210 protein-coding genes and 5 tRNA genes (1 of these 215 running past the window's edge) are annotated in these 229,070 nt (G+C 61.0%); 112 read left to right on the top strand and 103 right to left on the bottom strand.

Features of this window, described 5'->3' with window-relative positions:
* From sugE to rdgC, 3 genes are all read right to left on the bottom strand, one after another.
* Positions 1-270, bottom strand: the 5' portion of a protein-coding gene (sugE, locus tag HFK74_RS05320) for a quaternary ammonium compound efflux SMR transporter SugE (protein ID WP_008060873.1). Its footprint begins 45 nt before the window's first position; 270 of the gene's 315 nt are visible here — the first part of the coding sequence; it begins with the start codon at positions 268-270; its stop codon lies beyond the left edge, outside the window.
* Between the two features lie 120 nt (positions 271-390).
* Positions 391-1,356 (bottom strand): bile acid:sodium symporter family protein, encoded by a 966-nt coding sequence (locus HFK74_RS05315; RefSeq protein ID WP_180202639.1) that lies wholly within the window; start codon positions 1,354-1,356, stop codon positions 391-393.
* Between the two features lie 157 nt (positions 1,357-1,513).
* The gene (rdgC, locus tag HFK74_RS05310; RefSeq protein ID WP_008060875.1) at positions 1,514-2,434 is read right to left on the bottom strand and encodes a recombination-associated protein RdgC; all 921 of its coding nucleotides are present in this window, start codon (positions 2,432-2,434) and stop codon (positions 1,514-1,516) included.
* A gap of 159 nt (positions 2,435-2,593) precedes the next feature.
* Between rdgC and HFK74_RS05305 the strand changes: the two genes are divergently transcribed.
* The 4 genes from HFK74_RS05305 to HFK74_RS05290 all read left to right on the top strand — a co-directional run bounded on the left by HFK74_RS05305 (position 2,594) and on the right by HFK74_RS05290 (position 3,135).
* Positions 2,594-2,669: transfer RNA gene (locus HFK74_RS05305), tRNA-Val, on the top strand.
* Positions 2,670-2,688: 19 nt separating this feature from the next.
* Positions 2,689-2,765, top strand: a tRNA-Asp gene (locus HFK74_RS05300).
* A 198-nt stretch (positions 2,766-2,963) separates the two neighbouring features.
* Positions 2,964-3,039, top strand: a tRNA-Val gene (locus HFK74_RS05295).
* Between the two features lie 19 nt (positions 3,040-3,058).
* Positions 3,059-3,135: transfer RNA gene (locus tag HFK74_RS05290), tRNA-Asp, on the top strand.
* A 278-nt stretch (positions 3,136-3,413) separates the two neighbouring features.
* Here HFK74_RS05290 and HFK74_RS05285 read toward each other — a convergent pair.
* The gene (locus tag HFK74_RS05285; protein WP_180202638.1) at positions 3,414-4,547 is read right to left on the bottom strand and encodes a catalase family protein; all 1,134 of its coding nucleotides are present in this window, start codon (positions 4,545-4,547) and stop codon (positions 3,414-3,416) included.
* Entirely contained in the window at positions 4,544-6,352 is a 1,809-nt protein-coding gene (locus HFK74_RS05280) for a di-heme-cytochrome C peroxidase (protein ID WP_180202637.1), read from the bottom strand. Before HFK74_RS05280 ends, HFK74_RS05285 begins: the two co-directional genes overlap by 4 nt.
* Positions 6,353-6,606: 254 nt before the next feature.
* On the opposite strand from HFK74_RS05280, the gene HFK74_RS05275 reads away from it, so the two are divergent.
* From HFK74_RS05275 to HFK74_RS05245, 7 genes are all read left to right on the top strand, one after another.
* On the top strand, positions 6,607-7,320 hold the full coding sequence (locus HFK74_RS05275; protein WP_008060887.1) for an FKBP-type peptidyl-prolyl cis-trans isomerase: 714 nt from the start codon (positions 6,607-6,609) through the stop codon (positions 7,318-7,320).
* Positions 7,321-7,615: 295 nt separating this feature from the next.
* Positions 7,616-8,071 (top strand): YkvA family protein, encoded by a 456-nt coding sequence (locus HFK74_RS05270; RefSeq protein WP_180202636.1) that lies wholly within the window; start codon positions 7,616-7,618, stop codon positions 8,069-8,071.
* Between the two features lie 114 nt (positions 8,072-8,185).
* A complete protein-coding gene (locus HFK74_RS05265; RefSeq protein ID WP_008060890.1) occupies positions 8,186-8,527 on the top strand; it encodes a helix-turn-helix transcriptional regulator in 342 nt (113 codons plus the stop codon).
* Positions 8,524-8,895: a hypothetical protein gene (locus HFK74_RS05260; RefSeq protein ID WP_008060892.1), complete on the top strand. Its 372-nt coding sequence runs from the start codon at positions 8,524-8,526 to the stop codon at positions 8,893-8,895. The genes HFK74_RS05265 and HFK74_RS05260 overlap by 4 nt, the downstream gene beginning before the upstream one ends.
* Positions 8,896-9,303 (top strand): sel1 repeat family protein, encoded by a 408-nt coding sequence (locus HFK74_RS05255; RefSeq protein ID WP_180202635.1) that lies wholly within the window; start codon positions 8,896-8,898, stop codon positions 9,301-9,303.
* Positions 9,304-9,973: 670 nt separating this feature from the next.
* Positions 9,974-10,729 carry a molybdate ABC transporter substrate-binding protein gene (gene modA, locus HFK74_RS05250; protein WP_180202634.1) on the top strand — a complete coding sequence of 252 codons (756 nt, stop codon included), beginning with the start codon at positions 9,974-9,976 and terminating at the stop codon, positions 10,727-10,729.
* Between the two features lie 160 nt (positions 10,730-10,889).
* Entirely contained in the window at positions 10,890-12,227 is a 1,338-nt protein-coding gene (locus tag HFK74_RS05245) for an OprD family porin (RefSeq protein ID WP_180202633.1), read from the top strand.
* A 53-nt stretch (positions 12,228-12,280) separates the two neighbouring features.
* On the opposite strand, the gene HFK74_RS05240 is transcribed toward HFK74_RS05245, so the two are convergent.
* Together HFK74_RS05240 and HFK74_RS05235 are read right to left on the bottom strand one after the other, a co-directional pair.
* Positions 12,281-14,038, bottom strand: coding sequence for a bifunctional diguanylate cyclase/phosphodiesterase (locus HFK74_RS05240; protein WP_180202632.1), 1,758 nt, complete (start codon positions 14,036-14,038; stop codon positions 12,281-12,283).
* A gap of 131 nt (positions 14,039-14,169) precedes the next feature.
* Positions 14,170-16,251, bottom strand: a complete 2,082-nt coding sequence (locus HFK74_RS05235; RefSeq protein WP_180202631.1) for a carboxy terminal-processing peptidase — start codon at positions 16,249-16,251, stop codon at positions 14,170-14,172.
* Positions 16,252-16,389: 138 nt separating this feature from the next.
* Between HFK74_RS05235 and HFK74_RS05230 the strand changes: the two genes are divergently transcribed.
* Positions 16,390-17,352: a zinc-binding dehydrogenase gene (locus HFK74_RS05230; RefSeq protein ID WP_180202630.1), complete on the top strand. Its 963-nt coding sequence runs from the start codon at positions 16,390-16,392 to the stop codon at positions 17,350-17,352.
* A gap of 126 nt (positions 17,353-17,478) precedes the next feature.
* Here the strand turns inward: HFK74_RS05230 and HFK74_RS05225 are convergent, their stop codons facing one another.
* From HFK74_RS05225 to HFK74_RS05200, 6 genes are all read right to left on the bottom strand, one after another.
* A complete protein-coding gene (locus tag HFK74_RS05225) occupies positions 17,479-18,132 on the bottom strand; it encodes an HAD family phosphatase (protein ID WP_180202629.1) in 654 nt (217 codons plus the stop codon).
* Positions 18,133-18,166: 34 nt separating this feature from the next.
* Positions 18,167-19,156, bottom strand: a complete 990-nt coding sequence (locus tag HFK74_RS05220; protein WP_180202628.1) for an ABC transporter ATP-binding protein — start codon at positions 19,154-19,156, stop codon at positions 18,167-18,169.
* Positions 19,153-19,953, bottom strand: coding sequence for an ABC transporter permease (locus HFK74_RS05215; protein WP_180202627.1), 801 nt, complete (start codon positions 19,951-19,953; stop codon positions 19,153-19,155). Before HFK74_RS05215 ends, HFK74_RS05220 begins: the two co-directional genes overlap by 4 nt.
* On the bottom strand, positions 19,940-20,776 hold the full coding sequence (locus tag HFK74_RS05210) for an ABC transporter permease subunit (protein ID WP_180202769.1): 837 nt from the start codon (positions 20,774-20,776) through the stop codon (positions 19,940-19,942). The genes HFK74_RS05215 and HFK74_RS05210 overlap by 14 nt, the downstream gene beginning before the upstream one ends.
* Positions 20,777-20,781: 5 nt before the next feature.
* Positions 20,782-21,588 (bottom strand): alkaline phosphatase family protein, encoded by an 807-nt coding sequence (locus tag HFK74_RS05205; protein WP_180202626.1) that lies wholly within the window; start codon positions 21,586-21,588, stop codon positions 20,782-20,784.
* A gap of 225 nt (positions 21,589-21,813) precedes the next feature.
* The gene (locus HFK74_RS05200; RefSeq protein ID WP_008059108.1) at positions 21,814-22,878 is read right to left on the bottom strand and encodes an ABC transporter substrate-binding protein; all 1,065 of its coding nucleotides are present in this window, start codon (positions 22,876-22,878) and stop codon (positions 21,814-21,816) included.
* 362 nt (positions 22,879-23,240) lie between these two features.
* On the opposite strand from HFK74_RS05200, the gene phnR reads away from it, so the two are divergent.
* Complete coding sequence (gene phnR / locus HFK74_RS05195; RefSeq protein WP_180202625.1) at positions 23,241-23,954, top strand: phosphonate utilization transcriptional regulator PhnR; 714 nt, start codon at positions 23,241-23,243, stop codon at positions 23,952-23,954.
* 26 nt (positions 23,955-23,980) lie between these two features.
* On the opposite strand, the gene HFK74_RS05190 is transcribed toward phnR, so the two are convergent.
* A complete protein-coding gene (locus tag HFK74_RS05190; RefSeq protein ID WP_180202624.1) occupies positions 23,981-24,748 on the bottom strand; it encodes a class III extradiol ring-cleavage dioxygenase in 768 nt (255 codons plus the stop codon).
* A 103-nt stretch (positions 24,749-24,851) separates the two neighbouring features.
* Here HFK74_RS05190 and HFK74_RS05185 point away from each other — a divergent pair, with 103 nt between their 5' ends.
* Positions 24,852-25,508, top strand: a complete 657-nt coding sequence (locus HFK74_RS05185) for a thiopurine S-methyltransferase (protein ID WP_180202623.1) — start codon at positions 24,852-24,854, stop codon at positions 25,506-25,508.
* 63 nt (positions 25,509-25,571) lie between these two features.
* Here HFK74_RS05185 and htpX read toward each other — a convergent pair whose 3' ends face one another.
* Both htpX and HFK74_RS05175 read right to left on the bottom strand, forming a co-directional pair.
* Positions 25,572-26,462 (bottom strand): protease HtpX, encoded by an 891-nt coding sequence (gene htpX, locus HFK74_RS05180; protein ID WP_008059113.1) that lies wholly within the window; start codon positions 26,460-26,462, stop codon positions 25,572-25,574.
* 316 nt (positions 26,463-26,778) lie between these two features.
* A complete protein-coding gene (locus HFK74_RS05175; protein ID WP_007983502.1) occupies positions 26,779-27,990 on the bottom strand; it encodes a pyridoxal phosphate-dependent aminotransferase in 1,212 nt (403 codons plus the stop codon).
* 226 nt (positions 27,991-28,216) lie between these two features.
* Here HFK74_RS05175 and msrB point away from each other — a divergent pair, with 226 nt between their 5' ends.
* From msrB to HFK74_RS05160, 3 genes are all read left to right on the top strand, one after another.
* Positions 28,217-28,612 carry a peptide-methionine (R)-S-oxide reductase MsrB gene (gene msrB, locus HFK74_RS05170; RefSeq protein ID WP_180202622.1) on the top strand — a complete coding sequence of 132 codons (396 nt, stop codon included), beginning with the start codon at positions 28,217-28,219 and terminating at the stop codon, positions 28,610-28,612.
* A 206-nt stretch (positions 28,613-28,818) separates the two neighbouring features.
* On the top strand, positions 28,819-29,304 hold the full coding sequence (locus tag HFK74_RS05165) for a glutathione peroxidase (RefSeq protein ID WP_008059117.1): 486 nt from the start codon (positions 28,819-28,821) through the stop codon (positions 29,302-29,304).
* Entirely contained in the window at positions 29,301-29,762 is a 462-nt protein-coding gene (locus HFK74_RS05160) for a MarR family winged helix-turn-helix transcriptional regulator (RefSeq protein ID WP_180202621.1), read from the top strand. Before HFK74_RS05165 ends, HFK74_RS05160 begins: the two co-directional genes overlap by 4 nt.
* Here the strand turns inward: HFK74_RS05160 and HFK74_RS05155 are convergent.
* Complete coding sequence (locus HFK74_RS05155; protein WP_180202768.1) at positions 29,746-32,067, bottom strand: ATP-binding protein; 2,322 nt, start codon at positions 32,065-32,067, stop codon at positions 29,746-29,748. The genes HFK74_RS05160 and HFK74_RS05155 overlap by 17 nt on opposite strands.
* A gap of 159 nt (positions 32,068-32,226) precedes the next feature.
* Between HFK74_RS05155 and HFK74_RS05150 the strand changes: the two genes are divergently transcribed.
* The gene (locus HFK74_RS05150; RefSeq protein ID WP_179057454.1) at positions 32,227-33,117 is read left to right on the top strand and encodes an ATP-binding protein; all 891 of its coding nucleotides are present in this window, start codon (positions 32,227-32,229) and stop codon (positions 33,115-33,117) included.
* Positions 33,114-33,596, top strand: a complete 483-nt coding sequence (locus HFK74_RS05145) for a GAF domain-containing protein (protein ID WP_008059124.1) — start codon at positions 33,114-33,116, stop codon at positions 33,594-33,596. Before HFK74_RS05150 ends, HFK74_RS05145 begins: the two co-directional genes overlap by 4 nt.
* Here HFK74_RS05145 and HFK74_RS05140 read toward each other — a convergent pair whose 3' ends face one another.
* From HFK74_RS05140 to HFK74_RS05100, 9 genes are all read right to left on the bottom strand, one after another.
* On the bottom strand, positions 33,597-36,542 hold the full coding sequence (locus HFK74_RS05140) for an HD domain-containing phosphohydrolase (protein ID WP_180202620.1): 2,946 nt from the start codon (positions 36,540-36,542) through the stop codon (positions 33,597-33,599). It lies immediately after the preceding gene.
* 48 nt (positions 36,543-36,590) lie between these two features.
* On the bottom strand, positions 36,591-40,232 hold the full coding sequence (locus HFK74_RS05135) for a transporter substrate-binding domain-containing protein (RefSeq protein ID WP_180202619.1): 3,642 nt from the start codon (positions 40,230-40,232) through the stop codon (positions 36,591-36,593).
* Positions 40,233-40,240: 8 nt separating this feature from the next.
* Positions 40,241-40,867 carry a response regulator transcription factor gene (locus HFK74_RS05130; protein ID WP_180202618.1) on the bottom strand — a complete coding sequence of 209 codons (627 nt, stop codon included), beginning with the start codon at positions 40,865-40,867 and terminating at the stop codon, positions 40,241-40,243.
* A 238-nt stretch (positions 40,868-41,105) separates the two neighbouring features.
* Complete coding sequence (locus tag HFK74_RS05125; protein WP_180202617.1) at positions 41,106-41,495, bottom strand: response regulator; 390 nt, start codon at positions 41,493-41,495, stop codon at positions 41,106-41,108.
* A gap of 178 nt (positions 41,496-41,673) precedes the next feature.
* On the bottom strand, positions 41,674-43,002 hold the full coding sequence (locus HFK74_RS05120) for a deoxyguanosinetriphosphate triphosphohydrolase (protein WP_180202616.1): 1,329 nt from the start codon (positions 43,000-43,002) through the stop codon (positions 41,674-41,676).
* Positions 43,003-43,070: 68 nt separating this feature from the next.
* Complete coding sequence (locus HFK74_RS05115) at positions 43,071-44,234, bottom strand: EAL domain-containing protein (protein WP_180202615.1); 1,164 nt, start codon at positions 44,232-44,234, stop codon at positions 43,071-43,073.
* A gap of 128 nt (positions 44,235-44,362) precedes the next feature.
* The gene (locus tag HFK74_RS05110; RefSeq protein WP_180202614.1) at positions 44,363-44,707 is read right to left on the bottom strand and encodes a hypothetical protein; all 345 of its coding nucleotides are present in this window, start codon (positions 44,705-44,707) and stop codon (positions 44,363-44,365) included.
* Positions 44,704-45,093 (bottom strand): phage holin family protein, encoded by a 390-nt coding sequence (locus HFK74_RS05105; RefSeq protein ID WP_180202613.1) that lies wholly within the window; start codon positions 45,091-45,093, stop codon positions 44,704-44,706. Before HFK74_RS05105 ends, HFK74_RS05110 begins: the two co-directional genes overlap by 4 nt.
* 1 nt (position 45,094) lies before the next feature.
* The gene (locus tag HFK74_RS05100; RefSeq protein ID WP_180202612.1) at positions 45,095-45,409 is read right to left on the bottom strand and encodes a YqjD family protein; all 315 of its coding nucleotides are present in this window, start codon (positions 45,407-45,409) and stop codon (positions 45,095-45,097) included.
* 326 nt (positions 45,410-45,735) lie between these two features.
* Here HFK74_RS05100 and HFK74_RS05095 point away from each other — a divergent pair, with 326 nt between their 5' ends.
* The 5 genes from HFK74_RS05095 (at position 45,736) to HFK74_RS05075 (ending at position 49,088) form a co-directional block, all read left to right on the top strand.
* Positions 45,736-46,944 carry an ammonium transporter gene (locus tag HFK74_RS05095; RefSeq protein WP_180202611.1) on the top strand — a complete coding sequence of 403 codons (1,209 nt, stop codon included), beginning with the start codon at positions 45,736-45,738 and terminating at the stop codon, positions 46,942-46,944.
* 72 nt (positions 46,945-47,016) lie between these two features.
* Positions 47,017-47,253 (top strand): glutaredoxin family protein, encoded by a 237-nt coding sequence (locus HFK74_RS05090; protein ID WP_008055107.1) that lies wholly within the window; start codon positions 47,017-47,019, stop codon positions 47,251-47,253.
* A gap of 139 nt (positions 47,254-47,392) precedes the next feature.
* Positions 47,393-47,710, top strand: coding sequence for a hypothetical protein (locus HFK74_RS05085; protein WP_020796820.1), 318 nt, complete (start codon positions 47,393-47,395; stop codon positions 47,708-47,710).
* 71 nt (positions 47,711-47,781) lie between these two features.
* On the top strand, positions 47,782-48,672 hold the full coding sequence (locus HFK74_RS05080; protein WP_180202610.1) for a pseudouridine synthase: 891 nt from the start codon (positions 47,782-47,784) through the stop codon (positions 48,670-48,672).
* 137 nt (positions 48,673-48,809) lie between these two features.
* The gene (locus tag HFK74_RS05075; protein WP_180202609.1) at positions 48,810-49,088 is read left to right on the top strand and encodes a hypothetical protein; all 279 of its coding nucleotides are present in this window, start codon (positions 48,810-48,812) and stop codon (positions 49,086-49,088) included.
* A 78-nt stretch (positions 49,089-49,166) separates the two neighbouring features.
* On the opposite strand, the gene HFK74_RS05070 is transcribed toward HFK74_RS05075, so the two are convergent.
* Both HFK74_RS05070 and mobA read right to left on the bottom strand, forming a co-directional pair.
* Positions 49,167-49,388 carry a YgdI/YgdR family lipoprotein gene (locus HFK74_RS05070; RefSeq protein ID WP_008055112.1) on the bottom strand — a complete coding sequence of 74 codons (222 nt, stop codon included), beginning with the start codon at positions 49,386-49,388 and terminating at the stop codon, positions 49,167-49,169.
* Between the two features lie 75 nt (positions 49,389-49,463).
* Entirely contained in the window at positions 49,464-50,066 is a 603-nt protein-coding gene (gene mobA, locus HFK74_RS05065) for a molybdenum cofactor guanylyltransferase MobA (RefSeq protein WP_180202608.1), read from the bottom strand.
* 81 nt (positions 50,067-50,147) lie between these two features.
* Between mobA and moaB the strand changes: the two genes are divergently transcribed.
* Together moaB and glp are read left to right on the top strand one after the other, a co-directional pair.
* Positions 50,148-50,687 carry a molybdenum cofactor biosynthesis protein B gene (gene moaB / locus HFK74_RS05060; RefSeq protein WP_180202607.1) on the top strand — a complete coding sequence of 180 codons (540 nt, stop codon included), beginning with the start codon at positions 50,148-50,150 and terminating at the stop codon, positions 50,685-50,687.
* The gene (gene glp, locus HFK74_RS05055) at positions 50,671-51,897 is read left to right on the top strand and encodes a gephyrin-like molybdotransferase Glp (protein ID WP_180202606.1); all 1,227 of its coding nucleotides are present in this window, start codon (positions 50,671-50,673) and stop codon (positions 51,895-51,897) included. The genes moaB and glp overlap by 17 nt, the downstream gene beginning before the upstream one ends.
* 60 nt (positions 51,898-51,957) lie before the next feature.
* Here glp and HFK74_RS05050 read toward each other — a convergent pair whose 3' ends face one another.
* Complete coding sequence (locus HFK74_RS05050) at positions 51,958-52,269, bottom strand: hypothetical protein (RefSeq protein WP_180202605.1); 312 nt, start codon at positions 52,267-52,269, stop codon at positions 51,958-51,960.
* Positions 52,270-52,482: 213 nt separating this feature from the next.
* Between HFK74_RS05050 and yegS the strand changes: the two genes are divergently transcribed.
* Positions 52,483-53,400, top strand: coding sequence for a lipid kinase YegS (yegS, locus tag HFK74_RS05045; protein ID WP_180202604.1), 918 nt, complete (start codon positions 52,483-52,485; stop codon positions 53,398-53,400).
* Here the strand turns inward: yegS and HFK74_RS05040 are convergent.
* The 3 genes from HFK74_RS05040 to HFK74_RS05030 all read right to left on the bottom strand — a co-directional run bounded on the left by HFK74_RS05040 (position 53,384) and on the right by HFK74_RS05030 (position 55,858).
* Positions 53,384-54,043: a response regulator transcription factor gene (locus HFK74_RS05040; protein WP_180202603.1), complete on the bottom strand. Its 660-nt coding sequence runs from the start codon at positions 54,041-54,043 to the stop codon at positions 53,384-53,386. The genes yegS and HFK74_RS05040 overlap by 17 nt on opposite strands.
* A complete protein-coding gene (locus HFK74_RS05035) occupies positions 54,040-54,933 on the bottom strand; it encodes a sensor histidine kinase (protein WP_180202767.1) in 894 nt (297 codons plus the stop codon). Before HFK74_RS05035 ends, HFK74_RS05040 begins: the two co-directional genes overlap by 4 nt.
* Before the next feature lie 454 nt (positions 54,934-55,387).
* Positions 55,388-55,858, bottom strand: a complete 471-nt coding sequence (locus HFK74_RS05030; protein ID WP_180202602.1) for a hypothetical protein — start codon at positions 55,856-55,858, stop codon at positions 55,388-55,390.
* Positions 55,859-56,312: 454 nt separating this feature from the next.
* Here HFK74_RS05030 and HFK74_RS05025 point away from each other — a divergent pair, with 454 nt between their 5' ends.
* The gene (locus tag HFK74_RS05025) at positions 56,313-57,248 is read left to right on the top strand and encodes a chemotaxis protein CheV (protein WP_180202601.1); all 936 of its coding nucleotides are present in this window, start codon (positions 56,313-56,315) and stop codon (positions 57,246-57,248) included.
* A 441-nt stretch (positions 57,249-57,689) separates the two neighbouring features.
* Positions 57,690-58,496 (top strand): MOSC domain-containing protein, encoded by an 807-nt coding sequence (locus HFK74_RS05020; RefSeq protein ID WP_180202600.1) that lies wholly within the window; start codon positions 57,690-57,692, stop codon positions 58,494-58,496.
* 68 nt (positions 58,497-58,564) lie between these two features.
* Here HFK74_RS05020 and HFK74_RS05015 read toward each other — a convergent pair whose 3' ends face one another.
* The 8 genes from HFK74_RS05015 to HFK74_RS04980 form a co-directional block, all read right to left on the bottom strand.
* Entirely contained in the window at positions 58,565-58,849 is a 285-nt protein-coding gene (locus HFK74_RS05015; RefSeq protein WP_007940055.1) for a pyrimidine/purine nucleoside phosphorylase, read from the bottom strand.
* A 69-nt stretch (positions 58,850-58,918) separates the two neighbouring features.
* Positions 58,919-59,461 carry an exonuclease domain-containing protein gene (locus HFK74_RS05010; RefSeq protein ID WP_180202599.1) on the bottom strand — a complete coding sequence of 181 codons (543 nt, stop codon included), beginning with the start codon at positions 59,459-59,461 and terminating at the stop codon, positions 58,919-58,921.
* 71 nt (positions 59,462-59,532) lie between these two features.
* Positions 59,533-61,494, bottom strand: a complete 1,962-nt coding sequence (locus tag HFK74_RS05005) for an acetyl/propionyl/methylcrotonyl-CoA carboxylase subunit alpha (protein ID WP_180202598.1) — start codon at positions 61,492-61,494, stop codon at positions 59,533-59,535.
* 117 nt (positions 61,495-61,611) lie between these two features.
* A complete protein-coding gene (locus HFK74_RS05000) occupies positions 61,612-62,409 on the bottom strand; it encodes an enoyl-CoA hydratase/isomerase family protein (protein ID WP_180202597.1) in 798 nt (265 codons plus the stop codon).
* Positions 62,406-63,563 (bottom strand): citronellyl-CoA dehydrogenase, encoded by a 1,158-nt coding sequence (gene atuD / locus HFK74_RS04995; RefSeq protein ID WP_180202596.1) that lies wholly within the window; start codon positions 63,561-63,563, stop codon positions 62,406-62,408. The genes HFK74_RS05000 and atuD overlap by 4 nt, the downstream gene beginning before the upstream one ends.
* Before the next feature lie 133 nt (positions 63,564-63,696).
* Positions 63,697-65,313, bottom strand: a complete 1,617-nt coding sequence (gene atuC / locus HFK74_RS04990; protein WP_180202595.1) for a geranyl-CoA carboxylase subunit beta — start codon at positions 65,311-65,313, stop codon at positions 63,697-63,699.
* 3 nt (positions 65,314-65,316) lie between these two features.
* Complete coding sequence (locus tag HFK74_RS04985) at positions 65,317-66,186, bottom strand: SDR family oxidoreductase (RefSeq protein WP_180202594.1); 870 nt, start codon at positions 66,184-66,186, stop codon at positions 65,317-65,319.
* 12 nt (positions 66,187-66,198) lie between these two features.
* Positions 66,199-68,001 (bottom strand): acyclic terpene utilization AtuA family protein, encoded by a 1,803-nt coding sequence (locus HFK74_RS04980; RefSeq protein ID WP_180202593.1) that lies wholly within the window; start codon positions 67,999-68,001, stop codon positions 66,199-66,201.
* A gap of 178 nt (positions 68,002-68,179) precedes the next feature.
* Between HFK74_RS04980 and HFK74_RS04975 the strand changes: the two genes are divergently transcribed.
* The 3 genes from HFK74_RS04975 (at position 68,180) to HFK74_RS04965 (ending at position 70,795) form a co-directional block, all read left to right on the top strand.
* A complete protein-coding gene (locus HFK74_RS04975) occupies positions 68,180-68,803 on the top strand; it encodes a TetR family transcriptional regulator (RefSeq protein ID WP_180202592.1) in 624 nt (207 codons plus the stop codon).
* Positions 68,804-68,900: 97 nt separating this feature from the next.
* Positions 68,901-69,692 carry an ABC transporter substrate-binding protein gene (locus HFK74_RS04970; protein ID WP_180202591.1) on the top strand — a complete coding sequence of 264 codons (792 nt, stop codon included), beginning with the start codon at positions 68,901-68,903 and terminating at the stop codon, positions 69,690-69,692.
* An 89-nt stretch (positions 69,693-69,781) separates the two neighbouring features.
* The gene (locus tag HFK74_RS04965; RefSeq protein WP_180202590.1) at positions 69,782-70,795 is read left to right on the top strand and encodes a GNAT family N-acetyltransferase; all 1,014 of its coding nucleotides are present in this window, start codon (positions 69,782-69,784) and stop codon (positions 70,793-70,795) included.
* 51 nt (positions 70,796-70,846) lie between these two features.
* Here the strand turns inward: HFK74_RS04965 and HFK74_RS04960 are convergent, their stop codons facing one another.
* Positions 70,847-71,014, bottom strand: a complete 168-nt coding sequence (locus tag HFK74_RS04960; RefSeq protein WP_180202589.1) for a DUF2897 family protein — start codon at positions 71,012-71,014, stop codon at positions 70,847-70,849.
* A 369-nt stretch (positions 71,015-71,383) separates the two neighbouring features.
* Between HFK74_RS04960 and kdpF the strand changes: the two genes are divergently transcribed.
* From kdpF to HFK74_RS04930, 6 genes are all read left to right on the top strand, one after another.
* Positions 71,384-71,473 (top strand): K(+)-transporting ATPase subunit F, encoded by a 90-nt coding sequence (gene kdpF, locus HFK74_RS04955; protein ID WP_007899818.1) that lies wholly within the window; start codon positions 71,384-71,386, stop codon positions 71,471-71,473.
* An 8-nt stretch (positions 71,474-71,481) separates the two neighbouring features.
* A complete protein-coding gene (gene kdpA / locus HFK74_RS04950; RefSeq protein WP_180202588.1) occupies positions 71,482-73,176 on the top strand; it encodes a potassium-transporting ATPase subunit KdpA in 1,695 nt (564 codons plus the stop codon).
* Between the two features lie 10 nt (positions 73,177-73,186).
* Positions 73,187-75,244, top strand: a complete 2,058-nt coding sequence (kdpB, locus tag HFK74_RS04945; protein WP_180202587.1) for a potassium-transporting ATPase subunit KdpB — start codon at positions 73,187-73,189, stop codon at positions 75,242-75,244.
* A 67-nt stretch (positions 75,245-75,311) separates the two neighbouring features.
* The gene (gene kdpC / locus HFK74_RS04940) at positions 75,312-75,857 is read left to right on the top strand and encodes a potassium-transporting ATPase subunit KdpC (protein ID WP_180202586.1); all 546 of its coding nucleotides are present in this window, start codon (positions 75,312-75,314) and stop codon (positions 75,855-75,857) included.
* Positions 75,858-75,988: 131 nt separating this feature from the next.
* Positions 75,989-78,640, top strand: a complete 2,652-nt coding sequence (locus HFK74_RS04935; protein WP_180202585.1) for a sensor histidine kinase KdpD — start codon at positions 75,989-75,991, stop codon at positions 78,638-78,640.
* A gap of 48 nt (positions 78,641-78,688) precedes the next feature.
* Positions 78,689-79,387, top strand: coding sequence for a response regulator (locus HFK74_RS04930; protein WP_180202584.1), 699 nt, complete (start codon positions 78,689-78,691; stop codon positions 79,385-79,387).
* A gap of 45 nt (positions 79,388-79,432) precedes the next feature.
* On the opposite strand, the gene HFK74_RS04925 is transcribed toward HFK74_RS04930, so the two are convergent.
* Positions 79,433-80,473 carry a patatin-like phospholipase family protein gene (locus HFK74_RS04925; RefSeq protein WP_180202583.1) on the bottom strand — a complete coding sequence of 347 codons (1,041 nt, stop codon included), beginning with the start codon at positions 80,471-80,473 and terminating at the stop codon, positions 79,433-79,435.
* Positions 80,474-80,690: 217 nt separating this feature from the next.
* Between HFK74_RS04925 and HFK74_RS04920 the strand changes: the two genes are divergently transcribed.
* The 3 genes from HFK74_RS04920 (at position 80,691) to HFK74_RS04910 (ending at position 82,828) form a co-directional block, all read left to right on the top strand.
* The gene (locus tag HFK74_RS04920; protein ID WP_008061821.1) at positions 80,691-80,969 is read left to right on the top strand and encodes a hypothetical protein; all 279 of its coding nucleotides are present in this window, start codon (positions 80,691-80,693) and stop codon (positions 80,967-80,969) included.
* Between the two features lie 76 nt (positions 80,970-81,045).
* Positions 81,046-81,804 carry a CHAD domain-containing protein gene (locus tag HFK74_RS04915; protein WP_180202582.1) on the top strand — a complete coding sequence of 253 codons (759 nt, stop codon included), beginning with the start codon at positions 81,046-81,048 and terminating at the stop codon, positions 81,802-81,804.
* Between the two features lie 226 nt (positions 81,805-82,030).
* On the top strand, positions 82,031-82,828 hold the full coding sequence (locus HFK74_RS04910; RefSeq protein ID WP_180202581.1) for an acyl-CoA thioesterase II: 798 nt from the start codon (positions 82,031-82,033) through the stop codon (positions 82,826-82,828).
* Here HFK74_RS04910 and HFK74_RS04905 read toward each other — a convergent pair whose 3' ends face one another.
* Both HFK74_RS04905 and HFK74_RS04900 read right to left on the bottom strand, forming a co-directional pair.
* On the bottom strand, positions 82,829-83,194 hold the full coding sequence (locus HFK74_RS04905) for an Mpo1-like protein (protein ID WP_180202580.1): 366 nt from the start codon (positions 83,192-83,194) through the stop codon (positions 82,829-82,831).
* 219 nt (positions 83,195-83,413) lie between these two features.
* Positions 83,414-84,895 (bottom strand): methyl-accepting chemotaxis protein, encoded by a 1,482-nt coding sequence (locus HFK74_RS04900; RefSeq protein WP_180202579.1) that lies wholly within the window; start codon positions 84,893-84,895, stop codon positions 83,414-83,416.
* 178 nt (positions 84,896-85,073) lie between these two features.
* On the opposite strand from HFK74_RS04900, the gene HFK74_RS04895 reads away from it, so the two are divergent.
* The 7 genes from HFK74_RS04895 to HFK74_RS04865 all read left to right on the top strand — a co-directional run bounded on the left by HFK74_RS04895 (position 85,074) and on the right by HFK74_RS04865 (position 90,291).
* Positions 85,074-85,604 carry a hypothetical protein gene (locus HFK74_RS04895; protein ID WP_008061812.1) on the top strand — a complete coding sequence of 177 codons (531 nt, stop codon included), beginning with the start codon at positions 85,074-85,076 and terminating at the stop codon, positions 85,602-85,604.
* 82 nt (positions 85,605-85,686) lie between these two features.
* Positions 85,687-85,878, top strand: coding sequence for a PLDc N-terminal domain-containing protein (locus HFK74_RS04890; protein ID WP_020796120.1), 192 nt, complete (start codon positions 85,687-85,689; stop codon positions 85,876-85,878).
* 137 nt (positions 85,879-86,015) lie between these two features.
* Entirely contained in the window at positions 86,016-86,249 is a 234-nt protein-coding gene (locus tag HFK74_RS04885; protein ID WP_180202578.1) for a hypothetical protein, read from the top strand.
* A gap of 218 nt (positions 86,250-86,467) precedes the next feature.
* A complete protein-coding gene (locus HFK74_RS04880; RefSeq protein ID WP_007971898.1) occupies positions 86,468-86,812 on the top strand; it encodes a ribonuclease E inhibitor RraB in 345 nt (114 codons plus the stop codon).
* A 300-nt stretch (positions 86,813-87,112) separates the two neighbouring features.
* Positions 87,113-88,522: a circularly permuted type 2 ATP-grasp protein gene (locus tag HFK74_RS04875; protein WP_046816144.1), complete on the top strand. Its 1,410-nt coding sequence runs from the start codon at positions 87,113-87,115 to the stop codon at positions 88,520-88,522.
* A 12-nt stretch (positions 88,523-88,534) separates the two neighbouring features.
* Positions 88,535-89,485: an alpha-E domain-containing protein gene (locus HFK74_RS04870; protein WP_175390617.1), complete on the top strand. Its 951-nt coding sequence runs from the start codon at positions 88,535-88,537 to the stop codon at positions 89,483-89,485.
* On the top strand, positions 89,482-90,291 hold the full coding sequence (locus HFK74_RS04865) for a transglutaminase family protein (RefSeq protein ID WP_180202577.1): 810 nt from the start codon (positions 89,482-89,484) through the stop codon (positions 90,289-90,291). The genes HFK74_RS04870 and HFK74_RS04865 overlap by 4 nt, the downstream gene beginning before the upstream one ends.
* A 156-nt stretch (positions 90,292-90,447) precedes the next feature.
* On the opposite strand, the gene HFK74_RS04860 is transcribed toward HFK74_RS04865, so the two are convergent.
* Positions 90,448-91,269, bottom strand: a complete 822-nt coding sequence (locus HFK74_RS04860) for a cytochrome c (protein ID WP_180202576.1) — start codon at positions 91,267-91,269, stop codon at positions 90,448-90,450.
* Positions 91,251-91,595: a hypothetical protein gene (locus HFK74_RS04855; RefSeq protein WP_180202483.1), complete on the bottom strand. Its 345-nt coding sequence runs from the start codon at positions 91,593-91,595 to the stop codon at positions 91,251-91,253. The genes HFK74_RS04860 and HFK74_RS04855 overlap by 19 nt, the downstream gene beginning before the upstream one ends.
* Positions 91,596-91,866: 271 nt before the next feature.
* Here HFK74_RS04855 and HFK74_RS04850 point away from each other — a divergent pair, with 271 nt between their 5' ends.
* The 3 genes from HFK74_RS04850 to HFK74_RS04840 all read left to right on the top strand — a co-directional run bounded on the left by HFK74_RS04850 (position 91,867) and on the right by HFK74_RS04840 (position 96,058).
* Positions 91,867-93,072, top strand: coding sequence for an acetyl-CoA C-acetyltransferase (locus HFK74_RS04850; protein ID WP_180202575.1), 1,206 nt, complete (start codon positions 91,867-91,869; stop codon positions 93,070-93,072).
* Positions 93,073-93,096: 24 nt separating this feature from the next.
* Complete coding sequence (locus HFK74_RS04845; protein ID WP_180202574.1) at positions 93,097-95,241, top strand: 3-hydroxyacyl-CoA dehydrogenase NAD-binding domain-containing protein; 2,145 nt, start codon at positions 93,097-93,099, stop codon at positions 95,239-95,241.
* 94 nt (positions 95,242-95,335) lie between these two features.
* Positions 95,336-96,058, top strand: a complete 723-nt coding sequence (locus tag HFK74_RS04840; RefSeq protein WP_180202573.1) for an amidotransferase — start codon at positions 95,336-95,338, stop codon at positions 96,056-96,058.
* Positions 96,059-96,175: 117 nt separating this feature from the next.
* On the opposite strand, the gene HFK74_RS04835 is transcribed toward HFK74_RS04840, so the two are convergent.
* The 3 genes from HFK74_RS04835 to HFK74_RS04825 all read right to left on the bottom strand — a co-directional run bounded on the left by HFK74_RS04835 (position 96,176) and on the right by HFK74_RS04825 (position 98,914).
* Entirely contained in the window at positions 96,176-97,147 is a 972-nt protein-coding gene (locus tag HFK74_RS04835; protein WP_008061792.1) for a magnesium and cobalt transport protein CorA, read from the bottom strand.
* A 140-nt stretch (positions 97,148-97,287) separates the two neighbouring features.
* Positions 97,288-98,010: a 1-acyl-sn-glycerol-3-phosphate acyltransferase gene (locus tag HFK74_RS04830; protein WP_020796108.1), complete on the bottom strand. Its 723-nt coding sequence runs from the start codon at positions 98,008-98,010 to the stop codon at positions 97,288-97,290.
* A gap of 214 nt (positions 98,011-98,224) precedes the next feature.
* Complete coding sequence (locus HFK74_RS04825; RefSeq protein WP_180202572.1) at positions 98,225-98,914, bottom strand: crotonase/enoyl-CoA hydratase family protein; 690 nt, start codon at positions 98,912-98,914, stop codon at positions 98,225-98,227.
* A gap of 64 nt (positions 98,915-98,978) precedes the next feature.
* Between HFK74_RS04825 and HFK74_RS04820 the strand changes: the two genes are divergently transcribed.
* On the top strand, positions 98,979-99,137 hold the full coding sequence (locus tag HFK74_RS04820) for a hypothetical protein (protein WP_180202571.1): 159 nt from the start codon (positions 98,979-98,981) through the stop codon (positions 99,135-99,137).
* Positions 99,138-99,222: 85 nt separating this feature from the next.
* Positions 99,223-99,312: transfer RNA gene (locus HFK74_RS04815), tRNA-Ser, on the top strand.
* An 80-nt stretch (positions 99,313-99,392) separates the two neighbouring features.
* Here HFK74_RS04815 and HFK74_RS04810 read toward each other — a convergent pair.
* The 4 genes from HFK74_RS04810 to phbB form a co-directional block, all read right to left on the bottom strand.
* The gene (locus HFK74_RS04810) at positions 99,393-99,659 is read right to left on the bottom strand and encodes a hypothetical protein (protein ID WP_180202570.1); all 267 of its coding nucleotides are present in this window, start codon (positions 99,657-99,659) and stop codon (positions 99,393-99,395) included.
* A 149-nt stretch (positions 99,660-99,808) separates the two neighbouring features.
* Positions 99,809-101,512 carry a class I poly(R)-hydroxyalkanoic acid synthase gene (gene phaC, locus HFK74_RS04805; protein ID WP_180202766.1) on the bottom strand — a complete coding sequence of 568 codons (1,704 nt, stop codon included), beginning with the start codon at positions 101,510-101,512 and terminating at the stop codon, positions 99,809-99,811.
* A gap of 154 nt (positions 101,513-101,666) precedes the next feature.
* Positions 101,667-102,845 carry an acetyl-CoA C-acetyltransferase gene (locus HFK74_RS04800; protein WP_180202569.1) on the bottom strand — a complete coding sequence of 393 codons (1,179 nt, stop codon included), beginning with the start codon at positions 102,843-102,845 and terminating at the stop codon, positions 101,667-101,669.
* A gap of 64 nt (positions 102,846-102,909) precedes the next feature.
* The gene (gene phbB / locus HFK74_RS04795) at positions 102,910-103,656 is read right to left on the bottom strand and encodes an acetoacetyl-CoA reductase (protein ID WP_179054640.1); all 747 of its coding nucleotides are present in this window, start codon (positions 103,654-103,656) and stop codon (positions 102,910-102,912) included.
* 270 nt (positions 103,657-103,926) lie between these two features.
* On the opposite strand from phbB, the gene HFK74_RS04790 reads away from it, so the two are divergent.
* Positions 103,927-105,054, top strand: a complete 1,128-nt coding sequence (locus HFK74_RS04790; protein WP_180202568.1) for an AraC family transcriptional regulator — start codon at positions 103,927-103,929, stop codon at positions 105,052-105,054.
* 63 nt (positions 105,055-105,117) lie between these two features.
* On the opposite strand, the gene HFK74_RS04785 is transcribed toward HFK74_RS04790, so the two are convergent.
* The gene (locus HFK74_RS04785) at positions 105,118-106,989 is read right to left on the bottom strand and encodes a DUF3141 domain-containing protein (protein ID WP_180202567.1); all 1,872 of its coding nucleotides are present in this window, start codon (positions 106,987-106,989) and stop codon (positions 105,118-105,120) included.
* A 251-nt stretch (positions 106,990-107,240) separates the two neighbouring features.
* Here HFK74_RS04785 and phaP point away from each other — a divergent pair, with 251 nt between their 5' ends.
* On the top strand, positions 107,241-107,798 hold the full coding sequence (gene phaP / locus HFK74_RS04780) for a TIGR01841 family phasin (protein ID WP_180202566.1): 558 nt from the start codon (positions 107,241-107,243) through the stop codon (positions 107,796-107,798).
* A gap of 34 nt (positions 107,799-107,832) precedes the next feature.
* Here phaP and phaR read toward each other — a convergent pair whose 3' ends face one another.
* A complete protein-coding gene (phaR, locus tag HFK74_RS04775; protein ID WP_180202565.1) occupies positions 107,833-108,366 on the bottom strand; it encodes a polyhydroxyalkanoate synthesis repressor PhaR in 534 nt (177 codons plus the stop codon).
* Between the two features lie 275 nt (positions 108,367-108,641).
* Between phaR and HFK74_RS04770 the strand changes: the two genes are divergently transcribed.
* From HFK74_RS04770 to HFK74_RS04750, 5 genes are all read left to right on the top strand, one after another.
* On the top strand, positions 108,642-108,830 hold the full coding sequence (locus tag HFK74_RS04770; protein WP_180202564.1) for a hypothetical protein: 189 nt from the start codon (positions 108,642-108,644) through the stop codon (positions 108,828-108,830).
* 317 nt (positions 108,831-109,147) lie between these two features.
* On the top strand, positions 109,148-109,516 hold the full coding sequence (locus tag HFK74_RS04765) for a bacteriocin (RefSeq protein ID WP_180202563.1): 369 nt from the start codon (positions 109,148-109,150) through the stop codon (positions 109,514-109,516).
* A gap of 114 nt (positions 109,517-109,630) precedes the next feature.
* Entirely contained in the window at positions 109,631-110,098 is a 468-nt protein-coding gene (locus HFK74_RS04760; protein WP_008061777.1) for a glycine zipper domain-containing protein, read from the top strand.
* A gap of 107 nt (positions 110,099-110,205) precedes the next feature.
* A complete protein-coding gene (locus HFK74_RS04755; RefSeq protein ID WP_180202562.1) occupies positions 110,206-110,421 on the top strand; it encodes a hypothetical protein in 216 nt (71 codons plus the stop codon).
* A gap of 137 nt (positions 110,422-110,558) precedes the next feature.
* Positions 110,559-111,254 carry an HAD-IA family hydrolase gene (locus HFK74_RS04750; RefSeq protein WP_180202561.1) on the top strand — a complete coding sequence of 232 codons (696 nt, stop codon included), beginning with the start codon at positions 110,559-110,561 and terminating at the stop codon, positions 111,252-111,254.
* Between the two features lie 52 nt (positions 111,255-111,306).
* Here the strand turns inward: HFK74_RS04750 and HFK74_RS04745 are convergent, their stop codons facing one another.
* Positions 111,307-112,053: a 3-oxoacyl-ACP reductase family protein gene (locus HFK74_RS04745; RefSeq protein ID WP_180202560.1), complete on the bottom strand. Its 747-nt coding sequence runs from the start codon at positions 112,051-112,053 to the stop codon at positions 111,307-111,309.
* A gap of 125 nt (positions 112,054-112,178) precedes the next feature.
* Here HFK74_RS04745 and HFK74_RS04740 point away from each other — a divergent pair, with 125 nt between their 5' ends.
* Positions 112,179-113,102 carry a LysR family transcriptional regulator gene (locus HFK74_RS04740; protein ID WP_180202765.1) on the top strand — a complete coding sequence of 308 codons (924 nt, stop codon included), beginning with the start codon at positions 112,179-112,181 and terminating at the stop codon, positions 113,100-113,102.
* A 117-nt stretch (positions 113,103-113,219) separates the two neighbouring features.
* Here HFK74_RS04740 and HFK74_RS04735 read toward each other — a convergent pair whose 3' ends face one another.
* From HFK74_RS04735 to HFK74_RS04725, 3 genes are all read right to left on the bottom strand, one after another.
* Positions 113,220-113,948 carry an aspartate/glutamate racemase family protein gene (locus HFK74_RS04735; protein ID WP_180202559.1) on the bottom strand — a complete coding sequence of 243 codons (729 nt, stop codon included), beginning with the start codon at positions 113,946-113,948 and terminating at the stop codon, positions 113,220-113,222.
* A gap of 56 nt (positions 113,949-114,004) precedes the next feature.
* The gene (locus HFK74_RS04730; protein WP_180202558.1) at positions 114,005-115,546 is read right to left on the bottom strand and encodes an NCS1 family nucleobase:cation symporter-1; all 1,542 of its coding nucleotides are present in this window, start codon (positions 115,544-115,546) and stop codon (positions 114,005-114,007) included.
* 456 nt (positions 115,547-116,002) lie between these two features.
* Positions 116,003-116,737, bottom strand: a complete 735-nt coding sequence (locus HFK74_RS04725; protein ID WP_033044110.1) for a phosphoadenylyl-sulfate reductase — start codon at positions 116,735-116,737, stop codon at positions 116,003-116,005.
* A gap of 163 nt (positions 116,738-116,900) precedes the next feature.
* Between HFK74_RS04725 and thrH the strand changes: the two genes are divergently transcribed.
* Entirely contained in the window at positions 116,901-117,518 is a 618-nt protein-coding gene (gene thrH / locus HFK74_RS04720) for a bifunctional phosphoserine phosphatase/homoserine phosphotransferase ThrH (protein ID WP_180202557.1), read from the top strand.
* Between the two features lie 85 nt (positions 117,519-117,603).
* On the opposite strand, the gene pabB is transcribed toward thrH, so the two are convergent.
* From pabB to HFK74_RS04700, 4 genes are all read right to left on the bottom strand, one after another.
* Positions 117,604-118,947, bottom strand: coding sequence for an aminodeoxychorismate synthase component I (pabB, locus tag HFK74_RS04715; protein ID WP_180202556.1), 1,344 nt, complete (start codon positions 118,945-118,947; stop codon positions 117,604-117,606).
* 184 nt (positions 118,948-119,131) lie between these two features.
* The gene (locus tag HFK74_RS04710) at positions 119,132-120,118 is read right to left on the bottom strand and encodes an alpha-L-glutamate ligase-like protein (RefSeq protein ID WP_180202555.1); all 987 of its coding nucleotides are present in this window, start codon (positions 120,116-120,118) and stop codon (positions 119,132-119,134) included.
* Positions 120,118-121,653: an inactive transglutaminase family protein gene (locus HFK74_RS04705; RefSeq protein ID WP_180202554.1), complete on the bottom strand. Its 1,536-nt coding sequence runs from the start codon at positions 121,651-121,653 to the stop codon at positions 120,118-120,120. Before HFK74_RS04705 ends, HFK74_RS04710 begins: the two co-directional genes overlap by 1 nt.
* Before the next feature lie 5 nt (positions 121,654-121,658).
* Complete coding sequence (locus HFK74_RS04700) at positions 121,659-122,195, bottom strand: ATP-dependent zinc protease (protein WP_180202553.1); 537 nt, start codon at positions 122,193-122,195, stop codon at positions 121,659-121,661.
* A gap of 302 nt (positions 122,196-122,497) precedes the next feature.
* On the opposite strand from HFK74_RS04700, the gene HFK74_RS04695 reads away from it, so the two are divergent.
* The 6 genes from HFK74_RS04695 (at position 122,498) to prpD (ending at position 130,944) form a co-directional block, all read left to right on the top strand.
* Positions 122,498-123,214 carry a GntR family transcriptional regulator gene (locus HFK74_RS04695; protein ID WP_177325082.1) on the top strand — a complete coding sequence of 239 codons (717 nt, stop codon included), beginning with the start codon at positions 122,498-122,500 and terminating at the stop codon, positions 123,212-123,214.
* Positions 123,211-124,101, top strand: coding sequence for a methylisocitrate lyase (prpB, locus tag HFK74_RS04690; protein ID WP_008061726.1), 891 nt, complete (start codon positions 123,211-123,213; stop codon positions 124,099-124,101). The genes HFK74_RS04695 and prpB overlap by 4 nt, the downstream gene beginning before the upstream one ends.
* Before the next feature lie 41 nt (positions 124,102-124,142).
* Entirely contained in the window at positions 124,143-125,270 is a 1,128-nt protein-coding gene (gene prpC / locus HFK74_RS04685) for a 2-methylcitrate synthase (RefSeq protein WP_008061724.1), read from the top strand.
* Positions 125,271-125,474: 204 nt separating this feature from the next.
* Complete coding sequence (acnD, locus tag HFK74_RS04680; RefSeq protein WP_180202552.1) at positions 125,475-128,069, top strand: Fe/S-dependent 2-methylisocitrate dehydratase AcnD; 2,595 nt, start codon at positions 125,475-125,477, stop codon at positions 128,067-128,069.
* A gap of 56 nt (positions 128,070-128,125) precedes the next feature.
* A complete protein-coding gene (prpF, locus tag HFK74_RS04675) occupies positions 128,126-129,316 on the top strand; it encodes a 2-methylaconitate cis-trans isomerase PrpF (protein WP_180202551.1) in 1,191 nt (396 codons plus the stop codon).
* 143 nt (positions 129,317-129,459) lie between these two features.
* On the top strand, positions 129,460-130,944 hold the full coding sequence (gene prpD, locus HFK74_RS04670) for a 2-methylcitrate dehydratase (RefSeq protein WP_180202550.1): 1,485 nt from the start codon (positions 129,460-129,462) through the stop codon (positions 130,942-130,944).
* Positions 130,945-131,062: 118 nt separating this feature from the next.
* Here prpD and HFK74_RS04665 read toward each other — a convergent pair whose 3' ends face one another.
* Positions 131,063-131,881 carry a pyruvate, water dikinase regulatory protein gene (locus HFK74_RS04665; protein ID WP_180202549.1) on the bottom strand — a complete coding sequence of 273 codons (819 nt, stop codon included), beginning with the start codon at positions 131,879-131,881 and terminating at the stop codon, positions 131,063-131,065.
* A 174-nt stretch (positions 131,882-132,055) separates the two neighbouring features.
* On the opposite strand from HFK74_RS04665, the gene ppsA reads away from it, so the two are divergent.
* The 8 genes from ppsA to HFK74_RS04625 all read left to right on the top strand — a co-directional run bounded on the left by ppsA (position 132,056) and on the right by HFK74_RS04625 (position 140,133).
* Positions 132,056-134,431 (top strand): phosphoenolpyruvate synthase, encoded by a 2,376-nt coding sequence (gene ppsA, locus HFK74_RS04660; protein ID WP_180202548.1) that lies wholly within the window; start codon positions 132,056-132,058, stop codon positions 134,429-134,431.
* Positions 134,432-134,525: 94 nt separating this feature from the next.
* On the top strand, positions 134,526-135,515 hold the full coding sequence (locus HFK74_RS04655; protein WP_180202547.1) for an alpha/beta fold hydrolase: 990 nt from the start codon (positions 134,526-134,528) through the stop codon (positions 135,513-135,515).
* Positions 135,516-135,652: 137 nt separating this feature from the next.
* A complete protein-coding gene (gene rraA / locus HFK74_RS04650) occupies positions 135,653-136,144 on the top strand; it encodes a ribonuclease E activity regulator RraA (protein ID WP_008061717.1) in 492 nt (163 codons plus the stop codon).
* Positions 136,145-136,178: 34 nt separating this feature from the next.
* Positions 136,179-137,174, top strand: coding sequence for a zinc transporter ZntB (locus HFK74_RS04645; RefSeq protein ID WP_180202546.1), 996 nt, complete (start codon positions 136,179-136,181; stop codon positions 137,172-137,174).
* A gap of 63 nt (positions 137,175-137,237) precedes the next feature.
* Complete coding sequence (locus HFK74_RS04640; protein ID WP_020801096.1) at positions 137,238-137,486, top strand: hypothetical protein; 249 nt, start codon at positions 137,238-137,240, stop codon at positions 137,484-137,486.
* A 2-nt stretch (positions 137,487-137,488) separates the two neighbouring features.
* On the top strand, positions 137,489-138,313 hold the full coding sequence (locus HFK74_RS04635) for a mechanosensitive ion channel domain-containing protein (protein WP_008048604.1): 825 nt from the start codon (positions 137,489-137,491) through the stop codon (positions 138,311-138,313).
* Between the two features lie 90 nt (positions 138,314-138,403).
* Positions 138,404-138,994 carry an RNA polymerase sigma factor SigX gene (gene sigX, locus HFK74_RS04630; protein ID WP_075949123.1) on the top strand — a complete coding sequence of 197 codons (591 nt, stop codon included), beginning with the start codon at positions 138,404-138,406 and terminating at the stop codon, positions 138,992-138,994.
* 107 nt (positions 138,995-139,101) lie between these two features.
* Positions 139,102-140,133 (top strand): OmpA family protein, encoded by a 1,032-nt coding sequence (locus HFK74_RS04625; RefSeq protein ID WP_180202545.1) that lies wholly within the window; start codon positions 139,102-139,104, stop codon positions 140,131-140,133.
* A gap of 284 nt (positions 140,134-140,417) precedes the next feature.
* Here the strand turns inward: HFK74_RS04625 and cobA are convergent, their stop codons facing one another.
* From cobA to HFK74_RS04600, 5 genes are all read right to left on the bottom strand, one after another.
* A complete protein-coding gene (gene cobA / locus HFK74_RS04620; RefSeq protein ID WP_008061707.1) occupies positions 140,418-141,176 on the bottom strand; it encodes a uroporphyrinogen-III C-methyltransferase in 759 nt (252 codons plus the stop codon).
* 51 nt (positions 141,177-141,227) lie between these two features.
* Positions 141,228-142,898, bottom strand: a complete 1,671-nt coding sequence (locus tag HFK74_RS04615) for a bifunctional protein-serine/threonine kinase/phosphatase (RefSeq protein WP_180202544.1) — start codon at positions 142,896-142,898, stop codon at positions 141,228-141,230.
* 7 nt (positions 142,899-142,905) lie between these two features.
* Positions 142,906-144,117 carry a NarK/NasA family nitrate transporter gene (locus HFK74_RS04610; protein ID WP_180202543.1) on the bottom strand — a complete coding sequence of 404 codons (1,212 nt, stop codon included), beginning with the start codon at positions 144,115-144,117 and terminating at the stop codon, positions 142,906-142,908.
* A gap of 275 nt (positions 144,118-144,392) precedes the next feature.
* On the bottom strand, positions 144,393-144,968 hold the full coding sequence (locus HFK74_RS04605; RefSeq protein WP_008056396.1) for an ANTAR domain-containing response regulator: 576 nt from the start codon (positions 144,966-144,968) through the stop codon (positions 144,393-144,395).
* A 15-nt stretch (positions 144,969-144,983) separates the two neighbouring features.
* Positions 144,984-146,195 (bottom strand): CmpA/NrtA family ABC transporter substrate-binding protein, encoded by a 1,212-nt coding sequence (locus HFK74_RS04600; protein WP_180202542.1) that lies wholly within the window; start codon positions 146,193-146,195, stop codon positions 144,984-144,986.
* 229 nt (positions 146,196-146,424) lie between these two features.
* Between HFK74_RS04600 and HFK74_RS04595 the strand changes: the two genes are divergently transcribed.
* Entirely contained in the window at positions 146,425-147,444 is a 1,020-nt protein-coding gene (locus HFK74_RS04595) for a quinone-dependent dihydroorotate dehydrogenase (protein WP_180202541.1), read from the top strand.
* Positions 147,445-147,711: 267 nt separating this feature from the next.
* Here the strand turns inward: HFK74_RS04595 and HFK74_RS04590 are convergent, their stop codons facing one another.
* A complete protein-coding gene (locus HFK74_RS04590; protein WP_003223300.1) occupies positions 147,712-147,927 on the bottom strand; it encodes a ribosome modulation factor in 216 nt (71 codons plus the stop codon).
* A gap of 528 nt (positions 147,928-148,455) precedes the next feature.
* Between HFK74_RS04590 and rlmKL the strand changes: the two genes are divergently transcribed.
* On the top strand, positions 148,456-150,726 hold the full coding sequence (gene rlmKL, locus HFK74_RS04585) for a bifunctional 23S rRNA (guanine(2069)-N(7))-methyltransferase RlmK/23S rRNA (guanine(2445)-N(2))-methyltransferase RlmL (protein ID WP_180202540.1): 2,271 nt from the start codon (positions 148,456-148,458) through the stop codon (positions 150,724-150,726).
* Here the strand turns inward: rlmKL and HFK74_RS04580 are convergent.
* Entirely contained in the window at positions 150,633-150,929 is a 297-nt protein-coding gene (locus tag HFK74_RS04580) for a hypothetical protein (RefSeq protein ID WP_180202539.1), read from the bottom strand. The genes rlmKL and HFK74_RS04580 overlap by 94 nt on opposite strands.
* A gap of 119 nt (positions 150,930-151,048) precedes the next feature.
* Here HFK74_RS04580 and HFK74_RS04575 point away from each other — a divergent pair, with 119 nt between their 5' ends.
* The gene (locus tag HFK74_RS04575) at positions 151,049-153,445 is read left to right on the top strand and encodes a GGDEF domain-containing protein (protein WP_180202538.1); all 2,397 of its coding nucleotides are present in this window, start codon (positions 151,049-151,051) and stop codon (positions 153,443-153,445) included.
* Between the two features lie 124 nt (positions 153,446-153,569).
* Here the strand turns inward: HFK74_RS04575 and dacB are convergent, their stop codons facing one another.
* Entirely contained in the window at positions 153,570-155,030 is a 1,461-nt protein-coding gene (gene dacB / locus HFK74_RS04570) for a D-alanyl-D-alanine carboxypeptidase/D-alanyl-D-alanine-endopeptidase (protein WP_008056405.1), read from the bottom strand.
* Between the two features lie 232 nt (positions 155,031-155,262).
* Here dacB and HFK74_RS04565 point away from each other — a divergent pair, with 232 nt between their 5' ends.
* Complete coding sequence (locus HFK74_RS04565) at positions 155,263-155,607, top strand: YggL family protein (protein ID WP_008056407.1); 345 nt, start codon at positions 155,263-155,265, stop codon at positions 155,605-155,607.
* 131 nt (positions 155,608-155,738) lie between these two features.
* On the opposite strand, the gene HFK74_RS04560 is transcribed toward HFK74_RS04565, so the two are convergent.
* The gene (locus HFK74_RS04560) at positions 155,739-156,929 is read right to left on the bottom strand and encodes a benzoate/H(+) symporter BenE family transporter (RefSeq protein WP_180202537.1); all 1,191 of its coding nucleotides are present in this window, start codon (positions 156,927-156,929) and stop codon (positions 155,739-155,741) included.
* Positions 156,930-157,152: 223 nt separating this feature from the next.
* On the opposite strand from HFK74_RS04560, the gene HFK74_RS04555 reads away from it, so the two are divergent.
* Positions 157,153-157,917 (top strand): GntR family transcriptional regulator, encoded by a 765-nt coding sequence (locus HFK74_RS04555; RefSeq protein ID WP_007971481.1) that lies wholly within the window; start codon positions 157,153-157,155, stop codon positions 157,915-157,917.
* 173 nt (positions 157,918-158,090) lie between these two features.
* Here HFK74_RS04555 and guaD read toward each other — a convergent pair whose 3' ends face one another.
* The 4 genes from guaD to xdhA form a co-directional block, all read right to left on the bottom strand.
* Complete coding sequence (gene guaD, locus HFK74_RS04550) at positions 158,091-159,395, bottom strand: guanine deaminase (protein WP_180202536.1); 1,305 nt, start codon at positions 159,393-159,395, stop codon at positions 158,091-158,093.
* Positions 159,396-159,403: 8 nt separating this feature from the next.
* Positions 159,404-160,261, bottom strand: coding sequence for a xanthine dehydrogenase accessory protein XdhC (gene xdhC / locus HFK74_RS04545; RefSeq protein ID WP_180202535.1), 858 nt, complete (start codon positions 160,259-160,261; stop codon positions 159,404-159,406).
* Positions 160,262-160,378: 117 nt separating this feature from the next.
* Positions 160,379-162,778 carry a xanthine dehydrogenase molybdopterin binding subunit gene (gene xdhB, locus HFK74_RS04540; RefSeq protein ID WP_180202534.1) on the bottom strand — a complete coding sequence of 800 codons (2,400 nt, stop codon included), beginning with the start codon at positions 162,776-162,778 and terminating at the stop codon, positions 160,379-160,381.
* Complete coding sequence (gene xdhA, locus HFK74_RS04535) at positions 162,771-164,225, bottom strand: xanthine dehydrogenase small subunit (protein ID WP_180202533.1); 1,455 nt, start codon at positions 164,223-164,225, stop codon at positions 162,771-162,773. The genes xdhB and xdhA overlap by 8 nt, the downstream gene beginning before the upstream one ends.
* Before the next feature lie 266 nt (positions 164,226-164,491).
* Between xdhA and HFK74_RS04530 the strand changes: the two genes are divergently transcribed.
* From HFK74_RS04530 to HFK74_RS04485, 10 genes are all read left to right on the top strand, one after another.
* The gene (locus tag HFK74_RS04530; RefSeq protein ID WP_180202532.1) at positions 164,492-165,151 is read left to right on the top strand and encodes a GntR family transcriptional regulator; all 660 of its coding nucleotides are present in this window, start codon (positions 164,492-164,494) and stop codon (positions 165,149-165,151) included.
* Positions 165,152-165,153: 2 nt separating this feature from the next.
* Positions 165,154-168,642, top strand: a complete 3,489-nt coding sequence (gene smc, locus HFK74_RS04525; protein WP_180202531.1) for a chromosome segregation protein SMC — start codon at positions 165,154-165,156, stop codon at positions 168,640-168,642.
* A gap of 255 nt (positions 168,643-168,897) precedes the next feature.
* Complete coding sequence (gene zipA, locus HFK74_RS04520; protein WP_180202530.1) at positions 168,898-169,743, top strand: cell division protein ZipA; 846 nt, start codon at positions 168,898-168,900, stop codon at positions 169,741-169,743.
* A gap of 165 nt (positions 169,744-169,908) precedes the next feature.
* Positions 169,909-172,266 (top strand): NAD-dependent DNA ligase LigA, encoded by a 2,358-nt coding sequence (ligA, locus tag HFK74_RS04515; RefSeq protein ID WP_180202529.1) that lies wholly within the window; start codon positions 169,909-169,911, stop codon positions 172,264-172,266.
* A 154-nt stretch (positions 172,267-172,420) separates the two neighbouring features.
* Positions 172,421-172,558, top strand: a complete 138-nt coding sequence (locus HFK74_RS04510; protein WP_180202482.1) for a hypothetical protein — start codon at positions 172,421-172,423, stop codon at positions 172,556-172,558.
* Between the two features lie 164 nt (positions 172,559-172,722).
* The gene (locus tag HFK74_RS04505; protein ID WP_180202528.1) at positions 172,723-173,886 is read left to right on the top strand and encodes a putative zinc-binding metallopeptidase; all 1,164 of its coding nucleotides are present in this window, start codon (positions 172,723-172,725) and stop codon (positions 173,884-173,886) included.
* Positions 173,887-173,975: 89 nt separating this feature from the next.
* Positions 173,976-174,284: a PepSY domain-containing protein gene (locus tag HFK74_RS04500; protein WP_180202527.1), complete on the top strand. Its 309-nt coding sequence runs from the start codon at positions 173,976-173,978 to the stop codon at positions 174,282-174,284.
* Positions 174,284-174,607 carry a PepSY domain-containing protein gene (locus HFK74_RS04495; protein ID WP_180202526.1) on the top strand — a complete coding sequence of 108 codons (324 nt, stop codon included), beginning with the start codon at positions 174,284-174,286 and terminating at the stop codon, positions 174,605-174,607. Before HFK74_RS04500 ends, HFK74_RS04495 begins: the two co-directional genes overlap by 1 nt.
* A gap of 3 nt (positions 174,608-174,610) precedes the next feature.
* The gene (locus tag HFK74_RS04490) at positions 174,611-175,279 is read left to right on the top strand and encodes a response regulator transcription factor (RefSeq protein ID WP_180202525.1); all 669 of its coding nucleotides are present in this window, start codon (positions 174,611-174,613) and stop codon (positions 175,277-175,279) included.
* Positions 175,276-176,589 (top strand): ATP-binding protein, encoded by a 1,314-nt coding sequence (locus HFK74_RS04485; protein WP_180202524.1) that lies wholly within the window; start codon positions 175,276-175,278, stop codon positions 176,587-176,589. Before HFK74_RS04490 ends, HFK74_RS04485 begins: the two co-directional genes overlap by 4 nt.
* A gap of 13 nt (positions 176,590-176,602) precedes the next feature.
* Here HFK74_RS04485 and dusA read toward each other — a convergent pair whose 3' ends face one another.
* Positions 176,603-177,598, bottom strand: a complete 996-nt coding sequence (gene dusA / locus HFK74_RS04480) for a tRNA dihydrouridine(20/20a) synthase DusA (RefSeq protein WP_180202523.1) — start codon at positions 177,596-177,598, stop codon at positions 176,603-176,605.
* Between the two features lie 276 nt (positions 177,599-177,874).
* Here dusA and HFK74_RS04475 point away from each other — a divergent pair, with 276 nt between their 5' ends.
* Together HFK74_RS04475 and HFK74_RS04470 are read left to right on the top strand one after the other, a co-directional pair.
* On the top strand, positions 177,875-178,129 hold the full coding sequence (locus tag HFK74_RS04475) for a type II toxin-antitoxin system HicA family toxin (RefSeq protein WP_180202522.1): 255 nt from the start codon (positions 177,875-177,877) through the stop codon (positions 178,127-178,129).
* A complete protein-coding gene (locus HFK74_RS04470; protein ID WP_180202521.1) occupies positions 178,126-178,458 on the top strand; it encodes a type II toxin-antitoxin system HicB family antitoxin in 333 nt (110 codons plus the stop codon). The genes HFK74_RS04475 and HFK74_RS04470 overlap by 4 nt, the downstream gene beginning before the upstream one ends.
* Before the next feature lie 131 nt (positions 178,459-178,589).
* Here HFK74_RS04470 and HFK74_RS04465 read toward each other — a convergent pair whose 3' ends face one another.
* Positions 178,590-179,150 (bottom strand): hypothetical protein, encoded by a 561-nt coding sequence (locus HFK74_RS04465; RefSeq protein ID WP_257230253.1) that lies wholly within the window; start codon positions 179,148-179,150, stop codon positions 178,590-178,592.
* A 410-nt stretch (positions 179,151-179,560) separates the two neighbouring features.
* On the opposite strand from HFK74_RS04465, the gene HFK74_RS04460 reads away from it, so the two are divergent.
* On the top strand, positions 179,561-179,989 hold the full coding sequence (locus HFK74_RS04460) for a hypothetical protein (protein ID WP_180202520.1): 429 nt from the start codon (positions 179,561-179,563) through the stop codon (positions 179,987-179,989).
* A 173-nt stretch (positions 179,990-180,162) separates the two neighbouring features.
* Here HFK74_RS04460 and HFK74_RS04455 read toward each other — a convergent pair whose 3' ends face one another.
* A complete protein-coding gene (locus tag HFK74_RS04455) occupies positions 180,163-180,522 on the bottom strand; it encodes a DUF6124 family protein (protein ID WP_180202519.1) in 360 nt (119 codons plus the stop codon).
* Between the two features lie 503 nt (positions 180,523-181,025).
* On the opposite strand from HFK74_RS04455, the gene HFK74_RS04450 reads away from it, so the two are divergent.
* Entirely contained in the window at positions 181,026-181,244 is a 219-nt protein-coding gene (locus tag HFK74_RS04450; protein WP_180202518.1) for a hypothetical protein, read from the top strand.
* 46 nt (positions 181,245-181,290) lie between these two features.
* Here the strand turns inward: HFK74_RS04450 and HFK74_RS04445 are convergent, their stop codons facing one another.
* Positions 181,291-181,839: an RNA polymerase factor sigma-70 gene (locus HFK74_RS04445; protein ID WP_180202517.1), complete on the bottom strand. Its 549-nt coding sequence runs from the start codon at positions 181,837-181,839 to the stop codon at positions 181,291-181,293.
* 374 nt (positions 181,840-182,213) lie between these two features.
* Between HFK74_RS04445 and HFK74_RS04440 the strand changes: the two genes are divergently transcribed.
* Complete coding sequence (locus HFK74_RS04440) at positions 182,214-195,209, top strand: non-ribosomal peptide synthetase (protein ID WP_180202516.1); 12,996 nt, start codon at positions 182,214-182,216, stop codon at positions 195,207-195,209.
* Between the two features lie 205 nt (positions 195,210-195,414).
* Complete coding sequence (locus HFK74_RS04435) at positions 195,415-196,227, top strand: alpha/beta fold hydrolase (protein ID WP_180202515.1); 813 nt, start codon at positions 195,415-195,417, stop codon at positions 196,225-196,227.
* Between the two features lie 116 nt (positions 196,228-196,343).
* On the opposite strand, the gene dsbG is transcribed toward HFK74_RS04435, so the two are convergent.
* The 4 genes from dsbG to HFK74_RS04415 form a co-directional block, all read right to left on the bottom strand.
* Entirely contained in the window at positions 196,344-197,111 is a 768-nt protein-coding gene (gene dsbG / locus HFK74_RS04430; protein WP_180202514.1) for a thiol:disulfide interchange protein DsbG, read from the bottom strand.
* Positions 197,087-197,941 (bottom strand): TlpA disulfide reductase family protein, encoded by an 855-nt coding sequence (locus HFK74_RS04425; RefSeq protein WP_008056455.1) that lies wholly within the window; start codon positions 197,939-197,941, stop codon positions 197,087-197,089. The genes dsbG and HFK74_RS04425 overlap by 25 nt, the downstream gene beginning before the upstream one ends.
* Positions 197,941-199,677 carry a protein-disulfide reductase DsbD gene (gene dsbD / locus HFK74_RS04420; RefSeq protein ID WP_180202513.1) on the bottom strand — a complete coding sequence of 579 codons (1,737 nt, stop codon included), beginning with the start codon at positions 199,675-199,677 and terminating at the stop codon, positions 197,941-197,943. Before dsbD ends, HFK74_RS04425 begins: the two co-directional genes overlap by 1 nt.
* A 100-nt stretch (positions 199,678-199,777) precedes the next feature.
* Positions 199,778-200,515, bottom strand: a complete 738-nt coding sequence (locus HFK74_RS04415; protein WP_180202512.1) for a hypothetical protein — start codon at positions 200,513-200,515, stop codon at positions 199,778-199,780.
* 333 nt (positions 200,516-200,848) lie between these two features.
* On the opposite strand from HFK74_RS04415, the gene HFK74_RS04410 reads away from it, so the two are divergent.
* The 5 genes from HFK74_RS04410 (at position 200,849) to HFK74_RS04390 (ending at position 205,234) form a co-directional block, all read left to right on the top strand.
* Complete coding sequence (locus HFK74_RS04410; protein ID WP_180202511.1) at positions 200,849-201,532, top strand: response regulator; 684 nt, start codon at positions 200,849-200,851, stop codon at positions 201,530-201,532.
* Positions 201,529-202,854 carry an ATP-binding protein gene (locus HFK74_RS04405; protein WP_180202510.1) on the top strand — a complete coding sequence of 442 codons (1,326 nt, stop codon included), beginning with the start codon at positions 201,529-201,531 and terminating at the stop codon, positions 202,852-202,854. The genes HFK74_RS04410 and HFK74_RS04405 overlap by 4 nt, the downstream gene beginning before the upstream one ends.
* A 118-nt stretch (positions 202,855-202,972) precedes the next feature.
* A complete protein-coding gene (locus HFK74_RS04400; RefSeq protein WP_180202509.1) occupies positions 202,973-203,455 on the top strand; it encodes a GNAT family N-acetyltransferase in 483 nt (160 codons plus the stop codon).
* A gap of 57 nt (positions 203,456-203,512) precedes the next feature.
* Positions 203,513-204,925 carry an aspartate aminotransferase family protein gene (locus tag HFK74_RS04395; RefSeq protein WP_180202508.1) on the top strand — a complete coding sequence of 471 codons (1,413 nt, stop codon included), beginning with the start codon at positions 203,513-203,515 and terminating at the stop codon, positions 204,923-204,925.
* Positions 204,926-205,006: 81 nt separating this feature from the next.
* Positions 205,007-205,234: an MbtH family protein gene (locus HFK74_RS04390; protein WP_128608950.1), complete on the top strand. Its 228-nt coding sequence runs from the start codon at positions 205,007-205,009 to the stop codon at positions 205,232-205,234.
* A gap of 156 nt (positions 205,235-205,390) precedes the next feature.
* Here HFK74_RS04390 and HFK74_RS04385 read toward each other — a convergent pair whose 3' ends face one another.
* The 9 genes from HFK74_RS04385 to HFK74_RS04345 form a co-directional block, all read right to left on the bottom strand.
* On the bottom strand, positions 205,391-206,302 hold the full coding sequence (locus HFK74_RS04385) for a metal ABC transporter solute-binding protein, Zn/Mn family (RefSeq protein WP_180202507.1): 912 nt from the start codon (positions 206,300-206,302) through the stop codon (positions 205,391-205,393).
* Positions 206,303-207,202 (bottom strand): metal ABC transporter permease, encoded by a 900-nt coding sequence (locus HFK74_RS04380; protein ID WP_033041974.1) that lies wholly within the window; start codon positions 207,200-207,202, stop codon positions 206,303-206,305.
* Complete coding sequence (locus tag HFK74_RS04375) at positions 207,202-208,047, bottom strand: metal ABC transporter ATP-binding protein (RefSeq protein ID WP_257230252.1); 846 nt, start codon at positions 208,045-208,047, stop codon at positions 207,202-207,204. Before HFK74_RS04375 ends, HFK74_RS04380 begins: the two co-directional genes overlap by 1 nt.
* Positions 208,044-208,970: a metal ABC transporter substrate-binding protein gene (locus tag HFK74_RS04370; RefSeq protein ID WP_180202506.1), complete on the bottom strand. Its 927-nt coding sequence runs from the start codon at positions 208,968-208,970 to the stop codon at positions 208,044-208,046. Before HFK74_RS04370 ends, HFK74_RS04375 begins: the two co-directional genes overlap by 4 nt.
* 35 nt (positions 208,971-209,005) lie before the next feature.
* Positions 209,006-209,578, bottom strand: coding sequence for a DUF6162 family protein (locus HFK74_RS04365; protein ID WP_180202505.1), 573 nt, complete (start codon positions 209,576-209,578; stop codon positions 209,006-209,008).
* Entirely contained in the window at positions 209,575-209,904 is a 330-nt protein-coding gene (locus HFK74_RS04360; protein ID WP_180202504.1) for a hypothetical protein, read from the bottom strand. The genes HFK74_RS04365 and HFK74_RS04360 overlap by 4 nt, the downstream gene beginning before the upstream one ends.
* On the bottom strand, positions 209,901-210,443 hold the full coding sequence (locus tag HFK74_RS04355) for a thiamine pyrophosphate-binding protein (RefSeq protein ID WP_180202503.1): 543 nt from the start codon (positions 210,441-210,443) through the stop codon (positions 209,901-209,903). Before HFK74_RS04355 ends, HFK74_RS04360 begins: the two co-directional genes overlap by 4 nt.
* On the bottom strand, positions 210,440-211,639 hold the full coding sequence (locus HFK74_RS04350) for a PepSY domain-containing protein (RefSeq protein WP_180202502.1): 1,200 nt from the start codon (positions 211,637-211,639) through the stop codon (positions 210,440-210,442). The genes HFK74_RS04355 and HFK74_RS04350 overlap by 4 nt, the downstream gene beginning before the upstream one ends.
* 233 nt (positions 211,640-211,872) lie before the next feature.
* Positions 211,873-212,331, bottom strand: a complete 459-nt coding sequence (locus HFK74_RS04345; protein WP_180202501.1) for a VOC family protein — start codon at positions 212,329-212,331, stop codon at positions 211,873-211,875.
* 310 nt (positions 212,332-212,641) lie between these two features.
* Between HFK74_RS04345 and HFK74_RS04340 the strand changes: the two genes are divergently transcribed.
* The 3 genes from HFK74_RS04340 to HFK74_RS04330 all read left to right on the top strand — a co-directional run bounded on the left by HFK74_RS04340 (position 212,642) and on the right by HFK74_RS04330 (position 215,366).
* Positions 212,642-213,856: an SfnB family sulfur acquisition oxidoreductase gene (locus tag HFK74_RS04340; protein ID WP_180202500.1), complete on the top strand. Its 1,215-nt coding sequence runs from the start codon at positions 212,642-212,644 to the stop codon at positions 213,854-213,856.
* Positions 213,857-213,858: 2 nt separating this feature from the next.
* Complete coding sequence (locus tag HFK74_RS04335) at positions 213,859-214,524, top strand: methionine ABC transporter permease (protein WP_008056489.1); 666 nt, start codon at positions 213,859-213,861, stop codon at positions 214,522-214,524.
* Positions 214,525-214,595: 71 nt separating this feature from the next.
* Positions 214,596-215,366: a MetQ/NlpA family ABC transporter substrate-binding protein gene (locus HFK74_RS04330; RefSeq protein WP_180202499.1), complete on the top strand. Its 771-nt coding sequence runs from the start codon at positions 214,596-214,598 to the stop codon at positions 215,364-215,366.
* A gap of 140 nt (positions 215,367-215,506) precedes the next feature.
* On the opposite strand, the gene soxR is transcribed toward HFK74_RS04330, so the two are convergent.
* Entirely contained in the window at positions 215,507-215,974 is a 468-nt protein-coding gene (gene soxR, locus HFK74_RS04325) for a redox-sensitive transcriptional activator SoxR (protein WP_180202498.1), read from the bottom strand.
* Positions 215,975-216,070: 96 nt separating this feature from the next.
* Here soxR and HFK74_RS04320 point away from each other — a divergent pair, with 96 nt between their 5' ends.
* Positions 216,071-216,436: an antibiotic biosynthesis monooxygenase gene (locus HFK74_RS04320; RefSeq protein WP_008056493.1), complete on the top strand. Its 366-nt coding sequence runs from the start codon at positions 216,071-216,073 to the stop codon at positions 216,434-216,436.
* Here the strand turns inward: HFK74_RS04320 and HFK74_RS04315 are convergent.
* The 4 genes from HFK74_RS04315 to msuE all read right to left on the bottom strand — a co-directional run bounded on the left by HFK74_RS04315 (position 216,433) and on the right by msuE (position 220,596).
* Positions 216,433-217,536 (bottom strand): sigma-54-dependent Fis family transcriptional regulator, encoded by a 1,104-nt coding sequence (locus tag HFK74_RS04315; protein WP_180202497.1) that lies wholly within the window; start codon positions 217,534-217,536, stop codon positions 216,433-216,435. The two genes, HFK74_RS04320 and HFK74_RS04315, sit on opposite strands and share 4 nt — an antisense overlap.
* Positions 217,537-217,560: 24 nt before the next feature.
* The gene (locus tag HFK74_RS04310; protein ID WP_180202496.1) at positions 217,561-218,748 is read right to left on the bottom strand and encodes an acyl-CoA dehydrogenase family protein; all 1,188 of its coding nucleotides are present in this window, start codon (positions 218,746-218,748) and stop codon (positions 217,561-217,563) included.
* A 128-nt stretch (positions 218,749-218,876) separates the two neighbouring features.
* Positions 218,877-220,022: an FMNH2-dependent alkanesulfonate monooxygenase gene (ssuD, locus tag HFK74_RS04305; protein WP_180202495.1), complete on the bottom strand. Its 1,146-nt coding sequence runs from the start codon at positions 220,020-220,022 to the stop codon at positions 218,877-218,879.
* Between the two features lie 10 nt (positions 220,023-220,032).
* Positions 220,033-220,596 (bottom strand): FMN reductase, encoded by a 564-nt coding sequence (msuE, locus tag HFK74_RS04300; protein ID WP_180202494.1) that lies wholly within the window; start codon positions 220,594-220,596, stop codon positions 220,033-220,035.
* A 149-nt stretch (positions 220,597-220,745) separates the two neighbouring features.
* Here msuE and HFK74_RS04295 point away from each other — a divergent pair, with 149 nt between their 5' ends.
* The 5 genes from HFK74_RS04295 to HFK74_RS04275 all read left to right on the top strand — a co-directional run bounded on the left by HFK74_RS04295 (position 220,746) and on the right by HFK74_RS04275 (position 225,207).
* Positions 220,746-220,916, top strand: coding sequence for a hypothetical protein (locus tag HFK74_RS04295; RefSeq protein ID WP_180202493.1), 171 nt, complete (start codon positions 220,746-220,748; stop codon positions 220,914-220,916).
* Between the two features lie 68 nt (positions 220,917-220,984).
* Positions 220,985-221,254 carry a hypothetical protein gene (locus HFK74_RS04290; RefSeq protein WP_180202492.1) on the top strand — a complete coding sequence of 90 codons (270 nt, stop codon included), beginning with the start codon at positions 220,985-220,987 and terminating at the stop codon, positions 221,252-221,254.
* Between the two features lie 101 nt (positions 221,255-221,355).
* Positions 221,356-221,970: a LysE family translocator gene (locus HFK74_RS04285; RefSeq protein WP_180202491.1), complete on the top strand. Its 615-nt coding sequence runs from the start codon at positions 221,356-221,358 to the stop codon at positions 221,968-221,970.
* A gap of 206 nt (positions 221,971-222,176) precedes the next feature.
* Complete coding sequence (locus HFK74_RS04280) at positions 222,177-223,334, top strand: aminotransferase class V-fold PLP-dependent enzyme (protein WP_180202490.1); 1,158 nt, start codon at positions 222,177-222,179, stop codon at positions 223,332-223,334.
* 64 nt (positions 223,335-223,398) lie between these two features.
* Positions 223,399-225,207 (top strand): aminopeptidase P family protein, encoded by a 1,809-nt coding sequence (locus HFK74_RS04275; RefSeq protein ID WP_180202489.1) that lies wholly within the window; start codon positions 223,399-223,401, stop codon positions 225,205-225,207.
* 58 nt (positions 225,208-225,265) lie between these two features.
* Here HFK74_RS04275 and HFK74_RS04270 read toward each other — a convergent pair whose 3' ends face one another.
* Positions 225,266-225,856 carry a 2-hydroxychromene-2-carboxylate isomerase gene (locus tag HFK74_RS04270; protein WP_180202488.1) on the bottom strand — a complete coding sequence of 197 codons (591 nt, stop codon included), beginning with the start codon at positions 225,854-225,856 and terminating at the stop codon, positions 225,266-225,268.
* 36 nt (positions 225,857-225,892) lie between these two features.
* Positions 225,893-226,621 (bottom strand): SDR family oxidoreductase, encoded by a 729-nt coding sequence (locus tag HFK74_RS04265; RefSeq protein WP_180202487.1) that lies wholly within the window; start codon positions 226,619-226,621, stop codon positions 225,893-225,895.
* Positions 226,622-226,714: 93 nt separating this feature from the next.
* On the opposite strand from HFK74_RS04265, the gene HFK74_RS04260 reads away from it, so the two are divergent.
* A complete protein-coding gene (locus HFK74_RS04260) occupies positions 226,715-227,275 on the top strand; it encodes a TetR/AcrR family transcriptional regulator (protein ID WP_180202486.1) in 561 nt (186 codons plus the stop codon).
* 13 nt (positions 227,276-227,288) lie between these two features.
* Here the strand turns inward: HFK74_RS04260 and HFK74_RS04255 are convergent, their stop codons facing one another.
* Together HFK74_RS04255 and rhtA are read right to left on the bottom strand one after the other, a co-directional pair.
* Positions 227,289-227,570, bottom strand: coding sequence for a hypothetical protein (locus HFK74_RS04255; protein WP_180202485.1), 282 nt, complete (start codon positions 227,568-227,570; stop codon positions 227,289-227,291).
* A gap of 169 nt (positions 227,571-227,739) precedes the next feature.
* Positions 227,740-228,627: a threonine/homoserine exporter RhtA gene (gene rhtA / locus HFK74_RS04250; RefSeq protein WP_180202484.1), complete on the bottom strand. Its 888-nt coding sequence runs from the start codon at positions 228,625-228,627 to the stop codon at positions 227,740-227,742.
* Positions 228,628-229,070: the final 443 nt, after the last annotated feature.

Raw genomic sequence — 229,070 nt, 5'->3', positions numbered from 1 at the left:
CACGCTGGCCAGGCGGACCAGCGCCATGGATTCGCCAAACAGAATGATGCCGGCGATCACGGTGCCGACGGCACCCACTCCGGTCCAGATCGCATAGGCCGTGCCCAGTGGCAATTCCTTCATGGCCAGGCCCAGCAAGCCAAGGCTGACGGCCATGGCCGCTACCGTGAGCGCAGTGGGCAACGGGCGGCTGAAACCATCGGTGTACTTGAGGCCAACGGCCCAGCCTACTTCGAACAGGCCCGCGAAAAACAGAATGATCCAGGACAAGGAAGACCTCCATCGATTGACGGGGTCGTCCCCAGGTTAATGACTCGATCGAGCCGCGAGGTCGTCCTCGCGTTGCGCAATATAGTGCCCAGCATTAACCGGGGGATCAAGTTTTGCTGATCAGTCAGCTGCCTGCTGAGCCGCGACCTGGCGATCCTGCTTCTCGCTCATGCGACGGAAGTAGGTCGAGAGCAACGCCCCGGAAATGTTGTGCCACACACTGAACAGAGCGCTCGGCACCGCCGCCAGCGGTGAGAAGTGCGCGCTGGCCAGGGCCGCGCCCAGCCCGGAGTTCTGCATGCCGACTTCCAGCGCCAGGGATTTGCGCTGGGCCAGTGGCAACTTGAACAGGCGCCCGGTGAAGTAACCCAGCAGGTAACCGAAGCTGTTGTGCAGCATGACCACGGCCATGATCAACAGTCCCGACTCGGCAATTTTCGCCTGGCTGGCGGCCACTACGGCGGTGACGATGATCACGATACTCACCACCGAAACCAGGGGCAACACGTCCACCGCGTGGCGAACCTTGTCGCCGAGCACGCGCTGGGCAACCACACCCAACACGATCGGCAGCAACACCACCTGCAGGATCGACCAGAACAGCTCCATGAACGACACCGGCAACCAGGCCGAAGCCAGCAGCCAGATCAGGGCCGGGGTCAGCAGCGGAGCGAGGAGGGTGGTCACGGCAGCGATGGCCACCGATAACGCCAGGTCGCCGCGGGCCAGCCAGGTCATTACGTTCGACGAGGTGCCGCTTGGACAGCAGCCGACCAGAATCACGCCAACGGCGATCTCTGGCGGCAAATGGAACGCCTGGCAAAGCAACCACGCCACGCCGGGCATGATCACGAAGTGCGCCACCACGCCCAGGGCCACGCGCCACGGGTGGCGGGCGACTTCGGCGAAGTCTTCGAGCTTGAGGGTCAGGCCCATGCCGAACATCACCAGCCCCAGCAACGGCACGATGGCGCCTTTGAGGCCAATGAACCAGGCCGGTTGCAGGAACGCCACGACGGCGAAAATCAGTACCCAGTAGGCGAAGGTGTTGCCGACAAAACGACTCAATGCAGCCAGTGCACGCATGGCCAGATCCTTATTGTATGAAATACGCGGTTTTCTGTAGGAGCTGGCTTGCCAGCGAAGGGGCCCTCAAGCTTTGAGGCGGAACGTCGGACGCCTTCGCTGGCAAGCCAGCTCCTACAAGGGGCACGCGGTGTTATTGGCCCACCGCGTACCGGGTTTAGATCCCCTGCGGTGTCTCTTCCCCACCCAACGCTTCAACCAATGCCGGCAGGAAATCACCGAAGGTCAGCATCATCAGGGTGAAGCTGGCGTCCAGTTGGCCGAGGGCTTCATCGCCACCGTCCTGTTCCGCCTGGTCTTGCAGCAGGTCTTCGAACTTCAGGCGCTTGACCACCATCTTGTCGTCGAGGACGAAAGACAGTTTGTCCTGCCAGGCCAGCGACAGCTGAGTGACCACTTTGCCAGTGCTCAGGTGCAGCTGGATTTCTTCGCTGGTCAGGTCCTGGCGCTTGCAACGCACGATGCCGCCATCTTCGTGGGTGTCGCGCAGTTCGCACTCGTCCAGCACAAAGAAGTCGTCCGCGGCTTTCTGGGTGGTGACCCACTCGGTCATGGTCGCGGTCGGGGACATCTTCACGGTCAGCGGGCGTACCGGCAGGGTGCCGATCACTTCACGCAGGGTGGACAACAGGTCCTCGGCACGTTTCGGGCTGGCCGAGTTAACCAGGATCAGGCCCTGTTTCGGCGCGATGGCGGCGAAGGTCGAGGAGCGACGAATAAAGGCGCGCGGCAGGAAGGCCTGGATGATTTCATCCTTGATCTGGTCGCGTTCCTTCTTATAGACCTTGCGCATTTGCTCGGCTTCGATCTCTTCGACCTTTTCCTTCACCGCGTCACGCACGACGCTGCCCGGCAGGATGCGTTCTTCCTTGCGTGCGCTGATCAGCAGGAAATCACCGCTGACGTGCACCAGCGGGGCATCTTCGCCCTTGCCGAACGGCGCGACGAAACCGTAGGTGGTCAACTCCTGGCTTGCACATGGACGCGCCAGCTTGGTGGCCAGTGCAGTCTCCAACGCCTCGGCATCAACAGGCAGATCTTGGGTCAGGCGATAGATAAGCAGGTTTTTGAACCACATGGGGTGAGTCTCTCCTTTATACAAAGGGGGGCATTATTGTCTTCCGTGTGCCATAGGCCAACCCTTCTCTAAGCCTTTGGAAGGCATGAAAAAATTAATTAAAAAAGTGCTTGCCAGAGGTGGGGGCGCTCCGTAGAATGCGCGCCACACCGAAGCGAAGGGTGATTAGCTCAGCTGGGAGAGCGTCTGCCTTACAAGCAGAATGTCGGCGGTTCGATCCCGTCATCACCCACCATTCGTTTCAAGTGTTTAGCGCAGCGGTAGTTCAGTCGGTTAGAATACCGGCCTGTCACGCCGGGGGTCGCGGGTTCGAGTCCCGTCCGCTGCGCCATATTCGGTAACCTGGACCACTGAACACCAGGTCACCACGGAAAAACCCGCCAAGGCGGGTTTTTTTCTGCCTCAAGTTTGTACGTTGTACCCGCGGGATGTGTCGTTTCACCGGTTTTCAGATTTTTTTGAAAAAAACTTCAAATAAATCAACACTTTATGAAAACTTGTGGCATAATGCGTCCCGTAACGAAGCGAAGGGTGATTAGCTCAGCTGGGAGAGCGTCTGCCTTACAAGCAGAATGTCGGCGGTTCGATCCCGTCATCACCCACCATTCGTTTCAAGCGTTTCGCGCAGCGGTAGTTCAGTCGGTTAGAATACCGGCCTGTCACGCCGGGGGTCGCGGGTTCGAGTCCCGTCCGCTGCGCCATATTCGGTAACCTGGAGCACTGAACGCCAGGTCACTACAGAAAGCCCGCTTAGTGCGGGCTTTTTGCTGTCTGGGTTTTGGCTTGATCGTTCCCACGCTCTGCGTGGGAATGCCGCCAGGGACGCTCCGCGTTCCGCTGACGACGCCTGACGTGAGCCCTGCGCAACGGTGACGCGGAGCGTCACAGGATGCATTCCCACGCAGAGCGTGGGAACGATCAGTATAAACGCGGCGCCCTCAGGTCCTTCGTCGGAACGCTGCCCGGAGCATGCTCGCTCCTACATACCTTGATTACGAGCGTGGCGGTAATCGCTGACCGCTTCATAAACCGCTTTGCGCAACCGGTTGATCCCGCCAATGGGGCGGTGCGCCTCAAGCCCGAACCATGGGTTGAAGGACAAATTATCGCATTGCAGGTTCTGCGCCGGCGTATCGAAGTCCTGGGCCGGTACCTTGATCCGCGCCACCGTCTGGAACGGCGCATCGCTTTCCTGCCACTCAATGCTGGTGTCCTCGATCGGCATGTACTTACCCGGGTCCTGCCGCTGTATCTGCAAGACAAAACACGCGGGCATCCGGTCAGTCGATAACTGCTGGTACAGCGCATTGCGCAGGAAATTCGGCAACTTGTGATTCTGCGCCGGCAGGGAATAGGCCGGGCAACTGCCAGGATCCGGCATGACCCGAAACTTGGCATTGGCCTCACCGAACTTGTAGGGCGACACCGAAAAGTAAGTCGTGCGCGTCGGGCTGTCGGGGGCAGGGGAGAGTGTCGCGAGGGCGATGAACAGATGGCGGACTTGCCAGGTGCACGGGTCCCAGCTCGGGAAGAACGCCAGCGCCTTCTGGCCGTCCGCCTGGGCGGCCACATTCTGACGATACTCGGCGACATCGCTGACAAAGAAGTTCGGATGACTGAACATCACGAAGTCCTGTTCAGCCCGGCCCGGTTGATCGCCCAGCAGCTGTTTGCCCGGCACATCGTGCAACTTGATCGCCATGCCCCGTGCATCGCGGATACTGTCGAATTGAGGGTAGGCGTTACCGTTGGACAGGCGCATCGTCGCCTGCCAGGTCTTGCCCGGTTCGCTGAATACACCCTGACGCAGTTCTCCCGCCAGCTCCGGCAATACCTGCACCTGGGCCTTCACGCAGCCGTGGGCCTTGGCGTGGGCATCGCGCAGGTAGCGGGTGTTTTCACGGTGCTGGTCGACGATACGCACCGCCGTCTGGATGATGGCCTGGGTCATCGCGGCTTCGCCGTCGGGGATCAGCTCCTGCGCTGACACCGGCCCACGGTGCTGCCAGGCGAACCACGCCGTGGCCACTGCCCAGCAGAGCAACCCCAGGCCCAACAACCAGAGCAGGGTCTTGCCGAGAAAGGCGCCCAGGCGCGTCCACAGGCGATTCATGGCAGTTGCGCCTCCAAGGGGCCGCCCAGAACTTTCAAATACTCCAGCAGTGCCCAGCGCTCTTCGGGTTGCAGCAAGCGGCCGATCACGCCGTTGCCACGCTTGCCGGCGCGGAATTCGTGCCCGCTGTTGTGATTGCCGGTAATGCGCGTGTCGAACACAAAGCCATTGGTAAAGGCCTCGGTGCGATAGCCCAAATGCCGCGGGTCGTACTCGAAGGTGCCTTTGTAAAAGGTGGTGTCGCGTTCGTCCTGGGGCGACAGCAATTGATAAATGTTCGGCACCGAACCGTTGTGCAGGAAGGGCGGCGTTGCCCATATGCCCGCCAGGGGCCGGGCTTTGTAGGCGCGTAGTTCCTGGACCCCGATCGGCAAGCCAAAGCCATCCATGTCCGCGCGCTCGGTCGGCGTGACGGCGGCCTCGCGATAGGCGCGGTTGCCGACGAATGCCGTGACGTAGGCCAGGCCCTTGGCGACCGACAACTGGCTCAGGTCCAAAGGCTCGGTGGGTATTGGATGCAGTTGTACGTCCAGCTGCGCCAGCTCGGCCGGGTCCCATTGCAAGACGGTCAGGTCGAAGCGGTGATCGGCGATATTGTTGGCGGCGCCCGGGTCGGTGCCGATCACCTCCACGGGCAGCATTTTCAGCTGTTGCACCGGACGCCCTGTGCTGAGGCTGACCCGCGGTACGTGGCAGCCGGCGCAGTTCTCGCTGAACAACGCGCGACCCTTGGCGGCAAGCGGTTTGTCCACCGCGCCCAGCCATTCTTCCGGCCAGGCGGGCGGCTTGAGGCCTTGCAGGGTTTGTTCGATCAGGTGCAGATCACGCACCCGGACGCTGGACGGATAACGATTGTTGCCCTTGAGTGGCTGCCCGCTGCCATCGAAAAAGTTCAGCGTGGCGCCCACCCCCAAAGCTTCACCGATGTTGCGTGCCATGGGCTGCTGCGCCGAGCCGTTCCACTGCACCCAGTCGAAGGTCCACATGTCCCACAACTGTGGGTAGTCGACGGGGGCGTTGGCCACGCGGTAGTTGGCGGGGGAAATCGCGTCGCCGAAGCTGGCGTTGGCGATGCGCCCGAACGCGTCGGCACGTCCGGGACCTTCTTCGGTGGGGTAAAGCCCGCGATGGGTGTCGTTCCAGGCCACCTTGAGGAAGGTGTCTAGGGAGCTCTTGAAGGCCGCGCGCAGCGCCTGCTGTCCGGTCTCGTAGTCAGGGCCCAGGACCTTGCGCGCGAAACGCTCGAACTTCCAGGGGTTGTAGTAAGTGGAAGCCAGGCTCGCCACCAGTGCCTGGCCAAAACTGCCGCCCTGCAAGGTGGGCACACTTGAGGGCAGCACATGCTGCGCGGAACCGCCGTCGATGCGCACGGCTTGACCGTTCAGGCGCAGTTCACCGGTGTGACAGGCCGCACAGGTAATATCCAGAAATGTATCCGCACTGCCGGGATTCTGATGCCGTGCGAAGCCCACGGGCAGGTTGCCGGGGTTGTCCGACGTGGGTTTCTGCCCGGGGTCGATCAGGAAACCGAAGCGCGCAAGGTAGTGCGGATCGGCGAATCGTTGTTGCGAAAAGGGCAGTTCCAGGGCGGTGAACCAGTCGTAGTGCAAGCCCTTGACCTGAGTACCCTGGGGCGTGAAATAGTAACGCTGGCGGTCGTCGCTGCTCCATTGGTCCAGGTAATGTACCTGTTGCGCGGCCGCGTGGCGCGGCAGTTTCGGGTTGGCGACGTAGTACAGGATCACGGCCAGGGCGATGGCCACCAGGGCAACGATCAGGCCCAGCAAGCGGAGCAAGAGGCGCATGTTGACCATCCGTGTCGAGTTTTCTACCGTTATGCCTCAGGGTCAGGGTTGCGGCAAGAGGCCATTACGCCAGACGTTCAGCCTCCCGGCGTGCAAGATGACAGAAGTTTCATCATCCACATGGCGAAATGCGTTTAAACACCTGAACTTATCGCCAGTTTGCGGCTCTCATGCCGGTAGCCATTGGTCGTGGCCGCCTGATAAGCTCGCGACTTTACTCGATTGCCCTTTAGGCGCATGAACAAGGAAATAGCATGAAACAGCATCGGTTGGCGGCGGCGGTGGCCCTGGTTAGCCTGGTACTTGCGGGTTGCGACTCGCAAACCAGCGTAGAGCTGAAAACCCCGGCGCAAAAAGCTTCCTACGGAATTGGCCTGAACATGGGCAAGAGCCTGGCTCAGGAAGGCATGGATGATCTGGACTCCAAAGCCGTTGCCCAGGGCATCGAAGATGCGGTCGGCAAGAAAGAACAGAAACTCAAGGATGAAGAATTGGTAGAAGCCTTCGCCGCGCTGCAAAAGCGTGCCGAAGAGCGTATGGCCAAGATGAGCGAAGAGTCGGCAGCCGCCGGCAAGAAATTCCTCGAAGAAAACGCCAAGAAAGCTGGCGTCGTGACCACCGCTTCCGGCCTGCAATATGAAGTGGAAAAGAAAGCCGATGGCGCCCAGCCGAAGCCGACTGACGTAGTGACCGTTCACTACACCGGCAAGCTGACCAATGGCACCGTTTTCGACAGCTCCGTCGAGCGCGGCAGCCCGATCGATCTGCCGGTCAGCGGTGTGATCCCGGGTTGGGTCGAAGGCCTGCAACTGATGCACGTCGGCGAGAAGTACAAGCTGTACATTCCAAGCGAACTGGCTTACGGCGCGCAAAGCCCAAGCCCGGCGATCCCGGCCAACTCGGTCCTGGTGTTCGACCTGGAACTGCTGGCCATCAAGGATCCAGCCAAAGAAGACGCCGCCAAGTAATCCGCGTCTGCTTTAACGACAACGCCTCGCTCACGCGGGGCGTTGTTGCATCTGGCCTTCTGAATGGGTAAACAAAGCGAACAGTTGCCGTACACTGAAGTCATAGTCAGTGTGGGGGCCGTGCCTAACCTTCGGCAGACCTCCAAGTCAATGAAATATTGGGGTTTTTTTAGATGGGTAAAAAACGCCCGATCTGAGTTCAGCCCTTATGCAGCGGGCCTTTCAGCCATGAAAAGGGGCTCTGTTCACAAGGTTATCCACAATTTGTGTGGATAACATTCCTGTCGGAGGCGTCATGAAAGCACCCTGGAATTTTGCTCGTTTCCTGCCCCTGGCCGGACGCCTGCTCGCCCGTGGGCGCTTGCCGACCTTGCTGTTTGCGGTGGCCAGTAAAAGTGCCAGCCAGGGTAACCGGTTGGGCAAGCTCAAGGATGATCTGCGCCTGTTGCAGGCGCTGTGCCTGGCGTACTGGCGCGGCGAATACCGGGCCATCAGTCCCAAGGCGCTGCTATCGGTGGTCGCCGGCCTGATGTATTTCCTCAGCCCGGTCGATGCCATTCCGGATTTCCTGCCGCTGTTCGGCATGATCGATGACATCGCCGTGCTGGCCTGGCTGATGAAAGTCCTCGACGATGAACTCAACGCCTTCCGCACCTGGCGCAAACGCCAGGTCCCGGAAAAGCTCGCCGTGGTCGAACGCCTGCCCGACACCCCTGAGCAGCTCAGGCTGCAGAAGCCGAAAAAAACCTGATTCGATCCCGTCTGAGCTTCAGATAGATAGCCCCCGCGACCTTAGCCGCTGTTAGGATTACACTTCTAGGGAAAAGTGCTGACTCGCTAAGTGTTGTTGTCCTACGGGGTAGTCATGGATATTCAGATAATTACACGCGAAGGCGAGCCCGAATACGCGGTTCTGCCATGGGCTCAGTATCAGGCTCTACTGAAAGCAGCAGGCATCAACGAAGCACCGTCACGTCCGGCCCCGACGCCGCTCGCGACCACACCAGACGCCATTCTTCCGGGTCTGGATCAACTACGCAGTTTGCGCGAAGGGAAGGGCATCGCCATCGAGGCGCTGGCCCGCACGGTAGGCATCAGCCCGTCTTACCTGGCCATGATCGAAAGTGGCGAGCGTCTGCCCGACGCCGCGATTCGCCGCAGCCTGGCCTGGGAATTGACGGTGCCAGGGTGGAGGGATGAATCGTGAGCGTACGCATCAGTCGTCACCATTGGGACGGATTGCTGGGCGAGCTGGATCAGGCGCGCCGTCAGCGTCATCTCCTGACTTATCGGGCATTGCTGGAGCGTTTGCAGCTTCCTACGCCCGCCATGCAAACCCTGACCGCCGCACTTGAGCATCTGGCCGCGCTGGATGCCAAGGCCGAACAGCCGCTGCGCAGCTCGCTGGTGATCAGCCAGGGGGCCAGCCGCTTGCCGCGTACCGGATTCTTCGAATGCGTCGAGCGCCTGGGGCGTTTCACCGGCCCGTCCGACGGCGTCGCCGCCGCCTCGTGGCACGCCTCGGAAGTGGTTCGCGTATTCGAATACGAGTACCCCGAATCGGCGGAAGCCTGAGTGTTCCTGCGGCTCAAGGCGCGGGCCGGCTACTGGCTGGCCCGCCGGTTGTTTCATTGGCCATGGTTCGTACGCCAGCCCCGCGGATGGAGCTGGATGGAGGGTCAGTTCGCACGCATGGCGAACCTGGGCGATGTCGACGCGCAGAGTTTCTATGGGCACATCCTGACCTTTCGTGGCGTCGGCCTGGGCGCGCGGGAAGAGGGTATTCGGCTGTTGCGCCTGGCGGCGTTGGCTGGAGATGGCAAGGCGGCTTATCAGGTGGGTGTGATCAGCCTGGCCGGTAGCCCGAGCAAGGCGCCTGACCCGGCAGAAGCGGCGCGGTTCTGGGCAATGGCGGCCAAGGCCGGGCATCCGCTGGCGCAGATGAAGCTGCAAGAGCTGGCATCGCGCGGATCCGCCCATTAATCCAGTCTGTTGGGTGAGTGGGGATCTGCCCTACGCCTACGTGCGACTTTACCGACTTCTTTCCTGAACGATCTCCTGCAAACTTGCGCGCGCGTTTGTGGTTGTGGGGCTGTCCACGAAATTTCTGGGCAAGATCTTCGGAAGTTTCCTTCAAGTTGTAGTGGTTTGCGTGAACTGTCGAGAAGTGAAATACATCGATAGTCTTTGGCGGCCACTGCAAAACAGGGGCAGGGTGTAGGAACCCTTGGACTTCAACGTGCATCACCGCTGGCGTTTGATCGCGGCACTTTTTCATGCCTGTGATCCTCCGCGGCGGCTGTGTGCGGGACACGTTTCGACGTGGCTGAGTTGAAGTGCCTCAGTTTCCTACTCCCGCGCACGGCTGCCACCCTTAATGGGCAGAGCTAGCGGGGGAAAGTATCTTAGGTAAGAAGGGCTACACAGGAGGTCGCAAGCCGGTGTGGCCATCCAGGACAAATAAATCCGTCCCCTGTTTCTTCCTTTTTCTTCTTTTTCTCCCGAGCTGACTCTGGAGTCAATTTTGTGTTGGTGAGATGATGCCTACCGCTATATACTAATTTGTACAGCGACATTGAGATGCTTTCCCGCGGCTCTGCGGCGGCTAGCGAATTCAAATCTCAGCGCTTTATAAAAAAAACAGGAGCGGTCCATGATTCATCGCGTTTCTCACCTAATGGTTGCAGTGCTGGCTAGCAGTGTCTTTTCCAATGCTTTTGCGGATGAGGTTCAAGTAGCTGTTGCTGCCAATTTCACCGCGCCGATCCAGGCCATCGCCGCAGATTTCGAGAAGGACACCGGGCACAAGCTTGTCACGGCCTTCGGTGCAACCGGCCAGTTTTACACCCAGATCAAGAATGGCGCGCCGTTCGAAGTGTTCCTCTCGGCAGACGACACCACCCCGCAGAAACTGGAAGCCGAAGGCGACACCGTCAAGGGCTCGCGCTTCACCTACGCCGTCGGCACGCTGGCGCTGTGGTCGGCCAAGGAAGGCTACGTCGATGCCAAGGGCAAAGTGCTGGGCGACAACCAGTATCAGCACCTGTCCATCGCCAACCCGAAAGCCGCGCCTTATGGCCTGGCGGCGACCCAGGTGCTGGCCAAAGAAGGCCTGACCGACAAGGTCAAGGACAAGATCGTCGAAGGCCAGAACATCACCCAGGCCTACCAATTCGTGTCCACTGGTAACGCCGAGCTGGGCTTTGTCGCGTTGTCGCAGATCTACAAGGACGGCAAAGTCACCAGCGGTTCTGCGTGGATCGTTCCGGCCAACCTGCACGACCCGATCAAACAGGACGCGGTGATCCTCAACAAGGGCAAGGACAACCCGGCCGCCAAGGCACTGGTTGCCTATCTCAAGGGCCCAAAAGCGGCGGCTGTGATCAAGTCCTACGGCTATCAACTCTAAATGTCACTGAGGATGCCAAGCTGGGGCATTGCCCTATGCCTGGTTTGAGTGCCATTTCCTTGTTTTAGAAATCAATTGATCAGTAGTCGACACCCACTTCTCGATGGGTGTCGGCGCTGTCTTGCGCGCAAAAATAAAAAAAGTAATTGGAGTGTTATCCATGTATCGATCCACTTTGGCCCTGGCGGTCGCTTCGGCCGTGCTCGCTCAACAGGCAAGCGCCGCCGGTTTCATCGAAGACAGCAAGGCAACATTGGGGCTGCGCAACTTCTACATCAACACTGACAACCGTAGCGGCGCTGCAGATCCGAGCCGGAACGAAGAATGGGGCCAGGGCTTCGACCTGCGTTTCATCTCGGGTTACACCCAAGGCACTGTTGGCTTCGGTATTGATGCGATCGGCCTATTGGGAGTACGTCTGGATTCAGGCGGTGGCACCAATGGCGCCACGTCGACTTCCTACGGCGGCACTGTGTTTCCGAGCAAGTCCAATGGCGAGGCGGTTGATAACTTCTCCAGCCTGGGCCTGACTGCCAAAGCCAAGGTCTCCCAGACCGAGCTGAAGCTGGGTACCCTGCAGCCAAAACTGCCGGTCATCGTGACCAACGACGGCCGTCTGCTGCCGCAAACCTGGGAGGGTGGCCAGGTCACTTCCGGCGAGTTCAAGGACTTGACGCTGATCGGCGGCCAGATTGAACACGTCAAAGGCCGTAACTCCAGCAACAATGAACAGATGGCCATTGGGGGCGCCAACCCTCGCGTTGCCAGCAGCAACAAGTTCATCTATGCCGGTGGTGACTACAAATTCACCAAGGACCTGACGGCCCAGTACTACTACGGCAACCTGCAAGAGTTCTACAAGCAGCACTTCCTGGGCCTGGTGCACAACTGGGCAATCGGCCCGGGCGTGCTGAAGTCCGACCTGCGTTACTTCAACAGCTCCGATGATGGTGCCAATGGCGACACGGCGGCTTACTTCAGCAACGGCAACTACAGTGGCGTGCCAAGCGGTAAAGGCAAGGTCGACAACAATCTGTACAGCGGCCTGTTCCTGTACACCGTTGCCGGTCACACCTTCGGTGGCGGTTATCAGGTCAGCAACGGCAGCAGCGACTTCCCGTGGCTGAACCAGGGCGACGGATCGTCGGCCTACATCATCACCGATTCGCAAATCCAGAAGTTCGCCCGTGCCGGCGAACGCACCTGGCAGGCACGCTACTCGTATGACTTCGCCAAGGTTGGCGTACCTGGCCTGACAGCGGGTTTGGTCTACCTGCATGGCGATGATATCGATACCGTCAACAATCGCGGTGCGCAGGCGGCTAACGGCGCTTCGGAATGGGAGCGCGACCTGACCGTGGGTTACGTCGTTCAATCCGGCGCGCTGAAAAACCTCGGCCTGCAGTGGAGAAACGCCACCTGGCGCACCAATATCCCGGGCGTTCGCGACCAGGACGAGAACCGCCTGATCGTCAGCTACTCGATCCCGCTGTTGTAAGCTCAGGATCGATCCGCTGCCTGGACCGACGCCAGGCAGCGCATGCGTCTTTTCTACCTCCCCGCCAAACTATCAATCACATGCACGCTATACCCCTGCACATTCTTCGCATGATGCTTGGCCTGCGAAGCCATCTCCGCCAACTGGCTGGCATCGAGTTGCCCGCAGGCCTGTGGGTGTAGATGCACCACGCCGATCGACAGTGACAACAAGGGAAATTCCTGGCGCATGCCCTGGCGGTTGGGGGCGGTGAAGCAGCCGGCCTCCAGGTGTTCGCTGCGGTAGAAGCGTCGGCACTGGCTGTGGAAGTCGTCGAGCAGCTGGTTCAAACGTTTGCGCCAGTCGTCCGGGCCCAGCACCAACAGAAAATCATCGCCGCCGATATGGCCGACGAAGTCGCGGGACGGGTCGATGCGGTCGTTCAGGCATTGCGCCAGGCACAGCAGAACTTCATCGCCCCGGCCGTAGCCGTAGATGTCGTTGAAGGGTTTGAAGCTGTCGATGTCCACGTAGCAGATCAGCGATTCGCGTTGTTGTTGCAGCAATCGGGTCAGGCATTGCTGGATCGGTACGTTGCCCGGCAGCAGGGTCAGGGGGTTGGCGTAGCGTGCTTGCTGGATTTTCAGTTCGGTAATCAGCTTGAGCACATCGATCACCCGGCCCAGGCCCAGGTAATTGCCATCGAGGGTGATGATGAAGTCTTCTTCGATGCGTTGCCGGGCGCGGCTGGTGATCAGCCGGCTGACCTGCTGCAGCGACTGGCCTATTTCGACGGCGAGAAAGTCGTCGCTCATCAGGCGGCTGATCGGTTTGCGGGCGAACAGGTCGGTGGCAAACGGTTTGAGCAGGGCGTCCGAGAGCGAATGCCGATGGACGATGCCGCAGGGCTGGCCTTGCTCATCCAGCACCGCCAGCGAGTTCAGGTTGGCCTGGCGGCGGAAGGCTTCGAGCACGGTAGCGGTCGGGGTGTGGCGGGCCACCGCGGGCTGGTCGTTGAGCAGGGCGCTCAGGTCGCTGCCGTCCTCGCCCAGCGCCACGGCATTGCTGTCGCGCCTGGGCATCAAGGCGCGGGCATCGCGCGGTGGATGCTCTTGTGGCCGACAGAGCAGATAGCCCTGGACCAGGTCGATGCCCATTTCGGTCAACACCGCCAGCTCTTCAGGCAATTCGATGCCTTCGGCGATCACCTGCGCCCGCGAGGCGTTGGCAATTTGCAGGATCGAGCCAACGAACTCACGCTTGAGGGCATCCAGGTGAATGCCGTCGATGAAGTGGCGGTCGATCTTCACGTAGTCGGGACGTAATTCGGACCACAGGCGCAAGCTCGAGTACCCCGCGCCCAGATCGTCCAGCGCAATGGAAAACCCCATGGCCCGGTAATGATGCAGGGCGGTGTGCAGCAGCTGGAAGTCGTCGGTGGGGGTCTGCTCGGTGAGTTCGATCACCACCTGGTTTGGTTCAATGCCGAAGTCCTGCAGCAACTGCAAGGTGCGACCGGGTTGGTGGGTCGCTTCGAGCAAGGATTCCGGGGAGACGTTGAGGAACAGTTTGCCGGGCAGTTGTTGTTCGTTGAAGCGCCGGCATGCGCTCTGCCGGCAGGCGATTTCCAGTTCGCTGAGACGACCCGCCTGGCGGGCCACGGCGAACAGGGCGACAGGGGAGTGCAACGGACTGTTGGAAGGGCCGCGGCTCAGGGCTTCGTAGCCCAGGATGCGTCGCTCGGAGAGGCTGATGATGGGTTGGAACAGGCTGTGCAAACCGCTTTGAGCCAGGATTGAACTCAAGGCACTCAGCTGTTCGGTTGTGGTCATGGCGATCTCTGGCGAAAAAAAAGGACCGGGCGTGCTCTTGGTTAAGAGGCGCTACCGGTCCGTTATTTCACGACAGAATGATGACTATTTGATGACGCTCCGGGGAGCGCCAGCATTAAATTGCCATCAGCTTAGTGCTTGGCTACCGCGGTATTGAGCTTCAAGTAATCCAGAAGGATGCGCCCGGTCTCGCTCAGGTAGGCATCGTCTTCCGGCTTGGTCTTGTCGTCCTCGGCCGCGATAGCGTCTTCGTCTTCTTTCTTCAGTTCCTTGAGCGGCTCTTCGCCCTTGGCTTTGCGACGGATATTCTCCATGGCGAGCTGCTTGGCTTCGATATCGGCGTGCTGGGCACGACGCTCGGCTTCATTGAGGCTGACGGTTTTTTCTGCCATCAGTTTCTGCGCCAGGGCCAGTTTGTCGCGAATGAACACGAACTCCGCGTCTTTGTTCGTACGCACGTCGTGCTCGGACTTGAGCTGGGTGATGTACGGTTTGAACGGGTCGACCGCAGGCTTGATCGCCGCGCGGATGGTGTCCCACGGCATGGCTTCCGGCAGGGCGCTTTCGCCGATTTCCTTGGTGTCGATGATCGACGGGTAATCGATGTCCGGCAGTACGCCCTGATGCTGGGTGCTCTGTCCGGAAACCCGGTAGAACTTGGCCAACGTCAGCTTGAGCTCGCCATGGTTCAGCGGCTGGATGGTCTGCACGGTGCCTTTGCCGAAGGTCTGGCCGCCGATGATCAGTGCGCGGTGGTAGTCCTGCATGGCGCCGGCGAAAATCTCCGAAGCCGAGGCGGACAGGCGGTTGACCAGCAACGCCATCGGGCCTTTGTAGAAGGCGCCCGGGTTTTCGTCTTCCAGTACATCGACGCGGCCATCGGCGTTACGCACGAGTACGGTCGGGCCCTTGTCGATGAACAGGCTGGTCAGCTCGGTGGCTTCCTGCAAGGAACCGCCGCCGTTGTTGCGCAGGTCGATGACCACGCCGTCGACCTTGTCTTTCTGCAACTCGGTCAGCAGTTTCTTGACGTCGCGAGTGGTGCTCTTGTAATCCGGATCGCCGGCTCGGAAGGCCTTGAAGTCCAGGTAGAAGGCTGGAATCTCGATGACGCCGAGCTTGTAGTCCTTGCCATCCTGCTTGAGGTTGAGCACCGACTTCTTCACGGCCTGGTCTTCGAGCTTCACCGCTTCGCGGGTGATCGGCACGATCTTGCTGGTCTGGTCGTTCGGCGCGTTGCTGGCCGGGATCACTTCCAGGCGCACGATGGTGCCTTTGGGACCGCGGATCAGCTTGACCACTTCGTCCAGGCGCCAGCCCACCACGTCGACCATCTCTTTGTTGCCTTGGGCAACACCGATGATCTTGTCGGCAGGCGCGACTTGCTTGGTCTTGTCGGCAGGGCCTGCCGGCACCAGGCGCACGATCTTCACTTGATCGTTATCGCTCTGCAACACGGCGCCGATGCCCTCCAGGGACAGGCTCATGTTGATGTCGAAGTTTTCCGCGTTATCCGGCGACAGATAGTTGGTGTGCGGGTCGTAGGACATGGCGAAGGTGTTGATGTACGCCTGGAAGATGTCTTCCGCGCGGGTCTGGTCCAGGCGCGCCAGCTGGTTCTTGTAGCGCTTGGTCAGGGTTTCCTGGATTTGCTTGGAATCCTTGCCGGCGATCTTCTGCCGCAGCACTTCGTCCTTGACGCGTTTGCGCCACAGGTCGTCGAGTTCCGCGGTGGATTTGAGCCAAGGGGCATCCTTGCGGTCGATCAGCAAGGTTTCCTTGGTGGTGAAGTCGATCTTGTCGACGCCCTTGTTCAGCTCGGCAAGGGCGAAGTCCAGACGCGATTTGACGCGGTCCAGGTAGCGCTTGTAGATGGTGAACCCGGCGTTGAGGTCGCCGCTCTTGAGGAAGTCGTCGAACTGGGTCTTCCACTTGTCGAATTCGGCAATGTCGCTGGCCATGAAGTAGCTGCGCGACGGGTCGAGCAACTTCAGGTAGCTGTCGTAGATGATCACCGAGCGCGCGTCATCGAGCGGCGGCTTGCTGTAGTGGTGGCGCTTGAGCAACTCCACGACGTTCAGACTGGCGATGACTTCGTCACGGTCGGGCTGAAGCTTGTCCCAGCTATTGGCTGCAAAAGAACTGTTCGACATCGGCAGCAGGCCGATACCGATGAAAAGGGCGAGGGCAGTGCTGGGGAACAAACGCTTCATGTTGATTCGACGCGGGGACAATTGATAACGCATATTAGGCCGTCTTTGAAGTCGCCGGTTCCACAAGGACCGGCCGCATAATGCAAAAAGCCCGGCGCTACAGCTTCGGGCTCAGTCCAGACTCACTATGGAGGCACTGTGAAAGCATTGCAAGGCGTTGACGGTCAAGTGGAGTGGGTTGAAGAGCCTCGTCCGGCGTGTGATGTAGGGCAAGTTCGTATTCAAGTGGCGGCAGCGGGTCTCAATCGTGCCGATTTGTTGCAGAAGGCAGGCCTTTATCCGCCACCGCCAGGTGCCAGCCAAGTGCTTGGTCTAGAGTGCTCGGGGGTGATCAGCGAGGTTGGGCCGGGTTCGTCCTGGCAGGTGGGCGATCGGGTTTGCGCCTTGCTGGCCGGGGGCGGGATGGCTCAGGAGGTAGTGGTCGACGGGCGGCACGTGTTGCCGGTTCCCGACGAAATGTCGCTGGCCGAGGCGGCGGCATTACCTGAAGTTTATGCAACTGTCTGGTTGAACCTGTTTCAATTGGCTGCGCTTAAACCAGGCGAAAAAGTGCTGCTGCACGCGGGAGCAAGTGGAATTGGTTCAGCTGCCATTCAGCTGTGCAAGGCGTTTGGTAACCCGTGCTGGGTCAGTGTCGGGTCGGCCGAGCGCCTGGCCTACTGCGAAGCGCTCGGCGCCCAGGGCGGTGTGGTGCGCACTGACGATCTGGACAGCTTGCGCGACCTCGGGCCGTTCGACGTCATCCTCGACCCGGTAGGTGGCAACTACGCAGCGCTGAACCTGAAACTGATGGCGACTGATGGCCGTTGGGTGTTGATTGGCCTGATGGGCGGGCGCGAGGCGAAGCTGGACCTGGCGCAGGTGCTGGCCAAGCGCGTGCAACTGCTGGGCTCGACCCTGCGCAGCCGCGATGATCAGTTCAAGGCGGATCTGTTCAGCGATCTACGCCAGCACGTCTGGCCGCTGTTTGCGGATAAACGCTTGAGCCCGCAACTGGCCAGGGCTTTCCCGATCAAGGATGCCGAAGCGGCGTTTGCCGAGTTGGCGAGTAACAAGGTGGCGGGGAAGCTGGTGTTGGTGATTGATGAAAGTCTGACCTGACCTCTGTAGATCGTTCCCATGCTCTGCGTGGGAACGCCTCAAGGGACGCTCTGCGTCCGCCTCTGGGACGCAGAGCGTCCCGGGCTGCATTCCCACGCGGAGCGTGGGAACGATCAGGGCGAGGTACTATTTCCAGATGTGGATCGGCCAGCCGGCCTTTTCCGCCTGCTCTAGCAACACCGGGTCCGGATTGACCACGTGCGGGAAATCCACCTTCAGCAACAACGGCAAATCATTGCGTGAATCCGAATAGAAACTCGCACCTTCCAGGTTTTCCTCTTCCGCATCCAGCCATTCCAGCAACCGGGTGATCTTGCCTTCGCGATACGTCAGCGTGCCGACGGTCTTGCCGGTATAGGCGCCGTGCGCCACTTCCAGTTCGATACCGAGAATTTCATCGATGCCCAGGCGCTCGGCAATCGGCTTGACCAAATGGACGCCCGAGGCCGAGATCACCAGTATCCGGTCGCCGGCCTTGCGGTGGGCGGCGATGGTTTTGGTGGCGTCGCTGAAGATGATCGGCTCGATGAAGTCTTCCACCCAGGGGCCGACCAGGTGCTCGACTTCGGCGGGCGTGCGGCCGATCAAGGGCTCCAGGCTGAAGGCCATGTAGTCCTCCATGGCCAGGTGGCCCCTGCCGTAGGCGTCCATCAATTCCTTGTCGCGTCGCAGGAAGGATTCGCCATCGACCCAGCCGAGGCGGACCATTTGCTCACTCCACAACGAGGCGCAGTCGCCGTGGATCAGGGTTTCGTCCAGATCAAAAATTGCCAGGGCCATCAGTGCAGTTCTCTCTTCAACGTCAGCAAGGGCATCAGGCTACCTCACACAGGGCCGTCGGATCGATGGAAAGCGCCAGGCGCTGACCATCGGGATGCAGGTCGGAGGCCGAGCGGTTGAGCACATCCACCACCAGTTCCACACCGCGGGCTTCGATCCTGTAGCGAATCACGTTGCCGAGCAGGCTGTGGCTGCGCACCTGGGCGTAGAGATCGCCGTCGAGGCTCAGTTCGATGGCCTCCGGGCGGATGGCGATGCGGTGGTTGATCGGGCGTTGCAACAGCTTCGACGCGCTGTCGGCATCCAGCAGGTTGTAGTTGCCGATGAAGCCGGCGGCGAAGACATCCACCGGCGCCGTGTACAAGGTTTCAGCGTCACCGCTTTGTACGATCTTTCCCTGGTTCATAAGGAAAATGCGATCGGACATTGTCAGCGCTTCTTCCTGATCGTGTGTGACGAAGATCGTGGTCAGGCCCAGCTCGCGCTGGATCGCACGGATCTGTTCGCGCAGGTGCTTGCGAATCCGAGCGTCGAGGGCCGACAGCGGTTCATCCAGCAGCAACAGCCGGGGCCGGGTCACCAGGGAGCGGGCGAGGGCCACGCGCTGGCATTGGCCGCCGGACAACTGATGCGGATAACGGGCGGCAAAATCTTGCAGCTCCACCAGTTTCAATACTTCGGCGACGCGCTTCTGGCTGTCGTCAGCGTTGACCTTCTGCATGCGCAAACCGAAGGCGACGTTCTGCTCGACGGTCATGTTGGGGAATAGCGCATAACTCTGGAACACCATGCCGATCCCGCGTTTCTGCGGGCTCAACGGCACGATATCGACGCCATCGAGCAGGATCTTGCCGCCATCCACCGAAGTCAGGCCGGCAATGCAGCGCAGCAGGGTGGATTTGCCGCAACCGGACGGGCCGAGCAGGGTGACGAACTCGCCTTTCTGGATTTCGCAGTTGATGTCGCTGAACACTGTGGTGCCAGAGTAATTCTTTTGCAGATGTTGGACGCTGACATAGCTCATTCGCTTTTGTCCTTGTTCAAGATATTGGCCGCCCAGGTCAGAACCAGCACGAAGAAGAAGTAGGAAATCACCAGCGCACTGGTGAAGTGGCCGCTGCTGTTGCGCATGTTGTTGAGGTAGACCTGCAGGGTTTCATAACGGGTGCCGACCAGGATGTTGGCGAACACGAACTCGCCGAACAGGAACGAGAACGACAGCAGCAACGCCACCATCAAGCCCTTGCGCAGGTTCGGCAGCACCACCAGGATCGCCGCCTGGAAAGTGCTGGCGCCGAGCAGTTGGGCGGCGTCCATCAGGTCGCGCAGGTTGATCGCCTGCAGGTTGTTGGTGATGGCGCGGTACATGAACGGCAGGGCCACGGTGAAGTAGCAACCGATCAGGATCCACGGCGTGCCGACCATGGCGAACGGCCCGGAACCGTAGAGCTGCAACAGCCCCACCGAGGACACCACCGGCGGCACGGCGAAGGGCAGCAGGATCAGGATGTTCATCAGCGCATCGAGTTTCGGGAAGTGGTAATGCACCACGAACAGCAGCGGCAGGATCAGCACCACCGAGAGAATCAGCGCACCGACGCACACCAGCAGCGACTGGCCGAAAGCACTCAGGAAGCGTGGGTCGCTCCACAGCTGCGCGTACCATTTGATGCTGAAACCGCTGGGCAGGATGGTGGCCGACCAACTGCTGGAAATCGAATAGATGAAGGTGCCGAGCAGCGGCAGCAACAGGATGGCGAACAGCAGGTAGACCACGACCCGGTGGTAGATGCCGACAGGGCCCAGTTCAGCGCGAGACATGGTAGCTCCTCTTCAACAGCAGCTGATGCACGATGGTCACCAGGGTCATCAAGGCCACCAGCACCACGGCCAGGGCACTGGCCAGGTTCGGATCGAGGGAAATATCACCCGAGACCATCGCCGCGATGCGGATCGGCATCACGTTGAAGTTGCCGGTGGTCAGGGCGTACACCGTGGCGTAGGCACCGAGGGCGTTGGCCAGCAGGATCACGAAGGTGCCAAGCAGTGCCGGGGTCAGCACTGGCAGGCCGATATGGCGCCAGAACTGCCAACCGTTGGCGCCGAGCAGCGCGGCCGACTCGCGCCAGTCTTCGCGCAACGCGTCGAAGGCCGGGTAGAGCAGCAGCACGCCAAGGGGGATCTGGAAGTAGGTGTAGAGAATGATCACCCCGGTTTTCGAATACAGGTTGAAGTCCTGAATGATCCCGGCCTGCTTGAGCAGGATGGTGAAGCTGCCGTTGAAACCCAACAGGATGATGAACGCGAAAGCCAGGGGCACACCGGCGAAGTTGCTGGTCATGTTGGCGAAGGCGTTGACGAAGTTGCGCAGCTTCGAGTCGACCCGGCGCAAGGAGTAGGCGCCGAGCACGGCGATAATGATGCCGAACACGCTGGACCAGAAACTGATCTCCAGGCTGTACTGGATCGCCTGCATATAGAACTTCGAGTTGAAGATCCTGGTGAAGTTGGCCAGGCCCCAGCCGAACTCTTCCGACTCCAGGCTGTTGGTCATCACCCACACCAGCGGGGCGATTTCGAACACGATAAAGAACAGCGCGAAGGGCACCAGGCACAGGGCAGCCAGCCATTTGCCGCGAGTCATGGCATTCACTTGAGCAGCTCCCGGCACACGGGTTTGTCGTGGGGCACGCCCAACAGTTCACAGACGGTGCCGCAAATGTCGGTCTGTTTCGGCGCGGCAGCGGCATTGAAGCTGAAGGCATCGCCGAACACGAATAGCGGCACTTCGCGCTCTTCCGGCAACAGCCCGTTATGGGAGCGGTCGTTGTTCATGCCGTGGTCAGCGGTCACCAGCACCTGGTAGCCAGCGTCGAGCCAGCCTTGCAGGTAGTCGGCGATGATGATGTCCGCCGAGCGCGCGCTGTTGCGGTATTGCGGGGTGTCGAGGCCGTGCTTGTGCCCGGCGTCGTCGATGTTCATCGGGTGCACCAGCAGGAAATTCGGCCCATGGCGCAGGCGCAGGTTTTCGGCGTCGGCGAACAGGTGGGAATCGGGGTAATGGTCGTTCCAGTAGAAATGCCCGTGCTGGATCGGCAGGTTGGGGTCGTCGGTATGGCGATCCCGGGCCGCCACGAACGGCGAGCGGTTGTACAGCTCACTGACCCAGTGATAGGCCGCCGCCGCGGTTTTCAGGCCGGCAGCAGTGGCGTAGTGATAAATGCTGCGCTGGTTGGACAGGCGCGAGACGTTGTTGTGAACGATGCCGCTGTCGATCGGCGTGACACCGGTCAGGATGCATTCGTAAAGCGGTCGGGACAGGGCCGGCAGCTCGCACTCCAGTTTGTAGAGCGCGGCGCGTCCTGCGCCGACGTAGGCCTGCAGGTGCCCCATGGCGTGGCGGGCGACCTCATGGTTGAGGCCGTCGAGCACGACAAGGATGACGTTGTGCTTCATAGGGGCAAAACTCCGCGAAACAGTAACTCGAAATTCACTCGACCCACTGTGGGAGCGAGCCTTTGTGGTGAGGGGATTTATCCCCGTTGGGCTGCGCAGCGGCCCCAAAACCTAAAGCCGCGGTGTATCAGTCACACCGCACACATTGGTTTTACGACTGCTTCGCAGCCGAACGGGGATAAATCCCCTCACCACAAAGGCTCGCTCCCACAGGGATCTACCGCGTTATTTCATTTCTACGATGACTTCTTCGTTCCACTTCTGCGGCAGGGCCTTGGAGGTTTTTTCCCAGGCATCCGCGTCCTTGATCGGCGTAACTTTCTTGTACTGCTCGTTCGGCAGCAACTTGGCCTGGACCTCGGCTGGCAGGGTCAGGTGCTCGGCGCGGATCGGACGGGCGTTACCCTTGGCCAGGTTGATCTGGCCTGCGTCACTGAAGATGTACTCGCGGGTCAGCTTGGCGGCGTTCGGGTTCTTGGCGTATTTGTTGATGATGGTGGTGTAGCCGGAAATCACCGAGCCATCGGACGGGATCAGCACCACGTAATCATCCGGATTGGCCATCTTGGCCTTGTAGCTCAGGCCGTTGAAGTCCCAGACCACACCGACTTCGATCTCGCCTTTTTCCATGGCGCCTATGACCGGGTTGGACATCGACAGGCGACCTTGTTTAGCAAGGTCGGCAAACAGCAGCAGTGCCGGTTGCAGGTTTTTCTCGTCGCCACCGTTGGCGTAGGCAGCCGCCAGAACGCCGTTCGCAGCCTGGGCGGCGGTACTCACGTCACCGATCGACACCTTGTATTTACCGGTTTTGAGGTCAGCCCATTTGGTTGGGACTTCGGAACCGTGCAACAGCTTCTTGTTGACGATGAAGGCGATGGTGCCGGTGTAGGCCAGCGCCCAGTGACCGTCCTTGTCCTTGGCCCAGGTCGGTACCTGGTCCCAGGTGGATGGCTTGTAGGGCTGGGTAACGTTCTGTTTCACCGCGATCGGGCCGAAGGCCGCGCCGACGTCGCCGATGTCGGCACTGGCGTTGTCTTTCTCGGCGGCAAACTTGGCGATTTCCTGGGCCGAGCTCATGTCGGTGTCGATGTGCTTGAGGCCATAGTTCTTCGCCAGGTCTTCCCAGGTGCCTTTCCAGTTGGCCCAGTCATCGGGCATGCCGACACTGTTGACGGCGCCTTCCGCTTTCGCAGCGGCTTCAAGGGTTTTTAAATCATCAGCCGCCATGGCGGCGGTGCACATGGCAATGGTCGAGCCTAACAGTGATGCCAGGAAAAGCTGTTTCATTCCGAAGCTCCTATGGGCGTTTTCAACGCTGCGATTGCGGTTGTGTTGGTCTAGGTCAGCAATACCTGAGCCAATCTAAGGCGGCTCGATGACACTTTGATGTCGTTCGTCGCCCCGGTGGACGTTTACTTGCCCGGTATTGGCGGGTGCCAAGTAAGCGTAGACCATGGGCGAAGCCCCATTGCGCAAGGGATTAGGCCGATGTTTTGCAGGTGTTGGACTAGTTGTTGGAGTGACCGTCGGGCGGCTTTGTCATCTATCGGTCATCTGCATTGCCTACGCTTGCAGGATCTCCAAACAGCCGATTTTCTCGCAGGTATTGCCCTGAAAGAGTGCTGGTCTAGTCCAGATAGGTAACGTTAATGCGCGATGAGGCAACAAAGGCGGTGACGGCCATTGGCCAGGTGCTTCAGGAACAGCTCGATCACGGGCTGCTGGCGCCAGGGAGCAAGTTGCCAGCCGAACGCAAGCTCAGTGAGTTGTTTGGTACGACGCGCATTACCGTGCGCGAGGCGTTGTTGCAGCTCGAAGCCCAGGGCCAGATCTATCGCGAAGAGCGTCGGGGCTGGTTCGTGTCGTCGCCGCGCCTGGCCTATAACCTGATGCAGCGCAGCCACTTTCACGCCATGGTCAGCGCCCAGGGGCGGGTGCCGTCCACCGAAGTCATTTCGGCGCGATTGCAGCCGGCATCGGCGGCGGTCTGTGCCTGGTTACAATTGCCGGCGTTGTCGAGCGTGATCCAGGTCTGTCGTTCGCGGCGTATCGATGGGCGATTGGTGTTGTACGTGGAGCACTACCTGAATCCGCAGTATTTTCCGGGAATTCTGGATTTCGACCTGAACCAGTCGATCACCGAGCTGTATGCGCGGCACTACGACCTGCACTACGGGCGGGTGCGCTTCGAGATCGTGCCGACGGCGTTGTCGGCAGACGCGGCGGCCGCCTTGCGGGTGTCGGTGGGCAGTCCTGGACTGCGCATCGCCCGGGTGAATTACGATCAGCATGGGCGGCTGATCGATTGTGACCTGGAGTTCTGGCGCCACGATGCGATCCATGTTGGGGTCGATGTGGCTTGAACCTGGCCGCCGCAGGCTGGTGGCCCTTATCCGAAGCGGTAGATGTCCATGCCCAGCGCGCCCATTGTGAATCCCTGATGGGCAATGCTGAACTGGCCCCCGGCGCTGCGGGCAAAGTACAACGGCAAAAGATGTTCATCGCTGGGATGGTTACGCGCCGCGTTCGGTGCTTGCCGGCGATAGTCGTGCAAGGCGGCTTCATCGTTGGCCGCCAGCTTGTCGATCATCCAGTCGCGAAATACCTGGGCCCAGGGTTGCACGCTCTCGGGGCCGGCATGCCAGTCCAGCTCTCGCAGGTTGTGGGTGATGCTGCCGGAGCCGATCAACAACACGCCCTGTTCGCGCAAGCTGCTCAGCGCCTGGCCAACACGGGCCTGCAGCGCCGGGCCGCCTCGGGTGGGCAATGAAACCTGCACAATCGGGATATCGGCCTGCGGATACATCAATGACAGTGGCACCCAGACGCCATGGTCGAAGGGGCGTTTTCCGTCGATGCGGGCGGGAAGGGCGTTGGCTTGCAACAGATTGACCACCTGTTCAGCCAATCCGGGGTTACCAGGAGCCGGGTATTGCACCTCGAACAATGCCCGTGGAAATCCGCCGAAGTCATGCCAGGTGTCCGGCTGCGGGTTGCCGCCCACCAGCAGTTCATCGCTTTCCCAGTGCGCGGAGACAATCACGATGGCGTCTGGCCTTGGCATCTCTGTCGCCAGGCGAGCGAGGGCCGGCCCACTGGCGCCAGGTTCCAGGGCCAGCATTGGCGAACCATGGGATATGTACAGGCTGGGGAACATGGATGAGCTCCTGAGAGTTAAGATAGGGCCATCTTCTGTCAGATCATTGATCTAAATCTAATATAAGTTTTAGGGTGTTTTGATCGAATTTTCGGGGTTATTTATGCAGCCGGAGTTTTGGCACAAAAAATGGAAATCGAACCAGATCGGTTTTCACTTGCCACAAGTGAACCCTTATCTGCAGCGATTCTGGCCAGCGCTGGGCCTGGAAGAGGGCGCTCGCGTGCTGGTGCCGTTGTGCGGCAAGAGCCTGGATCTGCTGTGGCTGGCGCAGCGGGGCCATGAGGTGCTGGGGATCGAACTGTCGGAAAAGGCTGTCGAGGATTTCTTCAGCGAGCACCATTTTGATCCTGCGGTCGACGAACAGGGGCCTTTCAAGGTTTATCGGGCAGGTTCCATCGAGCTGTGGTGTGGCGACTTCTTCGACCTGACGCCAGGCGATGTCGCCGACTGCTCGGCCCTCTATGACCGAGCTGCATTGATTGCCCTGCCGACGCCAATGCGTCAGCGCTATGCCGCGCATTTGACGCGGATCCTGCCCAAGGACTCCAACGGGTTGCTGATTACCCTGGACTACGACCAGGCGCAGATGGAGGGTCCGCCGTTTGCCGTGCTCGATGAAGAAGTGCAGCGGTTGCTGGGTGCTTCCTGGACGCTGAAGATCCTGGAAGACCAGGATGTGCTGAGCGAGAGCGGAAAGTTTCTGGAGGCGGGTGTCACGCGGCTCGAAGAGCGGGTGTATCGGGTTTCCAGTCGATAAAAGCTTGCGCAGACAAAAAAAGGCCCGCATCGCTGCGGGCCTTCTTGTTTATTGCGGTCTCTCTCAGCCGCGACGACGCGCCAGTGCGTCGATGCGCTCTTCCAGCGGCGGGTGGCTCATGAACATGCGGGCGAAGCCCTGCTTGATGCCACCGTTGATGCCGAAGGCGTTCAGGGTGTCAGGCATATGCACCGGCAGGCCCTGTTCCGCACGCAGGCGTTGCAGCGCGCCAATCATCGCGGCGGTGCCGGCCAGGTTTGCACCGGCTTCGTCGGCACGGAATTCGCGCTTGCGCGAGAACCACATGACGATGGCGCTGGCCAGGATACCCAGGACCAGTTCGGCGAAGATGGTCGCCACGTAGTAGGCAATGCCCTGGCCTTCTTCGTTCTTGAAGATCACCTTGTCGACAAAGTTGCCGATGATCCGCGCAAAGAACATCACGAAGGTGTTCACCACGCCCTGGATCAAGGCCAGGGTGACCATGTCGCCATTGGCCACGTGCCCGATTTCGTGGGCCAGGACGGCTTTCACTTCATCCGGCGAGAAACGCTCCAGCAGGCCCTGGCTGACGGCGACCAGTGCGTCGTTCTTGTTCCAGCCGGTGGCGAAGGCGTTCGCCTCATAGGCCGGGAAGATCCCGACTTCGGGCATCTTGATCCCGGCTTCGCGGGACAGTTGCTCGACCGTTTGCAACAGCCATTGCTCGTGACGCGTGCGCGGCTGGCTGATGATTTGGGTGCTGGTGCTCATCTTCGCCATCCACTTGGAGATGAACAGCGAGAACAGGGAACCGGCGAAACCGAAGACCGCACAGAAAATCAGCAGCTGATTGAGGTTGAGATCAACCCCATTGGCCGCCATGAACCCGTTGAAGCCGAAAAGGCTCAGGGTGATGCTGGCAATCAGCACGACCGCCAGGTTAGTGGCCAAGAACAGCAGGATGCGCATCATGGTTGTAGAAATCTCCTCATGCTAAAGATGTAGCGTACTGCGGGGTATATAAGGTGCTGCAACGGGGTATTCAACTGAGTGACTATTTCAAACTGTGTCCTACAGCATTAGCGTAGCTGTTTGAAGGGCATTTCCGACACGGGATGGCAAAGTGATTTGCCAGCCAACTTGCAACCGAGTGCCCGCCGTTACTCGACATGACCCCGCAATGGGTCGTTGCACAGGTATCGAGACTGAGGTCATGGGCAGGGCGCGAGCATGTGTTGCAGAATGAATCACCGTGCAATGATTCTGGCATCGCACGGTGACAGGCCGCTTACTGGCGATAGGATTTGAGGAAATTGCCAATGCGTCCGATGGCCATGTCCAGGTCATCGACGCGCGGCAGGGTCACGACGCGGAAGTGGTCGGGCCATGGCCAGTTGAAGGCCGTGCCTTGCACCACCAGCAGCTTCTCGGAGAGCAGCAGGTCGAGGACGAACTTTTCGTCGTTATGGATCGGGCAGACCTTCGGGTCGATCCGCGGGAACGCATACAGCGCGCCCATCGGTTTGACGCAGCTCACGCCAGGAATGTCATTGAGCAGTTCCCAGGTGCGGTTACGCTGTTCCAGCAGGCGGCCTGGCGGCAGCACCAGGTCGTTGATGCTCTGATAGCCACCCAGCGCGGTCTGGATCGCGTGCTGGCTCGGCACGTTGGCGCACAGGCGCATGTTGGCCAGCATGTCGATGCCTTCGATGTAGCTCTGGGCGTGGTGTTTCGGGCCGGAAATGGCGATCCAGCCGGAACGGAAACCGGCCACGCGATAGGATTTGGACAGGCCGTTGAAGGTCAGGCACAGCAGGTCCGGCGCCAGGGAAGCGGTGCAGATGTGCACGGCATCGTCGTAGAGGATCTTGTCGTAGATCTCGTCGGAAAACACCACCAGGTTGTGTTGGCGGGCCAGTTCCAGCATGCCCAGCAGGACTTCCTTCGAATACACCGCGCCGGTCGGGTTGTTCGGGTTGATGATCACCAGGGCCTTGGTGTTCGGGGTGATCTTGGCCTTGATGTCGGCCAGGTCCGGCCACCAGTTGGCCTGCTCGTCGCACAGGTAATGCACCGGGTTACCGCCCGACAGGCTCACCGCGGCGGTCCACAACGGGTAGTCGGGAGCCGGTACCAGCACTTCGTCGCCGTTGTTGAGCAGGGCCTGCATCGACATCACGATCAGTTCGGAAACGCCGTTGCCCAGGTAGATGTCCTCGATGCCGACACCTTCCACCTGCTTTTGCTGGTAGTACTGCATCACGGCCTTGCGCGCGCTGAACAGGCCCTTGGAGTCGCTGTAACCCTGGGCGGTCGGCAGGTTGCGGATCACGTCCTGGAGGATTTCGTCCGGCGCTTCGAAACCAAAGGGCGCCGGGTTGCCGATGTTCAGCTTGAGGATGCGATGACCTTCCTCTTCCAGGCGTTTGGCGTGCTTGAGCACTGGGCCGCGAATGTCGTAGCAGACGTTGGCGAGCTTGTTCGATTTGCTGACCTGCATGGCGATGTGTTCCCGAAAATGAACGATCCAGGCGGCGTGTGTACAACCGTGCTGGGAATCCTGCGTAATCACACAGGCCTGACGCCTTGAGAGGCAGCACCCATAAATCCGTTTGAATGCGCGTGGTCTGGCTGCCAGACTGGCGTTTGACGAGGCGCAATCATACGTGCCGCCCGATCCGTGGAAAAGGTACAGATCGGGCTTTTTCAGCTGCTGAGGTGTGATGATGGAAAAGTTGGAAAAAACCCTGGAAGAATGGAAGGCCATGCTCGATCCGGAGCAGTACAACGTTTGCCGCCTCAAGGGCACCGAACGGCCGTTTTCCGGCAAGTACAACGGCACCAAGACCGACGGTATCTACCACTGCATCTGCTGCAACGAGCCACTGTTCGACTCCAGGACCAAATTTGATTCCGGCTGCGGCTGGCCAAGCTTTTATGCGCCGATCGGCGACAGCGCCATGACCGAGATTCGTGATGTCAGCCACGGCATGATCCGCACCGAAGTGGTTTGCGCCAAATGTGACGCGCATCTGGGCCACGTGTTTCCGGATGGCCCGCCGCCAACAGGTCTGCGTTACTGCATCAACTCGGTTTGCCTGGACCTGGTGCCACGCTCGTAAGGCGAGCCCTGTAGGAGCTGGCTTGCCAGCGAAGGCGCCCGAAAGAACAACGCAATGCTCAAGGACGCCTTCGCTGGCAAGCCAGCTCCTACAAGGTGTATGCCGGTCACAAGGTGTATGTCACCCAGATTTCCAGTAAATAAATTGCACACAATTCAATTGCTCGCTATGTTTGTCATATCACCCCCTCCTTGAGCGTCCCGATCATGAGCGACAACCTCCTAAGCATCCCTTGCACCACCATCAAGGGCGAACAAAAGACCCTGGCGGATTACGCCGGCAAGGCCGTGCTGGTGGTCAACACCGCCAGCAAATGCGGCTTCACCCCGCAATACAAAGGCCTTGAGGAGCTGTGGCAGACCTACAAGGATCAAGGTCTGGTGGTGCTCGGCTTCCCCTGCAATCAATTCGGCAAGCAGGAACCGGGCAACGAAGGGGCGATCAGCGAGTTCTGCGAGCTGAACTACGGTGTCAGTTTCCCGCTGTTCAAAAAAATTGAAGTCAATGGCGACGGCGCCCATCCCTTGTTCGTGCAGTTGAAAAAACGTGCACCGGGTGTGCTCGGTTCCCAGGGCATCAAGTGGAATTTCACCAAATTCCTGATCGGCAAGGATGGCCAGCTGGTCAAGCGCTTCGCCCCGGCGACCAAGCCGCAGGACTTGAGCGCAGAGATCGAAGCACTGCTCAAATGAACAGCTTGTCCGTCGACTCGCTGAGCCTCGACAGCCAGCTCTGCTTCAAACTGTATGCCGCCTCCCGCGCGGTGATTCGTGCCTACAAGCCGATGCTCGACCAGTTGGGCCTGACGTATCCGCAGTACCTGGCGATGCTGGTGTTGTGGGAATGGCAGGCGGCCGCCCCGGAGCAGCCGACGGTCAAGGCGCTGGGTGAGCGCCTGGCGTTGGACTCCGGCACGCTGACGCCCTTGCTCAAGCGCCTTGAACAATTGCAACTGGTTCAGCGCCAGCGCTCGGCGCGCGATGAGCGGGAGGTGCACCTGAGCCTGTCGCCCAAGGGCGCCGCGCTGCGTGCTCAGGTCGGGCCGCTCAAGGCCCGCCTGTTGTGCGACAGCGGCGTGGACCTGGACCGCCTGAATGACCTGCGCAACGGTCTTGACCACTTGCTGGGGCAAATCAAGGCACTGTCGTAACGGGTATCCACACGTCCAGCAGGGCCGCCAGCTCTTCCCGCCGAAACGGCTTGGCCAGGTAGTCGCTCATGCCCGCCGCACGGCAGCGTTCGCGCTCTTCGGACATGGCGTTGGCGGTCAGGGCGACGATCGGCAGTTGCGGCCAACGACCGCTGCGACGGATCTGCCGACTGGCTTCATAGCCGTCCATGACCGGCATGTTGCAATCCATCAGCACCAGATCGAAGTCGCGGCTCTCCAATTGATCCAGCGCCTCGGCGCCGTGCGCGGCGACGATCACGTCGCAACCGAGTTTACCCAACATGCCCTTGGCCACCAGTTGGTTGACCGGGTTGTCCTCAACCAGCAGCACCCGCGCACGTCGCTGCGGGGCGTGCGCGTCGACCTTTGGATCGTTGGGTGTGTCGGTTTGCGCCAGCAGGATTCGCCGCAAGGCCTGATACAGCGCATTGCGTGCCAGGGGGCGTGCCTGTTGTTGCAGGGGGGCGAGGGCGTTGGCTTGTTCGCTGGGCATGAAGCTGCCGTAAGCGGTCACCAGCAGGATCGGCGCACCGAAGGTGGGGCGCAGGTTGAACAGGCACTCGGGGCAATCGGTGATCAATACATCGGGGGCCAGGCCGTGCAACGGGTCATCGATCGAACGCTGTTGATAATCAAGCCCCCAACCCGGCAACACGGTGCCCAGCAGTTCCGCCAGACCGCTGCTGGCGGCGGTAATGGCAATGACCTTGCCCTGCAGGGGCGCAGGGGCCAGTGCCCTGGTGTGACTGGGCAGTGGCAGTTGCGCGCAGAACTGGCTGCCGAAACCGGGTTCAGAACTGATGGTGAGCCGGCCCTGCATGGCTTCGCACAGATTATGGGTCAGGGCCAGGCCCAGCCCGGTACCGCCATATTGTCGGGTGATCCCGGCCCCGGCCTGGGTGAAGGGCTGGAAAATCTTGACCTGGGCATCCCGGGGGATGCCGATGCCGGTGTCGCAGACCTCGATGCTGACGCCGTCCTGGCAGGTCGACAGTCGCACATCGACCCGGCCGAAACGGGTGAACTTGAGCGCATTGGACAGCAGGTTGCTGACGATCTGCCGGACCCGTGTCGGATCGCCGAGCACCAGCGCAGGAAAGTCCGGATCGATCAGGCAGGTCAGTTCGACACTTGGCGCGGCGTTCTGCGACAGCAGGTTGGCGGTGTCTTCGATCAGCGAGCCCAAGTCGAACGGGATGTGCTCGAGCTCAAGCTGGCCGGCATCGAATTTCGACAGGTCGAGGATATCGTTGAGCAACTCCACCAGCACTTTGCCCGAGTCGTGGGCGATGGCCAGCTGTTGCTGTTGCTCGGCGCTCAGCGGGCCGTCCAGCGACAGCGCGATCATGCCCAGCAGGCCATTGAGGGGCGTGCGGATTTCGTGGCTCATGTTGGCCAGGAACACTGAACGCGCTTCGGCCATGTCCAGGGCGGTACTGCGGGCGACTTCCAGTTCCTGGTTGGATTGACTGAGGCGGGCGTTGATGGCCTTGAGTTCGGTCGTGCGCGCCGAAACGATGTTTTCCAGCTGGCCGAGATAGTCGGTCAGGCGGTTTTCGGCGTTGCGCCGCTGCTGGATTTCGGTGGCGATGTTTTCGAATTGCTGGTTGGCGACTTTCACCAGCACGCCGATTTCATCCTTGGCATGTCCCGCCGGACATTCCAGCGAGGTCGGCTCCGCGCTGCGCGGATCGCGTCCACTGAGTTCGCGGATGACCCGCACCAGCGGCTTGGTCAGCATCACGTAGAACAGCGCCAGGAGGATACCGCTCAGGAGCAGGCTGCGGGCGAAACCATTGATCAGGGTCACCTCGGCCCGCCGCAGGAACCGGTAGCCGAACGAGTAGGTGTCGACGTCCAGTTGCAGGGTACCCAGGGATTCGCTGGGCATATGATTCAGGTACAGGCGGTCTTCGAACTGCCGTTTGGCCCCGAACAGAAGGTCACTCAACACCCGATAGCCGCTTTGCAGGCCGGGACGCTTGACCTTGGCCAGGACATTACCGTTGTTGTCGGTCAGTTTCGCCCCGATGATCGCGGGCGAGCGCAGCAAGCCCAGGGTCAGTTCCTGGGCGAGTTCGGCGTCGATGTTGTAGGCGATGCGCGAGGCGGGGTTGTGACTGATTTCGAGCAAAGACAGGATTTCACGGTTGATGGAGGCGTCTTCACTGGCATAATCGATGCCTATTTGCAGCACGCTGAGCAGCATACCCAGAACGAAACCGACCAGCACGGTGAGCCGTGCCTGTTTGTAAGACAGCCGGTTGGTGAACTTGATGTCCATGGGGTGTTGAACCACTTCCGTTTTCCTTCGCTGCTCAAGCATAGTCGATCATGCAGGGTGATCCCGCGAGCCCTGATACAGGGCGGTTGACCGTTCATCGAACGCTGTATTTCGTCGCTGTATCGCCATCATTACTGTGAACGTGCCCGAGGAGAAGACGTGGATTCCCGATTGAATGCTTTTCTTGAACGTGCCGATGCCGTTCTGGCCCGTATCGAACCGCTGCTGCCCACCCCTCGGCAAGCCATCGACTGGACCCATTGCCTGGCGGCGCGCTGGCAACGCGAGGGGCGCAGCGGTTTTCTGCTGCCGCTGCAGGTCAGCCTGGACATGCGCTTGAGCGACCTGATCGGCGTCGACCGCCAAGTGGAGCAACTGGGGCGAAACACCCGCCAGTTCCTCGATGGCATGCCGGCTAACCACGCCCTGCTCTGGGGTTCACGCGGCACCGGCAAATCGTCGCTGGTGCGCGCCTTGCTGGCCGAGCATGCCGAAGCCGGCCTGCGCCTGATCGAAATCGAGCGTGATCACCTGGCGGACCTGCCGCGGGTAGTCGAGCAGATCGCCAAGCTACCGCAGCGTTTCGTCTTGTTCTGCGATGACCTGTCGTTCGAATCGGGCGAGGGCGATTATCGCGTACTCAAGAGCGTTCTCGACGGTTCGCTCGAACAGGCACCGGACAACGTGTTGCTGTACGCCACCTCGAACCGTCGCCACCTGGTGCCGGAAAAGGAAAGCGATAACGAAAACTGGAAACGGGTCGATGGTGAATTGCACCCCAGCGAGGCAGTGGAAGACAAGATCGCCCTGTCGGACCGCTTCGGGTTGTGGCTGTCGTTCTATCCGTTTACCCAGGAACACTTCCTCGACGTGGTCGAACACTGGATCGGTCAATTGGCCGACAAGGCAGGCCTGCCGTGGCAACGCACGGAAGAGCTGGACATCCTCGCGGTGCGCTGGGCCACGGGACGTGGCAATCGCAACGGACGTTGCGCGTATCAATTTGCCCGCTATTGGGTGGGGCTGAAACTGTTGGAGCACAAGGCATGATCGATTTACAAAAGAGCGGCCAGGGCCTCGAAGGCTACGGCATGCTGCATGCGCAGCTGGAATCCTTGCTGGCGGACGAGCGCGATTTCATTGCCAACGCCGCGCAGTTTTCGGCGTTCCTGTTCAACCAGCTCGAGGGCTTGAACTGGGCCGGGTTCTACCTCAATCGCAATGAAGAGCTGGTGCTGGGGCCGTTTCAAGGGCAAATCGCCTGCGTGCGGATTCCGTTCGGTCGCGGTGTGTGCGGGACGGCGGCGGCGACCTTGCAGACCCAGCGGGTCGAAGACGTGCACGCGTTTGCCGGGCATATCGCCTGCGACAGTGCGTCGAACAGTGAACTAGTCGTGCCTCTGGTCAAGGACGGTCGCCTGATCGGCGTGCTCGACCTCGACAGCCCGCAACTGGCGCGTTTCACGGTGCAGGATCAAGCGGGTATCGAGCAACTGGCGGCTATTTTCCTGCGCCTGACCGACTGCTGATCACACCTTCAAGCCTGCCTTGACCAGCAGGCTTGACGCGTCCACCGCATCGATCTGCTGCGGGTCGAGGAAGCGCCGGGCGTACTGCAGGTAAATCTGTGCGTTGATGAACAGTTCGAACAGCTGCGGGTCGATGTGGGCATCCCGGCACATGATGGCCATGATGCCCAGCGCTTCACTCAGGGGCTTGGCTTTCTTGTAGGGGCGGTCGGCGGCGGTCAGCGCTTCGAAGATGTCGGCAATCGCCATCATTCGCGCCGGCAGGCTCATCTGCTCACGCTTCAAGCGTTTCGGATAACCGGTGCCGTCCATTTTTTCGTGGTGGCCGCCGGCGATCTCCGCGACGTTGCCCAGGTGCTCGGGGAAGGGCAGGTGGCTGAGCATCATGATCGTCTGCACCATGTGGTGGTTGATGATGTAGCGCTCCTCAGCGGTCAAGGTGCCTCGGGCAATGCTCAGGTTGTAGAGCTCGCCGCGGTTGTACTTGTATCGCGGGACATCGAGCTTGAAGCCCCAGGGGTTGTCCTCGGCAATCAATTCGGCTTCGGCGCGCTCGAACAGGTGCTCGGGCCGGTCTGCCAACAACGTTTCGCAGACGGGCAGTGTCGGTGCCGGCGTGCGTGCCTGGCGCTGGTTCTCTTCCCAGGAAACACCCAGCCGGTCATCCAGGGTTCGCATCCAGGTGCGTTGACCAATATTGCGCAGGCGTTGCAGGTCGGCTTCGGCCATGGTTTCGCCGCCGAGGTTGCAGCGGGCGATGAAGGCGAAATCATCATCGAGCCCTACCAGGATGGCATCGCGCTGCTGCGCCAGGTGGTGCTCGTCGCCACCTTGGGCAATGGCTTGCCAATAGTTGACCCAGGCATCGCGCTTGAGCACTTCGAAGCGGGTGCGTATTTCGTGGATGCGGTCGTTCAGGGTTTCGAGTTTGGTGGCCTTGTCGACGACATATTCCGGGGTCGTCACCTTGCCGCAGTCGTGCAGCCAGGCGGCGATGTGCAGCGCCTCCCACTCGTCATCCGTGGGCTGATAGCTGCGCAAGGCCGGGTCCTGGCTGGCTGCCGCGGCCTGGGCGAGCATCAGTGTCAGGGCCGGTACTCGTTGGCAATGGCCACCGGTGTAGGGGCTCTTGGCATCGATCGCGCCGGCCAGCAGTTTGATGAAGGCGTCCAGCAGCTGTTTTTGCCGGTCTTGCAAGCGTTGGCTTTCGATACTCACCGCGGCCGCACCGGACACCGCCTGCAGGAACGCGATGCGGTCGGGACGCAGTTTGTCCAGGTCGCTCTGTTGACCGCTGTCGGCCAGCAGAAACACCAGCAGGCCGACGGTTTCGTTGTGACGATTGTGCAAGCGGATGCCAATCAGGTGAACCCGGGGACAAGCCATTGCCAGCAGGACTTTCTGTAGATCACCCGCTTGTTCGAAGCCCAGGTGGGTGACGACGTTGTCGGCCGTCGCCAGCTGCTGCAGCCAGGCGGGGCTGTGCGCGTCCTGGAACCCGTGTGCGCGAAGGTCGAATGAAGACAGGGCTTGTGCTGTGTCGTTGATCACCAGGCCCTGGGGTTCCATCAGGTCGCCATCCCCTTCGCGCAGGTAGATCAGGCCGGCCTGGGCCTGGCCGATCCTTACCGTTTCAAACAGCACCCGCTCCAGCAATGGGGCAAACCGGGTCTCGGCGCTCAGGCTGTCAGTGATCTGGAAGAAGCTCGCCAGGGTGTCTTTCATGCGCCCCATGGACTGGCTCAGTTGGTCGACCTCGAGCACCGGAGAGCGGCGCGTGGCCGCAAAGTTGAAATCGAAACTGCGGATGGCGTCGGCTTCCTGCACCAGGGCGCGCAGGGGCTTGACCAGGATCCTGGACGTCAGCCACCCCAGTGGCACGCACAACAGCAAGGTCGCCAGGGTAATCAGCGCGCCTTGCCAGCGCATGCGGTAGGCGTCGACGAGCAATTCATCCTCAGGTACCAACATCGCCAGTTGCAGCCCCTGGGGGCCGCCTTCCTGCATGCTGCTGCGAGCAACGATCCATTGGCGACCCATGGCCGTCAGGCGATTGCCCCGCGCAGGTTTGTCGAGCAGTGCTGCCAGGGCGGGACTCAGGTCGGCGGCCTGGCTCAGGCGGGCGGTTTGATCGTCCACGATCAGGCGACGGCTGTCGGGATAAGCGATGGCATTGCCTTGGGCATCGAACAGCACGATTTCGGTCGCGGGCGTTACCACATGCTTGGCCAGGGTGGCCGAGAGTTCGGCCAGGGTCAGGTCGGCCGCGAGCACGGCATGCTCGCCGCTGCGCCGCGCCAGGGTGGTACCGACGTTGTGCGTCGAGAAAAAAACGTAAGGCGAGGTGGTGATCTGGTCAACATCCTGGCTGGCGCTGGTAAACCAGGCGCGGCCACGGGGATCATAGGTGTCACCGGGGTTGTCCTGACGGCTGACGAGCGTCAGGTCCCGATCGAAAAACAGGTACTGCGAGTGCGCCTGGCCACTGCTGTTGTGCTCGATGCTCCAGACCTGGTAGGCGGCGGTATCCGGGGCCTCGAACAGCGCTTTCAGGTCTGGCGTGCGCAGCGGGCGAACCATGAAAAAGTCACCGGTGTCGTACCCCAGGTACAGCGAAGCCAGGTTGGGGTTGTCCTGGAGCGCCTGACTGAAGGGCTTGAGCAGTGCCAGGCGCTGTTGCAGATCGGGGGCCAGGGCTGCGGGGTTGTGCATCAACAGGCTCAGCAGCCGGCGAATCGGCTGATAAGTGGCGTGCAGGTCCAGGCGCACGTCCTGTTCAATTCGGCTGAACAACTTTTCACTGCTCGACAGGATGATCTGGGTGGTTTGCCGGTAGTGGAAAATGCCCAGCACGATCCCGGTCAACAACAGCAGGCAAGTGAACATCACGCTGATATGAACGTGCAGGGGAAACCGCCGCTGATCCGGGCGCAGTGGGCTGGGCATGCAGGTCACTCCGTGATGGTTAACGCACTGCTCCGCGTCCAAGCATAGTTAAGGCTCGCTCACTGTACAGCGGTCGTTTCGCTCGATTTGTTGCAGTAATGCCTGCTCCAATTCGAGCAGCGCGCGCTCCACGGCGTCGCAGCATTCGCTGACTTTTTCGGGGGGTAAGCGGGCATGGCAGGTAGCCTCGAGCGCCTCGCAGCTGTCGATCAACCGAGTGGCCTGGACGATTCGGGCAGCGCCCTTGATTCTGTGGGCAATGTCGAGAAATGCCTGCGGGTCCCGTGTGCCTGACAGCGCCAGCAGGCTCTGTCGATCCAGGCGGTTGCTGTTCAACAGTTCGGTCAGCAGACGCAGGTTCATCGTCGGGTTGCCTCCGGTCAACACATGCAAACCTTGCAGGCTGAAGGCCGGGGCGACGACCGAAGGCTGGATGCCCTTGACCCACTGACTCAAGGCGGCCAGGGACAATGGCTTGAACAGGCAGTCGTCCATTCCGGCCTTTTTGCAACGTTGAATCTCCTCCGGCTGGGCGTTGGCGGTGAAGCCCAGGAGAGTGCAGCGCGGCTGTCGGGTGCGCTGCTCATGTTGACGAATGGCTTGGGCCAGTTCGTAGCCGTTCATGACCGGCATGTTGCAATCGGCGATCACCAGGTCGAATGCGTCGGATTTCCACGCGTCCAGGCCAGCCTGGCCATCTGCCGCGACGCTGTATCGATGGCCCAGGAATTCCAGCTGCTGGCACATCAACAGGCGATTGGCCGAGTGGTCGTCGACCACCAGCACATTCAATGGGACCGTGGCGCAGTGGATGGGCGGCTCGGCTGTTTGCTCCCTGGATTCGCGAGGTAGTGTGGGTAGCGGCAATGAAAGCCTTACCCGCGTGCCGACGCCCGGCTGGCTGCTCAACTGCAGGCTGCCATTCATCATTTCGCACAGGCTGCGGCTGATCACCAGGCCAAGCCCGGCACCGCCCCTGGCCGACTGCCCGGCATTACCGGCCTGGGCGAAAGGTTCGAACAGGCGTTGCTGATCCTCATGGCTGATCCCCGGGCCACTGTCTTCGACCAGCAGCAGCATTTGTACCTGGTCGGGTTCGCGGGTCTTGTGCAGGGCGACGATGATCCTCACCTGGCCGCGCTCGGTGAACTTGATGGCGTTGCTGACCAGGTTCGACAACACCTGCTTGAAGCGCAGCGGATCGAGCAACACGTCGATCGACGGGTTGGCCGGGTTGAGCTCCAGTTGCAGTTCGAGCCCCTTCTGCCTGGCCAGGCCATCGAAGATACGCGCCACTGACGCCACGATTTCCTCTGGATTGACCCTTTCCGGGTTCAGGCTCAGGTGCCCGGATTCGATGCGGGCAATATCGAGGATATCCCCGATCAGTTCCAGCAGGTCCTTCGCCGAGTGGTAGGCCACATCGATGGCGGGACGATCCGGGTGGTGGAGTTCGATGCGCTTGAGCGTCAGTTCGAGCATGCCGATGACAGCATTCATCGGGGTGCGAATTTCATGGCTCATGGTCGCCAGGAACGTGCTCTTGGCCCGGTTGGCTTCGTCGGCACGCTCTTTGGCGCAACGCAGGTCATCGAACAGTTGCCGCCGTTCGCTGATGTCGATCCAGCCACCAATGATGCCTTGCACTTCACCGCTCGAGTCGCGGTAGGGAAGAATCCAGTGATAGATCGTCAACCGGCGGCTGCCAATGTGCATCGCACGGTCAAGGATCATGGGCGTGCCCTCGGCCACGACACGCTGGTAATCGGCCTGGTATTCCCGAGCCTCGAAGGCGTTGCCCAGGCTGCCCTGGATCACACTTTTACCGATCACGTCTTCGCGTTTGGCGTTGAAGGCTTGCAGGTAACTGTCATTGCAACTTTGCAGCAGTCCTTGGCGATCACGCACATAAATCGGGTGGGGCGTGCCATTGACCAGGGAACCCATGAACTCCAGTTGATCGTTCAGCGCGCGCTCGGCCGCCCGGCGTTGATTGATCTGGCGCCGCATGTAGGCGTTCCAGGTCCCGGAGATCAACAACAGCAAGCCCGCACCGATGAGGATCTGATAGAACACCCGTTGATAATTGCGCCAGGTGTTTTGCGAGGAGGCCGAATAGCCGCGCCAACGACTGTTGATGACGCCCAGCTCCTGGGGCGCGATGCTCAACAGTGCCTTGTTGAGGATGTCGTTGAGTTCCTTGGCGTCGGGCCCGGTTGCCAGGGAGAACGCCGCCTGCTGGGTGCCGATGGTGGTGCTGATCTGCAGCTCGGTTTCGAACAGTTGCGAGGCGATGAAGTAGTTGGCGATCACCAGCGAGTTCACCGCGCCTTCCACCCGGCCTTCGGCAAGCATTTCCACGGCGCTGAAGGTGTCGGCGGTCCTGATCAGCCGGATATGCGGGAATTCGCTGCGCAAATAGTCGATCAGGGGATTGCCACGGGCAATGGCCAGGCTCTTGCCCTGAAGCTGTGCAAGGTTGGTCGGGCTGTCGTGCGCCTTGCGTGTCACCAGGACGAAGGAGTTCTGCAGGTACGGGCGGGTAAAGTTCAGCAGGGTATCGCGTCGCGCGCTGGGGAGCAGCGCGGCGATCAGGTCGGCCTGATCGGTTTTGATTCGCTCGATCATGTCCCTGTCGCTGCGGCTGCGCTGAATGTCGAACCGCAGGCCGGTACGCAACCTGATCAACTCAAGCAGATCCGCGGCAATCCCGCGAAAGTTGCCGGCACTGTCGAAAAACGTCAGCGGTGCATAGGCCTCATTGACGACCACACGGACCACCGGGTGTTGCGCCAGCCAGCGCTCCTCACTGTAACTGAGCGCCAGTTTTTGATCGGTGAGCAGGATATCGCTCCCGGCGCTCCAGCGTTTAGCGATGTTTTCCCGTTCGCTGGCGGGAATGGCCGCGAGCGTCGTGTTGATGATGGTGAGCAGTTGTGGATTGGTCTTGTGCACGGCAAAGCTGAAACCATGGGCCTCGTGCTTGCCGAAACTGGCCATGCGAATGTTGTTCAGATAGCCCTTGTTGATCATGTAATGGGTTGAAATGGTGTCACCGAGAAAAACATCGGCCTGGCCGAAAGCAACGGCATTGATCGCGTTCTGGTAGGAGGGGTAGGACGTGATGATTGCCTTCGGATACAGGGCCTTTACCTCCTCCAGGGGCAAGTAGTGATACAGCATGCTGAGCCGCAATCCGGAAAGCCCGGCATTGAGCGGCCGGGTTTCGCCTTCACGTGTCACCAGGACCGGTTGATCCACCGCATAGGGCCTGGAGAGTGCGATGTGGTCATTGCTCGCCTCGAATCCGTTGGCGCTGCCCAACAGGTCTACCTCGCCGTTTTTGAGCGCTTCGATCGCGGCTCCCCGGGAGGTGAAACGCTGAACCTTGATAGGCAGGCCAAGGACCTCGCCAAGAATGCCTGCGTAATCGGCGGTAAAACCTTCGTAGTCATGGCCGCTGCTGGTCAGGTCGAAGGGGGGATAGTCGGGCGCTGAAGTACCCAGGATCAGTTCCTGTTTACCCCGCACCCATTGACGTTGTGACTGGTCCAGCTCGACTTCCAGGTGCAGGGGCGCTGAACGACTGAGCAAGGTGAGTTGTTCAGGGGTTTGCGCTGCGTGCAACGAAGTGCACAGGCACAAGCCTGTGGTGATGATCAGCAGGTAGTCCTTCAAGCGGCTGGGCATCCTGTGTCTCACACTAATGCATTACGTTTTGCCATCTCGATGAGTTCAACCAGTGATTTGGCCTTGAGTTTTTGCATGAGTCGTTTTTTATAAGTGCTGACCGTCTTGTTGCTCAGGAACATGCCTTTGGCGATTTCCTTGTTATTGCGACCTTGTGCAAAAAGTTGCATGACCATGAGTTCCCTGTCATTGACTGACTTGAACAGTTCAAGTTCGGCACACCGTGCTTCATCGCCACGGGCAGGGTTCAAGGCTTCACTGGGAAAATAGTTGTAACCAGACAGTACCGCTTTGATGGCGCTTACCAGTTCGCTGAGTTCTTCCTGTTTGCAAACATATCCCGAGGCGCCCGATTGCATGCAGCGTATACCGAACAGCGTCGGGCATTGCGCGGTCAATACCAAGGTTCTCGGGGGCGTATGCATGGCGTTGAATCGTGTCAACACTTCCAGACCATCCAGTTTGGGAATGCTGATATCGAGAATGACCAGGTCGGGCATGCATTCGCGCACCATCTGCATGGCATCGACACCATTATCGGTTTCACCGATGACCTTGAAGCCCTCGTGTTCAAGCAACATACGAACGGCAAGCCGGATGACAGGGTGATCGTCGACGATAAAAACGGAGTTCATAATCAAATCCCACGCGAGCTCAGATAAAGCGCGCACCTTAGCTCAGATAGTTAAGGTGACGTATGAACTGACGGGGCTGTCGCGGCAATATAGGAATGTTCCTACATGCAAAAAGGAATTGGATTACGAGTCAAACGGTTTTTTTGGCAGGTTTCCACAAATAGTGTTGCTGTTTAATTGTGCCGCGCCGGGCGCGGATTTGTGGTTCGTACAATTTCAGGAGCGCCTGGTTGTAGGCTCAGGGAATCAATTTCAATAATTGTCTCAGCTCGCACTGTTTCAAAGGTTTTATCAAGTAGCCAAGCAGTGGCAGTTCGTTGAGGATGGCCTGGCTTTCAAGTTCACTCAATTCATTGGATGTCAGGCTGCTTAAAAGTATTGCCTGCTTGATCATTCCCTGATGACTGGCGATTTTTATCAGGTCAATGCCGGACACTTCGGGCAGGCATTGATCGCATAACAGGATATCGAACGGCTGCTCTGCCCTGAACATGTGTTGCAGCGCGTTTCTGGCACAGTCGCTGGTGGTCAAATGAGTGAAGCCGTAACTTTCAAGCAGGCATTGAGTCGCCCTGAGCTGAAACGGATGGTCTTCCACCACCATGATGCGCAGATTGTCGTTGATCATATTATTCACGCTTCTTCTATCGGAACCGATAGGCGTGATTGTTTCCCGCCAACACCGCGTATTCGATCAGTGCACTCGACAGAGGCTGTAGGGAGATTCGCCGTTCGCTGAATGTTTTTGGATTTTCAGGACTGATCGGCCATTACCGAGGGGGTAATGGCAGATCGGCCGTTTGTCGTCAGTGGCTGGAGCGCCCCGTCATCTCGAGCGCCATGTGGCTGGCGTAGCTGTCGGTCATGCCGGCGATGAAGTCGATCATGCGCAGGAACGAGTTGTGCAGGGGGCCGTTCGGATCGGGGGCATTGTTGCCCAGCAGGTCGAGCACCCGCCGGCTCTTGAAGGACGGCGTCCGACCGTTGTGTTGCTCCAGTGCGGCACCGCAGAAAGCGTTGAGCAGAATTTCCAGGGTGGTGTAGGCGCCGATCTCATGCAGGGTCTTGCGTTTGTCCTGGAAGATCTTCTGCCGAGCCATGTCCTTTGCGTTGAGCACGCAGCGTTTGGCCGGGCCGTGCATGTGCTCCACCAGGTCACCGCTCAGGGAACCGGCCAACAGTGCGTCCTGTTGCTCGACAAAGGCGCGGGCCGCTGCGTTGGTCAGGTGTTCGATTGCCTTGCCCCGCAGGATCGCCAGTTTGCGCCGACGCGAATCCTCGGGGCCGAGCAGGCGATAGGTTTGCGGTAAATCGTCGCCCACCAGATCCAGTAACAGGGACTCGACTTCGGCGTACTCCAGCAAATCCATTTCCAGGCCGTCTTCCAGGTCGATCAACGCATAGCAGATGTCATCGGCGGCCTCCATCAGGTACACCAGCGGATGGCGTGCCCAGCGCTGCTCCTCGAGCTGCGGCAGGCCAAGTTTTTGTGCGATCTGCTCCAGCAGCGGCAGTTCGCTCTGGTAGCAACCGAACTTGTGTTTCTTGTACCCCAGGGAGTCGGCGTGCCTGGCGGTCCATGGGTATTTCAGGTAAGTGCCCAGGGTGGCATAGGTCAGCCGAGTGCCGCCGTCGAACTGGTGATATTCAAGCTGGGTCAGTACCCGGAAGCCTTGGGCGTTGCCTTCGAAATTGAGGAAATCATTGCGCTGCACTTCACTCATGGCGTCCAGCCAGCCCCGTCCGGCGGCTTGCTGGAACCAGTGCCGAATCGCGTCTTCACCGGAATGGCCGAAGGGTGGATTGCCAATGTCATGGGCCAGGCAGGCCGATTGCACCACCATCCCCAGGTCACTGGGCTCACACCAGTCGGGCAGGGCGCTGCGCAGGGTTTCGCCGACGCGCATACCCAATGAACGGCCGACGCAACTGACTTCCAGCGAGTGGGTCAGGCGCGTGTGGATATGGTCGTTGCTGTGCACCGGATGAACTTGGGTCTTGCGCCCGAGACGGCGGAACGCCCCCGAGAAAATGATCCGGTCATGGTCTTTGTGAAAAGGACTGCGGCCCACTTCTTCCGGGCTGTACAGGGGCTTTCCGAGGCGTTCGCGGGTAAGCAGGGTAGGCCAATCCAAGGCTGGTTCTCTCCGTCAGGGGACTGATGGACTAGCTTCCCGGTTCGCATCGGTACCTGCAAGTGTCACTACAGCCCGACTGCATCGATATCGATGAGCAGCAGGCGTTCGCCGTTGTCGAAAAATTGCCCGGCGGTGAGGCAGTACTGATTGCTGGTGGCGTCGCGATAGGTATTGGAAAGAGTCAGCTGACGTTCTTCCCAACCCTGCGCCAGCAGGTGATAGAAATACGGACGCCACGACCAGTTATGGCCCAGGTAGCGGTTGTCGGCGACCCAGCCGTTATTGCGCCATTCCAGGTTGGGCGTCAGCTGCGTACCGTGCCGGTCGCACTGGTAGAAACGCAGCAGCCAGGGAAAGGCATCCAGTTGTGGCAGGGCGCTCAGGGGTGCGCAAGCCTGTGCCCAGGCCTGGAGGATCGCCATCAGTTCGCTCAGTTGCTGGCGCATGATCTTCAGGCGACCGCGCTCGGCCAGCTTTTGCTGTACATAGCGCTGGCGCAGGTGCGCAAAGCGCTCGACGAAGGCGTCAGCGGCGAAGAAGTCCGCTTGTGCTGCCGCAAACAGAAACCCCTGGACGTAACGTGAGCCGCACTCCAGGGCAAAATTCATTTGCGCTTCGGTTTCCACGCCTTCGGCAATGATCCAGCAACCGGTTTTTTCCGCCATTTGTGCCAGGGCCTTCACCACGTCGCTGCTTGGCCCGCCCAGAGCCGCTGCCTGGAACAGGCGCATGTCGAGCTTGAGGATGTCCGGTTGCAGCGCCAGTACCCGATCGAGCTGAGAGTAGCCGGCGCCGAAATCATCGATCGCGATCCGTGCGCCGGCTTGCCGGTAACGCGCCACCACTTGTGCCAGGCGCTGGATGTCGCCACCCAGTTCAGTGATTTCGAAAACTATTCGTTGCGGGTCGACACCGTGCTTTTGCAGCTGTGCGAGGCTCGGCAAGGGTTGGTCCGGGCGCAGGCGGCTGATCCAGCGCGGGGAAATGTTCAGGCTGAGAAACCAGTCGCCGGGCGCCTCATGCAGGCGGCTCAGCGCGTTATCGCGTAGCTGGCGGTCAAGCCGACGCAGGGCAACGGCGTTGGTTCGGGGATCGGCGAACAGCGGCCCCACCGAAGCCAGGTGGCCGTCGGCCTGGCGCAGTCGACCCAGGGCTTCCACACCGGCGATACGGCCGGTGGCGGTATCGATGAACGGCTGAAAGCAGGCGAGCGGTTGCCCGTGGATCACAAGGCCTCCTTAGGTGGATCTTGTTTTTGGATAAAGCCTGGTCACCGGGTAGGCACGCAGGATAGAACCCCTCGATGGAGAGGTTCTATCCCGTGGGTACTGCAAGAATGTAGCCAGATCTGACAGGGTCAGTGTTTGCGCGAAGAACCTTGCAAGAGCAGTTTGACCAGGGGCGCCAGGGTGGAGCCCAGGCGGACCAGTCGGGCCAGGCTGCCCAGGCCGGTACCATTCTTGGCGCCCTTGCCGCTCAGGAAACCCAGCAGGGTGACGGCGGCCACGCCCCACAGCGGTGCGTGCTTGATGCCGAAGCCGTCCTGCAGGTTCTGGGTCATGCCACGCACCCGCTGCAAGGGTTGCAGCAGTTGCGCGGATTCGTGGCGGATCTCCTGGCGGTGCATTTCCATGCGCAGGCGGATCAGTGCCTTGCGCATTTCCGTGCGCGAGCTGTTTCGAGGCAGTTCAGGCAGGTTCATGGCAGCAGGCGCTCCCGATCATTGGCCAGCTCTTCCAACGTGCCATGGAAGGGCGAGGATTCATCGAAGATCGCGGCCCTCAGGCGCATCCCGCAGAAGACGCAGGCAAGGCTGTAGAACACGCAGAGGGAAATGATGGCGGGCAGGCGGTAAGTGTCCCAGAACAGGATCAGTACCAGGGTCGACAACCCCACCAGCAACAGCAGGGCAAACACCAGCGCCAGGCCTGCAAACAGCAACAGGCTCACGGTGCGGGCTTTTTGTTCCTGCAGTTCGATGCCGAACAATTCGACATGGCTGTGCAGCAGTCCAAGGAAAGCGGCACCCAGGCGCCGCGGTGATGAACTTTGGCCTGTTCCGGACGAGCCGGATTCATCGATCGCCATATCAGCGCCGAGTGGCCAGCAGGCCAATCAGGAAGCCCACGCCGGCCGCGATGCCAACCGCTTGCCATGGGTTGGCCTGGACATAGTCCTCGGTGGCGGTCACGGCAGCCTTGCCGCGTTCGCGCAGGGAGTCTTCGGTCAGCTTCAGGGTTTCACGGGCACGCAGCAGACTGTCGTGGATCTGGTCGCGTAATTCATCGGCCTGGTCACCGGCCAGGGAGGCGGTGTGCTCCAGCAGCCGTTCGGTATCGCTGACCAGTGTCTGAAAATCGCTCATCAGGATTTCTTGAGCAGTCTTTGCCTTGGTGCTGGCCATGGGTGATCTCCATAAGTGGCGTCTGAAACGTTCGAGTATGAGCCTTGTGTGAAGGTTCAGTACAAATGACTGGTACAACTTTTGCTGTGTCGTGGTGCGTCAGCCTGCGCCGTTGCGCTGTTGCTGGGCAAGATTCCCGTAAAACCCTGACTCAAACAATCTAAACCCGCGCAAATGTCCCGGTCGTGATTGGCCTTGATGAACCCTGTGCTCCAAAACGGTTCATCGGGAGAGACTAGTTCGAAATGACAAGTCTCAACTTGGTGCATGGATTGCCCGCGCGAACTGCATTGGTGCTTTTTTCAGCCTTAAGGTCTGCCCAATCCATGGAAAATCTGCAAAGCGCTGTGGACACTCTGGTCCATAGCTCCAATACGTTGTTCATCCTGATCGGTGCAGTCATGGTCCTGGCCATGCACGCCGGCTTCGCCTTTCTCGAGGTCGGGACGGTTCGGCAAAAAAACCAGGTCAACGCCTTGTCGAAAATCCTCAGCGACTTTGCCGTTTCGACCCTGGCCTACTTCTTTATAGGCTATTGGATTTCCTACGGGGTCACCTTCATGCAACCGGCGGCCGTGATCAGTGCCGATCACGGCTATGGCCTGGTGAAGTTTTTCTTCCTGCTGACCTTTGCCGCGGCGATCCCGGCGATCATTTCCGGGGGCATCGCCGAGCGTGCCCGGTTCGTCCCGCAACTGTGCGCGACAGCGCTGATCGTGGCGTTCATCTATCCCTTCTTCGAGGGCATGATCTGGAACGGCAACCTGGGTCTGCAGGCCTGGCTGCTGGAGCGCTTCGGCGCCAGCTTCCATGATTTCGCCGGTTCCGTGGTGGTGCACGCCATGGGCGGTTGGCTGGCGCTCGCCGCGGTGCTGTTGTTGGGACCACGCAATGGTCGTTATCGCGAAGGGAAGCTGGTGGCGTTCGCGCCATCGAGCATCCCGTTCCTGGCATTGGGTTCGTGGATTCTCATTGTCGGCTGGTTCGGCTTCAACGTGATGAGCGCGCAAACCCTGCAAGGGGTCAGCGGGCTGGTCGCGGTGAACTCGTTGATGGCCATGGTCGGCGGCACGGTCGCGGCGCTGATCGTCGGGCGCAATGACCCGGGCTTTCTGCACAACGGCCCACTGGCCGGGCTGGTGGCGATCTGTGCCGGCTCCGACCTGATGCACCCGGTGGGCGCGCTGCTCACCGGTGCCATCGCCGGTGCGCTGTTTGTCTGGTGCTTTACCGCCGCGCAAGGCAAATGGCATATCGATGATGTTCTGGGTGTGTGGCCGCTGCATGGTCTGTGCGGCGCCTGGGGCGGGATTGCCTGTGGCATTTTCGGCAAGACGGCCTTGGGCGGGTTGGGCGGTGTGAGCCTGGTCAGCCAATTGATCGGCACTGCACTGGGTGTGGTGGTGGCGCTGGCCGGTGGTTTTGCGGTGTATGGCGTGATCAAGGCGTTCCATGGTTTGCGCCTGAGCCAGGAAGAAGAGTATTACGGCGCTGACTTGTCGGTGCACAAGATCGGCGCCGTCAGCCAGGATTAGCTTGGGGTCATTGGCTCGACGGCATTTCGGGGCAGGCCTAGAATAAGCACTCAATTTTCTGGTAGAGCGCTCATGCTTCCTGAATGTCAGCTGTTCGGCACCCTCGGGTGCCATCTCTGCGAAGTGGCCGAAGCCATGTTGATGGAGTTTGTCGAGCGTGGCTTGCTGGTGGAACTGGTGGATATCACTGAGGACGAAGCATGGTTCCAGGCCTACAGCTTGCGGATTCCGGTGTTGCGTCGGGTCGATACGGGTGCCGAGTTGGGTTGGCCCTTCGGATCCGATGAAGTCGTGCAATTCCTGAAATAAGCGGTCACCCGCCTGACAATCCCCTTGGCTAAACTGACGTGATTCGGATACTGTATGCGCATACAGTTATTCGGGTCGTTGCCCTGCCGCCGCTGATTCGGCGTTGAGCGGGGCAGATCCGGGCGTGAGAGGGTCAGTCGTGGTCAATGTCGAACAATTGAAGAGCAGCGTTAACCGCATGTCGGTGGATGTGGTACGCGAAGCCGTCGCCGAATTGCGTCTGGACGGCCTAGTGACGGAAGGCAAGACGCCCTTCAACAAGCTGCACTTCAATACCTGCTTTGCTGAAATCGAAGCCTTGTTTCAGCGCGCAGGCTATCACCGGCAGCTGGATGTCGTGGGTTATCAGGGGTTGTTGTACGCATTGTATGACCCGGGGCGCTGGGAGGCGGTCGACGTGCTGCGCTGGCTCAAGGAGTACACCGAGGCCGCCGGGCGGGCACAGATACCGGCTTGAGGATTCTGCACTAGGTTCGTTTGCGCTGCTGTTGGATAATGCCGCCCTGCATTCAAGGTAAGAGCGTTTGTATGTCCACTTCATCATTTTCTGCCGCACACAGTCAGGCCAGCACGCTGTACCTGCCGCCTGGCCCGTGGCAGACCGTTTTCGATTGCCTGTGCGAGCACTTCAGCGCCATCGGTCGTGAACAGTGGCTGGACAGGATCGCTCGCGGCCGCGTCCTCGATGGACAGGGCGCGCCCATTGCCCTGGACCTGCCTTACAAGGAAGGCCTGCGGATTCACTATTTTCGCGAAGTGCCGGACGAGAAAACGATCCCGGTGGTCGAGTCGATCCTGTACGCGGACGAGCATCTGGTCGTGGCGGACAAACCGCATTTCCTGCCTGTGACCCCGGCGGGTGAATACGTCGAACAGACCTTGTTGCGCCGCCTTATCCGTCGACTGGATAACCCGCATCTGGTGCCCTTGCATCGCATCGACCGACATACGGCGGGGCTTGTGCTGTTTTCCGCCAACCCGCAAAGCCGTTCGGCGTATCAGTCGTTGTTTCCAACGCGGCAAATCGAAAAGCGCTACGAGGCTATTGCCCGGGCATTGCCTGAGCTGACTTTCCCGCTGGTGCACAAGAGCCGGCTTATCGATGGCGAGCCTTTCTTCCGCATGCAGGAAGGACCGGGCGCGAGCAATACCGAGACGGCTGTCGAAGTCAGGGAAAAGAACGGTGAACTGTGGCGTTACGGGCTGTATCCGGTAACGGGCAAGAAGCATCAGTTGCGGGTGCACATGACAGCGCTGGGCGCCAGTATCTGCAACGACCCGTTTTATCCCCGGGTGCTCAAGGACGTGGAAGATGACTACGCCAACCCGCTGAAGCTGCTGGCCCAGGGGCTGAAGTTTGTAGACCCGGTGACCGGCGAGGACAGGGAATTCGAGAGCGCAATCACACTGCAATGGTGAGCAAGGGATTCATTGAAATCGAATTTATGCGCAAGTCTGGAGTCTTTTGATCAGGCGCCACGCGTGTGGCGTTCTATGAACTCGGTACAGCCGCAACGACTTCAGGCGCCCGAGACCTCCCATGCAAGGAGATTTTCATGAAACGCACCGTTTTCGCTGGAATGTTGATTTGCGCCGCCCTGTTGGCCTCTCCCGTATTCGCCGCGGACAACGACCTGTGCACCATCAAGCTGCAGGAACTCAAGGACAAGGTCACCAGCCTGCCTGCCACGTCTGAAAACACCACCATGGAAATCAAGCGGATGCAGGCCAGCGCTGAAGCGGCCCGGGCTGCCAAGGATGACAGGAAATGCATCACCGAAGCCACGCAGGCGCTGGCACGGGTGGATAAACTGAACAATGAGCCGAACCCGTAGTACCGGGTTTTTCAGATGCAAACAAAAATGCCCCGACAAGTCGGGGCATTTTCATGTATCCGGTAGTCGCCGCGAAGATTACAACTCTTTGACGGTACGAACCTGATCCTTGTTGATGCGGGTCTGCTTGCCATCCAACTGTTCGAATTCGTAGAAGCCCGAATCCTTGTCGTAGTTTGGCGTGTCGACGGCCTGGATTTCGCGACCGTCATTCAAGGTGATCACGGTAGGCGATGCGCAACCGGCGAGGGTAGCGAGGCCCAGTGCAAGCATGAAAGTGGCCAGGGTCCGTTGAGTCATGGAAGTGTCTCCGTAAATGAATTCTTCTGGTTGCTGGGATTGAGACGTGAACAGCGCGTGCAAGTTCCTTGGTACTCAGTCTGACACAGCGTTCGGCATGCTTAACAGTTCCGGGGTGTTGAGGTTCGCCAGGCGCGGATCGTTGTCGGGGCACTGCAATGCAGTGACGCCCAACTGGCGCATGAGCCGACCCGGACTGCGCTCACCCTCCCTCCAGGCGCTTTCGAAATCAGCACGCAGGGCCACGGGAATGATGCACAGCAGAGGTTCCCAGTGTCCGTCGTGGCGCAGCATCAGCGGTTTTTCGGGATGCTCGGCGGCGGCTTCGCGCATGCGAGTGAGCAGTGCGTTGTCGATACGCGGGACATCACAAGGCAAGATTAGCAGGTGTGTATGCCGAGCAGCCTTCAGGCCTGCACGAATGCCCGCCAAGGGGCCCGGAAAGTCGCCATCGTCGTCATGGACCAATTGATCGGCGTAGGGCGCGTACTTGTCCAGGTTCCTGTTGCACGAAATGATCAGGTCATCAGTCAGCGGGCGCGTCTTGCGGTGCAAATGCGCAATCAGCGGCTCGCCGTGCCATTCCAGCAATCCTTTGTCCCGACCGCCCATGCGTTGGCCACGGCCGCCTGCCAGGAGCAAAATGGAGCAGGGTGGCAACGCTGGGTTCGAAGTCATGACAGGTCTCCATGGGGGCGGCGAAAAATGGGGGCGCTGTGATATAACACCGGGCTGTTTCTCCTACAACTGGACGAGCCTATGAAAGCCAAGGCTGATGTACCTTTCGCGCCGCTCAACATCGCGGTGCTGACGGTCAGCGATACCCGTACCCTGGAAACCGATACCTCAGGCCAAGTCTTCGTTGACCGCCTGACGGCTGCCGGACACAACCTGGCCTGCCGGGTCTTGCTCAAAGATGATCTCTACAGGATTCGCGCGCAAGTTGCCAACTGGATCGCCGACGACGTCGTGCAGGTGGTGCTGATCACCGGCGGCACCGGCTTCACCGGTCGCGACAGCACGCCGGAAGCGGTGAGCTGCCTACTCGACAAGCAAGTCGATGGTTTTGGTGAGTTGTTCCGCCAGATATCGGTGGCGGACATCGGCACCTCGACCGTCCAGTCCCGCGCCTTGGCCGGCCTGGCCAACGGTACGCTGGTGTGCTGCCTGCCGGGGTCGACCAATGCCGTACGCACCGGTTGGGATGGCATTCTTGGCGAGCAGCTGGATTCGCGGCATCGCCCGTGCAATTTCGTGACTCACCTGAAACAGGCGGCACCCTGTGAATCCCGCGGGTAAGCCGGGCAAGACCGGTACCCTGATGCCGGTCGAGGTGGCCTTGGCACGTTTGCTGGAAATGGCCGACGCCTCACGGATTGTCGAGCGCGAGCGTTTGCCATTGGCGCAGGTCCAGGGCCGGGTGCTGGCCGATGACCTGCTGTCGACCCTCGATCTGCCGCCGTGGCCCAATAGCGCGATGGATGGTTATGCCTTGCGCGTGGCCGACTGGAACGCAGAGCCGCTGGTTGTCAGTCAGAAAGTGTTTGCCGGCCAGGCTCCTGTAGCGCTGGCGCCGGGCACCTGTGCGCGAATCTTCACCGGGGCACCTGTGCCGCCGGGTGCGGATTGCGTGGAGATGCAGGAGAACGCCGAAGTCCTGGCGGATGGACGTGTGCGTTTCACTGAACCGCTGGTCAGCGGGCAGAACATTCGTCCACAAGGCCAGGAAACCACCGTTGGCGAATTGATCCTGCCGGCGGGCACGCGGCTGGGGCCGATCGAACAAGGCCTGGCAGCCTCGCTGGGGTGTGCCGGGCTGGAAGTGATTCGCAAGGTGCGCGTGGCGGTGCTGTCCACCGGGGACGAATTGATCGAGCCGGGGCAGGCGCTGGGGCCAGGGCAAATCTACAACAGCAACCGTGTGTTGCTCTGCAGCTGGTTGCAGCGCCTGGGTTGCGAAGTGATCGACGCCGGAATCCTGCCGGATAACCTGGACACCACGCGCGCGCGCCTGGGCGAACTGGGGGATGTCGACCTGATTCTCTCGACCGGTGGCGTATCAGTGGGGGAGGCCGACTTCCTGGGCATCGCCCTGAGAGAAGAGGGCGAGCTGGCGTTATGGAAACTCGCCATCAAGCCCGGAAAACCCCTGACTTTCGGGCATTTTCGTGGCGTGCCGGTGATCGGCTTGCCGGGCAATCCAGCCTCGACCCTGGTGACCTTTGCCTTGCTGGCAAGGCCTTATCTGTTGCGGCGCATGGGTGTCCTGGCGGTGGAGCCTCTGAAGGTGGCAGTGCAGGCCGGGTTCGACTGGCCCAAGGCCGGCAACCGACGCGAGTACCTGCGCGGTCGCCTGGAGAACGGCCGGGCCATCATCTACCGCAATCAGAGTTCCGGTGTGCTGCGCAGTGCGGCCTGGGCCGATGGGCTGGTCGAGGTCATGGAGGAGCGAACGCTGGTGTCAGGCGATTACGTGTACTTCATCCCGTTGAGCGAAGTGTTGGGCTGAGTCTGACCACCGCCAGGTCGGCAAGCCCGGTCTATCCGCCGGGTTTGCAGGCATGGCGGGTCAATGGGCCAGCAGCAGTGATACGACCTGATCAAAACGGCTGTTGGCGATCCAGCCCATCAGCCCCAGGACAACGGCCGTTCCGCCCGCCGAATAGGCAAGCCTGTACCTGACGGACTTGATGTCACTGCGAATCTTTTCCAGATCGCCGCGCAGGGTGTCGAGGTGTGTCTCAAGCTCGTTGACGCGACGTGGCATATCAACTTCTCCGCTGGATTTTGCATGGCTGACGATTTCAGCGTGATGATTGGCCCGTTTCATTGCGAGCGGCACCACCGAAATCGCCGGTGACCTGATGTCATGTTGTTGCATTGCACGTCCTTGTGTCTGTCCCGCTGATGACTGAAAACTGCTGACACAAAAGTGTACTAATCGCCATTGCCGGTCAATTGAGCCGATTCCTCACGTTTTGTAAGAAAAATCTCCTTATTGGGCTCAGGTGTAAATAATTCAGCTTTTTGCGACTTTTCCGCAGGGTTGCAAGGTCACATGTCCCATACGCCTTCAATGATGGGAGTGACAACGATGAGCGAACGCAAGGCGCTGTTGATTTTGCATGGCAAGCAGGCGCTCAACGAAGCGGTTCGAGCCGCCGTCGACAGCAAGCGTGAACAAGGCTGGGAGCTGGCCGTTCGGTTGACCTGGGAGGCCGGCGATGCACAACGGCTGGTGGGCGAAGCGCTAAAGGCAGGGTATCGGCAGATCATCGCCGGTGGCGGCGACGGCACCCTGCGCGATATTGCCGAAGCCATGGCCGGACAGTCGCAGCAGGCCAGCCTGGTGCTGATGCCGTTGGGCACCGCCAACGATTTTGCCCGTGCCGCCGGTGTTCCGCTGGAGCCGGATCAGGCACTGGCGCTGCTGGACGTTGCCCCCAGTGCCATTGACCTCGGAGAAGTCGGTGGGCAGGTGTTCCTGAATATGGCCACCGGTGGCTTCGGCAGTCAGGTCACGGCCAATACCTCCGAAGAACTGAAAAAGGTTTTGGGCGGTGCGGCGTATCTGTTCACTGGTTTGTCGCGTTTCAGTGAGTTGCATGCCGCGTATGGCGAGTTGCAGGGACCGGATTTCCACTGGAGTGGCGAGTTGCTGGCCCTGGGGATCGGCAACGGCCGGCAGGCGGGCGGTGGGCATGTGCTCTGCCCCCAGGCCCTGGCTGACGACGGGCTGCTCGACATCAGCATTTTGCCGGCGCCGCAGGAACTGGTCAGCACTTTGAAAGACCTGCTGGCCGATGGCTTCGGAATCGATAACATGTTCGTTCGCGCCCGCCTGCCATGGGTTGAGATCAAGGCCTCGGAGGGGCTGTGCATCAACCTTGATGGCGAGCCGCTCGAGGGTGACAGCCTGCGGTTCTCGGCCCGGCCGGCTGCGTTGCGGGTGCATTTGCCCGAGCAGTCACCCTTGTTGAGCGGGGCGCAAGCGGTCAGTCGTCCAGACTAATGATCTGCTCTCGCACGGCGAACAACACCAGGCCGGCCACGTCAAAGATCTGCAGGCGCTTCATGACTTGCGAGCGATGGGTTTCGACCGTCTTGACGCTCAGGCCCAGGCCGTTGGCGATTTCCCGGGTGGATTTTCCACGCACGATCAGCCGCAGGATTTCCAGCTGGCGAGCTGTCAGGTTGTGCGAGTCTGCCGGGTCCGCCTGGCTTTTCTGGGTCCGGTTCAACGCCTGGGTGATCACGGTATGGGCGATGGCCGGGCTCAGGTAGCGCTCATTGTTACGCAAGGCGTGCAGCGCGTGTTCCAGTTCGGTGGCTGTGGTGTCCTTGAGCAGATACCCATGGGCGCCCGATTCCAGGGCCTGCATGATCAGTGCCGGATCGGTGTGCATCGACAGGATCAGCACCTTGCTCTGCGGACGGATCCGCTTGAGCCGTTGCAGGGCTTCGAGGCCGCCTGTCTGCTTCATGGAAATATCCAGCAGCACGATATCCGGGGACAGTTGCTGGACCATGTCGAGCAACTGCGAGCCATCGTTGGCCTCGCCGATCACCGCATAGCCAGGAAGGTCCAGCACCAGGGCGCGCACGCCAGCCCTGATCAGCGAGTGGTCATCCACCAGGAGTAAGTTACAAGTCAATGCATAACCTTATTCGTACTGGCCCGTTCGAACGCACGCGGCGCCCATGGGAAGAGGGCTTCTATTTGAGTGCCTTTGCCTGGCTCGCTGGTCACGGTCAGCGTGCCGCCCAGTTGCTTGATCCGTTCCGACATTCCGGCCATTCCGCGTTGTCCTTCACGCCCCGGGTCGGTGGCGGGCGCGAAACCCAGGCCATCGTCACTGATCATCAATACCAGGCCCTGGGGCAAACGCTGCAGGCTGACCAGCAGGTTTTGCGCCTGGGCATGGCGCAGCATGTTGGTGACGGCTTCCTGGGTGATACGAAAGGCCGCCACTGCCATTTCCTCCGGAATACCGGTCAATCGTTGATGGCACTCCAGGCTCCAGTGCACCGGGGTGTTGCTTAGGGTCTTGAGCAAATGCGCCCGCAGGCTGGCTTCCAGCCCGAGGCTGGTCAGTTGCCGGGGGTTGAGGATGGCCGATACATCGCGAACCTTGGCGAGTGTTTCCTCCAGCGTGTCGCACAGTACTGAGCATTGTCCCTGGAGTTCCTCGGGCATCCTGCGCTTGAGCCAGTCACTCTGGAGTTTTGCCGCGGTCAGCAACTGACCGATGTCGTCGTGCAATTCCCGACTGAGGCGATGGCGTTCGTTTTCCTGGACTTGCAGCAATCGGTCGGCCAGCTCCTGGGGCTGGAACTTGATCGACTTGCGTGACAGCCGGTACTGCACCCAGACGCAGCCCAGAGCAGCCATATTGAGTACCAGCAAGCCCAGCGGCAAAGGCGCAGACAGGCTAAAGACCAGCAGGCTGCCGAGCGTCGAGCCGACGCACAATAGCAGCGTGAACCTGCGCGCGTTTTCTCGGGAGGGTGGCCATTTGGCGATTGACTTGAGGCTGGCGTACATAGCGGATGGAGCCAATGAATGTTCGTTGCGGGCCGATCGGTCATGCGCGCTGACAGATCGATGATTTTTATTGTCTGCTGTCGACTTCAATGGAGTTTTGTATAAGAAAAACAGGGTTTTGTATAAGAAATCAGACCTGGAACTTGTTGGCTGCAATCGTTGCCATTAATTGACGTCAACTAATGGGCGGCATAATACCACTTCGGATACCGTTGGTCGCGCCTGTGATAAATGTCCGAGGGGGAAGGAAATAAGCACGCAGGAATGTGGATAACGTCGCGCGGATTTCGATTATTCGGGTCGTTACATACCCGAAAAATCGAATCAGGTCGGCCAACAGTTGTACAAGCAATAGTTACTTGTTACGAGGTGTCGCTGGCAGATATGAAGTATTCAATTGCGACATGAATCTGGTGATGCCGACATCTCGCAACTGGACGTAATTGTGGGGAAGTTAAGCCTGGCGCTCTGAATAAGAAACGAGTGTGAACGGCCTGGAATTAACCGGGGGGCTAAAATGGCTCTGGCCGACCTGGAACGCAAAGGCTTCGATCAGGGTGGCCTGTTCCGTTTCATCGAGGCTGAGCTGACCGGTGTTCTGGTCGATCAGTTCAAGTTGCCAGGCGATCAGCGTCAGGCAGTCCTTGAGCGCATCAAGGGCCTGGTCGTGCAGCTCCATGCGGCTCTGGGCGTGATTGAGCAAGCCATGAATATGTAAGGAAAATTCAGACACGGCAGCGAGGGCCAGGGCATCGGCCTTGCTCGCCAGTTTGAGCAGGGTGCTGAGCATGCAGTCAATCGCGTCCGGGTCATTGCTGATCAATTGCAGATGACTCAGGCACTCCTCGGTTCTGGCCAGAAGGGTTTCAGCCTCGACGATAAACTCCGGAATACGCTTTGCCCACTCTTTACGATTGTTCGGCATGCTTATCTCCACAACGTCATGTCAAATGAGGAGGGTGTCGTGTGTGTCGACGAGGGCAATGTAAACCTGATGCCTTGAGTTCCCGCTCTGGACGGCTCAAGTGCGCGATGAACGCTTGAGAGGGTGGCTGGCCACCAGTTTTCAATCGCGCACAAATGCCCGACTCCATTTCATGCAATGAGAATGGCGTCACATTAATGGCTATTGGATATCGCGAATATCAGGTTGCACCTGATTGTTGCTAGGGGAATCCCTTACATGGGGGAACCAATCGCGCGGATCGGGGTCGCGGCGTAAAGAATGCAACAGATGAAATAACTGCCCCCAGTAAAGCATGATGTTAATGTGACATCAATGCCCGAAGCGCGGCATTTGCCAAGGGGTCAAGGTCCGGCGGCAACTGCCGATAACCCTCTATCCAGTGAATTCATCCGAACACGCCCAGGAGTCATCGATGGCCGGCATTCTTGATACGGTAGACCAACGTACGCAACTTGTGGGTGAGAATCGCCTGGAAATTCTCATGTTCCGGCTCGCCGGGCGGCAACTGTTCGCGATCAACGTGTTTAAAGTTCAGGAAGTCCTGCAACTGCCGAAACTGACACTGATGCCCCAGCGTCACCCGTTCGTTTGCGGCGTGGTCAACCTGCGCGGCCAGACCCTGCCGGTCATCGACCTGTCCCAGGCCATTGGCATGCGCCCTTTGGTGCCTGGTCCTGGCAGCACGATCATCGTCACCGAGTACAACCGTTCGGTGCAGGCCTTCCTGGTCGGCGGGGTGGACCGCATCGTCAACATGAACTGGGAAGCGATTCTGCCGCCGCCCAGCAGTGCCGGTCGCCAACATTATCTGACCGCCATCAGCAAGGTCGATGATCAGTTGGTAGAGATCATCGACGTCGAGAAAGTCCTCGCTGAAATCGTGCCTTACAGCGCCAAGGTCTCCCGGGAAAAACTCGAGGATCCACTGTTGGCACACGCCCGTGGCCGTGAGGTGCTGCTGGTGGACGACTCGAATGTGGCCCTGGCGCAATTGCGCGATACCCTGGGACAGTTGGGCGTGAAGATGCACATCGCCAGCGATGGCTTGAAGGCATTGAATATGCTCAAGGCCTGGGCGGACACCGGCGTCAACATGACCGACAAGCTGCTGATGGTGTTCACCGACGCGGAAATGCCGGAAATGGACGGCTATCGCCTGACCACCGAAATCCGCAACGATCCACGGTTGCGTGGCCTTTATGTGGTGCTGCATACGTCGCTGTCCGGGAGTTTCAACGAGTCGATGGTCAAGAAGGTCGGTTGCGACAACTTCCTCTCCAAATTCCAGCCGGACAAGCTTGTTGACGTGGTGCGTGAGCGCTTGATGCTGGATGTGGTGCCGGCCTGACAGCTGGCCTAGCGTACATATCCATTGCTGCGGTAACGGCCACTTAGGGTTTCGCCCTTACGGCGACTCACTTTTTCAAACGCCGGAGTGCCGGCCCAGCAAAAAGTAAGCAAAAGGCTTTGCCCCACCACTCGGTGCCTCGCTAGGGCTCGGCATGCNNTAACGGGGCACCCAGATCAAAAGCCAAAGCGAGGCGGCCTTAAAGCCGACCTGACTTTTACGGGTGTACCTGATCCCCTGTAGGAGCCAGGCTTGCCGGCGAACCAGGCGCTGCGGTGTGTCTGTTGTACCGCGTTATCGTTCTTCGCCGGCAAGCCTGGCTCCTACAGGGGGAACGCGCACGGCTCCCGATCAGGTTGGCTTTAAGGCCGCCTTGGTTGAGTCTTTGATTCGGTGATCAAGCTCGTATAGGGTGGCGTTTTGTCCATCAGGGAGCTGGCCATGTTGCGTCTGAGCGCGCTGTATCGTTATCCGTTGAAATCCGGCAAAGGGGAGATCCTGCAACAGGTCGGCCTCGACAAGCTGGGGCTGGACGGCGATCGACGCTGGATGTTGGTGGATGAAGCCAGCGGACGCTTCTTGACCCAGCGCGCGGTGGCGCAGATGAGCCAGCTGTCGGCGTTGTGGAATGCTGAAGGTGGTTTGACCCTCAGTGCCCCCGGCCATGCGCCGATCGATGTTGCCTTGCCTACCAGTGACGCCCAATTGCGTGGCGTGACCATCTGGCGTGACAGCTTGCGCGTGCCCGATGCCGGCGATGCGGCGGCCGCCTGGGTCAGCCGGTTCATCGGCAAGCCGACGCGCCTGGTGCAGGTGCCGCTGGACCGCGCGCGCACCACCGAATCGGGCTATGGCAAGGACGACGATCAGGTTGCCTTCGCCGATGGCTTCCCGCTGTTGCTGATTGGCCAGGCATCGCTTGCGGATTTGTCGCAACGCGTCGGGCGTCCGCTGGAGATGCTGCGTTTCCGGCCAAACCTGGTGATCGAGGGCAGCGAGGCGTATGCCGAGGATGGCTGGAAGCGCCTGCGCATCGGCGATGTCGAGTTCCGCGTGGTCAAGTTCTGTTCACGCTGCATCCTGACCACCATCGACCCGCAAACCGGCGAGCGTAGCGCTGACCGCGAACCCTTGGCCACCTTGCAGCAGTACCGTGCCCAAGCCGAGGGTGCGATGTTTGGGCAGAATCTGGTCAACGACGGCAATGGCCGGCTCGAAGTCGGCATGCCGGTCACCGTGCTCGAGTAAATGCCCTTCAATGAAAAATGCCCGTGTCGATGGACACGGGCATTTTTTATCGTGGTGAACCCGGGGTTTTAGCCGCGGTATTCGCACAGGTAGGCCGTGTCGACGGCCACTTTGAGCTGGAACTTGCTGTTGGCTGGCACGTTGAACTGGCTGCCGGCGGCGAAGGTTTCCCAATCGCTGCTGTCCGGGAGCTTGACGGTCAGGGCGCCGGACACCACGTGCATGATTTCACGCTGGCTGGTGCCAAACTCGTATTCGCCCGGAGCCATGACGCCGATGGTCGCTGGACCTTCAGCAGTGCCAAAGGCGATCGACTTGACGGTGCCGTCGAAGTACTCGTTGACTTTAAACATGGGCGATTCCTCGAAAAGGGCTAAAAAGGGCTGGCCAGTATGCACAAGGCCCAAGACCTAGTCACCTCTCTAAAGCGCAAGGACAAGTGGCAACAGGCGTGCGGTATTGCGCGCGTCTTCCAGCGCCCGGTGTTGCTGGCCGCTGAACTGCAGTCCCGCCAGTTGCAGGGCGCCGTTGAGCCCCATCGGTCGTTCCAGGCGCCGGGCCTTGGCAAAGCGCTGCTTGAGATTCATGTGCGGCACCTGGCTCAAAGCGCTGTCGAGTGCCAGGCGCTGCCAATCCTGGAGCAACTGTTTGCGATCGTAGTCGCCCCAGCTGACCCAGCCTTCAAGCCGCGGGTGATGTTGGCCCAGCCAGCGCTCGAACGCCGCCCAGACTTCGCCCAGGGGCTGTGCGGCATCGATGTTGGCCTGGGTGATGTGCGTCAATTCCCGGCAAAACGGCGTCAACAAGGGGCGCCGCAACGGGCGCACGAATCGCTGGAAGAAATCCAGCTCGCGGCCTTTGTGATCCACCAGGGTGGCACCGATTTCGATGATTTCCATTTCCGTAATGGGCCAACCACCCTCATCGGTGGTGGCTTCCAGATCAATGACCAACCAGTGAGGCATCGCAGGGTTCCCGGTATCCGCAAGCTGATAGGGCTTGAGCGTAGCCAAAGCCGGCGGTTACGCCTAGCGGCTTATTCGACCTCCAGCAAAATCTGCCGGTTTTTCACCTGGTCGCCGACTTGCACCTGCAAGCGCTTGAGCACGCCGTCGATGCCCGACTTGAGTGGGTGCTCCATTTTCATGGCTTCCAGCACCACCAGCAGTTGGCCTTTGCTGACCTTGCTGCCTTCACTGACCAGCACGTCGATGACCGCACCGTCCATAGGCGCCTTGAGGGTGCCGCCGCTGACAATGGCCTGGCTGCAGACCGGCGCTTGAGTGCGATCCACCAGCCGCAGGCCGCCGGGACCCGTGTACAACCAGAGCTGCCCGGCCTCCAGGCGGTAGGCGTGACGCTGGCGGATGCCGTCGATTTGCAAGGTGGCCCAGCGGCCGTTGTTCTGGATGATCTGCAGTTCGAGATGGCGGCTGGCGACTTCAATGCGCAGTGGCTCGCCGGGAACCGCGTGCAACGTCACCGGCCAGTGCTGATCGTCCAGTGCGAGGCGATAGTGCAGGGGCACGCTGGCGTTGTTGCGCCAACCCGCCAGCGCAACCGGATGCGCCTGTGCGGATACCTGATAGAACAGCGCCGCGGCAATCGCCAGTTGTTCGGCGCTCGGCACCTGGCGCTGCAAGCAGGGATGCTCGGCGAAATGCTGCTCAATGAACCCGGTGCTGAATTTACCGCCTATGAATTGCGGATGTTGCAGCAGGCTTGCGAGCAAGCGCTGGTTGCTCTGTACCCCCAGCAGCACGCAGTCCTGAACGGCCCGCAGCAACTTGCGCCGGGCCTCTTCGCGGGTCTGGCCGTGGGCGATGATTTTGCCCAGCATCGGGTCGTAGAACGGGCTGATGTCCTGGCCTTCGACCAGTCCATGGTCGATCCGCACACCGTCCTGCAAGCGCGGTTCCCATGCCGCGATGCGTCCGGTTTGTGGCAGGAAACCTTGTGCCGGGTCCTCGGCATACAAGCGCACCTCCATGGCATGTCCCTTGAGTTGCACGTCCTCCTGCCGCAGGGGCAGCGCTTGCCCTTGGGCGATGTTCAACTGCCAGGCCACCAGGTCCAGTCCGGTGATGAGTTCGGTCACCGGATGTTCCACTTGCAGCCGGGTGTTCATTTCCAGGAAGTAAAACTGTCCGCGCGCATCCAGCAGGAATTCCACCGTGCCCGCGCCGACATAGTTGACCGCGCGCCCGGCCTTGAGCGCTGCTTCGCCCATGGCCTGGCGCAATTGACCCGTCATCACGGGGCAGGGGGCCTCTTCGATGACTTTCTGGTGGCGCCGCTGGATCGAGCAATCGCGCTCGCCAAGGTAGATCAGGTTACCGTGCGAGTCGCCGAACAGTTGCACCTCGACATGGCGCGGCTCGATCAATGCCTGCTCGAGGATCAGCTCGTCACTGCCAAAGCCGTGCAGGGCTTCGGAGCGAGCGCTGCGCAGCTGTTGTGCCAGGTCGCTGGCCCCCTGCACCAGGCGCATGCCACGCCCACCGCCGCCGGCACTGGCCTTGATCATCAGCGGATAGCCGATGCGGGCGGCTTCGCGGATGAGGGTGGCATCGTCCTGTTCGGCACCCTGATAACCCTCGATGCAGGGCACGCCGGCAGCGAGCATGGCGATTTTCGAGCGGCGTTTGCTGCCCATCAGTTCGATGGCTTCGGGGCTGGGCCCGATGAAGGCGATGCCGGCGTCCTGGCAGGCGCGGGCGAAAGCGGCATTTTCCGAGAGGAAACCGTAGCCCGGATGAATGGCGTCAGCCCCGGTACGCCGGGCGGCGTCGATGATCGCCTGGCTGTCCAGGTAGGACTGTTGCACCGGGGCCGGACCGATGTTTACCGCTTCGTCGGCCATTTGCACGTGCAGGGCATCGGCGTCGGCATCGCTGAATACGGCGACGGTGCGGTAGCCCAGGGCCTGGGCGGTGCGCTGGATGCGGCAGGCGATTTCACCGCGGTTGGCGATCAGGATTTTGCTGAATCCGGGCATGGTTCATTCCCTTTGATGGGTGGTGAATGTGAAGGCCTCTTCGCTGGCAAGCCAGCTCCTACAATGGACGGGCGTCGTTCACAAAACCGTGTAGGAGCTGGCTTGCCAGCGAAGCTTTTAAATGGCCCACCCCGGTTTACGCTTTTGCACAAAAGCCAGGGTCCCCTCGACCCCTTCAGTCCCGGTCAGCGCGTCGCTGAACCACTCGGCTGCCTGATCCAGCAGTTCATCCGATGGCTGCCCCACACTCGCCAGCAACAGTTTCTTGGTTGCCGCATTCGCCCCGGGTGCACAGCACAGCACATGGGCCAGCACTTCATCGAGGCGCTCGGCCAACGCCTGCGCATCGTGCTCGACAAAATGCACCAGCCCCATCCGCCGTGCCTGGGTGCCGTCGAAACGTGCCGCGGTCAGGGCCAGGCGGCGGGCCTGGGTCAGGCCGATGCGCTGCACCACGAACGGCGCGATCTGCGCTGGCAACAGGCCGAGGCTGGTTTCCGGCAGGCCGAACTGCGCCTGGTGATCGGCCAGGGCAATGTCGCTGACACAGGCCAGGCCGAAACCACCACCGAGCACCGCGCCCTGCAGGACGGTGATCACCACCTGCGGCGCGTGCTGCACCTCTTGCAGCAACGCACCGAACAACCGATTCAAGTCGCGGTGCGCACCCGGGCCTTGAGCGCGTGCGTTGGCCATATCCTTGATGTCGCCCCCGGCACAGAAATGCCCGCCGGCACCGCCGATCACCAAGGCCCTGATCCCCCGGTTGTCGTGCACCGCCGCCAGCACCGCACGCAGTTCGCTGACCATTTGCAGGCTCATGGCGTTACGGCAGTCCGGTCGATTGAGGGTGATATGCAGCACGCCGTTGTGCAGTTCGAGCAGCAGCGTCTGGCAAACCGGCAGGGCACTCATTTGTGTTTCCCCGGCAGGATGCCCATGAGCTTGCAGATGATCCCCAGCATGATTTCGTCGGCACCGCCGCCGATCGACACCAGGCGCACGTCGCGGTAGGCGCGGGCCACCGGGTTGTCCCACATGAAGCCCATGCCGCCCCAGTACTGCAGGCAGCTGTCGCTGACCTCGCGGCCCAGGCGACCGGCCTTGAGCTTGGCCATGGACGCCAGGCGCGTGACGTCCTGGCCCTTGATGTATTGCTCGGTGGCTTGATAGACCAGCGCCCGCAGGCATTCGATTTCGGTTTGCAGCTCGGCCAGGCGAAAGTGAATGACCTGGTTGTCGATCAGCGCACTGCCGAAGGTCTTGCGCTCCTTGCAATACTCGATGGTGCTATCGACGCAATACTCCAGGCCCTTGATCATGTTGGCCGCACCGAACAGGCGTTCCTCCTGGAACTGCAGCATCTGCATCATGAACCCCGCGCCTTCATGGCCGATGCGATTACGCTGTGGCACCCGCACGTTGTCGAAAAACACCTGGGCGGTTTCCGAGCTGCGCATGCCCAGTTTGTCCAGGTGCGAGCTGAGGCTGATGCCCGGGGTGTTCATCGGCACCATGATCAGCGACTTGTTGATGTGCGGCTTGTCGTCCGAGGTGTTGGCCAGCAGGCAGATGAAATCGGCGCTCGGTGAGTTGGTGATCCACATCTTGCTGCCGTTGATCACGTAATCGTCACCGTCCTTGCGCGCGGTGGTTTTCAAGCCGGCCACGTCGGAGCCCGCGCCGACTTCGGAGACGCCGATGCAGCCGACCTGCTCGCCACTGATGGCCGGGCGCAGGAATTCATCGCGCAACTCATCGGAACCGAAACGCGCCAGGGCCGGGGTGCACATGTCGGTCTGCACGCCGATCGACATGGGAATCCCGCCGCAATGAATGGTGCCGAACTCTTCCGCGGCGACGATCGAATAGCTGTAGTCCAAGCCCATGCCGCCGAATTTTTCCGGTTTGCTGATGCCCAGCAGGCCGAGGTCGCCGGCCTTGCGAAAAATCTCGTGGATCGGAAAGCGCCCGGCTTTTTCCCATGCCTCGACGTAAGGGTTGATCTCGTGATCGACGAATTGGCGAACGGTGCGACGCAGTGCTTCGTGTTCCTGGGTGAAGATCATTCTTGTTGTTCTCCTGACGAACCCGCTCGTTCCCACGCTCTGCGTGGGAATGCCTCAATGGACGCTCTGCGTCCGCTTCTGGGACGCGGAGCGTCCCGGGCTGCGTTCCCACGCAGAGCGTGGGAACGATCAACTAAAAACGCGCAACACCGAAGCTGTTGGTTTGCAGCGGCCGAACCTCGGCCTCGTGGCAGATATCCAGCAAGTAACCGAGCAGGGTCCGGGTGTCACGTGGATCGATCAGGCCGTCGTCCCACAGATTGGCGCTGCCATAAAGCGCGGTGGACTGGCTGTCGAGTTTCTGTGCGGTGACCTGTTCGAGCATGTCGAGCATTTTCGGGTCGGGTACCAGGCCGTCCTTGGCCTGCTTGGCCTCGGTGACGATGCGCAGCACCTTGCCGGCCTGGGCGCCGCCCATGACGGCGGTGCGGCTGTTGGGCCAGGCGAAGATGAAACGCGGGTCCAGGCCACGGCCGCACATCGCGTAGTTGCCGGCACCATAGGAGCCGCCTACCACGATGGTCAGCTTCGGCACCCGGGCATTGGCCACTGCCTGGATCATCTTGGCGCCGTGCTTGATCACCCCTTGCTGCTCCGATTCGGTGCCGACCATGAACCCGGTGGTGTTGTGGAAAAACAGCAGCGGCGTCTGGCTCTGGTCGCACAGCTGAATGAATTGCGCCGCCTTGCTCGCGCCCTTGGGTGTGATCGGCCCGTTGTTGCCGATGAATCCGCAGGCGCGGCCCTGGATTTTCAATTGGCCGCAAACGGTTTGCTGATCGAACTCGGCCTTGAATTCGAGGAAGTTCGAGCCATCGGCGATACGGGCGATGATCTCGCGCACGTCGTAGGGTTTTTTCGGGTCATCCGGGATCAGGCCCAGCAATTGGTCGATGGGGTAGAGCGGTTCCTGCCATTGCCCGGCAGGCAACACCGGCAAGCGCGCATTCCAGGGCAGCAGGCTGACGATCTCGCGCACCTGGCGCACGCCGTCAGCGTCGTTCTCGGCCAGGTATTCGGCGGTACCGGCGGTTTGCGCGTGCATTTCGGCGCCGCCCAATTCTTCGTCGCTGGCGACTTCCCCGGTTGCCGCTTTCAAAAGAGGCGGGCCGGCCAGGAACAGCTTGGCCTTGCCACGTACCACCACCACATAGTCCGACAGCCCCGGCTGATAGGCGCCGCCCGCCGTCGCCGAGCCGTGGACCACGGTAATCTGCGGCAGGCCCATGGCCGACATCCGTGCCTGGTTGGCAAAGCTGCGCGCGCCTTCGACGAAAATCTCCGCCGCGTAATTGAGGTTGGCGCCGCCACTCTCGGCGAGGGTGATCACCGGCAGTTTGTTTTCCATGGCGATCTGTTGCAGGCGCAGGGACTTTTTCAGGCCGGAAGGGGAAATGGTGCCGCCCTTGATCGCACTGTTGTTGGCCACCACCAGCACCCGCACCCCCGACACGTAGCCGATCCCGGCGATCAGGCCGCCGCCGGCCGAACTGCCGTCCTTGTCGTCGTGCAACTTGTAGCCGGCCAGGCTGGCCAGTTCGAGAAACGGCGCACCCGGGTCGAGCAACAGGTTGAGGCGTTCGCGGGGCAGCAACTGGCCGCGTTTTTCGAACCTGGGCCTGGCCTCGGCAGCCTTGTCCAGCAGGTTCTGTTCAAGCCGGCGGACCTGTTCGACGGCGTCCAGCATGGCCGCGCGATGGCGGGCGAACTGTTCGCTGTGGGGGTCGAGTTGCGACTCAATCACCGGCATGGGTTATTCCTTGTCCTTGAGGACGTCAGGCAAGTACGCGCGGTGAAAGCCGTTGTACGACTCGCTGTGGGTTGCCTTGTGAATCGGCCATGCCCGTCCGCCGAGGCTGGCCGCGCCGTCGATGCGCAGGGTGCTGCCGCTGATGAAGGCCGCGGCCGGGCTGAGCAGGAAAACGATCGCCGCGCTGACTTCCGATTCGGTGCCGATGCGTTTGAGCGGCACGTGTTCACGCAAGGTCGGAATCACCGCCTTGAATGCACCTTCGTAGGTGTCCATGCCGCTGGACGCGATCCAGCCCGGCGCCACGGCGTTGACCCGGACCCCGGCGTGTCCCCATTCGAAGGCGGCGGTCTTGGTCAGGTTGTCCATGCCTGAGCGCGCCGCGCCCGAGTGGCCCATGCCGGGCATGCCGCCCCACATGTCCGCGAGCATGTTGACGATGGCGCCGCCGTGCTTGCTCATGGACTGGTTGAACACTTCCCGGGCCATCAGGAATCCGCCCAGCAGGTTGGTGCGCATCACCGTTTCGAAACCCTTCTGGTTGATCGAGGCCAGTGGCGAGGGGTACTGGCCGCCAGCGTTGTTGACCAGGCCGTGAATCGGGCCGTGCTTGCGGATAAATTCGCTGACAAGGTGCGTGACCGCTTCTTCCTCACGGATATCGCAGGTGCCCCAGTCGGCCCTGCCGCCGTCTTCGGCAATCTCGGCCGCGACGGTTTTCAACTTGTCGGCCTTGCGCCCGACCAGCAGCACATGCGCACCGAGGGCCGCCAGTTCGTGGGCGGTGCAGCGGCCAATGCCACTGCCGCCACCGGTGACGATGATGGTCTGGCCGGCAAACAGATCGGCTTTGAAAATCGAATCGTAGGCCATGGCGGCAATCCTCTAGTTGACCTGGTCGGCGATGCGCTGCGGCACCGGAATCTGGATCTCCAGCAGTTGCTGGGCGAAGGCCTTGCCCTGCGGATCGATCCGCAGGCTGGCCACGCCGCCGCCACCCAAAGCGTTTTCCAGGAGGAAATTCAGGCTGTGGGTGGCGGGCAGGTACCAACGCTCGACACGCCCGTGGATCGGGTCGAGGACATGGCTCATCCAGTCGACGATCACCGCCGGGGTCAAGGCTTCGGCGATCCACGGCAGGTACTGCGGCTCGCGGGCCATGACGCCGATGTTGCTGTGGTTGCCCTTGTCACCGGAGCGGGCGACCGCAAGCTTGACCAGGGCGACGCTGGCGTCAGCCGGTCCCGTGGGTCGGGGTGGCTCAAATGGCACGGGCAGGTCGGCGCTGTCGAGCACATCGAGGGCGGGCAGGGCGCACGGGTGGCGCTGGCCCATGAGATCAATTTCCAGCGTGCAGGCGGTTTTGTCGATCAGGAACGAAAACAAGCGGATCAGCGGATACACCGTCGGCCGGCCGCCGACGATGCCGGTCAGCCCCGGCGCCATGCCGGTGGCGGCCTGGGCGATTTCCCGGGAGAACAGGATCAATGCCTGCTTGTGCGGATGACGCACCGCGAGTTTGATCACCACTTCGCGGCTGTCCTGGCGCTGGCCGTGGGGGCCGTACGTGGCTTCACTGCCAAGCAGTTCAATGTTCACCTCGCTGTAGGGCGCCCAGCCACGTTGGCTGAACATCTGCGAAGTCTTGTCGATGATCGCAGCGCTGACCCTGCGGGCCTTGTCGACCGCATCGATCCCGGCGATCAGGCAACTGGCGGTGCAGCGGAAACCGTCCGGGTACGTGGCGCTGACCTTGTACTGGGCGGTGGGCGGCAAGCCTTTTGCGCCATGCACCCGGACCGCGTTCCTGCCTTGCTGCACGAGTTTGACCTGGGTGAAATCGCAGACCACGTCGGGCAGCAGATAGGCCCGCGGGTCACCGATCTCGTAGAGCATCTGTTCGCCCACGGTCAAGGGCGTGACCAGGCCGCCCGTGCCTTCGGGTTTGCTGACGATGAACTGGCTGTCGGCGCTGACTTCGACGATGGGGAAACCGATGTGCTCGTAATCGGGTACATCGCGCCAGTCGGTGAAGTTGCCGCCGGTGCATTGCGCGCCACATTCGATGATGTGCCCGGCCAGCGCCGCCTGGGCCAGTTTGTCGTAGTCGTGCCACGACCAGCCGAACTCATGCACCAGCGCGCCGCTGACCACGGCGCTGTCAACCACGCGCCCGGTGATCACAATGTCGGCGCCCAGGCGCAGGGCTTCGACGATGCCCGGCGCGCCCAGGTAAGCGTTGGTCGAGACACACATCGGCGGTAGGGGGGCGGCGCTGAACATTTCATGAATGCCAAGGCTGGCCAACTGTTTGAATTGCGGTTGCAGGTCATCGCCCAGCAGCACGGCGATCTTCAGTGCAACACCGGCCTTGTCGCAGGCTGCCTGCAGGGCCGCGGCACAGGCCTGTGGGTTGACCCCGCCGGCATTGCTGATGACGCGGATCTTTTGTTCGGCCAGCTGAGAGAGCAGGGGAGCGAGGACTTCGATGAAGTCGCTGGCGTAGCCGGCCTGGGGATCTTTCATTCGTGCGCCAGCCATGATCGACAGGGTGATTTCGGCCAGGTAGTCGAATACCAGGTAGTCCAGGCGTCCGCCTTCCACCAGTTGCGCGGCGGCGGTCGAGGTGTCGCCCCAGAAGGCACTGGCGCAACCGATGCGAATGGTTCTTGGCGCAGTCAATTCCATAACCACCTCCAGCAGCAATGCTTCGAGACTACCAAGCAAGCGCTTGGTTTGTAAACGGCTGAACTATCTTCTTCCCGAGCGCTTGCTTGGTCGTCGCCAGTTGCTTAAATTGCCAGCGCAGCCCCAATGTTTTCGCGGGGAGCGCGGCATTGGACTGATCGACTGTAGGAGAGAACGGGTGGATGAGCAAAAAGCCTTGAGGGTCATGCGCGAGTTGGTCGACAGCGGGCAATTGACCGACCCGGACAGCGCCCGGGGCAAGTTGCTGCAAGTGGCGGCCCACCTGTTTCGCAACAAAGGTTATGAACGCACGACCGTGCGCGACCTGGCCGGTGCCGTGGGCATCCAGTCGGGGAGTATTTTTCATCACTTCAAAAGCAAGGACGAGATCCTGCGGGCGGTGATGGAGGAGACCATTCTCTACAACACCGCGTTGATGCGGGCGGCCATCGCCGAGGCCGACGACGTGCGCGAGCGGGTGCTGGCGCTGATCCGCTGCGAATTGCAGTCCATCATGGGCGGCAGTGGCGAGGCCATGGCGGTGCTGGTCTACGAATGGCGGTCACTGTCCGATGAGGGACAGGCCAGGGTCCTGGCGTTGCGCGATATCTATGAAGACATCTGGCTGCAGGTGCTGGGTGAAGCCAAGAGCGCCGGTTTTATCCGCGGCGATGTGTTTATCACCCGGCGTTTCCTGACCGGGGCGCTGTCCTGGACCACCACCTGGTTTCGTGCCGGTGGCAGCATGAGCCTGGATCAACTGGCCGAGGAGGCCTTGATCCTGGTCCTGGCGGGCAAATAAGGCATGTGTGCGGGGCGTATGGAAACTGGCTAACTGGGCGAAACCGCCTAGCTTCAATAATGCATTGATGCAGTATTTCGGGGAGTGGGTTGTTTTGATGTCTTCGCCAATTCGGACGGCTTCGCGACTTTTACTGACGGTGCTCGCTTTATCAGTCATGCCAACCCAGGCCGCACAACTGGTGCGCATCGGTGCCGCACACTTTCCGCCCTATACGGTGCGCCCGGAGTCCGGTGCCGACACCGGCCTGCTACCGCAATTGGTCGAGGCCCTCAACTCCCTGCAAAGCGACTACCGGTTCGTCTTGGTACCCACTTCCATTCCCCGCCGCTTTGGTGACTTCAAGCAAGGCCGGGTGGACATGGCGATTTTCGAGAACCCCGACTGGGGCTGGAGGGACATACCCCATACCAGCGTCGACATGGGCCTGGAAGATGCCGAAATCTTCGTCGCGCAACGCCTGCCCCAGCGCCAGCAAGGCTACTTCAGCGAGCTCTCCGGCAAGCGCCTGGCATTGTTCAGCGGGTACCACTACGAATTCGCCCACTTCAATGCCGATCCCAAGTACCTCGCCACTCACTACAACGCCACCTCGACCTATTCCCATGACAGCAACCTGCTGATGGTGCTGCGTGGCCGCGCCGATATCGCCCTGGTCACACGGTCCTACTTGAGCGACTACTTCCTGCGCAACGAGAAAGTCGCCAATGAGTTGCTGGTGTCCGAGCGCGTTGACCAGATTTATCACCACTACGCCATTCTGCGCCCGGCCGCGCCGATCAGCGGCGAGGCCTTCGGCAGGTTGCTGCAAGGGTTGCGCGATAATGGCCAGATGCTGAAGATTTTCGACCCCTATAAAATCGCGGTATTGCCGGTGCCGGGTAACTGAGCGGACACCGCAGGTCGCGTATCGCTTAAATTTCCAGGCTCCACTCACGTCAACCGTTGACCTGTCGACGAATATCGTGAGCCCGACCCATGTCCAATCCGAATGTGCTGACTGCGCTGCCTTTACCCACCGGCAGCAATCTTGTAGCCGATGAAACCGCAACCGCGCTGAGCCTCAGTCTTGAAGGCCTGCCGCTGATCCAGTTGCAGCTGACGCGCGAGCCCGAGTTGTTGCTGCAGCTGCACGAGGGCGCAGCAATCCTCGACAATCGAGGCGTCTGGGCCGCGTGCTATTGGTTGTTCGCCCGTGACCCTGCTTGCCAGCGACTGCTGTGGCAACTGGATGAAGTTCCGCCTGCCGCCTTGCTCAGCGCATTGCTGGTGCCTACCGAGACGGTTGGCCAATACCGTAGCGAACGCACGCTGTTCTGGCAGTTGCCACAGCCGTGGGTGGGCCACTCGCTGACGGGCTGTTACCCACAGCAAATGGTCATCAGCGGCGGCAAGCGTCACCCGCTGCGCCCGCCGAAACCGCGTGGCGAGGTGTACCGGCGTTTCGATGCCCGGCTGGGGGCCTGGATTTCCCTGCGCACGGTGGATATCAACGAGCATCTTGCGCGGTTCAATCGCTGGCAGAACAGCCCTCGGGTGGCGAGTTTCTGGCAGGAGCAGGGCAGTCTCGAACAGCATCGCGAGTATCTGGGCAAACTCCAGGACGATCCCCATACCCTGACCTTGATCGGTTGTTTCGACGATCAACCCTTTGCCTATTTCGAAGCCTACTGGGCCAAGGAAGATCGCATCGCCCCCTTCTATGAGGCGGATGATTACGACCGTGGCATCCATATGCTGGTGGGGGAAGAACATCACCGGGGGCCGCACAAGGTGGCGAGCTGGCTGTCGGCGCTGGTGCACTACCTGTTTCTCGATGATCCACGCACCCGGCGGGTGGTCGCCGAGCCCCGTGCCGACAACGCGAAGATGATCGGGCACATGCAGGGACAGGGGTTTCATTGCGAGAAGGAATTCGACTTTCCACACAAGCGCGCAGCGTTGATGGCGCTGGGGCGTGAGCGCTTTTTTGATCGCTGCTCGTTGACTTGAACCGCCGGAAAATCGTCCGAATGCAATGCCAGGCTTCGGACGATTTTTCAGCTAGCGGTCCTGCGCTTCCTTGGCGTCCATTTCCGCATTGCGTTCGGCGACGCGTTTGCGCTGTTCATCGGTCAGCTCGACCTTGTTGGCGGTGTCGCGCAGCAACATCAGACCGCCAACGATAGAGCCAATGGCAACCACCAGAATCAACCAGGCATACCAGGGCATGGGACCTCCTTGAAAGCCGGTCGGCGGGCGAGGGGTTTCGCCTGTCGAACGTGCATACCACTTTGAGCGATTGGATTTCGCAGTGGTTCCATTCTATGCCTGTTCGGCGTCGTTCACCCTTGCATTGTTGCCTGCCATGCCACCTTCGCGAGCAGGCTCGCTCCCACAGGTTTTTTGAGTGTATGGGCGAGCGCATTCCCCTGTGGGAGCGAGCCTGCTCGCGAAGAGGCCCGCCAGACCAATGCTGTAACAACGCCACTCTTTACGCTTTCTTTATGCCCCGCCACACCCCTCGGTCTCGTTCCTTTACAGCCTCCCTGCCGACAATACCTCCACACGCGGCAATACGCCGTAACACGGAGAACTTCCATGAGCGTTCTGGACGGAGTGTCACTGCTGCTGGCAGTGGGACTGTTCATTTATCTGTTGGTTGCGCTGTTGCGCGCGGACCGGAACTAGGAGCGGCTATGCACAGTTATGACTATTGGCTGATCCTGGGGTTTTTCGCCCTGGTACTGGTCCCGGCGCCGTTTCTTGGGCGTTTCTACTACAGGGTCATGGAAGGCCAGCGCACCTGGCTGACCCCGATCCTCGGTCCCGTCGAGCGCGGTTGTTATCGCCTGGCCGGCGTCGATCCCCTGGTCGAGCAGAGCTGGCAGAAGTACACCCTGGCCTTGCTCGCCTTCAACCTGGCTGGCTTTGTGCTGTTGTTCGCGATCCTGTTGTTCCAGGACCACTTGCCGCTGAACCCGCAAAACCTGCCGGGCCAGGAGTGGACGCAAGCATTCAATACCGCCGTCAGCTTCATGACCAATACCAACTGGCAGTCCTACAGTGGCGAAGCGACCCTGAGCTACCTGAGCCAAATGGTCGGCCTCACCGTACAGAATTTCGTCAGCGCCGCCACCGGTCTGGCAGTTCTGGTTGCGCTGTGTCGCGGCATCGGTCGCAAATCCACGGCATCGCTCGGCAACTTCTGGGTCGACATGACGCGCGCCACGCTCTACGGCTTGTTGCCGCTGTGCCTGTTGCTGGCGCTGTACCTGGTCTGGCAGGGCGTGCCGCAAACCTTCGCGCAATACGTGAATGCCGTGACTGTGCAGGGCGTTGATCAAGTGATCCCGCTGGGTCCGGCCGCCAGCCAGATTGCGATCAAGCAACTGGGCACCAACGGCGGTGGCTTCTTCGGCGTCAACTCGGCGCATCCGTTCGAGAACCCAACGGCCTGGAGCAACCTGTTCGAAGTCGCCTCGATCATTTTGATCCCGGTGGCGCTGGTGTTCACCTTCGGCCATTACGTGAAGGACCTGCGGCAGAGCCGCGCGATCATCGCCTGCATGCTGGCGCTGTTCCTGATCGGCGGCGCGACGTCGTTGTGGGCTGAATACCAACCCAATCCGACCCTGGCCAACGTCGCCGTCGAACAGACCGCGCCGCTGGAAGGCAAGGAGGCGCGTTTCGGTACCACCGCCACTGTGCTGTGGTCGGTGACCACCACGGCGGCCTCCAATGGTTCGGTCAATGGCATGCATGACAGCCTCAACCCGCTCAGCGGCATGGTCGCGCTGGTCAACATGATGGTCGGCGAAGTGATCTTCGGCGGCGTCGGCGCCGGGCTCTACGGCATGTTGCTCAACGTGCTGATCGCCGTGTTCCTCGCCGGCCTGATGATTGGCCGGACACCGGAATACCTGGGCAAGAAACTGCAGGCCCGGGAGGTGCAGCTATTGGTGGTGACCTTGCTGGTCATGCCGATCGGCGTATTGGTCCTGGGGGCGATCGCCGCCAGCCTGCCAGGGCCGGTGGCCTCGGTGAGCAACCCCGGCGCCCATGGTTTCAGCCAATTGCTCTACGCCTACACCTCGGCCAGTGCCAACAACGGTTCCGCGTTCGGTGGCTTCGGCGCCAACACACCGTTCCACAACCTGATGCTGGGCCTGGGCATGTTGATCGGTCGCTTCGGCTACATCCTCCCGGTACTGGCCCTGGCCGGCAGCCTGGCGGCGAAGAAAACCGCGCCGATCGGGCAGAACAGCTTCCCGACCCATGGTCCGCTGTTCGTGACCCTGCTGACCGTGACGATTTTGCTGGTAGGTGGTTTGACCTTTCTGCCAACCCTGGCGTTGGGGCCTATTGCTGAACACTTGAGTATGGGCTTCTAAGGAGCTGATGATGAATATGCCCGCAATCAAACCGGTCGCTGCCAAGGCGCCGGAACAACCCAAAACCGCGATCTCGGCCCTGTGGCGCCCGGCGCTGGTGCAAGCCTTCGTCAAGCTTGACCCAAGGCAATTGCAGCGAGCGCCGGTGATGCTGGTGGTCGAGCTGACCGCGATCCTCACCACCGTGCTCTGCTTCGTGCCGGACACTGCGGTACCCACTTTCGTTGCCGCGCAAATCGCGGTATGGCTGTGGTTCACCGTGCTGTTCGCCAACTTCGCCGAGGCCCTGGCCGAAGGTCGCGGCAAGGCCCGTGCCGACAGCCTCAAGGCCGGTAGCGAGGGCTTGAGCGCCCGGCGCAAAACCAGCAGTGGCAGGTTTCAAGTGGTGCCGGCCGCCAGCTTGCGCAAAGGCGATGTGGTGCGCGTCGAAGCGGGGGAGATGATCCCCGGGGACGGCGAAGTGATCGAAGGCATCGCCGCGGTCAACGAAGCGGCGATCACCGGTGAATCGGCGCCGGTGATTCGTGAATCCGGCGGCGACCGCTCGGCGGTTACCGGCAACACCCGGCTGGTGTCGGACTGGCTGTTGGTGAAGATCACCGCCAACCCCGGCGAGTCGACCCTGGACCGCATGATCGCCCTGGTCGAAGGCGCCAAACGCCAGAAAACCCCGAACGAAGTGGCGCTCGACATCCTGTTGATCGGCCTGACCCTGATCTTCCTGCTGGTGGTGGTCACGCTGCAGCCGTTCGCCCATTTCGCCAATGGCAGCCTGCCGCTGGTGTTCCTGGTGGCGTTATTGGTCACGCTGATCCCGACCACCATTGGCGGCTTGCTGTCGGCCATCGGTATCGCCGGCATGGACCGCCTGGTGCGCCTGAACGTGATCGCCAAGTCCGGTCGCGCGGTGGAAGCGGCAGGGGACGTGCACGTCCTGCTGCTGGACAAGACCGGCACCATCACCTTCGGTAACCGCCGTTGCTCGGCGGTTCATGCGGCCCCCGGCGTCACCGCCAGGGAACTGGCCGAAGGCGCCTTGCTGGCTTCGCTGGCCGACGACACCGCCGAAGGCAAGTCGATCGTCGAATACCTGCGCGGCTCTCACCCGCAACCGGAGCCGGCTGCCGAGGCGCTGACAGCCGTGCCCTTCAGCGCTGAAACCCGCTTGTCCGGTGTTGACTGTCAGGGGCGCGTGTACCGCAAGGGCGCAGTGGATTCGTTGCTGGCGTTCGTTGGCAAACAGCGTGCTGACCTGCCTGCGGCCCTGTCCCGGGAAATCGACAAGATTGCCCAGAGTGGCGGCACACCGTTGCTGGTTTGCGCCGACGGTAAACTGCTCGGTGCGATCCACCTCAAGGACGTGGTCAAGCCCGGTATCCGCGAGCGTTTCGCCGAACTGCGCAAGCTGGGGATCCGCACGGTCATGGTGACCGGCGACAACCCGCTGACCGCTGCGGCGATTGCGGCTGAAGCGGGCGTGGACGACGTGCTGGCCGAAGCCACGCCGGAGAAAAAACTGGCGCGCATCCGCCACGAGCAGAACGACGGTCGCCTGGTCGCCATGTGCGGCGACGGCGCCAACGACGCCCCGGCCCTGGCCCAGGCGGACGTGGGCATGGCGATGAACGACGGCACCCAGGCGGCGCGCGAGGCGGCGAACATGGTCGACCTCGACAGCGACCCGACCAAGCTGCTGGACGTGGTGCAGATCGGCAAGGAATTGCTGGTGACCCGTGGCGCGCTGACCACCTTTTCCATCGCCAATGACGTGGCCAAGTATTTCGCCATCCTGCCGGCCCTGTTTGCCGCGATCTACCCGCAACTGGGTGTGTTGAACGTCATGCAGCTGCACAGCCCGCAGAGCGCGATTCTCTCGGCGATCGTGTTCAACGCCCTGATCATCGTGGTGCTGATTCCCCTGGCGTTGCGCGGTGTACGCGTGCAGGCGGCGAGCGCGGCGGCGTTGTTGCGGCGCAATTTGCTGATCTATGGCCTGGGCGGGATCGCGGTGCCGTTCGTGGGCATCAAGGCGATCGACATGCTGTTGACTGCGCTGCATCTGGTTTGACTTGCACTGGGTGCCAGATGCACCGCCTTCGCGAGCAAGCTCGCTCCTACAATTCGAGGATTTTGAAATGTCCACAATGATACGCCCGGCCCTGAGCCTGCTGGTCCTGATGACCCTGATCACCGGTGTCGCCTATCCCCTGGTGGTCACCGGCGTGGCCCAGGTCGCTTTCCCGCACCAGGCCAATGGCAGCCTGGTGCGCGATGCCGAGGGCAAGGTCCGCGGCTCTTCGCTGATTGCCCAGGATTTCGTCGGCGACGCCTGGTTCCACCCACGGCCATCGGCCGGTGCCTTTGCCACCGTGTCGAGCAGCGCCAGCAACCTGTCGCCGAGCAATCCGGCCCTGGCCACTCGGGTGATCGATGAGGCCAGCAAACTGCAGGTGCCAGGGCAGGGGCCGGTACCGCTGGCACTGCTCACCACCTCCGGCAGCGGCCTCGATCCGCACTTGCCACCGGCGGCGATTGCCTATCAACTGGCGCGTGTTGCGGCGGCGCGTAATTTGCCGGTGGCGACCCTGCAAAACCTGTTGGATGCGCATATCGAACAGCCGTTGGTAGGCCCGCCGGTAGTGAATGTGCTTGAGTTGAATCTGGCACTGGAAAAACTGTAGATCGGCGGTGATGCCAATCGCGAGCAGGCTCGCTCCCACATTGGAATGCGTACCTCCTGTGGGAGCGAGCCTGCTCGCGAAGACGGCCTCCCAGGCACCACATGAATACCTGAATAAAGAGAACTTAAAGCATGAGCGACTCCGGCCGCGCCGACGCGCTGTTAGCAGACCTGCCCCGAAATGGCCGTGGCCGGCTCAAGGTCTTCCTCGGCGCCGCGCCCGGCGTCGGCAAGACCTACGCCATGCTGCAGGCAGCCCACACCCAACTGCGACAAGGCGTGAAAGTCATCGCCGGCGTGGTCGAGACCCATGGCCGCTCCGAGACCGAAGCGTTGCTCGGCGGTTTGCCGCAACTGCCCTTGGTGCGCTCGATATACCGTGGCGTGGAGCTCGAGGAAATGGACCTCGACGGTCTGCTCGCGGCCAAGCCCCGGCTGGTGCTGGTGGACGAACTGGCCCACACCAACGCCCCCGGCAGCCGTCACGAAAAACGCTGGCAGGACATCCAGGAATTGCTCGCAGCGGGCATCGACGTGTACACCACGGTCAACGTCCAGCACCTGGAAAGCCTGAATGACCAGGTGCGCGGCATCACCGGCGTGCAGGTGCGCGAAACCCTGCCGGACTGGGTGTTGCAGGAAGCTTATGAACTGCTGTTGATCGACTTGCCACCACGGGAGTTGCTCGAGCGTCTGCGCGACGGCAAGGTCTACGTGCCCGAGCAGGCACGGGCGGCGATCGATGCGTTTTTCTCCCAGACCAACCTGACCGCCCTGCGCGAACTGGCGATGCAAACGGCCGCCGCCCAGGTCGATAACGACCTGACCCAGGGCTATCGGCAGATGGGGCAAGCGGCGCCCACGGTGCGCGGTCGCTTGTTGGTCGGCGTCGATGGCGATGCCCAGGCCGAACGCCTGGTGCGGCATGCCAGCCGCGTTGCCCAGCGTCGGCATCTGCCGTGGAGTTTGGTGCATGTGGATAACGGCAGCGCGCGTGACGAGCAGTCGCGGTTGCGCCTGCAAAGTGCCCAGCAACTGGCCGAACGCCTCGGTGGTGAAGTGGTGCTGCTGCGGGCCGGCGAGGTCGCCAAAACCCTGATCCAGCACGCCGCCGAACGCCGTGCCAGCCTGGTGTTGGTCGGCCAGTCGCGGCCGCGCCTGCGTCGTCGATTGTTCGGTGGCGGCCTGGCGGCGCGCCTGCTGCGCAATGCCCGCGGGCTGGAAATCAACGTGCTCGACACCGAGCATGAACAGCATCAGCCACGCCAGCGTTCGATGCAGTCGCAGGTAGGGTTCGACTACGCCCTGGCTGTAGTGGCGACACTGTTGGCCAGTGCCCTGGCCTGGGCGGTGGCGAGTGTGCTGCCGCTGCCGAACATCTCGCTGGTGTTCCTCGCCGCCGTGCTGCTGGTGGCGGTGCGCAGCAGCCTTGGCCCGGCACTGGCCTGTGCGGCGCTGTCGTTCCTGACCTACGATTTCCTGTTCATCCCGCCGAATTTTTCCTTCAGCATCCAGCGCGAAGAAGATGTATTGACCTTGCTGTTCTTCCTGCTGATGGCGGCCCTCACCGGCAACCTTGCGGCACGCCAGCGCCGACAATTGCAGGCCCTGCGCGATACCCAGGAAGAGACCAGCGAACTGCTCGACCTGTCGCGCAAACTCACCGCCGCCACCGATCGGCAGGCCGTGGTCAGCGCGGCGGCCCAGCACCTCAACGGCTGGAGCGATGTGCAACTGTGCCTGCTCGACCGCGACGGCCAGAGCGGCTGGAAAGTCGAAACCGGTGGCCCGCTGGAGTTCACCGAAGCCGAACGCGCCGCTGCCGATTGGGCCTGGCAGCACGATCAACCGGCGGGCGCGGGCACCGGGACCTTGCCGTTCGGTCGTTGGTGGTGGTGGCCATTGTCGGTGGAGGAGGGGCCGCTGGCGCTGCTCGGTGTGTGTGCGAAGGAGGGCCAGACCTTGAGCGGCCAGCGTCGGCGCTTGTTGACCGCGTTGAGCCAGCCGTTGGCCCAGGCGCTGGCCCGCGCACAACTGGCCGATGACCTGGAAGCCGCGCGGTTGCACGGCGAAACCGAGCAACTGCGCAGTGCCTTGCTGGCGTCGGTGTCCCATGATTTGCGCACGCCACTGACCTCCATGCGCGGCAGCATCGACAGCCTGCTGGCCCTCGGCGAAGCCATTCCCCTGGACGATCGCCGTGAACTGCTGGAAGGTACCCGTGACGAAGCCGAACGCCTCGACCGCTACATTCAAAACCTGCTGGACATGACCCGCCTCGGTCACGGCGCGTTGAAGCTGGCGCGGGACTGGGTATCGCCGGCGGACATCGTCGGCAGTGCGCTCAATCGCCTGCGTGCGGTATTGGCCCCGTTGCAGGTCACGACCGAAGTGCCGGCGCAACTGCCGCTGCTGTTCGTCCACGCCGCACTGATCGAGCAGGCCCTGGTCAACGTGATGGAAAACGCTGCGCGTTTTTCGCCCTCCCACGGGCGCCTGCAAGTGCGCGCGGGGGCTGATGACACGGAGCTGTTTTTCTCGGTCAGCGACGAAGGGCCGGGGATACCGGAAGCCGAGCGGGCGAAGATTTTCGACATGTTCTACACCGCCGCCCGCGGCGACCGTGGCGGGCAGGGCACCGGGCTGGGGTTGGCGATCTGTCAGGGCATGGTCGGTGCCCATGGCGGGCGGATCAGCGTTGCCGACGGTATCGATGGGCGCGGCACCTGCATCACCTTGCACCTGCCGTTGCAGGCGCAGCCAGGCTATGAAAGTGAAGCCTGATCGTGCTTGCGTTACTCTCTTGCCACTTCTTTGTGTTGATGTGAATCCATGAGCCAGACCGCGACCATCCTGGTCATCGACGACGAACCGCAAATCCGCAAATTCCTGCGCATCAGCCTCGCTTCCCAGGGCTACAAAGTGCTGGAGGCCGGTACCGGCACCGAAGGCCTGGCGCAAGCGGCGTTGAACAAACCGGACCTGCTGGTGCTCGACCTCGGTCTGCCGGACATGGACGGCCAACAGGTGCTGCGCGAGTTTCGTGAGTGGTCGACGGTGCCGGTGCTGGTGCTCTCGGTGCGTGCCGGTGAAGGGCAGAAAGTCGAGGCGCTGGACGGTGGCGCCAATGACTACGTGACCAAGCCGTTTGGCATCCAGGAATTCCTCGCGCGGATTCGCGCGCTATTGCGTCAGGCGCCGGTGGGTGAAGCCCAGCAAGCGGCGCTGACCTTCGGCCCGCTGACGGTGGACCTGGCCTATCGCCGGGTATTGCTCGATGGCAGCGAAGTCGCGCTGACCCGCAAGGAGTACGCGGTGCTGGCGCAACTGGCACGGCACCCCGGGCGGGTCATCACCCAGCAGCAACTGCTCAAGGACATCTGGGGGCCGACCCATACCGAAGACACCCATTACTTGCGGATCGTGGTTGGGCACCTGCGTCAGAAACTGGCGGACGACCCGACGCAGCCGCGGTTCATCGTGACCGAGGCGGGGGTGGGGTATCGGTTGTTGAGTGAGGGTGGCCTGTAGGAGCTGGCTTGCCAGCGAAGAGGCCCTCACATTCACTCGAGAACCTCAGGAATCCCGCTCATTCTCATACCGATCCAGCGTATCGCGCGCAATCTCGCGCCCCAGCGCGATCAACTCCGGCGCCTTGTAGAACTCGAAAAACCGGCACACCCGCTTCGGCACGTTGATCAGGATGTCCGGCGGATACCCGGCAATCTTGTATTGCGCCAATGAGGTCTGCATCACCTCGAAACTCTGGTTGATCAAATCCAGCAGGGACGCCGGCCCCACGTTGTCGATGATGAACGACCCGGTCGCGGACTTCGGCGCACCGTCCCGCTCAGGCGCGGCCGCCGGTTGTTGGGCTTCGGGGTCGGCCGACTCGACCCAGGGGTTGATCTCCGCCGCTTCGGCCATCAAGGCTTCTTTCTCCAGCCGCAGTAACTGCTCGGCCTGTGTGCGCCGGAACGGCATCTTTGAGCCAAGCGAACTGATCAGGCTGTCGAATCGGGTCTTGAATGCGGCGGGCCGCTGGATCACCGGCATCTTGTAGTGACGCTGGTTGGTGGAGTTGAGGTTGACCGCGATGATCAGGTCGCAATGGCTCGACACCACCGGCACGATCGGCAAGGGGTTGAGGATGCCGCCATCGACCAGCATGCGATTGCCCTGCATCACCGGGGTAAACAGGCTGGGAATCGCCGCCGAGGCACGCATGGCCTGGTGCAGGCAGCCCTCCTGGAACCAGATTTCCTGCTGGTTGGTCAGGTCGGTGGCCACCGCCGTGTAGGGGATGCGCAGGTCTTCGATATTGATTTCGCCAACGATCTTGCGGATCTGCCCGAAGACCTTTTCCCCGCGGATGGCCCCCAGGCGAAAACTGACGTCCACCAGGCGCAACACATCGAGGTAATCCAGGCTCTCGATCCAGTCGCGATAATCATCGAGTTTGCCGGCGGCGTAGATCCCGCCGACCACCGCCCCCATGGAACAACCGGCGATACAGGCGATATCGTAGCCACGCCGTTCGATTTCCTGGATGACGCCGATATGGGCATAACCCCGGGCTCCACCCGAGCCCAACACCAGTGCGACACGCTTTTTCATTGATCGCCCTCGTCTGAATGGTTCAACAATGCACCCAACGAGGGGGGCGCTTCAATCGTCAGGTCGCTCGGCCGCGCGAAAGGGTCGTTTTTTCGACACTCCCAGGCGGCAGATGGGTATTCTCGCCTCGCGGGATTTGCGTTGGCGATGAACGGCACTTTTTGCCCGCCAGACCGTCCTACCTGCATGACTGTTTACCTATCTTGAGGTGTAAGAAATGAAAGCCTGGATCTGTGTGCCACTGATTGCCCTGGCACTGGCCGGTTGTGCCGGCAAAACCGCTTATCGCGACAGCTGCGGCAGCCAGCTCGATGCCGCGTGGCGCGAGCTTGACCTGGCCAAGGCCGAAGGTTTCGCCGGGACCGTCAGCTACTCCAAGGCGTTGTCGCTACTGACCGCGGCCAAGACCCAGCAGCAATTCGAAGGCTTCGAGGGCTGCTCGAAGAAGGCCGAGAAGGCGCGTTTCTATATTCGTGAATCGCGCGCAGGTCGATAGAAGCAGCTACAAGTAATAAGCTGAAAGCTACAAGTCATTTCGCTTGCAGTTGGCAGCTGTTACGGAGCAAATCCCCATGATCGATAGGTTGGTGGCCCGGGTCCTGGGCCTGGAAGTTCGTCTGCTGGCCTGTCAGGCACGCTTGAGTGCCCACACCGACCCTGAGGCCCTGCACGACTTGCGCACCACGGTGCGCCGGTTGCGCAGCCTGTTGCGGCCGTTGCGGGGCCTGCCCGGGGTCGAGCAGCTGGAAGTGGCGGCATCCGGAGTGGGCGACCTGACCACGCCATTGCGCGATCGTGAGGTGTTGGCGGCCTACTTGCTCGAGCACGATCAAGCACAAGCCGCGCAGCGGCGCATGGTGCAAATGGCTAAGGCCTATCCCGCCGTGGCGACCAGTACCGAGCTTGCGCAGTTGCTGATGATCCTCGATGCCTTCCCGCGATTCCTGCGCGCCGCCCAGCGCCAGGGGTTGCTCAAGGGGATCGGCAAGCGCGTTGAAAAGCGCCTTGGCAAACAGTGGAAGAAACTCGACACCGCCCTGCACGATCCGGCCCATGACCGTCATCGTTTGCGCCTGCTGATCAAGCGCGTGCGGTACGGCATCGACGCCTACCCCGAACTGGATCGCCTGCCCAAGGCCGCCATGCCCAGGTTGAAGGCGGCCCAGGGTGCCTTGGGGGACTGGCACGACTGTGTGCAATGGCTGGCCATGGCCGAGAAGGAAGCCGATTTGCAGCCTTGTGTCGCCGTTTGGCAAGCCACCATGGCCGAGGCCGAACAGCGCGCCGACCGGGTGCTGGACAAGCTCAGCAAGGCCTGTTTCAAATCCTGAAACCATCACGGCTCCCCTGTAGGATCGAGCCTGCTCGCGATGGACGTCAACGATAACGCGGGAAACCTGATACCCCGCGGCGCTCTCACGTTCATCGCGAGCAGGCTCGCTCCTACAGGGGGGGCACAGGCGGCTCATCTGTCAGTCAATTTGACCGGAATAGGCACTGTACAGCCCCGGTGAGCTGGTTAAGATCCCATCATCCTTTTCCTGCCTTGAGGTCTTCATGCGCTTTTGCGATCTGCTCGACGCTGTCCGCCGTCAGCCACTGGAACTGTCGATCCCGGCCGGATGGGCGCAAGGCCGTGCCAGTTTCGGCGGCCTGGTGGTTGCCTTGCAATACGAAGCCATGCGCGCCAAGGTGCCGGCAGACCGGCCGGTGCGCTCGCTGGCAATCACCTTTGTCGGCCCGGTCGAACCCGACGTGCCGCTCAGTTTTGAAGTCGAGGTATTGCGCGAGGGCAAGGCGGTCAGCCAGGTGCTGGGCCGCGCGATGCAGGGCGGCCAGGTGGTCACTCTGGTCCAGGGCAGCTTCGGCGCCTCGCGTCCATCGGAAGTAGCGGTGCAGGCTGTGCCGGCGCCAGAAATGAAGCATTGGGACGACTGCCAGGAACTGCCCTACATCGAGGGCGTGCTCCCGCAATTCATGCAGCATCTGGCAATGCGCTGGAGTGTGGGCGGATTGCCGTTCACCGGCAACACCTCCCGTCAAATGGGCGGCTGGGTGCGCCTGCGCGGTGATGTGAAGGAGGAACCGGTCACCGAAGCGCACATCCTGGCGCTGGTGGATGCCTGGCCGCCGGCCCTGATGCCGTTTTTGAAGAAGCCGGCGATGGGCAGCACGCTGACCTGGACCATCGAATTCGTCCAGCCGTTGCTGGAGCTGAGCACCCTGGACTGGTGCAAATACCTGGTCGAAACCGAGCATGCCGCCGACGGCTACGGCCATGCCGCCGCGAAGTTGTGGGACGTGGAAGGGCGGCTGATCGCCATGAGCCGGCAGACGGTGACGGTGTTCGGCTGATCAATGACGACGGTGGCGCTCCTTCCAGGCGCGCCACCAGCCGCCGCTGAGGAAGTATCGCGGGAAGGTCAGGAATTGCTCGACCAGCAAGCGTGAAACCGCATCCTTGTGATCGCTGAACGGCTCGGACGCTTGCGCCTCCAGGGTATGGCCATGTCGTTGCAAGCCCAGGGCGGCAATCACACCGATGACGCCGATGGCGACATTGGCCAGGTTCAGGCCGAACACCCCGCTGACGATCAGCAGGAAGGCGACGATGAACAACGGCACGGCAATCAGGTGCAACACCAGATTGGTCGGGTGCTGGTGATTGTTCGGGTACGCACGCCATTGCCAGGCGGGAAGGTTGGGGTGACGTTTACCCATGATGCCGATCCTCGATCCATGTTGAACTCATGAATCAAGGATAGGCCCGGTAAATGCACGCGGCGAATCAAGCTTGGCTATCGAAGCGATAGCGGTCATGTTCAATATCGATGTTGGTTCGTAGGAGCCAGGCTTGCCGGCGAAGAACGCTTACGCGGTGCGACAGGTACACCGAGGTGCCCCGTTCGCCGGCAAGCCTGGCTCCTACGGGCTGAACCATTACAGCTTTAACTGCCCGATCGCCTTGCTCAATTGGCCGGCCAACACCGCCAGCTCATCACTGGTGGTCGCCGAGCTGACGGTCTGGCGCACCGTGTTCTCGGTCACATCGCGAATGCTCACCACCGCCCGGTTCATCTCTTCGGCCACCTGGCTTTGTTGCTCGGCCGCCACGGCGATCTGGGTGTTGCTTTCGCGCATCTGCGCCACCGCCCCGGTGATCTGCGCCAAGGCGGCTCCAGCCTCCTGGGCCTGCTGTACGCATTCGTCGGCCTTGAATGAACTCTCCTGCATGAAGTCCACCGCATCGCGAGTACCTGATTGCAAGGCGGACACCATCACGGTGATTTCATCGGTGGAGGTTTGCACGCGCTTGGCCAGGTTGCGCACTTCATCGGCGACCACCGCAAAACCACGGCCCATTTCACCGGCCCGTGCTGCTTCGATCGCGGCGTTCAGCGCCAGCAGATTGGTCTGCTCGGCAATGCTGTGGATCACATTGACCACACCGTTGATCTTCTGGCTGTCCTCGGCCAGGCGCTGGATCATCTCGGCGGTCTGCTGCACCCCGGTAGACAGCCCGGCAATCGATCGCTGCACCCGCATGACCACTTCCTGCCCGCTGCCGGCCAGGGTGTCGGCAGATTGCGACAGGTCGCGGGTGGCACCGGCGTGCTGGGCGATGTGATAGACGGTGGCGGTCATTTCATTGATGGCCGTTGCCGCCTGATCGGTTTCGCTCTGCTGGCCGAGCATGCCGTGACGCACTTCGTTCATGCTCGATGCCAGGCGTGCGGCGCCTTCGTCGAGTTGTCGGACCGTGCTGGCGACAGTGCTCACCACGCCCTGGTAACCGGCTTGCATGGCGTTGAACGCGTTGGCCATCTGCCCGACTTCGTCGCTGCAGGTCAGCGGGACGCGGGCTGACAGGTCGCCGGTTTTTTCAACGTGGAGCATCACGTCTTTGAGGGTATTGAGCTGACTGAGCAAAAAGCGGATCAACAACTGTGAGGCACCGAGCATCGCCAGCATCAGGATGAACACCGCCAGGGCGTAGTTGGCAGCACGCTCGCCGAACACCTGGCCCAGGCTTGGGCCATGGGCAATCAGCGCAACCCGCTGGCCATTCGCGCGGGTGAAGACTTCGGCGCCGATCGGCAGGTTGTCACCGAAATACGGCAGCGCATCGATCTCGACCCAGCCGTTGGCATCGGCCAACGCCTGCAATGGCTGTCCGTTCAGCTGCGGTACCTGGCCGCGATCGAACGTCAGCAGGTTCTCGGCCCTGGGAAGCGGCTGCCCGGCAGGCCAGGCTGCGAGCAGTCGCGCCTGGGCCTGGGCCGATGCCTGGGCGGCATGGCTGCGGGCCTGTTGTTCGAGGTGCACGGCATAAAACACCAGCAGGAGCGTGGTGACGAAGGCGACGGCATTCACCGCCCAGAATTTGTACTTCAGTGAGATGTTGCTAAGCCAGGCACCCATGGAGGTCTTCTCTGATAGCGGAAACAGTTTTGGCAAGGTGCCATTATTGTGCCGCTATTGTTGGGCTGAACGCTTGATGCAGGTCAAGATTGCAAGCCCTGCTTGCAAGCCGCCATCGCCGGGCGTAATGCGTTATCCTGCGCGCCCTGAAAATTTACCTGCTACAGGATCCGCCCCCATGAAAGCCGCCCTCATCGAACTCATCAGCAACATCAGCTCCGGGTGCATGGCCGATGACGAAATCGAGAAAGTCGCTGACGAAGCGGCCCAGGCTTACGCAGATCCTGCGGCTTTCCTCGGCGCCAACCCGGACATCAACTACGACGACAGCTTCCCGATCCCGCTGGGTGAGTGGGTAGTGGTTGGCAGCCTGCCCGAGACCGTGCTGTTCCAGGCCGACACCTATGTGGACCTGTTCGCCCAGATCGTCGCCTCGTTCGGCCCGGGAGTGGAGTTCAATCTCAAACCCAAGCAGCTGGCCAAGACCGAAGCCCTGACCGCGCTGAATCGCATCCAGGTGCAGATGAGCAGCCTGAACAAGGAAAACGGCGGTTACACGCTGATGAACTTCAGCCAGTTGCTGGACGATGAACTGCAAGTGGTACTGGTCTACGGCAATGCCGTGCCACGGGTACTCGAGCTGTGCGCCGAAGTCGGCATCGCCGCCGCGCCCTCGCTGGAAGCCTTGAAAGTGGCGATCCACGTCTGAACCGGTAAAGCTGTCAAAAAAACGGAACCCTGGTCAGGGCCGGCTATCCTAAGAGGGCATATCACTCTTCGGGAGCGTCATCATGGGTTCCACGTTCAACAGCCTGGTTGGCTTGATCATTCTTGCCTTGGACATCTGGGCAATCATCAACGTGTTGAAAAGCGGTGCCGAAACCGGGATGAAAATCTTCTGGGTGCTGTTGATCCTGTTGCTGCCGGTTCTGGGCCTGATCATCTGGGCGATTGCCGGTCCCCGCGGGAACGTGCGCATCTGACCGGGGAACACCGTCTGTACGGGGCGTCAGGCAGCCTTTGCTGACGCCTGCTATTGTTGATTCGCCGGAACATTTACCCCGCGTCCAGGGTCGAGATAGGTGTAGGCCCATCCATGGGTTTTATCGAGGAGGCACCGATGCAAAAGTGGAAAGTCACTTTCGTGGATGATCATGGTGAATTGATCGACGAGGTCTTCGAGTGCGAGGAGTGCCCGAGTCACGAAAAGGCCGCCAAACTCATCAAGGCACGGTTCCTTCCCGTGGCCGCCGAACTGGATCTGAACGATCTGGAGGGGCGCACTTCCGATGCAGGCGTAAAAAGCCTGAAAGCCCAGAACAGTATTGAAATTCGCAGCATCACCCCCGTCTGAACCTCTTCTCGTTATCGACTACAGCAGAACCAGGCCTTGGCAGCGGCTCTATCTTGGGGCTACTCTGCAATCGAGATCAGCGAATGGATCGCTAAGGTCTGGTCTTGTCAGCTCCATGCTTGTTTCCCGTCGACATCGGGTTGTCGATTGGTGCGCACCTTTGGGTTCGCACACTGGGAGTACGGAAAGTCTATCCATCAGTTTGAGGAGGACGTTTCATGAGCACAGCCTATCAAGAAGACATCAGCAGCAGTGTGCTGCGCCGCATGAAAGAAGGCGGTTTCGACTTTTCCCGGTTCCATCCCATCGAGTTCTACGCCATTTTCCCGGACGAGGAGCGGGCACGCAGGGCGGCAGGTCATTTCCACCGTGGTGAATCCCTGGATGCGCAAGTCAGTGTGCGCGACGATGGCGCCTGGGCGCTGGAGTTGTGCAAAGTCATGTATGCCACCTACGACGACATTGGCGATTTCGAACAGGGTTTCGAGGCCGTGGTCGAGCCACTGGGCGGCATCATTGAAGGCTGGGGTGTGAAACAGGAGGTACGAGGGCGACTCGCATAAACCTATGAACAGTGACAACCAGCAATGACGGCTGACCTTCGGGTTGGCCGTTTTCGTTTTTGCCGAGGGCAATCGAACACGGGCGCCCCTTCACCGGCAAGCCGGCGCCTAGCGTCTATGCTGGTGATGGGCGACAACAACGCCTTGCAATGAAGCGGGGGCAGTCAGGTTGGGGCATTTGCCGCACAGGATTGGTGCGGTGTTCGCGTGGTGATTATCCAACCGATTGAAATCTAAGCGTTTCTGCCGATGGCACGGGCCTTGCGAAGGCCTGGATGTCCGGGTGACAAGGAGTACGGCATGATCCGCACCTATTTTGATGAGATGTACGATGCCGGCGGCCAGGTCCGCCCGCATTATCGGGAGTTTGCCCGTTGGCTGGCCGAGACGCCTGACGAGCTTCTGGCACAACGGCGACGCGAGGCCGATCTGTTATTTCATCGCGCCGGGATTACCTTCACGCTCTACGGTGATGAGCAGGGGACAGAGCGCCTGATTCCCTTCGACACCATCCCGCGCAGTATCCCCGCCAGTGAATGGCGTGTGGTCGAGCGCGGCTGTATCCAGCGGGTCAAGGCGTTGAACATGTTCCTCGCCGACCTGTACCACGAGCAGCGCATCATCAAGGCCGGGATCATTCCGGCCGAGCAGGTGCTGGCCAACGAGCAATACCAATTGGCAATGCAGGGGCTGGACCTGCACCGCGATATCTATTCGCACATTTCCGGTGTCGACCTGGTGCGCGACGGCGACGGCACCTACTACGTGCTCGAGGACAACCTTCGAACACCGAGCGGCGTCAGCTACATGCTCGAAGACCGCAAGATGATGATGCGCCTGTTCCCCGAGCTGTTCGCGGCCCAGCGCATTGCCCCGATCGACCATTACCCGAACCTGTTGCTCGACACCCTGAAAAGCTCCAGCCCGATCGATAACCCGAGTGTCGTGGTGCTCACGCCGGGGCGCTTCAACAGCGCCTTCTTCGAGCATGCGTTCCTGGCGCGGGAAATGGGTGTGGAGCTGGTGGAGGGCGCGGATCTGTTCGTGCGGGACGACAAGGTATTCATGCGCACGACCGACGGGCCGAAAGCCGTCGACGTGATCTACCGCCGTCTCGACGACGCGTTCCTAGACCCGCTGGCATTCAATCCCGACTCGATGCTGGGCGTGCCGGGGCTGCTGTCGTCCTATCGTTCCGGCAATGTCGTGTTGGCGAACGCCATCGGTACCGGGGTGGCGGACGACAAGTCGGTGTATCCGTTCGTCACCGACATGATCCGGTTCTATCTGGACGAAGAGCCGATCCTGAAAAACGTGCCCACGTGGCAGTGTCGCAACCCTTCTGAACTGTCCCACGTGCTGGCCAATCTGCCAGAGCTGGTGGTCAAGGAAACCCAGGGCTCCGGCGGTTACGGAATGCTGGTGGGGCCTGCGGCGACGGCGGCGGAAATCGAAGCCTTCCGCGCGCGCATCATCGCCAAGCCCCATGCCTACATCGCACAGCCGACGCTGTCGCTGTCGACCTGTCCGACCTTTGTCGAAAGCGGCATCGCGCCACGCCACATCGACCTGCGTCCGTTTGTATTGTCTGGCCGTGAAACCCGGGTCGTGCCCGGCGGTTTGACCCGTGTCGCCCTGCGCGAAGGCTCCCTGGTGGTGAACTCCTCCCAGGGCGGCGGAACCAAGGACACCTGGGTGGTCGAGGATTGAAGGAAGCCTGACATGTTAAGTAGAACTGCCTCGGATCTGTATTGGATGTCGCGTTACCTGGAGCGGGCGGAAAACCTCGCACGGATGCTCGACATCAGTTATTCGCTGTCGCTGATGCCCCAGGATGGCCGCGGTAACGGCTTGCATGAATTGGCCATGCCGTTATTGATTACCGGCACCCTGGACGATTACCTCGAACGCCACGGCGAGCTGCATGCCGAACGGCTGCTGCATTTCTTTGCCCTGGACGCGGCCAACCCGGCCAGCATCTACAGCTGCCTCGGCGCCGCCCGGGCCAGTGCCCACGCGGTGCGTGGCCGCATCACCGCCGACATGTGGGAAAACATCAACGCCACGTGGCTGGAGATTCGCGGCATCGCCGAACAGGGCCTGAGCCGCTACGGCATGAGCCGTTTCTGCGAGTGGATCAAGGAGCGTTCCCACCTGTTCCGTGGCGCGTCCTACGGCACCATCATGCGCAATGACGCGTTCCGTTTCATTCGCCTGGGGACGTTCATCGAAAGGGCCGACAACACGTTGCGCCTGCTCGATGCCCGCTACGAAATGGCCGGCGATCAGGCCGAAGCGGTCAGCGACGGCACGGCCCACGCCTACTACCAGTGGAGTGCGTTGCTGCGCGCCTTGTCCTCTTTCGAGGCGTACACCGAGATCTACCGCGACGCCCCCGGTGCCCGGCATGTGGCCGAGTTGCTGCTGCTGCGGGCCGATGTGCCGCGCTCCCTGCGGGCCTGTACCGAAGAAATCGACCAGATCCTCGCGCAACTGCCGGGGGCCAATGGCCGTCCGGCACAACGGCTGGCGGCAGAGATGGACGCGCGCTTGCGCTACACCGGCATCAACGAAATCCTCGACGAAGGCCTGCATGCCTGGCTGACCGAGTTCATCCCGCTGGTGCGCCAGTTGGGTAACGCCATTCACAGTTCCTACCTGGAGGCTGCATGAGACTTTCCATAAGCCACGAGACCACCTATCACTACGAGGATCAGGTGCGGGCGAGCATCCAGTACCTGCGGCTGACCCCCCACGACAGCGAGCGCCAGCACGTGCTCAGCTGGCAGCTTGATCTGCCGCGGCCGGTGCGCGCGCAACTGGATCCGTTCGGCAACATCCTGCATGTGCTGACCCTGGACGAACCCCACGAGGCGATCATCATCGGTGCCCGTGGCCAGGTCGACATCGACGAGTTGCGCGAAGCCGAGCACGAGAGCCAGTCGGCATTGCCGTTCCTGCGTTTCACCCGGCTGACCGAGGCCGACCAGGCACTACGCGCGTTCGCCGACAAGGCCTGCAAGCAGCGCCGCGACCGTACGGCGCTGATCGACCTGATGCATGGCCTGAACCAGCACATGACCTACACGCCGGGCGCCACCGAAGTGGACACCAGCGCCGCCCAGGCTTTCGCCGGGCGTTCGGGCGTGTGCCAGGACCACACCCACGCGTTCCTCGCCTGTGCCCGCAGCCTGGGCGTGCCGGCGCGTTATGTGTCGGGGTATCTGTACAGCGAAAACAGCGAACACCTGGCCAGCCATGCCTGGGCCGAAGCCTGGCTCGATGACGCCTGGTACAGCTTCGATGTGACCAATGAACTGGCGCGTCCCGAGCGCCATTTGAAACTGGCGGTGGGCCTGGATTACCTGGATGCCTGCCCGGTACGCGGCATGCGTCGTGGGGGTGGGTGTGAGCAGATGCATGCGAAGGTGTTCGTATCGCCGACGCCTGCGCCGGTGATCTCGGTGCAACAACAGTAGGAGCCGGCTTGCCGGCGAAGGCGTCCTTGAACATTGCGTCAGTCTTGCGAACGCCTTCCTTTGTAGGAGCCCGGCTTGCCGGCGAAGGCAGCCTTGAGTCTTGCGGCGAATTCACGGGCGCCTTCGCCGGCAAGCCGGGCTCCTACAGGGTCGGTGTCAGGGCTTAACCTTGCGCCCGACCATATGCTGCAAATACCCCACCAACATCCGCAGATCCTCATCCGGCAACACCTCGGCCGAGAACCCCGGCATCTTCGCCTGCGGCCACTGGCGCAAACTCTGCGGATCGCGAATATAGCGCTGGAGGAAATCCGCGCCGAAGTACTCGGTCGGGTTATACGGAATATTCAGGTCCGGGCCGAACTGCGAATCCCCGGCACCGTTGAGTCGATGGCATGCCAGGCAGTTCTTCTGAAACAGCGCAAAACCCTTGTTAACCGGATCATCGGCCTTCAACGAAGGATCAGGCAGCAGGGCAGGGAAGCGCGCCGCCACCGGGGCCATGCGCTTGATGCTGGCGACCTCGAACGGCCATTGTTCCGGGCTGATGTTGCCAGCGCGCGGATCAGTCCAGACCAGGTAGAACGGCCCGGCGCTGTGTTTGCCTTCTGCCAGCGGCGGCCACGGTTGGGCCGGATCTTCGATTGCCAGCCAGGCACGCGCGCCCTGGGTATTGAGCAGCGGCGCCGCCGACAACTCGGCGGCAAAGCCGTCCAGCGCCACGGCTTGCAGGTGGTCGTCGGGCTTGATGTCGGTCAATAGCGCGGCGAGCGGCACGGCGCGGTAGGTCATGTCGCGCTTGTAGGACACGTCATTGCTGATGTTGATGGTCTGGACCTGAGGGTGCTTGAGCAGCTCCTCGGTTTGCCACGTGCGACTGTTCGCGCCCAGCTCCAGGTTCAGCTGTGCGGCATGAAGAGGCGTGCTGAGCAGCAGGGCCCCAAACACAATGAGCGTTTTCAAATGATCGCCATCCATGTCGTGCAAGTGCCGCAAAGGTTGGCACAGCCATACTGGCCCGTGAAGCGAGCCAGCCACATTTTTACATGGCGATGGAAATCTGCCGTCGTCTTTTTAAGAGCGACTAACCGATCACCTTGGTCAGGTTCGGCAAAATCAATAACAGAGTGGTGGCGAAAAGAATGAGCCCGGCTTGACGAACTTTCGATTGTTTGAACATGGCTGACCGCCTTTTTTTTGTTATTTCCTGATGCCTGCCTGGACATCTCCGTGACGGCAAACGTTGCACTTCCTGTAGGACGAGCGCCTCGGCAAAACCCGACGACAACTTCGTACTCCTTCACCTTAGAGCCCGCGTCACGCTTGGTTTAGATCCATTTAGTATGGTGTTCTCACCAAATCCTATTAAAAAGGCATGAGGCCTATTGCCAGCTTCTTGGGCGGCCTTTTGCTAGACACCTGCGTGTCCTGAACCGGTTCACCGCCTGCCGGATGACCGTCCGTCTGAGCGTGAGCGTCAATGCCCTTGAGCGCTGCGGTCATTGAATCCATTGCGCCATGGGCCAAGAGTGAGGGCTGTGTTTTTACTCACCTGCATTGCGGTTCGAGGACGTCATGACCCAAGCTTTGATTTTCGACGCGTTACGCACGCCCCGGGGCAAAGGCAAGGCCAACGGTGCCTTGCACAGCGTCAAGCCGGTGAACCTGGTGGCCGGCTTGCTCACGGCGTTGCAGCAGCGAACCGACCTTGATACCAGCCAGGTCGACGATGTGGTGCTCGGTTGCGTGACGCCCATTGGCGATCAAGGCTCCGACATCGCCAAGACCGCGGTCCAAGTGGCGGAGTGGGACGTCAGCGTGGCCGGTGTGCAGATCAATCGGTTCTGCGCCTCGGGGCTGGAGGCGGTGAACCTGGGGGCGATGAAAGTCCGTTCCGGTTTCGAAGACCTGGTGGTGGTCGGCGGCGTCGAGTCGATGTCGCGCGTGCCCATGGGCAGCGATGGCGGTGCCTGGGCGCTGGACCCGCAGACCAACCTGCACGGCCATTTCATTCCGCAGGGTGTGAGCGCCGACCTGATCGCCACGCTTGAAGGTTTCAGCCGCCAGGACGTCGACGCCTACGCCTTGCACTCGCAACAAAAAGCCGCACGGGCGCGGGCCGACGGGTCGTTCAAGCATTCATTGGTGCCGGTGCAGGACCAGAACGGCATCATCCTGCTCGATCTTGACGAGTTCATCCGCGCCGAATCGACCCTGGAAGGCCTTGGCAAGCTCAAGCCGAGTTTCGAAATGATCGGGCAAATGGGTTTTGACGCCACTGCGCTGCGGGTCTTCAGCCAGGTGGAGCGGATCAATCATGTGCACACCCCCGGCAACAGTTCCGGGATCGTCGATGGCGCGGCGTTGATGTTGATCGGCTCCGAAGCCAAGGGCCGGGCGCTGGGCTTGCAGCCACGGGCGCGGATCGTCGCCACGGCAGTCACCAGCACCGACCCGACCCTCATGCTCACCGGCCCCGCGCCGGCCACCCGCAAGGCGTTGGCCAAGGCCGGGCTGCGAGTCGAAGACATTGACCTGTTCGAGGTCAACGAGGCGTTTGCCTCGGTGGTGTTGAAGTTCATCAGGGACATGGCCGTCGACCCTGGCAAGGTCAATGTCAACGGCGGCTCCATTGCCATGGGCCACCCGTTGGGCGCCACAGGCTGCGCCATTCTCGGCACGCTGCTCGATGAGCTGCAAGCCCGACGCCTGCGCTATGGCCTGGCGACCTTGTGTGTCGGCGGCGGCATGGGCATTGCCACCATCATCGAACGCCTCTGAGCCCCGACTGTAAGGAACCTGTTTATGAGCCAAGCCATTCGCTACGAAAAAGGCCAGGACCAGATCGTCGTCCTGACCATCGACCTGCCGGGCCAGAGCGCCAACACCATGAATGCGCTGTACCGCGAGGCCATGGCCGACTGTGTCGCCCGTCTGCAGGCCGACAAGGACAGCATCGCCGGTGTGATCATCACCTCGGCCAAGAAAACCTTCTTTGCCGGCGGCGACCTCAAGGAGTTGATCAAGGTCGACAAGCCCCAGGCCAAGGCTTTCTACGCCATGGTGCTGAGCCTCAAGGGCCAACTGCGCACCCTGGAAACCCTCGGCAAACCCGTGGTCGCCGCGATCAATGGCGCGGCGTTGGGCGGCGGCTGGGAAATCTGCCTGGCCTGCCATCACCGCATAGCTTTGGACGATACCTCCGTGCAACTCGGCCTGCCGGAAGTGACCCTCGGCCTGCTGCCGGGCGGCGGCGGAGTGGTGCGTATGGTGCGCCTGCTGGGCATTGAAAAAGCCCTGCCATACCTGCTCGAAGGCAAGAAAATCCGCCCGCAGCAGGCCTTGCAGGCGGGTTTGGTCGATGACCTGGCGACCGATCGCGAGGCGCTGCTGAGCAAGGCGCGCACCTGGATTTTGGCCAACCCGGCTGCGGTTCAGCGTTGGGACGTGAAGGGTTATCAGATTCCCGGTGGCACGCCGTCGAACCCTAAAGTCGCGCAGATGCTGGCGATTGCGCCGTCGATCCTGCGCAGTAAAACCCAGGGCACGCTGCCCGCACCGGAGAAAATCCTGTGTGCCGCGGTGGAGGGCGCCCAAGTGGATTTCGACTCCGCGCACCTAATCGAGACCCGTTACTTCACGGAGCTGGTCACCGGCAAGGTCTCGAAAAACCTGATCGGCACCTTCTGGTTCCAGCTCAACCAAATCAATGCCGGCGGTTCGCGTCCTCAAGGCTTCGCACCTTACGTGACGAAAAAGGTCGGTGTGCTTGGCGCCGGGATGATGGGCGCGGGCATCGCGTTTGTCAGCGCCTCGGCCGGTATCGATGTGGTGCTCAAGGACGTCAACCTGGCGGCGGCCGAGAAGGGCAAGGCGCACTCGGCGGCGTTGCTGGGCAAAAAAGTGGCGCGCCGGCAGATCAGTGTCGAGCAACTTGAAGCCGTGCTGGCGCGCATCCACACCACGGACAACGATGCCGACCTGGCGGGTTGCGATCTGATCATCGAAGCGGTCTTCGAGGACCGTGAGTTGAAGGCCAGGGTCTCCTCGGTAGCGCAAAAAGTGGTGGGCGCCGATGCAGTGATCGCCTCCAACACCTCGACTCTGCCGATCAGTGGCCTGGCCACGGCGGTGCCGGACCCGGGCAAGTTCATCGGTCTGCATTTCTTCAGCCCCGTGGAAAAAATGCCGTTGGTGGAAATCATCAGGGGCGCCAGCACCAGCGACGAAACCCTGGCTCGCGGGTTCGATTTCGTCCTGCAAATCCGCAAAACCCCGATCGTGGTCAACGACAGCCGGGGTTTCTTCACGTCCCGGGTGTTTGGCACGTTCACCAATGAAGGCATTGCCATGCTGGGTGAAGGCGTCTGCGCGGCGATGATCGAGACCGAGGCGCGTAAGGCCGGAATGCCGGTCGGGCCTCTGGCGATCTCCGACGAAGTTTCCCTGAGCCTCATGAGCCATATCCGCCAGCAAACCGCCAAGGACTTGCAGGCAGAAGGCAAGGCGCTGGTCGAGCACCCGGCGTACGCCGTGATTGACTTGCTGCTGAGCGAATACAAGCGTGCGGGCAAGGCCGCCGGGGGTGGTTTCTATGAATACCCGGCGGGCGGGCAAAAACATTTATGGCCGGAACTGAAAACCCGCTTCGAAATGGCTGACGGGCAGATTTCGCCAAAGGATGTGCGTGATCGCCTTCTGTTTGTGCAAGCCATCGAAACCGTGCGCTGTGTGGAGGAGGGCGTGCTGACGTCGACGGCGGATGCCAACGTCGGCTCGATCTTCGGCATCGGCTTCGCTGCCTGGACCGGCGGTGCACTGCAGTTCATCAATCAGTACGGGGTCAAGGACTTCGTCGCCCGCGCCCAGTACCTGGCCGGGCAATACGGCGAGCGCTTTGCTCCGCCGGCCCTGTTGCTGGAAAAAGCCGCCAAGGGCGAGGCGTTTTAGGGATCGGTGACACACTGCGGGGCTTGCCTTGTCACGGTGTTTCAAGGCAGGCTCTGGGGTGTGCATTATTCCCATCACGTGTCAGGTATTTTTTATGTCGTTACGCATCTGCATTCTGGAAACCGACATCCTGCGTCCGGAGTTGGTTGACCAATATCAGGGCTACGGGCAGATGTTTAAACACCTGTTTTCGCAGCAACCCATCGCCGCCGAATTCACCGTCTACAACGTGATGCAGGGCGAGTACCCCAGCGATGACCTGACGTTCGACGCCTACCTGGTGACCGGCAGCAAGGCCGATTCCTTCGGCACCGACCCGTGGATCGAAACGCTCAAGACCTACTTGCTCAAGCGCTACGAGCGCGGCGACAAGCTGCTGGGCGTGTGCTTCGGCCATCAGTTGCTGGCGCTGCTGCTGGGTGGCAAAAGCGAACGGGCAACGCAAGGCTGGGGCGTTGGCACCCATAAATACAAACTTGCCGCCAAGGCGCCATGGATGAGCCCGGTAAAGGAAGAGCTGACCCTGTTGATCAGCCACCAGGACCAGGTCACCTCGCTACCGGAAAACGCCACGGTGATCGCCTCCAGCGATTTCTGCCCGTTTGCCGCCTACCACATCAACGATCAGGTGCTGTGCTTCCAGGGGCACCCGGAATTCATCCACGACTATTCCCGGGCGTTGCTGGAGATTCGCCAGCAGGCACTGGGCGAGCAGGTGTATTCGAAAGGCATCGCGAGCCTGGAAAGTGAACATCACGGCACTACGGTTGCCGAGTGGATGATGCGGTTCGTGGCGCACAAACCCGAAACCGTGTAGGAGCCAGCGGTGCGGCGATCCGACTTGCCGGCGAACCGGGCAACGCGGTATGCCAGGCGGGACGCCTTCGCTGGCAAGCCAGCTCCTACAGCGAATCTCACAGACGACTCGGTTCGCCTACAACCACCCCGACTTCTTGAAGCTCGCCCACAACCCCACACACCCCACCGTGATAAACGCCAGAACCCCGAAATACCCGTAATGCCAGGTCAACTCCGGCATGTTCTGGAAGTTCATCCCGTAAATCCCCGCCACCGCTGTCGGGAAGGCCAGGATCGCCGCCCAAGCAGCAAACTTGCGCTGCACCACGCTCTGGCGTGACGCCTCCAGCAACACCCCGACCTCGATGGTCTGGCTGGCGATATCGGCCAGGGTCGTCAGGTCTTCCATCTGCCGTGTCACGTGAATCTGCACATCGCGAAAGTACGGGCGCATGTTCTTGTCGATGAAGGGGAAGCTCAGCTTCTGCAGTTCTTCACCGATCTCCACCATCGGCGCCGCGAACCGGCGCAAGCGCAATACATCGCGGCGCAGGCTGTGAAGTTTTTGAATGTCGCGCTCGTTCAGGGAGCTGCACATGACGTTGCGTTCCAGCTCATCGATTTGCGCATGAATGGCTTCGCCCATCGGCTGGTAGTTTTCAATGACGAAATCGAGGATGGCATAGAGTACGAAATCTTCCCCATGCTCCAGCAACAACGGACGCGCCTCACAACGCTGGCGGACATGAGCGTAGGACGCCGAATGGCCGTTGCGCGCGGTGATGATGTAGCCGTTGCCGGCAAAAATATGGGTCTCGATGAATTTGAGTTTGCCCTCTTCCATGATGGGCGAATACGTGACGATGAACAGCGCATCGCCAAAGGTTTCCAGCTTCGGGCGACTGTGTTTTTCCAGGGCGTCTTCAATGGCCAGTTCATGCAGGTTGAACTGGCGTTGCAGGTTGTACAGTTCCTCGGCGCTCGGCTCTTCAAGGCCGATCCAGACAAAGTGACCAGGCTTTGCAGCCCAGGCTGCGCCTTCGTCGAGGGTGATATTGGTGACTCTCTTACCAGCACTGTAAACCGCAGCAGCAACAACTCTACCCATGATGTTGATTCACTTCTTCTTGGCAGCGTTCAGCTTAGCCTTGTCTGCTACCGGGAGTCAGTGAAATCTTGTGTAGGAGCCGGCTTGCCGGCGAAGGCGCCGGCCCAGTCGATGTATTTGTCGACTGACAGACTGCTTTATTACGCAGCTTGCAACTGCCGATCCATCGAATCGATGCATTCGCGCATCTGCTCGCGGCACTGGGCCATCAGCATGGGCATGTCATCCAGGCTCAATCCCGCGGTAGGAATGGCCGGCAGGGAACGGATCAGGATTTTCCCACTGCGCCAGCGGTTCAAGCGCATGTGCTTGACGTAACTACTGACACACACCGGTACGATGGGCACCCCGGCCGCGATGGCCATCTGGAAGGCGCCTTTCTTGAATGGCAACAGTTCTTCACCCAGATTGCGCGTGCCCTCCGGGAACACCCAGATCGAAGTGTCTTCGTTTTGCAGGGTATGGGTGGTGGTCAACATCGACTGACGCGCCTTCTGCGCATTGCCGCGGTCGATCAACACATTGCCGGCCAGCCAGAACAACTGCCCGAACAAGGGCACCCATTTCAGGCTCTTTTTACCGATGCACACGGTACGGCGGGGCACTACGTTGCCGAATACAAACAGATCGTAGTTGGACTGGTGGTTGGCGATGATCACGCAGCTGTCAGGTTTATCCATCAACGGCCCGACGTCGGCCTTCACCCGCAGTCGCAGAATGCACATCGCTGGCCACGCATAGAGGCGCGCGCACAGGCGACTGTTGTCCGGATTGAACGGGCGACACAGGCCAAGCACCACGCCCAACACACCCGCAACAATAAAGTGCAGGCCCATCAATGACATACGTAAAGCGAACAGCATTTGCAGGCCCCACCGGGACAAAAGGTGGCGCAGTGTACGGATGTGCACTGTTTTCGGCAATTGCCACTATATAGGTGGGAGATAGGCGATGTTTGAGTGCATGTTTCCGACTGATGGGTCAGACGTGTTCTAGAGCGGTTGTAGGGTTTTTCAGCGCGGCGCTTACGAAAAGCCCGACACGACGGTCGGGCTTTTCGTTGCTGCAGGTCGGGACTTAACCCATGTGCTCCTGATCCAGCATGATTGCGTTGTCCAGGGTTTCCAGCAGTGCCTTGCGTACTTTGAGCTTGGTGTTCTTGTGCGCGGTCATGTTGATCTTCTTCAACTGACGCGCCGCCGCCAGTGCTGCACCTTGCAACTCCTCGGCCGACACCACCACGTCAAGGAAACCGGCATCCACGGCGGACAGCGGATTGAACATTTCACCGTTGATCACCGAGCGGTGGAACGCCGATTTGCGCAAGCGATCACGGGCCAGCTCGATACCGGCGTGGTGCATGGTCATGCCGATCTGTACTTCGTTCAGGCCAATACTGAACGGACCGTCGACACCGATGCGATAGTCGGCGGACAGCAGCAGAAACGCGCCCTTGGCCACGGCATGGCCAGGGCAGGCCACGATCACCGGGAACGGGTGCGACAACAGGCGACGGGCCAGCGTCGAGCCGGCAGTCACCAGCGCCACGGCTTCTTTAGGGCCGGACGTCATGACCTTCAGATCGTACCCGCCAGACAGAATCCCTGGCTGACCGGTAATGATCACCACCGCGCGATCGGTCACTGCCTGATCCAGCGCAGCGTTGAACGCCGCAATCACGTCCGGAGAGATGGCATTGACCTTGCCGTTGCTCAAGGTCAGGGTCGCGATACCGTCTTCGAGGTGGTAGGAAATCAACTCACTCATGACGCTAATCCTTTCAGTAAAGTAGGGCAGAAGTTACTCACCGCCACCCGCCAGGTAAAGCGCCATGACTGACTCGCCAGTCACGCTCCAGGCCGCCGGCACGCATCACCGGGCACGCCAGCCGCGCATCGCCAGCTATATAGAGGGGGATGCCAGGCCGGAGATTGGCCGGTTTGCCATGACCCAGGACAACCAGAAACAGCTAAGCGAGTTAAGCGCATGAAAATTCTGAAAAAAATGTTTGCCATCAGAAAGGCTTTCGACTACATTAGCGCGCCTCGACAGACAGAACTTGTTTGAAGAGATACGGTGAAGTGTCCGAGTGGCTTAAGGAGCACGCCTGGAAAGTGTGTATACAGGAAACTGTATCGAGAGTTCGAATCTCTCCTTCACCGCCACATTTATACGAAAAAGCCCTGATTATTCAGGGCTTTTTCGTTTCTGCGTTTCGGGAAAAAATTCCAGTCCCCGAGAATGCTTACCCTGGCATCGCCCAGGATTGCAGCGTGTATCCTCCCTGGCTCAACTCGGCGCGCACTTCTTGCAACAGGTTTTCCAGTTGTGCCGGGTCCGAATAGGTACTGCTTGGAACCTGTTTGCGACAAATACGCGTGCTGGCCCGGTCCAGGACGGACAGGCTCAGTTCGCCATTACCGTCTTGCGGAGCCCAGGCGACGCATTGAAATGGTTCGAATGCCTGGCCGGCAATCAAGAGTGCTTCGTTGATGCGAAACGGGGTGCTCATGGAGCCTCTCTCCTTGTACCCAAACAAATGACGTGCCGCCGGTTGGGCTTACCGGCGGCTATCTATTGCGTTTGCGTGATTCGATCTTCGCCTGTGCGATCAAGCCGCTGTGTTGCAGGCAGTATTCCGCTCTGCTCCACAGCGCTCTTTCATTGCTTTACATAGCTGCCTGGTGCCGGCTCCAGAGGCGGGTATTTGTCATTGCCGGTGTGCGCAACCGCGGGTTGGCGCTCGCCGGAGTGTCCCTCCAGCCAGTTGAACCAGTCATTCCACCAGCTACCAGGTTGCTGCTCGGCATTCTTCAACCAGGTCTCCGGGTTTTTGGTGACCCGATTGTTGGTCCAGTAATGACGCTTCTGCTTGGCCGGTGGATTGACGACGCCGGCGATGTGCCCTGACGCGCCCAAAACGAAACGCTTGGGCCCGGAAAGCAGATGGGTGCTGGCGTAGGCGCTCTTCCACGGCACGATGTGATCGTCATGGGTGGCCAGGATGTAGGCGGGGGCGTCGATTGCACGCAAATCCAGCTGGGTCCCGCAGCACTCCAGCTCGCCTGATTTCAAGTCGTTCTGCAGGTAGGTGTGGCGCAGGTACCAGCAGTACATCGGCCCTGGAAGGTTGGTGCTGTCGTTGTTCCAGAACAGCAGATCCAGTGGAATCGGCTTCTGTCCCTTGAGGTATTTGTCGACGTTGTAGTTCCACCACAGCTCGTTGGGGCGCAGCAGGGAAAAGGTATTGCCCATGTCCTCGCCACGGAACAGGCCGATGGGGCCGTTCACACCACCGATGGTGCGCTCGCGGTAGGCCACCAGTTCTTCATCGACGAAGATGTCGATCGGCCCGGTATCCAGGTAATCCAGGAACGTGGCGAACAGGCTCAGGCTGGCGATCTCGCGGTCGCCACGTGCCGCCAGTACGGCCAGCGCAGTGCTCAACAGGGTGCCGCCGATGCAGAAGCCCACGCAATTGATTCGCTGTTGGCCACTGATCTCGCGGGTCACTTGAAGGGCGTTGATCACCCCGTGCTCGATCAGGTCGTCCCAGGTGGTGCCGGCGTGTTCCTGGTCAAAGTTGCGCCAGGACACCAGGAAGACGGGATGCCCCTTTTCCAGCAGGTGGCGGACCATCGAGTTGTCCGGGCGCAGATCAAGGATGTAGTACTTGTTGATCGACGGCGGTACCACGAGAACCGGCTGCTGGTACTGGGTTTCGCTTTGCGGGTAGTACTGAATGAGTTGGAAGATGTGATTTTCGAAGACGACTTCGCCCGGGGTATTGGCCAGGTCGACGCCAACCTTGAAGGCGCCGCTGTCGCACTGGCGCATCTTGCCTTCGTTCATGTCACTGGCCAGATGCTGCATCCCTGTGATCAGGCTGGCACCTTGGGTCTCGACCGCACGCTGTAACGCATCAGGGTTACTGGCCAGGAAATTGCTCGGTGCGCTGGCGGCAATGGCTTGCTCCACCAGATAGCGCAGACGTTGGCGTGCTTTCTTTTCGTCGATCAGCAGCTTGTCGAGCAGTTTCAGCAGGAAGCTGGAGTTGAGCAGGTAAAACGCGGCGAGGGAGCCGAACAGTGGTGCGTTCCAGTTGCCGCTGGTGAAACGTCGATCATCGAAACTGAAGGGCTGGCCGGTCAGCAGTTTTTGGCCCAGTTGAGCCCATTCAACCTGGTAGTCCGCTTGAAGGCTGTCCAGGGTTTCGCGAGGCAGGTCGAACCAGGTGTCGTGGTCATGCCCGGAAAACCAGGGATTGCTGTTCACCCATAGGCGCAGTTGTTGCACTGCAAAAGAGGCGATGAACGGAACCTGTCCTGACCAGAAGGTTTTGAATGTATGCGCGTTGTTGTCCATAAAATTCATACCGATGTGCCGGGCAGAAAAAAGCCGCGCTATGCCGGATTGCGGCGTAGCGACGGCAAGGGAGGCGGGCAACGTTGTCTGATGCCAGCCTGATGCGCGGAGCAGGGGGATCTGGTCCGCGCATTGGCTATTCGGATGCCGTTGGTTAGCGTTCGATAGCCAGGCCGACGCCTTGTCCGCCACCGATGCACAAGGTGGCCAGTCCTTTCTTGCCATCGCGACGGATCAGTTCGTGCACCAGCGACACCAGGATCCGTGCCCCCGACGCGCCGATCGGATGGCCAAGGGCGATCGCGCCGCCGTTGACGTTGACTTTGCTGGTGTCCCAGCCCATCTCTTTGCCAACCGCCAGCGCCTGGGCGGCGAAGGCTTCGTTGGCTTCGATCAGGTCCAGGTCTTCGACGTTCCAGCCGGCCTTTTGCAGGGTCAGGCGTGTCGCCGGGACCGGGCCGATGCCCATGATCGACGGGTCCACACCGGCGCTGGCGTAGGCCTTGATCTTGGCCAGTACCGGAAGGCCCAGGGCTTGGGCCTTGGCGGCGCTGGCCAGCAACAGCACGGCTGCACCGTCGTTGAGGGTCGAAGCGTTTCCAGCGGTCACGCTGCCGTCTTTCTGGAAGGCCGGCTTGAGTTTTGCCAAGGCTTGCGCGGTGCTGTCGACACGCGGCTGTTCGTCGGTGTCGAAAGCCAGCGGTTCGCCCTTGCGCTGAGGGATCAGGATCGGGGTGATTTCGCTCTGGAAACGCCCGCCCTCGATGGCGGCGGCGGCCTTCTGTTGCGAAGCGGCAGCGAAGGCATCCTGTGCTTCACGGGAGATCTCGTATTTCTGCGCCAGGTTCTCGGCGGTGATGCCCATGTGGTAGTCGTTGAAGGCGTCCCACAGACCATCCTGGATCATGCTGTCCTGCAGTTGCGCATGGCCCATGCGCAGGCCGGTGCGGGCCTTGGGCAGGACATAGGGGGCCAGGCTCATGTTTTCCTGGCCGCCAGCGATGATCAGTTCCGCGTCGCCGCAACGGATGGCCTGCACGGCGAGATGGACTGCCTTGAGGCCGGAGCCGCAGACCTTGTTCAAGGTCAGGGCAGGCGTGGTGTGTGGCAAGCCAGCCTTGATCGCGGTCTGGCGTGCCGGGTTTTGCCCGGCACCGGCAGTGAGGACCTGGCCGAGGATCACTTCATCAATTTGCGCAGCTTCGACACCCGACTGCTCCAGCAGGCGGCGAATCACTGCGGCACCCAGTTCGGTCGCGGGAATTGCAGACAAAGCACCCTGGAAACTGCCAATGGCGGTACGAGTAGCGGCAACGATTACGACTTCGTTCATGCATGACCTCATGGAAAAGACAAAATTCGTCGAGCAAACCAGGGCATTCATGCCCTGGCCGGGGTTACTGCATGTTCATGCCGCCGTTTACCGAGAAGTCGGCACCGGTGCTGTAGGCGGACTCATCGGATGCCAGCCAGGCCACGATCGAGGCGATCTCTTCCGGCAGGCCAAGGCGACCTACCGGGATACCCGAGATCATGCCTTCGAGAATGTCCGGGCGAATGGCCGCGGTCATGGAGGTCTGGATGTAGCCTGGGGATACGGTATTGACGGTTACGCCCTTGCCGGAGACTTCCCGGGCCAGTGCCATGGTGAAACCATGGATGCCAGCCTTGGCGGCGGAGTAGTTGGTCTGGCCGAACTGGCCACGCTGACCGTTGATCGAGGAGATATTGATGATTCGCCCCCAACCCTTGGAGAGCATGCCTTCAATGACCTGCTTGGTGGTGTTGAACAGGCCTGTCAGGTTGGTCCCGATCACGCTGTTCCAGTCTTCTGGAGTGAGCTTGCGAAAGGACGCATCGCGAGTGATGCCAGCGTTGTTGACCAGCACATCGATCTGGCCGAATTGTTCACGAGCCATCTCGAAAGCCTTGCGGGTGGTCTCCCAATCGGTGACGTCGCCATAGATGAACTCGAACTCGTAACCCGCTTCACGCTGGCTGGCAGCCCAGTCGTTCTTGCGGCTGGAATCAGAACTGCAGCCGACGATTACCTTGAATCCTTCCTTGTACAGACGCTGGCTGATTGCCGTACCAATACCGCCCATACCACCCGTTACCAAAGCAATACGACTACGCGATTCCATACATCTACTCCATTTCTTTTGCGCTGCAGGAGTGGGGATTGTTGGTTATCGACGGGTCGTGCGGGAAGTGTTTGAAGGTGACGTTCTCCTGTCCTTCGGTGCCACGCGGGGAGGGAGGGGGGTGGCAAAAAGCGGGGAGTACCTATACTGGATCAATACTTAGAACTGAATGGATAGTTAATATTTCTGCAACACAGTTGAAATATGTTCTACACGTGTCAGCATCGGCTCCGGACAGGACGTTCGGTTCCACTGGTCATTGAGGACGCCATGTATAGGATTAGTTCAGGTTATGCCAGCGTGCTGGCGAATACGTTTTTGGCCCAGGGCCTCGACCTCTCCGGTCTGTTCGAGGAGGCGGGACTGGATGTCGGGTTCGTGAATAAACCAGGAGCATTCTGCGAGCGAAGCGTTATCTATCGTCTTTGGGAGCTGGCGGCCGAGGCTTCGAATGATCCCAATATCGGCTTGAAAGCCTACGGGGAATTTCATCCCAGCAGTTTCCAGATCGTGGGTTACACGATGATGTCCAGTTCGAACCTGAAAAGGGCGCTTGAGCGCCTGGTTCGTTTCAGCCCGTTGATCGGTACCGGGTTCAGCCTTTTCCTGGTCCAGGAGGAGCAGCATTATCGATTGGCCAGTCTCGATCATCAGCAACATGGCTCGGTCAAACCCCGGCAATACACGGATGCCGCCCTGGCTTCGCTGCTGGGTTTCTGTCGTTGGCTGGCAGGTGGCAAGTTTCCGCAACCCTTGAGTGTGGAGTTCACCTATCCCGAGCCTGAAGACACGTCGCAGCATCAGCGGCTTTTTGGCTGCCCGCTGAGTTTCGGCGCGGCCTATGACAGCATCCTGTTCGATGGCCAGGAGCTCCTGAGGCCATTGAGCATGGCCAACGAGGCGCTGGCCACGCTGCATGACAGTTTTGCCGTGGCTCAATTGGACCTGTTGTCCGGTTACTCCATTGTTGGCAGGATTCGCGGGCTGGTGACCGAGCGTTTGAGCCAGGGGCAAGGCCAGGGGCAATGTGACATGGAGTCGATTGCGGCGGCACTGAACATCAGCAAGCGCACGCTGCAACGAGGCCTTGAGAAGGACGGCACGCAATTCAAGGATGTCCTCAACGATGTGCGCCGGCAGATGGCCGAATTCTATTTGCGCCACTCTCATTACAACCTCAAGCATGTGACCCACCTGCTCGGCTTTCATGATCACAGCAGTTTCCATAAGGCATGCACCCGCTGGTTTGGCATGACCCCCGGACAATATCGTGCCCATGAGACATTGCCTGTGCTCAAGGACATCTTGCCGGTGCGACCCCTGAGCGCTATCGGACGGTGCGGGGATCACAAGATCCCAGGCTTCGCCAGCGACTACGTCGAACGGATGCACCGCTAATTTCCGGTGAAGGTTCATTGAGAGATGGGGCTCCACGAGGGCCTCCTGCGGATGACAACCGACTCACTGGGCGTTCGGCCCAGGCGCCTGGAGATTTCGAGCAGGCTGGGTGCTGGTGAAGGCGCCCAGTGCGCCGTAAATACTGTAAAAACAGATCTCCTGAGTGGCGTCACGCACATCGCGGTACGCATTCAGGGTGTCTTGCATCTGGTCGGAGAACAGCTCCTGCCAGGCCAGCAACGGGTTGTCCTGGTGTACGGGACGACGATGACGGTTGACCGTGGAAATGGTCCCGGGTAACCACCACAGCGCCGGATTCAGGCTGCTCCAAAACAATTGCTGCTGATGGAAGGGGTGTGTCCTGCGCATCCATTCGGCCATGGGTTCGTTGATGATCTGGCGCACCCACGGACGTATTGATCCGTCGTAAAACGCGCTGTTGATTTCAGAGGCGCGCACTACGGTAGAGAATTCGCGATCGTCATCACGGGCAGGCTCGTCGTCATCGTGGATATCGGCAATTCGCCTTGATTCGAAACGCACTTGGTATTGCACGTCATCGCTGCCTGAAGGGGCCGGCAGATCGTCAATCAGCATTTCATGCAACCCCGGCGGCAGCGCATTGATGGCTTCGACCGCGCCGAGCAGCCCGCGGTGTTCGCGTCGCGCGACCTGGCCGGAAACAAAGATCCCCAAATGGCCGATGCTGGCGTGCCGCAGGTAGACGATGGTACGACCTGCCTCCTGCAAGGCGAGATCGCTGGAGTAGACATCGGCGATCCAGTTCAATGCCTGCTGGGGCGGGGTGATGTTGTCGCCGTAGGAACAGAACACCACCACCGGCACTTCGATCCGTTTCAGGTCGATACCGTTGCTCTTGCGGTCGGGACCGCCCGACAATTGGTTGCCGATGAACAGATCATCGACAATCATCTCGATCTCTTCGCCATTGAGCAGGGTCGGGCTGCCCCACCAACGTTCGAAATCGAGGAAGCGCCCGGCCTCGCTGTCGACCTGGCTGAACAGCTGGTAGTACTTGCCCCAATAGGTGTTGGCCGGGTCCAGGTTTTCGAAGTTGCTGACCAGCCAGGTACCGTCAAATCGGCCATTGCCCAAGTCGCTGCCAAGGTGAGCCATCCAGCCGCCACCCAGCAGGCCGCCGGTATAGCGCATTGGATTGCGTCCATTGACGCCGGCCCAGTATGACAAGGGGGCGCCGTTGATAATGATCAGTCCCGGCAGCTCCGGTCGTGTGGCCGCCAGTCCCATCAAGGCCCAGCCTGCCTGGCAGTTACCGATGATGATCGGCTTGCTGTTGGCCGGGTGCAGGGCGCTGACGGCCTCGATGAACCGGGCCTGGGCCTGGACGATATCGTCCAGGGTTTGCCCAGGCTGTGGCGAGTGACTGAATGAGATGAAATAGGTGGGGTGCCCGGCCCTGAGGCTCTCACCTATGATCGAATCCTGCTTGAAGCCACCAATTCCCGAACCATGTCCGCCGCGCGGGTCAATGATGATCACCGGCTGGCTGCTGCCGTCGATTTTTTGCTCGGGGCCGGGGAGGATCCGCAGCAGCGAAAAGTTGACCGGGCGGGGCAGATCGGGGCCTGCAATCAAGGTTTCATGATCGAACTTGAGCAGCAGCGGATACCCGGCGCTTTCATGGGCCAGCCTGTTGTCGCCGCGTTGGCGCAGGGTGTCCCAGAACAGCAGGCAGCGTTGGCTGAAGTCGATGACATATTCCTGCCATTGAGCAGGTGTAGGTTGTCTGAGTTGACCTCGTTTGAGGGGCGCGAGGGTTTTTTTCTGGCGCTGGCGCACAGCCTCGAGGACGTTCAGCGCATTGAGGCGCTGCAGATGACTCAGGTGTTCCCACAGGCCGCGTTGTGAGGAGGGCTTTTCATGTTGCGATGCACTACTGTCTTCCTGGCCCATGGTGATCTCCCGACGATATGCATGACAAGCGCGCGTCTGCGGCTCATTAACAAAGCAAAGGCTTTGGCTGTCCGTTCGTTGTCAGGAGTCTATAGCGATTTTGGGCAGGAGGGGAAAGTCTTTTGTGCGGCGCACAAAAAATCGTTGCCAAAAGGAATTGTGCACTGCAATATGAAACCTAACGCGATGACCGGCAGGATCGCTATCGCGTCCTCAGGCCCGAGTCGGCCTTCTAACCAGGAGATTCAAGCATGTCTTTTTTCAACGCGGAAAAATTTCAAGACGCTCAGAAAGCCAACCTCGACCTCCTGCAGCAAATCAGCGGCAAAATCTTCTCCAGTGTCGAGCAGCTGAGCCAGTTGCAGTTCAAGACCCTGCAGGCCACCACCGAAGAGCAGTTCGACGGCTTTCGCAAGCTGCTTTCGGTACGTGATCCACAAGGTTTCGCTGAGCTCCAGGCTTCTTTGACCCAGCCTAATGTGCAAGCCGAACGCCTGGCTGATTACAATCGCCAAGTGCAAGCGTTGATTGTCGACACTCACTCGGAAATCGCCAAGCTGGCCTCGCGTCAGGTCGAGGCGGGCACCCAGCAGGTGCGTGAGTTCGTTGAGGTGATCAGCAAGAATGCACCGGCTGGCTCCGAGCCAGTCGTGGCCGGGTTCAAGTCGTCGCTGGCCAATGCCGGTGCCGTTTTTGAAAGTGCACAGAAAGCTGTAAAACAGGCTACTGACGCTGCCCAGAGCAATTTTGACGCAGCGACCGCTGCAGCTGGCAAAACCGCTGCTGGTGGCAAGGCTGATAGCAAGTAAGCCTGAGCAGGCTGATTACAGGATGGCGATGGGTTTACTCCCCATCGCCATTTTTTTTCGGCCCGCCATCAGCGCCTGGCTTGCCGGGTGGCACCGCGCCGAACATTCCGAAGAGGTTCTGGGTGTTCAGGTAGAGCGCTTTTGACTGGTCGACATACTGGCGCATCAGGTCCTGCATGACCGGTGCCTGCTGGTGCATGAACGCGCTCCAGGTTTCGGAGGACTGGGCGCCGGTCTGGGACTGGATGTCGATGACCGTCTGGATGCTTTTATCCAGATAGCTGCCGAGGACGCTCTGGTAGGGACCGTAGAACTGGATGATCCCCATCAGCATCTCGCTGGAGAATATCGGCTGACCGCCGCTTTCGGCTTCCAGAATGACCTGCAGCAAAATACTCCGGGTCAGGTTCTCGCCAGTCTTGGCGTCGACCACCTCGAACGGAATTCTATCGACGACCAATTGGCGAATATCCGCAAGGGTCAAATGACTGCTGGTGTGCGTGTCATACAGACGGCGATTCGGGTATTTCTTGATCAGACGGGGGGTGTTCCGACTGTTTTCTGTCATGCGGGGCTACTCACAGCGAGCCTGGTTTGCTGGCATCTTATCCTACTCTGGGCACGGCCACTCCAATGAACCCATCAGGTTCATTGGCACGGTAGCCACCGTCACTGCGATGTTGGTGAAACTGCTCTGACAGACTTCGCCCATTCGTCGGGCATTCGGTTTCTTGAACCGCAGGTCCGTTAATGACCGGCTAGTCTCAAAATCCTTGGTGATCGATATTTTTCGGGCAAAGGGCTTGCCGGTGTCGATCCCGTATTTTTGAGAGGGGTGAAGCGATGACTGAACCGTATATCGAAGACGACGGCGCAGAATATCCGATCAACAACTACGTTCAATGCGGCCAGACGGAGTATGTGGCCAGCTTTGGCGAAGATCAGGCCAAGGTCCTCAAGATCAAGACCAAGGCTTGTCGAACGCTGAAGGGAAAATTCCTGCCCAAGTTTACAGAACCGGCCAGCAAGTAAATGACCCGCAAGCGAACCCCGTCATCGAACGGGGTTTTTTGTGCGTGCAGGGGGCATGTGTGAACGAATGTTTAATCTGGAAAGTTTTCACAAACTTTTCACAAGATCGTACGTAGGCTCAACTCATCCGTTAGAAGCAACACCCTGCCCGTTCCCCAGCGGGCTTTTTTTTGCCTGCGATAAAACCTTTTCCAAAATTGCTGTCCAATCGTCGCCAACAACGAGGTTGAGCGCGCGCATGTCTGGACTTTGTTCCCTCTAAAGCATTCAATCTCGACCCTTTTGAAATTCACCCCCTATTTTTGAGGTTTTCTGTCATGCGTTTCACTCTGCCTGCTCTGGTTCTGGGTCTTCTGGTTGCTCAAGGTGCAATCGCCGGTGACGGTACTGCCGCCCTTGGTGGCGGCCTGGGTGGTGCGCTGGGTAACGTCGTTGGCCGGAGCATGGGTGGCAGCACCGGTGCCGCAATTGGTGCGGGTGTTGCGGGCGCGGCGGGCAGCGCGGTTGCCGCCAAGAAAGGCCACCGTACCAGCGCGGCCATCGGTGGCGGCGTGGGTGCTGCCGGTGGTTCGGTGATCGGCAACAGCCTGGGCGGCAAGACCGGTTCGACCATCGGCGCAGGCCTGGGCGGCGCCTTGGGCGGCGGCGTAGGCAGCAACCTGGCCAACGGTCACAAGCGTCACTGATCCCCAGGGTCGACAACAAAAGCCCGGCTTGATGCCGGGCTTTTGCGTTATTGAACGTTTTTGCCATTGGCACCTCAAATGCTCCATACCCCCCGATAGAAGACGAGGCGTGCCATGACCCCGAAAACCAAAGGCAAGGAAGTGCGATACCCAGGTGCTCGACGCTTGACGTTGCCGGCGTTTGTTTTTGGATTGTTGTTTACACCGTTCGTACTGGCTGCAGGAGACGGTACCGCGGCCGTTGGCGGTGGTATTGGTGGTGCGTTGGGCAACGTGGTAGGCGGACAAATGGGCGGCAGCACGGGCGCTGCGATTGGTGCCGGTGTCGGTGGCGCCGCCGGTAGCGCGATCGGCGCACCCAAGGGCAGTCGCACCGAAGCGGCGGTGGGCGGCGGATTGGGTTCAGCAGGTGGTTCGGTCATCGGTAACAGCCTGGGTGGCAGAACCGGTTCGACCATTGGCGCAGGCCTGGGTGGCGCAGCCGGTGGTGCGGTCGGCAACAATCTGGGCAGCGACGATGGCGGATCCCATTCCGGTGGCGGTCACAAGCACAAACACAAGCACAAGAACAAACATCACTGACGGATTCGCTCGGCAACATGGCCGATGGTCTCCCTGATCGAACCTGACGATCGACTCTCCCTCCAACGGTCAGGACCTGCCTTTACAGGTCCGTTGAGAGGTGCCCCATGAACACTGATCCGAAAGTCGTCGATGATATCGACGACACCCCTGAATACCCCCTGCCATCGCCTACCGATTCCCTGAGTCGCGATCAGCGGCCGCCCGATGACGAGCCCGGAGTCGAGCAGGTACCCAACGATGACCTCAAGCGCACGGATGTCGAAGCAGATCCGGACGATACGGACATTGCCGAGGAAGATGGCTCAGGCGAACCAAGCTGATACCCGTAGGGTACTTTTTGCGTCACGCTCCCGTTGCTCTTGGCCACGGCGGCTCGTTATGCTGCTGAAACCTTTAATCTGTCACGGACCGGCCATCGATTAGCCGCCTGGGATGCCATGAAAACGGATCAGATGCGATGAATTCACCGCTCAAGGAGTTCGGCCCCATCAAGGCCGTGATTTTCGACATGGACGGCTTGCTGCTGGACACCGAGGGGATCTACACCGAAGTCACGGCCACGATTGCCGCGCGCTATGGCCGCACGTTCGACTGGAGCGTCAAACAGAACATCATTGGCCGTGGTGCGGGTGACCTGGCGCGCTATGTGGTGCAGGCGCTGGACCTGCCGATCAGTGCCGAAGAGTTCCTGGTGATTCGCGAGCCGCTGATGCGCGAGCGTTTTCCTGAGGCCCAGGCGATGCCGGGTGCAGAACAGCTGGTTCGGCACTTGAAGGCACATAACATTCCCATTGCGGTGGGGACCAGTTCCTCGAGCCAGTCGTTCGGCCAGAAAACCACCTTGCATCGTGAGTGGTTCGCCTTGTTCGATTTCATCGTCACCGCCGATGACCCGGAAGTCGGCGCGGCCAAACCGGCGCCGGATATTTTCCTGACGGCGGCGCGACGCCTGGGTGTCGAGCCGCAGGATTGCCTGGTGTTCGAGGATTCGCCGTTCGGAGTCACGGCGGCCAAGGCGGCGGGGATGACGGCGATTGCGATTCCGGATGCGGCGATGGCTGACGAAAAGTACGCACACGCCGATGGCATTCTTCGTTCGCTGAAGGCGTTCAAGCCCAGCGCCTGTGGTTTGCCAGCGCTCGATTGGGCCTGACGATCCAAACTGCGGGAGCGAGTTTGCTCGCCCCCACGGTGAGTCACCTGCATCAGGCGCCGAAGCCACCGTCGATGGTCAGGCTCGCGCCGGTGATGTAGCCGGCTTCGGGGCCGACCAGGTACGCGACGAAACTGGCGATCTCTTCGGCTTTACCGTAACGCCCCACAGCCATCAACGGAATCAGGCTGTCGGCGAAGTCGCCGTGGGCCGGGTTCATGTCGGTGTCGACCGGGCCTGGCTGCACGTTGTTGATGGTGATGCCTTTGGGGCCGAGGTCACGGGCCAGGCCTTTGGTCAGGCCAACCAGCGCCGCTTTGCTCATGGCGTACGGGCCGCCACCTGCAAAGGGCATGCGGTCGGCGTTGGTGCTGCCGATGTTGATGATTCGACCGCCTTCGGTCATGTGCCTGGCCGCCGCCTGGGTGGCGATGAACACGCTGCGTACGTTGATCGCCAGGGTCTGGTCGAAGTCTTCGAGTTTGAAATCTTCCAACGGTGCAACGGCCAGCACGCCAGCGTTGTTCACCAGGATATCCAGTTGGCCAAAGGCTTCTACGGTGGTCGTTACAGCGTTGCGGATGGCCTCGGCGTCAGCGCTGTCAGCCTTGATGGCCAGGGCTTTGCCGCCGCCCTGAGTGATGCTGTTTTGCAATTCTTCGGCCTTGGCCGTGGAGCTGACGTAGGTAAAGGCGACTGTCGCGCCTTCAGCGGCCAGGCGTTTGACGATGGCAGCGCCGATGCCGCGGGAACCGCCCTGGATCAAAGCCACTTTGCCGCTGAGGTTCTGAGTAGTCATATCGATCTCCAAAGTCCCGAGGCGAGATGTCCCGGTTGATGGAGCCTAGTATCGATTCAGGATTACACGCTGTGTAGACGGTAATTGCGATAGTCTGTGTAAACCAACGGTTTATAATGGCGTCTATGGAAACCTTCAGCAGTATCGAATGCTTTGTACGCAGTGCCGAGGTCGGCAGCTTTGCCGAGGCCGCGCGACGCTTGAGCCTGACGCCGGCGGCCGTGGGCAAGAGCGTGGCCAAGCTGGAGGCGCGGCTGGGGGTACGGTTGTTTCAGCGCAGCACCCGCAGCCTGACGCTGACCGAGGCCGGGCAGCTGTTTTTAAGCGAAGTCAGTGCCAGCCTGCACACGATCCAGAATGCCGTGGCCAATCTCGCCAGCGCCGAGGGGCGTCCGGCGGGCACGTTGAAGGTCAGCATGGGCACCGTGTTCGGGCGTTTATACATCGTGCCGCTTCTCGGGGAGTTTTTGCGACGCTTTCCGGCGATCAACCCGGACTGGCATTTCGATAACCGTCAGGTCGACCTGATCGCCCAGGGTTTCGACGCCGCGATTGGTGGCGGCTTCGAACTGCCCCAAGGGGTGGTGGCGCGCAAGCTGACGCCGGCCCATCGCGTGTTGGTGGCCTCGGCCAGTTACCTGGCGGCGCACGAAGCGATCCATGAGCCCGATGATCTCAAGCGTCACGACGGCATCCTCATTCGCTCGCCCCAGACCGGCCGCGTGCGCTCCTGGCAGTTGACCAGCCGCACCCGACAACACAGCCCGCTGACGCTCAAGGCGCGGATGACCATGAGCGATTCGGAGGCGGCCTGTGCCACGGCAGCCCAGGGCTTGGGCATTGCGCTGGTGAGCATGCCGTTTGCCGTGGGTTATCTGGAGACGGGGACGTTGGAGCGGGTGCTGCCGGACTGGTATGTCGACGATGGCAATATTTCTATCTATTACGCTGAGCACAAGCTGCTGCCGGGCAAGACCCGGGCGTTTGTGGATTTCATTATCGAGCAGTTTGCCGGGCAGGGGTTGGGGCAGAGGTTCAGTGCCGTTTGAGGCAGGCCTGAAACCGAGGTGCTGCCATCGCGAGCAGGCTCACTCCTACAGGGGATTTGTGAGCGACACAGACCCCTTGTAGGAGCGAGGCTTGCCCGCGATGAACGATGACTCGATCTACCTGCCAAACCGCCCCGGCCAGCCAATGATTTTTTTCGGCCGCGGCGTCGCATAAGTCCGCACCTTGGACGTCGACAACCCCAACCGCACCAGCGATTCGGCAATGGTCACCGCCGCCGTCACACCATCGATGACTGGCACCCCGGTGCGCTGGCGAATCTGCTCATCCAGCCCGGCCATGCCGCCACAGCCCAGGCAAATCACCTCGGCCTTGTCCTGGGTCACCGCCAGTTCAGCCTGATGCACGATGGCCTCCAGCGCGCGTTGCGGCTCGTGCTCCAGTTCCAGCACCGCCAGGCCACTGGCCCGCACCGAGGCGCAGCGGTCCCACAGCCCGGACAGTTTCAGGCGATCTTCGATCAGCGGAACGGTACGGTCGAGGGTGGTGACGACCGAGTAGGCATGGCCGAGAAACATCGCGGTGCTCGCTGCCGCATCGGTGATGTCCACCACCGGTACGTTGAGCAATTCCTGCAGGCCTTCACGGCCGTGTTCGCCGTAACCGGCCTGGATCACGGCATCGAAGGGCTGGTCGTAGGCCATGACCCGATCCATCACCGCAATCGCGGCCAGGTAGCTTTCGAAGTTGCCTTCGACCGAGTCGGCGCCGAAGTAGGGCGTCAGGCCGACGATTTCCGTGCCGGGCGCGGCCACGGCCTGGGCTGAGCGGGCGATGGCCTGGGTGATGGATTCGGTGGTGTTGACGTTGACCACGAGAATACGCATGGGAATTCCTTATAGCGGGTGGTTCAGCGGCCCGACGCTGCCGGGCCGCGATGGAGTCAATGGCTGACGTTGTCCACGGCGATGGCTTCACCGCTGACGTCGGCGTAGTGAGGTTGGCGCTTGGCGATGATCAGGTAGAGCATCCCGGCAATCCCGGCACCGATCAGCCAGGAGAACGGCGACACCAGGTGGAAACCCGGCACCAGCGCCAGGACGATGGCGATCAGTGCGGCGGGAATGAAGGCCGCCACGGCGCGCAGGTTGACCCCGCGGCTGTAGTAATAGGCGCCGTTCGGGTCTTCGCTGTACAACTGCGGCACGTTGACCTGGCCTTTTCGTACGAGCCAGTAGTCGACCATGATCACGCCATACAGCGGGCCGAGCAGGGCGCCAAGGCCGGAGAGGAAGTAGACGATCACCAGCGGGCTGTTATAGAGGTTCCACGGCAGGATCAGCACGGCGATGGTCGCGCTGATCAGCCCGGCACGACGGAACGTCAGGTATTTGGGCGCCAGGTTGCTGAGGACAAAGGCCGGGGCGACGAAGTTGGCCATGATGTTGACCGCGACGGTGACGATCAGGAACGCCAGGCAACCCAGGACCAGAAAGAAGGTATTGGGGATCGAGGCGATGATCTCGGTAGGGCTTTCAATGATGTGGCCATTGATCTGGAATTGCGCGCCGCACAGCAGGACGGTAATGGCGGCAAATACCAGGATGTTCACCGGCAGGCCCCAGAAGTTTCCGACCTTGATGGTCTTGCGGCACGGCGACGAGCGGGCGAAGTCGCAGAAATTGAGGATCAGCGTGCCGTAGATCGCCAGCCACAACGCACCGCCGGCAAAGATGTTGCGCCACATCTCGCCACCGCTCAGCGGCTCGCGGATCGACCAGGCGATGGTCGCATTGGCCTGGAAGTACATCCACGCGGCAAGAGCAGCGACGGTCAGCAGGATCACCGGTCCGGCAAAGGCCTCGTAGCGCCGAACCATTTCCATGCCGTAGGCAAGGATCGCCAGCTGCACCAGCCAGATCGCCACGAAACACACCCAGCCCAGGCTCGACAGGCCGAGGATCGAATCCTGGTCGTACTCGGCGAATCCGGGGTGGATGGCGGTCAGCAACACGCGGAACACGACCGAGGCGAGGTACGTCTGGATGCCGAACCATGCGATGGCGATCACGGCGCGGATCAAGGCAGGAATCTGCGCGCCATGGATGCCGAAACTGATCCGGCTGATCACCGGAAACGGTACACCGGTCTTCTGGCCCATGTAGCCCGACAGGTTCATGAAGCAGTACACCAGCGCCGCGCCGATGCCCAGGGACAGGAGAATCTGCCAGCCGCCCAGGCCCAGGGCGTAAAGGCCGATGGCAAACGAGTAGTTGGCGATGTTGTGCACATCGTTGGTCCACAACGCGAAGATGCTGTAGCGACCCCAGCGCCTGCCTTCGGCCTTGGTCGGCGCCAGGTCCTTGTTATGCAGGCGAGGGCTCAGTACCACGGGGCATTGCAGTGTTTGATCACCGCTGGTTGGAGTGGAGTGGGAGGAGGGTAGATCCAGCGCGATATTGTTGTTGGAAAGACTTGTACGCATTCCGGCAGGCTCCTGATGCTCGACACCGCGATGACTGTGCATGAGCGCAATGGCTCGACAAATCTTCGTCGCGGAGTAGCGAATATCATTGGTTACGGGGCATCTGCAGCCTGTACGGGATAGGGCGCTTCAGGCTTGCGGATCTAAGTGTGTATGTTTTGGATTTATTGTATACAAAACATGTATGCACTTAAGCGAGATGCGTGCCAGTCCTGAATATATGGAATGTGCGGCTGATTTCGTTTTGTTATCAATTGGCGGCAAACCGCTGAAAAACGGGCGATATAAGCTGACCGATCAAGCAGTTATTTATTTTTACGGGTGGCTTTTCGGAGGGGTGTGGCTGGGCGTTTCAGGCGGGGGAATGTAACTTTTTGGGGCGAGGAAACAAAAAGTGCACACACAAATGGCACCGATGGTGACAGTTGTGTGTACACATTTTCTGTGGGAGCGTTGTTACGACTTGCTGATGATATTGCCAGCATGCAGCCCGCATTCCTTCTGCGTGGCTTCTTCCCACCACCAGCGGCCTTCACGCTCGTGCTGGTTCGGCAATACCGGGCGGGTGCACGGCTCACAGCCGATACTGATGAAGCCGCGTTCGTGCAAGCTGTTGTACGGCAGCTCCAGCATGCGGATGTAACCCCAGATCTCTTCGCTGGTCATCTGTGCCAGCGGGTTGAACTTGTACAGGGTGCGTTCCGGGGTGGAGAACGCGGTATCGATTTCCATCACCGCCACGGCGCTGCGCGTGCCCGGGCTCTGGTCGCGACGTTGGCCGGTGGCCCAGGCCTTCACGCCAGACAGCTTGCGACGCAGCGGCTCGATCTTGCGGATGCCACAGCATTCGCCATGACCGTCCTTGTAGAAACTGAACAGGCCTTTTTCTTTCACGAACGGTTCGAGTTTGGTGTGGTCCGGCGACACCAGTTCGATGTCGATCTTGTAGTGCTCGCGCACTTGATCGATGAAGCGGTACGTCTCGGGGTGCAAGCGGCCGGTGTCGAGGCTGAACACTTTGACGTTCTTGTTCAGCTTCCAGGCCATGTCCACCAGCACCACGTCTTCGGCGCCGCTGAAAGATATCCACAGATCATCGCCGAACTCGGCAAAAGCGAGTTTCAGGATGTCCTGGGCGGATTTGTTGGCATAGGTCGTGGCGAGTTCCACGACGTCGAACGTTGGGCTCATCAGGGCGGCTTCCTACAGGTCGGTGGCGCTGGGCGCTCTATATGGGGCCGATGTTAACAAAAAGCAGCACTGGCCGGGGCGTCCTGTGCGTTGCGTGGTGGGGGAGTTGTCGCTAGAGTTCGGGCTCGCTCGACTCAATAAACAATACCAATGGGAGTGTCTTGTGGAAATTGCCTGTCTGGATCTTGAAGGTGTGCTGGTCCCGGAAATCTGGATCGCGTTCGCCGAAAAAACCGGGATCGAATCCCTCAGGGCCACCACCCGGGACATTCCCGACTATGACGTGCTGATGAAGCAGCGCTTGCGGATTCTCGACGAGCACGGCCTGAAGCTCGCCGACATCCAGGAAGTGATCGCCACGCTCAAGCCGCTGGACGGTGCCGTTGAGTTCGTCGATTGGCTGCGCGAGCGCTTCCAGGTGGTGATTCTGTCGGACACCTTCTACGAGTTTTCCCAGCCGTTGATGCGTCAGCTCGGCTTTCCGACCTTGCTTTGCCATCGACTGATTACTGACGATACCGGCCGGGTGACGGGCTATCAGTTGCGTCAGAAAGATCCGAAGCGTCAGTCGGTACTGGCGTTCAAGAGTCTGTACTACCGGGTGATTGCCGCAGGGGATTCCTACAACGACACCACCATGCTGGGTGAGGCGGACGCCGGGATTCTGTTCCATGCACCGGACAATGTGATCGCCGAGTTCCCGCAGTTCCCGGCGGTGCATACGTTTGAAGAACTGAAGCAGGAATTCATCAAGGCTTCCAACCGTACCTTGAGCCTTTAGTCGTCTGGTCTGACGCCTTCGCTGGCAAGCCAGCTCCTACAGGATTGTCGCAATCCCTGTAGGAGCCGGCTTGCCGGCGAAGCTTTTAGAGGTTTTGCAGGGTATCGAGCAGCACCTTCACCTTGGTGATCGACTCCTGATACTCGGCCTGCCACTCCGAATCGGCGACAATTCCGCCACCGCCCCAGCAAAACACCTGCCCATCCTTGACCAGCAGGCTGCGGATGGCGATGGAGCTGTCCATCTCGCCGCGCACGTCCAGGTACAACAGTGAGCCGCAATACAGGCCGCGTCGGGTGGGTTCCAGCTCGTCGATGATCTGCATCGAGCGAATTTTCGGCGCGCCGGTAATCGAGCCGCCCGGGAAGCTGCCGGCGATCAGGTCCAGCGCATCCCGATCATCCGCCAGTTCGCCGGTCACGCTGCTCACCAGGTGATGCACATTCGGGTAGCTTTCCAGGCTGAACAACTCAGGCACACGAACCGAACCGGTGCGGCAGGTGCGACCGAGGTCGTTGCGCAACAGGTCGACGATCATCAGGTTTTCCGCGCGGTCCTTGGGGCTGGCCAGCAGTTCGGCGGCGTTTGCCGCGTCCTCGGCAGCGGTAAGGCCCCGTGGGCGCGTGCCTTTGATCGGGCGGGTTTCCACATGACGTTCGCTGACTTTGACGAAGCGTTCCGGTGACAGGCTCAGCACCGCGCCGCCGTCGGGCAGGCTCTGGAAGCCGGAAAACGGCGTTGGGCACGCCAATCGCAACGCGCAGTACGCCGTCCAGGGATCACCCTGGCAGGGCGCGCGGAAGCGTTGGGCGAAGTTGACCTGGTAGCAGTCACCAGCCTGGATGTATTGCTGGATGCGCTCGATCGCCTGGCGATACTGTTCAGCGTTCAGGTCGGCATTCATCGGCGCTTGCAGCTTGAACGGCTCGAGCGCTTCAGCGGCGGGCTGGCTGAACAGCTGGATCAGGCGCAGGCGTTCGCTCTCGGCCAGCGTCGGGTGGAACACCAATTGACTGGTGGCCTGGTGGTGATCGCTGATCAGCGCCCAGTCGTACAGGCCGAAGCGCGCATCCGGCAACTGCAGGTCATCCCGGGCCTGGCTCGGCAGGTTTTCCAGGTGGCGGCCGAAGTCGTAGCTCAGGTAGCCGATCAAGCCGCCCGCGAACGGCAACTCATAGGGTACGGGCAGCGATGCTTCGCCCAGGCGCGTCAGATTGTCCCGAAGGCGTTGCAGGAAATCGCTGCCACGTTCGTCAGGCGCGACCGCCAGTTGTTCCAGCGGCCAGGCGCTGAGCAGGTCAAAGCGTCCGCGTTCGGCACTGGGGCGGCCGCTGTCGAGCAGCACGGCACCGGGGGCATGACGAATGACCGCGAAGTAGTCGGCAGGGTTGGCGCGATAGGGCAGCGGGTGTACGGAACAGGTCAGCATGGGCGGGTTGGATCAGCCATCGAGGCGGGGTGGCGATTGTAGTCCCCTCGGGGAATTGCTCCTAGAGGGGATTGGCAGATTGGAAGCCTGTGGCGAGGGGATTTATCCCCGTTGGGCTGCGAAGCGGCCCCAAAAAATGGGACTGCTACGCAGTCCAACGGGGATAAATCCCCTCACCACAAGATCAGCCTTCAACCGGCGGAATATGCCCGAACATCTCCTGCACAAACGCCATGCGCTCTTCGACGGTTTCAGTCACGCCCCGTGCCTTCAAGTCTTCCAGCCGTGCCTCGACCGCATGGGTGCGCAACGTCAGGCCGCAATCATTGGCAATCTGGATGTTCAAGCCGGGGCGGGCGTTGAGCTCGAGGATCAGGGGCCCTTTCTCCTGGTCCAGCACCATGTCGACACCGATGTAACCCAGTCCGCACAACTCGTAGCAACCCGCCGCGAGTTTCATAAAACCGTCCCAGTAGGGCAGTTGCACGCCATCCACCGCGTTGGTGGTGTCCGGGTGCTTGGCGATGATGTTGTTCAGCCAGGTGCCGCGCAGGGTCAGGCCGGTGGCCAGGTCGACACCGACGCCGATGGCGCCCTGGTGCAGGTTGGCCTTGCCGCCGGACTGACGGGTGGGCAAGCGCAGCATGGCCATGACCGGATACCCCATCAACACGATGATGCGGATGTCCGGCACACCTTCGTAGCTGATGCTCTTGAAGATCTGGTCCGGGATCACCCGGTATTCGATCAGCGCACGGTCGCGATGCCCGCCCAGGGAATACAGGCCGGTCAGGATGCTGGAGATATGGTGTTCGAGCTCTTCGTGGTCGACGATCTTGCCGGACACCGTGCGATAGCGGCCCTCGAAGCGGTCGGCGATGACGATGATGCCGTCGCCGCCAGCGCCCTGGGCCGGCTTGATCACGAAGTCGGTGCGCCCGTCGATGATCTCGCCAAGCTTGTCGATTTCCTTTTCGGTGGAGATCACGCCATATAGCTGCGGCACATGGATGCCCGCGGCAATCGCGCGTTCCTTGGTGATGATCTTGTCATCGACAATCGGGTACAGGCTGCGCTTGTTGTACTTGAGCACGTAGTCCGCGTTACGCCGGTTGATGCCCATGATGCCCCGGGCCTCCAGGGCTTTCCAGGTCTTCCAGAAGCCGAACATCAGGCGTCAGCCTTCTTCAGGAAGGCCTTGAAGCGCACCAGCTCGGTCAGGCGGTAGCCGCGATAGCGACCCATGGCCAGCATGAAGCCCACCATGATCAGCAGGATCGCCGGGAAGGTGAACACGAAGTACACCAGCTCCGGAATGGTCATGATCAGGTGCGCCAGCGTCGCGGCGAACAGGGTGCCGATCGCCACTTTCATGGCATGGCCGCCGCCACGTTCTTCCCAGGTGATCGACAGGCGTTCGATGGTCATGGTCAGGATCACCATCGGGAACAACGCCACCGACAGTCCGCGCTCCAGGCCGAGTTTATGGCTGAACAGGCTGATGGCCGCGATCAACACCACCACGAACGTCAGCACCACCGACAGCCTCGGCAGCATCTGGAGTTTCAGGTGCTCAAGGTAGGAGCGCAGCGACAGCCCCAGCGCCGTGATGATGGTAAACAGCACGATACCGAAGCCAAGCTGGGTCTCGCGAAAGGCCAGGGCGATCAGTACCGGGGTGAAGGTGCCGAGGGTCTGCAGGCCGATCAGGTTGCGCAGGACCAGGATCACCAGCACGCCGATCGGGATCATCACCATGATCATGAAGGTCTGCTGGGTTTGCAGTGGCAGGCCGTACAGCGAGTATTCGAGGAAGTTGGCGTCGGTGTTTTCGTCGGTCAGCTTGGCCAGGCGAATGGCGTTCATTTCGCTGTTGTTCATGCTGAAGGTCACAGTGGCCTTCTTGCCGCCATCGACGGTGATCAGGTTTTCATCACCCGTCCACCACAGCAGGCGGTCGGTCGGCAGGCCCTGTTCGCCGGTCTCCGGGTTGAAGTACAGCCAGTCGGTGCCGTTGAAGCTGCGCAGCCAGAGTTCCGGGGTTTGCGGCTGGTCGGCCACCAGGCGAATGGTATGGACCTTTTCCACCGGCACGTGGGCGATGGACAGCAGCAGTTCGACGATCTTCGCCTTGTGCGCCGGTGTCGGGTCGCCGGCCAGGAGCATCTTGGCGTTGTCGTCGTTGCTGTTGTTGACCCGCTTGATCGCTTCGCTGATGAAGGTCTCGACGTCGGCCGAGTGCTGGCGAATCGGTGCCAGCAGCGCTTCGGCGGCGAGTTTCTCAGGGCCTTCAATAGCAATGCTGTCGCGGAAGGTCGGGCCCTTGATCTTGGCTTTTTCGGCGGTGTAGCGCTTGGTCAGCACCAGGCGGTAATAAAGTGTCTGGTTGCCCTTGGCCCGGCGCGCCGACCAGGTGACCTTGCGGTTGCCGTCGACACGGTTCACGGCCACGCCGTAGTTATTGGAGATGAAGCTTTCGTTGAGGCTCACGTAATCGCGGCTCAACGGCGGCACGAACATCTGGATCTTGACCGGGTCCTTGGCACTGGCGACGAACTCGACCTTGGCGTCGATGTTCCACAAGTCGTCGGTAGCGTCTTCCGTCACGGGAATGCCGAGTACGAAGATCTGGTAGGCCGTGACTGAAATGCCCAGCACCACCAGGATGGCGATCAGCATTTTCAGATGAAGGGTAAGAGAGCGCATTTAAATTACTCGGCGGTATGAGCGTCGGCGGCGCAGGCGGGTTTGCCAGCAGCGTATTTAAGACTGGGGTCGACCAGCGCATCGAAGCGTTTTAATGCTTCGGAGCCGATCAAAAGCGGATATTGGAACGCACTACGGTCGGTCAGGTTCACTTCGATGCTGCGTAAAGCTGAACCCATGCAGATATCCAGCTCAATCACGGGACGGGCGGTGTACTTCTTGCCCTCTTCCGGATCGTAGTCACCGGCCCGGCGCTTGATCTTGCTGACGCGGGCCAGCGGTCGTTCGATCGGGTGCGAATGGGCGGCGTCGATAGCCAGGTAGAAGCGCACCCAGGACTCGCCATTGCGTTTGAAACGCTTGATGTCGCGGGCACTCAGGGACGCGGTTTTCGCCCCGGTATCGAGTTTGGCGGCCACTTCGAGGTCGATGCCGCCCAGCGATGCGTATTCATTGAGACCGTACACGGTCTTTTCCCCTGCGACGGCGAAACCGGACAGGCAAAGAAGAAAAAGAAAGATCGGGAAGGGCTTGAGTCTCATAAATCCTGGTGCGCAGCGGTCTGTTCTTTGATTCAAGACCCTGGCATCGCTGCGCAAGCTCCTCGTATGCCTATCAGCTATTTATGACAGACAGTGCAGATGTGACAAACAAATGCGGGCGGCATTCTAGCACGGCAGGTTGATGGCGCCAGCGCTGCCGGGCGGCGATGGGCAGAGGGCTCTGCTTTGTTATGGTGCGGGCGGTTATTAGACGATTGTCGACAATATCTAATTATCCTTTGACTGTGGCGGCAGTTTTGGTTAGTTTTTGCCGCACTAGCTTTCAAGGTGTCGACAATATGCTGGATCAACTGGCTCCCCCGCTTACCGCCCAGGACGACTCGGAAACCCTTTCCGAAAACGTCTTCCGGCGCATTCAGGCGGCCATCGTCAAGGGTGAGATCGCCCCGGGCAGCAAAATCTCCGAGCCGGAGCTGGCCCGTACCTACGGCATTAGCCGTGGCCCGTTGCGCGAAGCCATCCACCGCCTGGAAGGCCAGCGCCTGCTGGTGCGCGTGCCGCACGTCGGTGCGCGGGTGGTGTCGCTCAACCATGCCGAGTTGCTGGAGCTCTACGAGATCCGCGAATCCCTCGAAGGCATGGCCTGTCGCCTGGCCGCCGAGCGCATGAGCGTCGAGGAAATCGACGAACTGCGCCGGGTCCTTGAAACCCACGAGCGCGACGAAGCCTTCCAGGCTGGCCGCGGCTACTACCAGCAGGAAGGCGATTTCGACTTCCACTACCGGATTATCCAGGGCAGCGGTAACCGCACCCTGACGCAAATGCTTTGCGGCGAGCTCTATCAACTGGTGCGGATGTACCGCATCCAGTTTTCCACCACGCCCAATCGCCCGCACCAGGCCTTTGCCGAACACCACCGAATTCTCGATGCCATCGCCGACCGTGACGGTGAACTGGCCGAGTTGTTGATGCGCCGTCACATCGGCGCCTCCAAACGCAATATCGCCCGTCATTACCAGGACGGCGCTAACCCGACAGCCAAACGAGGTGAGTCATGAGTTTGAACAAGAGCACACCAGGCCAGCGTTTCCGCGATGCGGTCGCCAGCGAGCATCCATTGCAAGTGGTCGGCGCGATCAACGCCAACCACGCACTGCTGGCCAAGCGCGCCGGTTTCAAGGCGATCTACCTGTCCGGTGGCGGGGTGGCTGCTGGCTCCCTCGGCGTACCGGACCTGGGCATCACCGGCCTGGATGACGTGCTGACCGACGTGCGCCGCATCACCGACGTCTGCGACCTGCCGCTGCTGGTGGACGTGGACACCGGTTTCGGCTCCTCGGCGTTCAACGTCGCCCGTACCGTCAAGTCGATGATCAAGTTTGGCGCGGCGGCGATTCACATCGAAGACCAGGTGGGTGCCAAGCGTTGCGGTCACCGTCCTAACAAGGAAATCGTGACCCAGCAGGAAATGGTCGATCGCATCAAAGCCGCGGTCGATGCCCGTACCGATGACAGCTTCGTGATCATGGCCCGTACCGACGCCCTCGCGGTGGAAGGCCTGGAATCGGCACTGGATCGCGCCGCGGCGTGCATCGAGGCCGGTGCCGACATGGTGTTCCCGGAAGCCATCACCGAACTCGAAATGTACAAACTGTTCGCCAGCCGTGTGAAAGCGCCGATCCTGGCCAACATCACCGAATTCGGCGCGACGCCGCTGTACACCACCGAGCAACTCGCCGCTGCCGACGTGTCCCTGGTGCTGTACCCGCTGTCGGCCTTCCGCGCCATGAACAAGGCCGCGGAAAATGTCTACACCGCGATCCGCCGCGACGGCACGCAACAGAACGTCATCGACACCATGCAGACCCGCATGGAACTTTACGATCGCATCGACTACCACACCTTCGAGCAGAAGCTCGATGCGTTGTTTGCGGCGAAGAAGTAAGTCGGATAACTCCCTAACAAAATTAAAAATTGGAGGCAGAAATGGCCGAAGCAAAAGTACTCAGTGGCGCCGGGCTCCGTGGCCAGGTTGCCGGGCAAACCGCACTGTCCACCGTGGGCCAGTCCGGCGCAGGCCTGACCTATCGCGGCTACGACGTCCGCGAACTGGCGGCTGACGCACAATTTGAAGAAGTCGCTTACCTGCTGCTGTACGGCGAACTGCCGACCAAGGCACAACTGGCGGCCTACATCAGCAAACTGAGCAAGCTGCGCGACCTGCCGCAAGCGCTCAAGGAAGTGCTGGAACGCATCCCCGCCGACGCCCACCCGATGGACGTGATGCGCACCGGCTGCTCGTTCCTGGGCAACCTGGAGCCGGAGAACGACTTCTCCGAACAGCACGACAAGACCGATCGCCTGCTGGCTGCTTTCCCGGCGATCATGACCTACTGGTACCGCTTCAGCCACGAAGGCAAGCGCATCGATTGCGTGAGCGACGAGCAGTCCATCGGTGGTCACTTCCTGCACCTGCTGCACGGCAAGAAGCCGAGCGAGCTGCACGTCAAGGTGATGAACGTTTCGCTGATCCTCTACGCGGAGCACGAATTCAACGCCTCGACCTTCACCGCGCGCGTGTGTGCCTCGACCCTGTCCGACCTGTTCTCCTGCATCACCGCGGCCATCGGATCGCTGCGCGGTCCACTGCACGGCGGCGCCAACGAAGCGGCGATGGAAATGATCGAACGCTTCAGCTCACCGGAAGACGCGATCAAGGGCACCCTCGGCATGCTCGAACGCAAGGACAAGATCATGGGCTTCGGCCACGCGATCTATAAGGACAGCGATCCGCGCAACGAGGTGATCAAGGGCTGGTCGAAAAAACTCGCCGACGAAGTGGGCGACAAAGTGCTGTTCCCGGTCTCCGAAGCCATCGACAAGACCATGTGGGAGCAGAAGAAGCTGTTCCCGAACGCCGACTTCTACCATGCCTCGGCGTACCACTTCATGGGCATCCCGACCAAGTTGTTCACACCGATCTTTGTCTGCTCGCGCCTGACCGGCTGGGCGGCCCACGTGTACGAACAACGTGCCAACAACCGCATCATCCGCCCGAGCGCCGAGTACACCGGCGTCGAACAGCGCAAGTTCGTGCCAATCGAACAACGCTGAATGGTGGTGACGCCTGCACGGGTTACTGAATGAACCGGTGACCTTGTAGGAGCTGGCTTGCCAGCGAAAGCGATTTGCCATTCAACATTTATGTTGCCTGAGCCACCGCATTCGCTGGCAAGCCAGCTCCTACAGAGGTCCGTGAATCCTCAGAAACCGTGCCAGGCCCCACCCTTTGAAACTACCGTGACCGAGTCCTGACCGATGAACACAGAATTCCGTAAACCGCTGCCCGGCAGCCACCTGGATTACTTCGACGTCCGCGCGGCAGTCGAGGCCATCCAGCCCGGCGCCTATGACACCCTGCCGTACACCTCCCGCGTGCTGGCGGAAAACCTGGTGCGTCGCTGTGACCCGGCCACGCTGACCGAATCCCTGAAGCAATTCATCGAGCGCAAGCGCGACCTCGACTTCCCGTGGTTCCCGGCCCGTGTGGTGTGCCACGACATTCTTGGCCAGACCGCGCTGGTGGACCTCGCCGGCCTGCGTGACGCCATCGCCCAGCAGGGCGGTGACCCGGCGCAAGTCAACCCGGTGGTGCCGACGCAACTGATCGTCGACCACTCCCTGGCCGTCGAGCGCGGTGGCTTCGATCCGGAGGCGTTCGAGAAGAACCGCGCCATCGAAGACCGTCGCAACGAAGACCGTTTCCACTTCATCAACTGGACCAAGAAGGCGTTCAAGAACGTCGACGTGATCCCGCCGGGCAACGGCATCATGCACCAGATCAACCTGGAGAAAATGTCTCCGGTGATCCAGGTGCGCGACGGCGTGGCCTTCCCTGATACCTGCGTCGGCACCGACAGCCACACCCCGCACGTCGATGCGCTGGGCGTGATCGCCATCGGTGTCGGTGGCCTGGAAGCCGAAAGCGTGATGCTTGGCCGCGCATCGTGGATGCGCCTGCCGGAAAGCGTCGGCGTCGAGCTCACCGGCAAGCTGCAACCGGGCATCACCGCCACCGACATGGTGCTGGCGTTGACCGAGTTCCTGCGCAAGCAAAAAGTCGTCGGTGCCTGGCTGGAGTTCTTCGGCGAAGGCGCCGCGGCCCTGACCCTGGGCGACCGCGCGACCATTTCCAACATGGCCCCGGAATACGGCGCCACCGCGGCGATGTTCTATATCGACCAGCAGACCATCGACTACCTCAAGCTCACCGGTCGTGAAGACGAGCAGGTGCAGCTGGTCGAGAACTACGCCAAGACCACGGGCCTGTGGGCCGACAGCCTGAAAGGCGCGCAGTACGAGCGCGGCCTGACCTTCGACCTGTCTTCAGTAGTGCGCAACATGGCCGGCCCGAGCAACCCGCACGCCCGTGTAGCGGTGTCGGATCTGGCCGCCAAAGGCATCTCCGGCCAGTGGGAAGATGTGCCCGGCCAAATGCCGGACGGCGCGGTGATCATCGCCGCCATCACCAGCTGCACCAACACCAGTAACCCGCGCAACGTGATTGCCGCCGGCCTGCTGGCGCGCAACGCCAACCAGCTGGGCCTGACCCGCAAGCCGTGGGTCAAGTCGTCCCTGGCACCGGGCTCGAAAACCGTGGCCCTGTACCTCGACGAAGCTGGCCTGACCGATGAGCTGGAGCAACTTGGTTTCGGGGTCGTGGCCTTTGCCTGCACCACCTGCAACGGCATGTCCGGTGCACTGGATCCGGTGATCCAGCAAGAGATCATCGACCGCGACCTGTACGCCACCGCCGTGTTGTCCGGCAACCGCAACTTCGACGGGCGGATTCACCCGTACGCCAAGCAGGCGTTCCTGGCCTCGCCGCCACTGGTGGTCGCATACGCCATTGCCGGTACCATCCGTTTCGACATCGAAAAAGACGTGCTGGGTGTGGTCGACGGCAAGGAAATCCGCCTGAAGGACATCTGGCCGAGCGACGAAGAAATCGACGCCGTGGTGAAAGCCTCGGTGAAGCCGGAGCAGTTCCGCCAGGTCTACATCCCGATGTTCGCCATCCACGAAGACACCGGCCCGAAAGTCGCGCCGCTGTACGACTGGCGCGAAATGAGCACCTACATCCGCCGTCCGCCGTACTGGGAAGGCGCACTGGCCGGCGCGCGTCCGCTCAAGGGCATGCGCCCGCTGGCGGTGCTGCCGGACAACATCACCACCGATCACCTGTCGCCGTCCAACGCGATCATGCTCGACAGCGCCGCCGGCGAATACCTGGCGAAAATGGGCCTGCCGGAAGAGGACTTCAACTCTTACGCAACGCACCGTGGTGACCATCTGACCGCGCAGCGTGCAACCTTCGCCAACCCGAAACTGTTCAACGAAATGGTTGTGGAAAACGGCAAGGTCAAGCAGGGCTCCCTGGCCCGTGTCGAGCCGGAAGGCAAAGTGATGCGCATGTGGGAAGCCATTGAAACCTACATGGATCGCAAGCAGCCGCTGATCATCATCGCTGGCGCCGACTACGGTCAGGGTTCGTCCCGCGACTGGGCAGCGAAAGGCGTGCGCCTGGCGGGTGTGGAAGCGATTGCCGCCGAAGGTTTCGAGCGCATTCACCGCACCAACCTGGTGGGCATGGGCGTGTTGCCGCTGGAGTTCAAGCCGGGCACCAACCGTCACACCCTGGCCATTGACGGCAGCGAAACCTACGACGTGATCGGCGATCGCACGCCGCGTGCCGAGCTGACGCTGGTGATCCATCGCAAGAACGGCGAGCGCGTCGATGTGCCGGTGACCTGCCGCCTCGACACCGCTGAAGAAGTGTCGATCTACGAGGCCGGTGGCGTGCTGCAACGCTTCGCCCAGGACTTCCTCGAAGAATCGGCGGTTGCCGTCTAACACAGGCTTGCAGGCACGGGACTTCGGGTCCCGTGCCTGTTTTTGAAGGAGCACTCATGTCTCACGCACCGCAAATCAAGATCCCCGCTACCTACATGCGTGGCGGCACCAGTAAAGGCGTGTTCTTCAGCCTGAAAGACCTGCCAGAAGTAGCGCAGGTACCAGGCCCGGCCCGCGACGCCCTGTTGTTGCGCGTGATCGGCAGCCCCGACCCCTACGACAAACAAATCGACGGCATGGGCGGCGCGACGTCCAGCACCAGCAAAACCGTGATCCTGTCGAAAAGCATCAAGGCCGATCACGACGTCGATTACCTGTTCGGCCAGGTGTCGATCGACAAGCCATTCGTCGACTGGAGCGGCAACTGCGGCAACCTGACCGCAGCGGTCGGTTCGTTCGCCATCAGCAACGGCCTGGTGGACGCCAGCCGCATCCCGCACAACGGCATCGCCGTGGTGCGCGTATGGCAGGCCAACATCGGCAAGACCATCATCGCCCACGTGCCGATCACCAACGGCGAAGTGCAGGAAACCGGTGATTTCGAACTCGACGGCGTGACCTTCCCGGCGGCGGAAGTGCAGGTCGAATTCCTCGATCCGGCAGCGGAAGAAGAGGGCGGTGGCGGTTCGATGTTCCCTACCGGTAACCTGGTGGATGACCTGGAAGTGCCCGGTGTCGGGACCTTCAAGGCAACCATGATCAACGCCGGTATCCCGACCATCTTCGTCAATGCCGAAGACATCGGCTACAAGGGAACCGAGTTGCAAGGCGCGATCAACGGCGATCCGAAAGCACTGCAGATGTTCGAAACCATTCGTGCCTACGGTGCACTGCGCATGGGCCTGATTTCCAACATCGACGAAGCGGCCAAGCGACAGCACACGCCGAAGGTGGCGTTCGTCGCCAAGCCGGCCGACTACGTGTCGTCCAGCGGCAAAGCGGTGGCGGCGGGCGATGTCGACCTGCTGGTGCGCGCGCTGTCCATGGGTAAGCTGCACCACGCGATGATGGGCACGGCGGCAGTGGCCATCGGCACCGCGGCGGCGATTTCCGGGACGCTGGTGAACCTCGCGGCCGGCGGTGTTGAACGCAACGCGGTGCGCTTTGGCCACCCGTCGGGCACCTTGCGCGTTGGCGCCGAGGCTAGCCAGGTGAACGGCGAATGGACCGTGAACAAGGCCATCATGAGCCGCAGTGCACGGGTGTTGATGGAAGGTTACGTCCGCGTGCCGGGCGATTCTTTCTAAGCGACACCGCCCCTGTAGGAGCCCCCTGTAGGAGCTGGCTTGCCAGCGAAGAGGCCGTCAAATTCAACATTATTGTTCTATTTGAAAACGCTTTCGCTGCGATGCGGCGATCCGACAAGCCAGCTCCTACAGGAGAATCGAACATGAGCGCCAACGTCGACCTCAACAACCGCCCCGACTACGACCAGGTCCTGCAGGACATTGCCGACTACGTCCTCAACTACAGGATCGAATCCGCAGAGGCGCTGGATACCGCGCGCAACTGCCTGATCGATACCTTGGGCTGCGGCCTGCTGGCCCTGCGTTTTCCCGAGTGCACCAAGCACCTGGGGCCTGTGGTCGAAGGCACCGTCGTGCCATTCGGCGCCCGGGTACCCGGCACCAGTTATCGGCTCGATCCGGTCAAGGCCGCATGGGACATTGGCTGCATCGTGCGCTGGCTCGACTACAACGACACCTGGCTCGCCGCCGAGTGGGGCCATCCGTCGGATAACCTTGGCGGCATTCTGGCGGTGGCGGACCACCTGTCGCAAAAGCGCCTGGCCAATGGCGAAGCACCGCTGACCGTTCGTACGGTGCTCGAAGCGATGATCATGGCCCACGAAATCCAGGGCGTGATGGCGCTGGAAAACTCGTTCAATCGCGTCGGCCTCGATCACGTCATCCTGGTGAAAGTCGCCTCGACCGCGGTCACTGCCAAGCTCATGGGCGCCAATCGTGAGCAGATGCTCTCGGCGTTGTCCCACGCTTTTGCCGATGGCCAGGCATTGCGCACCTACCGCCATGCGCCGAATGCCGGGTCGCGAAAGTCCTGGGCGGCGGGCGACGCCTCCAGTCGTGGTGTGCGCCTGGCGGACATCGCCATGCGTGGCGAGATGGGCATTCCCGGGGTGTTGAGTGCCAAGCAATGGGGCTTTTACGACGTGCTGTTCAGCCACACCAACAACGACCTGGCGCTCAAGCCGGAAGACAAGCGCCAGTTCAGCTTCTCGCGGCCATACGGCAGTTATGTGATGGAAAACGTGCTGTTCAAGATCAGTTTTCCCGCTGAATTCCACGCGCAAACCGCCTGTGAAGCGGCGGTGACCCTGCACCCGCAAGTGCGCAACCGCCTGCACGAAATCGACAAGATCGTCATCACCACCCATCAATCGGCGATCCGCATCATTTCCAAGGTCGGCCCGCTGGCCAATGCCGCCGACCGTGATCACTGCATCCAGTACATGACGGCGGTGCCACTGGCCTTCGGCAATCTGGTGGCCGAGCACTATGAAGATGATTTTCACAAGGCGCATCCGATCATCGATGTGCTGCGCGACAAGATGGTCATCGTCGAAAGCCCGGATTACACCCGTGAATACCTGGAAGCCGACAAGCGCTCGATCGCCAATGCCATCCAGGTGTTTTTCAAGGACGGCACCAGCACCGGGAACGCGATTGTGGAGTACCCGATTGGTCACCGTCGGCGCCGTGCCGAGGGCATTCCGTTGTTGGAGGAGAAGTTCAGGGCGAACCTGCTGACACGATTTACCGGGCAGCGTAGCGAGGAGATTTTTGCGTTGTGCAAGGATCAGGCAGCGCTTGAAGCGACGCCTGTTAATCGGTTTGTGGATTTGTTTGTTATCTAGGAGACCGCGTTATCGTTCAATCGCGAGCAGGCTGGCTCCCACAGGGGATATGCGGAGAACACAAATCAACTGTGGGAGCCAGCCTGCTGGCGATGAGGCCGGAACAGGCGATAGAGATTTATTTGAAGCGCCGCTCCACACCTTTCTCCACCAGGATTTTCGCGGAAATCTCTTCCACCGAAAAATGCGTGGAGTTGATATTCGGAATGTTCTCGCGGCGAAACAGGTTTTCCACCTCGCGCACTTCGAATTCGCACTGGGCGTAGCTCGAATAGCGGCTGTTGGGCTTGCGCTCGTTGCGGATCGCGGTGAGGCGGTCGGGATCGATGGTCAGGCCGAACAGCTTGTGCTGGTGGGCGCGCAGGGCGTTGGGCAGTTGCAGGCGCTCCATGTCGTCTTCGGTCAGCGGGTAGTTGGCCGCGCGGATGCCGAATTGCATGGCCATGTACAGGCAGGTCGGGGTCTTGCCGCAGCGCGACACGCCTACCAGGATCAGGTCGGCCTTGTCGTAATAATGCGTGCGGGCACCGTCGTCGTTGTCGAGGGCGAAGTTCACCGCCTCGATACGCTCCATGTAATTGGTGTTGGCGCCGATGGAGTGGGATTTGCCCACGGTATAGGAGGAATGCTCGGTCAATTCCTGTTCAAGCGGCGCTAGGAACGTCGAGAAAATGTCGATCATGAAACCATTGGAAGTCGCGAGGATCTCACGAATGTCCTGATTGACGATGGTATCGAAGATAATCGGACGGAAGCCGTCGGTTTCGGCGGCTTTGTTGATTTGTTGTACCATGGCCCGCGCTTTATCCACGCTGTCGATGTACGGCCGCGTGAATTTGCTGAAGGTAATGTTTTCGAACTGCGCCAGGAGGCTTTGACCCAGGGTTTCGGCGGTGATGCCGGTGCCATCGGAGATAAAGAAAGCAGATCGTTTCATTTGCACCTTGGGCCTTAAGCTAATGAGCATTCTTGGATATGATAGGCGCGATTTGCCGGCCGCCAATGGCCCGCATTCTCACTTATTTTCCAGGTCCAGGCCATACAGCTGGCAAATGCTCCCCCGAGCAGCCGGCTTCTGAGCTTTTCCAACACAGTTAGTGGAGAGATCACCTTGGTAGAGTACGTAGTTTCCCTCGATAAGCTCGGCAAACACGATGTTGAGCATGTGGGGGGCAAGAACGCATCCCTGGGCGAGATGATCAGCAATCTTGCGGGTGCCGGTGTATCGGTACCCGGTGGCTTCGCCACGACCGCTCAGGCATATCGTGATTTCCTGGAACTGAGCGGCCTGAACCAGCAGATTCATGACGCCCTGGATGCCCTGGACGTCGACGACGTGAATGCCCTGGCCAAGACCGGCGCCCAGATCCGCCAATGGATCATGGAAGCCGAGTTCCCGGAAAAACTGAATACCGAAATCCGCACCGCGTTCGCCGCGCTGTCCGCCGGTAACCCCGACGTGGCCGTGGCCGTGCGCTCTTCTGCTACCGCCGAAGACTTGCCCGATGCGTCCTTCGCCGGTCAGCAGGAAACCTTCCTGAACATCCGTGGTGTCGAAAACGTCATTCGCGCCGCCAAGGAAGTGTTTGCCTCCCTTTTCAACGATCGCGCGATTTCCTATCGCGTGCACCAGGGCTTCGACCACAAGTTGGTAGCCCTGTCGGCCGGCGTACAGCGCATGGTCCGCTCCGAAACCGGCACCGCCGGCGTGATGTTCACCCTCGATACCGAATCGGGCTTCCGTGACGTGGTGTTCATCACCGGCGCTTACGGCCTGGGTGAAACCGTCGTACAAGGTGCGGTGAACCCGGATGAATTCTACGTCCACAAAGGCACCCTGGCCGCCGGTCGCCCGGCGATCCTGCGCCGCAACCTGGGCAGCAAGGCCATCAAGATGATCTACGGCGACGAGGCCAAGGCCGGTCGTTCGGTCAAGACCGTCGATGTCGACAAGGCCGAACGTGCGCGTTTCTGCCTGACCGACGCCGAAGTCAGCGAGCTGGCCAAGCAGGCGATGATCATCGAGAAGCACTACCAGTGCCCGATGGACATCGAGTGGGCCAAGGACGGTGACGACGGCAAGCTGTACATCGTGCAGGCCCGTCCGGAAACCGTGAAGAGCCGCACCCAGGCCAACGTCATGGAACGTTACCTGTTGAAGGAAACCGGCACCGTGCTGGTGGAAGGCCGTGCCATTGGCCAGCGCATCGGCGCCGGCAAGGTGCGCATCATCAAGGACGTGTCCGAGATGGACAAGGTCCAGCCAGGCGACGTACTGGTCTCCGACATGACCGACCCGGACTGGGAACCGGTCATGAAGCGCGCCAGCGCCATCGTCACCAACCGTGGCGGCCGTACCTGCCACGCGGCGATCATCGCCCGTGAGCTGGGCATCCCGGCCGTGGTCGGCTGCGGCAACGCCACCCAGCTGTTGAAAGACGGCCAGGGCGTGACTGTTTCCTGCGCTGAAGGCGACACCGGTTTCATCTTCGAAGGCGAACTGGGCTTCGACATCAAGAAGAACTCCGTGGATGCCATGCCGGAGCTGCCGTTCAAGATCATGATGAACGTCGGCAACCCGGACCGCGCCTTTGACTTCGCACAGCTGCCGAACGCCGGTGTGGGCCTGGCCCGCCTGGAGTTCATCATCAACCGTATGATCGGCGTGCACCCTAAAGCGCTGCTGAACTACGACGGCCTGCCGCAGGACATCAAGGAAAGCGTCGACAAGCGCATCGCCGGCTACAACGATCCGGTCGGCTTCTACGTCGAGAAACTGGTCGAAGGCATCAGCACCCTGGCGGCTGCGTTCTATCCGAAAAAGGTCATCGTGCGTCTGTCGGACTTCAAGTCCAACGAATACGCCAACCTGATCGGCGGCAAGCTCTACGAGCCGGAAGAAGAGAACCCGATGCTGGGCTTCCGTGGCGCCTCGCGTTACATCAGCGAGTCGTTCCGCGACTGCTTCGAGCTCGAGTGCCGTGCCCTCAAGCGCGTGCGCAACGAGATGGGCCTGACCAACGTCGAAATCATGGTGCCGTTCGTCCGTACCCTCGGCGAAGCGAGCCAGGTGGTGGACCTGCTGGCCGAAAACGGCCTGGCCCGTGGCGACAACGGTCTGCGCGTCATCATGATGTGCGAACTGCCGTCCAACGCGATCCTGGCTGAAGAATTCCTCGAATTCTTCGATGGCTTCTCCATCGGCTCCAACGACCTGACCCAGCTCACCCTGGGCCTGGACCGTGACTCCGGGATCATCGCGCACCTGTTCGACGAGCGAAATCCTGCGGTCAAGAAGCTGCTGGCCAACGCGATTGCCGCCTGCAACAAGGCTGGCAAGTACATCGGCATTTGCGGTCAGGGCCCTTCGGACCACCCGGACCTGGCCAAGTGGCTGATGGAGCAGGGCATCGAAAGCGTTTCGTTGAACCCCGATTCCGTACTGGAAACCTGGTTCTTCCTGGCGGAAGGTCAAGCGCAAGCTTGATGGTGTGAACGGCTCGCTCCTACACGGGGCGGAGCCTTTGAGATTCAAGCAGGGCGGGCTCCTTCGGATGCCGCCCTTTTTTGTGCAAGAGATTATGCAAAGCAGCAGCAACCTGTTTCCTGTCGCCCTGATCAGCGCCGAGCGGCGCGGTGATCTGAGCGAAGATGTCTACCGGTTGAAACCCGGTAACAGCCCCGACGGCACCGTAGAATTGGCGGTGACGCGCCTTGGCATGGCTGATGAATCGGCATCCCGTGGCGTGCCGGTGATCCTGTTGCACGGCAGTTTTTCCAATCGGCGTTTCTGGTTCTCCCCCAAGGGGCTGGGCCTGGGGGCCTATCTGACGCGCCTGGGGTTCGATGTCTGGATCGCGGAAATGCGTGGTCACGGCCTGTCCCGGCGCAACCAGAACTATCGCAAGAACCGTGTTGCCGACTACGCGCGTTACGATCTGCCAGCCATCGGCGCGTTCGTGCGCGAGCAAAGCGGCCAGGTCCCGCACTGGATCGGCCATTCGCTGGGCGGTATCACCCTGGCGGCGGCGTTGGGCGGCCAATACATTGGCGAGCCCGTGGTGGCGTCCGCGGCGTTTTTTGGCACGCAAGTCAGCCGTACCTACTGGCCGCTGAAGATTCCACCGGTGGAGTGGAGCGGTCGTTTCATCCTCAAGCGCTTTGCCCAGTTGTCCGGTTCACGGCTCAGGCGTGGCCCGGAGGACGAGCCGATTGGCCTGGCCCTGGAAAGCATGCGCTGGTACGGTCTGTTCGGACGCTTTGGCGATGCCGACAAGGACTGGTGGGCGGGCCTGGCCGAGGTCGGGATGCCAGCGCTGGCGGTGAGTGCCGCGGGTGATCATCAGGACCCGGCCTGGGCTTGTCGCAAGCTGTTCGACCAACTGGGTTCCGAGCACAAGCAATTCATCAACCTGGGGCGCGAGCAAGGTTTTACCGATAATTTCGGTCATGTGGAAATGTTGGTCAGCAAAGCTGCCCAGGCTGAAGTCTGGCCGTTGGTCGCTCGCTGGCTGGTGGATCAGCAAACGCCGTTGCTCGGTGATCAAGCGGATTTGGCCGCGGCGATCTAAGCTGGACGCTCTATCAAGGGCATTTCGCTCTGGTCGGGTTGCGGCTAAGATATGACGCATTGAGCTGTTCTGGTCATTTTCCGTGACTGAATCAGTAGTGATGTTCGTGCTTTCTTCCTCTTTACAGGAGTTTCTCGATGAACCATTACCTCACCCCTGACCTGTGCGACGCCTACCCGGAACTGGTGCAGGTGCTGGAACCGATGTTCAGCAATTTCGGTGGCCGGGACTCCTTCGGCGGCGAGATCGTGACCATCAAGTGCTTCGAAGACAACTCGCTGGTCAAGGAGCAAGCCGAGCTCAAGGGTAATGGCAAAGTGTTGGTGGTCGATGGTGGAGGCTCCCTGCGCCGGGCGTTGCTGGGCGATATGATCGCCGAGAAAGCCGCAAAAAACGGCTGGGAAGGGCTGGTGATCTACGGTTGCATCCGTGACGTCGACGTCATCGCGCAAACCGACCTGGGGGTCCAGGCATTGGCCAGCCACCCGATGAAAACCGACAAGCGCGGGATTGGCGACCTGAATGTTGCCGTGACCTTTGCCGGCGTGACCTTTCATCCCGGCCATTACATTTATGCGGACAACAACGGCGTGATCGTCTCGCCGAGCCCACTGAAGATGCCTGAGTAAGGTTCAGCCGATTTTTTTGAAGAATGGAATGCGGATGTTCGAGGAAGAAAACGCGCAGTGGGGGCTGGTACATGCCCTGGTGCTGGACGGTAAAGGCGGTGCGCGTTCGATAGCCCGGACAGAACTCGACGAATTGCAGCTGCAGGCCCACGAAAGCCTGTGGCTGCACTGGGATCGCAGTCACCCGCAAACCCAGACCTGGCTGCGCAAATCCAGCGGACTGAGTGAGTTCAGCTGCGACCTCTTGCTGGAAGAAAACACCCGTCCGCGTCTTCTACAGCTCTCCGACAGCGAACTGCTGCTATTTTTGCGCGGGGTAAACCTCAATCCGGGGGCTGAACCTGAAGACATGGTGTCGGTGCGCATCTTCGGCTCCGCCCAGCGGGTGATTTCCCTGCGATTGCGTCCGTTGCGCGCCACTGAGGAACTGCTGGTGCAACTCGAGGAGGGCAAGGGGCCAAAAACCGCCTCCGAACTCATTCTCTACATGGCTCAGTACCTCACCAACAAGGTGCAGGATCTGGTCAGTTGCCTCTCGGAAGTGGTCGATGAGGAAGAGGAAAGGCTGGATTCCGACGAACGGTATACTCCCGAGCACGGTGCTGTTTTGCAGATCCGTCGGCGGGCTGCTGCGTTGAAGCGGTTTCTCGCTCCGCAGCGGGACATTTTTGGTCAGCTTACGCGGATCAAACTGCCCTGGTTCGTCGAGGACGACGGGGATTACTGGAACGAATTGAACAACAGCCTGACCCGCTATCTTGAAGAGCTGGAATTAACCCGAGAGCGCGTGGGGCTGGTCCTGGAGACCGAAGACCGGCGATTGAGCGTGCGCATGAACCGCACCATGTATCGCTTCGGGATCATCACCGGGATTTTTTTGCCGATGAGTTTTTTGACCGGTCTTTTGGGGATCAACGTCGGGGGCATTCCATTTTCAGAAAGCCCCTATGGCTTCCTCGTCGCCTGCCTGCTGATGATCTCGGTGGCGCTCGGGCAGTGGTGGTTATTCCGACGTTTGCGCTGGGTTTGAATGTGCGCCATGTGACCCGGGTAAATTTGACCGCGTCTTTCACAGACATCACGAGAGGTGCGTATGCACGATCCGTTTGAACAGTCTTTGCGCGACATGCTCAAGGCATCACCGTCCACCCGGGACGACGATGCGTGCCTGGGGCGTGTCCTGAAAACCGCCAATCGCCAGGTTGGCGCCGGTGATTTGTTCAGCCTGCTGGGCCGCTGGTTGCCCGCCCTGATGATCGCCCTCAATAACGGCTCGGCCCATGTCGCGCCGGTCTCGCGTCTTCGTAAACCTACCGCTCGCACCGCTGATAAGGCTGATTGAATATGGAACTTGATCTCTGGACACAGAGCCTCGTCACTGCAATGACTGCGTTATGGACCAAGGTTGCGAACTTCATTCCGAACCTGTTTGGCGCACTGGTCGTGCTCCTGCTCGGCTTTGTCGTGGCCAAGCTGCTGGACACCCTGCTGTCGAAATTGCTCGCCAAACTGGGTCTGGATCGCCTGATGGGCGGTACCGGCTTGACCAAGTTGTTGTCCCGCGCCGGACTGCAGGTTCCTATCTCGACGCTGATCGGTAAAATCGTCTATTGGTTCGTTCTGCTGATTTTTCTGGTTTCTGCCGCAGAATCCCTTGGACTTGAGCGAGTTTCAGCTACGCTGGATATGCTTGCGTTGTATTTGCCGAAAGTATTCGGTGCGGCGCTGGTGCTGCTGGTGGGTGTCTTGCTCGCGCAATTGGCCAATGGGCTGGTACGCGGTGCGGCAGAAGGCGTAGGCCTGGACTACGCTTCGGGGCTTGGGAGAATTGCCCAGGGCCTGGTGATCATCATCAGTATCTCGGTCGCGATCAGCCAGTTGGAGGTCAAGACTGACCTGCTCAACCACGTGATCGTGATCGTATTGATTACCGTTGGTCTGGCGGTTGCGCTGGCCATGGGGTTGGGAAGCCGGGAAATTGCCGGTCAGATTCTTGCGGGAATCTATGTGCGTGAGTTGTACCAGGTTGGGCAACAAGTGCGAGTTGGAGAGGTCGAAGGGCAGATCGAAGAGATCGGCACGGTTAAAACTACATTGCTGACCGATGAGGGTGAGCTAGTCTCTCTTTCCAATCGGATCCTCCTCGAGCAGCATGTGAGTAGCCGCTAACCCGGCAAACCCTGCTAATGTATGCCGCCGTAAAATGCCGCCTGATGCTGGCTGCGGCGGACATTGACCTGACTGTCGGCACGACTTGTTTTGAATAAAGCCCAATCGCTATCCATGCGCTACGACCCCCGCGAGCTCTCTGATGAGGAGTTGGTCGCGCGCTCGCATACCGAGCTGTTTCACGTAACGCGCGCCTATGAAGAACTGATGCGGCGTTACCAGCGAACATTATTTAACGTGTGTGCACGGTATCTCGGGAACGATCGCGACGCTGATGATGTCTGTCAGGAGGTCATGTTGAAGGTGCTGTACGGCCTGAAGAACTTCGAGGGCAAATCGAAGTTCAAGACATGGCTATATAGCATCACGTACAACGAGTGCATTACGCAGTATCGGAAGGAACGGCGAAAGCGTCGCTTGATGGACGCCTTGAGTCTTGACCCCCTCGAGGAAGCGTCTGAAGAAAAGGCGCCGAAACCCGAGGAGAAGGGTGGACTTGATCGCTGGTTAGTGTATGTGAACCCGATTGACCGCGAAATTCTGGTGCTACGATTTGTCGCAGAGCTGGAGTTTCAGGAGATCGCAGACATCATGCACATGGGCTTGAGCGCCACAAAAATGCGGTACAAACGCGCTCTAGATAAATTGCGTGAGAAATTTGCAGGCATTGCTGAAACTTAGTTCGGCGCAAATATCTCTTACGTGTAGGCAAGTTCTGATAGACTTGCCGCCGAGTTGTCCCCCGGTTTGCGGGACTGCTTCACAATCACCAGATGGGGATTTAACGGATGAAACTGAAAAACACCTTGGGCTTGGCCATTGGTTCTCTTATTGCCGCCACTTCAATCGGCGCTCTGGCACAGGGCCAAGGCGCAGTTGAAATCGAAGGCTTCGCAAAGAAAGAGTACTATGACAGCGACCGTAACTTCAAAAACGACGGCAATCTGTTCGGTGGTTCTGTTGGTTACTTCCTGACCGACGACGTTGAACTGCGTCTGGCTTACGACGAAGTGCACAACGTACGTTCCGACTCTGGCCAGAACATCAAAGGCGCGGACACCGCTCTGGATGCTCTGTACCACTTCAACAACCCGGGCGACATGCTGCGTCCGTACGTCTCGGCCGGTTTCTCCGACCAGAGCATCGACCAGAACGGTTCGAACGGTCGTAACCGTTCCACCTTCGCCAACGTTGGTGGCGGCGCCAAGCTGTACTTCACCGACAACTTCTACGCCCGTGCTGGCGTTGAAGCTCAGTACAACATCGACCAGGGCAACACCGAGTGGGCTCCTAGCGTCGGTATCGGTGTGAACTTCGGTGGCGGCTCCAAGCCAGCTCCTGCTCCAGTTGCAGCACCAGAAGTCTGCTCCGACAGCGACAACGATGGCGTGTGCGACAACGTTGACAAGTGCCCGGACACCCCAGCCAACGTAACTGTTGACGCTGATGGCTGCCCAGCAGTTGCTGAAGTTGTTCGTGTTGAGCTGGACGTGAAATTCGACTTCGACAAGTCGGTAGTCAAGCCTAACAGCTACGGCGACATCAAGAACCTGGCTGACTTCATGAAGCAGTACCCATCCACCAGCACCACTGTTGAAGGTCACACTGACTCCGTCGGTCCTGACGCTTACAACCAGAAACTGTCTGAGCGTCGTGCAAACGCCGTTAAGCAAGTTCTGACCAACCAGTACGGTGTTGAATCGTCCCGCGTTCAGTCTGTTGGCTACGGCGAATCCCGCCCAGTTGCTGACAACGCCACTGAAGCTGGCCGTGCTGTAAACCGTCGCGTAGAAGCGCAGGTTGAAGCTCAAGCTAAGTAATTAGCCCGCAGCTCTGAGAAAAGCCCGGCTCATGCCGGGCTTTTCTTTGCCTGCGATTTGGGTTCTGTATCTGATGCACCGCGTCATCGTTCTTCGCTCTGTAGGAGCCAGGCTTGCCGGCGAACCAGGCGCCGCGGTGTAACTGTCATACCGCGTCATCGTTCTTCGCGGGCAAGCCTCGCTCCTACAGGCGAACCAGGCGCCGCGGTATATCTGCTGCTCCGCGTCATCGTTCTTCGCCGGCAAGCCTGGCTCCTACAGGTGGACCAGACCCTGCGGTGTGCCTAGGCTGCCGTTTCTGCAGAATCCTGCAAAAGCTCCGATCCTTTGATCTGTTCACCAGCCGCAACCGCACCGATGACCAATATGGCTGGGCTTTTCAGTTCGAAGGCGTAGGCATCTTCCTCCATGGCTGTCAGATCGCTCCTGCATTCGCGTTGATGGGGCAGTGAAGCGTTTTCGATCATCGCCACCGGCGTATCCTCTGCCATCCCTCCGGCCAGCAGCTGCTCGCGGATTTCGCTGAGCTTGGCCACGCCCATGTAGATCACCAGGGTCGTACCACCCTGGGCCAGTGCCTGCCAGTTCAGGCTGCTGCCGTCCTGGGTATGGGCGGTAACCAGTGTCACGCCGCGCGCCACACCGCGCAGGGTCAGTGGAATATCGCATTGAGTGGCGCCTGCGAGCCCGGCCGTGATGCCATTGACCAGCTCGGCCTCGACCCCACGCTCGCGCAACCACTGGGCCTCTTCGCCACCGCGCCCGAAAATGCACGGGTCGCCCCCTTTGAGCCGCACCACGCATTTGCCCTGCCGGGCGTAACGCAACATCAGGCGATGGATGAACGCTTGCGGCGTGGAGCGGCAACCACCGCGTTTGCCCACCGCAATGACCCGTGCCTCGGGGCAGTGTTCGAGTATCGCACCATTGACCAGGTCATCGATCAGCACCACGTCCGCTTCTTTCAATGCGCGCACCGCCTTGAGGGTCAGCAATTCAGGATCGCCGGGACCCGCACCCACCAGCCAGACTTTTGCGTTCATAGTGTTGTTCCTCACGAAATGACGATGATCGGTTTTAAAGGCAATGCAGGCTCAGCCATGGAACACCAGGAACAGCAACGCCAGGTTCGCCACAAGTGACAGCAGGGCCAACGTCCGCCATACCTTCAGCGGTTCGCGCTCCAGCAAAGGCCTGGGGCGTACGCTTAAACTGCGACGCTCCCCCTGTTCCAGCAGCCGCAACCATTCCTCGGCAGTTTCAAAGCGTTGCGCCGGGTCTGCGGCAACTGCGCGTTCCAGGCTTTGCGCAATCCATTCCGGCAGGTCGGGGCGGTAGCGACTGGCGCTGACCGGAACGCCGAATCGCGGGCGTTGGAAGGCTTCGATTTCACCGTAGGGAAATTGCCCGGTGAGCAGGAAATACAAAGTCACCCCCACCGCATACAGGTCCTGTTGTGGCGTCGGTGCATCGCCGCGGAAGGCTTCCGGGGCGATATAGCTGGGGGTTCCGGGCAGGGTGCTGGGTTGGTCCTCAGACAGGCCAGGGCAGTAGGCGAGGCCGAAATCCAGCAGGCGCAACTCACCGTCGTCCCCTGACAGCAGGTTCTGCGGCTTGATATCGCGATGCAGGATCTGCCGTCGATGGAGCATGCCGACCGCTCGCAGCAGGCGTTCAGCCACGTCCTGCCATTGCGCCAGGGGCATGGGGCCGGTTTGTTCATGCAGTTGCGCCAGTGTCGAGCCCGAATACTCACGCATCACGTAGTACAGATGCTGACGCTGGCTGGCCGCATGCACTTCAGGAAAGTGCCGCCCGGCCACGCGCTTGAGGAACCATTCTTCGGACAGCAACGCTTGCCCGGCCTGATGATCGTCATGCAGGCGAGGGGGCAGGGTTTTCAGCAGCCAGGGTTGCTGCTGGCTGTCGCGTACCCGATAGAGCAACGACTGCTGGCTCTGGCCGAGAATTCCTTCAATCTGCCAGCCCTCGAAAACCTGGCCCGGTTTCAGTGCCGGTGGCAGCGGCCATTGCTGCAGATGGATCAATGCATCGCCGATGTTCGCCTCACCCAGGGCATCGACCCGCACCAGCAGGGCGCTGGCGTTATCCTGGCTGCCCGCCAGGTGTGCGGCGTTGACCAGGGTTTGCGCGGCGCTGTCCAGGTCCGGTTGGTCACGCAGGATCGCCGCAATGGCGGTGTCGCCCAAGACCGCCCAGACGCCGTCGCTGAGCAGCACGAAGCTTTCGTCGGTGCGCAATTCGCCATCGAGAAAGTCCAGAACCAGGTGCTGGTCCAGACCCAGTGCGCGCTTGAGTACATGCTGCATGCCCGGTTGGTCCCAGACGTGATCTTCGCTGACCCGCTGCAACTGCTCGGCGTGCCAGCGATACACCCGGCAATCGCCGACATGGGCCAGGGTAAAACGCCGGCCGCGCAGGACCAGGGCGCTGACGGTGGTCAGCAGTGGCTGGCCTGCGCCGTTGGCCTGCAACCAGCGGTTTTGCGCCAGCAGCAGGCGATCCAGCGCCTGGGCGACGCCCCAGGTTTCCGGCGTGGCGTAGTAATCCAGTGCCAGGGCCTGCAAGGTCGAGCGAGCCGCCAGGCCACCGTCGGCGCACTGGCTGACGCCATCGGCGATGGCGAACAGGTAGCCTTTGCTGGCTGCCAGCGCCGGGGCCGGCGTGACGAGGCGCAAGGCGTCCTGATTCTCATCGCGTGGGCCGATGGCGCTGGCTTGCGCGAAACTCAATTGCAGGCTCATGGCGGCGTCAGACCCGTGCAGCCGTCACGGCGGCCGAACCCCAGGTGGTTCTCCAGCGGCGTTTTACGCCATGCAGGCCGAACCAGGCGAGCACGCCCAGACTGGCGAACAACCACAATGCCATCTGGTAGCTGCCGGTGCTTTGCTTGATCGCACCCATGCCTGCCGCCAGGGCAAAGCCACCGATGCCGCCGGCCATGCCGATCAGGCCGGTCATGACGCCGATCTCGCGACGGAAACGCTGTGGCACCAACTGGAACACCGCACCGTTGCCTGCACCCAAACCGAGCATGGTGCACACGAACAGGGCCAGCGCGGCATAGGAACTGGGCAAGTTGAAACCGACGGCAGCAATGCAGATGGCTGCCACGGTGTACATCGCGAGCAGGGTGCGAATGCCGCCGAAACGATCGGCCAGGGCGCCGCCCAGTGGACGCATCAGGCTACCGCCGAACACGCAGGCTGCCGTGTAGTAACCGGCGGTCACCGGGCTCAGGCCGTACTGGTCGTTGAAGTAACCGGGCAGGGCGCTGGCCAGGCCGATGAAGCCACCGAAGGTCACGCTGTAGAAAAACATGAACCACCAGCTGTCGCGGTCGCCCAGGGCCTTGAAGTAGTCGGCCATCGACTTGGCTTTCGGCCGCTCAGGCGCGTTCTTGGCCAGCCAGGCGAAGACGATCAGCGTCAGGATCAACGGGATCAGCGCGAAACCGAACACGTTGCTCCAGCCAAAGGCCGCCGCCAGAACCGGTGCAATCAGCGCCGCGAGTACGGTGCCGGAGTTTCCGGCCCCGGCAATGCCCATGGCCTTGCCCTGGTGCTGCGGCGGATACCACTGCGATGCCAAGGGCAGGGCGACAGCGAAGGAGGCGCCGGCCATGCCCAGGAACAGCCCCAGCAGCAGGGCTTGCTCGTAGGTGTGGATGCCGAGTTTCCAGGCGCCGAACAACGCACAGATGACGATCACCTGGCCGATCAGGCCGGCGGTCTTGGGTGACAGGCGATCAGCCAGCATCCCCATTGCGAAACGAAGTACCGCGCCGGCCAGAATCGGCGTGGCCACCACCAGCCCGCGTTGTTGCGTGGTCAGGTGCAGGTCGCCAGCGATCTGTACGGCCAGCGGGCCGAGCAGGTACCACACCATGAAACTCAGGTCGAAATAGAGGAAGGCTGCGAACAGTGTCGGGGTATGGCCGGATTTCCAGAAGCTTGAATTCATCGCGCACCTCAGCTGATAGGAGTCTCGAACGGGAGCCAAAACAAAAAAAACGCCGCCACCTGATTCGCCATGGGGGCAAATGAGGTGAGCGACGTCTTTGTCGTAGGTGGGGCAACCGCCGTTGGTTACCTGTGGTGATTACTTAGCCAGATCTGTGCCAACAGTCGGGACTGAGTCGCGGCCATTCGCGAGCAGGCTCGCTCCCACAGGGGGAATGCATTTCAATTGTGGGAGCGAGCCTGCTCGCGAAGAGGCCTGCAAAGGCACCAAAAATCTCAGCCCAACAACTCACTCATGGCAATGATCTGCTCCGCTACCTGGATCAGCTTCTGCTGGCGGCTCATCGCCTGGCGACGCATCAGGGTGTAGGCCTCTTCTTCATTACAGTCCTTCATCTTCATCAGCAGCCCCTTGGCCAGCTCGATGCGCTTGCGCTCGGCCAGTTGCTGGTCACGGGCGTGCAGTTGGGCGCGCAGGGCCTGGTCGCTTTCGAAGCGCGCCATGGCCACGTCGAGAATCGGTTGCAGGCGCTGTGCGTGAATGCCTTCGACGATGTAGGCACTGACCCCGGACTTGATCGCCTGGCGCATCACATCGGGGTCGTGTTCGTCGGTAAACATCACAATCGGCCGTGGCTGGTCGCGGCTGACCAGCACCACTTGCTCCATGACATCGCGGCTCGGTGACTCGGTATCGATCAGGATCACGTCCGGGCGCACCGTTTCGACGCGTTCGGGCAAGTCGATGGTCAGTCCGGATTCGTCGATGACCTCGAAGCCGGCCTCGGTCAGGGCGGCTTTCAGGCGCCCGACTTTTTTCGCTGTGTCGTTGATCAGCAGGATACGCAGCATGTTTGCAGTCTCCTGTCAGCGGCTGGCGAGAAGTGGCGAGCTGTCGCTCATGGCGTGCAGCTTGAAGCTGCGGGCATAACCGGCCGGGTCCGCACCGTCCCAGACCTTGCCGTCGATCAACTGGCTGCTGCGCATCTCGTTGCCAGGGGCGGCGACGCCGACGGCGCTGGCGGCCTCACGGTATAAGTCTAGTTGTTGCACCTGACGGGCTACGGCGAGGTAGTCGGGGTCGTCGCGCAACAGGCCCCAGCGACGGAACTGGGTCATGAACCACATGCCATCGGACAGGTAGGGCAGGTTGACCGCCCCCTGCCCATGGAAGCGTAGCGCGTGCGGGTCTTGCCATTCGTTGCCCAGGCCGTCGGCATAGTCGCCCAGCAGTCGTGGTTCGATGCACGGCAGCGGTGCATCGAGGTACTGCGGGGCGCTGAGTAATTGCGCGGTACTGCGGCGATTCTCGACGCTGTCGTCGATGAAGCGGCTGGCTTCGAGGATCGCCATCACCAGGGCATGGGCGGTGTTGGGGTATTGCTCGACGAAGGCGCGCGTACAGCCGAGGACTTTTTCCGGATGGTCGGGCCAGATGGCCTGGGAAGTGGCCAGGGTAAAACCGAGGTCCTGCTTCACCGCGCTGTCGGCCCAGGGCTCGCCGACGCAGAAACCGTCGATACGCCCGGCTTGCAGGTGCGCCACCATTTGCGGCGGCGGCACCACGACGCTGTCGACGTCGTGCAGCGGATGAATGCCCTGGCTCGCCAGCCAGTAATACAACCACATGGCATGGGTGCCGGTGGGAAAGGTCTGGGCGAAGGTCAGTTTTGGGCGAGTTTGGTGCACGTGACGGTCCAGTGCTTCAGGACTGGTCACGCCGGCGGCCTGCAAACCGTGGGAGAGGTTGATGCTCTGGCCGTTCTGGTTCAGGCCCATGAGCACCGCCATGTCGGTGGGGGCCACGCCGCCGATGCCCAGGTGCACGGCGTAGATCAGGCCGTAGAGGCTGTGGGCGGCGTCGAGTTCGCCACTGACCAGTTTGTCCCGCAGGTTGGCCCAGGACGACTGGCGCTTGAGGTTCAAGGTAAGGCCGTAGGGCTGGGCGAAGCTTTGGGTGGCGGCGACCACTACCGAAGCGCAGTCGCTCAGGGCCATGAAGCCGAGGTTGATTTCGGTCTTTTCCGGGGCATCGCTGCCATTAATCCAGGCCAGGGGGTTGGTTGAGGGTTCGTTCATCGATTTCGCACCTTCCAAAAAAAACGTCGTCCCGGGCCCCGTATGAGCAGGGCCGGCTGACGACGCCATTGTCCTGGCACGCATTCCGCCGTTGGCCTGCGTGCTGATGCCTGTGCCGGTGCAAGGCATATGCCATCGCCCGCTGTTTTTGTCGCGCGCCTCGCTTGCGACCCCGATGCGCGGGTATAATCGCCGCCTCATTTCGCCGCCAATCGAGTCAAGCCCGCCCATGTACACCCTGGCCCGTCAGCTGTTGTTCAAACTTTCCCCGGAAACCTCCCACGATCTGTCCCTGGACCTGATCGGCGCGGGTGGGCGTCTGGGGCTCAACGGCTTGCTGTGCAAGGCCCCGGCAAAACTGCCGGTGAATGTCATGGGCCTGGACTTCCCGAACCCGGTGGGCCTGGCCGCCGGCCTGGACAAGAATGGCGCGGCCATCGACGGCTTTGCGCAGCTGGGTTTTGGTTTTGTCGAAATCGGCACCATTACCCCGCGTGCGCAACCGGGCAATCCGAAACCCCGCTTGTTCCGCTTGCCGGAGGCCGAGGCGATCATCAACCGCATGGGCTTCAACAACCTCGGTGTCGATCACCTGCTGGCCCGCGTGGCGGCCGCCAAGTACAAGGGCGTGCTGGGCATCAATATCGGCAAGAACTTCGACACCCCGGTCGAGCGTGCGGTCGACGACTACCTGATCTGCCTGGACAAGGTCTACGCCCACGCCAGCTATGTGACGGTCAACGTCAGCTCGCCCAATACCCCTGGCCTGCGCAGCCTGCAATTCGGTGACTCGCTCAAGCAGCTGCTGGCGGACCTCGCCACGCGTCGCGCGGAACTGGCGCTGCGTCACGGCAGGCACGTGCCGCTGGCGATCAAGATCGCACCGGACATGACCGACGAAGAAACTGCGCAGGTCGCACAGGCGTTGATCGAAACCGGGATGGACGCGGTCATCGCCACCAACACCACCCTGAGTCGCGTGGGCGTCGAAGGCATGGAATACGGTGACGAGGCGGGCGGACTGTCCGGCGCTCCGGTACGTGACAAGAGCACGCACACCGTGAAGGTGCTGGCTGCGGAACTGGGCGGCCGCTTGCCGATCATCGCAGCTGGCGGCATCACCGAAGGCCGGCACGCAGCGGAGAAAATCAGCGCGGGCGCGAGCCTGGTGCAGATCTACTCGGGCTTCATCTATAAAGGCCCGGCGCTGATTCGCGAGTCGGTAGACGCCATCGCCGCCCTGCGCTAACGCTGCGGCATGGGGCTCTTGTGGCGAGGGGATTTATCCCCGCTGGGTCGCGAAGCGGCCCCCTGCTTTCTTTAGTCAATCCTCGCAAGCAGGTTTTGCGACGGCTTCGCCGCCGAACGGGGATAAATCCCCTCGCCGCAAGTGTTTTCAGGGCATAAAAAAGGGCCCCTTCAAAGGAGCCCTTGGGCCGCAGCCCGCCGTCCGGATGGGACGTGCGTGGTTAATTCGCTACATGATCAGATTGTGTGTCGGAGTGTGTGCCCTGTGTTAGCCGACGGCGTGAAGTTCGTTGAGTCTGTGGATTCCCGCAGTGCCGGTCATACCGTCCCAGTTGTCGCCGCGTCCTTCTCGCCAGCCGTTAATCCAGGCTTGGCGTACCGACGGTAGAGTAAATGGGCAAAGCTCACGGGATTTGCCACCAACGCCATATTGATATCCGCGCAAAAATGCTCTTTCCAACGGATCACGCTTAAGTCTTCTCATAGGGTGTTGCCCTCACTTGTTGACTGTAGGTATCGCGTCGACCTCAATCGAGGTCTGGCAGAAAAACTCTGCCGTTGGGGGCTCGTTGCCGGCGTGACGAGCCAAGGTGTTGGCGTCATTGCGGCGCCAACCTGTATTGAGTTCTAACCAATGCGTCACATCGAGGGAATGATCGTTTTGTCATAAGGACGTAACTATTAATGTGCTATGGCACTAAGTAACATGATGTTTGTGGCGTATTTATTGATCAAACCCCGGTATGATCGGCCCTGCGTTGGATGACCAGGTTAATCCCTTGCTGAGAATGCCTCCCGTTGCCGGGACGGACTATTCGACGAAGGGTCGACTTATGTCATTTTGTTGCATTAACTTTTTTATCTGTCCTTGCATCTAAGCTCTTTTAACCCGGGCAGCAAGGGTGGAACGGCACACCTTCGTGCCACGCGGGCGCTCTTCGAGAAAAGCGCCTGATTGAAAACCGGGCCGGCAATGCGTTGCCGGTCCACTCAGCAAAGGCTCCGAATCCTCATGTCCGATCGTTTCGAACTCTTCCTCACTTGCCCTAAAGGCCTTGAAGGCCTGCTCATCGAGGAAGCCGTCGGGCTTGGCCTTGAGGAAGCGCGTGAGCACACTTCTGCCGTGCGTGGCATGGCCACCATGGAAACCGCTTATCGCCTGTGCCTGTGGTCGCGCCTGGCCAACCGGGTGTTGCTGGTGCTCAAGCGTTTCCCGATGAAAGACGCCGAGGACCTCTACCACGGTGTGCTGGACATTGAGTGGCAAGACCACATGCTCAATGACGGCACCCTGGCCGTCGAATTCAGCGGCCACGGCTCGGGCATCGACAACACCCACTTCGGCGCCTTGAAGGTCAAGGACGCCATCGTCGACAAACTGCGCACCCCGCAGGGCGACCGTCCGTCCATCGACAAGCTCAACCCGGACCTGCGCATCCACCTGCGCCTGGATCGCGGCGAAGCGATTCTCTCCCTCGACCTGTCCGGCCACAGCCTGCACCAACGCGGCTATCGCCTGCAGCAAGGTGCGGCACCGCTGAAGGAAAACCTGGCGGCGGCGATCTTGATCCGTTCCGGCTGGCCACGTATCGCGGCTGAAGGCGGCGCCCTGGCGGACCCGATGTGCGGCGTCGGCACCTTCCTGGTCGAAGCGGCGATGATCGCTGCCGACATCGCGCCCAACCTGCGCCGCGAGCAATGGGGTTTCACCGCCTGGCTCGGTCACGTACCGGCGCTGTGGAAAAAACTGCATGAAGAAGCTTCCGAACGTGCGGCTGCCGGCCTGGCCAAGCCACCGTTGTGGATTCGCGGTTACGAAGCCGATCCGCGCCTGATTCAACCGGGCCGCAACAACGTCGAACGTGCCGGCCTTAGCGAGTGGATCAAGATCTACCAGGGCGAAGTCGCGACCTTCGAGCCGCGTCCGGACCAGAACCAAAAAGGCCTGGTGATCTGCAACCCACCGTACGGCGAGCGTCTGGGCGACGAGGCGAGCCTGCTCTACCTCTACCAGAACCTTGGCGAACGCCTGCGCCAGGCTTGCCTCAACTGGGAAGCCGCGGTGTTCACCGGCGCCCCGGATCTGGGCAAGCGCATGGGCATCCGCAGCCACAAGCAATATTCGTTCTGGAACGGCGCCTTGCCGTGCAAACTGTTGCTGATCAAGGTGTTGCCGGATCAATTCGTCACCGGCGAGCGTCGTACCCCGGAGCAGCGTCAGGCCGAGCGTGAAGAGGCGGCCTACGAACAGGCGCCGAACGAGCCGCAAGAGCGCCAGTACAACAAGAACGGCAACCCGATCAAGCCGACGCCAGCACCGGCGCCGGTGATCGAGCAGCCGCGCCTGAGCGAAGGCGGGCAGATGTTTGCCAACCGCCTGCAGAAAAACCTCAAGGCGCTGGGCAAGTGGGTCAAGCGTGAAGGCATCGATTGCTATCGCGTCTACGATGCCGACATGCCGGAATACTCCATGGCCATCGACCTGTACCAGGATTGGGTCCACGTCCAGGAGTACGCCGCACCGAAATCCATCGATCCGCAGAAAGCCTCGGCGCGCATGTTCGATGCCCTGGCGGCGATCCCGCAGGCCCTGAACATCGACAAGAACCGGGTGGTGGTCAAACGCCGCGAGCGTCAGAGCGGTACCAAGCAGTACGAGCGCCAGGCGGCCCAGGGCAAGTTCGTCGAGGTCAACGAAGGTGGCGTGAAGCTGCTGGTCAACCTCACCGATTACCTCGACACCGGGTTGTTCCTTGACCACCGGCCAATGCGCATGCGTATCCAGAAAGAGGCCGCCGGCAAGCGCTTCCTCAATCTGTATTGCTACACCGCCACCGCCAGTGTCCACGCGGCCAAGGGCGGCGCGCGCAGCACCACCAGCGTCGACCTGTCGAAAACCTACCTGGACTGGGCGCGTCGCAACCTGTCCCTGAACGGTTTCTCCGACAAGAACCGCCTCGAGCAGAGCGATGTGATGGTCTGGCTGGACGCCTGCCGTGAAGAGTACGACCTGATCTTCATCGACCCGCCGACGTTCTCCAACTCCAAGCGCATGGAAGGCGTTTTCGACGTGCAACGTGACCAGGTGCAACTGATCGACCTGGCCATGGCGCGCCTGGCACCGGGTGGGGTGTTGTACTTCTCCAACAACTTCCGCAAGTTCGAGCTCGAGCCCAACCTCAGCGAGCGCTACGCGATCGAAGAGATCACCGCCCAGACCATCGATGCGGATTTTTCCCGTAACGCCAAGATCCATCGCGCGTGGAAAATCACCGCCCGCTGATAGACGAACCGGACGCTGCGGTGCATCTGCCGCACCGCGTCATCGTTCTTCGCTTTGTAGGAGCCAGGCTTGCCGGCGAACCAGGCGCTGCGGTGTCCCTGCCGCACCGCGTCATCGTTCTTCGCTTTGTAGGAGCCAGGCTTGCCGGCGAACCAGGCGCTGCGGTGTTCCTGCCGCACCGCGTCATCGTTTTTCGCGGGCAAGCCTCGCTCCTACGGGCGAAACATGCGCCGCGACAATGCTGGTCAAATTAGTGGCTAATAGCTATAACTCAACCCACGGCCAATGGGCTTTCCCGCACATGGCGTTTTGAGTTGCGTCTATGTCGTTGCACGCCGTGCGCCCCAAGATCCTGGGTTTTATCAGCGAAGATGTCCCGGCCGGGCTGGTCGCGCTCATGGTCTTGCTCGTCGGCGGGATTCTCACGGCATTGCTCGCCTGGTCGACGCTGGACCTGTTTCAACATCAATTGCGGCAACGCTTCCAGTTGCTGGCCAGTGAACGCTACAGCCGAATCGAAGAACGTTTCCAGGATCAGGAGCAGCGCCTCGATGGCCTGCGCCGGTTCTTTGCCAACTCCGATACGGTCTCGCGCGCAGAATTCAACGGCTACACCCAACCCCTGTTGCACCGGACCCAGGCCTATTCGTTCGCCGAACGGGTCAGCCGGGAGCAGCGGCCAGCCTTCGAGCGCCGGGCGCGCGAGGAGGGCCTGAGCGAATTCACCCTGCGCGAGCTCAATGCCGCCGGCCAACTGCAATCAGCCGGCGATCGGGACGAGTACGTGGCGGTGCTCTATAGCCAGACCCAAAGCAAGCTCGGTGCGCCCCTGGGCTATGACTTGCTGGCCCAGCCCTTGCGGCGCGCCACACTGCAACGGGCCGACCAGCACCAGGGCATGGCCGTGTCACAGCCGATGCACCTGGTCAATATCGAGCCGGCTTATGCGCGCGGCGTACTGTTGGTGGCGCCGGTCATGTTGCGCGGCAGCGGCGGCGTAACCGGCAAGCCGTTCGGGTATGTCATGGCGGTGATCAGCATGCGCCAGTTGCTGGCGGACGGGTTGCCGGAGGCGGGCCGTGATTATCTCTCGGTGCGCATCCTCGACTTGTCCACCGATGAGCAGCACGAGGTGCTGTTCGAATCGCCCAATGCGCCAGCGTCCAGTGATTTGTCCGCGACGCGGTTGTTGCGTCTTGCCGACCATGATTACCAGGTCGATATCCGGCCCAGCGAGGCTTTCCTCAAGGCCAACCATTCTTCAGTGACCACGCTGGTGGTGCTCGGTGGCCTGCTCAGTGTGTTGCTCAGCGCCTTGCTCTATGTACTGGCCAGTCAGCGGCAGCGGGCGCTGAAAATGGTCGAGCAACGGACCGGGGAACTGCGCGCCCGCGAACAGGAGCTGCGTGGCACCCATGGCCAGTTGCGCGGGGTGCTGGATGCCGCGACCCAAGTGGCGATCATTGCCACGGACCTGCGCGGAGTGATCAGCACCTTCAATGCTGGCGCCGAGCAGATGCTCGGTTACACCGTCGCCGAAGTGGTCGGGCACATGACCCTGGAAAACCTGCACTTGCCCCGGGAACTCGCGGCACGCTCGGCAGAATTGACGGCGCGTTACGGCAAGCCGGTCCCGGCCTGTCATGCGATGCTGGTCGAGGGCGGCGTGGAAGGCGGCCATGAGGCGCGCGAATGGACGCTGGTGCGCGGCGATGGCAGCCACCTGATCGTCAACATGCTGGCGACCCCGATGCTCGACGAGCAGGGGCTGTGGGTCGGGCACCTGGCGATCTGTATCGACATCACCGAACGCAAGCGCGTGCATGAGGCCCTGGCCGCACGGGACCTGTTGCTGAAGAAACTCAGTGCCCATGTGCCCGGCGGCATCTACCAGTTCAAGATGGAGTTCGACGGGCGTTTCAGCGTGATCTACGCCAGCGACGGCATTCGCGAGATCTATGAGCTGGAACCGGACGTGCTGCTGCTCAACGCCGAAGCGATTTTCACGCGGATTCATCCCCAGGACACCACCCGCGTGCGCGCCTCGATCCGCGCCTCGGCCAACGCCCTCAGCCACTGGCGCGAGGAATACCGCGTGCAATTGCCTCAACGCGGCCTGCGCTGGGTCCGCGGCGAGGCGACCCCGGAAGAACTGCCGGGCGGCGGCGTACTCTGGCATGGCTATATCTCCGACATCACCGACACCAAGCGGGTGGAAGAAGAACTGCGGGCGCAGTCAGTCACCGACGCCCTGACCGGCATCCACAACCGCCGCTACTTCCAGGAACGCTTGACCACCGAAATGGCCCGGGTGGAGCGCGGCGGTGGCGAACTGTCGGTGATCATGCTCGACATCGACCACTTCAAGCGCATCAATGACCAGTACGGCCATGCCGTGGGCGATAGGGTGTTGCAGGCCGTGTGCGAGCGCATTGGCCATCGGCTGCGGCGCACGGATGTGTTCTGCCGCCTGGGCGGCGAGGAGTTCATGGTCCTTTGCCCGGACATCGGCGGCGAGCAGGCCCATCTGCTGGCACTGGAGTTGTGGCAAAGCCTGCGCAGCGCGCCGATTGATGAAGTAGGCGTCGTCACGGCGAGTTTCGGTATTGCCAGCTGGCGGGTTGGCGAGGGCGCGGATGCGCTGTTGCTACGGGCGGACTCGGGGGTTTATGTGGCGAAGCAGGAGGGCAGGGATCGGGTGCAGGGGGAGATGAACTAGCTTGGCTGGACGCAAAACCTGTAGGAGTGAGCCTGCTCGCGATAGCGGTCTTTCAGTCACATCATTGTTGGATGTGCCGCCATCATCGCGAGCAGGCTCGCTCCCACAGTTGATTGAGGTGTGCTTACAACACCGAAGCCGTCTGCGCCAGTTTCGGCTGGCGATACAGGTCCAGCAGCACCTGGTCGAGTACCGACGACGCGCCAAACGGTGCCTTGTCGTTGAGGATCGCCACCACCGCCCAGGTGTTGCCGTTGACGTCGCGGCTGAAGCCGGCGATCGCCCGCACGGTGTTCAAGGTGCCGGTCTTGACGTGGGCTTCACCACGCATCGCGGTGGTCTTCAGGCGTTTACGCATGGTGCCGTCGGTACCGGCAATCGGCATCGAGCTGATGTACTCGGCGGCGTAAGGGCTGCGCCAGGCGGCCTGCAGCATCGACGCCATTTCCCGGGCACTGACGCGTTCGGAGCGGGACAGGCCGGAGCCGTTCTCCATCACCAGGTGCGGCGCGGTGATGCCTTTCTTCGCCAGCCACTGACGGACCACGCGCTGGGCGGCCTTGGCGTCGTCGGCGTCGGCATCGGTGCGGAATTTCTGGCCCAGGCTCAGGAACAGCTGCTGGGCCATGGTGTTGTTACTGTATTTGTTGATGTCGCGGATGATTTCCGCCAGGTCCGGCGAGAATGCCCGCGCCAGTACCTTGGCATCCTTCGGCGTTGGCGCCAGCACATCCCGGCCCTGGATGCTGCCACCCAGTTCTTTCCAGATCGCGCGCACGGCGCCGGCGGTGTAGGTGGCGTGGTCGAGCAACGACAGGTAAGTCTGCGAGCTGCAGCCTTCACCCAACTGGCCGCCGACCGTCACGGTCACGCTGCCATCGGCCTGGGGCACCGGGTTGTAGCGCACGCCACCGGTGCATTGCTTGGAGTTGATCGCCTTGACCTGGTTTTCGATGCGGATACTGGCAATAGGCGGTTCCACGGAGACCAGCACACGCCCGCCGTCATTACGCGCGACGAAACGCAGGGCCTTGAGGTTGACCAGCAACGCATCGGGCTTGACCAGGAAGGGCTTGTTCTCGTCGTTGCCGTCGTCGTTGAACTCGGGCAGTTGCGGTTGCACGAAGAAGTTCTTGTCCAGGACCAGGTCGCCGGTCACCTGGGTCACACCGTTGGCACGCAGGTCGCGCATCAGCAGCCAGAGTTTTTCCATGTTCAGCTTCGGATCGCCGCCACCCTTGAGGTAGAGATTGCCGTTGAGGATGCCGCCGCTGAGGGTGCCATCGGTATAGAACTCGGTTTTCCACTGGTGATTGGGGCCGAGCATTTCCAGGGCAGCGTAGGTGGTGACCAGCTTCATGGTCGAGGCCGGGTTGACCGAGACGTCGGCGTTGAAAATGGTCGGGGTGCCGGGGCCGTTCAGCGGAATCATCACCAGCGACAGGGCGTTGTCCTGCAACTTGCTGGCCTTGAGGGCTTTTTCGACATTGGGCGACAGGCTGGTATTGATCGGGTCAGCGGAAACCGGGAGGGCCAGGGGCAAAAGCAGGCCGGCCAGGAGCAATGGACGCAACGATTTGATCATGTAGATAAAACCCTACAGCCGAGGGGGAAAAAAGACGAGGGCATGAAGATAATTTCCCTCAGTGGTCATGAAAGTGTCGGCATTATGCCCCAAGGTGCTACGGCGTGTGCCGTACAGGGCCTTCCAATCGGCTATTTTTTACCGACGGTAGGCGTGGCGGCCCAGAGAGTCGGGCAATTGGCGGCTTAAACTGCTAAAGTGCGGCCCGTTATTACTTAAGAGGATTGTTCCAATGGCGACTAACCGTTCCCAGCGTCTGCGCAAAAAACTGTGCGTCGATGAATTTCAAGAGCTGGGTTTCGAACTGAACCTGGATTTCAAGGAAGATCTGTCCGAAGAAGCCATTGATGCCTTCCTCGAGGCGTTCCTCAAAGAAGCCATGGAAGCCAACGGTCTGGGCTATGTCGGCGGTGATGACTACGGTCTGGTTTGCCTGATCAAGCGTGGCTCGGTCAGCGCTGAACAACGCGCTGCCGTTGAAGCCTGGCTCAAAGGCCGCACCGAGCTGACCAGCGTTGAAGTCAGCCCGCTGCTGGACGTCTGGTACCCGGAAAAGCCGATCAATCCGGTAGCTTGATGTTCTAAAAAACGGCGACCCGAGGGTCGCCGTTTTTTTATGCCTGCTTTTTTGTAGGAGCAAAGCTTGCTCGCGATGGCGTCGTTGAAACCGCTATCGCGAGCAAGCCTTGCTCCTACAGAGGATGTTCCTCAGGCTTTGTGCCAGTTGAGGATCACCAGCGTCACAACCCCCGCCACAATCCCCCAGAACGCCGAACCGATGGAAAACAGCGTCAGCCCCGATGCCGTGACCATGAAGGTGATCAGCGCCGCCTCACGCTCCTTCGCTTCGCTCATGGCGATGCTCAAGCCATTGATGATCGAACCGAACAGCGCCAGTGCGGCAATCGATAGCACCAGCTCCTTGGGCAGTGCGGCAAACAACGCTGCCAGCGTCGCGCCGAACACACCGGCGATGCCATAGAAAATCCCGCACCAGACCGCCGCCGTGTAGCGTTTGTTGCGATCCTCGTGGGCATGTGGCCCGGTGCAGATCGCCGCGCTGATGGCGGCCAGGTTGATCCCGTGGGAGCCGAATGGCGCCAGCAACAATGAAGCGATCCCGGTGGTGGTGATCAGCGGCGAGGCCGGCACGTTGTAGCCGTCGGCACGCAGCACGGCAATGCCCGGCATGTTTTGCGAAGTCATCGCCACCACGAACAACGGGATGCCGATACTGATGGTCGCGGCCAGGGAGAAATGCGGTGTGGTCCATACAGGCGTGGCCACTTCCAGGTGGAACGCGCTGAAGTCCAGCAGCCCCATGACCCCGGACAAGGCCGTGCCGATCAGCAATGCGCCCAGCACGGCATACCGCGGCGACAGGCGCTTGACCACCAGGTAGGTCAGGAACATGCCCAGCACCAGCGCGGTACGGTGCTGGGCCGCGACGAAAATCTCGCTGCCGATCTTGAACAAAATCCCCGCCAGCAACGCTGCGGCCAGGGACGCGGGAATCTTTTTCACCAGGCGTTCGAAACTGCCGGTCAGGCCGCAAATGGTCACCAGCACCGCGCAGGTGATATAGGCACCGATGGCTTCGCCGTAGGTCACGCCACCGAGGCTTGTGATCAGCAAGGCCGCGCCCGGGGTGGACCAGGCAATGGTGATGGGGGTGCGATAGCGCAACGACAGGCCGATCGAGCACACCGCCATGCCGATGGAAATCGCCCAGATCCACGACGAAATCTGCCCGCTGGTCAGCCCGGCCGCTTGCCCGGCCTGGAACATCAGCACCAGGGAACTGGTGTAGCCGGTCATCATGGCGATGAACCCGGCGACGATGGCCGACGGCGAAGTGTCGGCCAGGGGGCGCAGTTGCGTGTGCGTGGCGTCTGTCATGACAGCGGTGTTCCTTGTTCAGGCGGCGGATTCTGCGTTAAAGCCTAAACTCAAACGTAATGGATCGTTGCGATACAGCGGAAGTGACAAACAGCCGTACAGTCGTGTTGGCACTAACCATTGTGTACAATCGCAGTGTTTTTTACGCGATACTTGCCAGCGACCCACTGTGCCGTATTACAGTCACCGTCAATTCGCCGCAGTTCTCCCGACTCGAGTGCCCATGAACGAACAGTTGCAACCCCTAAAGAAACAGCCGCGAGCAGGCAAAGCCGGCCGCAGCGGAACCCAGGACGATATTGTCTACGCGCATATCTTCGAGGCCATCCTCGAACAGCGCCTGGCGCCCGGCACCAAGTTGAGCGAAGAAGCGCTGGGGGAAATTTTCGGGGTCAGCCGCACCATCATCCGCCGCGCGCTGTCGCGCCTGGCCCATGAAGGCGTGGTATTGCTGCGTCCGAATCGCGGCGCCGTCGTTGCCAGCCCGAGCGTCGAAGAGGCGCGCCAGGTGTTCATGGCCCGGCGTCTGGTGGAACGAGCGATCACTGAATTGGCGGTGCAGCACGCCACCGCCGAGCAGATTGCCGAATTGCGGCAGATGGTCAACGACGAGCGCGACAGCTTCTCCCGTGGCGACCGGGGTGCCGGTATCCGCCTGTCGGGCGAATTTCACCTGAAACTGGCCGAAGCGGCGAAAAACGCCCCGCTGATCAGCTTCCAGCGCAGCCTGGTGTCCCAGACGTCACTGATCATCGCCCAGTACGAAAGCGGTAACCGTTCCCACTGCTCCTACGACGAGCACACCCAGTTGATCGACGCCATTGAAAAGCGCGACGCCGAGCTGGCGGTGAACCTGATGATGCACCACATGGATCACATCGACAGCAAGCTCAATCTCGACGAAGAAAGTGCGTCGGATGATTTGCACGCGGTGTTCTCGCATTTGCTGCAGACCAAGAAGCCAGGGCGTTCGCCAGCGAAAATCTGATATAGCCAATGAAAAAATCCCCCGGACCGAAAGGTCGCGGGGGATTTTTTTGAGTCATGATCGTTCCCACGCTCTGCGTGGGAATGCAGCCCGTGACGCTCCGCGTCACTGGACGCGGAGCGTCCCTAGAGGCATTCCCACGCGGAGCATGGGAACGATCAGTGTCGGGCCGGTTAGCGCTGATGCACCAGATTCCCCGCCGCATAGGTTTGCTGAACGGTCCGGTCATCCCCCAGCGTCATCAACACAAACAACGTCTCGGCAATGTTATTGGCCTGCTGCAGGCGATAGCCCAGCAACGGCGTGGCGTTGTAGTCGAGTACCAGGAAGTCGGCGTCGGTGCCCGGCTGCAGGTTGCCGATCTTGTCTTCCAGGCGCAGCGCACGGGCGCCGCCGAGGGTGGCCAGGTACAGCGACTTGAACGGGCTCAGGCGCGCGCCTTGCAGCTGCATGACCTTGTAGGCTTCGTTCAGTGTTTGCAGCAGCGAGAAACTGGTGCCGCCGCCCACATCGGTGCCGATGCCGACATTGAGTTTGTGCTTCTCGGCCATCGGCAGGTTGAACAGGCCGCTGCCGAGGAAGAAGTTCGACGTCGGGCAGAACGAGATGGCCGAACCGGTTTCGGCCAGTCGCGCGCATTCGTCATCGCACAGGTGCACACCGTGGGCGAACACCGAGCGCTCGCCGAGCAACTGGTAGTGATCGTAGACGTCCAGGTAGCCCTTGCGCTCCGGGAACAGTTCCTTGACCCACTCGATTTCCTTGAGGTTTTCGCTGATGTGGGTCTGCATGTACAGATCCGGGTATTCGGTCAGCAACTGGCCGGCCAGGGTCAGCTGTTCCGGTGTGCTGGTCGGTGCAAAACGGGGGGTGACGGCATAGTGCAGGCGACCTTTGCCGTGCCAGCGCTCGATCAGCGCCTTGCTTTCGAGGTAGCTGGATTCGGCGGTGTCGGTCAGGTAGTCCGGGGCGTTGCGGTCCATCATCACCTTGCCGGCGATCATGCGCAGGTCCAGTTGCTCGGCGGCCTCGAAGAACGAGTTCACCGATTGCGGGTGCACGCTGCCGAACACCAGCGCGGTGGTGGTGCCGTTGCGCAGCAGTTCCTTGATGAAGATGTCCGCCACCTGGTCAGCGTGGCCCTTGTCGGCGAACTGGCTTTCACAGGGGAAGGTGTAGGTGTTGAGCCAGTCCAGCAGTTGCTCGCCGTAGGCGCCGACCATGCCGGTTTGCGGCAGGTGGATGTGGGTGTCGATGAAGCCGGGGGTGATCAGCGCATCCTGGTAATGGGTGATCTCGATATCGGCCGGCAGGGTCGGCAGCAATTCACTGGCGTGACCAAGGGCGCTGATTTTGCCGTTTTCGACCACCAGCAGGCCGTCTTCGAAGTACTCATAGGAGGCTTCGATACCCACTTCGGCAGGGTCGGCAATGCTGTGCAGGATGGCGGCGCGGTAAGCTTTGCGAGTCAGAGGCATGTCAGTTCTCAATTTGAGGCTTTCAGGTTTGCGGCCTGACTGCGGCGTGAAGCGGGCAGCAGTTTGGCAATCGGTTCGGCGCGGGACGTTTGCTGGCCGAAATTGGCGTTATAGGTGGCGATGATCTCGCCGGCGATGGAGATGGCGATTTCCACAGGCAATTTGCCTTTGACTTCGCCGATGCCCATCGGGCAGCGCATGCGTTGCACGACGCCGCTGTCGAAGCCACGGTCGCGCAGGCGGTGTTCGAACTTCACGCGCTTGGTCTTCGAACCGATCAGGCCGAAATAAGCGAAGTCGTTGCGCTTGAGGATCGCCGCGGTGAGCTCGAGGTCGAGCTGATGGTTGTGGGTCATGACGATGCAGTAGCTGCCGGCGGGCAGGTCGTCGATTTCATCCACCGGTTCTTCGCTGACGATCTTGCGCACGCCATGGGGGATCTGTTCGGGGAACTCGTCTTCCCGTGAGTCGATCCAGCGCACCCGGCAGGGCAGGCTGGCCAGCAGCGGCACCAGCGCGCGGCCGACGTGGCCGGCGCCGAACACGGCGATCTGCGCCTGGACCTGGCCCATCGGTTCGAACAGCAGCACAGTCGCGCCACCGCAACACTGGCCCAGGCTGGCGCCGAGACTGAAGCGCTCCAGATGGGTGTCCTGCTTGCCGCTGGCGAGCATCTCGCGGGCGATCTGCATGGCTTTGTATTCCAGATGCCCGCCACCGATGGTGTCGAAGGTCTGGTGGGCACTGATCACCATCTTCGACCCAGCGTTGCGCGGCGTCGAGCCGAGCTCTTCGATGATGGTCACCAGCACGCAGGGTTCACCCTGGTTTTGCAGGTCGGCGAGGGCGTCGATCCAGTTGTACATGTCTCACCTCAACATCTCTGTTGTCTGTTCAGGCCTCTTCGCTGGCAAGCCAACTCCTACAGGTGATCTGCGATCCTTGTAGGAGCTGGCTTGCCAGCGAAGCAGGCGACGCGGTCCTTAGAGCGAAGCCAACTCGGTTTCGGCCTCGACAGCCTTCGCCACCTTCAACTGGCGCATCTGCTCACAGCCCCACAACACCCGCTCCGGGGTCGCCGGTGCGTCGATTTTCGGTTGATGCTTGTAGTCGCCCAGGCTCGCCACGGCGTCCTTGATCGCGCACCAGGCGGCGATGCCGAGCATGAACGGCGGCTCGCCCACGGCCTTGGAATGGAACACCGTGTCTTCCGGGTTCTTGCGGTTTTCCACCAGCTTCACCCGCAGGTCCAGCGGCATGTCCGCCACGGCCGGGATCTTGTAGCTGGCCGGGCCGTTGGTCATCAGCTTGCCTTTGTTGTTCCACACCAGTTCTTCCATGGTCAGCCAACCCATGCCCTGGATGAAACCGCCCTCGACCTGGCCGATGTCGATAGCCGGGTTCAGCGAGGCGCCGACGTCGTGGAGGATGTCGGTGCGCAGCATTTTGTACTCGCCGGTCAGGGTGTCGATGATCACCTCGCAGCACGCTGCGCCGAAGGCGAAGTAGTAGAACGGGCGTCCCCGAGCCTGGCTGCGGTCGTAGTAGATTTTCGGGGTCTTGTAGAACCCGGTGCTCGACAGTGACACCTGGGCGAAATACGCCTGCTGGATCAATGCTTCGAAGGTCAGGATGTGATCGCGAACCCGCACGTGGCCGTTGTGGAACTCCACGTCTTCTTCGCTGACCTTGTATTGCCTTGCGGCGAATTCGACCAGGCGTTTCTTGATGGTTTCCGCGGCATTCTGAGCGGCCTTACCGTTCAGGTCGGCACCGCTTGAGGCCGCGGTCGGCGAGGTGTTCGGCACCTTGTCGGTGTTGGTCGCGGTGATCTGCACGCGGTCCATTTCCACCTGGAACACTTCGGCCACGACTTGTGCAACCTTGGTATTCAGGCCCTGGCCCATCTCGGTGCCGCCATGGTTGAGGTGGATGCTGCCGTCGGTGTAGACGTGCACCAGGGCGCCGGCCTGGTTGAGGAAGCTGGCGGTGAAGGAGATGCCGAATTTCACCGGGGTCAGCGCCAGGCCCTTTTTCAGGATCGGGCTGTTGGCGTTATAGCGACGGATCGCTTCGCGGCGCTCGGCGTACTGGCAGCTTTCTTCCAGTTCGGCGGTCATTTCCTCGAGCATGTTGTGCTCGACGGTCTGGTAGTAGTGAGTGACGTTGCGCTCGGTCTTGCCGTAGTAGTTGGCCTTGCGCACCGCCAGTGGGTCGAGGGCCAGGTGACGTGCGATGGCGTCCATCACTTCCTCGATGGCGACCATGCCTTGCGGGCCGCCGAAACCACGGTAGGCGGTGTTCGACGCGGTGTTGGTCTTGCAGCGATGGCCGTTGACGGTCGCGTCGCCCAGGTAATACGAGTTGTCCGAGTGGAACATCGCGCGGTCGACGATCGACGCCGACAGGTCAGGCGAACAGCCACAGTTGCCGGCCAGTTCCAGGTTGATGCCGTGCAGGCGCCCGGTGCTGTCGAAGCCCACGTCGTATTCGACATAGAACGGGTGACGCTTGCCGGTCATCAGCATGTCTTCGACGCGCGGCAGGCGCATCTTGGTCGGCTGGCCGGTGAGGTGCGCAATCACCGCACACAGGCACGCCGGGCTCGCCGCCTGGGTTTCCTTGCCGCCAAAACCGCCACCCATGCGGCGCATGTCGACGACGATCTTGTTCATCGACACGTCCAGCACTTCGGCCACCAGCTTCTGCACTTCGGTGGGGTTCTGGGTCGAGCAGTAGACGATCATGCCGCCATCTTCGGTAGGCATCACCGAGGAAATCTGGGTTTCCAGGTAGAAGTGTTCCTGGCCGCCGATGTGCAGGGTGCCTTGAATGCGATGCTCGGCAGTGGCCAGCGCCGTGACCGAATCGCCGCGTTGGTGTGTGTGGCTGTCGAGCACGAAGTGGCGCTTGCGCAGGGCTTCGACCACGTCCAGCACCGGCTCCAGGTCTTCGTATTCGATGATCGCGGCCATCGCCGCCTTGCGTGCGGTTTCCAGGTCCTTGGCGGCGACGGCCACCACCGGTTGACCGACGAACTGTACGGTGTCGATCGCCAGCAGCGGATCACCCGGCAGCAACGGACCGATGTCTTTCAGGCCCGGCACGTCTTCGTGGGTAATGGCGATGCGCACACCTTCGAAGGCATAGCAGGGCGAGGTGTCGATGCTGATGATCCGGGCGTGGGCGCGGTCCGACATGCGGGCGTACACATGCAGCTGGTTCGGAAACTCCAGGCGATCGTCGATGTATTGCGCTTCACCGGACACATGCTTGGCGGCGCTGTCGTGCTTGACGCTGCGGCCGACACCGGTGGCCAGGTCCTTGGCGAACAGTTCAGCCAGTTCGGCCTGGGTCTTCTCTACGGCGTGATGGTTAGACATAAGCGGTCACCCGAGTCTCGATGTGCGGCGTTTGCAGTTCGATGAAGTATTTGCGCAGCAGGTTCTGCGCGCTGAGCAGGCGGTATTCCTTGCTGGCGCGGAAGTCCGACAGCGGTGTGAAATCTTCGGCCAGGGCCGCGCAGGCGCGCTCAACGGTGGCGCTGTTGAAGGGCGAACCGATCAACGCGGTTTCGCAACTGTTGGCGCGTTTCGGAATGGCCGCCATGCCACCGAAGGCCACGCGGGCGTCGGCGATCACACCGTTTTCCAGGCGCAGGTTGAATGCGGCGCACACGGCAGAAATGTCATCGTCCAGGCGCTTGGACACCTTGTAGGCGCGGAACAGCTGTTCGACGCTGGCACGCGGCACGATGATCTTCTCGATGAACTCGCTTTCCTGGCGCGCGGTGACGCGGTAATCGATGAAGTAATCTTCCAGGGCCAGGGTGCGGCGGGTCTCGCCCTTGCACAGGACAATCTGTGCGCCCAGGGCAATCAGCAGGGGAGGCGAGTCACCGATGGGCGAGGCGTTGCCGATATTGCCGCCCAGGGTGCCCTGGTTGCGAATCTGCAAGGAGGCGAAGCGCTGCAGCAGTTCGCCGAAGTCCGGGTACTCGGCCTTCAGGGCCTCGTAGCAGTCGGAGAGGGCGGTGGCGGCGCCGATTTCCAGGCGGTCGTCGAAGCGGTCGATGCGCTTCATTTCGGCGACGTTGCCGACGTAGATCATCACCGGCAGGGTGCGGTGGAACTGCGTTACTTCCAGCGCCAGGTCAGTGCCGCCGGCCAGCAGGCGGGCCTGTGGATAAGCGTCGTAGAGGTCGGCCAGGTCGGCCACGGTCAGGGGCACCAGGCAGCGCTTGTCGCCGCTGTTGAGTTCGCCGATGGCGGTCGGCGCGATGGCTTTGAGCCGGGCGATGGTCTGGGCTTCGTTGGCATCGAACTGGTCCGGCTTTTTAGCGCAGCAGGACTGCTCGGCGGCTTCGAGGATCGGCCGATAGCCGGTGCAGCGGCAGAGGTTGCCGGCCAGGGCTTCGTGGGCCTTGTGCTGATCCGGTGCATCGCTGTTCTTTTGCAGTGCGAACAACGACATCACGAAACCTGGGGTGCAGAACCCGCATTGCGAGCCGTGGCATTCGACCATGGCCTTTTGCACGCTGTGCAGCTCGCCCTTGTGCTTGAGGTCTTCAACGCTGATCAGCTGCTTGCCGTGCAAGGACGACACGAAGGTCAGGCACGAGTTGAGGCTGCGGTAGCGAATGTGTTCGCGGCCGTCGTCATCGGTCTGCAATTCGCCGACGACCACGGTGCACGCGCCACAATCACCGCTGGCGCAGCCTTCTTTGGTACCGGGTTTGCCCACATGGTCGCGCAGATAATTGAGCACGGTCAGGTTCGGGTCCAGGGCGTGCTCGCTACGGAGTTCCTGGTTTAGTAAAAACTGGATCACGGAAGGCCTCGCAGACTCATTATTGTTGTTAACCGATATGAACCGAATTTAGCAGGTCTGACTTTTCGGTCAATGATTTTCTGACTTAAAGGTCAGGAAAATGCATTTTGTCGACTAACGCTCCATTTCTTCATTATTGACCCTCGATCAACAGCCTGCTTTTTGCTTGAATCGTGCCAAAAACCACCCGGTGGGCCCTGCGCCATGACGTATCAATTGCGCTACACTGCGCCGCTTGTGCAAATCGAAGAGTTTGAAGGACAACCATGACGTTCAAGGCGCCGGACAGCCTCGCCGAGCAAATCGCGCATCATCTCGCCGAACGCATCATTCGCGGCGAAATGAAGCCCGGGGAGCGCATCCAGGAACAGAAGGTCACGCAGGCACTTGACGTCAGCCGCGGCTCGGTTCGCGAGGCGTTGCTGATTCTCGAGCGCCGGCACCTGATCGCCATCCTGCCGCGCCGTGGCGCCCACGTCACCGAACTCACGCCGCACAAGGTTCAAAGCTTGTGCACGTTGATGGGCGAGATGTACATCCTGCTCGCCAATGCCGTGGCCAATGGCTGGAAAGTCCAGGCCGACCTGGCGCCGTTCGTGCAGATCCAGCAGCGCCTGACCGCCAGCTACGAGCGCCAGGACATCCATACCTTCGTCGACGACAGTTTCAACGTGATGCGCGCCACGTATCCGTTCGCCAACAACCCTTACCTGCAGGAAACCGTCGAGAACCTGCAACCGGCCATGAGCCGTGCGTATTTCCTCGCCCTGGAGCAACGCAAGGCCTCGATGAGCGAGTACCTGGAACTGTTCGAACGCCTGCTTGCTGCCGTGATCGCCCGTGATTTCCCACTGATCCGCGAAGTGCTGACCGCTTATGGCCAGCGCAGTTGCGATCTGGTGATCTCTGCCCTGACGGACGCATAAGCGTGCGGCTAAAGTGCATCAAGCTGGCGGGGTTCAAGTCCTTCGTCGACCCGACCACGGTGAACTTCCCCAGCAACATGGCGGCGGTGGTCGGGCCCAATGGTTGCGGCAAGTCGAACATCATCGACGCCGTACGCTGGGTGATGGGCGAGAGTTCGGCGAAGAACCTGCGCGGCGAGTCGATGACCGACGTCATCTTCAATGGCTCCACCAGCCGCAAGCCGGTGAGCCAGGCGAGCATCGAGCTGGTGTTCGATAACTCCGACGGCACATTGCTCGGTGAATACGCCGCCTATGCGGAAATTTCCATTCGCCGCAAAGTGACCCGCGACAGCCAGACCACTTATTACCTCAACGGCACCAAATGCCGTCGCCGTGACATCACCGATATCTTCCTTGGCACCGGCTTGGGACCGCGCAGCTACTCGATCATCGAGCAGGGGATGATCTCCAAGCTGATCGAGTCCAAGCCCGAAGATTTGCGCAACTTCATCGAAGAAGCCGCGGGCATCTCCAAGTACAAGGAGCGTCGGCGCGAAACCGAAAACCGCATCCGCCGCACCCACGAAAACCTGGAGCGCCTGACCGACCTGCGCGAAGAGCTCGAACGTCAGCTCGAACGCTTGCACCGCCAGGCCGAAGCGGCCAAGAAGTACCAGGAATTCAAAGCCGAGGAGCGCCAGCTCAAGGCGCAACTGTCGGCCCTGCGCTGGCAGGACCTGAACGATCAGGTCGGCCAGCGCGAAGCGATCATCGGCACCCAGGAAGTCAGTTTCGAAGCCCTAGTAGCCGAACAGCGCAATGCCGACGCCAGCATCGAACGCTTGCGCGACGGTCATCACGACCTTTCCGAGCGCTTCAATCTGGTGCAGGGGCGCTTCTATTCGGTCGGCGGCGACATCGCCCGGGTCGAGCAGAGCATCCAGCACGGCCAGCAGCGCTTGCGCCAATTGCAGGACGATTTGAAGGAAGCCGAGCGCGCGCGCCTGGAGACCGAGTCGCACCTGGGCCACGACCGCACGCTGCTGCTGACCCTCGGCGAAGAGCTGGACATGCTCACGCCGGAGCAGGAAGTCACCAGCGCCGCCGCCGAAGAGGCCGCCGCCGCGCTGGAAGAATCCGAAACCACCATGCACGGCTGGCAGGAGCAGTGGGACACCTTCAACCTCAGCGCCGCCGAGCCACGGCGCCAGTCGGAAGTCCAGCAATCGCGGATCCAGCAGCTGGAAACCAGCCTGGAGCGCCTGGCCGATCGGCACCGGCGCCTGGGTGAAGAGCGCGCCTTGTTGTCGGCGGACCCGGAAGACGCGGCGATCATGGCGCTCAACGAGCAGCTCGCTGAATCCGAGGCGACCCTCGAGGATTTGCAGACCAGTGAAGAAGCTCAGGTTGAAAAGCTCGAGCAGCTGCGCCAGCAATTGCAGCACGCACTGTCGGCGCAACAACAGGCCCAGGGCGATCTGCAGCGCCTCAACGGTCGCCTGGCTTCGCTCGAAGCCTTGCAGCAAGCGGCGCTCGACCCGGGCACCGGCACCGCGCAATGGCTGCGCGAGCAACAGCTGGCGGACCGCCCGCGCCTGGCCGAAGGCCTGAAAGTCGAAGCCGGTTGGGAACTGGCGGTGGAAACCGTACTGGGTGCCGATCTGCAAGCGGTGCTGGTGGATGACTTCGGCGATTTCGATTTGTCCGGGTTTACTCAAGGCGATTTACGCTTGCTCAGCCCCGCCACCGACGGCGCGCGCGTGCCCGGCAGCCTGCTCGATAAAGTCGAGGCGCAGATCGATCTGTCGCCATGGCTGGGCCAGGTCAAACCGGTCGAAAGCCTCGAACAGGCGCTGGCCTTGCGTGGGCAATTGGCCGTCGGCCAGAGCCTGATCAGCCGCGACGGATACTGGGTCGGTCGGCACTTTTTGCGCGTGCGCCGCGCCAGTGAGGCGGAAAGCGGGATGCTCGCCCGTGGTCAGGAAATCCAGCAACTGGGTCTTGAACGCGAAGAGCGTGAAGCGGCCGTCGAAGCCCTCGAAACCGAATTGCAAAACCTGCGGGCGCAACAGCGCCAGCAGGAAAACGGCCGTGAACATTTGCGCCGCCTGCTGCAGGACGAAGCCCGTCAGCAAGGTGAGCTCAAGGCCCAGCTGTCGGCCGGCAAAGCCAAGGCCGAGCAGTTGAACCTGCGGCGCACACGCCTCGACGAAGAACTCCAGGAGTTGGCCGAACAGCGCGCCCTGGAACATGAACACATCGGCGAAGCCCGCCTGCAATTGCAGGAAGCGCTCGACAGCATGGCGCTGGACACCGAGCAGCGCGAGCTGCTGCTGGCCCAGCGTGACAGCTTGCGCGAACGGCTTGACCGGGTACGCCAGGAAGCCCGCCAGCATAAAGATCACGCTCACCAACTGGCGGTGCGCCTGGGTTCGCTGCGGGCCCAGCATGACTCGACGCGCCAGGCCTTGGAACGCCTGGAAATGCAGGCCGAACGCCTGACGGAAAAACGCGAGCAACTGAGCCTCAACCTGGAGGAGGGCGAGGCGCCGCTGGAAGAGTTGCGCCTCAAGCTCGAAGAACTGCTCGACAAGCGCATGACCGTCGACGAAGAGCTCAAGACCGCGCAGATCGCCCTGGAAGATGCCGACCGCGAACTGCGTGATGCCGAAAAGCGCCGCAACCAGGCCGAACAACAATCCCAGCTGATTCGCGGCCAGCTCGAAAACCAGCGCATGGAATGGCAAGCCCTGACCGTGCGGCGCAAGGCCTTGCAGGACCAGTTGCTCGAAGACGGCTACGACCTGCACGGCGTGCTGGCCACGTTGACCGCCGAGGCCAGCGAGAAAGCCGCCGAGGAAGAACTCGAGCGCATTGGTGCGCGGATCCAGCGCCTGGGCGCGATCAACCTCGCGGCCATCGATGAATACCAGCAACAATCGGAGCGTAAACGTTATCTGGACGCCCAGAACGACGATCTGGTCGAAGCGCTCGACACGCTCGAGAACGTGATCCGCAAGATCGACAAGGAAACCCGAAACCGTTTCAAAGATACCTTTGATCAGATCAATGGCGGTTTACAGGCCCTTTTCCCAAAAGTTTTCGGTGGAGGACGCGCGTATTTGGAACTGACGGGCGAAGATCTACTCGATACAGGGGTGACGATCATGGCGCAGCCGCCCGGAAAGAAGAACAGCACCATCCATTTGCTCTCCGGTGGCGAAAAAGCCCTGACCGCATTGGCCCTGGTTTTTGCGATCTTCAAGTTGAACCCGGCGCCGTTCTGCATGCTCGATGAAGTGGACGCGCCATTGGATGACGCCAACGTTGGACGCTATGCACGACTGGTCAAGGAGATGTCGCAGACGGTGCAGTTCATCTATATCACCCACAACAAGATCGCCATGGAAATGGCCGAACAATTGATGGGGGTGACGATGCACGAACCGGGATGCTCGCGTCTGGTGGCGGTGGATGTCGAGGAGGCCATGGCGATGGTGGACGCCTGAAACAGGGGTTTCAGGGGGGACTTCTTAGGAGTGGGACGCAATTAGCCATGCCGACTTGCTGGCCAATCGACATATTCGAGGGACCAGCGTGCCAGACGGTGTAAAGTTGCCTTTGGTCGTGCTAGTTTAATGTCAATTTTTCGTATACGTGGGTAAAACGCCTGTCAGAACATAGAGTTGGCGCCACGTTTTAAAGCGGTTTACAGAATGTAAGCCCCTTATTTTTCAGCATTTTTTATAGAGGCACGGGATTACATGGAAATCGGTCTGCGCGAGTGGCTGATCGTCATCGGCATTATTGTCATTGCCGGTATTCTTTTCGATGGCTGGCGCCGTATGCGCGGCGGCAAGGGAAAACTGAAATTCCGTCTCGACCGGAGCCTGTCCAACCTGCCTGACGAGGACACCAGCCCCGAGCTGTTGGGCCCGTCTCGCGTCCTGGATACGCACAAGGAACCGCAACTGGACGAGCAAGACCTGCCATCGGTGAGCATGCCGGCCCGCGAATCGGGCTCCAAGCGTGGCAAGCGTGGCCATGGCGAGCCTTCCCAAGGCGACATGAACCTCAGCCTCGACCTGGACGGCGGTCCGAGCTTCAGCAGCCGTGACGACGACTTCCCGGATGACACCAAGGCATCGCCTGCGGTCAGCGACAAGGAACAGCCGCAAGCCGAAGAAGTGCTGGTGATCAGCGTGATCTGCCGCGACCCTGCCGGCTTCAAAGGCCCGGCGCTGCTGCAGAACATTCTCGAAAGCGGCCTGCGTTTTGGCGAAATGGACATCTTCCACCGCCACGAAAGCATGGCGGGTAATGGCGAAGTGCTGTTCTCCATGGCCAACGCGGTCAAGCCTGGCGTCTTCGACCTGGACGACATCGACCACTTCAGCACCCCGGCAGTGAGCTTCTTCCTCGGCCTGCCAGGCCCGCGCCATCCCAAGCAGGCCTTTGACGTGATGGTGGCGGCGGCGCGTAAATTGTCGCAAGAGTTGAACGGCGAGCTGAAGGACGACCAGCGCAGCGTACTGACCGCCCAGACGATCGAGCACTACCGTCAGCGCATCGTTGAATTCGAACGTCGCGCACTGACCCAGAAGCGCTGAAATTAGCGGGGTATGGCCACTCCCGTACCCCGTAGGAGCCAGGCTTGCCGGCGAACGCGATTTCAAATACGCCTTCGCCGGCAAGCCGGACTCCTACAATGATTTGTACAGCATCAACAAATTGAGCAGCCTCGGCTGCTCTTTTGCTTTATGAGAGACCACCCCATGACTGCCGCCCAAGACCGCATTCTAGAGCTACGTGCCGAGCTGGATCTGCACAACTATCGCTATCACGTGCTGGACGAGCCGAGCGTCCCGGACGCCGAGTACGACCGGTTGTTCAACGAGCTCAAGGCCCTCGAAGCGGCCCATCCCGATTTGGTCACCCGCGACTCGCCCACCCAGCGGGTCGGCAGCGCGGCACTGTCGGCGTTCACCCAGGTACGCCATGAAGTGCCGATGCTCAGCCTGGGCAACGCCTTCGAAGAAACCGACATGCGCGAGTTCGACCGTCGGGTGACCGAGGGCCTGGACCTTCCGGCCGGTGACCTGTTCGGCGCGGGCGCGGCGGTGGAATACAGCTGCGAACCCAAGCTCGATGGCCTGGCGGTCAGCCTGCTCTATCAGGACGGCATGCTGGTGCGCGGGGCCACGCGCGGCGACGGCACCACCGGCGAAGACATCAGCGTCAACGTGCGCACCGTGCGCAACATCCCGCTCAAGCTGCACGGCACCGGCTGGCCCGCGACCCTGGAAGTACGCGGCGAAGTGTTCATGTCCAAGGCCGGTTTCGAACGGCTCAACGCCACGCAACTGGAAGTCGGCGGCAAGACCTTCGCCAACCCGCGCAACGCCGCGGCGGGCAGCTTGCGTCAGCTGGATTCGAAGATTACCGCCAACCGTCCGCTGGAGTTCTGCTGTTACGGCATCGGCCAGGTGTCTGCGGACATCGCCGACACGCACATCGGCAATCTGCAGCAGCTCAAGGCCTGGGGCATGCCGATCAGCCACGAGCTGAAGCTGGCGAACGGCATCGACGAGTGCCTGGATTACTACCGCGACATCGGCGAGCGCCGCAATGCCTTGCCCTATGAAATCGATGGCGTGGTGTTCAAGGTCAACAGCATCGCGTCCCAGCGTGAACTGGGCTTCCGCGCCCGCGAACCGCGTTGGGCCATCGCCCACAAATTCCCGGCCATGGAAGAACTCACCGAGTTGCTCGACGTGGAATTCCAGGTCGGTCGCACCGGCGCGGTGACGCCGGTGGCGCGCCTCAGGCCGGTCAAGGTGGCCGGGGTTACCGTGGCCAACGCGACGCTGCACAACATGGACGAAGTGGCGCGCCTGGGCCTGATGATCGGCGACACGGTGATCATTCGCCGCGCCGGCGACGTGATTCCGCAAGTGGTGCAAGTGGTCACCGAGCGTCGCCCGGAAGACGCCCGGCCGGTGCAGATCCCGCAGCAGTGCCCGGTGTGCGGCTCCCACGTCGAGCGCACGCAACTGGTCAAGCGCAGCAAGGGCCGCGAGACTGTCAGCGAAGGCGCGGTGTATCGCTGTGTCGGTCGACTGGCCTGCGGCGCACAACTCAAGCAGGCGATCATTCATTTCGTCTCCCGTCGGGCCATGGACATCGAAGGCCTGGGCGACAAGAGCGTAGAACAACTGGTCGATGAAGGGCTGGTGAGCTCGCCGGCCGACCTGTACGCCTTGAAGTTCGAAGACATCGTCGACCTGGAAGGCTTTGCCGAATTGTCGAGCAACAAGCTGCTCAGCGCCATCGCCGACAGCAAGAAACCGGGGCTGGCACGCTTCATCTACGCCCTGGGGATTCCCGATGTCGGCGAAGAAACGGCCAAGGTGCTGGCGCGTTCCCTGGGTTCGCTGGAACGGGTCCAGCAGGCCCTGCCGCAAGTGCTGACCTACCTGCCGGACGTCGGCCTGGAAGTGGCCCACGAAATCCACAGCTTCTTCGAAGACGCGCACAACCAGCAGGTGATTACCGAACTGCTCAACCACGGTTTGCAGATTCAGGACCAGGGCGAACTGGGCGCCGAGTTTGCCGCCAGCACCACCCTGGGCGGTTTCCTCGACAAACTGCACATCCCGTCGGTAGGGCCGGGCGGGGCGCAGAAACTGGCGGACAAGTTCGGCTCGTTGCAAGCGGTGATCAGCGCCGACTGGCTGGACATGCGCCAGGCGCTGCCGGAGAAGCAGGCCACCTCGGTGCGCGAGTTTTTCGCCATCGAAGCCAATCGCCAACTGGCCGAGGCTGCCGAGAAGCAACTGGCCGACTTCGGCATGCACTGGCTCAGCGAGAAAAAAGTCGTCGAAGGCCTGCCACTGGCCGGCCAGACCTGGGTGCTCACCGGTTCGCTGGAATTGATGAGCCGCGATGTGGCCAAGGACAAACTCGAAAGCCTCGGCGCCAAGGTCGCCGGCTCCGTGTCGGCCAAGACCCATTGCGTGGTCGCGGGACCGGGGGCGGGGTCGAAGTTGACCAAGGCCAATGAACTGGGGTTGAAGGTGCTGGATGAAGAGGCGTTCGTCGAGTTCCTGAAAAAACACGGCATAACCCTGTGACGCCATTCGCTGGCAAGCCAGCTCCTACGGAATCACGCGACACTGTAGGAGCTGGCTTGCCAGCGAAGGCGATTTCCGACCTGCCACAAGAAAACGGGAACGACCAACCATCCGCAATGATCTAGTCTTGGCAAGCCCCAGGGAGAGATCGCTCATGTACCGCTTCTTCGAACAGCTCACCTCGCGCATCGCTGCCCCCTTCATCGGCGAAAGCTCGCGCAACAGCAAGATCTGGCCCTGTCGTTGCGGCCAGTCGCTGTTCTTTCGCAACAGCCAATGCCTGGCCTGCTGAATGATCGTTCCCACGCTCTGCGTGGGAATGCAGCCCGGGACGCTCCGCGTCCCATTCGAGAGCTGGAACGCGGAGCGTCCCTTGAGGCATTCCCACGCAGAGCATGGGAACGATCTTCACCCAGGAATGATCTAGTCTTGGCAAGCCCCAGGGAGAGATCGCTCATGTACCGCTTCTTCGAACAGCTCACTTCGCGCATCGCTGCCCCCTTCATCGGCGAAAGCTCGCGCAACAGCAAGATCTGGCCCTGTCGTTGCGGGCAGTCGCTGTTCTTTCGCAACAGCCAGTGCCTGGCCTGTTCGGCAGCCTTGGGTTATCAACCAGAGCAAAGTCGCTTGTCCTCCCTGCAACCGGGCGAACAACCGGACACCTGGCTGCTCGATGCCGATCCCGGCGCGGGCGTGTTCCGTCGCTGCGCCAACCTCGATTCGCCCGCCGCGTGCAATTGGCTGCTGCCAGCCAATGACCACGACTCACTGTGCATCGCCTGTAGCCTGAACCGCACCATCCCCGACTTGTCCATCGCCGAAAACCACGAGCGCTGGCGCAAGGTGGAAACCGCCAAGCGCCGCCTGGTCGCGCAATTGGTCAGCCTCGGGTTGCAGGTGATCCCGAAAACCCTGGACGAAGACGTCGGCCTGGCCTTCGATTTCATCGGCGTCGATCTCGAAGGCAAGGCACCCACCACCGGCCACGCCAACGGCCTGATCACCCTCGACATCAAGGAAGCCGACGACGCTCACCGCGAACAGGTGCGGGTGCAAATGCACGAACCCTATCGCACCTTGCTCGGGCATTTCCGTCACGAAGTCGGGCATTACTATTGGGACCGCCTGATTGCCAACAGCGACTGGCTGGAACCTTTTCGCGGCCTGTTCGGCGACGAACGCGCCAGCTACGCCGAGGCCCTGGAACGGCATTATCAACAAGGCGCACCGCTCGACTGGCAGCAGCAGTACGTCAGCGCCTACGCCACCATGCACCCCTGGGAAGACTGGGCCGAAACCTGGGCGCACTACCTGCACATGATGGACGCCGTCGACACCGCGCTCGGGTTTGGCATGAGCGCACGGGAAATGGACCTCGACTATCAGCCCTTTCCTCCCAGCACCCTCTACGATCCGCAACACCCCGGCGGCACCGCGTTCCTGTCATTCGTCAATGCGTGGATCGAACTGGCCGGCATGCTCAATGAACTGTCGCGCAGCATGGGCCAGCCGGATTTCTACCCCTTCGTGCTGCCGCCAGCGGTGATCGCCAAGCTGCATTTCATCCACCTGGTGATCCAGCGCGAGGGCGGCAGGGCGGATGAGGTACTGGCGCAATAGTTGTACATGATGGCAATTCAGTTTCAGTTAAGTTGGTTTCGCTAAGGTGGCCCCCGTAGGCAACACATAAAAGAATACGGAGACACCCCATGAAATCCTTCACTGCCCTGTCCATCGCCTCCCTCATCGGCCTGACCGCCAGCCTCGCCCATGCGCGCGACCTCGGCCCCGACGAAGCCCTGAGGCTGCGCGACGCTGGTACCATTGTGTCTTTCGAGAAGCTCAATGCCGCAGCGCTGGCCAAGCATCCCGGTTCCACCATCACCGAAACCGAACTGGAAGAAGAGTACGGCAAGTACATCTACCAGATTGAACTGCGCGATCTGCAGGGCATCGAGTGGGACCTGGAGCTGGACGCGGTCAGCGGGCAGATTCTCAAGGATCATCAGGACACGTAATGACGCTGCATGCCTTTTCACATCGACGTGTCAGCGCCCGCCTGGCGCTGGCGCTGCTGGTTTTTTGCTCGGTGGCGGTGGCCCGCGACCTCGACCAGGACGAGGCCCTGCGCCTGCGCCAACAGGGTGTGATCCTGCCGCTCGAACAACTGTTGCAGCAGGCGCTGGATCGTTATCCGGGGGCCAAGCTGCTGGAAGCCGAGCTCGAAGAGAAGCACGACGTCTACATTTATGAAGTCGAATTGCTGACCCGCGAAGGCGTGGTCCGCGAGCTGGACATCGACGCCACCACCGGCCGTTTACTCAAAGACAAGGAAGATTGACCCATGCGATTGCTCCTGGTGGAAGACCACGTGCCACTGGCCGACGAACTGGTGGGCGGTCTCAATCGCCAAGGGTATGCCGTGGACTGGCTGGCCGACGGTCGCGACGCCGTGTACCAGGGCAGCACCGAGCCCTACGACCTGATCATCCTCGACCTCGGCCTGCCGGGGGTTCCCGGGCTTGAAGTATTGACCCAGTGGCGTGCCGGAGGTCTCACGACGCCGGTGCTGATCCTCACCGCCCGTGGTTCCTGGGCCGAGCGCATCGAAGGCCTCAAGGCCGGTGCCGACGACTACCTGACCAAGCCGTTCCACCCCGAAGAACTGCACCTGCGCATCCAGGCGCTGCTGCGCCGTTCCCACGGCCAGGTCAATCAACCGACCCTGAAGGCGGGCGGACTGCAACTGGATGAGGGGCGCCAATGCGTGACCCGCGATGGCGCCGACATCCAGCTAACGGCCGCCGAGTTTCGCCTGTTGCGTTACTTCATGCTGCACCCGGAACAGATCCTGTCCAAAAGCCACCTGGCCGAACACCTCTACGACGGCGAAACCGAGCGCGACTCGAATGTGCTGGAAGTCCACGTCAATCACCTGCGGCGCAAACTCGGGCGCAACGTGATCGAAACCCGTCGCGGCCAGGGTTACCTGCTCGGTGGGCAAGCCCGGTGAGGTCGATCCAGCGCCGTTTGAGCCTGGGCCTGATCAGCGTGATGGTTATCGTCGGCCTGGTGCTGGCGCAAACCAGCCTGTGGCTGTTCGAAGTGGGCTTGCAGCGCTACCTCGAAGCCGGGTTGCGCAACGACAGCGAAACCCTGTTGATCGCGCTGGTGCGTGGCCCCCAGGGCTTGCAACTGGATGAGCGGCTGTTGTCGCCGGCGTATCAGCGGCCGTTTTCCGGCCACTATTTCCGCATCGATTTTGCCGACAGCCACTGGCGTTCCCGCTCGCTCTGGGACCAGGAACTGCCACGCCTCGAGCGCCCGGGCCTGGAGAGCAACCTGCAACTGGGCCCGGAAGGCCAGCAGTTGCTGGTGCTGCGTTCCGACTATCGGCGCCTGGGTCAGTCGATTTCCATCAGCGTGGCGCAGGATTACACGCCGGTGCGCGAGAGCTTCCAGCGCATGCAGCAGATCGGCCTGGGGCTGGGGCTGGCGGGCCTGCTGCTGATCCTGCTGCTGCAACGGCTCACGGTGCGGCGCGCCTTACGCCCGCTGGAAAAAGCCCGGGAACAGATCGCGCAACTGCAACAGGGCCAGCGCTCGCAACTCGACGATCAGGTGCCGATCGAACTGGAACCGCTGGTGACCCAGATCAACCACCTGCTGGCTCACACCGAAGACAGCCTCAAGCGATCGCGCAATGCCTTGGGCAACCTCGGCCATGCCCTGAAAACCCCGTTGGCGGTGTTGTTGAGCCTGGCCTCAAGTGAGCAACTCGACGCGCACCCGCAACTGCGCCAGGTGCTCAAGGATCAACTGGAACAGGTCCGCCTGCGACTCAACCGCGAACTCAACCGCGCCCGCCTGGCTGGCGACGCCTTGCCGGGGGCCTTGTTCGATTGTGATGCCGAACTGCCGGGATTGCTCGCCACCCTGAACATGATCCACGGCGAACACCTGCACCTCAGCTATGTCGCACCGACCGGCCTGCAACTGCCCTGGGACCGCGAAGACCTGCTGGAACTGCTCGGTAACCTGTTGGACAACGCCTGCAAATGGGCGGACGCCGAAGTGCGTCTAAGTGTGGTCGAAACCGCGCAAGCCTTTGAACTAAGCGTGGAAGATGACGGCCCGGGGATTCCCCAGGACCAGCGCGATCAGGTATTCAGCCGCGGCACGCGCCTGGATGAACAGACCGATGGACATGGCCTGGGCCTGGGCATCGTGCGCGACATCGTCGACACCTGGGGCGGGGTGCTGCAGCTGCGCGAAAGCGAGTGGGGCGGCCTGAAAGTTTCCATCGAACTGCCCAAACGCTGAAACAGCCGGGCGCTCAACGCCCCTCGAGCAACCCGGCCGCCTGATCCAGCAAGGCCAAAGGCTCCTTCGCCTTGTGGATATCCACCGACAGCAACTGACGAAACTTGCGCGCCCCCGGAAACCCGGTGCCCAGCCCCAGCACATGCCGGGTGATATGGTGCATCGCGCCACCGGCGTCCAGGTGCGCAGCGATATAAGGCCGCAACTGCGCCAACGCCTCGGCGCGCGTGATCACCGGCGCCGTGCTGCCAAACAACTGCTGATCCACCTCGGCCATCACGTAAGGGTTGTGATAAGCCTCACGCCCGAGCATCACCCCGTCGAACGTCTGCAAATGCTCATGACAGGCTTCCAGGCTCTTGATCCCGCCGTTGAGAATAATCTCCAACTCCGGAAAATCCGCCTTCAACCGCGCGGCCACGTCATAACGCAGCGGCGGAATATCGCGATTCTCCTTCGGCGACAACCCCTCCAGAATCGCAATCCGCGCATGCACGGTAAAACTGGTGCAACCGGCATCACGCACCGTACCAACGAAATCGCACAGCTCTTCATAACTGTCACGCCCGTTGATCCCGATCCGATGCTTCACCGTCACCGGAATCGACACCGCATCGCGCATCGCCTTCACACAATCGGCCACCAACTGCGGATGCCCCATCAGGCACGCCCCGATCATATTGTTCTGCACCCGGTCACTGGGGCAGCCCACATTCAGATTCACCTCATCGTACCCATGCTCCTGCGCCATCCGCGCACACGCCGCCAAATCCAGCGGCACACTGCCGCCCAACTGCAACGCCAAGGGATGCTCGGCCTCGTTGTGCCGCAGAAACCGCTCGTGATCGCCGTTGAGCAGGGCGCCGGTGGTGACCATTTCGGTGTAGAGCAGCGCGTGCTTGGAGAGCAGGCGTAGGAAGAAACGGCAGTGCCGGTCGGTCCAGTCCATCATCGGGGCGACGGAGAAGCGGCGGGAGAGTGGGGCGGGTGTGGCGTTGGATACGGACATTGGGGATCTGGAATCGGTGAGGCTGGGAGGTGGGGGAGTTTATCAGGATTGGGGGTGTGGGAGTTTGGGGAGTACCAACATCAAGGGCTGGTGAACTGTTCAAAAGTTCAAAAGCCCCTTACACAAATCACGGATCTTTCCTACATCTCCATCGAGACTCACCTCGATATTCTAGTCACTGACCAGAACAAAATCTGAATCTCAAACACGGATAGGGCGCTTTTCGTTTGTGGAGAAGCGGCCGCTAAAACCTGCACGGTATCATGATATAATACCATGAATAATAAACAGCTAAGCACCCTCAAAGCCGTGTTCTCAAGGCCAGCACCGGCCACCTTGGAATGGGCTCGTATCGAGTCCTTGTTCTGCGCAGCCGGTGCTCTGACCATTGAAGGAAACGGATCACGGGTGCGTTTTGAACTCAATGGCGTGGTCGCAACCTTTCACCGACCGCATCCCGACAAAGAAGCCAAGCCCTATCAGGTGCGTGACGCACGGGCTTTCCTTGAACAGGCAGGAGTTACCCCGTGAACGTGATGAATTACAACGGCTACGCCGCCCGAATTGAATACAGTGACGAAGACGGCCTGTTTGTTGGGCACATCGCGGGTATCAAGGATGTCGTGGGTTTTCACGGCGAGTCGGTCAGTGAGCTCCGAGCGGCATTTGAAGAGGCGGTCACCGATTACCTGGAGACCTGCGCCAAACTCGGACGCGCTCCCCAGAAACCCTACTCGGGCAATCTGAGCCTGCGCCTGGCGCCCGCGCTCCATGCGACAGTTGCTGTAAAAGCGCAGCTAGCCCACAAGAGTATCAATCAGTGGGTAGCGGATGTACTTGATCGAGAGGCGCATGCCTGAAATTGCAAGAATGATCGCGCTGTCTAGTTCTGAAATAGATGTAGACCTATTTCAGAACTAGACAATGATGTTCCGCCCCCTTTTTTCCTGGGGTAGAAGAATCCTTTGTAGGGCAAGGCTTGGGGAAAATCTCAGTTCTTTAACGAAACTTGTTTTGCATCGATTTTGAGATCACTCAGACGTTTGAGCATCGCAATGATGTTTTCCCGAGCGGACCCTTCATTGGCCAAACGTAGGCGCTTGATTCCTATAACAGAATCGCCCATGCCCGCAGTGAAAGGGGTCCGGATAATTTCACGCAAAACTACCTTGTTGGTGCTTGACTCTAATAAGGTATATTCAACTTCGCAGATCACTTCAAAATCCAGTCCGAATATAGGCTGGTCAACGCGCAACAGGTTGGCACGGAGTGCATAAGGCGCCAACTCGTCGCCAAGCAAATTTGCATTGGCGAGCGATTGTTTGAGGGCCGCGCGGAAGTCAGGGGAGTCGATTTCCGAAGTCCACAGAGGGTTGGTTTTATCTCCACCATTCACCTCGGAGATCTGGACATTGTTTTGCAGTTGGTGGTCGTAGGTGTTTGCTTTGGCTTGATCAGCAGCTACCGACATGCCGGAAATTTGAGCGGGTGAAGCACAACCTGTGCAAAGAGCAATTAGGGCTGAAGCTAAAAGCAAGCGAAGGTACGTCATTCGACAAATCCTTATGATTGAAAAAGTACCGAAGGGATTGTAGATAGTAGCACTGTGATATTATTTTCGACTAGCTACCGCAGCGTCACCTGATACGGTGTATCAAATTTATTTAGTCTTTTTAGGTGTGAATTTCAGTTCAGTCCACACTCAATTGCCCAAAATCGCCACTTGTCCTGGCGCCCTTGCCACCATCAAGTCAAAGACTCTGGAGCGGTTACTCAGGGAACACACGCGCCCGGCAGGATGAAGATTGACGCCAGGGAAAGTCTGGAGTGCAGGGCTGGAGCATTGCCAGCGATCAGCGGACTCCACCCAGCAGATGCTGCGTTACCTAGTCGAAATGATATTCGGTTGATATCATTATGCCACTCATTTGAGCATGAATGGAATTTTGAGGGATTGGACGCATGAAGGCGCATCGTTTGGTTTTGGCTCTTGGATTGGCCGCTGCTTGCACGGGCTGTGCTAGCGGCCTGAACTCTCAGCAGAAAGCAGAGCTTCGTCACTATGAGGCGAATGGACTTGCCGTTGAGGAAAAGAGCCCTGGTACTGGTGCCGCTCTTGGTCTGCTCCCTGGCGGCGGATCATTCTATGGCCGCGAATATGGTTTGGGTGTTGTGAATCTGCTTTTTTGGCCGTTGTCGATGCTGTGGGATCCCGTCAGTGGTCATGATGCGGCTGAGTCGATCAATTACACAGCAACAAAGGCACATGTGAATCAACTGCAGCGCAAAGAAGTTGATGCTATTGACGAACGCCTGCAGTCGGGTCAAATCGACGTAGCGCAATACGCTCTTGAAAAACGCAAAGTAAACCAGAAGTACGACTTCAACTAAGCACGTTCTTAGTGTGCGTAAGAAACCCGCCAAGTGCGGGTTTTTTCCATTCCGGAAAAGGGGGGAAAGGGGCTAGGGAAAAGAGGCTCTTTATTCTAGATTGAGCAGCCTCCCTAAAAAGATACCGCCGCGCGACTCATCGTGAGCCCCCCACCAACTACAGCAGCTTTCACCTACTCAGGTGGATCAATCTGATCAAGCACCCGGTTCGCCGTGATCTCCGCCAACATGATGCTGTTTGATATTCCCAATAGGGCATTGCGCGACCCACCGTCCAGATGATCCACCAAGTGATGGACCATCACATCGACCGAGGCCAGCGTCTCGACCAGAAAAACCATCAAGGTTTCGGTTTTCACCTCTGGGTCGACGAGAAACAGTGTGCAGGGTGTACGTGGGGTTGCTTTGATGTCGGCAATCGACGGGATGTAGACATCGAGGGCGGATTCGGTGGTTTCGTTGAGTTTTTTTGAAGGGGGTTCGTACGGGGTTACCGGTTCGGAGTCCGGCGGGTTTGGCGTGACCTTGAACATAGTGAAACTCCTAGTTGGAAAAAGGAGCCTTCACCTCGCTACCAAACGAGGGGTGGCGGCCATACGCGGGTTGGTAGACCGGTAACTAGGACCCGGCGCTCCCAAGGGAGCCCTACGCATGGCCACCATAAACCAGAGCCTGAAAAAGGTCTGTGAGCGGTGAGCGATACGACTAGTTGATCCGGGCTACCAAACCCGATCGCTGTTTTTCAGCGACCGGAAAACGATAGAGCCCAGGCCCTAGACGCACAAGCCGGCGGATTCTGGCGTAGCGGTAGGCAACGGCGCAAGGTCTTGTAGCTTTCAGGAAGTAAGCTGTAGGTGATTTAAACAAGCGCTATAAAACTGTAGAACGTCCCCCGAGAGGCGCCCTTTTTATTAGAGATGTAACTGATCCTGAACCAACGCTGTCACTCAGCAAGGTTTCATTATGGGCGGCGGGTCGACGGCCTAGGATGGAGACACCAGCCAAACCGCAGCTCCTCCTCACAGGAATCTGAGAAATGATCTCAAACACAATCAAAGTCGCGCTAATCGCCGGTGCTTTGCTGTTGAGCGCCTGTTCGGGGACGAGTACCCATAGCTGTTATTCCGAAGACTGCCAACCGTCTGCTGGCTTTGCCCCAAGCCACAGCAACAACCCCGGCAAACTTAATTTCCACGGCAGCGCGCTTGGTAGCAGCTTCAGCGAATACAACTCGGGTTTACTGCATGACGACTGATTCGTCGCGAATCTCAGAGCGACCTTCTTGATCCAACGATCAAGCCTCAACGCTGGGCAAACGTCTCCGCCCGACTCCCCGACACCTTCCTGCAATGCACCAACGCATCCCGAATCATGAAGTTCACCAACGTCGGTGACACCCCCAACTCCTTGGCAATGTCCTTCTGCGGCACGCCATGCAAGCGGTACATCTCAAACGCATAACGCGTCCGGCTTGGCAGCTCGGTCAATGCGTCGGCGATGTTTTCCAGGGTGGAGAAGTTGATGTGCGAGGTTTCCGGGGAGGCGCCCTGGATGACCACGTTGAGGCCTTCTTCTTCAGGGCCGGAATACTTCTGTTCCAGGGCCTGCTTGCGGTAGTGGTCGATCGCCAGGTTGCGCACGATCTGGAACAGGTAGCTGAGCTGCGCCTTGAACGAGGAGGTGATGTTCGGCGCCGATTGCAGGCGGAAGAACGCGTCTTGCACCACATCTTCAGCGCGCGAGCGGCAGCCGGTGATGCGGGCTGCAATCTTGACCAGTATCAGTCGATTGTCGACGAATGCCTGAAGTAGCGGCGAATCGCACCTGCTTGTGGACGCTTGTTCCGTCATTGGAGATCACCTTGCTGCCAATAGGTTAGTGGGACGACAAGAAGGCCGGGGCCGTCCTACACATCGAGCGACAAATTATGTTGAATGATAATGATTGTCAATTGAGAAAGAGAAGTAATGCTCCTTGAAGGTGCAGAGTGAGAACTGCGACACGCTGACGCGCCACGGCCTGCTTGGTGCGCAAGGCTGTCGACTAATTATTTGCCAAGGTCATCCGTTCTCATTGGTGAATGGCTCCGGGCTGCAGCCCCGGACACCACAGCATTGCCAATGCCTTGCGCGGTCGGCGAAGACCGCGTCCCGCATGCCCCCCGATGGGGCGTGACGTTACGACACCGATTCCAATTGCAAGCCGAATTCAGGCAGGAAACCTCATGACCGACGCGTTCGAACTCCCCAGCACTCTGGTCCAAGCCCTCCAGCGCCGCGCGGCCCTGACGCCGGATCGGGTGGCCTTGCGTTTTCTCGCCGAAACCCAGGATCAGGCTGTGGTGCTCAGTTATCGCGAGCTGGATCAGCGGGCGCGGACGATTGCCGGCGCGCTGCAGGCCGAGGCCGGTTTTGGCGAGCGCGCGGTGTTGCTGTTTCCCAGTGGGCCTGATTACGTCGCGGCGTTCTTCGGCTGCCTGTATGCCGGGGTGATCGCGGTGCCGGCCTATCCGCCGGAGTCGGCGCGTCGGCATCATCAGGAGCGGTTGCTGTCGATCATCGGCGATGCCGAGCCGCGCCTGTTGCTGACCAGTGCCGGCCTGCGCGATTCGCTGCTGCAAATCGAAGGCGCGCCGCCGTTGTTGTGTGTCGATACCCTCGACATCGCCCACGCCGATCGCTGGGTCGCGCCTGCCCTGGCAGACGATGACATCGCCTTCCTGCAATACACCTCCGGTTCCACCGCATTGCCCAAGGGCGTGCAGGTCAGCCACGGCAACCTGGTGGCCAACGAATTGCTGATCCGCCACGGTTTCGGCATCGACCTGAACCCCGACGACGTGATCGTCAGCTGGCTGCCGCTGTACCACGACATGGGCCTGATCGGCGGTTTGTTGCAGCCGATTTTCAGTGGTGTGCCGTGCGTGTTGATGTCGCCGGCGTACTTCCTCGGTCGGCCGCTGCGCTGGCTCGAAGCGATCAGTGAATACGGCGGGACTATTAGTGGCGGGCCGGATTTTGCCTATCGTCTGTGCAGCGAACGGGTCAGTGAGTCGGCCTTGGAACGCCTCGACCTGAGCGGCTGGCGCGTGGCCTATTCCGGATCGGAACCGATTCGCCTCGACACCCTGGAACGCTTCGCCGAGAAGTTCGCCAGCTGCGGTTTCACCGAAGACAGTTTCATGGCCTCCTACGGTCTCGCGGAAGCCACGCTATTCGTGGCCGGTACTCCGCGGGGCCAAGGCATCGGCAACCTGCGGGTGGACGATCAGGCCCTGGCGCAAAACCGTGCCGAAGCGGGCGAGGGCAGCGCGATCATGAGCTGCGGCATCAGCCAGCCGGAGCACGCGGTGTTGATCATGGACCCGGCGTCGCTCAGCGAACTGGCTGACAACGCGGTCGGTGAAGTCTGGGCCGCTGGGCCGAGCATCGCCCACGGCTACTGGCGCAACCCAGAGGCCTCGGCCAAGACCTTCGTCCAGCACGCCGATAAAAAATGGCTGCGCACCGGTGACCTGGGTTTCATCCGCGACGGTGAACTGTTCATCACCGGGCGCCTGAAAGACATGCTGATCGTTCGCGGCCACAACCTGTATCCACAGGACATCGAGCAGACCGTCGAACGTGAAGTGGAGGTGGTGCGCAAAGGGCGCGTCGCCGCCTTTGCGGTGAATATCGACGGTCAGGAAGGCATCGGCATCGCCGCGGAAATCAGCCGCAGCGTACAAAAAATCCTCCCGCCCGAGGCCTTGATCAAGGCCATCCGCCAGGCCGTGGCCGAGGCGTATCAGCAAGCGCCGAGCGTGGTGGTGTTGCTCAATCCGGGCGCCTTGCCCAAGACTTCCAGCGGCAAACTGCAACGCTCGGCGTGCCGCAATCGCCTGGCCGATGGCAGCCTCGACAGTTATGCGCTGTTCCCTTCGGCTGCCACAGAAAGCGTAGGCAACGGCGAATCCGCCTCGGAGCTGCAAAGCCTGATCGGTCAGATCTGGTGTGAGCAATTGCAGGTCAAACAGGTCGCTGCCGACGATCATTTCTTCCTGCTGGGCGGTAACTCCATTGCGGCCACGCAAGTGGTGGCGCGCCTGCGGGAAACACTCGGCCTGGAGTTGAACCTGCGCCTGCTGTTCGAAGCACCGACCCTTGGCGCCTTCGCCGACGCGGTGGCGCGGCAACAGCAGGACGGTGGCCTCGCCCAGGGTGCGATCACCACGCTGTCGCGCAGCGAGGCCATGCCGCAATCCCTGGCGCAGAATCGCTTGTGGATCACCTGGCAACTCGACCCGCAGAGCAGCGCCTACAACATTCCCGGTGCCTTACGCCTGCGTGGCGAACTGGACGAAGACGCCCTGCGCGGCAGTTTCCAGCAGTTGATCGAACGCCACGAATCCCTGCGCACGCGCTTCTTCGAGCGTGACGGGGTGGCGCTGCAGCAGGTGGATGCGGCCGCTGAATTCAATCTGCAACGCATCGACATCAGCGATCTGCCGGTGGCCGAGCGTGAAGCCCGCGCCCAGCAAATCCGCGAGGACGAAGCGCGCACTCAGTTCGACCTGGAGAAAGGTCCGTTGCTCTGGGTGACGCTGGTGCGCCTCGACGACGAAGATCACCAGTTGCTGGTGACGCTGCACCACATCATCGCCGATGGCTGGTCGATGAACGTGTTGATCGACGAATTTTCCCGGCTGTACGCGGCGGCTGCGCAAGGACAACAGGCCACGCTCGCGCCATTGCCAACCCAGTACGCCGACTACGGCAGCTGGCAGCGCCAATGGCTGGCGCAAGGGGAGGGCGAGCGCCAACTGGCTTACTGGAAAGCGCAGTTGGGCGAGGAGCATCCAACCCTGGACCTGGCCTGCGACCACCCGCGCTCGGCGCAACAGCTGCACAGCGCCGCCCGCCATACCGTGCGCCTGGGGGCGGACTTGAGCGATGCCATTCGCCAGACCGCCCAGGCCCACCAAGCCACGCCGTACATGCTGTTGCTCGCCGCATTCCAGAGCCTGTTGCATCGCTACAGCGGTGCGCGCGACATCCGCATCGGCGTGCCCAATGCCAACCGTCCGCGCCTGGAAACCCAAGGCCTGATCGGCTTCTTCATCAACACCCAGGTGCTGCGCGCCGAGGTGGATTCGCGACTGCCATTCATTGAGCTGCTGGCACAAACCCGCCAGGCCGCGTTGGGTGCACAGGCGCATCAGGACCTGCCGTTCGAGCAACTGCTTGAGGCCTTCCCGCAGGCGCGCGAACAGGGCCTGTTCCAGGTCATGTTCAACCACCAGCAACGCGATCTCAGCGCCTTGAAACGCTTGCCGGGGCTGCTCGCCGAAGAGCTGCCGTGGCACAGTCGCGAGGCCAAGTTCGACCTGCAGTTGCACAGCGAAGAAGATCGCAACGGGCGCTTGAGCCTGTCCTTCGACTACGCCAGCGAGCTGTTCGATGCAGCGACCATCGAGCGTCTGGCTGAGCATTACCGCAACCTGTTGCGCGCCATCAGTAAGCAAGCGCAAACCGCCATCGGCGACCTGCCACTGCTGACCGGGCCTGAGTCCGATCAGCAAGCGCAGTGGGCCGTTGCACCGTGCGCGCCTGCCCGCCGCTGGCTGCCGGAGCTGCTCAACGATCAGGCACGCCTGACCCCGGAACGCACCGCGCTGCTGTGGGACGACGGCAGCCTCGATTTTGCCGAACTGCATGCCCAGGCCAATCGCCTGGCCCACTACCTGCGCGACAAAGGCGTCGGCCCGGATGTGTGCGTGGCGATTGCTGCCGAGCGTTCGCCGCAACTGCTGATCGGCCTGCTGGCGATCATCAAGGCCGGTGGCGCCTACGTGCCACTCGATCCGGATTACCCCGCCGAACGCCTGGCCTACATGCTCAGCGACAGCTGCGTCGAATTGCTGCTGACGCAAACTCAATTGCTCGAGCGCTTGCCAGCGACCGACGGTGTCAGCGTGATCGCGATGGACGCCCTGCATCTGGAAAACTGGCCAAGCCACACACCGGGCTTGCACCTGCACGGCGACAACCTCGCCTACGTGATCTACACCTCCGGATCGACCGGGCAACCGAAAGGCGTCGGCAACACCCACGCGGCCCTCGCCGAACGCCTGCAATGGATGCAGGACACCTACCGCCTGAATGAAACCGATGTGCTGATGCAGAAGGCGCCGATCAGTTTCGACGTGTCGGTGTGGGAGTGCTTCTGGCCGCTGATCACCGGGGCCCGGCTGCTGCTTGCCGGGCCGGGTGAGCACCGTGATCCACAGCGCATCGCGCAGCTGGTTCAAGCGTACGGCGTGACCACGCTGCACTTCGTGCCGCCGCTGCTGGCGTTGTTCATCGACGAACCGCTCAGCGCCGAATGCACCAGCCTGCGTCGGCTGTTCTGCGGTGGCGAAGCGCTGCCGGCCGAGTTGCGCAACCGCGTGCTGCAGCAACTGCCGGCCGTGCAGTTGCACAACCGCTACGGCCCGACCGAAACCGCGATCAACGTGACCCATTGGCACTGCTCCCGTGCGGATGGCGAGCGCTCGCCGATTGGCCGGCCGCTGGGCAACGTGATCTGCCGCGTACTCGACAGTGATCTGAATCCCGTACCGGCCGGCGTGCCGGGCGAACTGTGCATCAGCGGCATCGGCCTGGCCCGCGGTTATCTGGGGCGCCCGGGCCTGACCGCCGAGCGTTTTGTCGTCGATCCGCTGGGCGAGCAGGGCGCGCGTCTGTACCGTACCGGTGACCGCGCGCGCTGGACCACCGATGGCGTGATCGAATACCTCGGACGTCTCGATCAGCAGGTCAAGTTGCGCGGCTTTCGCGTCGAGCCGGAAGAAATCGAAGCGCGGCTGTTGGCGCAAGTCGGTGTCGCCCAAGCCGTGGTGCTGGTGCGCGAAACATCGGCCGGTGGCCAGTTGATCGGCTACTACACCGCCGATTCCACCGAATCCGCAGAAGCCCAAAACACCCGCCTGAAAACCGCACTGGCGGCCGAACTGCCGGAATACATGGTCCCGGCACAGCTGATGCGCCTGGACGCGATGCCCCTCAGCCCGAGCGGCAAACTCGACCGTCGTTCCCTGCCGGAACCGCAGTGGCAGGTGCGCGAACACGTCGAACCAGTGACCGAACTGCAACAGCAGATCGCCGGCATCTGGCGTGACGTGCTGGGCCTCGCGCAAGTCGGCCTGCACGATGACTTCTTCGCCCTCGGCGGCCATTCGCTGCTGGCCACGCAAATCATTTCCCGCACGCGCCAGGCCTGCGACGTCGAGTTGCCGTTGCGCGCGCTGTTCGAAAACAGTGATCTGGGCGCCTTTGCCGAACAGGTGCGCCTGATCCAGGCCAGCGGCCGTACCAACGAACAGCCACCGATTGCCAAAGTCGACCGTAGCCAAGCGGTGCCGCTGTCCTACTCGCAGCAGCGCATGTGGTTCCTCTGGCAGATGGAGCCGGACAGCCCGGCCTATAACGTCGGCGGCATGGCGCGCTTGCGTGGGGTGCTGGATGTTGGGCGTTTCGAGGCCGCGTTGCAGGCCTTGATCATGCGTCACGAAACCCTGCGCACCACCTTCCCGAGCGTCGATGGCGTCGCGCGCCAGCAGGTGCATACCTCAACTTCAGTGCGCATGGACTGCAAGGACTTCACCGCGCTGGATGCCGATGGCCGCGAGTGGCAAGTGCAGCAACTGGCCGACGATGAGGCACACAAACCCTTCGACCTGGAAACCGGACCGCTGCTGCGCGCCTGCCTGGTCAAGACCGCCGAGCAGGAACACTACCTGGTGCTGACCCTGCACCACATCGTCACCGAAGGCTGGGCGATGGACATCTTTGCCCGGGAACTCAGTGCGCTGTACGAAGCCTTGGTCGAGGACCGCGAATCACCGCTGGCACCGTTGCCGGTGCAGTACCTGGATTACAGCGTCTGGCAGCGCCAATGGCTGGAGTCCGGTGAACGCCAGCGCCAGCTCGACTACTGGACGGCGCAACTGGGCCGTGAGCATCCGCTGCTGGAGTTGCCGGCCGACCGTCCGCGTCCACCGGTACAGAGCCACCAGGGCGAGTTGTACCGTTTCGACCTGAGCGATGACCTGGCGGCACGGGTGCGCGCCTTCAATGCGCAAAACGGTTTGACCCTGTTCATGACCATGACCGCCGCCCTGGCCACGCTGCTGTATCGCTATAGCGGCCAGACCGACCTGCGCATCGGCGCGCCGGTGGCCAACCGGATTCGCCCGGAAAGCGAAGGGCTGATCGGTGCGTTCCTCAACACCCAGGTGCTGCGTTGCCAGCTCGATGGGCAGATGTCCGTCGGCGAGTTGTTCGAGCAGGTTCGCCACACCGTGATCGAGGGCCAGTCCCATCAGGACCTGCCGTTCGATCATCTGGTGGAGGCCTTGCAGCCACCGCGCAGCGCCGCCTACAACCCGTTGTTCCAGGTGATGTGCAACGTGCAGCGCTGGGAGTTCCAGCAGAGCCGCACCCTGGCCGGCATGACCGTGCAATACCTGGCCAACGATGCCCGCGCGACCAAGTTCGACCTCAACCTGGAAGTCACCGACCTCGACCATCGCCTCGGTTGCTGCCTGACCTACAGCACCGATCTGTTCGACGAGCCGCGCATTGCTCGCATGGCCGCCCATTGGCGCAACCTGCTGGAGGCGCTGATTGCCGATCCGCAGCAACGCCTCAGTGAGTTGCCGTTGCTCGAAGCCGGCGAACAGCAACAGCTGCTCGACAGCCTTGGCGTCGAGCCGGGCGAGCATCGACTCGACCAGTGCATCCATCAGTTGTTCAGCGAACAGGCCCTGGCGCGTCCCGATGCACCGGCCCTGACCTTTGCCGGGCAAACCCTGAGCTACGCCGAACTCGACAGCCGCGCCAATCGCCTGGCCTGGATGCTGCGCGAGCGCGGCGTCGGCCCGCAGGTGCGCGTGGGCCTGGCGCTGGAGCGGTCGCTGGAGATGGTCATCGGCCTGCTGGCGATCCTCAAGGCCGGCGGCGCCTACGTGCCGCTGGACCCGGAATACCCGCTGGATCGCTTGCACTTCATGATCGAAGACAGCGGCGTCGGTTTGCTGCTCAGTGACGCGGCGATGTTCCAGGCCCTTGGCGATTTGCCCGCGGGCGTCGGCCGCTGGTGCCTCGAGGAAGACACGGCGGCGCTGGCCAATTATCCGCTGTCCGAACTGCCATCCATCAGCTTGCCACAACATCAGGCGTACCTGATCTACACCTCGGGCTCCACCGGTAAACCAAAAGGCGTGGTGGTGTCCCACGGCGAAATCGCCATGCATTGCCGCGCGGTGATCGAGCGTTTCGGCATGCGCCCGGACGACTGCGAGTTGCACTTCTATTCGATCAACTTCGACGCCGCCACCGAGCGTCTATTAGTGCCGCTGTTGAGCGGTGCCCAGGTGGTGCTGCGCGCCCAGGGCCAATGGGACGCGCAAGAAATCTGCGGGCTGATCCGTCGTCACCACATCAACATCCTAGGTTTCACCCCGAGCTACGGCAGCCAGTTGGCGCAGTGGCTGGCGACGCAAAACGCAACCTTGCCGGTGCGCATGATCATCACCGGTGGCGAGGCGCTGACTGGTGAACACCTGGCGCGGATTCGTGCGGCGTTCAATCCGGAGCGGTTCTTCAATGCCTACGGCCCGACGGAAACCGTGGTCATGCCTCTGGCCAGCCTGGCCCCCGAGGTGTTGGAGGAAGGCGCCGGCAGCGTGCCGATCGGCAGGGTGATCGGCAATCGCGTGGCGTACATTCTCGATGCCGACCTGGCGCTGGTGCCGCAGGGCGCGACCGGCGAGTTGTATGTCGGTGGTGCCGGCCTGGCCCAGGGTTATCACCAGCGTGCGGGCATGACGGCGGAGCGCTTTGTTGCCGATCCGTTTGCCGGCAACGGCGGGCGTATCTACCGCACCGGCGACCTGGTGCGCCAGCGTGCCGATGGCCTTGTGGAATACCTCGGGCGTATCGACCATCAAGTGAAGATTCGCGGTTTCCGCATCGAGCTGGGCGAGATCGAAACCCGTTTGCTGGAACATGAATCGGTACGTGAAGCGGTGGTGTTGGCGCTCGATGCACCGAGCGGCAAGCAACTGGTCGGCTATCTGGTCACGGACGTTGCCGAACAGGACCCGTCGCAACAAACCGCACTGCGTGAATCACTCAAGTCGCACCTCAAGGCCCAGCTGCCGGATTACATGGTGCCCACGCACCTGATCCTGCTGGCGAGCATGCCGCTGACCGCCAACGGCAAGCTCGACCGCCGCGCACTGCCGGCGCCAGACCCGGAGCTGAACCGTCAGCACTATGTGGCGCCCAGCAACGAGCTGGAGCTGACGTTGGCGCAGATCTGGTGCGAAGTGCTGAACGTCGAACAGGTCGGGCTCAACGATAACTTCTTCGAGCTCGGTGGCGACTCGATCCTGTCGATTCAGGTGGTCAGCCGTGCGCGTCAGCAGGGCATTCACTTCAGCCCCCGCGACCTGTTCCAGCATCAGACCGTACAGACTCTCGCCGCCGTGGCGACCCGCACCGAGCAGGTCACTGCCGAGCAAGGTTTGCTCAGCGGCGAGTCGCGCCTGACGCCGATCCAGCACTGGTTCTTCGACACCGCCATTCCCCAGCGCCAACACTGGAACCAGGCGTTGCTGTTGCAACCGAGCGAGGCCCTGGAACCCCATTGCCTGGAGCAAGCGCTGTTGGCGGTGATTGAACAGCACGATGCGTTGCGCTTGCGCTTCAGCCAGGTAGGCGGTCAATGGCAGGCGAAGCACCAGGCGCTTTCCGACATGCCGGTACTGTGGCAAGTCCGCGTCGCGTCCATGGACAAATGCGCCGCCCTGTTCGCCGACGCCCAGCGCAGCCTCGATCTCGAAGAGGGGCCGTTGCTGCGGGTGTTGCTGGTCGATGGTCCCCAGGGTCAGCAGCGCTTGTTCATCGCGATTCACCACCTGGTGATCGACGGCGTTTCATGGCGCGTGCTGCTGGACGATTTGCAGAACGTCTATCGCCAACTCGACGCGCAGCAGCCGGTGAAACTGCCGGCCAAGACCAGCGCCTTCAAGGACTGGGCCGCCCGCTTGCAGGCCTATGCCGGCAGCGAATCCCTGCGTGAAGAGCTGGGCTGGTGGCAGGATCAATTGGCCGGGCCGAGCGCCAAATTGCCCTGCGATCGACCGGAGGGCGGTCGTCAGCATCGCCATGCGCAAACCGTCAGCGTGCGCCTCGACAGCGAGCGCACCCGACAATTGCTGCAACAGGCGCCGAGTGCTTATCGCACCCAGGTTAACGACCTGCTGCTGACCGCGTTGGCCCGTGTGCTGTGCCGTTGGAGCGGTCACGCGTCGGCGCTGATTCAACTCGAAGGCCATGGCCGCGAGGCGCTGTTCGACGAAATCGACCTGACCCGCACCGTCGGCTGGTTCACCAGCGCTTACCCGCTGCGCCTGACGCCGTCGAACATCGAGGAGGCGGCCGGGCAGGGCACATCGATCAAGGCGATCAAGGAGCAACTGCGCGCCGTGCCGCACAAAGGCCTGGGGTATGGCGTGCTGCGTTATCTGGCGGATGAGCCGAGCCGCCAGCGCATGGCCGAACTGCCGGCGGCGCCGATCACCTTCAACTACCTGGGGCAGTTCGACCAGAGCTTTGCGGCCGATGCGCTGTTCCATCCGCTGGATGAAGCCATTGGCGCGGCCTTTGATGCGCAGGCGCCGCTACCCAATGAATTGAGCGTCGACAGTCAGGTCTACGGCGGCGAACTGGTGCTGCGCTGGACCTTCAGCGCCGAACGGTATGAGCCTCAGACCATTAGCGAGCTGGCCGATGCCTACCTGGGCGAATTGCGCAGCCTGATCGAGCACTGTCTGCGCGATGACGCGGGCGGCCTGACGCCGTCGGATTTCCCGCTGGCGAAACTGAACCAGACGCAACTGGATGCGCTGCCGATTGCCGCGGCGCAGATCGAAGACGTCTACCCGCTGACGCCGATGCAGGAAGGCATGCTGCTGCACACGCTGCTGGAACCCGGCACGGGCCTGTACTACATGCAGGATCGCTACCGCATCAACAGCGAGCTCGATGCGCAACGTTTCGCCCAGGCCTGGCAAGCGGTGATCGCCCGCCACGAAGCCCTGCGCGCATCGTTCTGCTGGAACGTCGGCGAAGACATGCTGCAGGTTATCCACAAGCCGGGCAGCACGCCGATCGAGTACCTGGACTGGAGCGAGATTGCCGCCGCCGAGCAGGAGCCGAAGCTGCAGGCCTTGCTCAAGTCCGAACGCGAGGCCGGGTTCGATCTGCTCAACCAGGCACCGTTCCACCTGCGCTTGATCCGGGTGGGCGCCGCACGTTACTGGTTCATGATGAGCAACCACCACATCCTGATCGATGCCTGGTGCCGCTCGCTGCTGATGAACGACTTCTTCGAGATCTACACCGCCCTCGGCGAAGGCCGGGAAGCGCAGTTGGCCTTGCCGCCGCGTTACCGCGACTACATCGCCTGGTTGCAACACCAGAGCCTGGCCGAAGCGCGGCAATGGTGGAAAACCAATCTGCAAGGATTCGAGCGGACCACGCCGATCCCGAGCGACCGGCCGTTCCTGCGCGAACATGCCGGCGACAGCGGCGGCATGATCGTCGGCGACCGCTACACCCGCCTCGATGTCCGTGACGGTGCGCGGCTGCGTGAACTGGCCCAGGCGCATCAGCTGACCATCAACACCTTTGCCCAGGCGGCATGGGCCCTGGTGTTGCGCCGGTTAAGCGGTGATCGCAACGTGCTGTTCGGGGTGACGGTGGCCGGGCGTCCGGTCGAGATGCCGGAGATGCAACGCACCGTCGGCCTGTTCATCAACAGCATTGCGTTGCGGGTGAAAATGCCTGACGACGATCAGCGTTGCAGCGTGCGCCAATGGCTGAGCGGTTTGCTCGACAGCAACATGCAACTGCGTGAGTACGAGTACCTGCCGCTGGTGAGCATCCAGGAAAACAGCGAACTGCCCAAGGGCCAGCCGCTGTTCGACAGCCTGTTCGTGTTCGAAAACGCCCCGGTGGAAGTCTCGGTGCTGGACCGTGCGCAAAGCCTGAAGGCGACCTCGGATTCGGGCCGCACCCACACCAACTTCCCGCTGACGGCGGTGTGTTATCCAGGTGATGACCTGGGCTTGCACCTGTCCTATGACCAGCGGTATTTCGATGAGTCCAGCGTCGAGCGCATGCTTGGCGAGTTCAAGCGCCTGCTGCTGGCGTTGGTAGAGGGGTTCCATGGCGACATGGCAGACCTGCCGCTGCTGGGGGCCGAGGAGCAGGACTTCCTGATCCACGGCTGCAACCAGAGCGAACACAAATACCCCCTGGAGCAGAGCTACGTTGCCTTGTTTGAAGCGCAAGTGGCGGCGCACCCGCAGCGGATTGCCGCCACTTGCCTGGGTCAGCACTACAGCTACCTCGAGTTGAACCAGCGCAGCAACCGCCTCGGCCATGCGCTGATTGCCGCTGGCGTCGGGCTGGATCAACCGGTGGCGCTGCTGGCCGAACGCAGCCTCGATTTGCTCGGCATGATCATCGGCAGCTTCAAGGCGGGGGCGGGTTATCTGCCGCTGGACCCGGGGCTGCCGAGCCAGCGCCTGAGTCGCATCATCGACTTGAGCCGCACGCCGTTGCTGCTGTGCACCCGCGCCTGTCACGCACAAGCACTGGCGTTGCTGGATGAGTTCGGTTGCGCCAGTCGGCCGCGGTTGCTGGTGTGGGAAGAGGTGCAGGCGAGCGATGTCTCGGTGGCCAACCCGGGCATCCACAGCGGGCCGGACAACCTGGCCTACGTGATCTACACCTCCGGCTCCACCGGTTTGCCCAAGGGCGTGATGGTCGAACAGCGCGGCATGCTCAACAATCAGTTGAGCAAGGTGCCGTACCTGAGCCTGGGCGAGGCAGACGTGATTGCCCAGACCGCTTCGCAAAGCTTCGATATTTCGGTCTGGCAGTTCCTCGCCGCGCCGCTGTTCGGCGCGCGGGTGGACATCGTGCCGAACACCATCGCCCACGATCCGCAGGGTTTGCTTGCCCACGTCCAAAGCCAGGGCATCACCGTGCTGGAAAGCGTGCCGTCGCTTATCCAGGGCATGCTCGCCCAGGAACGCATGAGCCTCGATGGCCTGCGCTGGATGCTGCCGACGGGGGAGGCGATGCCGCCGGAGCTGGCGCATCAATGGCTGCTGCGCTACCCGCAGATCGGGCTGGTGAATGCCTATGGCCCGGCGGAATGTTCGGATGACGTGGCGTTTTTCCGCGTCGACATGGCCTCCACCCGCGGCAGCTATTTGCCAATCGGTACGCCGACCGACAACAACCGCCTGTACCTGCTCGATGGCGCGTTGGAACTGGTGCCGCTGGGTGCAGTGGGCGAGTTGTGCGTGGCTGGCACCGGGGTCGGGCGCGGCTACGTCAGCGATCCGTTGCGCACGGCCCAGGTGTTTGTGCCGAACCCGTTCGGCGCACCGGGCGATCGCTTGTATCGCACCGGCGACCTGGCCCGCCGTCGCAGTGACGGCGTGCTGGAATACGTCGGGCGTATCGACCATCAGGTGAAGATTCGCGGCTACCGGATCGAACTGGGTGAAATCGAAGCGCGCCTGCATGAACAGCCGCAAGTCCGCGACGCGGCGGTCGGGGTGCAGGAAGGGGTCAACGGCAAGCACTTGGTGGGTTATCTGGTGGCGGCGGATTCAACGCTGAATCCGGCTGAACACCTGGAGCGCATCAAGCATCGCCTGCGCGCCGAGCTGCCGGAATACATGGTGCCGCTGCATTGGCTGTGGCTAGACAGGCTGCCGCTCAACGCCAACGGCAAACTGGATCGCAAGGCCCTGCCGGCGCTGGAGATCGGCCAGCTGCAAAGCCAGGATTACCAGGCGCCGCGCAACGACCTGGAGCAGACGTTGGCGGACATCTGGACCGAGGTGCTGAAGGTCGAGAAAGTCGGCATCCGCGACAACTTCTTCGAGCTGGGCGGGCATTCGTTGCTGGCCACGCAGATCGCCTCGCGGGTGCAGAAAACCCTGCAGCGCGATGTGCCGCTGCGGGCGATGTTCGAATGCAGCACGGTGGAGGAACTGGCCGGGTACATTGATGGATTGGCGGCCAGCGACATCACCGAGGAGAAGGTGGATCGGTTGAATGACTTGATGGCGGAGCTGGAGGGGCTTTGATTCTCTAGTGCCTGTGCCGGCCCCTTCGCTGGCAAGCCAGCTCCTACAGGGTTTCGTGGTGTTCACATGTTATGTGTTCACCAACGAACCTGTAGGAGCTGGCTTGCCAGCGAAGGGGCCGGTATAGACGCATACAATCGTGTGATTGACGGCAAACCGTCAGCCGCTCAATCTTCCGGCTCCATTTTCAAACGGAGCCACTGCGATGCCCTTCGTAACTATCGACGGCCAACCCCTTCACTACATCGATCAAGGCACCGGCCCAGCCGTCCTGCTGGCCGGCAGCTACCTGTGGGACCAGGCCATGTGGGCCCCGCAGATTACGGTGTTGTCGCAGCAATATCGGGTGATCGCGCTGGACCTGTGGGGCCACGGTGAATCCGGACCGCTGCCTGCCAACACAACCTCGCTGGATGACATCGCACGCCAGGCCTTGGCCCTGCTCGATCACCTGGACATCGATCGCGTGACCCTGGTCGGCCTGTCGGTGGGCGGCATGTGGGGTGTGCGCCTGGCGTTGTCGGCACCGCAACGGCTCAACGGTCTGGTGCTGATGGACACCTACGTCGGTGTCGAGCCCGAACTGACCCGGCAATACTACTTTTCGCTGTTCAAGATGATTGAAGAAACCGGCGTCATTTCCGAGCAATTGCTGGATATCGTGGTGCCGATCTTCTTCCGTCCGGGCATCGATCCGCAGTTGGCGCTGTACCAGGATTTTCGCGCCAAGCTCGCCGCGCTGCCGCCTGAGCGGCTACGTGAAAGCATCGTGCCGATGGGGCGGATTACCTTTGGCCGGGATGATCTGTTGCCGCGTCTGGGCGAGATGGATGCCGCGACCACGCTGCTGATGTGTGGCGATCAGGACAAGCCACGTCCGCCCAGCGAAACAATGGAAATGGCCGGGTTGATCGGTTGCCCGTATGTACTGGTGCCGGAGGCGGGGCATATTTCCAATCTGGAGAATCCGGGGTTTGTGATCGAGGTACTGCTCGAGTTTTTAGCCCAGAGAAATTAGTCGATTGTGATGGCCCCATCGCGAGCAGGCTCGCTCCCACAGGGAAATGCAATCACCTGTGGGAGCGAGCCTGCTCGCGATGGCGGCGGTGAGTTCACCACCGAATCATCGGAAAACTACTTCGGCCCAAGAATCTTCGCCAGCTTGTCCGGCGCCGGCGCCCCCTGCTGTTGCTGCAACTCGCCCTTGTCATCCATGTAGAAGATCGCCGGAGTGGCTTGCAGCTCCAGGTCTTCCATCAGTTTCATATTCGCCGCGAGTTTCGCCTGAATCGCCGGCGGCACATCCTTCAAGGCCTTGAGCGAACTGCTTTTGCCCGCGGCTTCGTGGTCGTACAGGGCTTTTTGCGGATCCTTGGCAGCGAGCAGCGCCGCGGATTTGCCCGGGCTGTCCTCACGGATGATCCCGACCATGATGTGCCGCAACTGCACCTTGCCGGCCTTGACCCACGGCCGCGCCTGTTCCCAGAACATGCTGCAGTAAGGGCAGTTCGGATCGCTGAACATGTAGACGATCCGTGGTGCATCCTTCTTGCCGTCAGCAATCCAGTTGCTTGTTTCCATCTTGGCCCAGACTTCCTTGGACATTGGCGCGTACACCAGTTTCTGTAACGGCGCGCTGCTCAGGTCATTGCCTTCGGCGTCGTACAGATTGCCCAGCAAAACGTGCTTGCCATCGGGCGTCAGGTACAGCGCCATGCCGCGATTCTGGTATTGCGCCGCGTAGCCGCGCAAGCCGTCGGGGGCGTCGAATTGACCGACGATTTTCGCGCCCTTGGCTTCGATCTTCTTGATCGCCTCGGGCAGCTCTTCGGCCTGCACCGTTGGCAGGTGCAGCAGGGCGGCACCCAGGCTCAGGGTCAGCAGGTGGCGGAGGCGGGGCATGGCAATTTCCTTGAAGAAGTGGCAGGTACGGAATCGAAGTTTTCCAGGGCGCGGGCCAGGCTGGCTTGCGACAGCTCGCCCAGATGACTGCCCAGCAGGCGACCGTCGGGGCTATAGAACAGCGTAGTTGGCAATGCCATGGAGCCGACGGCCTGGCCCAGGCGACCGCCGCCGTCGAACAGCACGTTGGACAGGCTCAGGCCTTGGGTTTCCAGGAACGTGCTGACGCTTTGCATGCTTTCGGCCTGGTTGACGAACAGGAAGGTCAGGTCGGGGCGCTGTTGCTGGGCGTGCTCCAGCACCGGCATTTCCCGGCGGCAGGGCGGGCACCAGGTGGCCCAGAGATTGATCACCAGCGGGCCGCCCTTATAGTCCGCCAATTGCACGGTTTCACCGGCGGAATTGCGCAGGCTGATGTCCGGCAGGCGCGTGCCCTGTTCAAAAATGCTCAGCGAGAATGTCGCCAGCAACCAGAACGCCAGGCCGCTGGCCACGCCGAAGCCCAGTGGACGGCGCAGGCCCGGGCGACGCCAGCCTCGGTACAGTGTGGCGAGCACCAGCGCGATAACCCCAGGCCAGGCGAGGAAACCGCCGTCGCGCAGGTCGATGACTTGCCAGGGATCGCTGCGATAGTGCGTCCAGTAAACGGCGACGAAACCGATGCGGGCCGCGAGCATGCCAATCAGGAACAGGCCGAACAGCACCGACTCGGGGTTCTCGCCACCGCGCTTGGCCACCCGCCAACCGACGAACGTTGCCAGCGCCAAGGCACTGATCAGCAGCAGGTGGTTAAGCGCGATGGCAAAGGTGCCGAGGGTAAAAGTCAGCATTAACGGGCGTCTCGGGTGGTGGTCCAGCGTTGCAGGAAAGTGTCGGCATCGACCTCGCCGGTGATGCGCTGGCTACGTCGCTCGATACCGTCGGTGCCTATCCACAGCAAGCTCGGTGGGCCGGGCACTTTATAGCGGCCGAGCAGTTCGCGGCTGGCGGCATTGTCGGCGGTGACATCCAGTCGGAGCAAGCGCACGTCACTCAAGGCTTGCAGTACCTTCGCCTTGCCGAACACCTGTTTTTCCATGACCTTGCACGACACGCACCAGTCGGCGTAGTAGTCCAGCAGCACCCACTGGCCCTGCGCTTGCGCAGCATCGAGTTCCCGTTGCAGGGCCCCGGGGTCCTTGATCGTGGTGAAGGCGTCGTGGCCGCTTGGCACGGCGGCCACGGCCGAGCCGGAAGCGCGAAAGACCTGCAACGGCTTGAACAGATCATCACTGCCCCCCGCCGCGCCGATCAGCAACAGGCTGCCCCACAAACCCAGCAGCAGCGAGGTGGCGCCGAACAGATGGGCGATGCGGCCAAAACCATCCGACTGCTTCCACGCGCTATAAGCCGCGATTACCAGCAATGCACCACACAAGCCGACCCACAGCGATTCATCCAGCACCGGGCGCAGCATCAGCAACGCCGTGGCGAGGAACAGGAAGCCAAAGATGCCCTTGAGCAGATTCATCCAGGCGCCAGGCTTGGGCAGGAAGCGATTGCCGACTGTCACCAGCAGCAACAATGGCACACCGATGCCGATGCCCATGGCAAACAGGATCAAGCCACCGTGCAGCGCGTTGCCGCTCTGCGCGATGTAGAGCAGCGCGCCGGCCAGCGGCGCGGTCATGCACGGGCCGACCAGCAGACCGGATAACGCACCCAGCGCACCGGCGCCGACCAGGCTGCCACCACGCTGATTGCGTGAGACGTTTTCCAGCCGGTCACGCACGGCCACCGGCAGTTGCAGCTCGAAGAAGCCGAACATCGGCAATGCCAGCAGGACGAAAATCGTCGCGAAACTGCCCAGCAGCCAAGGATTCTGCAACCAGGCCTGCAGGTTCGCCCCGAGGGAGGCCGCCAACACACCCATCGCCGCATACACCAGCGCCATGCTCACCACATAACTGCAGGCCAGGGCCACGCCGCGCCTCGGCGTAGCGCCGCTGCCGACGATCAGACCGGCCAGGATGGGCAGCATCGGTAGCGAACACGGGGTGAATGCCAACAGCAGGCCCAGCCCGAAGAACACCAACAGGCTCCAACCCAATGCGCGTTGCTGCAGATTGCTGGCCAGGGCCTGGTCTGGCGCTTCGTCTGCCGCGCCAGCCAGGGATTTACCGCCCAGATCCACGACCTGGGTTTGTGGTGGATAACACAATCCGGCATCGGCACAGCCCTGGAAGCCGACCTTGATCTGGCCGGTCGCGCCTGCCGGGATCTTCAGCTCAAGGCCTTGGCGATAAACCTGCTGTTCGCCGAAGAATTCATCACTGTGGGATTCACCCTCCGGCAGCGCGGGATGCTGGTCGGCAGGCAAACCGTCGAACTTCAAGCGTTTCTGGTACAGGTAATAGCCATCGGCAATCTGCCAGAACAGCTGGGTTTCGCCGGACTCCAGGCGTTCTGAAGTGAAAACGAACGCTTTGCCGACCGGGAGAAAGTCGGGTTTTGTCTCGAACGGATTGGTCCCGGCCTGGGCCAGACCCGAGATCAACAGGACAAAAAGTAAAAAGAGTCGACGCATGGGTAAGCCTTATCCCTGTTCAGGTGAGGTGCACGATGCCGGGTGGCGATTAACCGGTGATTAACCGCCACGCTTTGCTGTCATGGTCTCTGGATGAGGTTTAGTCGCGTAAGAGTCCTGGCCAAGAGATGTCATCGACCTTGATCGGTGCTGAGTCGGCCTTGTTTTTATCCATGTTGTACCTGATGTATTCGTTGTTCGTCAGGAAGATATAGTAATAGTTGTCGGCGAAAGACCGATCGTTTTGTACGGCAGTGATGATTCGATCTTTGTATTTCGCCAGGCCAGGCCATGTGCAGTCGGTTATTTCGTCACGCTCAGCCTCTGGTATCTTCCAATATGACGTGTCGTTGATGCACACGGCTTTATAGTCGACGCTCAAGTAGTAACCGTCGCTCATGAGGAAACGAAAATGTGCACTGTCAACGTCAGAGGTCTGCCACCATGTGCCTGCGACGATCAGAGGAAAGAAAGGAAGCAGGGGGCGCCATGCTGTTTCTAGAACGGGTTTTATATAGATGACTTTATCAGCATCCTGATCATATTTGCAGACCGTTGGTACATTGTCTTTATAAAAAAATAACCACGACGAATCTGCGTCCAACCAGTGGTGGTTGCCGTCGAACATGTTGGTGGTGGTGAAGCCGAAGCGCAGATTTTTGATGTGAGGGTGAAGCGCTTTCCAATTGTTGTTCGATATATCACTGGGGTATCCATCCGGGACTTCGTTGTCGCCAATGTTGAAGCGAGAGTATTTGTTGGTGTCTTTGAAAAAGAAGTGTATGGCATCTTTGCCGGAGCGCCAGTCGACGGCAACAAAGTTCTTGAGTATTGGCATGATCTGATTCCTTTCAGTCAGGTAGGTTTGTTTTCACTAATGGAGGATGTTCTTTGTGAGTTGTGGTTGATTTAAGTTGAGTGCGGATTCAGAATATCGCGATGGAATTTGGTTTTGTGTACTTTTTAAGGGGAGTTTGTTTCGGTTTGAAACCAGGTTGTTTGATCAAACTAAGCAGAAAGCGCTCAAATATCCCGGCGATTATTTAATACCCCCCTGTTACGCTTTGCGACGACTGAATGGAAGACCCTGCTTCTCGTTGGGGGGGGACCTTGCCATAATTGCGGCTTAATCCTGGCTTGCTTCACTCGTGTTTTTACTCATGGAGCACCCATGCACGTACTGGTTTGCGAAGACGATGAGTTGATTGCCAGTGGCATCGTTGCCGGCCTGACAGCCCAGGGCCTGACCGTGGAACACGTCGCCACTGCGTCGGCGGCGCGGGCGATGCTCAAGGTGGCCGAATTCGACGTCATGGTGCTTGACCTGGGGCTGCCGGACGAAGACGGTCTCAAGCTTTTGCAGCAACTGCGCCACAACGGCCTGGAACTGCCGGTACTGATCCTCACGGCCCGCGACTCGGTCACCGACCGTGTCGACGGCCTGCAAGCCGGCGCCGACGATTACCTGCTCAAGCCGTTCGACCTGCGCGAACTCGCCGCACGCCTGCACACGCTGTTGCGGCGGGTAGCGGGGCGCAGCGTCAACCTGATCGAGCACGGTGCCCTGACTTACGACCCGAGCAGCCGCGAAACCACGCTGGGCGGCCAGCCAGTGGACCTGTCGCGCCGCGAGCAGTCGCTGTTGCAGGCGCTGCTGCATAACCGTGGCCGGGTGCTGTCCACCGAGCAGTTGAAAGACAGCGTCTACGGATTCAACGACGAACTGGAAAGCAACGCCCTCAACGTCCATATCCATCACCTGCGGCGCAAACTCGGCAACGGCATCGTCGAGACCGTGCGCGGCCTGGGTTATCGCCTGGGGCCGGCCGATGGAGCAGAGGAATTGAAAAAGTGATGAGCCTGCGTTTGCGCCTGAGCCTGACGCTCGGCGGCGCTTTTGCCCTGATCTGGGCCTTGGCCGCAGCCTGGATGCTCAGCGACCTGCGCAACCAGATGATGTTTTCCCTCGACCAGCGCCTGGTGGCCTCGGCGCGCATGGTCGCCGGGCTCATGGAGCAATTGCCGCCGTTGCCGAGCAAGGGCGAGGGCACCCATTTCAGTGCCGAGCAACTGAACATTCCCGGCGGCATGGCGTGCCAGGTCAGTTCGTTGCGCGGTGAAATCCTCGCCCGCAGCCACAGTGATCCGGGACAAACCCTGGAAGCCGAGAAAATGGGATTCCACGACCAGATCATCGACGGCGCGCCGTGGCGCAGTTTCACCCTGGCCCGTGGCGACCTGCGAATCACTACGGCCGATCGGCAGATCGAACGCGAGGCGTTGAACATGTCGATCCTGCTGGCCGCTTCGGTACCGGTGGGCGTGGCGCTGCTCGGTTGCCTGTGCCTGCTCTGGCTCGGCATCGGCCAGGGCCTGGCACCGCTCAATCGCATGCGCGACGCCTTGATGCGCCGCAGCCCCGACTCCCTCGAGCCTTTGCAGGTCCAGCCGTTGCCCAGCGAGCTGCAACCCTTGCTCGACACGCAGAACCAGTTGTTCCAGCGCATCGGCAAGACCATCGAACGCGAACGCCGGCTGACCGGTGACGCGGCCCATGAATTGCGCAGCCCGCTGACCGCGATCAAGACTCACCTGCAGGTGGCGCGCATGACCGAAGGCGCGGCCCGTGATCAGTCCCTGGCCCGGGCCGAAGAGGGCGCCGACCGCCTGCATCGCACCCTCGAGCAACTGCTGTTGCTGGCGCGGGTCGAGGGCAGCCTGTCGTTTGACGATGGCGTGCAGTGCAGTGCCGAGCAGGTGGCGAAACTGGCGATACAGGACACGGCCGGCGGTGATCGTCAACGCATCAGGCTCCAGCTGCCGACCAGGGTTTCCCACGCCCCGGTGAAAATGCCCTCGGTGCTGTCGATTGCCGCACTGCGCAACCTCCTGGACAACGCCTTGCGCCATACGCCTGGTGACGGGCCGGTGGAACTGAGCCTGCAAACCACCGGCAACCGCGTGCAGTTCGTGGTGCGCGACCATGGCCCGGGCATTGCCGATGACGACCTGCAACACCTGACCCAACGCTTCTGGCGCAACGGCCAGAGCAACGGCTGCGGCCTCGGCCTGGCGATTGTCCAGGCGATCGTCCAGCGCTGCGGCTGTACCCTGCATTTCGACAGTCGGCCGGATGGCTTGCGGGTGGAGCTGACGATGCCGTTGCAACCGGTGTAACGACCACATAAAACCTGTGGGAGCCCTGGCGCACATCAAATGTAACTCCTGTCGATTGGCCGCCCGGATCCAGCACGACTATCGTTGCTCCTACTCAATGGATTGAGGGGAGCGCACCATGGAAGCATCCGTACACACCTGCAAGGCAACCCCGGCCGACGCCGGCATCATCAGTCGCATCATCGAGCGCTCCATCCGGGTCGGTTGCGTGCTCGACCACCGCAACAACCTGCGAACCGTGGCCAACTGGACCCACAACAAGACCATCGAACACATTCTTCCCTGGTTCACCGACCGGCGGTTGTACCTGAACATCGCGCTGTTGCAGGACAAGCCCGTGGGTGTCGCCATGGCCGCCAGCAACGGCAAGGTAGCGTTCTGCTACGTACTGCCGGAATGGTTTCGTCGCGGGGTCGGGCAAGCACTGGTGCGCGATCTCGAAGGCTGGTTGATTGAACAGGGGCTGCAGCATTCACGACTCAACAGCACCCGAACCGGCGAGGCCTTTTACCGGCGCCTGGGTTATCAGGCGTATGCCCAGGCGTTCGCGGTAGCGGGCCTGTATGCCATCCCCATGCACAAAGCGTTGCCTGAGGTCTAAATCCTCGAACTCCTGATGCGTTTCCAGAACAGGAAAACCTTAATGAGGGGTCGAGAGATGTCAGTCGCTACCAGGCTTGTGCAAGACCAGTCGGCCCGGATTACTCCGGTGCCGGCCGAGACGCTTTATCAGTTCAACGAATCGCCGTTGCTGGCGCGTCAAAACCAGCAGGAGTCCAACGCCCGCAGTTACCCGCGGCGTATTCCCCTGGCACTCAAGCGCGCCAAGGGCCTGTATGTCGAAGACGTCGAAGGCCGCACGTTCATCGATTGCCTGGCCGGCGCCGGGACTCTGGCCCTCGGGCACAACCACCCGGTCGTGATCGAAGCGATCCAGCGCGTGCTGGCCGACGAACTGCCGCTGCACACCCTGGACCTGACCACGCCGGTCAAGGATCAGTTCGTCCAGGACCTGTTCGGCTTGTTACCGACAGCCTTGGCTGCGCAAGCGAAGATCCAGTTTTGCGGGCCCACCGGCACCGATGCGGTGGAAGCCGCGCTGAAGCTGGTGCGTACGGCCACTGGCCGCAGCACCGTGCTGTCGTTCCAGGGCGGCTACCACGGCATGAGCCAGGGCGCGCTGAGTTTGATGGGCAGCCTGGGGCCGAAAAAGCCTCTCGGCGCCTTGCTCAGCAACGGCGTGCAGTTCATGCCGTACCCTTACGATTACCGTTGCCCGTTTGGCCTGGGCGGCGCGCAGGGGGTGAAGGCCAACCTCAACTACCTGGAAAACCTGTTGAACGATCCCGAGGCCGGCGTGCAACTGCCGGCGGCAGTGATCGTTGAAGTGGTACAGGGCGAGGGCGGGGTGATCCCGGCCGATCTCGACTGGTTGCGCGGCTTGCGCCGGATTACCGAAAAAGCCGGCGTGGCGTTGATCGTCGACGAGATTCAGAGTGGCTTTGCCCGCACCGGCAAGATGTTCGCCTTCGAGCACGCCGGGATCATTCCAGACGTGGTGGTGCTGTCCAAGGCCATCGGCGGCAGCCTGCCATTGGCCGTGGTGGTCTATCGCGACTGGCTCGACACCTGGCTGCCGGGCGCCCATGCCGGGACTTTCCGTGGCAATCAGATGGCGATGGCCGCCGGTTCTGCCGTGATGCGTTACCTGGTCGAACACAAGGTTTGCGAACATGCCGCCGCCATGGGCGAACGCCTGGGCGAGCACCTGCGCATCCTGCAGCGTGATTTCCCGCAGCTGGGCGATATTCGAGGTCGAGGCCTGATGCTTGGTGTGGAACTGGTCGATCCGACCGGCGTGCCGGATGCCCTGGGTCATCCGCCGGCGTTTGCGCGACTGGCGCCGCTGGTGCAGCGCGAATGCCTCAAGCGCGGCTTGATCCTTGAACTGGGCGGCCGCCAGGGCGCCGTGGTGCGCTTCCTGCCACCGCTGGTGATCACCGCCGCGGAAATCGACCGGGTGGCCGAGATTTTCGGCAGGGCCCTGGCCGCGGCCACCGCCAGCCTCTAAATTTTCCGGCCCCCGGAACGTTCCTTCTACATAGCAGCTGCACACAGCGTGCAGCCCACCCTACAGCGATGGAGAGACAGCATGACGTCAGTATTCGACCGCGAGGACATCCTCTTTCAGGTCGTGGTCAACCACGAAGAGCAATACTCGATCTGGCCCGACTACAAAGCCGTGCCCGAGGGCTGGCGTACCGTGGGTAAAAGTGGGTTGAAAAAGGAATGCCTGGCCTACATTGAAGAAACCTGGACGGATATGCGTCCGCTGAGCCTGCGCCAGAAAATGGACGAGCAGGCGGCTGTGGCGCACTGAGTCAGCGCCTGCAAAAAAAGCCCGCTGAACCGGTCAGGTCAGCGGGCTTTTTTGCGCCTGGCGGCAACATTCTCTTGTAGGAGCCCGGCTTGTCGGCGAAGGCGTCCTTGAGCCTTGCGCTAGTCTTTCGGGTGCCTTCGCCGGCAAGCCGGGCTCCTACAGGACCGGGCCGTTGCTCAACCCCTTGATCAAAAGATCCACATCCCCTTCCAGCTCGGCCACCGGATCGGCGGCGTCGACACTCAACACCACCAACTGACTCCCGGCCTCGGCAATCACCGCTTTCACCGCGTCTGAGGGCTGCCGATGGTGCAACACCACCGCCACATCATTGTCCTTGAGCATCACCCCCAACTCCTTGAGCGCCTCCGGTGTCCATTCGGCATCCGGCCGTGCATCCAGCCCGACCAACTCCAGGTTGAGCCCGCCGATCAGATAACCAAAGTGATCGCTGAGGCTCACCACGCTGAGGTTGTCCGCAGCGGCCAGGCGCGCTTCGCTGTCGGCGCTGAGTTTGAGCAAGCGCTGTTTCAGTGCCGCCAGGTTCGCCTCGATCGCAGGCTTGGCCGTGGGGGCCAGGCGTACCAGGTCCGCGGCCATCACGTCGGCCATGCGTCCCATGTTGTTGCTGGCCAGCCAGGGCTGGCTGTTCAAGCCATCGACCTGGTTGCCCGGCTGCACGGCAATGCCGGGCAGGGCGCCATCCACCGGACGGGCGGCGTCGACTTCGATGATGCGGATGTTGCTGCGCCGGGAGGTCGGGTACAGCGGATCGTCCGGCCACAGCGAGCGCACGCCGATCACCGCATCGGCGCCGGTCGCCAGCTTGGCCAGCGCCGGAGCGCCACGGCCGGTGAAGTAGGCGGTCTGGCGGCTGCCGGGCAGGTTGGCTGGTGCCGCGCGCTCAAGGCTGACATCGGTGCCTTTGAGCAGCACTTCGCCCAGGCCGTAGGTAATTGGCAGTGAAGCCAGCACCCGCAGCGGTTTGCCGCTGTCAGCGCCGACGGCGGTTGTGGCCAGCCCGCACAGGGCGAGCGCCAGGGTCAGTTGTCGCAGAGAAAATGACATTTATCCAAGGTTCCCTTTGAGGCTGGGGACGACGCCGCGCGCGATGGCGGCCAGGGCGAAGGCGATGCCGGCCACCAGGATGATCGCGGCACCGGACGGGATCGGCAGGTCAAATACGATTGGCGCGAGAATCCCGCACAGCGTACTCACCGTGGCGATCAGCACCGAGCACCAGAAGAAGCCCTTCAGTGACTGGCTGAGCAGGCGCGCCGCCGCGGCCGGTATCACCAGCAGCGCACCGACCAGGATGGCGCCGATGACTTTCACCGCGGCGACGGTGATCAGCGTCACCAGGATCACGAACAGGTAATCCAGGGACTTCACCGCCACCCCGCGCACCGCCGCCAATTGCGGGTTGAAGCTGGCGAGCATGATGCGGTTGTACAGCGGCAAGGCCAGGGCCATGACCAGAGAACCGACGATGGCCAGCACCAGCAGGTCATTGCCGTTGACCGTCAGCACCGAACCGAACAGTACGTTTTCGAGGATGTGCACGTTGATCTTGCCCGCCAGGATCAGCAGCAGGCTGGCGCCCAGCGCCAACGACACCGACAGGAACACACCGATCAAGGTATCCGGCGCCAGGCCCGTGCGGTTGCGCAGGTAGTTGAGCAAGATGCCGAACAGCAGGCAGTAACCGAACAGGCTGCCGTAGGGCCCAGTGTAGGGTTCGCCCAGCAGGATGCCGATGGCCACGCCGGTCAGCGCCGCGTGGCCCACCGCTTCGGAGAAAAACGCGAAGCGCTTGACCACCACCAGGGTGCCCAGACCGCCCAGCACCGGGCCGATCAACAGGCCGGCGAGCAACGCGTTGACCACAAATCCATAGGCCAGCGCCTCAGGCAGATAACCCGACGAGGCCCAGCCCTGGACCATCAAACGAAAGGCTTCGTAACTCATCAGGCAGCGCTCCGTGGATGGGTCGAGAACAAGGTCAGCAGGCGATCGGGGGTCAGCGCCTGTTGTGGCGTGGCATCGAACAGCACGCGGCGGTTGAGCCCGGTGACGTGATCGGCCAGGCGTCCAACCGCTTCCAGATCGTGCTCGATCCACAGCACGGTGATGCCCGCCGCGCGCCAGTCGCCCAGCAAGCGTTCGAACACCCGGATGCCGGCTTCATCGAGGGCCGACATCGGTTCGTCGAGCACCAGCAATTGCGGCGCCGGAATCAGCCCTTGCGCCAGCAACACCCGCTGACGCTCGCCACCCGACAGCGCCCCCATGCGGCGCTTGCGCTTGTCCTGCATGCCGACCCGTTCCAGCGCCTCGCCGATAGCCTTCGCGTAGTGCTTGCTCAAGCCGAGGAACGCCGGGCGCCGCTGGCACATTGCAGCCATGAAATCGTCGACGGTCATTGGCAGGCCGCGATCAAATTCCAGCGCCTGGGGCACGTATCCGATCGTCCCCGGTTCGCCCGGCCATTGCAGGCTCAAGCGGCCCTGGTGCGGCATCTGCCCGAGCAGGGTCTTGATCAACGAGCTTTTGCCGCCACCGTTAGGGCCGACCAGCGCATGCACGCTGCCGGGCCGAACTTGAAACGTGACGTTGTCGAGGATGGTCGTGCGACCGAGGGTCAGGCTGACGTCGGCGAAATCCAGGGTAGGCCCCGAAACCTGTGGGAGTGAGCCTGCTCGCGATTGCGCTGTGTCATTTGATGATGGTGTCGCCTGGCTGGACGCCTTCGCGAGCAGGCTCGCTCCCACAGGGGATTGTGCATCGGCCAGGATGGTTTCTTTCGATGTCATGCCCCGGACTCCTGAATCGCCCGCACCACGGTGTTGAGGTTGCCGGTCATCTCTTTTTCGTACTTGTCGGCGGTGTATTCGCCGTAGGAGATATGCGACAGCGGGTACAGCTTCACCCCGGATTCGCGCTGGATGGTGTCGACATAGGTGGAGGGGAAATCCATCTCCGAGAAGATCACTTTCACGTCCAGCTCACGCAATTGGTCGATGGTCTTTTTCAGCTGGCTGGGGCTGGGTTCGATACCGTGGGCCGGCTCGACCACCGCCGTCACTTCCAGGCCGAATTCGCGCAGTAGGTAATCGTAGGCGGCGTGAACCGTGGCCACGCGCAGCTCGGCGTTCGGCGCCGCGGTCAATTTGGCCAGGGCGTCGGCGCGCATCTTGCGCAGGCGCTTGCCGTAGGCGCGGGCGTTCTCGGTGTAGGTCTTGGCATTGGCCGGGTCGAGTTTTCCCAGTTCGCGGGCGATGTTGTTGACCTGGGCAATCGAGGCGCTGATCGACAGGAACGTGTGCGGGTTGACCACTTTGCCCGCGCCACGCGCGGCGACGCCGGTGGCGGCCAGCAGCGGCACGTTTTCGTTGGCCTCGATCACCGGCACGTTCGGCGTTTCACTGGCGGCGATCATGCGGTCGGCGAAGTCGTCATGGCCGACGCCGTTGAGCACGATCACGTCGAGCCCGCTGATGCGCTTGATGTCTTCGGCCCGTGGCTCGTAGGCATGGGGGTTGAAGCCGGCGGGAATCAGCGGCACCACCTCGGCCTTGTCGCCGACAATGTTGGCCACATAGCTGTAGTACGGGTGCAGGGTGATGCCGATGCGCAGGCGCTTGGCCTCATCGGCGCTGGCCAGGGGTGTCAGCAGGCAGGCCAGCAGGCCGACCAGTGACAGGCGCAGGAAAGAACGTAGCGATGAAATAGGCATGGGAAAGCGGTCTTCTCTCGGGTGAAGGCGAGGGTTCAGTGCCGGTGCTGGCGGGTCACGCCGGCATCGAATTGCGCGACGACCTGCCGCCAGCCGGCGCCTTCGAGCGCTGCGTCGCTGAGGTCGGCAGGGGCCTTGAGGTCGGTGGCGCGGTTGAGCCAGATGTCCGGGGCGTCGTCGCCAGCACTCAGGCGCATCAGGAACGAGCCGGCCACGGTGACGTTCTGGCTCTGCCCGAAGTACGCCTTTGCGTCGAGCAACTGCCAGGCATGGCCGCCGCGGCTGACCGAGCTGGCGTCCTGGGCAAAGGGGGCAAAGCCTTCATCGGCGAGGGTTTCAGGTGTCGGCAGGCTCTGTTGTTCCTGGCGCAGCAAGTGGATCTCATCCAGCGTCACGCGCAAATCGGCGTAGATGCCTTGTTCGGAGGCGCTCAGATCGCGGCGGGCATCCAGTTGATGACTGTTGATGCTGCTCACTGGCTGCGACTCGCCGCGCCAGGCGACCACTGAACCGGCCACTGCCAGGATCACCAGGCACAACAGCAAGACATAGAGGGTTTCATGGCCGGCGCCGGCCGGGCGGACGATGTGCGTGGTGGGCGTACTCATGGGCTTTCGATGTCCGCCTGGTCGATCTCGACCACATGGCCGGGGCCTGCGTCGAACAGCACATAGAACTCAGCCCCGGGCTTCTTGAAGGTCAAGGTCGAATCGGCCCCGAGCTTGCCCGGCACCAGGATGGTTTCGTCGTAGCCGATCACGTCCAGGGTCACGCCCGGAGCACCGCTGCCGTCGGAAAAACCGCCGGTGCACTGGATCTGCTCGGCGTCGATGGCCTTGCATTCGCACATCGGGTTGTGGGCCAGTGCGCTGGCGCTGAAGCCGGCACAGAGCACCAGCAACGCGGCGCGCAAAGGGCGAATAGGTTTGATCATGGTTTGCCTCCTTGGGTGGATAGCCAGGCGAGGGTGGCGGGGGAGGCCTGGCTCAGAGGAATGGATGCCTGGTGCATGGAGCCGTCCCAACCTTCCATGGTGATCCACAGTTCGGCGTCGGCCTTGGTTTTTGTCGGCACCGGCAGCATGGCGCCCATGCGGTAGGGCGTACCGAAGAAAATCACCCCGGCGGCACGCAGGCTGCGTGGCTTGCCGATGCGCAGGTAAGTCGCCTTGACCTGCTCGCGGCAGCTGTCGCACAGCGCGGCGTTGAAGCTTTTCATGTAGCCGGCCGGGCCGTCGGGCCGTGGTGCTTCGTTACGCAGTTCGGCCAGGCGCAGGCTCCAGGGCCCGACCTGGACTTCACCGATTTCCCGCTCGCCCAGGCCCGTGTCACCGCGAAACAGCGCGGCATCGGCGAAGTATTTGGGCATGAAACCCAGCGGCACCAGCAACAGCAGGACGTTGATGTGGAAACGCCATTTGTGCCAGAAGCGGCTTAGCGTCGAACGGGGTGATTGAGTGGCGACCTGGCTCATTGGCTGACCTCCGTGGCTTCAGCGCTGCTGGCCGTGGCAGGCTCGTTGCGTGGGCGTTTGTTGCTGCGCTTGAGGGCGTTGGCCGTGGCCAGGGCGGTGCGCTTGGTCCAGATCAACAGGCCGCTGAGTACCATCATGCTCAACAGCAGGCCGAAGAAGCACCAGATCAGCTTGATCCAGATCCCGCCGAAATCACCGGTGTGCAGCGGACGCATGGATTCGGTCACGAACTCCAGGCCCGAACGGTCCGACAGCAGGCGCGTGGCAGCGACTTCGCCGGTGTACGGGTTGATATCGGCGGTCTGGAACATCAGCGGGTACCAGCTGCGCCCGCCCACCGACAGGTAGCTGTAGGCGTTGGCCGGCATACTGACAAAGCTCTCGTCGAGCCCCGGGATACGTTCCTTGGCCTCGCGGATTGCTGCTTCCAGGCTGATCATCGGTGCCGGCGCGCCATCGGTGGTGAGCGGCACGCTTTCCCGCGGGACCACGGCCGCCACCGGCGCGGTGGAGATGGAGATCTGGTTGTCGAACATGAACGCTTCGATCAGGAACCAGGTGCTGGTGACGGAAATGACCGCGATGAACCAGATCGACCAGATGCCGCTGAGCCGGTGGAAATCGCCCCAGAAAATCCGTGCGCCATGGCGAATGCGCAGGGTTGGCCGGAAAAAGCCTTTCCAGAAGCGCTTGTACACCACGAGGCCAGTCACCAGGGAAGCCAGCATTGGCAGGCTGAGGAACGACACCAGGTACCAGCCCCAGCTGTAGCCGTTGGTGAACGGCACCAGCCACCAGCCATGCAGGGCACGGGTGAACGCCTGGAAGTTGAACTGCGGAGCGGGGCCCTGGATGGCACCGGTGTAGGGGTTGACGTACACCGTCAACTCACGCCCATCGGGGTAGTTGACGCGTACGTCCAGGGCGAAATGCGCTTCGTCGGGGCGGCTGATGCTGTCAACGATGATGGTGGGCTCGGCTTGCTTGATCGCGGCGACGATCTGGTCGTAATTGAGCCGTGGCGCGTCATCCGCAGGTTGGCTGGCGCGCATTTGCGGATTGGCCAGCCAGACGATCTCCTGGCTGACCACCGCCAGCGTGCCGGTCACACAGACGATCAACACGAAAAACCAGATCGGCAGTGCCAGCCAGCTATGGACCAGGAACCAGATTTTTGAACGGGATTTCTTCGACATGATTAAGGCGTCTTATATCGATGAAAGGCCTCTGCTACGGGCTTCGCAGCGATGAGGTCAATGGACGGTCCGGTCGTGGTTTTTTCTACGCGACAGGACTGCATCTATATAGGACGGATGAGCACCCGAAATCCCGAAGGGTGATATGAAAGAAAATGTTTCGTGTTTCGCCAGACCATCGTCGGAACGCCACCCGGCGTTCCGACGACGAGGCCGCGCAGGCCTCGAAGATTTCACCCTTGCTGGAACATCTCCTTCGCCCGCTGCTCGATCTGCTCCTGGGTCAGATCCTCTTTACGCGTGGCCAGGAACCACAGATGCCCATAGGGATCCTTCAAGGTCCCGGAACGGTCGCCGTAAAACTGATCCTTGACCTCTGAAACTACGACGCCACCAGCATCGATCGCCTGTTTGTAGGACCTGTCCACATCGGTCACGTACAAGTGCAGGCCCACCGACGGAGAATTGTCCGGATTGCGCAGCGGCCCTTGATCGCACGGAGTGCCGAGCATGATCGGGCAATCGCCAATGCGCAGTTCGGCGTGGCCGATGCCGCCGTCGGGCATGCTCAGGCGCATGACCTCGATGGCGCCGAAGGCTTTTTTGTAGAAATCGATGGCTTCGGCCGCTTTTTGAATGCCCAGGTACGGGGTGATGCTGTGATAACCCTCTGGAATCGGTTTAACGCTCATGATGTTCTCCCTTTTTTTGTTGCGGATTGAAGATCGCTCTCCAGCCGAACAATTGTAGGAGTTGCCGAAGGCTGCGATCTTTTGTTTTGATCTTCAGCATGTTTCAAGTTTCCAAAAAGATTTCAGCCTGCGGCACGTTCTACAGAGTTCATCGGCACTGTTCAGCCATCAACAGTGAAGCAACAGATTGCTTGCCTTCGTGATGTAAAACCCCTCGAAAATGCCCTGAACCCCCTTCAAACACTGACCCGCGCCGTCAGGCACAGAAGCTGCAATGACCTTCGATAAACACCTGTATCGAGAGTCTTGTATGTCCCAATCTGCCGTTTATCCGATCAATCCGCCGGCCGCCCACCGGATCGCCGACGAAGCCCAAGCGCTACAGGTGGCCGAGCAGGTCGCCGCGATCCTGCTGGAGCAGGATGCCGAGCGCGACCGCACACGCCAGGTGCCCGCCGAGATCGTCGACCTGTATTCCAACAGTGGCCTGTGGGGCATCACCGTGCCCAGGGAATTCGGCGGCGCGCAGGTGTCCAGTGCGGTACTGGCGCAAGTCATTGCGATCATTTCGGCAGCCGATCCGTCCCTGGGACAGATCCCGCAAAACCACTATTGCCTGCTCGAAGACATTCGCCTGCAAGGCACCCCGCAGCAGCAGGCGCATTTCTTTGGCCTGGCCTTGCAAGGCCACCGGTTCGCCAATGCCTTGTCGGAAACCGGCGGCAAAAACGTGCAGGACATCCAGGCAACCCTCCGTCGTTACGGCGACGGTCATGTGATCAATGGACGCAAGGGTTACTGCACCGGATCGCTTTATGCCCACTGGTTGGCGGTGCTGGCGCTGGATGAAGAACAGAAGGGCCAGCTGGCCTTTGTCGAACGCGGTACGAAAGGGCTGGTGATTGTCGACGACTGGGACAGCATCGGTCAGCGCACCACCTCCAGCGGCACCGTCTTGGCCGAGGATCTGCACGTCGCGGCGTTCAACCTGTTCCCGACGTACCGCTCCTACGAAAACCCGACCCTGGCCGGCCCGTTCGCCCAGTTGACCACCGCCGCCATCGATGCCGGCATCGCCCGTGCGGCCCTGCGCGACACCATCGCGTTCGTCCGGCAATCCGCCCGGCCATGGATCGACGCCGGCGTGGAAAAAGCCAGCGAAGACCCGCTGACCATCATTCAGGTCGGGGGGCTGGAGATTCGCCTGGAAGCCGCCGAAGCCTTGCTGGAACGGGCTGGTCGTGCACTGGATGCGGCGCGTCCGGCACCCGATGAAGACAACGTTGCCCGTGCGTCCCTGGCCGTTGCCAAGGCCAAGGTGCTGACCACTGAAATCGCCATTGAAGCCACCAACAAGCTGTTCGAACTCGGAGGCACCCGCTCGACCCTGAAAAAACACAACTTCGATCGTCACTGGCGCAACGCCCGGGTCCACACCCTGCACGACCCGGTGCGTTGGAAGTACCACGTGGTCGGCAACTGGCTACTCAACGGCGTGAAACCACCACGTCATGACTGGTCGTGACCATGGCCGAATTGTTCAAGAACATTTACTGGGCCGATATCGGCCAGGCCTGTCTCGACACCTTGAGCATGCTCGGTGCGGCCCTGGGTTTTACCGTGCTGCTGGGCTTGCCGCTGGGGGTGCTGCTGTTCCTCACCGGCAAGCGCCAATTGCATGAAGCCGTCGGTGTCTACCGGGTGCTGTCGGTGATCGTGAATATGCTGCGTTCGCTGCCGTTCATCATTCTGCTGATTGTGCTGATCCCCCTGACCACCCTGTTGGTGGGCACTTCGCTGGGGGTGCCGGGGACCATTCCACCGCTGGTGGTCGGTTGCACGCCGTTCTTCGCGCGGTTGGTGGAAACCGCGCTGCGCGAAGTCGATCGCGGGGTGGTGGAGGCGACCCAGGCCATGGGCGCCAACACCTGGCAAATCATTCGCTACACCTTGTTGCCGGAAGCCCGGGGAGGGCTGCTGGCAGCGGTCACGGTTACCGCGATCGTACTGGTCGACTACACGGCAATGGCCGGGGTGATCGGCGGTGGCGGTCTGGGCGACCTGGCCATCCGCTACGGCTACCAGCGGTTCCAGACCGATGTGATGGTGGTCACCGTGGTGCTGTTGTTGATCCTGGTCCAGGCGCTGCAAATGAGCGGCGACCGACTGGTGGCGCGTTACAGCCACCGCTGACGATTCAAATCAAAAAAACCGGCCCCACGTCCGACCCACGACGGCCATTTAAATCTGCCTTGGAGCACAAGATGAAAAAGACCCTGGCCATACTGGCTGCCCTGATCTCGTTGAGCGCCCACGCCAACGAAAAACTCACCGTCGGCGCCACCCCGGTGCCGCACGCGGAAATCCTCGAATTCGTCAAACCGACGCTGGCCAAGGAAGGCGTGGACCTGGACATCAAGGTGTTCACCGATTTCATCCAGCCCAACCAGCAGTTGGCGCTGAAGAATCTCGACGCCAACTATTACCAGTACCGGCCGTTTCTCGACGACTATAACAAGACCCGTCACACCGACCTGGTGCCGGTGGTGGGCGTGCACATCGAGCCGTTCGGCGCTTATTCGACCAAGATCAAAAACATCGCCGAACTCAAGGACGGCGCCACCGTTTCGATCCCCAACGACCCGGTCAACACCGGTCGCGCCCTGGTGCTCTTGCACGAAGCGGGTCTGATCAAGCTCAAGGACCCGAGCAACACCCTGGCAACCCAACGGGACATCGTCGAAAACCCCAAGCACCTGAAAATCCGTGAACTGGAGGGCGCACTGCTGGCGCGTTCGGTGAGTCAGGTCGACCTGGCATTCGTCTTCGCCAATTACGCCCTGGAAGCAGGGATCGATACCAACAGTGCCTTGATCGTGGAGAAGGGCAAGAGCCTGTACATCGAGTTCCTGGTGGCACGGCCGGACAACATCAACGACCCGGGCCTGCAGAAACTGGCAAAGGCGTTGAACTCCGATGAGGTGCGGCAGTTCATCCTGACCCGCTACAAGGGGCAGATTGCGCCGGGGTTCTAAGCTTCGGTTGGTCTTGAGGACGCCATCGCTGCGATGCGGCGACCCGACAAGCCAGGCTCCCACAGGTTTTGAGTCGTTTGTGATTATTGCGAACGACACAAAACCTGTAGGAGCGAGGCTTGCCCGCGAAGGCCGCGCCGCTATTTCGGTTCTGCCCCAGATTCCAGCAGCTGCGCCCCAGGCCCACGCTCCCCCAACACATCCCCAAAATTACGCAACGGACACGCCTCCATCGACAAACACCCACAGCCAATGCAGCCATTGAGCTTGTCGCGCAACAACGTCAACTGATTGATCCGCTCATCCAGATCCCGACTCCACTGCGCCGACAGCACCTTCCAGTCCGCCGCCGTCGGTGCACGGTTATCCGGCAGGGATTTGAGCGCCTCGCCAATTTCCGCCAACGGAATGCCCAAGCGCTGGGCCACCTTGATCAATGCCACCCGCCGCAACACTTCCCGTGGATAGCGTCGCTGATTGCCCTGGTTGCGATTGCTCTTGATCAACCCCTTCAATTCATAAAAATGCAGCGCCGTGACCGCGACACCGCTGCGGGCGGCCAATTGGCCGACGCTGAGCTCCTTGTGCAGGTTCTCCGAAGTGATCATTTGCAGATTGCCCCTTGACCTCTAGTTAACTGGAGGTTTTACCCTGCACGCCTTCGGATCACAAGATTCGCCTTGCACCTGAGTGGGGGATTATCCATGCACGCGCCCGCGAAACATCGCAGCTTCACCCAACTGATCGAATTCGAAATCGAACCGCAGCAGCAGCCAGCGTTGGTGCAAGCGCTGTCACAGCAGACCGAGCGCCTGGCCCAGCACCACAGCGGCTTTCTGAGTGCCAGCATCCAGGCCAGCGAGGACGGTCGGCGGGTGCTCAACTACCTGCAATGGCAAACCCGCGAGGCGGGGGAGGCGGCGTTTCAGGCGTTTGAAAGCGGGGAACAGGATTTCTGGCAATTGATCCGCGCCCATCAGGCGAAGACCGTGACCTTCGGCTCGTTCCAGGTGCTGCACAGCCTGGAACGCAGCCACGACCACGGGTTGCACTGCAATCTGGTGGGTTAGATCGACAGCTGCATCAAGCGCTCGCCCTGGATGTTTTCCGTTGGCCGGCGTTTGTTGACCGCCAGTTCACCGATCTTGATCAGGCGTGTGCGGGTCACGTTGCGGCTCAGCCCCAGCAGGGCGGCGGTGTGCACCTGGTTGTAGTGGCAGAAACGATAGGCCGCGCGCATCAAGGCGTCTTCGACTTTCTCATGCAGCGCGCCGGCCTGTTGTTCGAAGAGCTTCTGGAAGGCCCGGTCGAGCAGGGCTTCGGCGCAGTCGTCGACCTGGGTGTGATAGTCGTCCTGACGCTCGATGCGCATGTTCGACAGGCGCAGGTCATCGCGTTCGATCACGCCGTTGCGGCAAATCAACAGGGTGTGGTGAATCACGTTTTCCAGCTCGCGGATATTGCCCGGCCAGCTGTAGCTGCGCAGTTTCAGTTCGGCCTCTTTGCTGATGGTGATGGTGCCGTAACCGAGGCGCTGGCTGTAGGCGTTGATGAAGTGGCGCGTCAGCGGCAGGATATCGCCCGGGCGGTCGCGCAGCGGGCTCAGTTCCAGGCTGACGACGTCGAGCCGGTAATACAGGTCTTCGCGAAAGTGCCCCGCGTTGATGGCTTTTTCCAGTTGCACGTTGGTGGCCGCGAGCACGCGCACATCGATGGGAATGCTCTTGCGCGAACCCAGGCGCACCACTTCGCGCTCCTGCAACACGCGCAACAACTTGACCTGGATCGCCATCGGCAAATCGCCGATTTCATCGAGGAACAAGGTGCCCCCGTTGGCTTCCTCGAACCAGCCGGCCTTGGCGCTCAGGGCGCCGGTGAACGCACCTTTTTCATGGCCGAACAATTCGGCTTCGACCAGGGATTCGGAAAACGCACCGCAGTTCACCGCAACGAATGGCCGGTTGCGCCGGGCGCTGAGGTTGTGGATATGTCGCGCCACCAACTCTTTGCCGGTGCCGGTTTCGCCAATGATCAGCACGCTGGCGTCACTGGGGGCGACTTGTTGCAGATGCGCCAGCAAGGCCTGGGACTTCGGATCTTCGAAGACCTGCGCCGTGGCGCGGATCGACGTGGCCAGAGCGGGCGAGGGCGGTAAGGTCAGCAGTTGCATGGGGCACGCTCCTTGATGGGCAAGCTATGAATAGAAAGTCGGAATCGGCAGGGCCTGGTTCAGCGCCCAGTCACCCAGTTCCTGGAGTTTGTAATCCACCGGGTCGTGCAGGGTTTGCGTGCGCAGGTTGCGCCAATGCCGGTCCAGGCGCAGCGAGGCGTGGGTCGAACGCGCGCCGGTCACTTCGAACAAACGGCTGCACAGCTCCAGGCCATTGCGCGTTGCCGCGACCTTGGCCGTGGCGATGGCGGTGGCGAGATGCCCGCGTTCTTCGGCACTGAGGTTCGGACCTTTGGCCCAGGCCTTGTCGAGCAAGTCGGCGGCACGCTCCACCAGCAACCGCACACCTTCGAGGGCCACCCAGAACTCGCCGTAGTGACCGAGCACATAAGGGTCCTGGCGCACATCCTGGGAGGTGGATTTATGCCACGGCCGGGTTTCGGTGAGCGTGTATTGCCGCGCCTCTTCAAAGGCGCCTTCGGCGATGCCGAGGAACATGTGAGTGAAGGTGAGCTGGGCGATCAGCGGGCGCAGGCAGGCGAAGGGTGTACTCAACGGACCCGGATCGAGCAGCAGTTCCGATTCTTCGACCCGCACTCGTTCGAAGGTCGCGCTGCCGCTGTCGGTCTGGCGCTGACCGATGTTGTTCCAGTCGTTGTGCAGACTGATGCCGCTGCGACCGCTGGGAATGGCGGCGATCAACAGCTTGCCGCCGGCGTTTTCATCCACCGCCGAGGCGATCAGCATTTCTGAATCGCTGGCGCCGGAGCAAAAACTTTTCTTGCCGGAAAACTCACGCCAGCCACCCAGGTTTTTCACCACGGTGCGGGTGTCGAGCGGGTTGAGGGCATTGCCCCAGAACCAGTTCTTGCGTGCGGTTTGTTCAAACCACGGCTGCCATTGTTCGGGCCGGGCGAACAGGCGCACGGTGGCGAGCATCAGGTGATGGAAACCGAAAACATGGGCAATCGAACTGTCGACCTTGGCGAACTCGCGCACGATGGCCAGGGTTTCACTCCAGTGGGCGCCGAGGCCGCCGAACTGGGTGGGAATACTTAACGCGAGCAGGCCGCTGTGGCGCAGGGCATCACGCTCGGCCTTGGGCGTACCGCCGCGCTCGTCGCGCTCGACGGCGGTCAAGGCAAACTCGGCGGCCAATTGGCGGGCGGTCTGCAACGGGGATATCAGGGCGCTTTGCGGTTTGGCGGTCACGCGGGGATCCTTCTGTGTACGATGCTTCCTGTAGGAGCTGGCTTGCCAGCGAAGAGGCCATCACGTTCAACATAAGAGTTGTTTGAGAGTCCGCTTTCGCTGGCAAGCCAGCTCCTACAGGTTTGGCGTCAGGCTGTGGCTTTGGCGGGCAACACATCATTGGCGATCATTTCGCCAAACGGCCCGGTGAGGTTGGTGACGCCGCGACCCGCCAGGCTGGCATACGGCTCGGGCAACAGCGGGAACACCAGTTCGGCAAAGCGATAGGCCTCCTCGAGGTGCGGATAGCCGGAGAAGATGAAACTCTCGATGCCCAGGTCCGCGTACTCCTTGATCCGAGCCGCCACCTGCTGCGGATCGCCCACCAGCGCTGTCCCGGCACCGCCGCGCACCAGCCCGACACCGGCCCACAGGTTGGGCGAGATTTCCAGATTGTCACGACGCCCGTCATGCAGGGCGGCCATGCGCCGCTGACCTTCGGAATCGAAGCGCGAGAATGACTTCTGTGCGGCGGCGATGGTCTCGTCGCTGATGTGTTCGATCAATTTGTCAGCGGCTTTCCAGGCTTCTTCGGCGGTTTCGCGCACGATCACATGCAATCGAATCCCGAACTTCACCGTGCGCCCGTTACGTGCGGCACGCTCGCGGACATCGGTCAGCTTTTGCGCCACGGCAGCCGGTGGCTCGCCCCAGGTCAGGTAGACATCGACTTGCTCGGCGGCCAGGTCATGGGCAGCATCGGAGGAGCCGCCGAAGTACAGCGGCGGATAGGGTTTCTGTACCGGCGGATACAGCGCCTTGGCGTTCTGTACCCGCAGGTGTTTACCTTCGAAATCCACCGATTCGCCTTGCAGTACGCGACGCCAGATCTTCAGGAATTCGTCAGTGACTTCGTAGCGCTCGCTGTGATCGAGGAAACTGCCGTCGCCACGGTTTTCATCCGGGTCGCCGCCGGTCACCACATTGATCAGCAAACGGCCACCGGACAGTCGATCCAGGGTGGCGGCCATGCGCGCCGAAACCGTTGGCGAAATGATCCCCGGCCGGATCGCCACCAGGTACCGCAAGCGTTCGGTCAACGGCACCAGCGCCGAAGCGATGACCCACGAGTCTTCGCAGGAGCGCCCGGTCGGGATCAACACACCGTGGTAACCGAGGCTGTCCGCCGCCTGGGCCACCTGTTTCAGATAATTGAGCGTTACCGGGCGTGCGCCCTGGGTGGTGCCCAGGTAATGACCGTCGCCGTGGGTCGGCAGAAACCAGAAAACATCCATGAACAAATCCTTAAGCGATTTTCAGCAGATTGTTAGGGTGCACGCCGAACAACGGCGCGGCGCGTTCTGCAGCCAGGCGAATGCGGGCCTTCAACGGCTCACTGGTGATTTGGTAATTGGAGAAATCGGCTTCGGTGGCATACACGCCAATCGGCAAGGTCAAGGCCTGGAAGAAGCTGAACAGTGGGCGCAGTTGATGATCGAGCACCAGCGCGTGACGTTCGCTGCCACCGGTGGCGGCCAGCAGTACTGGCGTGTTGATCAGCGCATTGAGGTCAATCAGATCGAACAGGTGCTTGAGCAGGCCCGGGTAGGAACCGCGATAAACCGGCGCAGCGACGATCAGCAAGTCGGCGTTTTCAATCGCTTGCAGTTCGGCTTCGATATCCGCCGCCAATTCCTGGCGGGACAGTGCCGCGCCCAATGGCCGGGCAATGTCACCCAGTTCGATGAGCTTGCTGTCGATCGGCAGTTGCTCGGCCAATTGCGCCAACAGGGCTTGGGTCAGCACCAGGGTGCGCGACGGGCGCCAGGTACCGCCGGAGAGGGCAACGACTTTCAATGGACGCGACATGAACAGTTCCTTTTTAAACAGTTGCTCGGCGAGCAGTGAGTAGTCACCGGGTTGAGCAAGAGCTGTACCAATCCCTTGAGGCCCAGGATTACCGGGTTTTCAGCGCCTTGAGCAGGCCGCGCTGTTGATTTTCAGGGGCTGTTTGTTGAATGACTGTTGCCTGGCAAACAGTTGTTTGGGCAACAGTGGATGCAGTTGTTATAAAGGTTGTCTGTTATTCCTCAAAATACGATAAAACGATATTTATAGAGCGTTATGGAATATGTGGGGCTGCAACGGCCGTATTGGAAAAAGCCGATAGCGACTATCGAGAGCGTTGATTTCTGCTCGGGCAAAGGCGCGAGTAGCCTGTGTTCATTGCCCCGAACACGATGCCAGGACGCCGAAAATGAAACCTCTAATCGCCACTTTCTTGCTGCTCGCGGTCTCTGTACTCGCCGGATGTGCCAGCCATGTTTCCCCGGAACTGCGTCCCTACACCGCTGAAGAAACCCGCGAACTGGCGCTGGAAGCATTGAATCGTCGCGGCTTGTCCTTCGACGAATACCACGCGAAAAAAGCCGAACTGCTCGGCGAGCCACGGAAAACCTTTGGCTTCGACAAGCAGGGTGAAATGAACGCCGAGCGAGCTGTACAGCTGCACGGTCGCCCAAGCTGAGCCAAAACTGTACTGCTGGAACTTTCGCCCAACTGTCCATGGGTTTCACTGAGCGTTCGCGATAGGGTCAATACCTGACTGACCCCGATGGACTGCCACCCATGAATCTCTCACTTGATCTGCTGCTGGGCTTTGCCCTGTTTGCCCTCGTCACCTCGATCACACCCGGTCCGAACAACACCATGTTGCTGGCATCCGGGGTGAACTTCGGCTTCCATCGAACCATCCCCCACATGCTGGGCATCACCTGCGGATTCTTCGTGCTGGTCGTGGCAGTGGGCTTCGGGCTGGGCGCGGTGTTCCAGGCTTATCCTGTGCTCTACATCGTGCTGCGTTACGTCGGTGCGGCGTACTTGCTGTACCTGGCGTGGAAAATCGCCCATTCCGGGCCCGTCTCGGACAGCGGCAATGGCGAGGCCAAGCCGATCAGCTACCTGGGCGCCGCCGCGTTCCAGTGGGTCAATCCCAAGGCCTGGATCATGGCCATCGGTGCCATCAGCACCTACACACCGATGCAGGGCTATTTCACCAACGTGATCGTGATTGCCGCGGTGTTCGCCCTGATCAACCTGCCGAGCGTCGGTGTCTGGGCCGCATGCGGCACGCTGTTGCGCAATGTTCTCAAGGACCGGCGCTGGTTGCGCCTGTTCAACTGGGGCATGGCCGCGCTGCTGGTGGCGTCGCTGTATCCGATATTGCTCGAAAGCTTTAGCTGACGCATTGCTTCAACCGCTCGCCCGATGCCTGTTAAGCTGGTTTATCAGGAGCGTTCCGACGCACTTTTAAATGAAGTTGTTCTTCTTTAACGGCATCCGATCAGGTATTGGTAACCTTCTGAAAACCGCACGCAGCTCATAAGGCTGCGTTTCGCTGTTTGCAGTCATGAGCTTCCTGATCCCGGAACACGCTCTGCGAGTCCTTTATGAATAAACGTCCGCTGTATTTCGACTATGCCGCCACCACGCCGGTGGATGAGCGAGTCATCAAGATCATGGTCGAGTGCCTGGGCTTTGACGGTAACTTTGGCAACCCGGCCTCCAGTTCCCACGCCTTTGGCCAACAGGCCCGGCAATCGGTAGAGCAGGCGCGGCGCCAGGTCGCCGAACTGGTCGGCGCCACGCCTGAACAGATCATCTGGACCTCCGGTGCCACCGAATCCAACAACCTTGCCCTCAAGGGTGTGGCCCAGGCACGCGGCTCGGCCTGCGGCCACCTCATCACCAGCCAGATCGAACACAAGGCCATCCTCGATACCGCCAGGCAGTTGCAGGACAGCGGCGTGGCGGTGACGTACCTGGTGCCGGACGCCGATGGCCTGATCACCGCGCAAGCGGTCAGCGAAGCCATGCGCGAGGACACCTTCCTGGTGTCGCTGATGCTGGTCAACAATGAACTGGGCACGGTCAACGACATCCCGGCCATCGGCCAGGTGGTGCGCGAGCGCAATGCGTTGTTTCATGTCGACGCGGCGCAAGGTGCGGGCAAGGTTGCGATCGACCTGGCACAGTGGCCGGTGGACCTGATGTCCTTCTCGGCGCACAAGCTCTATGGCCCCAAAGGCATCGGCGCGCTGTATGTCGGACCCCGTGCGCAGCAGCGCCTGCTGGCGCAGATCCACGGCGGCGGTCACGAAGGCGGCCTGCGTTCCGGTACCCTGGCGACCCACCAGATTGCCGCGATGGGCGCGGCCTTTGCCTTGGCGGCGGCCTCGTTCGATGAAGAAAAGGCCTTGATCGTGCACCTGCGCGAACGCCTGCTTGAACAAGTGCTGGGCATTCCCGGCGTGCGGCTCAATGGCAGCCCCACCCAACGCATCCCGCATACGTTGAGCCTGACCTTCAGTGAAGGCGAGTTCAATTCAGCGGCTTTGCTTGCCTCGATGGCGTTTTCCGCGACCTCGGCCTGTAATTCCGCAAGCAATGCGCCATCCCATGTGCTGCTGGCCCTGGGGCATGATGCCCGTACGGCGAGCCGCACCATTCGCTTGAGCCTGGGGCGTTTCACCACCGAACAGGATATCGATCAAGCGGTACAGCTGATTAAAACCGCCTGCGCCAGTGCTCCAGCATTCTGGCAATAGGGCAACAAAGTGCCGACCCTGATCGGCACTGAACAATAATGACGAGTGGTTAGCAGGAGTCACGATGAATACGCAGTTTACGATCACCGGGTCAGTGCCCCAGCGCCTGGCGCAAACCCGCGAGCTGATGAGCCGGGAGGGCATCCATGCCTTGCTGGTGCCGTCGGCCGATCCCCACCTGTCCGAATACCTGCCGGGTTACTGGCAAGGGCGTCAATGGTTGTCGGGTTTCCACGGTTCGGTCGGCACCCTGATCGTTACCGCGGATTTCGCCGGCATCTGGGCCGACAGCCGTTATTGGGAGCAGGCGGGCAAGGAACTCAAGGGCAGTGGCATCGAGCTGGTCAAGCTGCAACCGGGGCAACCGGGGCCGCTGGACTGGCTGGCCGAGCAAACCCCGCAAGGCGGCGTGGTCGCGGTCGATGGTGCGGTGATGGCGGTGGCTTCCGCACGCACGCTGGGCAGCAAGCTCGAGGAGCGGGGCGCACGCCTGCGCACCGACATCGACCTGTTGAGCGAAGTCTGGAGCGACCGCCCAAGCCTTCCGAACGAACCGATCTACCAGCACTTGCCGCCACAAGCCACCGTCAGCCGTGGCGAAAAACTCGCCAAGCTGCGCGAAACCCTGCAGGCACGTGGTGCCGACTGGCATTTCATCGCCACCCTGGATGACATCGCCTGGCTGTTCAACCTGCGCGGCGGCGATGTGTCGTTCAACCCGGTCTTTGTATCTTTCGCCTTGATCAGCCAGCAGCAGGCAACGCTGTTCGTCGCGCTGAGCAAGGTCGATGCGCAGTTGCGTGCGGCCCTGGAACAGGACGGCGTGAGCTTGCGCGATTACAGCGAAGTGGCCGACGCCCTGCGCGCGGTGCCGATGGGCACGAGCCTGCTGGTCGATCCGGCGCGGGTAACGGCGGGCCTGCTGGATAACCTCGACAGCGGTGTCAAACTGCTCGAAGGCCTGAACCCGACCACCCTGGCCAAGTCCCAGAAGAGCCAGGCTGACGCCGAACACATCCGCCAGGCCATGGAGCAGGACGGCGCAGCGCTGTGCGAATTCTTCAGCTGGCTCGACTCGGCCTGGGGGCGTGAGCGTATTACCGAACTGACCATCGACGAAAAACTGACCGCGGCGCGTGAACGCCGCCCGGGCTACGTGTCGCTGAGCTTCAACACCATTGCCGCCTTCAACGCCAACGGCGCCATGCCCCATTACCACGCCACCGAAGAAGAGCACGCGGTGATCGAAGGTGACGGCTTGTTGCTGATCGATTCTGGCGGCCAGTACCTGGGTGGCACCACCGACATCACGCGGATGGTGCCGGTCGGCACACCGACCAGCGAGCAGAAACGCGATTGCACCCGCGTGCTCAAGGGCGTGATTGCCCTGTCCCGTGCGCAATTCCCCAAAGGTATCCTGTCGCCACTGCTGGACGCCATCGCCCGGGCGCCGATCTGGGCCGAAAGCGTCGACTACGGTCACGGCACCGGTCACGGCGTGGGCTACTTCCTCAACGTTCACGAAGGTCCGCAGGTCATTGCCTACCAGGCCGCACCCGCGCCGCAAACCGCCATGCTGCCAGGCATGATCACCTCGATCGAGCCAGGCACCTACCGTCCAGGTCGTTGGGGTGTGCGCATCGAGAACCTGGCGATGAACCGCGAGGCAGGCAGCAGCGAATTCGGCGAATTCCTCAAGTTCGAAACCCTGACCCTGTGCCCGATCGACACGCGCTGCCTGGAAACCTCGCTGCTGAGCGAAGAGGAAAAGCAGTGGTTCAACGCTTACCACACGCAAGTGCGCGAGCGCTTGAGCCCGTTGCTCGACGGCGCTGCGCTGGAGTGGTTGAACACGCGTACTGCGGCTATTTGACCCGATGTAGTCCGGGCGCTGTTTCCAGCGCCCGGCTCATGCAGTCGGTCCTTGGGTTTTAACCCAGGGCTTCGATGACAAAGTCCAGTCGATCCTGGCCGAAGTACAGCTGATCGCCGACAAACATGCTCGGTGCACCGAATACGCCGCGTTGTACGGCTTTTTCGGTGGTTTCCTTGAGGGCGTTCTTGACCTCCTCGTCGACGGTCAGGGCCAGGATTTCTTCCGGGTCGAAACCGTTTTCGCTCAGCACTGCCCCGACAGTGGCCGGATCATTGAGGTTTCGACCTTCGATCCAGAGTGCCTTGAACAGGCAATCGATGAACGCGGCAAAGCGCTCAGGGTGACGCAACTGCATGCCTGTTGCGGCACGCATGAGCAGCAATGTGTTGATCGGGAAGTGCGGGTTGATTTTCAGCGGCACACCGTAGCGCTTGGCGTACCGATCCAGGTCTATGAACATGTAGCGGCCCTTGGCAGGGATGGTCGCCGGGGAGGCGTTGCCGGTGGCTTTGAACACCCCGCCGAGCAGGATTGGCACATAGATCAGCTGGCTGTCGGTCTGCTCACAGATCTTCGGTAGCTGGGTGTACGCCAGGTAGGTGGCGGGGCTACCCAGGTCGAAATGAAACTCCACGGTTTTGCTCATGGTCGATGCGCTCTTCTTGTTGTCGTAGGGGGTGGATTACCAGCGTTCGCTCCAGGGGCGCAGGTCCAGCTCGAAGGTCCAGGCGTCACGCGGCTGGCTGTGCAGGTACCAATAGTTCTCGGCAATGTGCTCGGGGTCGAGAATGCCGTCCTGGTCCTTGGTGGCGTACTTCTCAGGGAAGCTTTCACGAATGAAATCGGTATCGATGGCGCCGTCGACCACGACGTGGGCGACGTGAATGTTCATCGGCCCCAGTTCCCGAGCCATGCTTTGTGCCAGCGCGCGGATCCCGTGCTTGGCCCCGGCAAACGCGGCAAAGCCTGCAGCACCGCGCAAACCGGCGGTGGCGCCGGTGAACAGGATAGTGCCCCGTTGCCGCTTGGCCATGCGCTTGGCCACTTCCCGACCATTGAGAAAGCCTGAGAAACAGGCCATTTCCCAGATCTTGAAATACTTGCGGGCGGTTTCTTCGAGAATGCTGCAGGGCACGTTGGCGCCGATGTTGAACACGAACGCTTCGATCGGGCCGATGTCGCTTTCAATTTGCTCGACCAGTGCAACCACATCGTCTTCTTTGCGGGCATCGCAGGCGAAGCCGTGGGCTTCACCACCGCCATCCCTGATGGCATCAACCAGAGGCTGTAGCTTGTCAGCGCTGCGACGGGTTACACAGGCTACGAATCCCTCCTGTGCAAACCTTTTGGCAATGGCGCCACCCGTGGCATCTCCCGCACCGACAACCAGTACGACCTTTTTGTTATTCATTGCCTGGACCTCTTTAGTAAACGATCGTTAACTAAACGAACGTTATGCTACGATTGGGCAGGCGTCAAGATGATCGAACCTGAGGGTAGGGCAATGCGTTATTCAGCCAGTCACAAACTGGAAACCCGAGAGAAATTGCTGCAAAGCAGCGCGGTGTCGGCCAAGCAATCCGGTTTTTCCACGGTGGGGGTCGATGGTTTGATGAAAGCCATCGGCTTGAGTGGTGGCGCGTTCTACAGTCACTTCGCGTCGAAGGACGAATTGTTCGCTTCCATTGTCGAGCGCGAGTTGCGTCAAAGCCTGGAACGCTTGGGGGCTGATCAGGATCGCGACAAATTCGAGCGTTGCCTCAAGCTTTACTTGAGCATGTCCCACGTCGAGCACCCGGAAACCGGTTGTGCATTACCGGCGTTGGGCGCCGAGATTGCCCGCTCCGACCCGCTGATTCGACAGCAGGCTGAGCACTGGATTTGCCAGCTTCAGGAACGTTGGGCGCGGGTGCTGGAGAGCGACAGCCTGGCCTGGGCGATTCTGTCGCAATGCATCGGAGCCTTGGTGGTGGCCCGAATGCTGATCACGCCGGATCTGCAGCGCAGGGTGCTGAAGTCCAGCCATGAGGAGATTGGTCGCCAGTTGGCAGGCCCGAGGGCCTGACAATGGCTTCGGGTCATTTGCAGATGACGATCATGCTGCGGCTGGTATAGCCCGCGGGGTTGAGTCCGAACGGATAATCACCCGGTTCTTCCACGGCGTCGCCGGATTTGGCTATGACCTTGTAGCTCTTGGGGGCGCACGAGTTGGCGGCGCTGGTGTAGCACTGGTCCCATGAGGACGACAGCCCCGAACAGTTGATGTGGATGCCTTTCTTGCCGTGTTTGGTCTGGGATTTGGAGGTCGCCGCGCAGCCCGCAACTGCAAGAACGGCGATCAGTATCAAAATTCGTTTCATTGCTATCCTTGTAGCGTTCCCGGATCTATCGCCCGGTCTGGCAGTGTTCGCTTGCGCATGAAGCGTTTTGAGGTCCCTGTCCTGGAAAAGTCCATTTATGGCACTGGGTTGCGGGCCTAAACATGGCCTAATTGAGCGGCAAATACCAGAGTCTGTGTAAATCCGGTCGTCAATCGGCTGCAATGGCGGGCTTGGCGGCGTTGCCCATGGTCATGGTGGCACCCACGGAAGCCAGGATGATGCACAGGATGGCCATCCACTGTGACAACGACAGGAATTCCTGCAGGAACAACAGGCCGGACAAGGCGCCCACCGCCGGCTCGATGCTCATCAGTGTGCCGAAGGTCCTGGCCGGCATGCGCGTAAGGGCGACCATTTCCAGTGTATAGGGGAGGGCCGTGGACAGGACGGCAACACCGATGGCGATCGGAATCAAGGATGGGGTCAACAACGCTGCACCCGCATGAACAATGCCGATCGGGGCGACGAAGAGTGCGGCAATCACGACGCCCAGGGCGGCGGTCTGCACACCGTTGTCGGCACCGGCCTTTTGCCCGAAAAGAATGTACAGCGCCCAGCAGACACCCGCTCCCAATGCGTAACCGGCCCCCAGCAGATCAATGCCTTGTGCCGTGGCCCCCGTCGGTATCAACAGCAGCAGGCCGACAGCGGCCAGGGCAATCCATAAAAAGTCGATGGCGCGGCGTGAAGCATAGATGGCAACGGCCAATGGCCCGGTGAACTCCAGCGCGACCGCGATACCCAGGGGCACCGTACGCAGGGACATATAGAAGAGGAAGTTCATGCCGCCCAGTGCCATGCCATAGACAATCACGGTACGCAGTGATTTTGCGGTGAGCTTCGCCCGCCATGGGCGCAGCAGCAACACCATGATCACGCTGGCAAAGGTCAATCGCAGGGTGGTGGTGCCTTGGGCGCCAATGATAGGGAACATGCTTTTGGCCAGCGAGGCGCCCGACTGGATCGATGCCATGGCTATTATTAGCAGGCCGACCGAAAACAGGGTCGAGGCAAGGCTGCGCGGCTGATCATTCATTGGGAGGCACCGTCCGGGGTGTGGATCTTGAGTGTTGTACTTGGTATTGGGCAATATACTGCGCAATCGGTGCGGGCGCGTCTATATATAAGCCGGCTTTTTGTGTTCTCGATAGAAAAGCCAAATCAATGCTTGACGGCAGATTCTGGAGGCCTATAATTCGCCCCACTTCCGGCGCAGTCGAAACGGAAAACTCCTTGGTAAACAATGAGTTACGCAGTTTTCGGCAGCAGGTTGCTTCAGTTCATCGAAGCGCGAAGGAAGTTGAAAAAGAGGTGTTGACAGCAGCGTGTAACGCTGTAGAATTCGCCTCCCGCTGATGAGAGATCTGAAGCGCAAGTGGTTGAAGTTGTTAAGGATTCCTTGAAAACTTCTGAAAAATATCACTTGACAGCAAATGAGGCTGCTGTAGAATGCGCGCCTCGGTTGAGACGAAAGATCTT

This window comes from Pseudomonas sp. SbOxS1, from assembly GCF_013416725.1.
Lineage (GTDB): Bacteria > Pseudomonadota > Gammaproteobacteria > Pseudomonadales > Pseudomonadaceae > Aquipseudomonas.
The sequence above is the reverse complement of the archived record's forward strand: the minus strand, read 5'-3'. Positions and strand labels throughout refer to the sequence as shown.

Coding starts and splice junctions, on each gene's coding strand:
- HFK74_RS05315 (WP_180202639.1), bottom strand. CDS start 1,356: ATGCGTGCACTGGCTGCATTGAGTCGTTTTGTCGGCAACACCTTCGCC.
- rdgC (WP_008060875.1), bottom strand. CDS start 2,434: ATGTGGTTCAAAAACCTGCTTATCTATCGCCTGACCCAAGATCTGCCT.
- HFK74_RS05285 (WP_180202638.1), bottom strand. CDS start 4,547: ATGAATCGCCTGTGGACGCGCCTGGGCGCCTTTCTCGGCAAGACCCTG.
- HFK74_RS05280 (WP_180202637.1), bottom strand. CDS start 6,352: ATGCGCCTCTTGCTCCGCTTGCTGGGCCTGATCGTTGCCCTGGTGGCC.
- HFK74_RS05275 (WP_008060887.1), top strand. CDS start 6,607: ATGAAACAGCATCGGTTGGCGGCGGCGGTGGCCCTGGTTAGCCTGGTA.
- HFK74_RS05270 (WP_180202636.1), top strand. CDS start 7,616: ATGAAAGCACCCTGGAATTTTGCTCGTTTCCTGCCCCTGGCCGGACGC.
- HFK74_RS05265 (WP_008060890.1), top strand. CDS start 8,186: ATGGATATTCAGATAATTACACGCGAAGGCGAGCCCGAATACGCGGTT.
- modA (WP_180202634.1), top strand. CDS start 9,974: ATGATTCATCGCGTTTCTCACCTAATGGTTGCAGTGCTGGCTAGCAGT.
- HFK74_RS05245 (WP_180202633.1), top strand. CDS start 10,890: ATGTATCGATCCACTTTGGCCCTGGCGGTCGCTTCGGCCGTGCTCGCT.
- HFK74_RS05240 (WP_180202632.1), bottom strand. CDS start 14,038: ATGACCACAACCGAACAGCTGAGTGCCTTGAGTTCAATCCTGGCTCAA.
- HFK74_RS05235 (WP_180202631.1), bottom strand. CDS start 16,251: ATGAAGCGTTTGTTCCCCAGCACTGCCCTCGCCCTTTTCATCGGTATC.
- HFK74_RS05225 (WP_180202629.1), bottom strand. CDS start 18,132: ATGGCCCTGGCAATTTTTGATCTGGACGAAACCCTGATCCACGGCGAC.
- HFK74_RS05220 (WP_180202628.1), bottom strand. CDS start 19,156: ATGAGCTATGTCAGCGTCCAACATCTGCAAAAGAATTACTCTGGCACC.
- HFK74_RS05215 (WP_180202627.1), bottom strand. CDS start 19,953: ATGTCTCGCGCTGAACTGGGCCCTGTCGGCATCTACCACCGGGTCGTG.
- HFK74_RS05210 (WP_180202769.1), bottom strand. CDS start 20,776: ATGACTCGCGGCAAATGGCTGGCTGCCCTGTGCCTGGTGCCCTTCGCG.
- HFK74_RS05205 (WP_180202626.1), bottom strand. CDS start 21,588: ATGAAGCACAACGTCATCCTTGTCGTGCTCGACGGCCTCAACCATGAG.
- HFK74_RS05200 (WP_008059108.1), bottom strand. CDS start 22,878: ATGAAACAGCTTTTCCTGGCATCACTGTTAGGCTCGACCATTGCCATG.
- phnR (WP_180202625.1), top strand. CDS start 23,241: ATGCGCGATGAGGCAACAAAGGCGGTGACGGCCATTGGCCAGGTGCTT.
- HFK74_RS05190 (WP_180202624.1), bottom strand. CDS start 24,748: ATGTTCCCCAGCCTGTACATATCCCATGGTTCGCCAATGCTGGCCCTG.
- HFK74_RS05185 (WP_180202623.1), top strand. CDS start 24,852: ATGCAGCCGGAGTTTTGGCACAAAAAATGGAAATCGAACCAGATCGGT.
- htpX (WP_008059113.1), bottom strand. CDS start 26,462: ATGATGCGCATCCTGCTGTTCTTGGCCACTAACCTGGCGGTCGTGCTG.
- HFK74_RS05175 (WP_007983502.1), bottom strand. CDS start 27,990: ATGCAGGTCAGCAAATCGAACAAGCTCGCCAACGTCTGCTACGACATT.
- msrB (WP_180202622.1), top strand. CDS start 28,217: ATGGAAAAGTTGGAAAAAACCCTGGAAGAATGGAAGGCCATGCTCGAT.
- HFK74_RS05165 (WP_008059117.1), top strand. CDS start 28,819: ATGAGCGACAACCTCCTAAGCATCCCTTGCACCACCATCAAGGGCGAA.
- HFK74_RS05160 (WP_180202621.1), top strand. CDS start 29,301: ATGAACAGCTTGTCCGTCGACTCGCTGAGCCTCGACAGCCAGCTCTGC.
- HFK74_RS05155 (WP_180202768.1), bottom strand. CDS start 32,067: ATGGACATCAAGTTCACCAACCGGCTGTCTTACAAACAGGCACGGCTC.
- HFK74_RS05145 (WP_008059124.1), top strand. CDS start 33,114: ATGATCGATTTACAAAAGAGCGGCCAGGGCCTCGAAGGCTACGGCATG.
- HFK74_RS05140 (WP_180202620.1), bottom strand. CDS start 36,542: ATGCCCAGCCCACTGCGCCCGGATCAGCGGCGGTTTCCCCTGCACGTT.
- HFK74_RS05135 (WP_180202619.1), bottom strand. CDS start 40,232: ATGCCCAGCCGCTTGAAGGACTACCTGCTGATCATCACCACAGGCTTG.
- HFK74_RS05130 (WP_180202618.1), bottom strand. CDS start 40,867: ATGAACTCCGTTTTTATCGTCGACGATCACCCTGTCATCCGGCTTGCC.
- HFK74_RS05125 (WP_180202617.1), bottom strand. CDS start 41,495: ATGATCAACGACAATCTGCGCATCATGGTGGTGGAAGACCATCCGTTT.
- HFK74_RS05110 (WP_180202614.1), bottom strand. CDS start 44,707: ATGAACCTGCCTGAACTGCCTCGAAACAGCTCGCGCACGGAAATGCGC.
- HFK74_RS05105 (WP_180202613.1), bottom strand. CDS start 45,093: ATGGCGATCGATGAATCCGGCTCGTCCGGAACAGGCCAAAGTTCATCA.
- HFK74_RS05100 (WP_180202612.1), bottom strand. CDS start 45,409: ATGGCCAGCACCAAGGCAAAGACTGCTCAAGAAATCCTGATGAGCGAT.
- HFK74_RS05095 (WP_180202611.1), top strand. CDS start 45,736: ATGGAAAATCTGCAAAGCGCTGTGGACACTCTGGTCCATAGCTCCAAT.
- HFK74_RS05090 (WP_008055107.1), top strand. CDS start 47,017: ATGCTTCCTGAATGTCAGCTGTTCGGCACCCTCGGGTGCCATCTCTGC.
- HFK74_RS05080 (WP_180202610.1), top strand. CDS start 47,782: ATGTCCACTTCATCATTTTCTGCCGCACACAGTCAGGCCAGCACGCTG.
- HFK74_RS05075 (WP_180202609.1), top strand. CDS start 48,810: ATGAAACGCACCGTTTTCGCTGGAATGTTGATTTGCGCCGCCCTGTTG.
- HFK74_RS05070 (WP_008055112.1), bottom strand. CDS start 49,388: ATGACTCAACGGACCCTGGCCACTTTCATGCTTGCACTGGGCCTCGCT.
- mobA (WP_180202608.1), bottom strand. CDS start 50,066: ATGACTTCGAACCCAGCGTTGCCACCCTGCTCCATTTTGCTCCTGGCA.
- moaB (WP_180202607.1), top strand. CDS start 50,148: ATGAAAGCCAAGGCTGATGTACCTTTCGCGCCGCTCAACATCGCGGTG.
- HFK74_RS05050 (WP_180202605.1), bottom strand. CDS start 52,269: ATGCAACAACATGACATCAGGTCACCGGCGATTTCGGTGGTGCCGCTC.
- yegS (WP_180202604.1), top strand. CDS start 52,483: ATGAGCGAACGCAAGGCGCTGTTGATTTTGCATGGCAAGCAGGCGCTC.
- HFK74_RS05035 (WP_180202767.1), bottom strand. CDS start 54,933: ATGTACGCCAGCCTCAAGTCAATCGCCAAATGGCCACCCTCCCGAGAA.
- HFK74_RS05030 (WP_180202602.1), bottom strand. CDS start 55,858: ATGCCGAACAATCGTAAAGAGTGGGCAAAGCGTATTCCGGAGTTTATC.
- HFK74_RS05025 (WP_180202601.1), top strand. CDS start 56,313: ATGGCCGGCATTCTTGATACGGTAGACCAACGTACGCAACTTGTGGGT.
- HFK74_RS05020 (WP_180202600.1), top strand. CDS start 57,690: ATGTTGCGTCTGAGCGCGCTGTATCGTTATCCGTTGAAATCCGGCAAA.
- HFK74_RS05015 (WP_007940055.1), bottom strand. CDS start 58,849: ATGTTTAAAGTCAACGAGTACTTCGACGGCACCGTCAAGTCGATCGCC.
- HFK74_RS05010 (WP_180202599.1), bottom strand. CDS start 59,461: ATGCCTCACTGGTTGGTCATTGATCTGGAAGCCACCACCGATGAGGGT.
- HFK74_RS05005 (WP_180202598.1), bottom strand. CDS start 61,494: ATGCCCGGATTCAGCAAAATCCTGATCGCCAACCGCGGTGAAATCGCC.
- HFK74_RS05000 (WP_180202597.1), bottom strand. CDS start 62,409: ATGAGTGCCCTGCCGGTTTGCCAGACGCTGCTGCTCGAACTGCACAAC.
- atuD (WP_180202596.1), bottom strand. CDS start 63,563: ATGATCTTCACCCAGGAACACGAAGCACTGCGTCGCACCGTTCGCCAA.
- atuC (WP_180202595.1), bottom strand. CDS start 65,313: ATGCCGGTGATTGAGTCGCAACTCGACCCCCACAGCGAACAGTTCGCC.
- HFK74_RS04985 (WP_180202594.1), bottom strand. CDS start 66,186: ATGGCCTACGATTCGATTTTCAAAGCCGATCTGTTTGCCGGCCAGACC.
- HFK74_RS04980 (WP_180202593.1), bottom strand. CDS start 68,001: ATGGAATTGACTGCGCCAAGAACCATTCGCATCGGTTGCGCCAGTGCC.
- HFK74_RS04970 (WP_180202591.1), top strand. CDS start 68,901: ATGTCTTCGCCAATTCGGACGGCTTCGCGACTTTTACTGACGGTGCTC.
- HFK74_RS04965 (WP_180202590.1), top strand. CDS start 69,782: ATGTCCAATCCGAATGTGCTGACTGCGCTGCCTTTACCCACCGGCAGC.
- HFK74_RS04960 (WP_180202589.1), bottom strand. CDS start 71,014: ATGCCCTGGTATGCCTGGTTGATTCTGGTGGTTGCCATTGGCTCTATC.
- kdpF (WP_007899818.1), top strand. CDS start 71,384: ATGAGCGTTCTGGACGGAGTGTCACTGCTGCTGGCAGTGGGACTGTTC.
- kdpA (WP_180202588.1), top strand. CDS start 71,482: ATGCACAGTTATGACTATTGGCTGATCCTGGGGTTTTTCGCCCTGGTA.
- kdpB (WP_180202587.1), top strand. CDS start 73,187: ATGAATATGCCCGCAATCAAACCGGTCGCTGCCAAGGCGCCGGAACAA.
- kdpC (WP_180202586.1), top strand. CDS start 75,312: ATGTCCACAATGATACGCCCGGCCCTGAGCCTGCTGGTCCTGATGACC.
- HFK74_RS04935 (WP_180202585.1), top strand. CDS start 75,989: ATGAGCGACTCCGGCCGCGCCGACGCGCTGTTAGCAGACCTGCCCCGA.
- HFK74_RS04930 (WP_180202584.1), top strand. CDS start 78,689: ATGAGCCAGACCGCGACCATCCTGGTCATCGACGACGAACCGCAAATC.
- HFK74_RS04925 (WP_180202583.1), bottom strand. CDS start 80,473: ATGAAAAAGCGTGTCGCACTGGTGTTGGGCTCGGGTGGAGCCCGGGGT.
- HFK74_RS04920 (WP_008061821.1), top strand. CDS start 80,691: ATGAAAGCCTGGATCTGTGTGCCACTGATTGCCCTGGCACTGGCCGGT.
- HFK74_RS04915 (WP_180202582.1), top strand. CDS start 81,046: ATGATCGATAGGTTGGTGGCCCGGGTCCTGGGCCTGGAAGTTCGTCTG.
- HFK74_RS04910 (WP_180202581.1), top strand. CDS start 82,031: ATGCGCTTTTGCGATCTGCTCGACGCTGTCCGCCGTCAGCCACTGGAA.
- HFK74_RS04905 (WP_180202580.1), bottom strand. CDS start 83,194: ATGGGTAAACGTCACCCCAACCTTCCCGCCTGGCAATGGCGTGCGTAC.
- HFK74_RS04900 (WP_180202579.1), bottom strand. CDS start 84,895: ATGGGTGCCTGGCTTAGCAACATCTCACTGAAGTACAAATTCTGGGCG.
- HFK74_RS04895 (WP_008061812.1), top strand. CDS start 85,074: ATGAAAGCCGCCCTCATCGAACTCATCAGCAACATCAGCTCCGGGTGC.
- HFK74_RS04890 (WP_020796120.1), top strand. CDS start 85,687: ATGGGTTCCACGTTCAACAGCCTGGTTGGCTTGATCATTCTTGCCTTG.
- HFK74_RS04885 (WP_180202578.1), top strand. CDS start 86,016: ATGCAAAAGTGGAAAGTCACTTTCGTGGATGATCATGGTGAATTGATC.
- HFK74_RS04880 (WP_007971898.1), top strand. CDS start 86,468: ATGAGCACAGCCTATCAAGAAGACATCAGCAGCAGTGTGCTGCGCCGC.
- HFK74_RS04875 (WP_046816144.1), top strand. CDS start 87,113: ATGATCCGCACCTATTTTGATGAGATGTACGATGCCGGCGGCCAGGTC.
- HFK74_RS04870 (WP_175390617.1), top strand. CDS start 88,535: ATGTTAAGTAGAACTGCCTCGGATCTGTATTGGATGTCGCGTTACCTG.
- HFK74_RS04865 (WP_180202577.1), top strand. CDS start 89,482: ATGAGACTTTCCATAAGCCACGAGACCACCTATCACTACGAGGATCAG.
- HFK74_RS04860 (WP_180202576.1), bottom strand. CDS start 91,269: ATGGATGGCGATCATTTGAAAACGCTCATTGTGTTTGGGGCCCTGCTG.
- HFK74_RS04850 (WP_180202575.1), top strand. CDS start 91,867: ATGACCCAAGCTTTGATTTTCGACGCGTTACGCACGCCCCGGGGCAAA.
- HFK74_RS04845 (WP_180202574.1), top strand. CDS start 93,097: ATGAGCCAAGCCATTCGCTACGAAAAAGGCCAGGACCAGATCGTCGTC.
- HFK74_RS04840 (WP_180202573.1), top strand. CDS start 95,336: ATGTCGTTACGCATCTGCATTCTGGAAACCGACATCCTGCGTCCGGAG.
- HFK74_RS04835 (WP_008061792.1), bottom strand. CDS start 97,147: ATGGGTAGAGTTGTTGCTGCTGCGGTTTACAGTGCTGGTAAGAGAGTC.
- HFK74_RS04830 (WP_020796108.1), bottom strand. CDS start 98,010: ATGCTGTTCGCTTTACGTATGTCATTGATGGGCCTGCACTTTATTGTT.
- HFK74_RS04825 (WP_180202572.1), bottom strand. CDS start 98,914: ATGAGTGAGTTGATTTCCTACCACCTCGAAGACGGTATCGCGACCCTG.
- HFK74_RS04820 (WP_180202571.1), top strand. CDS start 98,979: ATGACTGACTCGCCAGTCACGCTCCAGGCCGCCGGCACGCATCACCGG.
- HFK74_RS04810 (WP_180202570.1), bottom strand. CDS start 99,659: ATGAGCACCCCGTTTCGCATCAACGAAGCACTCTTGATTGCCGGCCAG.
- phaC (WP_180202766.1), bottom strand. CDS start 101,512: ATGGACAACAACGCGCATACATTCAAAACCTTCTGGTCAGGACAGGTT.
- HFK74_RS04800 (WP_180202569.1), bottom strand. CDS start 102,845: ATGAACGAAGTCGTAATCGTTGCCGCTACTCGTACCGCCATTGGCAGT.
- phbB (WP_179054640.1), bottom strand. CDS start 103,656: ATGGAATCGCGTAGTCGTATTGCTTTGGTAACGGGTGGTATGGGCGGT.
- HFK74_RS04790 (WP_180202568.1), top strand. CDS start 103,927: ATGTATAGGATTAGTTCAGGTTATGCCAGCGTGCTGGCGAATACGTTT.
- HFK74_RS04785 (WP_180202567.1), bottom strand. CDS start 106,989: ATGGGCCAGGAAGACAGTAGTGCATCGCAACATGAAAAGCCCTCCTCA.
- phaP (WP_180202566.1), top strand. CDS start 107,241: ATGTCTTTTTTCAACGCGGAAAAATTTCAAGACGCTCAGAAAGCCAAC.
- phaR (WP_180202565.1), bottom strand. CDS start 108,366: ATGACAGAAAACAGTCGGAACACCCCCCGTCTGATCAAGAAATACCCG.
- HFK74_RS04770 (WP_180202564.1), top strand. CDS start 108,642: ATGACTGAACCGTATATCGAAGACGACGGCGCAGAATATCCGATCAAC.
- HFK74_RS04765 (WP_180202563.1), top strand. CDS start 109,148: ATGCGTTTCACTCTGCCTGCTCTGGTTCTGGGTCTTCTGGTTGCTCAA.
- HFK74_RS04760 (WP_008061777.1), top strand. CDS start 109,631: ATGACCCCGAAAACCAAAGGCAAGGAAGTGCGATACCCAGGTGCTCGA.
- HFK74_RS04755 (WP_180202562.1), top strand. CDS start 110,206: ATGAACACTGATCCGAAAGTCGTCGATGATATCGACGACACCCCTGAA.
- HFK74_RS04750 (WP_180202561.1), top strand. CDS start 110,559: ATGAATTCACCGCTCAAGGAGTTCGGCCCCATCAAGGCCGTGATTTTC.
- HFK74_RS04745 (WP_180202560.1), bottom strand. CDS start 112,053: ATGACTACTCAGAACCTCAGCGGCAAAGTGGCTTTGATCCAGGGCGGT.
- HFK74_RS04740 (WP_180202765.1), top strand. CDS start 112,179: ATGGAAACCTTCAGCAGTATCGAATGCTTTGTACGCAGTGCCGAGGTC.
- HFK74_RS04735 (WP_180202559.1), bottom strand. CDS start 113,948: ATGCGTATTCTCGTGGTCAACGTCAACACCACCGAATCCATCACCCAG.
- HFK74_RS04730 (WP_180202558.1), bottom strand. CDS start 115,546: ATGCGTACAAGTCTTTCCAACAACAATATCGCGCTGGATCTACCCTCC.
- HFK74_RS04725 (WP_033044110.1), bottom strand. CDS start 116,737: ATGAGCCCAACGTTCGACGTCGTGGAACTCGCCACGACCTATGCCAAC.
- pabB (WP_180202556.1), bottom strand. CDS start 118,947: ATGCTGACCTGTTCCGTACACCCGCTGCCCTATCGCGCCAACCCTGCC.
- HFK74_RS04710 (WP_180202555.1), bottom strand. CDS start 120,118: ATGTTCGGCTTCTGGAAGACCTGGAAAGCCCTGGAGGCCCGGGGCATC.
- HFK74_RS04705 (WP_180202554.1), bottom strand. CDS start 121,653: ATGCGCTCTCTTACCCTTCATCTGAAAATGCTGATCGCCATCCTGGTG.
- HFK74_RS04700 (WP_180202553.1), bottom strand. CDS start 122,195: ATGAGACTCAAGCCCTTCCCGATCTTTCTTTTTCTTCTTTGCCTGTCC.
- prpB (WP_008061726.1), top strand. CDS start 123,211: ATGAGTTTGAACAAGAGCACACCAGGCCAGCGTTTCCGCGATGCGGTC.
- prpC (WP_008061724.1), top strand. CDS start 124,143: ATGGCCGAAGCAAAAGTACTCAGTGGCGCCGGGCTCCGTGGCCAGGTT.
- acnD (WP_180202552.1), top strand. CDS start 125,475: ATGAACACAGAATTCCGTAAACCGCTGCCCGGCAGCCACCTGGATTAC.
- prpF (WP_180202551.1), top strand. CDS start 128,126: ATGTCTCACGCACCGCAAATCAAGATCCCCGCTACCTACATGCGTGGC.
- prpD (WP_180202550.1), top strand. CDS start 129,460: ATGAGCGCCAACGTCGACCTCAACAACCGCCCCGACTACGACCAGGTC.
- HFK74_RS04665 (WP_180202549.1), bottom strand. CDS start 131,881: ATGAAACGATCTGCTTTCTTTATCTCCGATGGCACCGGCATCACCGCC.
- HFK74_RS04655 (WP_180202547.1), top strand. CDS start 134,526: ATGCAAAGCAGCAGCAACCTGTTTCCTGTCGCCCTGATCAGCGCCGAG.
- rraA (WP_008061717.1), top strand. CDS start 135,653: ATGAACCATTACCTCACCCCTGACCTGTGCGACGCCTACCCGGAACTG.
- HFK74_RS04645 (WP_180202546.1), top strand. CDS start 136,179: ATGTTCGAGGAAGAAAACGCGCAGTGGGGGCTGGTACATGCCCTGGTG.
- HFK74_RS04640 (WP_020801096.1), top strand. CDS start 137,238: ATGCACGATCCGTTTGAACAGTCTTTGCGCGACATGCTCAAGGCATCA.
- HFK74_RS04635 (WP_008048604.1), top strand. CDS start 137,489: ATGGAACTTGATCTCTGGACACAGAGCCTCGTCACTGCAATGACTGCG.
- HFK74_RS04625 (WP_180202545.1), top strand. CDS start 139,102: ATGAAACTGAAAAACACCTTGGGCTTGGCCATTGGTTCTCTTATTGCC.
- cobA (WP_008061707.1), bottom strand. CDS start 141,176: ATGAACGCAAAAGTCTGGCTGGTGGGTGCGGGTCCCGGCGATCCTGAA.
- HFK74_RS04615 (WP_180202544.1), bottom strand. CDS start 142,898: ATGAGCCTGCAATTGAGTTTCGCGCAAGCCAGCGCCATCGGCCCACGC.
- HFK74_RS04610 (WP_180202543.1), bottom strand. CDS start 144,117: ATGAATTCAAGCTTCTGGAAATCCGGCCATACCCCGACACTGTTCGCA.
- HFK74_RS04605 (WP_008056396.1), bottom strand. CDS start 144,968: ATGCTGCGTATCCTGCTGATCAACGACACAGCGAAAAAAGTCGGGCGC.
- HFK74_RS04600 (WP_180202542.1), bottom strand. CDS start 146,195: ATGAACGAACCCTCAACCAACCCCCTGGCCTGGATTAATGGCAGCGAT.
- HFK74_RS04595 (WP_180202541.1), top strand. CDS start 146,425: ATGTACACCCTGGCCCGTCAGCTGTTGTTCAAACTTTCCCCGGAAACC.
- HFK74_RS04590 (WP_003223300.1), bottom strand. CDS start 147,927: ATGAGAAGACTTAAGCGTGATCCGTTGGAAAGAGCATTTTTGCGCGGA.
- rlmKL (WP_180202540.1), top strand. CDS start 148,456: ATGTCCGATCGTTTCGAACTCTTCCTCACTTGCCCTAAAGGCCTTGAA.
- HFK74_RS04575 (WP_180202538.1), top strand. CDS start 151,049: ATGTCGTTGCACGCCGTGCGCCCCAAGATCCTGGGTTTTATCAGCGAA.
- dacB (WP_008056405.1), bottom strand. CDS start 155,030: ATGATCAAATCGTTGCGTCCATTGCTCCTGGCCGGCCTGCTTTTGCCC.
- HFK74_RS04565 (WP_008056407.1), top strand. CDS start 155,263: ATGGCGACTAACCGTTCCCAGCGTCTGCGCAAAAAACTGTGCGTCGAT.
- HFK74_RS04560 (WP_180202537.1), bottom strand. CDS start 156,929: ATGACAGACGCCACGCACACGCAACTGCGCCCCCTGGCCGACACTTCG.
- HFK74_RS04555 (WP_007971481.1), top strand. CDS start 157,153: ATGAACGAACAGTTGCAACCCCTAAAGAAACAGCCGCGAGCAGGCAAA.
- guaD (WP_180202536.1), bottom strand. CDS start 159,395: ATGCCTCTGACTCGCAAAGCTTACCGCGCCGCCATCCTGCACAGCATT.
- xdhC (WP_180202535.1), bottom strand. CDS start 160,261: ATGTACAACTGGATCGACGCCCTCGCCGACCTGCAAAACCAGGGTGAA.
- xdhB (WP_180202534.1), bottom strand. CDS start 162,778: ATGTCTAACCATCACGCCGTAGAGAAGACCCAGGCCGAACTGGCTGAA.
- HFK74_RS04530 (WP_180202532.1), top strand. CDS start 164,492: ATGACGTTCAAGGCGCCGGACAGCCTCGCCGAGCAAATCGCGCATCAT.
- zipA (WP_180202530.1), top strand. CDS start 168,898: ATGGAAATCGGTCTGCGCGAGTGGCTGATCGTCATCGGCATTATTGTC.
- ligA (WP_180202529.1), top strand. CDS start 169,909: ATGACTGCCGCCCAAGACCGCATTCTAGAGCTACGTGCCGAGCTGGAT.
- HFK74_RS04510 (WP_180202482.1), top strand. CDS start 172,421: ATGTACCGCTTCTTCGAACAGCTCACCTCGCGCATCGCTGCCCCCTTC.
- HFK74_RS04505 (WP_180202528.1), top strand. CDS start 172,723: ATGTACCGCTTCTTCGAACAGCTCACTTCGCGCATCGCTGCCCCCTTC.
- HFK74_RS04500 (WP_180202527.1), top strand. CDS start 173,976: ATGAAATCCTTCACTGCCCTGTCCATCGCCTCCCTCATCGGCCTGACC.
- HFK74_RS04495 (WP_180202526.1), top strand. CDS start 174,284: ATGACGCTGCATGCCTTTTCACATCGACGTGTCAGCGCCCGCCTGGCG.
- HFK74_RS04490 (WP_180202525.1), top strand. CDS start 174,611: ATGCGATTGCTCCTGGTGGAAGACCACGTGCCACTGGCCGACGAACTG.
- dusA (WP_180202523.1), bottom strand. CDS start 177,598: ATGTCCGTATCCAACGCCACACCCGCCCCACTCTCCCGCCGCTTCTCC.
- HFK74_RS04475 (WP_180202522.1), top strand. CDS start 177,875: ATGAATAATAAACAGCTAAGCACCCTCAAAGCCGTGTTCTCAAGGCCA.
- HFK74_RS04465 (WP_257230253.1), bottom strand. CDS start 179,150: ATGACGTACCTTCGCTTGCTTTTAGCTTCAGCCCTAATTGCTCTTTGC.
- HFK74_RS04460 (WP_180202520.1), top strand. CDS start 179,561: ATGAAGGCGCATCGTTTGGTTTTGGCTCTTGGATTGGCCGCTGCTTGC.
- HFK74_RS04455 (WP_180202519.1), bottom strand. CDS start 180,522: ATGTTCAAGGTCACGCCAAACCCGCCGGACTCCGAACCGGTAACCCCG.
- HFK74_RS04450 (WP_180202518.1), top strand. CDS start 181,026: ATGATCTCAAACACAATCAAAGTCGCGCTAATCGCCGGTGCTTTGCTG.
- HFK74_RS04445 (WP_180202517.1), bottom strand. CDS start 181,839: ATGACGGAACAAGCGTCCACAAGCAGGTGCGATTCGCCGCTACTTCAG.
- HFK74_RS04440 (WP_180202516.1), top strand. CDS start 182,214: ATGACCGACGCGTTCGAACTCCCCAGCACTCTGGTCCAAGCCCTCCAG.
- HFK74_RS04435 (WP_180202515.1), top strand. CDS start 195,415: ATGCCCTTCGTAACTATCGACGGCCAACCCCTTCACTACATCGATCAA.
- dsbG (WP_180202514.1), bottom strand. CDS start 197,111: ATGCCCCGCCTCCGCCACCTGCTGACCCTGAGCCTGGGTGCCGCCCTG.
- HFK74_RS04425 (WP_008056455.1), bottom strand. CDS start 197,941: ATGCTGACTTTTACCCTCGGCACCTTTGCCATCGCGCTTAACCACCTG.
- dsbD (WP_180202513.1), bottom strand. CDS start 199,677: ATGCGTCGACTCTTTTTACTTTTTGTCCTGTTGATCTCGGGTCTGGCC.
- HFK74_RS04415 (WP_180202512.1), bottom strand. CDS start 200,515: ATGCCAATACTCAAGAACTTTGTTGCCGTCGACTGGCGCTCCGGCAAA.
- HFK74_RS04410 (WP_180202511.1), top strand. CDS start 200,849: ATGCACGTACTGGTTTGCGAAGACGATGAGTTGATTGCCAGTGGCATC.
- HFK74_RS04400 (WP_180202509.1), top strand. CDS start 202,973: ATGGAAGCATCCGTACACACCTGCAAGGCAACCCCGGCCGACGCCGGC.
- HFK74_RS04395 (WP_180202508.1), top strand. CDS start 203,513: ATGTCAGTCGCTACCAGGCTTGTGCAAGACCAGTCGGCCCGGATTACT.
- HFK74_RS04390 (WP_128608950.1), top strand. CDS start 205,007: ATGACGTCAGTATTCGACCGCGAGGACATCCTCTTTCAGGTCGTGGTC.
- HFK74_RS04385 (WP_180202507.1), bottom strand. CDS start 206,302: ATGTCATTTTCTCTGCGACAACTGACCCTGGCGCTCGCCCTGTGCGGG.
- HFK74_RS04380 (WP_033041974.1), bottom strand. CDS start 207,202: ATGAGTTACGAAGCCTTTCGTTTGATGGTCCAGGGCTGGGCCTCGTCG.
- HFK74_RS04375 (WP_257230252.1), bottom strand. CDS start 208,047: ATGACATCGAAAGAAACCATCCTGGCCGATGCACAATCCCCTGTGGGA.
- HFK74_RS04370 (WP_180202506.1), bottom strand. CDS start 208,970: ATGCCTATTTCATCGCTACGTTCTTTCCTGCGCCTGTCACTGGTCGGC.
- HFK74_RS04365 (WP_180202505.1), bottom strand. CDS start 209,578: ATGAGTACGCCCACCACGCACATCGTCCGCCCGGCCGGCGCCGGCCAT.
- HFK74_RS04360 (WP_180202504.1), bottom strand. CDS start 209,904: ATGATCAAACCTATTCGCCCTTTGCGCGCCGCGTTGCTGGTGCTCTGT.
- HFK74_RS04355 (WP_180202503.1), bottom strand. CDS start 210,443: ATGAGCCAGGTCGCCACTCAATCACCCCGTTCGACGCTAAGCCGCTTC.
- HFK74_RS04350 (WP_180202502.1), bottom strand. CDS start 211,639: ATGTCGAAGAAATCCCGTTCAAAAATCTGGTTCCTGGTCCATAGCTGG.
- HFK74_RS04345 (WP_180202501.1), bottom strand. CDS start 212,331: ATGAGCGTTAAACCGATTCCAGAGGGTTATCACAGCATCACCCCGTAC.
- HFK74_RS04340 (WP_180202500.1), top strand. CDS start 212,642: ATGTCCCAATCTGCCGTTTATCCGATCAATCCGCCGGCCGCCCACCGG.
- HFK74_RS04335 (WP_008056489.1), top strand. CDS start 213,859: ATGGCCGAATTGTTCAAGAACATTTACTGGGCCGATATCGGCCAGGCC.
- HFK74_RS04330 (WP_180202499.1), top strand. CDS start 214,596: ATGAAAAAGACCCTGGCCATACTGGCTGCCCTGATCTCGTTGAGCGCC.
- soxR (WP_180202498.1), bottom strand. CDS start 215,974: ATGATCACTTCGGAGAACCTGCACAAGGAGCTCAGCGTCGGCCAATTG.
- HFK74_RS04320 (WP_008056493.1), top strand. CDS start 216,071: ATGCACGCGCCCGCGAAACATCGCAGCTTCACCCAACTGATCGAATTC.
- HFK74_RS04315 (WP_180202497.1), bottom strand. CDS start 217,536: ATGCAACTGCTGACCTTACCGCCCTCGCCCGCTCTGGCCACGTCGATC.
- ssuD (WP_180202495.1), bottom strand. CDS start 220,022: ATGGATGTTTTCTGGTTTCTGCCGACCCACGGCGACGGTCATTACCTG.
- msuE (WP_180202494.1), bottom strand. CDS start 220,596: ATGTCGCGTCCATTGAAAGTCGTTGCCCTCTCCGGCGGTACCTGGCGC.
- HFK74_RS04295 (WP_180202493.1), top strand. CDS start 220,746: ATGACTGTTGCCTGGCAAACAGTTGTTTGGGCAACAGTGGATGCAGTT.
- HFK74_RS04290 (WP_180202492.1), top strand. CDS start 220,985: ATGAAACCTCTAATCGCCACTTTCTTGCTGCTCGCGGTCTCTGTACTC.
- HFK74_RS04285 (WP_180202491.1), top strand. CDS start 221,356: ATGAATCTCTCACTTGATCTGCTGCTGGGCTTTGCCCTGTTTGCCCTC.
- HFK74_RS04280 (WP_180202490.1), top strand. CDS start 222,177: ATGAATAAACGTCCGCTGTATTTCGACTATGCCGCCACCACGCCGGTG.
- HFK74_RS04275 (WP_180202489.1), top strand. CDS start 223,399: ATGAATACGCAGTTTACGATCACCGGGTCAGTGCCCCAGCGCCTGGCG.
- HFK74_RS04270 (WP_180202488.1), bottom strand. CDS start 225,856: ATGAGCAAAACCGTGGAGTTTCATTTCGACCTGGGTAGCCCCGCCACC.
- HFK74_RS04265 (WP_180202487.1), bottom strand. CDS start 226,621: ATGAATAACAAAAAGGTCGTACTGGTTGTCGGTGCGGGAGATGCCACG.
- HFK74_RS04260 (WP_180202486.1), top strand. CDS start 226,715: ATGCGTTATTCAGCCAGTCACAAACTGGAAACCCGAGAGAAATTGCTG.
- HFK74_RS04255 (WP_180202485.1), bottom strand. CDS start 227,570: ATGAAACGAATTTTGATACTGATCGCCGTTCTTGCAGTTGCGGGCTGC.
- rhtA (WP_180202484.1), bottom strand. CDS start 228,627: ATGAATGATCAGCCGCGCAGCCTTGCCTCGACCCTGTTTTCGGTCGGC.